Raw genomic sequence first — 230,686 nt, forward strand, 5'->3', positions numbered from 1 at the left:
CATCAAGCGAGTTTCAAAAGCATACTGGGGCAAGCTCCAAAACCGCAGCAAGAAAGCTAAAGCAGCTGGAAGAAGATGGGCTGATCGAAAGGAAGATTGTTCCCGGTGGCCAGTTGATAAAAATGACAGAAAAAGGAATTGAAGTTCTTAAAAACGAATACGTTGATTACAGCAGGATTTTTTCTCCAGAACTCGATGTTCTCGAACTTGAAGGAAACGTGCTCAAAGGCCTCGGTGAAGGTCAGTATTATGTAAATATACCCGGATACCGGAAGCAATTTGAAGAAAAGTTGCATTTTGTACCTTTTCCCGGGACTCTGAACGTGCAGCTTTCAGAAAGCAGTTCTCCTCTTCGAAACCTTTTACGTGAAACGCCGGCTATCCGGGTCGAAGGTTTCAATGACGGAGAACGTACATTCGGAGGCGGAAACTGCTATCCAGTTGTCATTGGCGGTATAGAAGCTGCTGTAGTCGTTCCTGAAAGAACACACTACCCCTCGAATTTGATTGAAATCATCGCGCCTGTAAAGTTAAGAGACGCCCTGGAATTGAACGATGGGGACAGAGTTGTGGTAAAGTTAAAAAAACAGGGTACGGAGAACCAGAAATGAACAGAAGTATGGTTTACGAATGTCTTACGTACAGAAATGAGAATATCAACCGGGCGCTGGAAGCCCTGAGAGCCGGAAAAATGATCCAGATTTACGATTCGGACTCAAGGGAAGGAGAAACTGATCTTGTAATTCCTGCAAAAGCGGTCACTTTCAAAGACGTAAAATGGATGCGAAAAGATGCAGGCGGCCTTATCTGTGTGGCTGTAGATCCTGTAGCATCAAAACAGCTCAGGTTGCCTTTTATGGCTGAACTCGTCAGGGAAGCCAGTAAAACCAGTGATGTGCTTGGGGAAGTTGTAGAGAAAGAAGGTGACCTTAAATACGATTCTCATTCTTCCTTTTCTCTCTGGGTCAATCACAGAGATACCAGAACCGGGATTCCTGATAATGAAAGAGCTCTTACTATCCGGAAAATCGGGGAGATTACGGAGAATAAGTTGTCCGGGGATGTAATTCATTTTGGAGAAGAATTTAGAACCCCTGGGCATGTTGCACTGCTGAGGGCTGCCGAAGGGCTTCTGGATGACCGCAAAGGCCAGACCGAACTTTCAGTTGCTCTTGCCCGTATGGCAGGCATTACTCCTGCAATGGTAGTCTGCGAGATGCTTGATGATAATAATGGTAAAGCTCTTTCCAAAGAAGACTCAAAAGAGTATGGTAAAGAACACGGATTGGTGTTTCTGGAAGGGCAGGAAATAGTCGAAGCCTATATGACATGGGCAGGCTCGGAATAAGAATTCTTGTATCCTTTTCAAATTAAATGGGTTTCCAACCTAACTTTTGCTTTTTTAGGTGCATATATGCTATTTCGTATATATGTAAGGTTAGATGATTGCGATTTACAAATTTCACCCTGAATCTGATTGCCTAAGCTTAAACTATGTATAGGTATCAAGCGACAGTTATATGCCTAAAAATGCGGAACTAAGGTTTAAATCACAGAAAAAATATAATATCATTTCCATCTTTTTCCTTGTCACCTCTTTGAGTAAAAATAGAACTCGAAGCTTTAAAACAATCGCAGTCTTCACTGTATATCAATCCTTATGAAATTAAAAATAAAAGATGTGCCAAAGCTTTTCGAATTTTGTATTCTATCATTGGCCACAATCTTTGTGATATACTCAGAGGTTGACGTCTTAAGATGTCGAATATTGATTTTAATGAATACCGGATTCTTCTTGTTAATTCAGATTTTCAATCAAGAAACGTAAAAATCACTGGATTTTGGAACAGAGTCGCCTGAATTTGGATTTATAGTATAAACTCGCATCACGCAACACATAAAAAAGAACTTGTAACTGAAAGCGAAGTTTTTGGACAAGAATTAGAAACGTTTTAATATAAAAAATCCAAATATAGAGCGAATCAATGATCATGGAATAAAAATAGCTGATTTCCCTCCTGAAGGATCTAACATATAATCGATACAACTGGTTCCTTTAATGGTTTTTATGAATAATGTGGAAATGATATAATTATCGACGGTGAACTAGGTCAAGATTAGATGGCGCTAATATTGAACGACATGGGTCAGGCATTTAATAAATTTTTATTATGCCTGCAGATTATTTATAATCTACATCCCGGTTTTCATGATTTTATAAACTCCGGTTCAATCTGTAATTAAAGAGCATGGTTATGTAGAAATCCTCTGAAATCAAGAATTTCTCATTGTTTAACCTGAATTACCTAATATACTTTTACATATTCATTTTCAGATCCAATGAAAGCTGATTTCGAGAGGTTGTCTACAAAGCCAAAAACGCAAAAACTACCTGGGTTTTGGAATTGAGTTTTAGAACAAGAAACCTGTATTCGGCAGATCAACATTAAATGTGGATATTTTTCAGGATAAGTATCTTCTTCAAACTGTATGGTAAAAGTAGGTCTCATATATGTACTGGAAGTTTAAAAATTTACTCAAGTTTAAAAATAAATTAAGACACTAATTCAACTTTCTAAACATGTAATAAAATTATTCTGGATTTTTTGGTTATACCATATTCCCTTAAAATGAAGAGGATGATCAGGATAGCGCTTTTCAAACGCCCTATTAATTTGCCCGGTATTTAACATGTGTTAACATATGGCCAGGCGTCATCATAAAAAACATCAGGCCATTTTTACAGCAATTTAGTATGGGATATAATGCAAGTCCCCACAAAAACGCCATAAGTGAAAATATTTGAAAAAACAATTTATCTGCCGAATGTAGGACGAAACATAAGGAGTAAGACAATGAAAATGAACAAAAAATTGTGTTCAGTAGCTTTAGCTTCAACGGCCATTGTTTTATTTTTAATTCTAATGTTATCTACTACATCGACCGCTACTGCACAAAATCCTTCAAGCACGGCTAAATACGCTTACATCACGAATAGCGGCAGCGCCACTGTCTCTGTAATTGACATCACAACAAACAAAGTTACATCCACAATAAATGTAGGACAATATCCCTACGGAGTTGCAGTTAACCCCGATGGAACAAAAGTGTATGTGTCGAAAGAAAAAAGTGGAACTATTTCCGTAATTGACACTGCAAAAAATAAGGTTACAGCCACAGTGAGGGTAGGAAAAAACCCCTGGGGAGTTGCAGTTAATCCGACGGGAACAAAGGTATATGTGGCAAACGAAGGTAGTAAGACAGTCTCTGTAATTGACACTGCGAGCAACAAGGTTACAGCTACAGTGTATGTAGGAAATTATCCTTGTGGAATTGCAGTTAACCCGGCAGGAACAAAGGTATATGTGGCGAATTCCCTTGATAACACTGTTTCTGTAATTGACACATCAACAAACAAGGCTATAGCCACAATAAAAGTAGGAAACCTCCCTACCGGAGTTGCAGTTAATCCGGCGGGAACAAGGGTATATGTGACGAATGAGTACGATGTTTCTGTAATTGACACATCAAAAAATAAGGTTGCAGCAAGAGTAAAAGTGGGAAAGTACCCATGGGGAGTTGCGGTAAACCCGGCTGGAACAAAGGTATATGTGACAAACTATGGAGATGGTACTTTTTCTGTGATTAATACGGCCACAAACAAGGTTACAGCCACAGTGACGGTGGGAAGTTATCCATTAGGGATTGCTTTCAGTCCGGACGGGACTAAGGCATATGTGGCAAAAGAAACAAGCGGAGCTGTCTCTGTAATTAACACAGCCACAAACAAGGTTACAGCTACAGTGAGGGTGGGAAAAGACCCTGCTGCATTCGGGCAGTTTATAGGTTCTGTTTCTGTGCAAAATCCAGTAGTTCCTGATGCAGATTTCATTGGTTCTCCAGTCTCAGGAAGTTCCCCATTAAACGTGCAGTTTACCGACAAGAGTACAGGTTCCCCGACTGATTGGAAATGGAACTTCGGAGATGGATCGGATCTGGTGACTGAATATAATCCAACACATACATACTCAAAACCCGGAACGTATACTGTGAAAGAGACCGTGAGTAATGCAGCAGGTAAGGATACGGAAATAAAAACGGATTATATAACCGTGACAGAAGCTTCACAAACTCCTGATGCAGATTTCATTGGCTCTCCAGTCTCAGGAAGTTCACCATTAAACGTGCAGTTTACTGACAAGAGTACAGGGTCACCGACTTATTGGAAATGGAACTTCGGAGATGGATCGGATCTGGTGACTGAATATAATCCAACACATACATACTCAAAACCCGGAACGTATACTGTGAAAGAGACCGTGAGTAATGCAGCAGGTAAGGATACGGAAATAAAAACAGATTATATAACCGTGACAGAAGCTTCACAAGCTCCTGTTGCAGATTTCTGGGGCTGGCCACTCTCAGGAAATGCTCCACTAAAGGTAACATTTACTGAGACCAGTACAGGCTCCCCAACCTCATGGAAATGGGATTTCGGAGATGGTAAATCTTCAACAGAAAAGAGTCCAACACATACATATTCATCTGCAGGAACTTACACGGTTAAACTCACAGCAACAAATGAAGCAGGAAGTAGTACAAAATCAAAATGGAAATATATAAAAGTGTCAGAGTGACTTCAACTTTGAAAACGGTTGTAAACCTTCTGGGATTCTTCAGTTTCAGGTAAAGATGCAAAAGGCAGTAATACAAAAGTTATTTGTGGATGTCATAGTACATAAAATATGAAATCGCAAAACCAGTTGCTGCATCTTCTGCATCTCCGACTTCAGGAAAAACTCCTGCAACTGTTGTATTTATCGATACGAGTTTGAAAACCCACACTAAATGAAAATGGAGTTTTGGAGACGAAATAATTTTGGGACAAAACAAATTCTGTCTCCTCTTATTCTGTTTTTAGAGTTAACATCAGTTACTCTGAGTTCCATGTACCTCGGTATATTTTTGAGTGATTAAACTTAACTTTCTGAATTAGGTTGAGATTAAAGGCTGACTAAGTCTAAATTTTTAGTTTGTTTTCTAAGTTTAAACTGGATTCTTTTGAACATTGTGGGATTCAAGTTAAAATCATTGATTTTGTTGAGCATGTGCCCACCTTTGATTCAATAAGTTTGTTCAGTTGTTACAAAAATCGCCTTATTTTTGAGAGGGGGGCGAAATGTAAAATAAAACAGAAATTGTAACCAAAAAGAAAGTTTATGGACAAGAATTAGAAACACTTTAATATAAAAAATCTAAATATAGAGCGAATCAGTAATCGTGGAAGAAAAATAGATAATCTACCGCCTGAAGTATCTAATATATAATCGATATAACAAGATCCCTATAATGGTTCGTATAGACAATGTGGAAACGATATAATTACCGACAGTGGATCAGTTCAAGATAAATGACGCTAAAATTGAACTACACGGATAAGGTGCTTAATAAATTTTGTTATTAAACCTGCAGATTATTTATAGCTACATCCCGATTTTCATGATTTTATAAACTCCGGTTCAATCTGTAATTAAAAAATCTGGTTATGTAGAAATCCTCATGGGCTTTTGGCAGATGCATAATTTATAAAAAATTTTATATCAACATTAAAGTTTTTCGTGAGAAATCATCGGAAAGAAAGAATTACCAATTGTTTAAACTGAACTACCTGATATACTTTTACACATTCATTTTCAGATCCAATTAAAGCTGATTTAGATAGGTTTTCTACAAATCCAAAAACGAAAAAAATACCTGGATTTTGGAACTGAGTTTTAGAAAAAAACCTGTATTCGGCAGATAGACATTAAAATTTGGATATTTTTCAGGATAAGTATCCTCTTCAAACTGTACGGGAAAAAGTAGGTTTCATATCTTTGTTGAGAGTTGAAAAGTTTTCTCATGTCTAAAAAAGTATTAAAAAATCAGTTTAACTTCCAAAATATGTGATAAAATTATTTTAAGTTTTTTCGTTAAAATATTTTCCCTTGAAATGAAGAGGATGCCAGGATAGCGCTGTTCAACACCTATTAATTTGCCCTCATTTAACACGTGTTAACATATGTCCAAGCATCATATAAACAGAAGCAGCAGACAGGTTACAAATAAGGAATATAGGACTCATCTAAGTTCCCACAAAAACGCTATCAGTAAAAATATTTGAAACAACAATTTACCTGCTGGATGTAGGACGAAATATAATGGAGTAAGACAATGAAAGTGAACAAAAAATTGTGTTCAGTAGCTTTAGTTTCAACAGCCATTGTTTTATTTTTAATTTTGATATTCTCTACTACATCGGCAGCTACTGCACAAAATACTTCAAGTACGGCTAAATACGCCTACATTACTAATAGCGGCAGCACCACTGTCTCTGTAATTGACATCACAACAAACAAAGTTACAGCCACAATAAATGTAGGAAAATCTCCCTACGGGGTTGCAGTCAACCCCGCTGGAACAAAAGTGTATGTGTCGAAAGAAAAAAGTGGAACTATTTCCGTAATTGACACTGCAAAAAATGAGGTTACAGCCACAGTGAAGGTAGGAAAAAACCCCTGGGGAGTTGCAGTTAATCCGACGGGAACAAAGGTATATGTGGCAAACGAAGGTAGTAAGACAGTCTCTGTAATTGACACATCAAAAAATAAGGTTACAGCTACAGTGTATGTAGGAAATTATCCTTGTGGAATTGCAGTTAACCCGGCAGGAACAAAGGTATATGTGGCGAATTCCCTTGATAACACTGTTTCTGTCATTGACACATCAACAAACAAGGCTATAGCCACAATAAAAGTAGGAAATCTCCCTACCGGAGTTGCAGTTAATCCGGCGGGAACAAGGGTATATGTGACGAATGAGTACGATGTTTCTGTAATTGACACATCAAAAAATAAGGTTACAGCAAGAGTAAAAGTAGGAAAGTACCCATGGGGAGTTGCGGTAAACCCGGCTGGAACAAAGGTATATGTGACAAACTATGGAGATGGTACTTTTTCTGTGATTAATACGGCCACAAACAAGGTTACAGCCACAGTGCATGTAGGAAGTTCCCCCTTAGGGATTGCTTTCAGTCCGGACGGGACTAAGGCATATGTGGCAAAAGAAACAAGTGGTGTCGTCTCCGTAATTAACACAGCCACAAACAGGGTTACAGCTACAGTGAGGGTCAAAAAAGATCCCGTTGCATTCGGGCAGTTTATAGGTTCTGTCGAAGCACAAAACCCAAAGACTCCAGTTGCTGTATTTTATGCATCTCCAAAATTAGGAAAAGCGCCTTTAAGCGTTAAATTTACTGACAAAAGTACCGGCTCCCCAACTAAATGGAAATGGAATTTTGGAGACGGAACGTCGTCAACAACCAGAAGTCCAACTCATGAGTATTCTAAAGCTGGAAAATATACTGTTAAACTTACAGTAACAAATGCTGCAGGCAGTAACACCGCAACAAAATCAAAATATATCATAGTGATAGTAAAACCGACTGCTGTATTTTATGCATCTCCAAAAGTAGGAAACGCACCTTTAAGCGTTAAATTTACTGACAAAAGTACCGGCTCCCCAACTAAATGGAAATGGGATTTTGGAGACGGAACGTCGTCAACAACCAGAAGTCCAACTCATGAGTATTCTAAAGCTGGAAAATATACTGTTAAACTTACAGTAACAAATATCGCAGGCAGTAACACCGCAACAAAATCAAAATATATCATAGTAAAAGCTACTTCGAAAGCTCCTGTTGCAGATTTCGTGGGGTTGCCACTCTCAGGAAAAGCTCCACTAAAGGTAACATTTACTGACAAAAGTACAGGTTCCCCAACTTCATGGAAATGGGATTTTGGAGATGGTAAATCTTCAACAGAAAAGAGTCCAACACACACATATTCATCTGCAGGAACTTATACTGTTAAACTTACAGCAACAAATGCAGCAGGAAGTAATACAAAAACAAAATCAAAATATATCACAGTAACAGCTACTTCACAGGCTCCTGTTGCAGATTTCTGGGGCTGGCCACTCTCAGGAAATGCTCCACTAAAGGTAACATTTACTGAGACCAGTACCGGCTCCCCAACTTCCTGGAAATGGGATTTTGGTGATGGTACATCTTCAACAGAACAGAGTCCAACACACACATATTCAGCCGCAGGAACTTATACTGTTAAACTTACAGCAACAAATGCAGCAGGAAGTAGTACAAAAACAAAATGGAATTATGTAAAAGTGTCTGGTGCTTCACAAGCTCCTGTTGCAGATTTCTGGGGCTGGCCACTCTCAGGAGAAGCTCCACTAAAGGTAACATTTACTGAGACCAGTGCGGGCTCCCCAACTTCCTGGAAATGGGATTTTGGTGATGGTACATCTTCAACAGAACAGAGTCCAACACACACATATTCAGCTGCAGGAACTTATACTGTTAAACTTACAGCAACAAATGCAGCAGGAAGTAGTACAAAATCAAAATGGAATTATGTAAAAGTGGCAAGGTGACAAAGGGCTAAACGTGCTATAAAACTCAATTTTACTGGTTTAATAGCAGGTTCATCCAGCTCTGAAAAGTTAGCCACTTAGAAAAACGAATGAAAAAGGAATATAGAGGACTTACGTAGTTGAACCAAAAATCAACAGCATCAGACCATTAACTGTATAAAACGTTACTTTAATCCACAGGCTTTGATGTAATTGATTTTGTTTCACAGGTGCGTAAGTCCTAAACTATTCAACCTGAATAAAACACATCAATAGCCATCTTTTATAGGATTACTAAAGATTTCGGCTCTTCATTATTTTGTGTGGCTACCCCATAATATCTTCATAAAAACCAATGCGGTCTTGATTGAAAACGCACATGATTAAAAACGCACATGATTGAAAATGCACATGATTGAAAACGCGCATGATATTCTTTGAATAACACGCGTAAACAATGAAAATGCTTGCAGATGGCAGTATTCTCATGCTAAATCATGATCCATAGGGGATGGCGAGCCCAAATCTCTCAGAATTAGCTTCCATTAGTCACTGGTTATTGATTGCTTTTTTATTTTTATTTTATCGGGTATTATACCGAAAACAGTTACTAAACATTTTATCTCTTTATATTTATTTTTATCTCCAGTTTCTTCTCTTTTATTTTTTCCTACTTCCAATTCCAGATGATACCTTGAAATTAATGCTTGTTTTTGAGATTAACTTACTATCCATCTTGTAAATTGATCTGCAATTTCCAGGAAAAAAGTGCATGAATTAAACTAAAATTGAATATTTAATTGTACTATACAGGCTGAAATAGTGTCTTAAATGTAAATTAAGGCTAATAAATTTTTTATCATAAGTAATTCATATAAAAAATAATATATAATGAGAATATTTATATTTATTTATATTCATTTTCTTCAAGCTAAGACTCTGGTCCAAAATCTAGTGATTTTTGTATTTTTCGATTGAAATCATGAACTTGCAGGAAGAATTCGTTCTTCAATCAAACTCAATATTTGATATCGAAAGACTTCCATCGAGAGGACGTATTTAATGGATTATAACCAATTATAAAATCTAGTGATTTTCAATTTCACGTTTATCACTGGATTTTGGTACTGAGTCTCAAGCTAAAGTGATTTTATCTAAAAAATTTTGCCCCCAGTAGATCAGTTCTTTGAATAAGAGTATACGCTACAATCATGTATTCAAATGAACACTTCTACTAAATATCTATAAAGTTATCCTAAAAATCTCGTTCAAAACTGTTTTAACGGACGGAGGAATTGGAATAAAAACATTAAACACTTTGTTAGTAACTTTTTTAATTTTATTATTTTTATCTGGTCTTGGAGCTGCGTCTGAGATTATAGTGCAGCCAGGAAGTTCTATTCAAAAAGCTGTGAATAATTCATCTTCGGGCGATATAATTACTGTAAAGCCCGGAACCTATATTGAAAATATCATAGTAACTAAAAACGATCTTACCATTCGGTCAGAATCAGGAAACCCTGATAACACAGTAATTAAAGCCAAAAGTTCAGGGGCTAATGTGTTTCTCCTGCAGGGAGACAACATAAAGATATCTGGACTTAAGGCTATAGGAGCAACTCGATCCGGCTATTCAGGAATCTGTCTTTCTTCGTGCAGTAACTGCGTAATCGAGAATAACAAACTTTTGAGCAATTGTTATGGAATCTATCTCCTGCGTTCCAAAGGGGACAAGCTGTCAAAGAACACGGCTACAAATAATCTGCAATATGGAATTGTACTTGGGACTGCTACAGACAATACCATTTCAGGAAATACGGCCCTTAATAATGGTCGCGGTATTCATATTGGCAACTCTGACGGCAACACCCTCTCAGGCAATACCATTCAAGACAATAGTGTTTATGGGCTTTATGTCTGTCCCAGAAGCGACACTAATCAGATTTACAACAATTACTTCAATAACACTAATATGACTATTAGAAATGGGATCGGAAATACCTATAATACCAAAAAAACCGCAGGCACTAATATTGTGGGTGGCCCTTACATAGGAGGCAACTTCTGGGGAAAACCTGATGGTACAGGATTTTCCAATACCGCAGTAGATAGCGATGGAGACGGAATTTCCGATTCTGCATATAAGAATATAACAGGCAGCATCTATTCTGACAACCTTCCTCTAGTAACTTCTAAATCCAATACGTTAAAGCCAATTGCTGCGTTTTCGGCATCCCCTACATCAGGAAACGCGCCTTTGAGTGTAATATTTACTGACAGCAGTACAGGTTCGCCCACTTCATGGAAGTGGAGTTTCGGGGACGGAGCCACTTCAACCGAACAGAACCCGGCACACACTTATTCTACTCAAGGGAACTATACGGTGGCACTTACAGTAAGCAACTCTGCAGGCAATAATACTGTAACAAAAACTGGGTATATAGCGGTAGGAACAACAGCGTCAAAGCCGGTTGTAAGTTTCTGGGGGTCTCCGAGAACAGGGAATGCGCCACTGAGCGTGACTTTTAAGGATAGTACTTCAGGCTCCCCTACTGCTTGGAACTGGAGTTTCGGAGATGGGACCTTTTCAACAGTACAGAACCCGAAGCATACGTATTCGATAGCAGGAAATTACATAGTAAAGCTGACAGCGACCAATACTGCAGGAAATTCCACATTATCAAAATGGAATTATATAATAGTAACAGGAACGTCTTCGCAGGCTCCAATTGCTGCGTTTTCGGCATCTCCAACTTCTGGAAGTACGCCCCTGAGTGTAACCTTTACTGACAGCAGTACAGGTTCGCCGACAGCATGGAACTGGAATTTTGGAGACGGAACCAGTTCAACAGTCCAGAACCCTGTACATACATATTCGACAGCAGGAAGTTACGGTGTAACGCTTACAGTAAGCAACTCTGCAGGCAGTAATACGACAACAAAATCCAGTTACATAAAAGTGACAGCAAACAGTACAACAAATGCAACAATACCTGTTGTAAGCTTCTGGGGATCACGAACTTCAGGAACAGCCCCTCTTACTGCCACATTTACCGACGCAAGTACAAACACCCCTACTGCCTGGAACTGGAATTTTGGAGATGGAAACTATTCAACATTACAAAAACCAAGGCACACTTATTCAAAAGCAGGAAACTATTCAGTAACACTTAAGGCAAGTAACGCAGCCGGTACTGGTACGAAGACCAGAGTCAATTATATAAAAGTAGCATAAGAAAAAGTAACATAAGAAAAAGTAACATAAGAAAAAATGTCGTAAGTAAAAGTAGCATAGATAAAAAGACCGTAAGTAAAAGTTTCATGAAAACAGGTTGCAAAAAACCTGTTAACTAAGTAATTTAGTGCCTGAAGTTTAAATATAAACTACAGGCAACTCTTTTTATTATATGGTATGGTTGGATTCCAAATAGGTTTGACATATTAAACAGTTCAAACAGTTATTTCAAACCGTTTAAATTTTATTAATTAACTCAAAGGATTTCAAAGCTTTTCAGCGAGGCTTCCAAAGCCCACACGATTTGAAGTCTGGGACTCCGACTCATTTTTTGTGAGATTATTTGGCGTGACGTGTGCAAAAAATTCTTCCACAATACTTCCCACATCCCTGGGCGCAATGTCGATAAACTCTCTTTTTTCTTCAGGTGGGAAATAATCAAAAACCGAAAATTTGCCGAGTTTACGTACCTGAGAGCCCTGGTAGCGGGAATCAAGGAGAATCCTTACTCCGTAGTCGTCTGGAGAACGTACCACTCTTCCCATTGCCTGTCTAACTTTCCTGATTGTAGGCACCTGGACTGCAAACTCCCAGCCTTCTCCACAGCCGAAAACCGCATCATAAGCAGACTCTACAGCCTTAATTCGGTCGTTTAGGGCCGGATATCCGATTCCCACTATAATCACGGTCCTGCCCCTGGAATCTCTGAAATCAACACCTTCACTCAATGTTCCCCATAGATAGGTTATAAGTAAGGCTTTTCCTCCCTGCTCTCCTATTTTGAAAAACTCCTTTCGGATTTCCTGGGCTGAAACCCCTGTTTCGTCAAGGAGAATAGGAATAGAAAGTTCAGGCTCAAGGAGTTTAGTATAGCGAAGTGCTTCAGCATAGCTCTGGAAGTAAATAATCACGTTCCCTGGCGATGCAACAGTAGCTGCAAGCAGGGCTTCTTTAATGTTTTCAAGCGTTTCCGGGCTGTCCCGATTCTTTGCAAAAAGCGGAGGGATGGAAACCGCAAGAGTAAGCCTCCTTTCTCTGGGAAATGTCGTGCCATAGGAAATTTCTTCCACTTCTCTTGAGATGCCAAGTGTGGATTTTATCATTTCGAAGGGCCGGAGTGTAGCCGACATGAGTACTGCCGCATAAATGGAATCAAACAGAGGCTGAGTCACATTTTTAGGGATGCATGTGAAAAGCTCAATCCTGCCGGCGATTCTATTGCTTTTGAAATCCCTGCGCACGTTCAGAATTGGATAATAGTTTTGCCTGTCAGAAAGCACGAGGTAAGAGGATAAAAAGTCTGCAACATACCTGATCTGGGAACGTTTTGGAACTGTAAGGAGCCCTTTTTTGTAATTTTCCGCATAGACCTCTTCCAGCCTTCCTCCAAACTCGCCAATCTCCCGCAGCCGGGTCAGGACTTTTTCTTCATCCGAAAAACCTTCCTTTATCGCTTCCCGTAAAAAGCGAGCTTTCAGGATGTCAAAGCGTTCATAAGGGTCGCTGATCTGAATGTCCTGCCAGTGTTTTCCAAGCCTGTTCCTTTCCCCAAACTTCAATTTCGCATCATATGTGTCCCTGAGAGCGGCAAGGAGGCAGGTAAACAGCTTTTTCGCATATAGTCGAGCTGCGTAGTCCTGGTCAAGGGGAATGCCGCCTCCCGAACCAGTTTCTTTACCTAACATAAAAGAATTATCAGATTCGGGAGTCTCGCCTACTTCCGAAAGGGCTTTTTCAATAGTCAATTCCGAGAGCATTGTTGAAGAATGGGAACGAGCAGATGCCTCAATATTATGCGCTTCATCAAAAATTAGGATGATATCTTCAGGGTCGCGTTCAAGCCATTTAAGCAGCATCATGAAAATCTCAGCACTGAGGACGTGATGAAAATTGCAGATTAGAAGTTCGGCTTTTTTGAGTTCTTTTTTCAGCAGTTCATACCCGCACATGTCCCGGTCTTCGGCATACTCCAGGATTTCTTCCGGGCTTCTTACATCGGAAAAAAGCCAGTTGGAAAATTCACTACCTTCAAATTTCAGTACTTCATAAAGTTCCGGGCAGGAATTGCTCCTTAAAGCCCGAGTTTTTTTCTTAGTTTCTTCAAGTTCTTTTTCAAGTTCAGTTCTCAGGGAATAAAGAGCAGGGTCTTTTGTCCTTTTGTATTTCTCATAGGCATCCTTTAGTTCTTTTTCTTTTGAAGAAACTTCTCTTTCAAGGTCAAGGAGGTCATAGGTATTTTCCCCTTTGAGCCTGCATTCTTCGTAATCGAGATTTTCAGGGCACATTGAAGTCTTGCCCTTGAAAACGATTGTTTTTATTTCGTTGCCCCGGGAAATCTCTCTTGCTTCATTTATAAATTGAACCATCTGCTGATGGACGTTGGTGACTATAATAACGACTTTATTGAGTTTTTTCCCCACACTCAATGCAGGGGCAAGTGCACTTAAAGTCTTGCCTGTCCCGCATGCCCCTTCAAAGAGTACGATTTTTTCGCTCAGGAGAGACGAGTGAATCTTTTCCATGGCTTCTGCCTGGTTAGGGTAGCAACTCTGTTTCGTAAAATACCGCATATATCCGTTCTTTTGCGTCATACGTTTAACCTGGGATCTCCCGATTTACAATGATTCAGTGACTTTCTGATCTGCCGATGATTAATAAATTAACTTTCATAAATTAACTTTCATAAATTAACTTTCATAAATTAACTTTCATAAATTAACTTTCATAAATTAACTTTCATAAATTAACTTTCATAAATTAACTTTCATAAATTAACTTTCAAAAGTTTCAATGTTTCTGAAAATATTGTTAAAGGAATATTATTTCCGATTTTAAATTAACTCAGTGCCAGCTATTCTAGTGCTTTAGGTCTTCCTAATGCTTTAGGTCTTCCCTAATGCTTTAGATTTCCCCTAATACTTTAAGGTCTTCCTGATGCTTTAGATTTTCCGGATAAAAGCAGAATTCAATACTAACATTTAAAATTCAATACTAACATTAAGATGCAGGAAGAGGATTTACTTTTATTTGTTGCGTGAGCGTTGTTTGTAGACCTTTATCTGAACTTATTCTCTATGTCACGATCTATCACTAAGCGATTGATCATCCAGTAAGCACTCTCTTCCAAGATACTCAATTCCCCATTTGCAGAGAGCGTCCAGGACCGGAAGCACAGTCTTTCCGAATTCGGTCAGTGAATACTCAACTCTAGGTGGGATTTCAGGATAAATTTCCCTGAGAATAAGCCCGTCTTCTTCGAGTTCCCTGAGCTGTTTCGTAAGCATCTTGGGTGAAATACCCTGCATACTTTGCTGGAGCCCTGAAAAACGCAGTTTTTCTGTCCTCAACTGCCAGAGGATAATAGGCTTCCATTTGCCTCCAATTACCTCCAGAGTTGCTTCCACAGGACACTGGCAATGTTTGTTATTCCGGATTTGACTTACCATATACTCACATAGTATACATTTTGTTAGTTAGTATCCGGATTGCATGTATAGTATATAAGTATAGTTATTGCAAATCAGATATCAATAAATACATTTTCTTAAAGAAAGAAAAATCTGGCATCAATTGAAAAATTAATCCAGTATAAATTCAAAGAAAATGAAACTCAGATTAGACCTAATTCGGGTTAGACCTCAATTCAGGTTAGACCTAATTTCAGGTCATATCTAAGTTAAGCTTAGTTTAAAAAACAAGAGGAGTGAATAGAATGAAAGTTATAGGTATTGTAGGAAGCCCCCGAAAGAACGGAAATACGAATATTCTTGTCCAGCAGGTCCTGGCAGGCGCAGCAGAAGCAGGTGCCGAGACCCGGACATTTATTCTCAACGAGATGAACTACAAAGGCTGCCAGGGCTGTGACTATTGTAAGGGCCATGACAAATGCAAACTTGAAGATGACCTTACGGAAGTATTCGAGGAGCTTGCATCAGCAGGTGGAGTCGTTTTTGGCTCTCCAATTTACTTTGGGCAGTTTACAGGCCAGATGAGGCTTTTCCTTGACCGCTGCTACTCCCTTATAAATGCAGACTTTTCTCCCCGTCTCCCTGCCGGGAAAAAAGCCGTGATTGTAGGAACTCAAGGTGCTCCTGACCCGGCAGCTTTTAAAGGCGTCTACGAGGAGTTCAAAGGACAAGTTTCTGGCTTCATGCAGGCAGAAGTAAAGGATGTCCTCGTAGGAGTTGGCTATCACGCTCCGGGAGAGGTTAAGGATAATATCGAGCTTATGGAAAAAGCGAAAAACGCAGGTCTTAACCTGTTCAAGTAAAAAGGTACAACGGAAAACAAAAACGAGAAATAAAGAAATAAGAAATAAAATTAAGCGGGAAGAAAAGTAAGATAAAGTGGGAAGAAAAATAAAATGGGGAGGGAGAACTCTGGAGTGAGATTTTCTCGCCCAGATCTTTCAGGAATGAATAGGAGGGGTCTCATATGGAAACTCTTGAAGCAATCCACACTCGTCAAAGCATTCGAAAATATACTGACAGGCCCGTTCCGAGGGAACTTGTTACCGAACTGCTAAGGGCCGCAATGAGTGCTCCATCTGCAGTCAATGCACAGCCCTGGATCTTTATTGTTATTGATGACCGGAAGCTCCTTGACGAAATTCCCACTTTCAGCCCCTTTGCAGGTATGTGCAGGGAAGCTCCTCTTGCAATTCTTGTCTGTGGGGATATAACGCTTGAAAAGGCTCCAGGATACTGGGTTCAGGACTGCTCGGCAGCTACCCAGAACCTCCTTCTTGCAGCTCACGACGCAGGGCTTGGAGCAGTCTGGACTGGAATCTATCCGATGAAGGATCGGATTGAAGGTTTCCGGAAAAATTTTGACCTGCCTGAAAATGTCATCCCTCTGGCTCTTGTGCCTGTAGGTTATCCTGACCAGAAACCAGGCTCTCAGGACAGGTTTGATAAAACAAAAATCTACCACAATAAGTACGGTCAGAGAAGAGAATGAAGCTGCGAGGAAAGCAGAATAAAATTAGACTTTATTAAAAGAATAATAGCAAGATAAAGCTATTCAAAGGTTTGAATCTTCGAAAAGACTTTTAAAGAAGCTAAATTTACCTGTTAATACCTTTTTGAGATATAAATTGCGTTTCAGGATCTATTGGGTGCGGAAAATATAAGATACTTTCCTAAACTAGGCCCCCAACAGAGAGATACTCAAGAAAGTACGAAATGTATGGGAAGTATGGGAAGTATGGGAAGTATGGGAAGTACGGAAAGTACGGAAAGTACGGAAAGTACGGAAAGTACGAAATGTATCGGAAGTATGGGAAGTATGGAAAGTACGAAATGTATGGGAAGTACGGAAAGTATGAGAAGTTGAAACTTCAGGAAAAATAATTTTTGCTAAGAAGCTGGTGATTTATTGACAATACGAGTGGTTGCAAAAAATTACGTCAAGCCTGAAAAGGTTCAGGAATTTCTGGGTTTGTGCAAAAGCCTTGTTGAAGCGTCATTAAAAGATGAGGCTGCATAGATTATGGCCTGTATCAGGAACTGGAGAGTTCAGGAGTCCTGACTTTCTTAGAGGAGTGGAAAGATGAAAAAAGCCTTGATCAACATTTAAATTCCAGTCATTTTAAAGAAATATTTCCACTGCTTTCAGAATACCTTGAAAAAGAAACTGAGGTTAATGTCTACAGAAAAACGTTGTAATATCCAGGTGTGTTTTTACCGATTTAATTCTTAAAACTCTGTTCCTGGACACGTTTTGGAAAATCAGTATTAAACCTGGTTCAATAGTGAATAAAATTGAAAGGGAGACATTTTTATGGCAGAGAAAACCAAGATCAATAATTTGGTCTTATATTCCATGCCAGTAACTCCTTTTTGAGCAAACCTTGGGAGATATATCTTGAAAGTGATTTTACCCCCAAAAAATAGCAGATTCATAATATAAATCAATAAAAGATACGTTTGCTACTTTAAAGCAGAGTTTTCACTTCTCCCCTTTTCATTTCACAGCTCTTCAATTACTATCTCTTCTTCAAGGCTTGCGTTCGTAAGCAAATCCTCAAGGTCTTTTATCTCAGAATCAAGCTTCTGGATTTCGGCCTGTGTAGGCCCCATCTCAAGATCTTCAGCTGGTTCGCCATTCTGCACCTCAGCAACTTCTGGATTTGCTTTTGATTCTTTTACTTCAGATGTACTGTCCCCGACACAACCGGATCCTGCAAGACAGGCAATTAAAGTTGACAGTACGAGCAGGTGAACAAATTTAACCATTTTCTGCCTCCCAAGTTCTATAATTTTTTAGTAAAGGTTCCAGCGCCATTCCCTGAGCTATGACTTTTTCCATTTCCATAGGAAACATTCTTTCCGCTTTCAGGGCTGTCGGTAATAATACTCGAATTATTTGTACCAGTTATATTTTCGGTATTATTAAGTGCAGTTTTCTGGTTGTCGTCGACTCCAGTTTCTTTACTATTTTCAGTCTCGTATTCTTTAAGCTCGTTGAGAATTTGTCTAATTATATTGTTTGCCGAATTGATATCACTGAGAGATTGACGAAGATAACCGTTTGCCTTTTCCATATCTTTCCTGGTGACATTCTCACCACTATAGATAGCATCTGCAGCTTCTTTATTCTCTTTCGCAGACTTTATATAGAAATTGTAACTGGCGAGTTTAGTATCAAGGTCGGTTGTGTTAACACCGGTTTCATTCAGGTCATCTACTTCTGTTCTAAGTTGTTTAGACAGATTTTCGGATTTTTCGATAAACTCTCCGATTCTCTCACTGACAGTCTGACCTGCACTCTCAATGCTGGTTTTCTCGGCATTATTCCATACTCCACTAACAGACCTGATCACAACCAGAAGCTCTTCCTGGCTTGATGCATTTGCAATTTTAGCCTTCTCAGCTTCGAGCAATTTTATCTTTTCAGCGACAGCGATAGCTTTTTCGTCGGTCCCATTTCCATTTGAGTAAGCCACATTGCTCTTTACGTTTGAAAGGTGAGCTATCATATAGTTAATACTGGAGTTAAGGTAGAGTTTTGTGGCATTCAGAGTCTCTTTGGAATTAGGGTCCAGTTTTCCTGCACGAACAAGATTCCTGATTTTGAGAAACTCTCCTTTTGCTTCTTTGTATTCTTGCTTATTAACCTGGAGCTCTTCTCTTAATTGATTTTTTTCTTGTTTTTGTTCTGAGGTCCTGTTCCTATCTTTTATACTGAAATTGTTCTGAAGCCTTTCTTTATCCGCCGTAAAATTACCAGTGCCGCCTGTGTCACCAGTTTCATTATTAGATGAATTGCGGAGATCTTCGCGCATGTATTTATCTTGATTATCTTTTCCGTGTTTAGAAGAATCTTTTGCAGCGAAAGAGACTTCCGGAATTATGCTAAGTAATATTAACATAATTGTAAGATAAGCCAGAAACTGAAAATTTTTTGATGTTTTCATCTAACCACCCCCATTAAAAATTTATTATACTGTTTATGGAATAAGGTAAATATAAACATTGTTTTCAAAGAGTTTATCGATCATGAATCTCTGACGATGAGACCGATGTTTCCTAAAAAAGGAGTCAATTCTAGCGGATATTTATTAAAATATTTTTTAGGTGAAATATTTATTGCTGCAAGGAAGATAGGGAAAAGCCCGAAAGGGAATCAATTAGAAGAAGAGAGTAGAGAATAGAAAGTAGAGATTAGAAAGTAGAGATTAGAAAGTAGAGAGTAAAAAGTAGAGAGTAGAGACAGTTTACTGGAGGAATTAAGAAATGAAAGTTGTCGCTTTTAACGGAAGCCCGAGAAAGGAAGGAAATACGTCTGCTCTTATAAAGCATGTCCTTGCAGAACTTGAAAACGAAGGAATAGAAACTGAAATTGTGCAGATCGGGGGAAAGAGTATCCACGGCTGCATAGCCTGCGGGAAATGCTACGAAAAAATGGATCAAAAATGCATAAATGACAAGGATCTTGTCAACGAATGCATTGAAAAGATGCTCGAAGCCGATGGAATAATTCTAGCTTCGCCTACTTATTTTGCAGACCTTACTCCCGAACTTAAAGCCCTGATTGATAGGGCAGGTTTTGTTGCTAAAGCCAACAACGAAATGTTCAGATATAAAGTAGGAGCAGCAGTTGTTGCAGTGAGAAGAGCAGGCTCAATTCACGTTTTTGACTCAATCAACCATTTCTTCACAATTTCCCAGATGATAATCCCGGGATCAAGTTACTGGAATATGGGAATGGGGCTTGCTGAAGGGGATGTTGAAAAAGATGAAGAAGGCATTCAAACCATGCAGACTTTGGGCCAGAACATGGCATGGCTTTTGAAGAAGCTAAATGTGTAAATTATAGCCAGTTATCCAGGTCCTACAAGTCTTTTTTTGAAAAGGCTTGCAAGCAGCAGTTTTTAGACAATGATTAGAGTTTTACCCGCCATTCGCCGGCAAACACGAGCATGGATTCTTTTCTGAGCTGGCCTATGAGGCATACATTTGCTTTTTTTGCAGCTTCTACTCCTGAGTCGAAGGGCATTGATTTGGTGGCGATAAGAGGGATTCCTGCCCGAGCTGCTTTTGTGACCATATAGGCGGGCTGTCGGCCTGTCGAGAGCATGTAATGTTGTGAGAGGTCAAGGCCTTTGAGAAAGGCAGCTCCTACGGCTTTATCTACAGCGTTATGCCGGCCGACGTCTACGATTTGTACAGCAAGCTTGCCTCTTCGGTCTATAAGGGCTGCCAGATGGGTTCCCCGGGTAAGCTTGTATGTATCGGATTCCAGGTATTCTGTGCCTGCAAAGATGGCTTGCGGCTCAAAAACTGAGTCCGAATCTACAAAGATTTCTGTGCTGGTCTCTTCTTCTTTTTCAGTTTTTTCGGCTTTTCCGATTTTTCTGGTGGCTTCGGTACTGATTTCCTGATTTTCCTTTCGGATAAGGATGTGGACAGCCCCACCGTCCACTTCTACGTTTTCAATTTCCCTGAAACTGATAACGCCTTCTGTGATCAGGTGGCCTACCGCAAGCTCTTTGAGTTCGAGCGGGGAGGCAAAAAGTGTTGTAAAGAGTTTTCCGTTGAGAAATAGTTTAACAGGGCATTCCTTTGCGAGCAGCACTTTAACATCTTCGGTTCTGCCGTCGGAATGAATTCTTTTCGCAGGATAAGAAGTGGTGTATTTTTCGGGCATATGGATCGAGTTTCTCGCTATTTCAGTGTATGGTGAAGATATGTACCCATATGCCTTTTTCTTTTCCGTTAGCTCAGGTAGACTGCGAGATAGTCTATATAGAAAGTACCTTGTTGATTATTTTTCGTAATAGCTTTCAAGTTAAATATAAGGTCTGAAGGCGACGTTGGTGATACTGTAAACGTTTTAGTATCATAGAGGACTCTCCAGACCATCGGAAAGTCGTTTACTGATTCAAAATTTACTCCTGCAAGTGACATTTCCATTGTTGGGTCACTATATTTAGTAGGGTCGTCGTTCTCATACTTATATATTATAAGAACTGTTGCCTTAGAAGGAGTAGACTCAAACTTCGTATAATCATTGAATCCTAATGTTAAGTCAATATTTTCTTTTTTTCCAAGGTACTGTGAGAACTCATTTTTAGAGTTATAGGGACTTAGTTCTGTATTCGTAAAGCTTTCTGGAGGCAACGATGGGGTCACATAGTTACTGTCCGTAAGGTTTGCAGGATCAGGAGATGGGGATAACGTTGTACCACTATATGTTCCAGTAAATGTGTCAAAACAATACCATTGGTTTAGCTTCATCACATTTCCAATACAACTATAATTATTTCCTTCTCCAAGTTCGGCACCAATTGTCGCTTTACTTACATAGAGCCTTTCAAGACTCTTAGTGCTATTGGGCAGGAAAGAGAAACGCACATGACCGGAATCCTTCAAGCACCGAACGATATAATCTTCTTCGGGTTTGAGTCCTTTCTCTTGTGCAATTTCATTGAAGTATCCAATCCAGGCATCTGGGTACCTTGTGGCAATTGTCAGGTTAAATGCATTGATAGGTGTGCTTGTATTTTTGTAGTCATTACTATCGAATACAGGTTCTGTTTTATATCCTGTTAGTTGAAGTGGAACAACAGTATTTGAGGATGTAGAATCGCGCTTGCCTGAAAGTTGGACTGTCTGAATTATGACTGTGTAGTTGTCTTCGTTAGTTTCGTTTTCGATAGTTATTGCAGGTGGTTGTCTCATTGTGGAACTTCTACCGTTTGCGAGAATCAAGGCTCCATTTTCATATCTGAAGATCTGGTTAGGATACTGCTTATTTTCAGAATAGCAAGTGATTCCTCCACACTCAACAGTAAAATTATCGGGTGTTATTTTTTGGGAAAGACTGCGCAGTACTACTGTCATTGCATATCTTTCAGTATTCACTTCGAATTTTCCATCCGATTTAATAGGTTCTAAAAAAGGGATTTCTCCCCCCCCAAGATCAACTGGCGCAGTTACCGAAATGTTATTACTCGAAGAATTATTTGATTCCATGAGTTTGGAGAGTATATCGATATTGGTTTTTACTACCCCCATATCGTCCAATGTATCATACATATAGTTCTGTTCAGCATCGTTTTTCCATTCGGGGACGTGTTCAAGCCTGACTACAGAAACTATTGTAAATATTAGTCCCAATAATAATATTGCTATAACAGCTGTTGCAGCAGCAGACTCCGACTTTGAAATACAGGAAAGGCGACCCTCTTTCCTGCTTTTTGTCTCTCTCCTTGTTATAGTGGTTTTCGGGAGCATTTTCCAGACCCTTGAGTGTGAGTTTTATTTTTCTTATGTTTTTGTCTGATTTCACTTTCAATTCAGTTTAAGCCGATTCCGGGCTCGGCCTTGACCACAGTTTCACTTAAATATATTCTGTTCAGTGTAGAATCCGAGATCGTTTTGTCTGTTCCCTTGCTCGTATCTGATTCTAGGGGGAAGGTTAAACCGATTTTATATTCAGTCGAACTACTAAGGTTTTGAACGTAATTCCCCGAGTCTGGATCTATTCCTGCGTCTTGAATTACTTTCCTAAGATATATTCTCCAGGCTTCTGGATGGTTTGTGGTAATTGTCAGATAAAACCTACTTACGCTTTTCGAGGTATCTTTTTCACTATCATAAAGAGGAATATAATCTATTCCTATAAGGCGAAGAGAACATTCGGTATCTGATGAAATAACTTCGGGAGGAACATAGAGTTTCTGAAAGATCCTTATTGCGTTTATAGAAACATTATATTCATTTTTTGACGCTTTGGAAAAACGAATTGAAGGATAGAGCATCATGGTTGACTGTTCATTCTGTTTAAGGATAAGAGCTCCATTTTCATAACTGAAGACCTGATCCATATAGTAATTATTGTGAGAATTATAGGTAATGGTGCCGCAATTGATAGATTTAACATAAGGATCATCTTTATCATAGTTCACTTTTAGTTCCATTTTACACTTATCCTTGTTTACGGCAAGGGTTCCACTGGATTTCATTGAACTCACAAGTGGAGTACCTCCACTTCCCATATGAAAAGGCACACTCATAATTATATGAGAAGTTGAAGAACTAGGGTTTGAAGAATTAATATTGGAGGAATTAGGAGTTGAAGCCAGAATAATTGACATTATATCTATTTTCGACTTAATTTCTGCCATATCCTTCCTTACATCATCCATATGAGAATATTCGTCATCATTTTTCCACTCTGGAACATAATATATCCGTATCATGGAGAGTACTAAAAATATGATCCCCAAAAGTAGTACTGCCCCAATTGCAGTTGCTGTTGCTGATTCTGTGTGCAAAAAAAGCTTTTTTTCTGATTGATGCCTATTTTCATTTTGTTTTTTCATTTACTTCAAACCCCCTGGCTTTAGTTCCTGATTTAAGTTAGTGTTACTTCACCTGGATTCCCACAAAGTCGACCCAGGAATACTTATTACTGGCTGCATTCCCAATAGCTGAAAATTTAACTGAGAGCTTTTCAAGCTTGTCGGCAGTTTTCACATAGTCAGTTATATCATATGTCACATTAGCAGCCAAGCATGCATCAATACTGTTATATTCTTCCACCTTTGGGGGTGGAGCTATCTGTGTCCAGGTAGAGTCATCAGTGGAGATACTAAGTGTTAGATTCTGCAAACTGTGGTCTTTCGATTGGTAGGTTACATTCAAGAGAACCATGCTTAATTTGTATGGAAATCCCATTTCATCTGCATCTATTCCAAAAGTATATTGTTGAAATATCCACTGGTCTTTTTGAATATTAGAGGTCGTAAACTCACCGTCAATCCCGTCTAGTAACTCGGTAGACAACCATTCATCTGTGGAGTTGTCGTATATACTTCCATAAGGGTGAGGAGTAATCCATTCAGGAGGTTTCCAATTGCCTGTAGAGAGTATTACTTTCTGGATTACCTGCTGGGAAGGCGTATCTACAAAGAACATCTCTATTTCTTTTTCGTTCATCAGGTCGTCTGAGATTTCAATTTCGATATAGTCCCCAAGAGTGAAGAGTTTGTCACTGGATTCTAGCGGAGTACCTTCTGGATTTTTAATTGTTAAACCTACCCCGCTATACTCGCTCCTCTTATTCCCAGCGGTGAGTATTATTTTGATTGCCGACCTGTCAATGGCTTCTCCCCCGTTATGTGTAATATATAATGTATTTGCATGAATCTTTTCACGCAGGTCAGTATTCGGAATATGTTCCGGTTTTACAGCCCCCCCCTCAGAAAACACGGTCACGGCTATTGTAGAAAAGGCTATAACGACTATGCTTATCATGAGCAGTTGCCCATATACTTCTGAAACACCCCGACAGTCCTGGCAAAGTACCCTGTACTTTTTCCCCTCCACGATAAAAATCACCTTCTAAAAATCTAATTATCAATTTTCTAAACTGTTTTTAATAGTTTATTAATTTGACTGTATAAGAAAATTTATTAAACTAGAACTGCTAATAGATATCTTGCTGAACTAATTGGGTGGGTGGATCCAAATAACTCTTTATTACACTCAGCAAAAGTTTAAATATTTATGAAAAGTAAAACCATAAACAGATAAAATAAATATGCATTGTTAACTCTATATTTCAGGTGTTAAAGGTATCTGACGGGCTTTCCTGTCTGAATACGTTTAACCAGGAGGGAGAACATATGGATTTCAAGAAATTGTTTAGAAAAGATGATAAAGCAGTTTCCCCGGTTATCGGTGTCATTTTGATGGTTGCAATAACCGTCATCCTCGCCGCCGCAATCGGATCTTCTGTATTCAGTCATGGAGCTGCTCAAGCTGCACCGCAGGCGAACCTTAATATTAAACCATACGGTACCTATTCTTCTAGTGGTACCGATGTAGCAGTTGTAAAATTAGAGCATCTTGGTGGAGATACGATTAATCTGGATGAAACATCGACAAAAATTCTCATATCCCTCAATGATGGTCAATCCGAACAGTATACAGCTTATAATCTTGATAGTAGTAGCACTGATACCCTTAATATTGGTGATATTAAGAAATTCTCATTTAAGGATATCCCTGATAGTGGTACTCCTGCAAATATTACCGTTAAAGCTGGTGAAATAGCCCATATTAAATTCATTGATATAAATTCCGGCCAGATCTATTTTGACAAAGATATAACTTTCTAAACACAAACTTAAGCACCTTAAACAGGTGCTTTTTTCTCTTTCTTTTACTCAATTTTTGTATTGAATTGGTTTTTCGATTTTCGTCATGTTTTTCCGTAAATACTACGTATTTTTGGGAAAAGAAATACAGCAGGCAATGTACTTATCAAACCGAAAACAAACGATTTCAAGGGTGTACATGCTGTGAATGAGGCAGAGTATTTTTTAACCACAAAATAAAAAAAGCCGCCGGGGGGACTTGAACCCTCGACCTGCTGATTACGAATCAGCCGCTATACCGCTAAGCCACGACGGCAACTGCATAGAAAGAATAAGCAGACCTAATATATAGATCAAGAATTTAATTATTTCGCTCGGGCGGAGCTATTTGCTTTTGCAATGCTTTGCAACATCTGAATAATCCTGCCTGATATTATTTAAATAACGCGGACACCTTTTTAAGGTTTTAGATTACTTTAATAATTCTGCCATCCCTTAAAATAATCCTATCATCCTTTAAACAATCATGGCTTCTATACAGATATTATACTGGTGAGGGGCATACGATCTGACTACTCTTTTTTCCAGGACCTCTATTTTCCTACCTGCTTTTTCCGCAGCTTCCCTTATGAGTTCTATAGAGCTTTCGAATAGTTCGTCCTCAGGAGTTATTCCATAATAATGGAGAATTCCGCCGGGCTTTGCCAGTAGAACTGCGGAGTCCAGGAACTCAAAAGCACTATGAGGCAAATTCATAATCACATGGTCGGCAGTGCCTGCAAACTTTTTTGCTTCTTTCCGGGCGTCGCCTTCTATTGCTTCGATGTTTTTCGCGGAGTTAAGAATAATATTTTCCCTGAGATAACGCACAGCGTCCGGATTTTTGTCGATTGCCAGGACTTTTGAAGGTTTTTTGCTCTTTGCGATCAGGATGCTGTAAGGGCCGACGCCTGCAAACATATCAACAATGGTGTCCCCTTCCTTAACCCGGGAAAGAATTCTTGAGCGCTCGGTTGAAAGGCGGGGAGTAAAATAAGCCCGTGAAAGGTCGACTTTGTAGCGGCAGCCGTATTCCCTGTGAATAGTTTCGGTCCTCGGCTCGCCTGCAACTACCTCAAATTCCCTTACCCGAAATTCCCCGATAACAGGCGTAAGAGGCTTGAGCACTGTTTTTATATTTGAATGGGTTAAAAGGAGGGCATCGGCAATTCTTGAGGCTTTCTCCTTGTCAAGCTCAGGATCTTCCAGCAGGGCGATGTCTCCTATAACTTCATAAGCAGGGCTGAAACCAAGCAGGTCTTCTGGAACAGGTTTCTTTTCCTGGGGCTTGAACTCGAACTCCATAAGCTCAATTTCTTCGGGAAAACTCTCTAGCTCTCCAGGGGCAGGCACTCTGGTCAGGGGAAGATAAAGAAATACCTCATCTGCGCTTATTTTTACGGAATTATCCAGAATTTCAAGCTCAAGGAGCCTTCTTCTTACAGGTTCTCCTTTCTTTTTAGGAACTTTTATGCACTGCCGTTTCATAGAAAATCGCCTTTTGGAAGCCTAAGGTTATCCTTTTGTTATTAAGCTATCCATAGCCCGTGCTCAGGATATATGAATCGGGTGATCGTAATTAAGCATAAAGTACAACCCAAAAACTACCAGGAATACCCCGCAGGTATAAAGAATATGTCTATGCATTTTTTGGGAGAAAAGAGTTTTACCACGTCCGAATGAGCCGGATATGGCAGTAAACCATCCCATGTCTGCAGCCCAGTGCCCGAACATATAAGCCATTGCAATTATAATTCCCAGTTCATATTCCTTAAGTACGAGGGCACCGCCAGCGGTCAGCCACCAGATCCAGAAGTACGGGTTCGAAACTGAAGTAACCAGGCCTATCAAGATAGGGTTGGAAACCAGCTTCAAGCCCGAGGAGTCCTGAGAAATCAGAGCCGAAGAATCCGTAGCTTGTGCTTCCTTTAAGGTAAGAAGTCCAAATACCAGAAGTGAAAGCCCTCCTATAAGAAAAATTATGGAAATCATACCACTGTCGACAAACGAAGCAGCCCCCAAGAGGATCAGCACATAGAGCACAGCCTCCACGAGCATATGCCCGAATACTACCTGTGGGCCTGCAAGCCAGCCTTTCTTCAGCGAAATCTCTATAGTTGCAAAAAGCATCGGGCCCGGAACGAGCGCGCCTGTAAGCCCTACAGAGAAACCTAGAAGAAGAGCTTCAAAAAGTTTAATTGTTAACATTATGGATCAAAAATTTTAACGTTTAATAAGATTTCGTTTTGAAAATAAAACCTTCGCAAGCGGAAAGATCCGGATAAATGACTTGAGTAAACAAAACCAGTAAAAAATAGGGCGTTTCTCTAAATAAAAGAGAAAAATTGCTGGCAAAAGAAAAATAAGGAAAATTTTAGAGAATAATCTCTATATCCAGTTCTTCTGCAAGCTCTTTGTATCTGTTTCGGATAGTAACTTCTGTAACCCCGGCTACATCCGCAACTTCCCGCTGAGTTCTCCGCTCACCACAGAGAATGGACGCAATATAAATTGCAGCGGCAGCAACTCCTGTGGGACCCCTCCCGCTTGTGAGTTCCTTTTCGGAAGCCTGCCTCAGGATCTCAACGCTCTTGGACTGGACTTCTCCTTTAAGGTTAAGACCTGAACAGAACCTTGGGACGTAGTCGATAGGAGATGTGGGCATGAGCTTCAGTGCGAGTTCTCTGGAAATAAAGCGGTAGGTTCTTCCGATTTCTTTCCGGCTGACCCTGGACACCTCTTCGATTTCATCAAGAGTCCTTGGGACACTGCACTGGCGGCAAGCAGCATAAAGAGCGGCTGCAGCAACACCTTCAATGCTCCTTCCACGGATAAGGTTCTTGTCCACAGCTTTTCTGTAGACGACAGCTGCGGTTTCCCGCACAGTTCTCGGAAGACCGAGAGCAGAAGCCATTCTGTCCAGTTCAGATAGTGCAAATGCAAGGTTTCTTTCAGTTGCGTTACTTACACGGATTCTACGCTGCCATTTTCTTAAACGATAGAGCTGAGCACGATTTTTGGAAGAGATTGACTTTCCATAGGAGTCGCGGTTCCTCCAGTCAATCATTGTGGAGAGCCCTTTGTCGTGGATTGTGTATGTCATGGGCGCACCCACACGGGAACGCTTCATACGTTGATCATGATCGAAAGCTCGCCATTCTGGGCCTTCATCCACAAAATCGGCATCAATGACAAGTCCGCAGTCCCCACACACGAGTTCGGCTCGCTCATAGTCGTGGACGAGGTTTCTGCTGCCGCATTCTGGACACACGGCCTTTTCTTTCTCAAAACTTTGCTCCTTTTGCTTCTCTTTGCGAGCTTTGATCATGGCACGTATTTTTTCTCTTTCAAGAGTGTCCGAATAGCGAACTCTTTCGACTTCTACCATATCATATCACCTTACAAACTAAAACAATCATATGTGTGTATTTCCGGTATTTTTGGCTGCACCACTGAAATTACAGTAGATATCTAAAAGGCAGGATAAGAAAAATCACGGCTGTAACTAGCAAAAAATATATAATCTAGTTAATGTTTAACCATAATATAGAATTCAAGTGCATATTCATGTCAGAGCTTTCACCGAATATAGACTCTTTCATTAATAAGAGCTCGAAATTCTGAATCCGGAGTTCGTTTAAAACCCTTCACTAAAAAATATGGATGACCTACAGGTCCGAAAACACTTACGATCGTACCAATCCGATTCAGGGCCTTATCTACAACGACCGAATTCAATTTAGGAAAACCATCTGAGACATTCTCGGGTTTTACCTCATCCCCTCTAATTATCAGGTTTTTAACACCTGTTCTGTGCAGCACTTTACCGAGTCGTTTCATATCAGCCACGAATAGTTAATAGCTATTTTCTCCAGCTCAGGGCAAAAATCTCCTGGCTTTGAGCATGTTTTTCTGTCAGCCATAAATACAGCTACATATTGTAAACTGAAAAGCATATGTAGTCTATGTTCATTATATATAAAGATATCGCAAGAACTATATTATATGTTGGTTTCAACTAATTTAATATAGTAGAATATAATAACTAGGAGAAGGAAACCACAACCTTATATATTAAATGGACATTGTTGGCAGCAATCAGACCATAATTATGGTCATTATAGTCAACTAACTCCGATTAATGATCTCATTCTAAGGAGGAGACTCATTGTCCAAGTTCGTATATTTTTTTGGAAAGGATGTAACTGATGGCAAAGCTAGCATGAGAGACTTACTTGGAGGTAAGGGCGCAGGCCTGGCCGAAATGGCAAACCTCGGAATTCCCGTACCACCAGGTTTTACGATAACAACCGAAGTTTGTGTACTTTATCTGAAAGGTAAAAAATATTCTGAAGAAGTACTCAAGCAGGTTGAAGAAGCGATCGATAAGCTCGAGACCTTAAACAACAAAAAGCTGGGGGACCCAGAAGATCCACTGCTTGTTTCTGTAAGGTCCGGTGCCAGGGTGTCCATGCCGGGGATGATGGATACCGTTCTTAATCTTGGGCTCACGGACAAATCTGTTTTTGGACTCGCAAATAAGGTCAATGACGAAAGGTTCGCTTACGACTGTTACCGCAGATTTATCTCCATGTTTGGAGATGTAGTTCTGGGAATTGACTTCGACAAGTTCGAGTCTCTTATTGAGGACAAGAAAAAAGAACTTAAAGTCGAATCTGACACCGATCTCGATGCAAAAGCACTGAAAGATTTGGCTGAAAGGTTCAAGGGAGTAATTAAACTCGAAAAAGGATTTGATTTCCCCCAGGATCCAAAAGTCCAGCTCCAGATGGCAATTGATGCTGTTTTTGATTCCTGGAACAATCCAAGGGCTATCACTTACAGAAAGCTTAACGAAATCGATGACAGCTGGGGCACAGCGGTCAATGTACAGACCATGGTTTACGGGAACAGAGGCAATACCTCAGGCACAGGAGTTGCTTTTACAAGAAACCCGTCTACAGGAGAAAAGAAGTTCTTCGGAGAGTATCTTATCAACGCACAGGGCGAAGATGTTGTTGCAGGCATCCGAACTCCAGACTTTATTGATACTCTTGGGAATAAGATCCCTGAAGCCTACAATCAGCTTGTTGATATCTGTGGGAAGCTCGAAGACCACTTCAAAGACATGCAGGATATAGAGTTTACTATCCAGGAAGGAAAACTCTACATGCTGCAGACCAGGACTGGGAAACGTACAGCTGCCTCCGCCGTAAAGTTAGCAACTGACATGGTAGCAGAAGGGCTGATTGATAAGGAAACCGCAGTCACAAGGGTTAAAGCCGAACACATCGACCTGCTCCTTCACCCCAGAATTGACCCCAATGCAAAACTGGAAGTAATCGCAAAGGGACTTCCTGCATCACCCGGAGCTGCTGTCGGGAAAGTTGTATTTACTGCCGAAGCAGCCGAGGAAATGGCTGAGAAAGGAGAAAAGACAATTCTCGTCCGGACCGAAACTTCCCCTGAAGATATCGGAGGAATGGCAGCTGCCCAGGGTGTCCTTACAGTGCGCGGTGGAATGACCTCTCATGCAGCAGTCGTTGGAAGAGGCATGGGTAAGCCCTGTGTTGTAGGTTGCGGAGATATCTCCATTGATATAAAGAGCGGCCTCTTCATGGTAAATGGTCACACTATCAAGGAACATGACTATGTTACCATTGATGGAAGTACAGGCAGTGTAATCATCGGGAAAGTCGAGCTGATCGATGCTGAAATTAGTGATGATCTGAAGAAGATTCTTCTCTGGGCTGACGATATCAGGACTCTCGGAGTGAGAACAAACGCAGACAATCCGGCAGATGCAGGCCTTGCCCGTGAACTTGGGGCTGAGGGAATAGGACTTTGCAGAACTGAACATATGTTCTTCGGGGAAGACAGGATTCCTGCAGTAAGGGAAATGATCATGGCCGAAGACGAAAAGTCCAGGAAGAAAGCCCTCAAAAAATTACTTCCTATGCAGAAGGAAGACTTCCTTGGAATCTTCCGCAGCATGGAAGGCCTGCCTGTTACTATCAGGCTGCTTGATCCACCTCTCCATGAGTTCCTTCCTGACAAGGAAGAGCTCGATGCAAAGCTCAGGGAGCTCGAAGTTTCAGGAGACTGCGGAAAGATCGATGAGGTAAAGAAGGTCATCAAGCGTGTTGTTTCCCTCAAAGAACTCAACCCTATGCTTGGCCACAGGGGATGCAGGCTCGGAATAACCTATCCGGAAATCTATGATATGCAGGTCCGTGCAATCATGGAAGCAGCCTGTGAACTTACAAACGAGGGTATGCAGATCGTTCCTGAAATCATGATTCCGCTCGTGGGTCTTGTAAAAGAGCTTTCCATTACCAGGGAAGAAGTCTGCAAGATGGCAGAGACAGTCATGGCTGAGAAAGGCGTAAAGATCGATTACAAAGTAGGAACAATGATCGAACTGCCCAGAGCCGCAATTGTCGCAGACCAGATTGCCCAGGAAGCCGATTTCTTCTCCTTCGGGACAAATGACCTGACTCAGACAACCTTCGGGTTCAGCCGTGATGATGTGTCCAAATTCGTGCCTATCTACCAGAAAGCAGGAATTCTTGAGCACGATCCGTTTGCAGTCCTGGACCAGGAAGGCGTTGGCGAGATCATGAAAATCGGTATATCAAAAGGCCGCTCAGTCAAACCCGATCTCAAAATGGGTATCTGCGGAGAACATGGCGGAGAGCCAAGATCTATTCACTTCGCCCATGAAATAGGCCTTAACTATGTAAGCTGCTCTCCTTACAGAGTTCCGATTGCAAGGCTCGTAGCTGCACAGAGCACAATTGAGTCAAGAAAGTAAAAGTTTACTTCAATGTTAATTTAAAAAGAGGCAGGATTCGTCCTGTCCATATTACTCTTTTTTGTAAATCCTTTCTTGGAAATTTTAACTGCGTTTTCTATAATTTCTGAAAAATTCTTTACTGGCAATCCTTATTCTTAGAAATATTCCCTTAAAAAATATTATGCTGTAACCCTTGTTGAGGGTTAATGCTGTCATTTTACGTCGAGCTTCATGTAAATTCCTCATCCAAAAATCATTATTGAATCGAGTCTTGCAGTACCTACTTTTGTCCAATACTTGCAAATACTACAGTACTGGATCTCGCCGTCTGAGCGCAGTTTCAGTTTAGCGTGGCATTTTGGGCATATTTTTAAATGTTTCATGAATAAAACTCCTTATATTTTTATTTTAGTTTTGAGTTCATCACAAAACTCAAAATTGTTTTTCTGAGCCTTGAATTTTGAACGATTGTCAAGTTTTGTGACGAACTCACGCAAGTCTTTAGATATTTTTGCAGATTATTTGTTTGGATTGTTTTTATGGAGGTTTTTTATGGAGGTTTTCTATGAAGATTGTTTTTTGGAGGTTGTCTGATATGTTGGTAGACTATTGAGAGGTAGTTTACTCTTTCGAGTTTATTCTTCTCCCATTTCTTTTCTAAACATGATGTAATCTCTTTCTACTTCTTCGAGTTCGTATTCCATTTTATACCCCATTTTGTGGTTTCGCTATTTTCAGGTTGGCTTTTATCTATACGTAGATGATTTTCTGAAGGCTGTCTAAAGGTTACTCATCCACTAATTTTTAACATGTACCTCTTTTCCAATTTGTTGTTAAGTTTTGATGAGTATTGTATGAATGGCCCCAACATCTATTGTATATTTCTTCAGAGGTTAAAAGCATCCCATTCCCAAACAAAGATCCTTGTGAAATTTGCTTTGAAAGCTTCTTCTCTGTCATTTTATTCATTAACTGATTCTCCTTTATTCTAAGTTTTATTCCTTTTTCTTTACAGGAACACGGATTCCTATTTCCTCTTCATCCTATAAATAACTTGCGTTTTGAGCAGATACAAATTGAATAAAAATTCCATATAGTATAAAGATTAGCTATCAAGATGCTATGAAGATTTTAAAAAAGACTATGTAATGGGTCCTGATCCACTAAGAGATAAATTTTTTGATAAACAAACTCTCCTTTACAACCTTTTTTTAAAGTGTCTTTTGAATATGTAATGCAAGAAGAAGCCCAGGGTGCTGTATCTACTGTATCCCCCAATACAGTCTCTCCGAATTTATGCTCCCCCAAGCACATTGATTCGAAGAAGAATCAACAACCCCCAGGAAATTCTTTTCTTTTCGATGATACCCCATCTCTATTCCCAAACTCCATCACATAGTAATAGCATAAATTATATTAAATAAATCATCTCAAAAATTGAATTCAACCGAAAAATTGTTTGACGTAAAAGATTTCAAGTCAATCATAGCTCTTTTCTAATCAGGAAATTTAATTTAAAGTTTCATGCCTATAATAAACTAAAACCGAAATTTAATACTGCTTTTCAAGATGCTGTATTTCGAATCACCAATCAAGTTTCAGATCACAGAAAATAATTCTGAAACTTTACGGGTTTTGAGAGTAAAATTGATTTCGGGATGAACTCGTCAATAAAAAAGTTATAAAAAATATAAGTTATTGCGGCCTCAATTAGCCGCAACCTTCTCTGAAGCCTTCTGCTGTTTGGGCGGCTTTCAGTAGTTCCTTGAGATCATATAATCAGCAATCTGAAGGAGAAGTTCCTTTTCCGGGCAGTCCCGCAGAGCGTCCAGTTTTGCTTTGCCTTCGTTGATATATGAAATTGCAAGGTCCTTTACATAATCAATTGATCCGCATTCGGTTAAAATCCGGACGGCTTCGTCAGTTTCTTCCTGAGTAGCTTCCCCTTTTCCGAAAATGTCCAGTTTCACACCTTTTTCGAAAGCGTCGATTACAATAAGGGTATGTTTCCCTTCCATAAGGTCGCTGCCTCTTACCTTACCGAGCACTTCTTCCGGGGTGACCATATCCAGAACATCGTCATACATCTGGAACCCGATCCCTATAAGGCGCCCATACTCGGATAAGGCTTCAGCAATCTCATCAGAAGCTCCTCCAAGAAGAGCCCCGATCTTGGCTGCAGCTGCATAAAGAACTGAGGTCTTTTTTTCCACCATCTCAATATATTCAGCTTTACTAACCTTTTCCCTCTCTTCGAAATCCATGTCAAGCCACTGGCCTTCACAGATTTCGGTACATGTTTTTGAAAGAACGTCCATACATATTAAAATTCTTGAAGGCTCATTTTGAACTTTTGACAGAATCGAAAAGGCTTTGGAATAAAGTGTATCACCTGCAAGAATTGCTCCAGCTTCACCCCATATCATATGGACTGCAGGTCTCCCTCTGCGAATATCATCCTTATCCATTATGTCATCATGGATCAGAGTGAAATTATGTACAAGTTCCACGGCCACCGCTGCAGGTAAGACAGACTTGAGGTCAGAGCCTGTAGCTTCAGCTGCCAGAATAAGAACTGCGGGGCGGAGGCGCTTTCCTCCTGAATCTACCAGGTAGCGGGAGGCTTTATATAGCTCCTCTGGATGGGCTACCGGAAGCAGTTCATCAATTGCGGCGTCAACATGGACACTTCTTTTTTTGATCTCATCAACTAACGTCATAAATATCACGAGGTACGGAATGATTTCCTATAGAGTTATTCTTCTATATATAACACTTCACCGTTTCTGAGAAGGTGTACTGTATCTCCAAGTACATACCCGGCATCTTCCGCCATCTCGATGTAGTGTCCGTGCATCTCCATATCCCCATGGGCAGGGATCACATGTTCAGGATTTACCATACGCAGGAGTTCCCAGTGGTCTTCCCGATATGCATGTCCTGACACATGCACGTTGTCATAAATCCTGGCGCCCCGCATCTTGAGCTTAGTCTCAAGGGCATAGCGGTTAGCCTGAGTCATTGGGCTCGGGATCACATTTGCAGAGAAAATAACCCTATCTCCTGGCTCAATTGTATACGGAGTTTCCCCATTTGCAATGCGCACAAGTATGGAACCTGGTTCACCCTGGTGCCCGGTGACGATTGGAAGGTACTTGTTCTTTCCGTCCTGGATAATGCGTTTAAGAGCTCTATCTACATCCTTTCTCTGGCCGTGCATCTCTACATTGGAAGGCAGTTCCAGATAGCCAAGGTCTCTAGCAGCTCCTACATAACGTTCCATTGAACGCCCCAGGAGGACAGGAATCCTGCCCATTTCCCCAGCAGCTTCAATAATTGCTTTTAGTCTGGGAATGTGGGAGGCAAAGGTGGTAATAACCATTCCTACTTCTGACTCTTCTGTTCCAAGCAGCACGTCCCTGACCATATCCTTTGCGATCTGTTCCGACGGAGTTTTCCCCGAACGTCCGGCATTCGTGCTCTCTACAATCATTGCAACAACTCCTTCCCTACCGAGGGTTTTAAGACGCTCAAAATCAGGAGCTTCACCCATTGTCGGAGTGCGGTCAAGCTTAAAGTCGCAGGCGTAAAGAACCGCTCCAATTGGGGTGTGAACTGCTGCAAGCACACAGTCAATTATACTATGCTGGACATTGATGAATTCGATGGAAATATCTTCGGTAACCTGGTAAGTTCCACCTGCATTCAACGGAATAACCCTGTTGCACACCTCAAACTTGCGTTCGGCCTCGATCTGCTGTTTGATAAGGGCCGTTGTATACGGTGTAGAAATGATTGGAGCATTATACCTGTGGGCAAGTTTCGGAATTGCACCTATATGGTCAAGGTGCCCGTGAGTACAGACAATTGCCCGGACAGTTCCATTGATTTCTTTCATAATAGTATCATCAGGAATTGCTCCCATCTCGATAAGTTCGAGAGAATGCATTTTATCAATTTCAACATCCTCATGGATCTGAACCCTATCGAGACGAAGCCCCATATCCAGAATGATGATATCTTCGCCTACAATAACTGCAGTCATGTTACGGCCCATCTCATTGTAACCGCCGACTGCAACAATTCCTATTTCAGTCATATTTTTACCTCTTATTTATTTTTTTATCCTTGTGAACCCCAATCCTCAGAAAATGGATCAGGTGATGACCTTAAAATGATAGCTGCGATGTGAATGGTACAGCATAGCATCGAATCTAACACAGAATTAGCCTTAGAGCAGCCATATCCAGCTCTGCTGCAGGAAGAACTCCACCCCCGATGAGACGAATCAGGCTACATCTCTTGCAGAAGAATTCTATTTTAATATATCTGGTTTATACCAGATACTCAAATGCCTGTTAAGCACGTTCCAGAATTGCCCCGGGAATGCCTTTTAAATTCCCTATTCTTTAGATACACATTTCTTTAAAGAATTCTACCCTTCCAGATCAAACAAAATCTGCTATTATTTCAATTAACAGGAGCCTTTACATGCTCTTCTCTTACTGATTAGTATTTCTTAAGAGCCTGATTTTCTCAATCCTGTAAAGTTAGATTTCCGCCTTTAAAGACTTTGAAAATATCCGCTTTTCTATTTTAGCAGATTCTTCTAGAGCTTATTCAGCAACCTGTTTTGTTATAACTGGGGCTTTTTTATTCCTGGTTTTATTATTGGGGCTTTTTATACCTGGTTTTTTGGTTTATTCATGGCTTTATTCTGGTTTATTCTAATTAATTCCTGGCTTGATTCAATCCACTCTAACCTATTCTGAGTTATTATAGCCTATTCTAATTAATTCCTGGCTTGATTCATCTGGCCTATTCTATGCTATTATGGCCTATTCTGAGTTATCATAACTTATTATGGTCTATTCTAAGTTATTAGAATCGATTTTGAGTTATTATGGTCGATTTTGAGTCATTACAACCTATTCTGAGTTATCATGACTTATTTTAACTTATTTTAATTTCTTCTAATTTATTCTGATATATTCTAATTTATTCTAATCTATTTTGATTCTATCCCATCTGCTTCTCAGCAATCCATTCTCATCTGGATAATTTCTATCATGATAATCTTATCAGGTGATTCTAACCTCATCAGAAAGTTCCTGATTCTACAATTATCATAATTTTTCTATTTTCTATAATGAAATCGCTTCATACTAAACAATTTCAGCCTGAATAACTGCGAAATAATTCCTTAATTTAATGAATTTTACAGTAATTCTATGAAACTAACTCCTGAATTTCATTGATTTTACAACAACTAATATATCTTGTAGTTTATGAACCTGAAGCAGATCCAGTGTAAAATTGCTCTAATTCCAGATCATTCAGGTGAATCCTATGTTTGTCCGTATGGTCCTGAGTCAGTTTTCCAGGATTCGGAATACGGACCACTTGTTTATATCAACACCGCTTGTTTATATCAACGATTTATTCCCGAACATTACCTTCATATTATGTATAAATATTGTTGTAGAACGACCCTTCTAATTAACATATCTGCTATTATATCTTACCGCTATTATCCGAATTTTAATAAAGATTAGAGCTTAATACAGATTACAGGTACAAGTAAACCGAATTCTGCGGCCGGATTCAGAACGAGTCTCCTGCTATGGCATAGTCTTTTACGTTAAAGCCACGTTGCCCTAAATACTCAATAGTCCAGCCAGTAACAACCACAGGTGCATTACGCAGGTCCTGTATGTTTGCACAGCCGCAGAGAAACATCGAAATCCTGAGTTCATCCAGCATGCGGGAAATAACTCTGACAACCGATTCTTTTCCTTCAAGGGCAGGGCCTACAAAAGGCAGGGCTGCACTTGCCGCACTGGCTCCGAGAGCAATGGATTTTGCGATCTCAACCCCTGTCCTGATCCCGCCGGTTGCGATAATTGGAAGGGAGACTCTGGACTCTATAATACTGGCAACAGTGGGAATTCCAAAGTCCCAGAAAAGTTCTCCAAGGTTTTCGGAGGCATAATCTCCACTTTTCCTGGCCCGGTAGACCTCGACGCCTGCCCAGCTTGTGCCTCCCGCGCCACCTACATCAATTGCAGACACGCCTGCTTTCTGGAGGAGAATGGCATCTTCCCTTGAGATCCCGGCTCCTGTTTCTTTAATGATTACTGGCTTGCCCAGTACGGAGCAGATTTCTTTTATCATCTCAAGACAGCCAGTTGCATCCCGATCTCCTTCTGGCTGGATGGCTTCCTGTAAGAAATTAAGGTGAATGGCAAGGGCGTCGGCATCGATCATTTCTATGAGTTTTTCAACTCCATCAATCCCATACTGGCGAATCTGAGCAGCGCCCACATTTCCGTATATAAAAGCAGTCGGAGCTTTTTCCCTGACAACCCTGAAAGACTCTTCCTGGGCAGGGTCATCAATTGCAGCTCTCTGGCTTCCAACGCCAATTCCTACCCCCAGCTCTTCAGCCGCAGCTGCAAGTGCAGCATTTACAGGAGTAGTGTCAGGGTGACCTCCAGTAATCGAAGCGATCAGAAAAGGAGCTTGCAGGCGTTTTCCAAGAAGGTCTATAGACAGGTTCAATTTATCCATATCGAGTTCCGGAAGCGCCCTGTGGATCAGGGTCACATCCTCAAAGCCCGCACTGACTTTTCGGGATTCAACCGGGCTTTCAGCACATAATTTCAGATGTTCGATCTTTCGCTTTGAGGTCGTGCTAATCATATTTCATACCCTTTTGTCCGGACTGATTGTGGTTCCCATAGATTCCCCATTTAAGAACCGATATATATTATCCTCTTTCTTGGCATTGAATATATATGATGTAATACAAGACGTTTTGCTAAGTTCCAGAAGTTCCTGCACCTTCCCTAGCATGCCGCCCGTAACATCGGTACTTCCCGACCCCTTTATGTAACGCTTGAAATTCTCAAAAGTTTTGGGGGTTATCTCAGGTACGGTTTTTCCTTCGTTGTCAAGTACTCCATCCTCTGCCGAGCCTAACCCAAGCCGGGTAATCTTGAGTTCTTTTGCAAGATAGGGGACTATCTGGTCTCCTGAGAGCACGCACGCTCTGAGTTCGAGATCCATAACAACATCTCCATGCAGCACCGGGACAAGCCCATTCTCAAGCATGAGCTTTATGTTGTCAAGGTACATACTCTCAATCCGCCCGTTTCTGCAAACCGTACAGCACATAGGATGTACAGCTATAGCCCTTACTCCGTACTCATTTAGAGCATCTACCACACTGGATGCAAGTTTCTTGACAGATTCATGTGTTACAATTGCTCCTTCAGGATCAAAAACCCTGCCAAGCTCATATTTTTTAGCGTAAGTGTGCCCAAAAGAACCTGCACCATGTACAATAATCATTTTTCCCCTGTATTCGGAAACTTCTTTTGCAATTCTCAGGAGGGCATCCTCTCTTACAACCCCTTGGTCTGCGGCTTTGTCAGTAATGACACTGCCTCCAAGTTTCAGGATAACAGGTTCGGTTGAGACATTCATGCAATATCACTTAATACCTTTTTAAAATTTCAAGCTTCCTTTATGAATAATGCGAAATTATGAAATAAAACTCCAAGAGCTCAAGGTTTGAGTTATTTATTCTAACCTTAAGCCCTGTTCCGTGGGTTTTGTTATGATTGCTTTGCCCCCTGCACCTGCAATGGCTTCAGCAACCTGTGTACATTTGTCAGGTGCTGTAAGGGCAACCATACATCCCCCACCTCCACCTCCTGTACTCTTTGCTCCGAAGGCTCCAGCTCCCCGAGAGGAGTATATTAATTTGGAAAGTTCATAAGTATTTACACCAAGTGCGTCCAGAAGGCCCTGGTTCACATTCATAAGTTTGCCAATTGAAGAGTAATCTCCTGTCTGGAAAAAGGGTTCTGCGGTTTTGGAAATTCTTCCAATGACAACCATTAGAGGCTCTATAAGATGTGGATAAGTTTCACGGAGTTTTCTCACATTTGTTACAAGCTCTTTTGTAGAAGCGAAAACTCCTGTATCCCCGATAACTATCCCGCAATCAGGCGTCTTCAGCTTTCTCCTATCTGGAATGGTCACAACCCCTCCGAATGTAGAAACATAAGTGTCAGTAGGACTTGCAGCTCCCTGCACCTGAACTTCGATTTCATGCCCCATTTTAGCGATTTCTTCGAGAGAGAGGCCACAGCCAAACAGTTTATTGAGTGCACCTATACTTGCAATCGTAACAGCGGCAGATGAACTGAGTCCCGAGCCCACCGGAATCTCAGAATCAACTTTCAGATAAACACCCTCGATTGGCACTATTTCTTTAATTTTCTCAATGGCTGCGGAGATATAAGGATGTTTTTCAAAATCAATCCCTGTTTGGCCAATTTCCGACTGAATTATTATAGAGTCACATAATTCCACCCGCACACGGGTCCTTAATTCAATTGCACATCCTATTGCGGTTTCTCCGTAGACAACCGCATGTTCTCCGAAAAGATAAATTTTCCCGGGGGCAGAACACGAAATCATATTACTCCTCTGAAATTCATAAATTCGATTTAAGATATAAAGTAATGAATTTACATTCGAAATGAAAGCATATTGTCTTCCAACTCAGTAATAAATTTATTTAATGTATTATTCAATTTATTTGTTATTGTTTTATTTTTTACAGACCTGGATCAGGTTAATAAAGTCTGAAATCCGTAAAAAATTTATTTGGAACAGGTAAGTGTTTCTGTATCTTGAATTAAAAACAGATGTACTCCGTTTTTCTGCGGAATTTCTTTTACTCCACAATAATTGCGGCATATCCTACAACTGCGTTCATATCTCCGGAAACCTCCCCACTGTTTGAATAGTTAAGCAGTTCGGCTCGGGTTGCACCAAGCTTCTTTGAGGCTGTTAGCATCGCAGAAATAGGGCCATATCCGCATACGGATGCATTTCTTCTATAAAGCCTTTCATAGATTCCTGGAACATCCAGATTAAGGATAGCTTCTATAATTTCGTTATCCGTTTCCCTTGCAAGGTTTGCAGGCTGATAATGAGTAAAATCGCTGGATGCGATGAAGGCCACTTTTTTCCCACTTTTTGAAACAAGGTTGGCAATAAGGGTTCCCACCTCAATTGCGGTCTCTTCATCCTGCATACCCAGGCAAATAGGAAGAATCCTGAAATCTTGATCAAAGCGGTATTGAAGGAAAGGAAGCTGAACTTCGATCGAATGCTCGTATCGGTGCCCAAGCTCATCTAAATCAATAATACTTCCTGATAGCCCTTCGGCAAGTTCCCGATCAACCTCGAGAGTTCCCAGAGGGGTTTTCCAGGTATCTGTGGATACTGATACCGGTGAACCATATCCCGTATGGTTGGGACCAAAAAGAACATATGTGTCGGCTTTGGGAAGAGCTGCATAAACGTGTGCAGCAACTTTCCCTGAATAGACATATCCTGCATGCGGGCAAACTGCTCCCAGGATATTTCTTTCCCGGATCTCCAGACCTTCAAAACATTGCTTAAGTTCTTTCTCCAGATTTTCAGGACGCAGGGGATAGAACTGCCCTGCAACTGCTGGCTGTCTCATTTATGATCACCCATATAAGATACGGGCTATTTTTTATATATCCTTGCAGTCTGCAGGGCTGCCTTTCGGAATCAGAGAGGTGTTTCGAAGTCAGTCAACTCGTAATTGAAAGGAGTACTGTTAAGCCGGGAAACTTCCCTTGCAAGCAGCCAGTAAACAAGGGAAAGAGCTTTTCTACCTTTGTTGTTTGTGGGAATTACAAGATCCACATTTGAAATCAGGTTATTAGTATCACAGAGTGCTACAACAGGCACCCCGATGCTTGAAGCTTCCTTTAGTACCTGGGCATCGCCTGCAGGGTCGGTTACTATCACAACATCAGGCTCAAAGAAACCATGGATCTGAGGGTTTGTAAGTAACCCTGGGATAAACCTTCCGAGCATTGCTCTTGTGCCTAATGATCTGGAAAACATCCTTGCAGGATGCTGCCCGTACTGCCTTGAAGAAACCACAAGGATCCTTGAAGGGTCATAGTGAGACAGCAATTTTGCTGCAACTCTTATTCTTTCATCTGTTGACTGGATGTCAAGCACATATAATCCATCAGTTCTGACCCTGTATACGAAACGCATCATGTCCTGGGTCTTTTGCTGGGTGCCTATGTGAACGCCTGCTGCCAGGTATTCGTCAATAGAAACAAGAGATGTAGAACCTTCTTTAGCAGAAGGCTCTTCTTCCTCTGCTTCTACAGGCACAGATCCGGTTTTTGCTGCGGCTTCCTTTTCAGGTGCAGGTTTTACTTCAGCCACGACATCTTCTTCAGGCAAAGGCTGTTCGTTATTTTCCTCCTGCCCTGTCTGCTCATTTTCCTCCATAAAGTCACCTCATAATATAGAATCAACAATAAAACACATTCAATTTCTGAAAATGTTATCCCACTGCGTTTTTAACTGGTTTTACGTTTGACCGTTATAGGAATAACTCCGGCCTTCAACTCTTCAATAGCAAGATTAAGAGGGTCCAGCCGCCCGTCATCTTCAACAAGGACAGGAGCTCCCATTGCAATTTGCAATGCTCTTGCACCTATGATCCGTGCACGCTCGAACCGGGTATACTTTTCCTTGACCAACTGATCACCCTGAAATTTAAAAACGCTCCGATGAATTCCGATAATTAATAATCATGATAAGTTTGATATTTTACAGTACATGCCTTAAAACCAGCACCCTGAAACTAGGGATATGGGACCGCTGAGATTCGAACTCAGGTTCCGGCGTCCCGAACGCCGAAGGATGGACCAAGCTACCCTACGGTCCCTTTACTGGTACGGCGAAAGCACATCAACGAGTTCAACATGGCTTAAAAACATTCTGCGGCAGCAGTAGCGGGTGATTCCAAGATCATCCAATACCACGGCAGCGTTTTCGCCATCATTGACACGTCTTTTGTACTCATCCCAATAGTTTGAGATTACTTTTCCACATGAGAAACATCGGACTGGGATCATAGTCTTACCTGTAAGATTTCTGGTATTTAGCCCTTGCTCCGGGTCCACCAAAGTTCTTTGATTCTTTCTGCCTGGAATCGCTTACAAGTAAATTGCGGTCATAGCTTGCGAAGTTATCTCTGATGATTGTGTCATTTGTCCATTCCACAATACCTCTGGCAACTGCGGTCCTTACCGCATTAGCCTGTCCGATAATTCCGCCGCCCCTGACATCTACATTAATGTCAAGTCCAGAGACCACTTCATCTCCTGCGATCAGCAGGGGTTCTGAGATCTTCATCATTACAAGCTCTGGAGTATATAGCTCGAGAGGAATTTTGTTGATCCTGACCTTTCCGGTTCCTTTTGTGACTGTTGCACGTGCAGTTGCAGTCTTGTGCTTTCCAGATGAATTAACTACTTTGACCATGAGGACTCACCCTTTAAAATTTTGAACCCATTTTCTGGCTCACTTCACCAAGTTCAATATATTTACTTGAACTTAGAAGCCTCATATCGGCATCTGCAATTGTGATTGCTTCAGTGTCCTTGAATTCAGAGGGAACACCTACATAGACCTTAAGCCTGGACATTGCGTCCCTGCCTCTTGCTCTCTTATGGGGCAGCATGCCACGGATAGTCCTCTTAAGGATGCGGTCCGGACGCTTCGGGAAGTAAGGTCCGAATTCCATACTACCTCTCTCCCGGGTTTGCCGGTATTCTTTGAGGGTGGTCGCCCTTGAGCCAGAAATTACAGCTTTTTCAGCGTTTACAATATATATCTCTTCGTCTCCTGAAAGCAACTGTTTTGCAACTGTACTTGCAAGACGTCCTAGAATAAGCCCATTTGCATCGATAACCGTCATCTTCGACACCTCAGCGGAAAATCCGGATACCGGACCCTTTTGGATTTTCATCCATTATCTCTTCGAGACTCAGGCACTTGCCACCGGCTTCAGTGATCTTTTCAACTGCGGAGCCACTGAAGGTTAAAGCCGCAACAGTTACAGGGTGGTCAAGGAGACCTGCGCCCAGCACTTTTCCCGGAATAAGCAGAACATCGTCCTCTGCCGTGTGTCTGTTTATCTTACTTATATTCACAGCCGCATAGTTTCTGGACGGCATCTCAAGACGTCCCGCGATATCCTTCCAGATGGGGGCGGTATTTGTATTTGCCCTCTCCTTCAGGGTAAGAATCAGGGAAACGATTCTTGGATTTGTTTTTCTTGTCAGTTTTACCAGTGATCTTTTACCCAATGTATGTTCCTCCGCAAGATTTGTATAAACCTCACTCACGCGGAAAAAAATTCCCTATCGCGTTCGAACATCGCTATAGCTGCCCCTTTGGAACTTGATCCAGAAGCAGCAAATTTAAAGAACAAGCGATTAGTCGGAATTGGTATGATGTGAATAACATTTCTAGTACATAAAGATTATGTGCATCATTAGTCCTATTTACAAGAATTCCAAATAATAATCTTCTTTTGTCTCTGATATTTTTTTGTTTCTGTTTGCTTATAGTCTCAATCTTCGATTTACTCATTAATTATAATACTTGCTTTTGGAACTAACCTGGAAACTAACATGTATAGATAGAATGTATTAGAAAGAAATTCTATTTTTATAATATTAAACAAATTATACTATCTAGGGAATAATCAGTGTTTAGGGAATCTAGGGAATATAGGGGATAATCAGTTTCAGGAAGGCGGGAAAATCTCGCATACAATTAGTATCCGATCTATAATCAGGCAATATCCGCTCTATAATCAGGCGGCAAATGAAGCTAGAATTCCTTATGAGTGTCACTAATATATTACTGCGCCTGGTACAAAATATGAAATAAGCGGGCAGAAAACCGCAGACAGGAATCCGCAGACAGAAATTCGCAGACAGAAATTCGCAGACAGAAATTCGCAGACAGGAAATGGGTGATATTAGCATGCTGACAGTTATTCAATACCTTCTGGATAGATTAAAGCAACTGGGGATAAGGGATATTTTCGGCGTACCAGGGGACTTTGCATTTCCGATCAACAACGCCATATGTGATGATAAAGAGCTTCGCTGGATAGGCTGCTGCAATGAACTGAACGCTGCTTATGCTGCTGACGGTTATGCTCGTATTAAAGGTATGTCAGCGCTATCTACTACTTTTGGTGTAGGTGAACTTTCCACACTATGCGGTATAGCAGGCTCTTATGCGGAGTACAATCTGGTATTCCATATTGTAGGAATGCCAAAAATGCAGGCACAGAAGAGACATGATATAGTGCATCACTCGCTGGGAGACGGAGAATCAAATATATTTATGGAGATGGCTACGCCAGTAGTATGTGCAAGTACAATGCTTACTCCGGAAAACTGCATTCAGGAAGTTGAGCGTGTGATCGAAACTGCCCTGGAGAACCACCGTCCCGTTTATATTGCAATACCTCACGACTATGTGAATGCAGATATTTCATCCTTTAATGCGCCTGCAAGAAAACCTGTAAAAAGCGACCCTGCAACTCTTGAAGAGGTGGTCTCGATTATTGCAGGTAAACTCTCGGATGCAAAGCAAGCCTGTATTATGCCGGGTTTTCTTGTTGACCGGTTTGGCCTCAAGGACTTATCTATGGCTGTAATTAATGCTTCGGGCTTGCCTTATGTTACTATGGCTCTGGATAAGTCAGTGCTTGACGAGACTAATCCCTCCTACCTGGGATTATATATGGGAAAACTTATCAATCCTGAAATCCGGGAATTTGTGGAATCCTGCGACTGTATCCTTACGATAGGCACTATCCTATCTGATGTTAACACAGGCAAGTTCACGGCTAAGCTGGATAAGTCCCGAATTATCAATATCATGCCTTCAAGTGTCCATATAGGGTATACTGATTATATCAATGTAAAAATGCTTGATGTACTGGAGGAACTCTCCAGAAGGCTTAACAAGCGTACCGATGTCAGTGGCCCTGTTGCCAGCCGTCCCGCCGTTCCCGAGGTAGATGCTGAAGATCCAATAACGGCTGACTATTTATACGCGAAGTATGCGGAGTTCGTTAAGCCTGATGACATAATCATAGCTGACTCAAGCTCATCCTTTTATGGGTTACTGCCCCTACTTTTGCCAGAAGGAACTAAGTTCGAGAACCAGATGCTCTGGGCAGCAATTGGCTGGGCTACTCCAGCTTCCTTTGGCACTGCACTGGCTGCACCTGACAGGCGAGTAATTCTTATTACTGGAGAAGGGTCACACCAGATGACTGCTCAGGAAATCAGCCAGTTTTATCGTCATGGTCTGAAGCCGATTATCTTCGTGCTGAATAATCACGGCTACCTGATAGAAAGAATGTTGTCTGAAAAATTAGATTACTGCTATAATGACCTTGCAGAATGGGAATATTATAAATTACCGGAGGTTCTCGGCTGCAATGATTGGATTACGAGAAAGGTTACTACCTGCGGGGACCTTGATAAGGTAATGAGAGAGCTGGATAATGCTAAAACAGGCGCATACATAGAAATAGTTACACCGATATTATCGGCTCCCTTGCTTATGGAAAAGATTCACAAAAACTTGTAAAAAGTATAATTTAAGTTTATTATAGAGTTAGGGGAAGTTGTTCCTTCAGACAACTTTTCTCCAATATGTTTGAATAAAATTTAACTGCCTGAGACAACTGCAACTTCTTTTCTTTTTAAGTCGTTTCAGATATCGGTTACCTTCTGTTGAGTAGTTTCAGATATCGGTTATCTTCTGTTGAGTAGCTTCAGATATTGGTTATCTTCTGTTGAGTGGTTTCAGATATCGGTTATCTTCTGTTGAGTGGTTTCAGATATCGGTTATCTTCTGTTGAGTGGTTTCAGAAATCTATTAATAAGATATGCCAAGTACCGACCTCGAAACCCTGTCATAAATTCCCGAAATGTCACATCCGACCTTTTTTGCTACAATAAGTGCCACGATCCGGATATCCACAAGATAGGAAAGCCGGTCCTGCATGAAATTAATCTCAGAAACCAATTTTTGCCGGCTTATCCCAATGTCTGCGGAGATAAATTCCAGAACTTGCTCAAAGGAAATTTCTTCTTTCATATGCGCTTTTTCTTCAGAACTGTCTGGATTTTCAAGAAAATTCTCCGACGGTTTGAAAGCATGTGGAACCCGGATACTTTCCACATCAAAACCGGGCACAAGAACCCCGGCTTTGAGTATGAGAACACCTGTTTCAAGGGCTTTTTCCTTTACTTTTGAGGCAGTTTTCGGGGAAAACCATTTCAGGTCAAAAGCCAGGGAATACTCAAAATCCTTTTCTGAAAGAGAAGTTGCAAGAGTTTTTTTAAAAGGAGCGGAGACTACGCGTTTAAGTTCTTCCATCAACTGCACCCATAAAAATTGATATGGCACGGAGAGTTTAATTTGATATTGAGAGTATAATATTTTAAGTGTATAATATTGTTGAGAGTCTAATATTGTTGAAAGCATAATATTTTAAGTGTGTAATATTGTTGAAAGCATAATATTGTTGAAAGCATAATATTTTAAGTGTATAATATTATTGGAAAAATGAATATTATTATGAATGTAATATAAACGTTTAAGATAAAGAAATCTAAAATCAAGAAATTTAATTAAAGACTCAAAAATTTAAAGTCTCCGGCTCAGGATTTTCTACCCTGAACTTCTGCCGGAGTAAAGTCTTCCTGAAAAGGAAAGTTTAGAGTGTCACAAGTTTGGCATCAAGGATTCCGTCTACTTTCCTGACTTCCTCAAGAATTGGGTCCGAAACTTCGGAGTCTACGTTAAGAACCATCATGGTCACGCCTCCAATTTCTGATCTGCCAACCTGCATGCCTGAAATATTGATATTGTTTTTACCGAGTACCATGCAGCACGGTCCGATAACGTTGGGCCTGTTGATGTGTTTGGCAAAAATCATATGGCCTGCAGGGAAGATATCTACTCTGTCATCATCGACTACGACGATCTTTGGATCGTCTCCGACAACAGTGCCTGCGACCAGCTTTGTCTTGCCGTTGCTGCTAAGTTTGATACTGATAGTTGAAGAGTATTCCTCAGAAGATTCTGATTTACTTTCCACGACTGCAATCATTCTGGACTTTGCAAGAGTGGGTGCATTGACATAGTTAACTCCGGAACCGAGAGCCATTTCAAGCAGCCCTTTGAGAGCCGAGACTGTAAGAGGTCTTGTATCTTTTCCGGAAATCTCTCCATTATATCCGATTTCGACTTTTTCGTAGTTTCCGTCTACGAGCTGCCCTGCAATCTTACCCATAATTTCCGAGAGCCTGATGTAAGGGGCAAGGACTGCCATAGCTTCCGGCTTTACTGAGGGGATATTGATTGCGTTCTTTGCAGATCCGCCTGTGAGGACAGACGCTACTTCCTTTGCAATATCTACTGCCACATTAACCTGAGCTTCCTGTGTAGAGGCACCAAGGTGAGGGGTTACTACAACGTTGTCAAAGTTAAGGAGAGGGCTGTCAAAAGGAGGCTCCTCAATGAAAACGTCTATTGCTGCACCGGCTATTTTTCCGCTTTCAAGAGCTTTTGCCAGAGCTTCTTCATTGATAATGCCGCCGCGGGCACAGTTGAGAACCCTGGTTGTAGGCTTCATAAGGGCAAACTGCTCTTCATCAAGAATGTTTCTGGTTTCTTTAATAAGAGGAGTGTGCACTGTAATGTAGTCGGCTTCTTTTGCGATTTCATTAACTGTAGCTAGTTTGACACCAAGCTCAATAGCCCTCTTTTCAGAAACAAAAGGATCATACCCCATCAGGTTCATCTCAAGCCCTGAAGCCCTTTTTGCGACTTCGGAACCGATTCTTCCGAGACCTATGACTCCCAGGGTCTTACCTTTGACCTCGACACCTGTGAATTTGCTACGTTTCCATTCTCTGGCTTTCAGGGAAGCATTTGCCTGGGGAATGTTCCTGGACATTGCCATCATCATAGCAATTGTGTGCTCTGCTGCCGAAATCATATTGCCTTCGGGAGAGTTAGCAACAATAATGCCTTTCTTTGTAGCTGCATCCACATCCACATTGTCAATTCCGACCCCGGCTCTCCCGATAATTTTCAGGTTGTCGGCAGCTTCGATTATCTTCTGAGTAACATGGGTACCACTGCGTATTACAAGAGCATCGTAATCCTTAATTTTTTTCACCAGCTCCTCTTCGGAAAGCCCGGTGGAAACATCAACCGTAAAGTGTTCTTTTAGAATCTCCAAACCTTCATTGGAGAGTGAGTCGCTGACCAATACTTTCATGTCAATTTCTCCAATTAATACAATAAATATGAGATATTAAATTTTAACAGAGAATACCAATTAACCTAATCACACTTAAGCATTATCACACATATATAAGACTAATCCCTTCTAATTTTATCTATAACGCAGGTTTTCTTTCCCTGCATGGATTCTCCCGCAGACCTTGTAAATCCTCTCTGGGTCCCCTACAGGCTTTGTCAATACCGGCTCTGGTTTACCCTACAAGCTTTATTATCCCAATCTTAGGTTCGTAACACTGCCCGCCTTCAAGCAGGAAACGGATAACCTCTTCTACAACCTGCTCAGAAATGCCCCGGGATGCTGCAGCATCTATAAAAGCTGCGTAATCAACTCCTTTGCTTCCATCCATTTCCTTAAGCAATTCAAGCACGAATTCCTTCTGGTCAGCTTTAGCATCTGTATTATTTTCAGAATCCAGATCCAGGGCTTTAAGGCCTTCCCTGATGGAAGCCCGAAGTAGTTTTACAAATTCAGCAGGAGAGCGCTCCCTTTCAAGCGCAATTACAATCCCTTCCGTATGCTCGGAAGAAATGCCTTTCTCCAGAAGGTATTCCCGAAGTTTTTCTCCACGATATCCGTTGGTCAGAACGTCCGAGAAGGCTTCAAGTCTCTCAACAGTCTGTTCTGCGGTATCCACGACCCATCTGTTGCGGATTTCTTCATCCACTACATTTACCTCTTCAGCCCGAATAGAAACAAAAACCGATCCGGGTTCGGGTTCATAGGTCCTGGCTTTTCCTGTAAGGGCAATAAAAGCAGGAACCTGTACTGTTGACAAAAAGATCGAAGCCTCAGGCTGGTATTGTCCTGCATATACCGTAAAAGCCCCTGTGGGGTCAACTATTCTCGCTTTCCACATCTCGCTCTGTGTTCCGATGTTGTCAAGTTCTGTGACCACTCCAACCACGAAAACACGATTGAGAATAAGCCCCAGAGGGCTAATAAGCAGGTTTGGAGTTTTTGAATCTGCAGCTTCCGAGTCAGTACGTTCGGATTTTTCAAGTTCTCTGCAGGCTTCGAATTCTCTTGCAAAAACTCTTTTTGCGACCTCTCGTTTAAGCAAGTTCGATTCCTCCCCTGGAAACCTGTGAATTTTTATCCTGTCCGTCCTCCTCATCCGGCCCGAGCCTGCGAAGGAGTTCAACTACTCTCACTGCAAGATCCTCTTCAGGTACCCAGGCATTTTCAGCTACGAAAGAAATCCCAAATTCATTTTTTGAAGAGTTTCCGCGTACTGCAAGATAGCGGCCCGTAAGAAAACGCCTTAAATCTTCATAGACTGCATCTTTTGAGACATCCGAGAACATTAGCTGTTCGGCTTCCTCAAGAGTTTTCCCATAGATGATTTCCGCAAGTTCCCTTGGAAACATAACTGACACGGAACCGGTTCCATCATCCATTATGGCTTTGATCCGCATGTCCCATACGCCTTCTACCTTCCCGTGCACTCTGCAATTTCCTTTCTGGATTACACGACTGCATTCAGGGCAGCGGGAGATAATGCCTGAACCGGGCCTGACTGAAACCAGATTGCCTGCTACGGACACGTCAAACATGCTGTCTCTTGAATTTATCTCCTGGATTTTGATAGGCGCAGGATCTTTTGATGCGGATTCGAATGTAAATGCAAGTTTTCCGATTTCGTCGGGACCAATAGAAGAAACTTTTGTGCTGTTCAGGATATTTACTGATGGCATTCCCCTGAACATCCGCACCTGAGCTCCTTCGATTCGGATAATACTCCCTATATCTATTCCAGGCAGTTCAATCCAGGCCGTAAAAGGCATCCTGCCTGTCTCGTCCGCAAGCACGCCCGAGACCACTCTGGCCTGGCGTCCCTTTACAAGGATTTCTCTGTATGAAAGCTGAAGCACGCAGGCTATTGTATCTACGGAAAAATCCACAGCTCCTATGTCAATTAACTTTTTTTTCTGGCTTGCTGAAAGTTCGGACAAAGGGGGGAGCAAGGAGTCCGAAATTTTCAACACAGGAGATTGTTCCCCTATAGAAAGCCTGATCCGGTTCTGCCAGATCCGGACATAGGCATTTTTGATGTTAATTACATCCCCAATTGAACCTGGCAGTTCCTTCCAGGAAGAAAACAGAACTGCCCCGGTTTCGTCCGCAAGAACTCCGGTATAAAGCCTCGAAGGTTTTTCCTGAGTTCCTTCCTGCGGGTGGATTGATTTTTCCCCGAGGTCCAGAATCCTGCCTGTAAGCTCAAAATTCTTAAGGTTGGCAGACAGATCTTTTACTTTCAAAACTTTCCTTTTTCCTCCGAACTTGCGGAGGATACTCTCTTTTGCGACATCAGGCGGGACACGAAAAGCAATGAGTTTCTCAAACTCTGCCCTGATGCCAGTCTTTTCAAGGTCTCCAAGCGCCCTGGTTAACTCTTGAAGGTGGGGCGCAATCTTCTCATCCATTTTTAGGCCTCCATTCGAGACAATAATAAAACAATAATTTCCGTGTAATATATAACAAATTTCCGTGTAATATATAACAATAATTTCAGTGTAATATATAACAATAATTTCCGTGTAATATCAGATTTTACAGTATTTAAGACTTTAATTGAAGATTAATTTCTTTTATCAGAGGATATTGAACTATTATTTAAGGATAGCTGTTTATATTTTTTTATTCCCAAAGGTATATTAATTCAGGGATAAAATTACTTCCTTGACAAAGTATTGAGAGAGCTTTTTCCTAAAAACAATAAAAAACCTGAAAAAGGCAGGCTTTCTTTTTTCTAAAGAGTTAAAGCCTGATTAAAGAAAACGGTAGCTTCAAAATGTAAAGGAAGGACTAGTATGAGAAGAATAAAAAGACAGAATTTCAGAGCTTTTAAGCTGACAGCACTTGCGATTACTCTGGCAGTTCTCTTCACTTGCTCTGCCTCCTCGGCCGCTAATTTAAGGGTAAGTTCGGCAACTGAAGGAGACTATATTTCCATACAAGCCGCAATCGATGAAGCAGAAACCGGAGACACGATTTTTGTAAGCCCTGGAACCTATGTTGAAAATCTCAAAATAAATAAGCAAGTCTATATCTGGTCGGAATCCAGAAAGCCAGAGGAAACTGTGATAAGGGCAGCCGATCCCACGAAAAGCGCTGTTGAAATCAGTGTGGATAGGGCATCTTTTAGCGGATTTGCCATTGAGGGTTCGGAAAAAGCAGGAATCTTGCTTACAGGAGTTAAAAGTTGTTACATTAACAACAATAGAGTTCAGGGAGCCGAATATGGCATTCTTCTCAAAGGTTCTGACAGCAATACCATAAGCAATAATCTCATTACCCTTGACGAAAAAGGAATAAGACTCGAAAGCTCAAACTCAAATGATATCATTGACAATACAATTGCCTATAATTACGGTCCTGGAATCTCACTTGAGGCAAGCAGCAAGAATTATATCTATAATAATTACTTCAAAAACGCCGAAAATGTGGAAGAAAAAGCTGCAAACGCAGAAAATCTCTGGCAAAGCCCACTCAAAGCAAAACTGAATATTGTCCGGGGCCCTTACATAGGAGGGAACTTCTGGGCTGACCTTGAAGGTAAAGGTTACAGCGAAACCGGTATGGACGAAAACAGCAATGGTATTTGCGATACCGCATATAACATCACAGGCGGAGGAACCGATAATTACCCGCTCTTCCCAAAAGTTCCAAATGCCGTTAAAGTCCTTGAAAGCAATCTGAATGCCAGTGCTCATGAGCAGGGCCTGGACGATATGGTAAAAGTAACCAGTTCCAAAACCACTGTAAACAAAACCGATGAAGCTGCAGAACCGGCAGCCAAAAACGCTACCAATGAAAACGCTACTGATGAAAATGCTACCAATGAAGAGAGTTCCGGAGAAAAAGAATCGCCTGGTCCTGGGCTTGGAATTTTGGGGCTGACCATGGGAGCGGCTTATTTCCTGAAGAGGAACCGGTGAAGAAAATAGAAAAACTAATCTAAATTGGAAAAGGCATAAACACACTAATGTAATATTCAAAGTTGGAACCAGGTTAAGAACAGGCAGAAGAATCCGAGAAAAAGTTGAGAGATAGTTAAGAAAAAGCTCAAGAAAAAGCCGAAAATAAATTAAGAAAACTTGAGAGAAAGTTGAGGGTATAATCGCGAAAAGGATAGCAGGTTTTATGGGGCAGCAACTATAAAATGTAAAAGAATAACCGTCCCAAATTCCTATGAATAAGGAACACAGGTTTATCTTTTCAAAATTTGATCCGTAAAGATTTGATCCGTAAAGATTTGATCCGTAAAGATTTGATCCGTAATCATATACCCTTTAGCTTTTCTCTTTTTCTCGCTCTCCCTTGTTCTTTATCTGGTGTTTTTGTCAGTAAACTGAACCTTCAGCAGTTTATGCGCTGGATTCTGTTTGTTAAGGAGGTTCAGTATCCAAAACTCCATTTCCATTTAGTCTTTTTTCCTGTGCTTTTGTCAGTAAAGACAACATTTAACGGGTTTTTTCCTGAGAGTAGCGAGCCTTTGAAGTTTGCAACAGAAATTAGATGTTAATTAGATGTTATGTTGTGGCAGAACTTATAAACTGCCCGAATGCAGCAGGTTCTTTTCCCACCCTCACTGTAGCTGTAACTTTGTTTGTGGCTGTATTAATTACAGAGACAGCTCCGCTTGTTTCTTTTGCCACATATGCCTTAGTCCCGTCCGGACTGAAAGCAATTCCTAATGGATAACTTCCTACTGTCGCTGTGGCTGTAACCTTGTTTGTAGCTGTGTTAATCACAGAAACAGTACCATCTCCATAGTTTGTCACATATACCTTTGTTCCGGCCGGGTTTACTGCAATTCCCCACGGATATTTTCCTACAGTCACCGTGGCAGTAACCTTATTTTTTGTTGTGTCAATTACAGAAACGTCGTACTCGTTCGTCACATATACCTTTGTTCCCGCCGGATTAACTGCAACTCCGGTAGGGAGATTTCCTACTTTTATTGTGGCTATAGCCTTGTTTGTTGATGTGTCAATTACAGAAACAGTGTTATCAAGGGAATTCGCCACATATACTTTTGTTCCTGCCGGGTTAACTGCAACTCCGCAAGGGTAATTTCCGACAGACACTGTAGCTGTAACTTTGTTGCTTGTAGTGTCAATTACAGAGACGGTCTTACTGCCTTCATTTGCTACATATACCTTTGTTCCCGCCGGGTTAATTGCAACTCCCCAGGGCTTTTTTCCTACACTCACTGTAGCTGCAACCTTGTTTGTTGCAGTGTTAATTACGGAGACAACACCACTTGCTTCTTTCGATACATATACCTTAGTTCCAGCGGGGTTTACTGCAACTCCATAAGGATATTTTCCTACGTTTATCGTGGCTGTAACTTTGTTTGTTGTGATGTCAATTACAGAGACAGTGGTGCTGCCGCTATTCGTAATGTAAGCATATTTAGCCGTGCTCGAAGTATTTTGTGCAGTAGCTATCGATATAGTAGATAATGTTAAAATTAAAAATAAAACAATGGTTGTTGAAGCTAAAGCTACTGAACAGAATTTTTTGTCCATTTTCATTGTCTTACTCCTTATGTTTCGTCCTGCATTCAGCAGGTAAATTCTTTTTCCAAACATTTTCATTGATAACGTTTTTTTGGGAACTTGCATTCTATCCCACACTATATTGCTGTAAAAATGACCTGATGTTTTTTTATGATGGCGCATGGGCCATATGTTAACACATGTTAAATACAGGGCAAATTAATAGGGTGTTTGAAAAGCGCTATTCTGATATCCTCTTCATTTCAAGGGAATATATTATAACCAAAAAACCCATAATAATTTTATTACATGTTTTGAAAGTTGAATTAGTGTCTTAATTTATTTTGTAAACTTGAGGGATTTTTTAAACTTCCAGTATCTATATGAAACCTATTTTTTCCCGTACAGTTTGAAGAGGATACCTATCCTAAAAAATATCCAAATTTAATGTCGATCTGCCGAATACAGGTTTTGTTGTTCTAAAACTCAGTTCCAAAATTTAGTCGTTTTTCTTTTTTGGTTTTGTAGAAAACATATCTAAATCAGTTTCAATAGGCTCTGAACTAAATATATAAAAGCGTATCAGGTAATTCAGTTTTAACAATTGAGAGTTCTTGACTTCAAAGGATTTCTACATAACCACGCTTTTTAATAAACAGATTGAACCGGAGTTTCTAAAATCATGAAAATCGGGATATAACTATAGATAATCTGCAGGCCTAATAAAAAATTTATTAAGTACCTGAACCATGTAGTTCAATTTTAGCATCATCCCATCTTGAAATGGTCCACAGTCTGTACTTATATCGTTTCCCCTTTTTCTTGAAGAATCATTATAGGGGTTCTCGTTATACCGATCATTATTAGATTCTTCATGGCGGTAGATTATCTTTTTTGTTCCACGATTACAGATTTATTCTATATTTAGATTTTTTATATTAAAAAGTTTCTAATTCTTGTCCAAAAACTTCGTTTCAAATTGCCATTTTTATTTAATGTGTTGTTTGATGCGGTTTTATGCTGAAAGTTGAAGTTTCATCACTCAGAGTTTTATCACTCAGAGTTTCATCACTCAGAGTTTCATCACTCAGAGTTTCATCACTCAGAGTTTCATCACTCAGAAAAAGATTAAGGTACAGGGAACAAAAAAACCTGGTATTAATTCTAAAACGGAATAAGAGAAAACAGAATTATGGTCTGTTTCGGTCACCCACTATGATTCTTCTGTTGTGACTGAAACAGACCTTTGTGTTCATTACGTTTAACCTTTACTTTCTTATTGTCTTTTAATTTAAGGTTTATTTACTTTCAGAGTATGTCCCAGGTCTGGTATTTGTTGTCACTGTTATGTAATTTGTCTTCGTTACAGTATTGCCGCCTGCCACATTGCTTACTGTAAGTGTAACCTTATATTTTCCTTCCTGTAGATACTGATGTTCTGGATTCTGTTCTCTTGAAGTTGTCCCGTCTCCAAAACTCCATTTCCATCTGGTCGGTATTCCTGTACTTTTGTCCGTAAATTCGACGGTTAATGGTGCTTTTCCTGAGGTCGGAGATGCAGAGAATGCAGCAACTGGTTTTGTTACCACTTTTACATAATCTGTTTTTGTTAACGTATTACTGCCTTTAGCATTTGTTGCTGTAAGTTTAACAGTATAACTCCCTACTTTGGAATATTTATGCGTTGGATTCTGTTTGGTTGAAGTTGTTCCATCTCCAAAATCCCATTTCCATTTCGTTGGTGTTCCGGTGCTTGTGTCAGTAAACTTAACGTTTAATGGTGCTTTTCCTTCAGTTGGTTTTGCAGAAAAATTTGCGAAAGGACCTGGTGAGAGAGTGGCTATAAACTGTCCGAAAGCAACCGGACTACTTCCTACATCTACCGTAGCTGTAACAGTATTTGTTGCTGTGTCAATTTCCGAGACAGTGTAGCTGCCAGAGTTCGCCACATATATCTTTGTTCCGTCTGGTATGAATGCAATTCCAATTGGAGAACTTCCTACAGGCACCGTGGCTGTAACAGTATTTGTAGCTGTGTCAATGACTGAGACAGTATCACTGCCAAAGTTCGTAACATATACCTTTGTTCCAGACGGGTTGACAGCAACTTCCCAGGGCAAGCTTTCTACAGTTACCGTATCTGTAACAGTATTTGTTGCTGTGTCAATTACAGAGACAGTGTCATAGTTCGTCACATATGCCTTTGTTCCATCCGGGGTTATTACAACCCCACTGGGGTCATCTCCTACAGACACAGTGGCTGTAACTGTATTTGTTGCAGTATCAATTACAGAAACAGTGCTGTCATATTCGTTTACCACATATGCTTTTGTTCCATCCGGGCTGACTGTAACTCCCAGGGGACCGGATCCTACAGACACTGTGGCTGTAATAGTATTTGTTGCTGCGTCAATTACGGAGACAGTGTTACTACCCAGGTTTGTCACATATACCTTTGTTCCTGCCGGATTGACTGCAACTCCTTCAGGGATGATTCCTACAGGCACTGTGGCTGTAACAGTATTTGTAGCTATGTCAATTACGGAGACAGTTCCTTCACCGGTAGCGATATGCTCTTCTGTTTTTGTACTTAATGTCGATTTTGTGGCAATTTGCTCTGAAATGGCACTATCATAATTCTCTTCATATAAGTTCGTCACATATGCTTTTGTTCTTGCCGAGTTGACTGCAACTCCAAATGGGTTGGACCCTACATCCACCGTTGCTTTTACAGTGTTTGTAGCTGTGTCAATTACAGAGACACTGTTGCTGTACCGGTTCGTAATATATGCACATGGAGCCGTTGTCGAAGCACTTTGCACAGTAGCTGCCGATACTGTAGAAGAAATGAGAATTAAAAATAAAATTAGAGCTGCTGATGCTAAAACTACTGAATGCAATTTTTTGTCAGTTTTCATTATTCTACTCCATCATCTCTCACTTATAGGACTTACGCACTTGAAGAACAAAATCAATTACATCAACGACTGTGGATTAAAATCACGTTTTAGACAGTTAGCCGCCTGACGCGCTTGATTTTTCAGTTCAACTGCGTAAGTCCAAACTTATTTTTCAATTATAAAATGTGAATTACTCCCATAGTCTACATTTTTAAACTTTTTCATTCGAATCTAAGCTTTATACAAATATTTGATTTTAGCTGATTTGTTTTTGGGAAGAAGTATAGGGTCTCAGTAAATTTGTGCAGAAATAGCCGAGGTTTTTCTGCATTAAATAGTAAAAGGAAAGCATTTAAGGAAAGCATTAAGCGTTTCAAATGAACTTGTAAAATTATATCGTAATATCCAGTTATTCTAATCACAACCAGGTGGGTGACTCTGAAATATGGTCAAATAAGGCTAAAGGGTTAATTTTGTCAGATTTGATTAATTATTCGCATTACCCCTTAGCCTTTACTTTTTGTTGTTTTTTAATTTAGGATTTATTCACTTTCAGAGTATATTCCCGGTCTTGTATTTGTTGTCACTGTTATGTAATTTGTTTTAGTTACAGTACTGCCGCCTGCTACATTGCTTACTGTAAGTGTAACCTTATATTTTCCTTCCTGTAAATACTCATGTTCTGGATTCTGTTCCCTTGAAATTGTCCCGTCTCCAAAACTCCATTTCCACTTGGTCGGTATTCCTGTACTTTTATCCGTAAAAGCGACAGTTACCGGAGCTTTTCCTGAGGTAGGTGTCGCAGAAAATGCAGCAACAGGTTTTGTTACCACATTTATATAGCCTGTTTTTGTTATTGTGTTACCGCCTTTAGCATTTGTTGCTGTAAGTTTAACAGTATAACTCCCTACTTTGGAATACTTATGCGTTGGATTCTGTTGGGTTGAAGTTGTTCCGTCTCCAAAGTCCCATTTCCATTTCGTTGGTGTTCCTGTGCTTGTGTCAGTAAACTTAACGTTTAGTGGTGCTTTTCCTTCGGTGGGTTTTGCAGAAAAATTTGCGAAAGGACCTGGTTTCTGCGGACATATAAACTGCCCGAAAGCAGCTGGAGCTTCTCCTACATCAACAGTAGCTATAATATTATTTGTTGCTGCGTCAATTACAGAGACAGTATTGCTTCCAGAGTTCGCCACATATACCTTTGTTCCATCCGGATTGGTTGCAACTCCGTAAGGGCCACTCCCTACAAACACGGTGGCTGTAACTATGTTTGTGGCAGTGTCAATTACAGAGAGAGTGCCGTCATTGTAGTTCGTCACATATGCTTTTGTTCCCGCCGGGTTGACCGCAACTCCCAAGGTCCAGCCTCCTACAGGCACAGTGGCTGTCACCGTGTTTGTTGCAGTATCAATTACAGAAACAGTGTTGCTGCCGGCGTTCGATACATATACCTTAGCTCCATCCGGTGTGATTGCAACTCCAAAAGGAGAGTCTCCTACAGGCACAGTGGCTGTAACAGTATTTGTGGCAGTGTCAATTATAGAGACGTCACTACCGTATAAATTTGTCACGTATGCCTTTTTTCCATCCGGTGTGACTACAACTCCTGTGGGCCCGCTTCCTACGTTCACCATGGCTGTAACAGTATTTGTGGCGGTGTCAATTACAGAGACAATATCACTGCCACGATTCGCTACATATGCCTTTTTTCCATCCGGGGTTATTGCAACTCCAACTGGAGAACTTTCAACAGGCACCGTGGCTATAAGAGTATTTGTAGCTGTGTCGATTACGGAGACAGTCCCTTCACCGGTCTTCACATGTTCGTCTGTTCCTTTTACTAATATTAATTTTGGATCAATTACGTTTGAGAGAGTATTTTCATAGTTATCCAGATAAAAGTTCGCCACATATACCCTTGTCCCCTCCGGGTTGACCGCAACTCCGGCAGGGTGGTTTCCTGCAGGTACGGTAGCTGTGACAGTGTTTGTGTCTGTGTCAATTATGGAAACACTACTACCTAATTCGTTTGTAATATACGCGTACGTCCCTGTAGACGAAGCACTTTGCTCACTATCGGCCGATGCTGCAGATGAAACGAGAACTAAAAACAAAATTAAAGCTAACGATATTAAGGTTATTGAATGTAATTTTTTGTTAGTTTTCATTTATCCTACTCCTTTATCTTTCGTCACCTTTACGTTTTTAATGTGCCGTTTGTCCTTACATGTATGGGGTCATTTTGCTAATGGCTGGTTGCAAAAATATGTTTGCTGAAAAGTAAAAAATTTGCCTAATTTACCCAAAATAGTAATATTTTGTCCTTATATAAAGCACTTTCCAAAATTATTATATTACTATTATTATTCATTATTTGATCTGTAAAAACTACTTCAATATCGATATTTCCTCAATGTTTCTCATTAAAACAGTTCATGTCTTAGTATTATTGGTTTTATTCCCACATCAGGAAGAGTTTCAAAATTATTTTTCAGGATCAAAAGTCCTATTGAGAATCCAGAATATGATATTCAGAGAATAAATATTGAGTTTTGGGATCAGCTCATTATGTAAGGAAGAGACTGGTTGAAGCCGATTAGCATAGAAATACCTGGTATTTCAGCACAAAAACGTGACACGAAAACATTGAGAATTTCAAATTAGCTAAAAAAGTTAAGAAATTATATCTTGGAACTCAGTTATTGAAAACTGCGAGTATGAGGATGGTTCTCAAATATTGTTAAACAAGGTCAAAGGGCGTGTTTATCATATATTATATGATCCCATCACTGCCCTTTCTCCTTGGTTTTTTTCTTTTTCCAATTCAGTTTTTATTTACTTTAAGAGTATAACTGGTTTCGTTACACTTTTATATAATTTTTATATAATTTTTATATATCTTGTTTTTGTTATCACGCTACGTCCTGCAGCATTCTTTACTGTTAAGCTAACAGTATAGACCCCTGCCTTCGAATACTTATGAACCGGATTCTGGAAGTATGACTTTGATCCATCTCCAAAGTCCCATATCCATCCAGCAGGTATTCCTGTGCTTGTGTCAGTAAATTTAACGTTTAATGGTGTTTTTCCTGAGGTGGGAGATCCAGAGAATGCAGCAATTGGTTTTGATATCACTTTTATATATCCTGTTTTTGTTACCGCGCCACGTCCTGCAGCATTCTTTACTATTAAGCTAACAGTATAAACTCCTGCCTTCGAATACTTATGAACCGGATTCTGAAGGTATGACTTTGATCCATCTCCAAAGTTCCAGTACCATGACGCAGGTATTCCTGTGCTTTTGTCAGTAAATTTAACGTTTAATGGTGTTTTTCCGGAAGTGGGAGATCCAGAGAATGCAGCAACTGGTTTTGTTACAACTTTTATATAATCTTTTTTTGTTACTGTGTTGCTGCCTGCAGCATTTGTTACTGTAAGTTTAACAGTATAAACTCCTACTTTTGAATACTTATGGATTGGATTCTGTTTGGTTGAAGTTGTTCCGTCTCCAAAATCCCATTTCCATTTCTTTGGTGTTCCTGTACTTTTGTCATTAAACTGCACTTTCATTGGTGCTTTTCCTGAGGTTGGAGATGCAGAGAAGGCAGCAGTTGGCAGGTTTGAACTGGTGAGAGTACCCATGTAGACATTGGTTTTCTCATTGTCCCAATCCGACCACACTATCTTATCACCATACAAATCAAATCCTCTAATTGACGTATTATTAGTGTGAGTTTCCTCTTGAGTTGAGAGATTATACATGTAAATATTATATTTATTATTGCCTCGGTCATCCAGCCAAACTATCCTGTCCTTGAAGATTTCAGGACTATAATATAATGTTGATCCGCTGTTGGTAATTTGAATTTCCTTCTTAGTGGAAAGATCATACATGTAGATCTCGGAGTAGTATTCTCCATTATCTCCCTGGCGCCAATCTGCCCACACTATAATGTTATTGTCGATATCAGGACTGAATGCTGAATGGCTGGTGGTAATCTGAGTTTTCTTGTTAGTGGAGAGATCGTACATTGTGAGATTACTCGGACGTGCATCAATATCAGATACCCCCACTATTATGTTACCAGAAAAAGCAGGATTGATTATTGGCACATGGTCGAGATGAGTTTCCTTCTTAGTGGAGATATCATATATGCAATAACGATATGCGCCACCCCACAGTATCCTGTTACCGGAGATAGCGATCCCGAGGTCATACCCGAATCCATCCTCAGGGATTGTGCTATTGGTTATCCGGGTCTCCTTGTGAGTGGAGAGATCGTACATGTATACATCATGTCCTCTCTCGGTATCATTCTGACTATTTCCATTGCGCCCATCCAGCCATATTATCCTATTACCATATATAGAAGGACCCCCTGCTGATCCACTGGTAGTTATTTGGGTTTCCTTGTGAGTGGAGATATTGTACATGTAAATATTGAAGGGCCCGTCATCCCGGTTTCCATTACGCCAGTCCAGCCATACTATCCTGTCACCATATATAGAAGGACCCCCTGCTGATCCACTGGTGGTTATCTGAGTTTTATTGATCGTGAGCGAAGCGGTTTGCTCAGTAGTTGCGGATGCAGTAGATGAAACGATAATCAAAAATAAAATCAGAACTGCTGATGCTAAGGCTACTGATTGCCATTTTTTGTTAGTTCCCATTTATCCTACTCCTTAATCTTTAATTTATTTTTCATATAAAAAATGTTAATAATCTAAAGATAAATAATTTAGATATATATACATTTTTAAACGTTGTCACTTATATAAAAAATTTAAAATGTGCGTAATTTTAGAAAATTTGTTTTGAGAAAAAGAATAAGTTTACAGTAAATCCATACATAAATAGCAAAATTTTTCGGTATAAAAAAGATAAAAGAAAAACTTTTGAGAATTTCAAATTAGCTAAAAAAAGTCAAGAAATTAGATAGGGAGCGCTACTGAAAATCACAAAATTAATATTTCTAAAAAATGACAAAAAGACGGGCAAACTCATTTTTAAATATCAAATCAACAACTTACAGACACCTTCAGATAAGAAATAAGGAACACAATGAATAAATGAATAAAAAAAGTGAGCAAAAGAAAAGAGAACAGTTTTCTGTTCATCTTCTTCTGGACATATAGAACAGTTTCCTGTCCACTTTCTTCCAGACAATTATTTGTGGGCAAAATAAGCCACAACTTCTTCTTCACTTACGGTATCTATCCTGCAGAAACCGAAGCGTTCGAACTGCACGATTTTGTCAAGTTCGGCTGCAATCCCCTGCTCGCCGATGCCGTTAAGATCACCTTCGGGGCCGCGTACTTTCACATTTATTCCGTCAAGTGGGACCCAGTGGATGATTTTTGCCTTTGCTTTTTTAAGGGCTTCAAGAGAAACATCAGAGAGCTTTGCCTGAAGTGGGGAAAGAGAAGTAATCTCTATATTGCAGAAATCTTTTAAGCGGATAATAGAACCCACTTCCAGCTTTTCGACATCCTCCGTGCAGACAAGTACTTTATTTCCTGCAGCAATTTCCCTGAATCCTCTTTTATGGTCAGTAGGGTGAAGAGGAAGTTTAGCAACTGTCGGTTCGGCATCTGTAATTTCCAGTTCTACAGGATTCCAGACAAAGAAATAACGGTTTGCAATAGGGTCCACGATTTTGCGGTTTTCGGCGTAGAGAGACTCCATGCTTATGCTTACGTCAGTCATTCCGACCCCCATCTCTATCATGAACTTCTTAAGAGCTTCAGCCTGGATTCCACGGCGCCTGATTGCCCTAATTGTTGGAAGCCTCGGGTCGTCCCAGCCGCTGTATTCTCCTGCTTCGATAGCTTTTCTCAGGGTGCTCGTACTGAACTTTCCAAATTCGTGGATCTTGACCCTGCCCCAGTTAGTTGTTCTCGGGTATTTCCAGCCGAAGTATTTGTAGATATATCCCTGCCGCTTTTCGCTGTCTATAAGGTCTTTGCCCCGGATGATATGGGTCATTCCCAGTTCGTGGTCTTCTATAGCCCCTGCAAAATCCAGAAGCGGCCAGACAATGTATTTGTTTCCGATCTCAGAGCGGGGATGAGACATCTTTCTTATCCTGAATGCTCCCCAGTCCCTTAGCGCAGGGTCTTTGTGCTTTATATCGGTCTTTATCCTCAGCACTGCCTGCTGGTCTTCGTATTCCCCGGCAAGCATCTTCTCCCAGTGCATAAGGTTTTCTTCGGGGCTGGTATCCCTGTGCGGGCAGGCTTGCTTTGCATCCTTAAACTGCTTGAAATCTCCTCCCTTACAGAAGCAGACATAAGCCTTACCCATCTCGATAAGTTTCCTTGCGTAATCGTAATACATAGGGAAATGGTCAGAAGCATAAACAACCTGGTCAGGCACAACTCCGAGCCATTTGAAGTCATCGAGATACCAGTCATAAGCCTCAAGCATAGGCCGCTTTATATCAGGATCGGTATCATCGAAACGCAGGACAAATTTTCCTCCGTACATTTTCACGTATTCGGAATTAACTACCATGCCTCTTGCACTGCCAAGTGTTGCTGGCCCGTTGGGATTCGGAGCAAAACGCATTACAACTTTGCCATTTTCTGCCCCCTCAAGAGGTTTTAAGCCCTTATCGGGTTCCTTTTTTACACTAAGGGCTTCGATAAGCTCAGGGGCAATTTCAGAAAGCTTTGCTTCCCAGGCTTCAGGATTTCCCTTTGCAATCTCGGGAATAATAACGTTAAGAGCCTCAGATACTGCATTTGGGTCGGACCTGAGTTGAGGGCACTCCCCCATTACTTTGCCCATTACAGCTTTAGGTTGGGGGGCTTTCCCGTATTTTACAGCGTTTTGATAGGCGTATTTTTCAATTGTCTTAAGGTCTTCAGGACTTAAGGTCATAGAATTTCTCCAAAAATAAACTGGATCCAATGATTTAGAGTGATTGTGATTGAGGAAAAAACATGTAAATAGGGTTATAAAAAGTCACCGAAGCGAAGGAATTCCTCACAAAAACTGAAAAAGACCTTTTAAAAAAGCTCCTTTTGCATGCAGGAGCCTTTACCTGGGAATTGAAGCTTCGATTTCCTGGATGCGGGATATTTTCTCGTTGATTTTCTTAAACTCGGACTCAAATTCCTCCAGGAATTTTGGAACCGCATCTCCAGGTACGGCACCCTGAGCCGAGGGCTTGATAAGGTTAGCCTGTTCAAGGACTCTGAGCGAATAGCGCACTTTATGGTTCTGCATTCCAGTGACTTCTGAAAGTTTCAGAATCCCAATAGGAGCTTCTTCAATCACTTTCTTAAGCACCAGAAGATGGCGCTCGGTAAGTTCAAGTTCATTTCCGATAGGCTCAAGCAGCATCAGACAACCTCGTTTCTAAGTGTTCCGATTCCCTGGATCTCAACTTCTACAATGTCTCCACGCTGAAGTTCTCCAACGCCAGGAGGAGTTCCTGTGGCAATGATATCTCCTACTTCCAGGGTCATGATCTCGGTGATAAATTCAATAAGATAAGGAATGTCAAAAAGAAAGTTTGAAGTGCTGGAAGCCTGCCTGGTTTTCCCATTTACCCTGCAGGCAATTTTCGTATCCATAATATCGAGTTCATCGGGAAGAGCAAGATAAGGCCCAAAAGCTGCAAAAGTATCAAAACTCTTTGCCCTTGTCCATTGCCCATCCTTTTGCTGGAGGTCCCGGGCGGTCACATCATTAAAGCAGGTATAACCTGCAATTACATCTATGGCCTTTGAGGCTGAGATGTTCTTACAGCGTTTGCCTATAACGATTGCGAGTTCTGCTTCATATTCTACTCTGGAGCTCGATGACGGATAAATTATCTTGTCCTCATGCCCTATAATGGCTGAAGGAGGCTTTAAAAAGAGTACAGGTTTTTCCGGGATTTTCATGTTCAGCTCTTCAGCATGATCCCGGTAGTTCAGGCCGACACATACAATTTTCGAGGGAGACGCAGGCGGAAGGACACGAAGTTCTGAAAGGTCAAAAATCCCGGGAGGAGTCCCTCCTTTTGGATACACGCGTCCATTTTCGATATCTCCGTAAAAAATTTCATCTCCTGATCTGAACCTTCCTATCATGTCTCGGTCTTCTCCTGCTTTTTGGGATGTTTTCGCCCGCTTTCCTTCATTTTTTTTAAAAGGATATATTCAAACTTAAATTTTAACTCTTCGCCCACTGGCATCCCGCGTATATTTTCCCAGTTCGGAATCCATGAGCTGCACACCTGAAAACACAGGCCCGTCCCTGCAAACCCTGAGTCCTGACTTGTCTATACAGCATGCCCCGCAGACTCCTATACCACATTTGAAATAGCGGTGAAGGCTGAATTCGGACTTATCAAGAACCTCTCTGTCCTCCAGGAGCCTGAAAACCGAAGCCATCATTATTTCCGGCCCGCAGACCGCAATTTTGTCATAAACCGAAAGGTTGAGGCTGTTGAGCACATCGGTCACAAAGCCCTTTGTCCCTTTTGAGCCGTCATCCGTAGAAATGTAGACTTCCCCTGCTTCTGCAAAGCGTTTCTCAAAAAGAAGGTCACCTGCACTCCGCGCTCCAAGCACTGTATGAACTTCCGAGCCTGCACTCCGCGCTGCTTCGGCATAAGGAACAAGGGGAGCAGCTCCAACCCCGCCTGCAATAACCAGAGTTTTTTCTCCCTCCGAAGGCAGGGAAAAGCCCTTTCCATAAGGACCTCTGAGCCCGAAAGAATCTCCTTCTTTCAGCTCAAAAAGCTTTGAAGTTGCCTCTCCCACTTTCTGGACAGTTATGGAATTCTTACTCGATAGGCCCATAGGAACCTCGTCCACGCCCCTGACCCAGACCATTACAAACTGGCCGGGATTCATGGTCTCAAACTGGAAATCAAAGAAGAAAGTCCTGATTGAAGGAGACTCTTCATCTATCTTTAATATTGTAGCATTAAGAGGAAGCATCAGACCATCTCATGAGCAAGCCCTATTAATTTTTTCACGTCCGAATAGCCTTTCCTTTGCAGGAAAGCTTCAATACCTGTACTGATTTCTGAGAAGATGTCAAGCCTGTCATATACAGCCGATCCTACCTGGACAGCCGCAGCCCCTGCCATCATCATTTCTACCGCATCCTGCCAGGAAGATACACCTCCTACCCCTATTACAGGGATCTCCAGGGCAGTATACAGGTCATAAACGCATTTGATAGCTACGGGTTTGACTGCTTTTCCTGAAAGCCCACCTGAACGGTTCCCCAGGACAGGATATCCGGACTCTATATCTATAGCCATCCCTTTTAAGGTATTAATTGCAACAACTGCATCTGCTCCCCCTGCTTCTGCTGCATTTCCTATGCACGTAATATCAGAAACATTAGGAGTAAGCTTAACCCACACAGGCACATTTACTATGTCTTTTACTGCGGCTGTAATTGCTTCCACAAGGCAGGGGTTAGAGCCAACTGCTGCTCCGTACCCTTCTGCATGGGGACAGCTCACATTTAGCTCGAAAGCATCGGGTTTCGCAGGGAGCAGGCCCTCGGCAACTTCCTTGAATTCGGCCGGGTTTCCGCCGAAGATGCTTGCGATTACTGGGACTCCTGCATCCTTTTTTGCAATTTCGAGTTCCTGGAAAAAGCTGGGATAGGAAGGATTCGGAAGTCCCATAGCATTCAAAAATCCGCAGTCAAGTTTGACCATGCTCGGGTTGGAATGCCCGGTTTTAGGCATAGGGCCTATGGATTTAGTCACAACGGCTCCAGCCCCTCCTTCATGTGCAACCCTGCACAGTGATGCTCCGGTTGTGCCAAGTATCCCGGCTGCAAGAATGGTTGGGTTCTTCAGTTTAAGTCCGGTAAGAGTATACATAGCTGTTTCCTTTCTGCCCTGTTAGAATATCATTTTCATTTGCATTTCATTTGCATTTCATTTGCATTTCATTTGCATTTCATTTGCATTTCATTTGCATTTCATTTGCATTTCATTTGCGTTATCAGTCGTGTTATCATTTAGTTATTATTCGTATAAATCATCCGAGTCGCACGAATCCCTCGAAAGCTGCAGGAGAGCCTCTTCAGCAAGTTTCTTTCCGCCCATATGTACAAGACTGCTTCCGAGTTCTCTGGCTTTTTCAATGCCTCCTGCCATAGGGATAAATTCATTTATACCGACAGTTTCCTCACCGCTAAGGGAAAGGACCTCAGCCCACACATGGATTTCTTTTCGGTCAGGCGTAATTTCTGCATAAGAACCTATAGGCGTGGTACAGCCTCCCCCAAGTTCGGAAATCAGGATGCGCTCAATTTCGGTGGCAATCCTGCTGTCAGTATGGTCGAGTCTGGAAACCGCAGCCTCCGCTTCAGTGTCTGCTCTTGTGACAACTGCAATCGTACCCTGATTGGGAGAGGGACAGAAGAAATCAGGAGAAAGAATTTCCCCTTCAAGCTCCCAGCCCATGCGTTCAAGCCCCGCTTTAGCGAGCAGGATCCCGTCATATTTTCCTTCTTTCAGCTTCCTCAGCCTTGTATCGATATTGCCCCTTAAATCCTGTGTAACAAGGTCAGGCCTATAGCGTTTGATCTGGGCGGCCCTCCTCAGGGAACTGGTACCTATAATAGACTGTTCGGGCAGCTCGTCCAGGGAGGTTCCGTCATAAGTCAGCAGGAGATCAAATGGGGTGTCCCGCTTCAGAACGGCTACTGTTGGAAGTGTTGATGGGCGAATCGTTGGCATATCCTTCATGGAATGGACAGCTATATCTATTTCTCCTTCAAGCATAACTTCGTCCAGTTCCCTTACAAAAGCTCCAACTCCGCTTGATACGGCGTGTAGAGGCCGGTCAGTAAACCGGTCTCCGCTGGTTTTTATAATTTTTAAGCTGGTTTCAACGCCCTGTGCTTTCAAAAGGCGTGCAACAGTCTCGGCCTGAGCAAGTGCAAGCTGGCTGCCCCGCGTACCTATAATCATATAGAATCCTCGTTTTCAAAGATGTAAATCCGTTCAAAATAAATCCGCTTAAAGATTTTCGGTGTATGCTTTAAGGGTTTTTTCGATGTCCTCTTCGCTATGGGCTGCGGAGACGAAGTTGGTTTCAAACTGCGAGGGAGGGAGGAAAATTCCGCTTGCAAGCATCCTGTGGAAGAAAGCAAGGTAACCCTCCTTATCGCACTTCAGAGCTTCCTGATAGTTGTGAGGTTCGGCTCCAAAGAAAATCTTGAACATTGAAGCAATTCCGCATACGCTGTAATCAAGCCCTTCGTCCTCAACAATTTCTGTAAGTACAGCCCGTATGTAATCGCCTTTCGAATTAACTTTTTCGTGGATCTTTTCCTGCTCCATATAGTCAAGCACTGCAATTCCCGCAGCCATGGAACACGGACTTCCGCTGAAAGTCCCTGCCTGGTATACCGGGCCGGATGGTGAGATCATTTCCATGATTTCACTCTTTCCTCCAAAAACACCTATAGGCAGCCCTCCACCCACGATCTTTCCAAGGGTGGTCATATCAGGCACGATCCCGAAGTATTCCTGTGCCCCTCCCATTGCGAGCCTGAATCCAGTGATAACCTCATCGAATATGAGAAGCACGTCGTTTTCCAGGGTAAGCTTCCTGAGTTCTTCCAGGTATCCGGGCAGGGGAGTTATCGGGCCTATGTTTCCGAGCACGGGCTCTATGATAACTGCGGCCAGCTCATCTCGGTTTTTCTCTACAAGCTCTGTCATTGCTTCTATATCATTATAGGGAGCTTGCAGGGTATATTTTGTGAAATCTGCAGGTATCCCCAGGGAATCGGGCTCTCCGAGAGTTGTCGCTCCTGAACCTGCTTTTACCAGCACCGCATCATGAGCCCCATGAAATCCGCCTTCAATTTTGATGAATTTGTTTCTGCCCGTAAAGCCGCGGGCGAGTCGAAGAGCACTCATTGTGGCTTCCGTGCCTGTGGATACGAAGCGGAGCATATCGATACTGGGATAATATCCTGCAACTTTCTCGGCAAGGTTTACTTCAAGCTCGGTAGGGGTCCCGTAGAGCCAACCTTTGTCGAGCTGGGCTTTAATAGCTTCTTTTATCACAGGGTGATTGTGCCCAAGGAGAGCAGGGCCGTAAGCCAGACAGTAATCAATGTATTCGTTCCCGTCAAGATCTCTTATCTTTGAGCCATTGGCTGACGCCGTATAGAATGGATATGGCTTTATTGCGCGTACAGGACTGCTTACTCCACCAGGAATAAGGGTCTTTGCTTTCTCATACATCTGCCTGGACTTCTCAAGTGTTACCTCAGATATCATGGAAATCTCACCGGATTGGACTGAAAATCTATAACAGTTATTCGTAAATTTAAGTTAAGTTCTGGATTTTAAGTTAAGTTCTGGATTTTAAGTTAAGTTCTGGATTTTAAGTTAAGTTCTGGATTTTAAGTTAAGTTCTGGATTTTAAGTTAAGTTCTGGATTTTAAGTTAAGTTCTGGATTTTAAGTTAAGTTCTGGATTTTAAGTTAAGTTCTGGATTTTAAGTTAAGTTCTGGATTTTAAGTTAAGTTCTGGATTTTAAGTTAAGCTCTGAATTGAACTTAACTTGCACATAGAATTGAATTTATACTGAACCGAATTATGTTTTACACTGAACCGAATCATGTTGAACTAAATTATGTTGAACTAAATTATGTTGAACTAAATTATGTTGAACTAAATTTATAAATATTATACTGATTTTATATATTAATCTGCACTTTAAAGTTAAGGCTTTTTACACCTTACTGTATTACTTTTCTATCTTATAACAGAGACTCTCTCTATTAAGCAGTTATTAATGAACTTGATGGGTGTGTAAACGGAATCAGCAATAGTTTTGAAGGCAGGAAAGGCGGGAAAGGGAGAAAAACGAAATAAATCTGAAAAGAAAAAGCACCTGAAAAAGAGGTGCTTACTTCAACATGCGGGCAGCATCTTTTGCAAAGTAGGTAATGATAATATCTGCTCCTGCCCTTTTGATGGAAATGAGGGATTCGTAAATTGCTTTCTTTTCGTCAAGCCAGCCATTAGCTGCGGCGGCTTTGATCATGGAATATTCTCCGCTTACGTTGTATGCAGCCGTTGGCATCCCATAGTCCGTCTTGACCCTGTAGACAATATCAAGGTAAGGAAGAGCTGGCTTTACAATTATTATATCTGCGCCTTCAGCTACATCAAGAGTTACTTCCCTGATAGCTTCATTGCCGTTTGCAGGGTCCATTTGATAGGTAGAACGGTCTCCGAAGGAATATCCTGACTCAGCGGCTTCTCTGAAAGGCCCATAGAAACACGAATGATATTTTGCGGCATAGGACATTATCGGAATATTCTCAAATCCGTTCATGTCAAGCGCGTGTCTGATAGCTTCTACCATCCCATCCATCATACACGACGGAGCCACCATATCAGCACCTGCCTTTGCATGGCTCACTGCAATCTTTCCGATGACCTCAAGGGTGGGATCATTCAGGATTTCTTTTGTTTCGAAATCAACGATTCCGCAGTGCCCATGGCTTGTGTATTCACACATACAGACGTCCGTGATCACAACAAGTTCGTCTCCAAGCTCGGCCTTAATTCTCCTGACAGCCTCCTGGACGACATCGATTTCCCCATATGCAGAACTGCCTTCCGCGTCTTTAAATGCAGGCACTCCAAAAATAATCACTGCCGGAATCCCGAGTTCTGCAATCTCTTTTGCCTCATTAACAACCTCAGAGAGAGGAATATTATATATTCCGGGCATGGATGGGATTTCAACAGCAGAATCAATAGTTTCATTCACAAAAATGGGCTGGACCAGGTCGTCTACGGATAAAGTAGTTTCACGCACAAGGTTCCTGATCTTTCCTCTTCTCAATCGTCTTAACCTGACATCTGGAAACATTTGATCACTTCTCTGCGAATTATCTATGAATTATCTATGAATTATCTATGAATTATCTGTGAATTATCTGCAAATTATCTGCAAATTATCTGTGAATTATCTGCAAATTATCTGCGAATTATCTTATCTACGAATTTTGTGTAGTTTCTGATTCTTTTTTATTAGTTACTTTTTTCAGAAACCCGATCTCTCGCACTCTCGCAATCGGGTTTCATATTTTCCACCTTTATCCCGCAATCTGGTTTCATTTTTTCCGCTTTTACCTTGACCTTGTCTTTTTCGAGGCAGAAGACCCTTGCAACTACGTCAAGGAACTCGTCGTTTCCGAGCTCTGCGGCCTGGCGGAGAACTTTGGTGGGCTCGGCAAGAATTTTGTTTGCGATGGAATGGGTAAGGTCATCAAGCACCTCGGTTTCGATTTTTCCTATAGTATGGTAAGCACAGAGCCTGTTAACTGCTTTTTCCCTTTCCCGCATTCTCACATCATACACTTGCTTATAAAGTTCAGATATAATCTTATCGGCTCTCTGGCGTTTATATTGGAGGTTTAAAAGCTTGATCTCTTCCTGAATTATATCTTCGGCTTTTTTAGCTTCCTCTTTCCTCATTTTAAGCGTTCTCTCACTGATCACCCTGAGATTGTCAATATTGCACAGTTCCACGTTATCGAGTTCAGCAGCCGATTCCTCGATATCCCTGGGATTTGCTATATCAATTAAGAGGAGTTTACGGTTTTTATCCCGGTCTTTTATGGCTTTTTCAACTATTTCACGGGTTAAAATGTAATGAGGAGCACCTGTACCACTAATTACAACATCAGCACTTTTAAGTTGAGACTGGACATCATTGAGCTTGACTGCGTATCCTCCCAGTTCATAGGCAAGTTCTTCAGCTTTCTTGAAGGTACGGTTAGCGATGTAGATTGCCTCGATATCCTTTTCAGCCAGGGCTTTTGCTACAAGAACTCCTATTTCCCCTGCCCCTATCACAAGCACGGATTTTCCTGTGAGCCCGTCCAGAATTTCCTCTGCAAGGTCCACAGCCGCAGAACCTATGGATACCGAACCTTTATTGATCCGGGTTTCGTTACGGATACGTTTTCCTACCTGAATAGCTTTATCAAAGGCAGTGTCAAGGATTTTTCCGGTAGTTCCCGCTTTTTTGGAATAAGCGTAGAGTTCCTTTATTTGCCCTAAAATCTGGTCTTCCCCAACAATCATAGATTCAAGCCCGCCGGCAAGCCTGAGCAGGTGTTCAAGAGATTCGTCATGCCCATAGAAATCAATAATATGGGTGGAAGCTCCCATTTCCTTTGCAAAAGAGAAAAGTATACTGCTGCTGGGGGAAACAACATAAATTTCAACACGGTTGCAGGTTTTCAGGACAACGCACTCATGAACATATTCATGATTATACAAATTATGGAGCAGACCGTCCAGATCTCCGTGCCAGGCGGACTCCATTTCCTCAATTTTTGCTTTCTTATGGGATATAACCATACTTGAGATTTCTGTCACAGAGAGCCTCCGGATAGAATGAATCAGGAATAGAGTAATAATATAAGGAGCTGTAAATTAAACTTTGTCATAACTCCTAAGCCTTTTTTCACAAACGAATTTTATTTACAGATTATTTTTATTTAAAGCTTCCATTTGCAGAATATTTTGATTCAGGTCGTCTTGAGATTCATGGAACATTAAAATTTTGAGATTACTGAGACTTTTAGATTACTGAGACTTTTAGATTACTGAGACTTTTAGATTACTGAGACTTTTAGATTACTGAGACTTTTAGATTACTGAGACTTTTAGATTACTGAGACTTTTAGATTACTGAGACTTTTAGATTACTGAGACTTTTAGATTACTGAGATTTTTAGATTACTGAGATTTTGAGAGTACTTAATTAAGGGTGTACTTTGAAGGTTCTTAACGTTTATAGTTTCCTTCCAGCATCTTCGATTTCTTTCAGGATTATCTGTCGGAATTTGCCAGGTAACTTGAAATTATCGCGTAAGCCCTTTCAGCTGCTTTTTCATAAGACTCGGAAAATCCATCCCAGACAGCCTCGCTTTCCAGGACTTTCCAGATAATTGCTTTTCTCTGCCTCTGTTCTGCCACATGCTTCTTGAGGTAACTCCTGAGCTCATCCTGAAGCCGGATCATATCGGAATATTCGGGAGTAACCAGGCCTTCGATCTGCCTGCGAGTATATTTTGAGACCGCAGGACTGTGCCCGAGAGTGGAAATCCCGATTACGAGGTCTCCTCTTTTAATCACTGACGGGATTACGACACTACCTAAAGTGTCTACCTGATTAATCAAAATATCGCTCTCCCGTGCGATAACAGTGATTTTCTGGTTAAGTTCAAAATTACTTGTTGCAGGGATGACAAGAAAAGCTCCTGAAATTAGTTCCCTGAGCTCAGAATCCGAAGCCTTAAGTAAGTCGAGCCGAACAAGCCTTACCTGGCCTGAAGCTCCGAGCTCCTGCAGGTCCTGGGAGAATTCAAGGCTGGCAACAAGTGTATCTGCACAGCCGGAAAAGAGTTTGGCTTTGCGTTCCCCAACCGAGCCTCCCCCAAAGATAACGATTTTCCTGCCAGACAGGTCAAGCATAAGCGGTAGAAAATTATTTGTTTCAGCCATAGCCAGGAACCTCGCAATAAAAATCTTAATATCGGGACTTATTAATATAGGAATTTTACAGTCTGACCCCGGTTTTTTTGAATTCTCTTTCACTGAAAAAGAGGGTATAATCATTAATTCCGGTAGCTTCCGATATCCTTACAGCTACTTTTTCACAGTCTTCTGGAGTGTAAGAGTGAACCATAGTAAACAGATTGTACGGCCAGTCAGGATAGCGGGGGCGTTCATAGCAGTGAGTCACTTCGGGAAATTCAGCCATGATATTCCCTACCGTTTCTATCTGCTCATCAGGAACATTCCAGACACACATTGCATTGGCTGTTATGCCTATGGCTCTGTGCCCTATTGAAGCCGCAAAGCGACGGATTTTCCCGGCTTTCTGGAGGTTTTTAAGCCTGTCAACAACTTCCTGTTCACTGATTCCAAGTTCAGAAGCAAATCCTTTGAAAGGAGAATGTGTGATTGGAATTCCGTCCTGCACAAGTTTTAGCAGTTTTACATCCGTTTTATCCATTTATTTCACCTGATATCAAATTTTACCTGAATCTTAAACAGGTGCTTTGTAGGAAGATCAAGAAGAGGACAGCCTGTATTCTCTCGGATTTCGCTGAGAATCCTCTCAAGCCTGTTTTTATTTGGAGCAGAAAGTGTAAACCAGAGATTATATTGTGAAGCACTTCTGAGATAATTATGGGAAACCTCGGAATACTCGTTAATAAAAATAGCAACTTCTTCTATGCGGGACTCAGGCACTTTCAGAGCTACAAGAGTACTTACGCCTCCCATATTTCTCATGCTAAGGACAGGACCTACCCTTCTTACCGCCCCTTTCTTGTTAAGTTCTCGCAGCCTTTCAATTACCTCGGTTTCGGAAAGCCCGAGAATCTCGCCTAACTTTGCAAAAGGTTCAACTTCGAGGGGGACTTCCTGCTGGATAAGGTTGAGGATTTTCTTGTCGGTCTCATCTAGTTCTATTACCGGAACTTCCCTGTCATTAGGGTCCATATCACAGGAAAAATCGGCAGCCTCTTTCTTGAGCTGATCTTTTAAATTATCAATGTCAATCATCCTGATCACTACTATTTTTTCGGGGTCTGTATATGCAGTAAGGCTCTTCTTCGAGATAGTCGCCTGTAGCAGCATAGGCTCTTGCCCTGCAGCCTGCACAGACTTTTTTGTATTCACATATCCCGCACTTTCCTTTAAGCTCTTCGGGGTCTCTCAGTTTCCTGAATACCTCAGAGTTCTCCCAGATATCCCTGAAAGGTTCTTCCCTTATGTTTCCGGCAAGAACTGGAAGGTAGCCGCAGGGATAGACCTGCCCGACACTTGATACAAAACAGAAGCCTGTACCTCCGAGGCAGCCCTTTGTCATTGCTTCATATCCGTGGGTTTTAACCGAAATTTCAATGCCTTCTTTTTTTGCCTGCTGGCGCATTATCCTGAAATAGTGGGGAGCGCAGGTTGCTTTCAACTGGATTTTCGATTCTTTTTGCATCTCATAAAACCAGTGTAGAATGCGCTCGTAATCTGCAGGGGATACCTCATCGGATTCTTCTCCCCTGCCTGTAGGTACAAGGAAAAAGACATGATATGCAACTGCACCAAGCTCTTTTGCAAGCTCAAAAGTCTTATGGATTTCTTCAAGGTTGCGTTTTGAAACCGTAGTATTGATCTGGAAAGGAAAATCGGCTTTCCTGAGAACTTCAATGCCTGCAAGCGTTCTTTCAAAAGCCCCGGGCATGCCCCTGAAATTGTCATGCATTTCTGCAGTTGCTCCGTCAATACTAATGCTGAGCCTCTGCACTCCGGCAGCTCTTAATTTCTCAACAATTTCAGGCGTAAGAAGAGTCCCGTTTGTTGCAAGTACGACTCGGAGCCCGGCATCAGTGCCGTAACGTGCAATTTCAAAAACGTCGGGCCTGGTCAGAGGCTCGCCTCCGCTCAGAATGAGAATGGGTTTTCCAAGCCCTACAACTTCATCTATGAAGTGTTTAGCCTCCTCAGTTGTAAGTTCACCCGTCGGAACCGAGGAAGTGGAAGATCCCCTGCAGTGTACGCAGTTCAGGTTGCACCCTGCAGTCAGTTCCCATGCGATAAGTCTTGGTGCATTTGTCATGGCGATCATAAATTAGCTGTTTTCATTAATAGCATTCAAAGTTTAATGAGATTTACAAATTAACGATAATTAGAAAGTTAAAATCCTGGTTTGAAGACCGAATAAAGTCCAGATTATTTTACCGGGAATTTCTCCGATTACCTGAATTTTCTCCGGTTAAGATTTGAAAGATCTGGATTTAAGATTTGAAAAGTCATATTAGTAAAGTAATATTAATATTCTGCCATCTCAAATAAAAAATTGCAAAAAGAAATTGATAAAATGTCAGGGATTTTTGTTATATCCAGGTTACTTGACAATTTATAATCAAATAAAATATTTAAAAATTAATATAATATAATTAATTAAGTAATAAATGAATGAATGACTGAATGAATGACTGAATGAATGACTGAATGAATGAAAATCCACATTATGGCGAGCTTATTGAAAAATAGGGAATTGTCCTCTTCAAAATTGTCCTCTTAAACCATAACTTCCCTTATCATTATCGGAGTCTCGTTATCCCAATAAATATCCATAGTAGCTGTACTCCAGCGGTTCAGATATATTGAAGTTTTTTCCTCTGCAATTCCGTTATCTAATATAATCTTAAAAATATATTCTTTCGATTCAAAAGAGTTTTTGAGATTAAACGGCTTTGTCATTGAGACTGATTCGTCCGGACGGAGCTTATATGATTCCTTAAATACGGATTCATTATGAGAATTGAGTATTTCAACCGATACTTCATGGGTCCCGACATCGTGGTTTTTTAACTCAAAAAAATTATCCACTGCCGGACCACCGAGAAGAAGTATTAGCAAATAATAACCCACTATTGCAGCTAAGGGTATGATTAATAGAAATAGAAGCAATTTTCTATAATTCCGCATTTACAATCTTCTCCTTGTGAAAGAATATGAAAAGATCTAAGCTCTTATTATTTGAATTATGGCTCTTCGCTGTTTTTTATGGGTTGAAAATAATTGTTTAGTTAGAAAGCATTAAGGTCAAATCTGAAAAAATCAAGCTTGAATGTTATTTTCAACAATAACTGTTTTCATATCTGATATATGCTACTTTAACATTTAGAAGCTAAATGAAAGTTATCCACTCGAAGTAGTGAAGAGCCGTTCATATATGACGAAGCGTAAAATCCCTTAGTCTTTAGCTCAGGGATATAAGCGTCAACTTACTAACGTTCTCCTGTGATTGATTCTGTAAACTTACTTGTATTATTAACATTAATATGTTATTAACTATTTTCTAAAATTTTTTGAAAAAAATACAAAAATATTTTATAATATAACCTGTATAAACCTAGATGTCAACTCAGCAATTAAAGGACAGAAAGGGAAAACCTTTCAGAAGAGTTGACCTGGCTAGACATATTAGTAAAACAGGAATTATTGACCAGAAAGAATAACATCCTGTGGTCAGCAACAGGTTTTGAGTGATAGAAGCAAAAACTTCTAACATTCGGCCCCACCTCCGATGACTGATCCCTATTATGTGATTGGAGAGTGAGACTCTGTGTGCAACGTGTCCGCCCCACATAAATCGCAGAGAACTGAATGGATAGATTCAAAAATATTACGCAGACGTAATTAGAATCTTTGAATTACCGTATAGACCCGGCATAATTAGATACTTGATATGGACTCGGTCTAATTAGATAGTTCGGAAAAACATTACGAGTACGTAATATGGAATTTTGAGAAATATCTGGGAAAGAGTATGCGATTATCCTGGATTTTTGAGTTTACTCAAATTTAAAGTCCGACCCAGGCGATACAATGCTAAAAAGACAGATAGGAAACGTATTCCTAGTAACATGCCTTATTTTAACAATCGTATCAACTGTTGGAGAAATATAACTATCTTATAGTTTTTTGAGTTTACGCAAATTCCAAATCCAACCCAAAGGTGATACGATGCTAAAAAAGAAGCAGGAAACCCTATTCCTGAAAGCATGTCTTAGTTTAACGGCCGTATGTGCTTTGGGGAAAAATAGACTCTAACCCTATGGAACTTTTTGATTCCATTTTAATTCTAAACCCAACCCAAAGGTGATACGATGCTAAAAAGACAGATAGGAAACATATTCCTAGCAGCATGCCTTATTTTAACAACCGTACCCGCTGTGTTAGGCGCACAGAATACTATAACTGTAAATCCAACGTCTGGATCAGATGCCCAGACTGCAATTAATACCGCAATAAACTCCGTAGCACCAGGAGCGACATCAAGTAACCCTGGATATGTTTACCTTGGTGCTGGCACTTATAAGATAAGTGCACCTATAATTTTGAAATCTAATGTGGTACTGAAAGGTGCAGGCGACGATACAATAATCTTTGCTACCGGTTCAGTTTGTAATTCCGATGGATCACCTGCATATGTTTTCGGGTCAGGTGTTTCTAATGTTGAAGTATGTGACCTTCAGTTCAAAAGTACAGCAACCGGACCTGGTGATGGAGGTCACGGAGACTATCGAAATTGCATAAAATTAATGTCTTCGAGTGATAGCAAAGTACATGATATTTTATTCACCCGCTATCTGTATGGCGATGGTGTCAGAATCAGTAAAAGTTCTGGAATAGAAGTATACAATTGCAGAATGCATTCCGTAGGACACGATGGTGTATCATTCCTCTCCGGAACTAAGAATTCCAGAATGTATAACTGTGATGTTGAGGTTCAAACCAATACAGGTGTCAGGATAGACAATTGCGCAAATATTGAAGTGGACCACAATACCTTTTCAGGTAGTGCCGGCTCTGGCTGGTGCTGCGTTGAGCTGGAAAATTCACTGACAAATGCGAATGTACATCATAATATCATGCATGACTTCAAAGGATCAAGCAGCAGTGCAGGTATTGGAAACATTCATGCAAGCGGGTCTATTAGCGTTCATGATAATGTTATGTGGAATGTGTCACCTTACGTTGCGGTCGGATCAGGCTCAAACACATTAGGACCATCAGATCACAGCGTTGAAAATTGGGTAGCAAAAGGATATGGATACGGCTCCCTTGACAACTGATTTAACAAACACGATGAGACATGTTTCAAATTAAGATCCCTGCATATACATAAAGCATTATTGTATAGTCCAAGCTCTCGTATAGCTCGAAAGCTTCGGTTTTTGCAGGAACGATGCCGTAAGTGAAGAAGAAGTCGTGGCGTACTTTGCTTACAAATGATTGTCGGAAAGAAGGTTAACAGGAAACTGTTCCCTCTTTCTTTTATTGATTTTTAATGTTTTATTGATTTTTTATGTTTTTCATTCCTTATTTTTTATTATGTTTTATTCTTTTCATTTTTTACAATGCCTGTCCAGTTATTTCTAAAAGCTCTAAGTATATAAACTAAAGATTTTTTATTTATAAACCACTAAAACTTATTTTTATATATTTTTAAGTAAAAATAATAAAATTTAACTATAGTTTTTAGAATTTAAGTAATTGAATTAAATTTTTATAACTGGATATTATAGGTGAGTTTGATGGAGAAAAGAAAGACTATCCATAAAAAAATATTATTTTCAATATCCTTAATTTTGCTTTTATTTTCTTCTGCAGCATCAGCATCTTCAGCGGAAAGCAGTTTGCCCACGATCAATGAAACTCAAATTACTACCAGTGGGACAGCATGCGAACCTGATATCGATGGTGATAGGATAGTGTGGCAGGATTGGCGCGATGAAAATTATAATATCTACATGTACGATCTCTCTACTGAAAAAGAAACTCAGATAACCACAAATAAATCATATAAATGGGACCCTTCAATTTATGGTGACAGGATCGTATGGACAGACAGCCGCAACGAAAAATGGGGTATCTACATGTACGATCTCTCGACTAAAAAAGAAACTCAAATCCCCACCAATAATGGAGCGGATTATGAATGGCCGAGTGACCCGACAATCTATGATGACAAGATTGTGTGGGAATATATGTTCGAGGAATATTCGCAGATTTATATGTACGATCTTTCCACTTCCGAAGAAACTCAAATTTCCACCGGCGGAAGAGCATACTATCCGGTTATCTACGATAACAGGATAGTATGGGAAGATGATCGAGATGGGAATTATAAATATGATATTTACATGTATGATATTTCCACTAAAAAGGAAACTCAGATAACCACCAGCGGATCGGCAAAAAATCCTGCCATTTACGGTAACAGGATAGTATACGCCGAAGATCGCAGTGGAAACGACGATATCTATATGTATGATCTTTCTACCGGGAAGGAAACTCAGATAACCAGCAGTCCAGATAACCAGAGGTCTCCCTATATTTATGGCAACAGGATATTGTGGAAGGATGAAGGTGGAGAGGATGATGGCTGGAAATATCATGGTATCTACATGTGCGATCTTTCCACTAATCAGAAATTTAAAATTACCAGCCGTGGAAGTGTATATGAGCCTGCTATCTATGATAATAAAGTGGTATATGGCGATGAGAGTAATGATAAATCTGATATTTACATGAGCACTATTTCAAGCGACGGACCAGGACCAATATCACCCGTTGCTTCATTCTCTGCATCTCCAACCTCAGGAAAAGCACCATTAACCGTCGAATTTACTGACAAAAGTACAGGAACGCCGACAAAATGGAAATGGACTTTTGGAGACGGAGCTACTTCAACCAAGCAGAATCCAATCCATAAATATTCCAAAGCAGGAAAATACACGGTAACACTTACAGCTACAAATGCTGCAGGCAGCAACACCGCAACAAAAACAGATTATATAAAGGTAATAGCAAAACCAGTTGCTGCATTTTCTGCGAAACCTACCTCAGGAAAAGCTCCATTAAACGTTAAATTTACTGACACAAGCACAGGAATACCAGATAAATGGAAATGGAGTTTTGGAGACGGGACAACTTCAACCAAGCAGAATCCAGAGCATCAGTACTCACAGGAAGGAAAATATAAGGTTACACTTACAGTAAGTAATGCTGCAGGCGGCAGTACTGTAACGAAGACAAATTACATAACAGTGACAACAAATACAAGACCTGGTATATACGCTGAAAATGAATAAACTCTGAATAAACTCTAAATTAACTAAATTGAAACGATAAAAAAATCAAGGCTAAAGGGTAGTGGGGGAATTATTTATCTGTTTTTCAAAATTATCTGTTCTTCAAAATTATCTGTTCTTCAAAATTATCTGTTCTTCAAAATTATCTGTTCTTCAAAATTATCTGTTCTTCAAAATTATCTGTTTTTCAAAATTATCTGTTCTTCAAAATTAGCTGGTCTTCAAAGCTCCTGAGCCTGAAATTGAGCAAAAAGACTGTGTAGATTACCAGACCTGCAATCAGAAAAGAGGCTCCGGCAAGTGTTTCATATAAAAGGCCGCCAAGGATAAGTCCGGTGATACTGGCAAGGCCTCCGAAACTGCTGGCAACTCCCTGTACCGTACCCTGGTACTTTTTTCCTGCAACCTTTGATAAGAGGGAGAGAAAGGAAGGCCACATAAGTCCGTCTCCAAGTGCAAAAAAACCTGCTGCAAGGTAGGTAAGGAAAATATTTCCAGGAATGAGGAGTAGAAAATTTGTACCGAGCATCAGGCTTCCGAAGATTATAAGGGCTGCATCCGAATATTTTCTTGAAACCCTGGGAAGTACAGTACTCTGTACGATTATCAAAAGCCCGCTCAATACTGTAAAGTAAATGCCCATTTTCGCAATACTCCAGTTGAGAGTTGAAATTGCGTGCAGGGGAAAAGCTGTGTAGAATACATTGTAACCGAGGTCGATTAGAAAGTACAGTCCCAGCATATAAGGGATATTTTGAAGTCTAAGAATCTCCATGAATTCAGGTTTTTTCGCCCCAAACGTGGTTTTGCATTCCCTTATCTCATAACCGAAGATTTTCCATACTTTCTCGGCTTTTTCAGGCTCCCCGAGAGCGCACTCTTTACTTTCGGGAAGATAAAATATAATCAGCAATGTCCCGATAAGTGAGATTACTATTGCTCCAAGCACAGGGGCTACATCCCCATACATTGTTAAGCTCAATATTCCGGCAAGAGCAGGACCAACTATAAATCCCAGGTTTTCGGAAATCGACATCTTCCCGAAATTTCGACTCCTATCTCTTTCAGCAGTAATATCAGCCAGATAGGCATTGGCTACCGATACATTTCCTCCGGTCAGTCCGTCAAGAGCTCTGGCGAAAAAAAGAACTGCAAGGGGCAGAGTAACGGTAAAAACTCCCAGAACTCTGGAATCGATTTTAAACAGGCTTATTACCGGAAGAAATAGAGCCACAAGGAAGATAATCCATGAGAGCAGAGTTCCTAGCTGGCTTATAAACAGTATCTTTTTACGGCCGTAAGTGTCAGACCACCTGCCAAGAATTGGGGCTCCTATTAGCTGAAAAGCCGGATACATCGAACTTATCAACCCATAAATGAAAGCATTTCCTCCCAGTCGGTTAACCAGAAACACCAGAAACGGGAGTACAATACTAAACCCGAGTGTGCCTATGAAGTTTACAGCAAGAATTGGAAGGAGGGAAACGTTTTCTCCTGTACGAGAGTCTGGATTGTTTTTCTTGCCTTTGTTTTCCTTTTCCATCTTTCCTCAGGGTTCGTTTTCGGAAACCTATTCCCAGGGTTTCAGGTTCCCTTTTCCTTTTCACATAACCGGTATATTCAGCTTTCAGATAACAGCTGCTTTCAGATAACAACTATTTCTTATGGACAGTTTTCTCTTTAATTCTCAGAATATCGGCCCATGCCCTTTTCCCACACCTGGGGCACCTGAGGTACTTTTTATTCACACCATTAGGGCTGATGAAATCTTCAAGCGTTGAAACCTCGAACACTTCTCCGCATCCGGGACAGAGATAGGCAAAGTTTTTTGTGTGCCATACTACAAGCAAGAAAAGAACCCCGGCTATTATCATGATCCAGAGATACCAGTAGCTCGCAAGCAGGAAAACTGATGATATCATGATTACTGCTATGAACGCAAAAAGCACTTGAACAGTTCCGTACCAATCGCTTCGCGTAATTTCCCAATATCTATTTTTGTCCATAGTTCACCCCACAATCCCACTTCTTATAATCCTTTATCGGATAATTTATACCGGAAAATAGGATTTGTAGTTATTTAATCCAACTCTCATATAAAAAGTTTAGACCGACAGTCTTTCCAAAAAACTGCTTATCCGTATGCCTTTTAAAAAGACTTGAGCGAAAACTAGAGCAACGACATAGTTGGAGTGATCAACCGGAAAAGTCATTAAAAAATTTGTTATAAAATGATGAAAATTAGAAAAGAAAGATTTCATTTGAGTTTATTTGGATTCGGTTAAGGAATCTGTTTTAACCTCAAAATGGCTACTGCAATCATTTACTCATCAAGATTTACATTTCTAGTATATCGATTCTCAAATATGTACATAATAAGAAAAATAAACACAGTTTATGACGCAAATATTATTTTAAAGTCACATGGAATTTTGTAACACGGAAAACGCAGCCTGTCGCAGAGTGATTTGATCTGGATATTACAACCACGGAAAACACGGAAAGCACGGAAGAAACACGCCTTTACTACTGATTTCCGTGTCTTCCGTGCTTTCAGTGGTTTTCAAAAAATTCATTTTGAACATACTTTGGAATCGATGCACCAGGTTTACAAAAATAGCAACAAAATAACATATTTTTGATGGATCATATATTAACATAACCCAAATTCATTTGAGTTATGTTGTCTTTACTACAAGTCCTTTGATTACATCTTCAGAGTACCAGACCAGGACCTCCAGGCGTTCCGAACATCTGCAAAAGGCATCCTGCACAGAAACCTGAGTGCTAGGATCGGGGTCGTCCAGATGCTTCCAGTCATCATTAACAAAGAGCCATAAACTTCTTTCACTGCCTGCAGGATAGGGCATCAGTTCAAGCCAGTACCGGGTTGCTATGCCGGTTTTCACAGCTACTCTACTCGGTTCGACTGCCTTCTGACCTTCCGGGGCACCTTGCATTTCTTTAGGGGCAGTCACAGATTCTGCTGGATTCTCTTTTTCTGCTGGATTCTCTTTTTCTGCTGGATTCTCTTTTTCTGCTGGATTCTCTTTTTCTACTGGATTCTCTTTTTCTGCTGGGATATCTGTCATTACTGACCCCTTTTGTTTAACTGCTAACGCAATATACTCATCCCTGATTTCACCAATTAATATATAATGTAATTTATATATTTATTAGAGAAAATCTGTTTAGAAACTAGCGTTCCGTAAGGTATATGCCCCTCCCCCCAATTCTCGTGGCCTTGAAGGCCGCAGATTTTTATCTAAAATTAAATATGAAAAGTTTTAACCTGAGAGTTTCAGGTTATGAACCCTTAATTCAGATCTCAGGTCCTGCAAACTTCACTCTTTCTGAGCCAGTCAATATCGGACTGGTACAGAAGCCTGAGGTCTTTAAGCCCGAGTTTCAGCATGGCAAGTCTACTGACTCCGAGCCCCCAGGCAAGGACAGGGTCTTTAATCCCTAAAGGTTCGCTAACTTCTCTTCTGAAAACGCCTGCACCTCCAAGTTCAACCCAGCCCAGGCCGTCAACATAGACTTCAGGTTCCACACTTGGTTCTGTGTATGGGAAGTATCCGGGACGGAAGCGTACTTCTTCGAATCCCATCCTGTGGTAGAATTCTGCCAGCAAGCCTAGCAGGTCTGCAAAAGACATGTCCTTGTCCATTACAACCCCTTCAAGCTGCTCGAATTCCGGGGTATGTGTAGGGTCAATGGTTTCCCTGCGGTAAGCCCTGTCAATGCAGAAAGCTTTTACAGGTGATATTGGGTGGTCAGCCAGATACTTGACAGTGACGGATGTTGTATGGGTTCTCAGCACGTTGCGTCTTGAAAGTTCCTTATCCCATATTCCTCCCCAGCCGCAGGAATCGATTTCTCCTCCGTGCTCATGCATTGCAGCAACATTTTCAAAGTACTCAGTGGGGAGCTCGCAGGTGCTGTCCAGGTGGAAAGTATCCTGCATATCCCTTGCAGGGTGGTCCTGGGGTTGGAAAAGGGCATCGAAATTCCAGAAAGAACTCTGGATGATCCCGCCTTTAATCTCAGCAAAACCCATTTCCAGGAAGATCTGGCGCATCTGTTCTATAAGGCGCCTGTAAGGATGGATTTTGGCTCCATAAAGGGGTTTGGGAGTAATATCAAGACGGTAAGGCCTGAACTTTTTCTCTTTCCAGGCCCCGCTCTTCAATAAATCAGGAGTGAGCTGGGCGATTTCTTCTTCAAGGACAAGCCCCTGGGCAGCAAGCGCATTTCCTGCATCAGTTATGGAAACAGTTCTGAATTTTTCTTCATGTTTTATGATAAGTTTACGCTTGAGCAGGTCCTTTATTGTTCCCTGGTCGGACCCAAGCTCTTCAAGGGTTTTTGCTTTGCCTGTGAAAGCCGCAAGGGTTTCTTCATCTTTTCCTGCATATACATTTCCCGACGGCACCATTACCCCGTTTTCAATTTTCGCCCATCCTTTTTTTACGAGCCAGCCGGTTGCAATCCCTACCATCTGCGGAGAAAAATGGCTCCTCAGCTCTTCAAGCGAGGTAGGCTTCTTAAGGAAGTCAATAATCTGGCGCTCCGGAAGTCCGTTTTTTGTATACTCTTCTCCTTCTTTTGTAAGGGAATAACGTTCAAGTACCTTTTCGGAAACCGAAACCAGTTCTTTTTCCTCAAGCATGAAGGCTGCCTGCATTGCCGCATCCACCTGCAACCCTGATTTTTCCTCCAGCTTCTCGGGGGCAGCAGATCCTATTTCCTCAAGGGCAAGCAAGACCTTTTTCTCGTTGATTGTGAGATTGTCCTGAATACTCATACATGATCACATCCTGAAATTCCTGAAAATATTAAGAGTTTGATAAATTTATAACTAATTATTTTTATAAAAATTATTTTGTAAGGTTATTTATGGACTTGAGTTTTGTAAATTACTTTCTGTAAATTACTTTTTGTAAATTATTTTGTACTCATCAAGTTGTTCCCTTGCAAGTTCCCGTTTCTCCTGATGGTCCTTGAGGAACTCGTACATCTTCTCTGCCGCAAGCTGCTTGCATGAGCCGCACATCCTGGTTCCTGAGACGCATTCCTGCCTGATTTCCAGTAATTCCTCATCGTCCCCAAGAAGGTGAAAGAGCATCAGTTCGAAGACTGAACATTCATCAGGTTTTCCGCCAAGTTTTTTCTGTTCTTCCAGGGTTACACAGCCGCCGGTCTTTGCCCTCTTTACCTTTTTTGCGCCTTCTTTCGGATCGTCAGTCAGAGCAATATAACTGTCAGGGACGCTGCTTGACATCTTTCCTCCCTGCAGCCCACTCATAAAGCGGTGATAGGTAGATGCGGGAGGAATGAAAGCATAGCCTTCGAATTCAGCGGATACTTCTGCCACGACTTCTTCCAGGATTTTCCTTATGATTTTCCAGACTCTTCTGAAAACGAAGTACTTTTCATAATCCAAAAATTCAGGTGGTTTAGCCTCATTCGCAAATTTAGCGATTTCCTGGATCTGGGTCATGAAGTACTCCCTTTTCTCAGGCTGGCTTATCTGTAAACTGAACCTTTCAAGGAATGCATAGTCAGGAATCTGAAGTACATCAATGTGTTCTTCATAGAGTTTCACTTTTCCTGGAATGCGTTTTTTAAGCTCATGTAAAGCTTGCTTCGGTGCTCCTTTGCCGCGCACGCTCAGGTATTTCTCGCCATTTGCGTTTTCTCTCTCCTCTACCCTGAACATACTCATCTTGCCTGCAAGCCCTCGCGTCAGCCGAAGGTGAGGGTCCTGGTCAGGTCCCACAGGCACCACAACTGGCTTTGGTCCCCCAAATTCTTCAAGCTGGGGCTGGAGAATATCGGCAGCCTGGGTTGCTACACTGATCATGTGAGATAGGTTTGTCTCTCCTGAAAAACCATAGATTGCACTCAGTTCCGAGAAATTGACCTTGACCCCTAGTTCAAATGCCAGGTCTTTGACACTATCACAGCCTGACTGGAAGTAAATAAGACCATCGGGCTTAAAACCGAGAGCTATAAGGCTTAATATGTATTCTTCTACCCCAATTTCCCTGCACTTCTGCCAGGAAAAACCGCGTACTGAGAAAGCCTCCCTGTCCGCAATCCCGACAAAAGATGAAGCTCCCATTTGCTGGTGCCAGATTATCTGGTCCATAACCATCTTGTGCCCGAGGTGAACCTTCCCTGAAGGCATAAAACCGTCCATAACCGAAAAAGGGGCACCTGTCCTCATGGCCTCTGCAATCTGTTCGTAATCACGGTGCCCGAAGATAACTCGTCTCCGCATATACATATGTGGGGAGGGGATTTCAGGAAGTACATTATCAAATGGAGAAATCCCGAATTCTTCGAATAACTTGGAATAGTCATTAATCTCGCTTGAACTCCATGGGTCAAGTTTCTCAGTCATAAATTCCCTCGTTGGCTGCCGATTTTCTGGGAAAAGCCTCAGGCAGGCAGCTTTCTCTTACTGAATAATTTAAGATATGAACGCAGTTCCAGCTAAACTGCTCTTTAAAAATACGTGCTAATATGTAAATGTTTATCTTCGGGCAGGCAGTTCCAGACTCATACTGGCTTTCCAGAGGTACGAGACTTTTAATTCTGGTCTGCATATCCCGACTAAAAACAGGTTAAAAAATATAAATGTATCAGAGATATTCTATAGAAAAATACTGTAAAGGGACATCCTGCAACTTATTCCTTTTTACTTTTCGCAAACCTTTTCAAAAGGATAAGGCAGCTTTGCTCCTTTAGGAATCCTGTCAACAAACTCCATAAACTCCGGGTCGTGCATCGGGGCCAGGTTTTTCTGCTTCTGGAAATAAGAGTAACTCCTGATTTTCTGCCAGGCCTCTTTTAAAGATTCCTCTTTTATGTTCCCAAAACTGAAAGGCGGATAAGGGCCGGCTTTTGTATCTCCGTCTACCGTTATATGCATCCAGCGCCTGCCTTCCATTGCACCCATCATCTGACCTTCAAAATAAGTATTTGCAAACATCCGCGGGCCGTTGGGACTGGAATTTATCCTGTGGTACATCTCAAGGATGCTTTTTCGATCTTCGTCAGTGATTACAGGTTCATCCCTGGTTTTGGGCATTGCTTCCCATACTGAAAATTCATGGACTCCGAGTTCTGATGCAAGGTTATAGAGCGCGGGCAGTTCCTGTATATTTGAGGGAGACGCATGTGTTGTCATTACAACCATGAGCCCGGCTTCAAGTGCCAGTTTTATGGCAGAAACCGCCCTTTCGTATGCTCCACTGGAATTTCGGGCAGCGTCGTGTTTTTCAGGATCAGGTGAGTAAATCCCTACCATAAGGGAATGGAGCCCGGCGTCTTTCAGGCGGGAAGCTGTTTCTGCTGAAAAGTCCGTACCCCAGGTGGAACAGTTTACTATAGCCCGCTTTTTGTCCACATACTTTATCAGCTCAAAGACTTCTTCCCTCAGGAGAGGATCATTTTCAGTAAATGTGATAATGAAACTGCCGGATTCAAGGGCTTCATCAATTATTCTTTTTAATGTGCCGGTATCCAGCTCATCTGCAATCGTTCCTGATGGATATCTCGAACTGTTCTGGAGGGTAAGTTCAATGGATACGGTTTCAGGGATGTATTTCCCGAGAGCTATCTGTATTTCCGCAAAAATAAGACGTTTAAAAGCCGGGCTTGGGATCGGAGGGAGCCAGGCTGAAGCAATAACCCTGCCCTCCTCTACAAGGGCTAGCTTTTCCTCTCTCAGGCGGGAATTCATCTTTTTCAGGATAGGGGTGAAAGCTACTTTCAGGGTCCCGTTTGCCGTAAGCTCCAGAACGTCCCCGGCATTCCTGAGGTTTACTGACAGCCCGGGCATTGAGAAAATTTCTATATTTTTTTCCTCTGCCTGAACTTTTCTCAATGAAACTTCCGGTGTATCCTTTTTTTCAGAAGTCATTCTTTCTTCACAGGTTCCTGATTTGCTTGCTGGATATTTAAAATCAACCCTTTTTAAAACAATCCTTTTTAAAACAATCCTTTTTAAAACAACCTTTTTTAAAACAATCCCTTTTTAAAACAACCCTTTTTAAAACAACCTTTTTTAAAATAACCCCTTTTTAAAACAACCATTTTGAAAAAAGGCTTGACCGAAAAACAAGTCGTCCATGGATTTTCTGGAGGCTTAACTCTGGAGTGCAAGCTTAAATCTAAAAGAAAAATTTAGGCTACCCAGGCACGAAAATATAAGTAATCGACCTGAGCTGCTTTTTAAGATATTTAAAAAAGCTTAAACCTCAGGCTGCTCTCTCTGAGAAAGCGAGGTTTCCGCTGATTTTCTTTATTTTTACTTTGACCACGTCGCCTTTTGAGGCTCCGGGCACGAAAACCGTATACTTATCTATCTTTGCAATTCCGTCGCCTTTGGACCCGACTGCATCGATCCGGAGTTCGTAAGTTCCTCCTTCTTCGATGGCATCCCTGACAACCACATTGCTTACCTTTCTCTTTTTGACGGGTCTGTGAGCTCCGCAAGCAGAACATCTCAGGATAAGTACTCTGTCCACCCTGACAAGCTGGGTGTCCGGGCGTCCGCATTCCGAACACATAACGTATTCGTCCACATAAGCCTGAATGTTATCAGAGATCTGGGCTCTCGTAAACCTTCCCTGGAAGACTGCGCGTGTGCCTTCTATTTTCCCTGCAGTCCCAAGTTCCCTTGTGAGATATTTCATCAAGTGGTCAGGGTCCCGGTTAAGGATATCTGCAATATTTCCGAAGTTCTCAAGAATTGTAGTCTTTCCTTCGGAAAAAATTCTGGGCTCAGGGATTACGAATCGAGCATCCGTAGTCTCGGTGTCAGGCATTTTTGCCATTGCACGGTTCAAAAGCTCTTCGTAATCGTACATAATATTACTCCTTTTGATGTTAACGGTTTAACTGGTTACTGTACCAGTTCTGCCCCTTCATCGATAACGACTCTACAGGGGGTTGGCAGCTTCTGTCCTGCGTGCCAGAGAGCTTTCTTTGCGGCCGCAAAGTTCTGCTTTTCAACAGCCACTGTGAAGATCTTCTGGAATGGGTTTACTCTTGCTGCAGTACCTACGTTCTTTCCAAAAGCCCTGCGCATTCCACTGGATACACGGTCAGCACCCGCGCCGGTTGCCTGCTTGTTTTCCCTGAGGACTTCGTGGGGATAGACACGGAGCTTCATGTAATAGCCCATCTTCCCTGTATCTTCAGTCAGGTGCCTGTTTGCTGTAATACGGGCTGCTTCAAGAGCAACGTGCCTTATCTGACATTTTTCTTCTACAAGCAGGGAGACTTTAATCGGGAAGGAGGTGTTTGCTTTGTCTCCCATATCATAGTGAATAATCTGGCTGCCTGGAACACCGCCCATGTATTTTCTTCTGGTAAATGAGCGCTGCCTCACGTTTCTGTACATACTTCCTGGCTTTCGTACCATAAGCTTGATTCTCCTGAAAGATAATGAGTTTAATTTAGCTTGATTTAACTTAGTTAACTTAATTTAGCTTAGTTCAGCTTGCTTAATTTAACTTGATTTAGCCTGATTAGTTTAATTTAATTTCGCTAAAGCTTGTTGTTACGGATTCCTTTTCGGTTCCTTTCCGCATATAAATGTTTGCAGTAAGTTCGTGAAAAACCATCTAGCAAACGATTCAGTATGAGATATGTGCATATAGAGATACCTGCCTGTATTTACATTTATCTGTAAACCTGCCCTGGTGGACTTCAGCAAGCAGCTACTGTATTTTCCTGGCTCCCTGATAGGGATTCGGAATTAAATTTTCATAACCCCTGAAAATTTGTATATCCTGGGCTTAAGCGACTTACTCCCTAACTACTTAGTGGTTTATAAGGTTTATTGATGGTTCAGGGTACTTCTCCAGAAATCCTGCAAGTAGCCCAAAACAGCCTGAAAGCATCATACTCCCGAAAGGTGCGGCAAAATGCAGTTTGTTTGATATCTCCTTCCTGATTTCGGATTCAGAAAGCTTTTCAAGAATTTCTCTTTTTGGACCCGTAACTAATATAGATCTAACCTGCTCAAACCCAATTTGTTCAAAGCCTGAAATTTCCTTTCTATATGCTCCATGCCCTCCGTCTTCGAAAACCTTGTCAAAACCAAGTTTTCCGTCGGCAAGCTTTATGATGTATTCCTGGAGTTTCTCAGGGTCCATGAGGAAAGTGTGATGCTCAAAAACGGCCATGATCCTGTTTTCATTCACAAGCGCCCCCAGAGTATGACCGTTTCCAATGTTAACCACAACAGACGGCTGTACAGCCGCAGGATCAGTTAGTGCTCCAAATATGGCTGCTGGTCCGGTATCCATGAAAACGACTTTGGTTTTCCGGTTCCCCGCAGCTTTGAGAAGAGAATCTGCCTGGGCTTTCATACGGGTAAAAGCCTCAGGAATTTCCTCGGGCCTGTAGACGAAGTTCTCAAGTTCTCCTCCCTTATCAATGAGTTCTCGAAGCAGTTCAAAACGGTAGATCCTGTTGCTCTTCTCAGGAGCATTCCCATGATCCTGTACTGCCACGGCAAAATTTGCAGGCATCTGAACCTCAAAGGCAGAAAGCGCAGTCGAAGTCGATACCGGATCGAAATCCTGCATAACAATTTCCTGTGTATTCTCTTCAGATGCAAGTTTTTTTGCTTCCGCTTCGGAAATGATTTGAATCCCGAAAGCCTTCACTTTTTCAATATTATCATTGATAGTCAGAGCAGCCTGTTCAGTAGCATACACCGGAAAACCTGCCTTTAGATGAGCCCTGATAGCAAACGTAGAAGGGCCTCCTCCCATTATGTTTCCGGTAAATACTATTGTCTTTCCTTTTTTGGTCGCTTTCCGTACCTTTTTCGCAATAATCTGAGTGGGAGCGGGCATGACCATAAGCAGGCTGTTTTCCACTTCTTTTTCTGAATTGAAGAGTAGAATATCCTGCGTACCTGTTCCTACATCCGCTGCAAGTATAAGCATACCTGTGCATTAGCTGATAAATTATTAAAATATAAGCAAACAGGTGGGAAATATAAGCAAATAAGTGGGAGTAAGCAGGTTACTGGAGAGCAGAACCCTATACGAAATTGGCCAGAATGCTGAGTTAATCAGGATACTGAGTTAGCTCAGATGCCTAGTGCATCGATTCTCAAATAAGTACATAATAAGGAAATAATTACGGCTTACGACTCAAATATTATTTTCAAGTCACATGGAATTCTGTAACACGGAAAACGCAGCCTGTCGCATAGTGATTCAATCTGGATATTACAACCACGGAAAACACGGAAAGCACGGAAGAAACACGTCTTTACTACTGATTTCCGTGTCTTCCGTGCTTTCAGTGGTTTTCAAAAAATTCATTTCGGACATACTTTGGAATCGATGCACTAGTTGGTCAGAAGTAAACAGTCAAGTGACGAACCAAAATCATAATTTCCTGAATTATATAATTAGGAGCGCTTTTATGCAAGTTTTCACTGTTTTTTGACTATCAAAAGTAAAGGCTACACACAACCCCGTTTTCAAGGTTTAATCCCAAGTACATCTTCTACATATGCCCTTAAAATTTCCGCGACGCTCCATGCCTGGGCGATACAACCTCCGGGGGAGTGAGGATAGTCACCGTCAAATACTTCAGAAATGGAACCGATGCCTGCTGTTTCAAGCTGAATATCAAAGCCCTTGAGAAGAGTCCGCATATTCTCCACGCTATCTTCCGAATAATTATTGACTTTCCTGTAGGCTTTCACATAAGCTCCAAGAAGCCAGGGCCAGGCGGTCCCATTGTGGTAGGCTGTATCTCTGGTTAAGGCATCTCCATGATATTGTCCTTTATATAAGGGGTGGTCTTTCGAGAGAGTCCTGAGGCCAAAGGGGGTCAAAAGGTCTTTTTCAACTCTGTCCACAACCGCTTTTTCTTTATCAGGGGGGAGCATGGTATAAGGTAGAGATACGGCAAAGATCTGATTAGGTCGGATAGCAGGGTCTTTAACCTCGTTTCCTGTTTCATCCTTATATACGAGGTCAAAGAGACAGTTGGTTTCAGGGTTCCAGAAAGTGTTCTCAAAACTCGAGACAACACCGTTTGCAAGAGTTTCGTATGGAGAGACCTCTTCACCGAGAAGCGTGCCAAGGTAAGAAGCGGTTTTCAGGGCGTTATACCAGAGAGCATTTATCTCACAGGCTTTACCTGCTCTTGGAGTCACTGCCCATTCTCCGATTTTTGCATCCATCCAGGTTAGCTGGGGTCCATGCTGGATGAGATAATCTGAATCCATGCCGATTCCAAAATCTGTGCCTGTAAAGTAATGATCTATAATGTTAACTACTGTGTCCCATATATCTGAGAGGAAAAGGAAATCGTTTGTATATGCAAAATAGCGGCTAAGGGAATGAATAAACCAGAGAGGAGCATCCACTGTATTGTAAATTGGTTCCCCTCCGAAAGCCGGGAAAGTGTTAGGGATTAAGCCTCTCCGACAGTACCTGGCAAAATAATTGAGAATGGTTCTTGCTTCCTCAAAACGATAAGGAACTAAAAGCAAGCCAGGCAGAGAAATCATGGTATCCCTTCCCCAGTCAGAATACCAGTGATACCCTGCAATTACCGTATCCTCATCTGAAATATGGCTTCTCACTACGAAAGTATCAGTCGCCCTGGTAAGTTTAAGAGCAAAAGGATCAATAAGTTTCGAATCAAGGACAAGAAGGTTCTGCCGATTTGCTTCCCTGGTACGGAGTTTATCAACTTGCTTAAGATTAAGAGAAGAAATATCTCTTGTTGAAGCAGCAACAAAAAAACGGAAATTTCCCAATCCGATCTCGCTTTCAAAATAACCAGGACTGAAGTTATCTTCCTCCGAATTAAGCCCCCTTTCTTTCTCGGCGTCATACTCTAAGTTATAGTACCATGTGGGATCAGGATGATACTGGAGATCAGACGAAAGCGAGAAAGTAAAACCATTAGAGCTTGCCAGTTCCACTCCAGCAGGAGTAGCTTCCTGGGTAAAGGAAAGGTATCCGGCGCGGGCAGTGATATTAAAGTCTCTTGAACTTACTAGAGGAATAATTCTTAGTAAAGCTTCCTCTCTTCTGGATTCTATATCATAGAGAACACAGGTTGTGTTACTGTTGCGCACCATGAAGACGGTTTTCTTTACGGTTAAATCGCCGGGATGGTAAACCCAGGTAGGAAATGGGTTTTGAAAGAATTCTGAAAGATAATTAAAACCCGTAGGAGAAATAATGCCTGGATATTTATGGGTTGCAAGTTTATAGGTTTCTTCGCTGGTAGAAATTTCCTCATCAAGGGACGAAAGTAGCAAATATCTACCTGGATAATTCTGTGGAGCTGCGACAAGCAGTCCGTGATAAGTCCTTGTTCTTGCGTTAATTACTGTAGAGGAAGCAAATCCTCCAAGACCATTTCCTATAATCCATTCTTTTTTTATTCCTTCGTCATATGTAGAAAGAAAATCTGCCCCAAGCCTGATCCCACTCATGTATACTTAATTTGAGTCGAGTCATTAAATATCTGTGTGTTTGAAAAAAAGCAATGCGTTGCTGTAAACAATTAATTCATTTTTATGTACCTGTGAATTCTATACTTTTCGCGCGGTCTGCTGTTGTATCGTGTATTGAACTTCCAAATGGTTTTGGATCTGCGAAATTATTCTGTGAAATTATTCTGTGAAATTATTCTGTGAAATTATTCTGCGAAATTATTCTGCGAAATTATTCTGCGAAATTATTTCAGGATACAACGACTTGAAATCTTTTTCTTATTAAGATATTCTTAATATTCTGATTCTGGCTACCGTATGACAAATTACCTTGACCTATAACCTTGACCCATAACCTTGACCTCAAGCTCCTTTATATTTTTATGGAAAATATTATAAATTTTGAACTATATTATTAACACACAACAGGCAATGGAAAGCCTGAACTCTTTGATACTTATTTCCTTAATTTTTCAAAAATGAGTAGTGGGTCTATGAAAATGATTAGAATAGGGATGTTTTCCTGGGAAAGTTTGTACTCAATACGTATAGGAGGAATTTCTCCCCATGTATCCGAACTCTCTGAGGCTCTTGCAGCAGAGGGACATGAGGTCCATCTTTTTACGCGAGGCCGTGGAGACGATAATGAAATAATCAACGGCGTCCATTATCACAGAGTTGCCTGTGACCAAAATGGGGGAATTGTTGAACAGATGGACCGGATGTGTGATGCTATGTACTACCGGTTCCTGGACGTAAGAGAAAAAGCAGGTGAGTTTGACATCCTTCACGGGCATGACTGGCATCCGGTAAATGTTCTCTGCAGGATAAAAGCTCAGTTTGGGCTGCCCTTTGTATTGACCTTTCACAGTACTGAATGGGGACGTAATGGAAATTGTTACGGAGACTGGTGGGAGACAAAGGAAATATCTCACAGAGAGTGGCTCGGAGGGTACGAATCCTCTGACGTGATTGTGACCTCGCCAATATTGAAGGAAGAAATTAAGCAAATTTACAAAATTCCCGATTATAAAATCTGGAAAATTCCTAACGGCATAAACGTGGGAAAAATAAAAAGAAATATTGACCCCGGAGACGTGAAAAAGCACTATGGCATTAACCCTTTCCTTCCGGTTGTGCTTTTCACGGGAAGGATGGCATATCAGAAAGGCCCTGACCTCCTAGTCGAAGCTGCGGCAAGAGTCCTGAAAAAAAGGGATGCCCGATTTGTACTTATCGGAGATGGGGGAATGCGCTCTCATTGCGAATACCAGGCTCAGAAACTTGGCATCGGGAACTCGTGCAATTTCCTCGGATATGCCCCGGATAACACCGTAATAGACTGGTTTAACGCCTGTGACCTTGTATGCGTACCCAGCCGGAACGAGCCCTTCGGAATCGTTGTTCTTGAAGCCTGGGATGCAAAAAAACCGGTAGTTGCAAGCGATGCAGTTGCCCTTGTGGAGAATTTCAAGACAGGTGTTGTTGCTTATAAAGAGCCCTCTTCTATTGCCTGGGGACTCAACTACGTCCTTGAAGGGCTTGGCCGTAACAGAATGGGAAAAAAAGGGCATGATGTTCTCAAAAAGAAATATAACTGGAAAAGAATAGCTGAAAAGACTCTTGAAGTATATGAAAAAGTAATTGAAAAAAGTCCTTATCATAAAAGTATGTGAGAAAAGCAAAAGAAACTCGACCGAATAAAATTTCACCTAAAAGAATAAGAATAAACAACTTGTAGCTACTGAATAAACAGCTCCATAGAAATGCTATTCTGGTTCTGTAAAATCTTCGGGAAATTATAATTTACTCCAGCCAAATTGAACCTGTATAGCTGTTCAGCCTCCGAAGATTTTACAAGTCCCTGTTATAGTCATGCCTTTAATTGCTGCAACAAAAAATACTTTATATCTCCTTGATTAGTTGCATTGTTTAGACTCATGGCTATAGGTGGTTTTCATGAAAGAATCTACACCGGAAATTCACAAAAAAGAAGCAAAAAAGTTCTTTTCTTTTGCCTTAATCACAATTTCGACCTCAAGATATGAAAAATACGGAAATCCCGCCTCACCTGAAGATGCCGATGACATTTCAGGCAAAAATATGAAAGATCTTCTCGAAGCGGCCGGCCATAATATTTCTTTCTACAGGCTGGTTTCCGACAAAAAAACCTCAATTACAGATGCAGTTCTTGCTGCTCTTGACAGCCCCGCAGATATTATAATTACAAGCGGAGGCACAGGGCTTGCACCAAAAGACATTACAATTGAGTCTGTTACCCCACTTTTTGAAAAGGAAATCTCAGGTTTCGGGGAACTTTTCAGGTATAAAAGCATTGAAGACATAGGAACGTCGGTAATCCTTACCAGAGCTGTAGCAGGCGTGATTAAAGGAAAAGCGGTATTTTGCCTTCCGGGGTCACCTAATGCTGTGAAACTGGCAATTTCTGAGATTATAATTCCTGAAGCTGGGCACATTGTCAGGCATGTAAAGGAATAAACCGGATAAATTGAAGTAGATGGGCTTCTTATAAGAAAAATCTCGTGAGGAAGTAATAATCTAAACTGTATATTGTACTTTCAAAAATCATTTTTCTTCATCTCCTTCACTCATTTCTGAAATAAGAAAATTATAATTGTTTTTTATTGTAACTGTATTGGGATGCTTCGGTCCCAACTTCTTTTCTACTATTTCAAGTGCCCTTTGATAAAGTGGGAGTGCTTTTTCGTATTCTCCCATACTTTCATAGAGTCCTGCGAGATTGTTTAGTGTTGTTGCAACATCTGGGTGTTGCGGCCCGAGCACCTTTTCACGAATGTCCAGTGCCCTTTGATAAAGTGGGAGTGCTTTTTCGTATTCTCCCATCTGACGATAGAGTCCTGCGAGATTGTTTAGTGTTGTTGCAACATCTGGGTGTTGCGGCCCGAGCACCTTTTCACGAATGTCCAGTGCCCTTTGATAAAGTGGGAGTGCTTTTTCGTATTCTCCCATACTTTCATAGAGTCCTGCGAGATTGTTTAGTGTTGTTGCAACATCTGGGTGTTGCGGCCCGAGCACCTTTTCACTGATCTCTAGATCCCTTTGATAAAGTGGGAGTGCTTTTTCGTATTCTCCCATCTGACGATAGAGTCCTGCGAGATTGTTTAGTGTTGTTGCAACATCTGGGTGTTGCGGCCCGAGCACCTTTTCACGAATGTCCAGTGCCCTTTGATAAAGTGGGAGTGCTTTTTCGTATTCTCCCATACTTTCATAGAGTCCTGCGAGATTGTTTAGTGTTGTTGCAACAGATGGGTGTTGCGGCCCGAGCACCTTTTCACGAATGTCCAGTGCCCTTTGATAAAGTGGGAGTGCTTTTTCGTATTCTCCCATACTTTCATAGAGTCCTGCGAGATTGTTTAGTGTTGTTGCAACAGATGGGTGTTGCGGCCCGAGCACCTTTTCAATTATTTCCAGTGCCCTTTGATAAAGTGGGAGTGCTTTTTCGTATTCTCCCATATTTGTATAAAGTATACCGAGATAATTCAAAGTAACTCCAACGAGCAAATGCTCAGGGCTGACATTTACTTCGAGTATCTGAAGAATTTCCTCATAAAAGGGAGAAATCAATTGCCAGAATGCTGCTCTATAAAACGGATTAGATACAGAAATAAACCATTCGCATAATTCTTCTGCTTCCAATGACTCTTTTGCATGGTAAAAAGCTTCGGTAAGGGTGTTTTCGTGTTCTGGGATTATTTCTTTGATATCTATATTTTCTAGCTTTTTGCTGTAAAAATCAAGTAGATACTTATGGATATTCTTTCGATCTGTGGGATCATGGAATTCCTTAAGGCTTTTTCTCATCAACTGGTGAACAGAGCATTTTCCATCGGTATCTTTTTTGATAAAAGAAAACTTAATCAGTTCTGAAAATGCGCCAGCAGGATATCCTGAATCAAACTCTTTCATCAATATTTCGAAAAGGGCTCTGTCCCAGGAATTGGGTACTGAAAGCACTTTGAGGGCTCGAATTTCATTATCATTCAGGTATTTCACGAATGTATTGAATATCTCTTTCTGCGTCTTTCCGAAGTCCTCAGAGACTGGCTGCCTGTTCTTTCTAATCTTTTCATAGGTATCAACAGACAGGTTAAGGTAGTATGGAACTCCTTCACTGGCTTTAATAATTATATTCCGAATGTCCTTATTTTCAACACCACAATCTTCTAAAAATTCTTGACAATATCTCTCTGGAAGTTCATCTACCGAATGTTGTTCCAGATACATTTTCCAGTCTTCATCACATTCGGGAACCCATAACAATTCATCCCTTCCACAGATTACCCATGAAACTCCTTTCATGTTTGGGATCAGGTTTTCCCTTATCCACTCATCTTTTTCATGAAAACCGCCTTTCTCCCTCAGACCATCCCAGAGAGCTTCGTAAGTGTCAATAAATATGTAAGCTTTTGAATTCGTACCTAAATAACTTGTAAAATCTGCAGCAAAAAAGCCAGGCAATAATTTTTCTATTTCAGGGGCTTCCATAGAAACAAGTTTATTGATGTCTATGGCTTGTTCTTTATAATATCTCTTTATGTTGTCTGGTGCATTATTTATAATATCCCAGATCAATCTTGTAGGCCCAAATTCATTAAGGACATCTATTATTTTACTGAAAAATTTTCCTTCTTTAATCACAGGATAGTTCTCTTCTAGCAGGGGAATTTCAGGGTGTAGTTTTTTCCAGTATATGGCATGAGCAATGTTGAAAAGGTAAAACTTAGCTTTGTATTTCTCCTGAATCTTGTTTCTCAGGGCGATTAAAAAAGTTCCGACTTCTCTATAAGTTTTTGTGTTCAGATCAATAGCTGCCCAGAATATTTCGGGATACTCTTCATCCAGTATCTTTTGCAATTCTTTCTGCAGCTTGCTTTTCCCGATTCCGGCAATCCCATGATAAAATAGTACGTTGTATTCTAGATTTCCCGAATTCTGGATATTTTCTCTGAAAGTCTGAATGCAGGCTTCCCTATCAACAAATACTCTCTCTTTCCCAAAGTACGTTGTAGGACCGATGGGCATGTATATCTCCACAGGCCAGTTTTCCAATTAACTAAGTTTCCGACCTGTTGAACTATTATTCAACTCGTCCTATATTACAGTACTGAAATCTTTCAATTAATTTCAAAAATCCAATAAATGAAGCCCGTCAACATTCAAAAAAAAGATAGCAGAAATAATTATGGGAATTGAAAGGACATCTGCGGAAATCCAGGTGAAAACTTGAATTTATTCTTTAATATCCCTGAACTCGTAAAAAAGAAGATTTAGTCTGTAATTTTTAATATTGGCTCTTCGCCATTCTTTATGGATAAAATGATTTTCAATTCAAGACCGCATTGGTTTTTATCAGGACATTATGAGGATATCCACAAAAAACAACGAAGAGCCTTAATATTTATCTAGAGACTTCGTGATGAGCAACCGCTTTTTTGTAAAGCTCAGATGGTAGACTCGAGGATCCATGAAGTTCAGGTGGTTTATAGTTCTTTGGGACAAGGAATGCAGCGACTTTTGTTGCGTATACATCTCGTCCGCCCGTATCTATATCGCACTTCCATTTACCATTGCAGTTAATTGTTGTTAATGGTTGAGCCCAGGTGGGTTTATTCCACCATCCTAAATTTGGAACGTATATAAAGACAGCAACCCTATAGGCTGAAGTACTTACACCTTTAACTGTACCTGAAGCGTATCCTGAGGTTCCATAACGTGACACGGAAGTAATTTTTATGTTTGGATTCTCAGCTAATACTGTTATTTTTACTTTCTCAGAGTCTTTTAGACCTTTGGCTTTCGCGCTGAATGTTACAATATAGTTTCCCTTCTGACCAATTGCAGGTGTCCAGGTAAACTTGCCAGTGCTCGCAACCAACCTGGCTCCACGTGGTAGACCTGTAGCAGAGTATGTTACTTTATCGCCATCAGGGTCTTTTGCTGTGAGAGTAAAGCTTAACGTTTTCCCTTCATAAACTGTTTTACTGCCTATAGGATTAAGTACTGGAGGATGGTCAACAGAAGCTGAGGTAATTCCTGTTGTCATCAACATGAAACACATTAGTATTGCAAAGAAAAACGGTCTGTTCAACTTAGTCTTCATTTAACCACTCCTATACATTACTTATAACACAAATTATAACACAAATTATAACACAAATTTTCGGTCTATGATGTCCGCGCTCATAATTGAGGTTTCTAGCATTGCGATATTTCCTCAACGCTCGAATCTAAATCTTCATTATGGGGTTTCGATTCCAAAATTAGTTCCTTATTCTGGAAAAATCATTGATCTTCGGATATATTAAAAAGTTAAGTTTTGTGAACACATATTTCAGAATCGCTTCCGAATGCAGTACTAGAAGAATTTTTAGAAAATTAAGATTCGTGTCTGAAAATATTGTGGCTCTTTTTATTCAGTTGATAATATATTATCCGCCTACTATTTTGTTGATCTTTTACCAATAATGCTCTTAATAAAAAACAAAACAACAGTAACAAATATCATCTATATCGCTCAAATACTTATATTTATTCATTATATACAACGAAAAATGACGAAATATTTCATAAAAAGTAGGCTTTCGGCAAATCAAGTACTTGAATTATATTATTGAACAGGATCACAGATCAGTAAAGCGGATAATTTATCTAATGTAAGGCTTTCAGTCTTTTTACATATCCATTGTTCCGGACCTCAATGAAACTGGAACTGATTTGTATTCCTTGCACAAAAACGCAATCATTTGTCATACTGAATTTTTAATCATGGCAATGTCAACTATGTAAAAATGGACAACCAAAAGCCCTTTTATGGAGAAAAACTAATTTTTTATGGGTTATGGAGACCCTGATACAAAAATAACATATTCCTGCAACTACACTCTTTTTTTGGGGAGAAAGTACACTTTCTGAGGGGTTAAATTGGTTAAAGGCCTGGTTTATCTTTACACGGGGGAAGGAGAAGGAAAGACCACAAACGCCTTTGGACTGGCTCTCAGGGCTGTAGGTCACGGGTACAGTGTAATAATAATCCAGTTCATGAAAGGCAGGAAGTACATAGGGGAGTACAAAATAAAGGACAGGCTAGCTCCGGAATACGAGATCCACCAGTTTGGAAGGGAAGATTTCATAGACTTCAAGAATCCCGTGCCTCTGGATTATGAACTGGCGGAAAAGGGCCTCGAATTTGCAAAAAAAGCCCTGAAAAGGAAGCCCAGGCTCCTGATACTGGACGAGATAAATCTTGCAGCCCACTTTGGTATTGTGAAAACCGAAGACATCCTCAAACTGCTGGATGATATACCGGAAGAAACCACAGTTGTCCTGACAGGGAGGAGGGCTCCTGGAAAACTGATAGAAAGGGCAGACCTGGTAACGGAGATGAGGCTTATAAAGCACCCCTTCGAAAAAAACGTCCCGGCAAGGGAAGGGCTTGAATATTAATCAAAAACATGTCCAGCTCACAAAATATACGCTTCCTGTATGTGTATATTCAAGGATGTTGTAGGAGAATCACACGTTGTTATCAAACTTGCGAGTTAGGCAGTTAAAGGTTTAATGTTATTGATTTTCAGTTCAAGCGTGTAAGTTCTGAAGCGAGTAAGTTCTGAAGCGTGTATGTTCTGAAGCGTATAAGTTCTGAAGCTTATAAGTTCTGAAGCTTATAAGTCCTGCAATCGTGGAAAATAATTATGGAAATATTAACTATGTAACAGTGGAAGACTTTTTTATAATATATGCCGAAGAACAAATGGAGTTTTCACGCAGCTCATTCCGATTCCTTTTTATATTTCTTTGCTAATATACAATATCCATGATAATTCTTCATGCAGGCAGAATTGGAAAACAGTTCTTCTTATGGGGTGAAAGCCCGGCTGAAAACGAAATTCAGGGTGCCCGGCGGGGGAGAAAACCTAAAAATCCGACGGCAAAGCCTTATCCTTATGATTCGAGTTTTGAAAACCTGTTTTCTGCTCTTGAGCTATTGCTGGGTAGTCCTGGCCGAAAAGAGGCCGAAAAAATTAACGTCTGGATGCCGACTATAGGCGGGAACCCGGTTCCTTCCAGCTCTCTGGTTGCTGAGATCCCTGATTCTAAAGCCGAACTTTCACTGGCTCCCTGGACGGTTAATGCATACTCTCTGGAAGCTGAAGAAACTCTTGTTCTTCTCTGCGCCTGCATGGGAAAACGAGTTTTAGCCCCTGGCATCATTTCAGGAAGTGACCTACTCTGGTGGGCAGACGCCCTTAAATTTGCAGGTTCGCTGGTCGCAGGACAGAAATACCTGCCTGGAGTCAGGGAAGAAGAAGGAGAGTACAGGGCTTTCTGGGAACCCGTATTTTCCGGAGAAAATGCAGAAGAGCTGGCAAAGCTGGCAAAGCAAATGCCTCCTGCTTCCAGGGCTCTTGCTCCTGAATCCTCTGCCGTGCCGCCTGAAATGCCTGCAACTTTAGTGGCAAGGCAGTTTATTGAAGCCTCTCTTGACTGGATAGTCCGATCCGAAATAGGAGAAGGGTTTGTAAAAGAGACGCGCAAAAGAAAGTCCTTTGATAGTATCCATGATGCCTGGGTTTCTGCCCTGAAAAGCCCGGACGGGCTGATCTCTGGAGATGATACCGAACTTATTCAGCTTGAGGCTCGGGCCCGTGAATGGCAGCGTCCCCTCACAATACTTACTACTTCACCTTTCAGGTTCTGTTTTCGGCTGGAAGAACCAGTTGAGGACGAAGAAATCGAAGAAACCACAGAACTCGAAAAAATCACAGAAAACAAAAGAAGCAGGGAAGAGATAGCTGATATCGAAATTCCCAAAGGGCTGTGGTACGTCCGCTACCTGCTTCAGTCTTACGAGGACCCAAGCCTTCTGATCCCTGTAAAAGAAGCCTGGAAGCCAAAAAAGGGCAGCCCGTTGAAAAAATATGATGTGAAAAACATTCGTCAATTTCTGTTATCTTCCCTCGGGCAGGCTGCCGGTATTAATGCAGGAATCGCTTCCAGCCTTGAGGCTCCCAACCCAGCCGGATATTCCCTTGATACGAAAGAGGCTTACCGTTTCCTGACTGAAAATGCAGTGAACTTAAGCCAGGCCGGGTTTGGAATACTTCTTCCTGGCTGGTGGACTCGCAAGGGTACAAAAACTCACTTAAAAGCCCAGGCAAAGGTTAAGGGCAAGAAGTTACAGGCCGGAAACGGGCTTACCCTCGACAAAATCGTCAGCTTTGACTGGGAAATCGCCCTTGGGGACAGGGTGTTAACAGCCAAAGAGTTGCAGGCTCTTGCAAAACTCAAAGCTCCACTTGTGAAGGTTCGCGGGCAGTGGGTTGAGGTAAACGATGCTGAAATCAAGGCTGCTCTTGAGTTCTGGAAGAAGAACCCCCATGGAGAAGCAAACCTGCGCGAGGTTCTAAAGCTTGCTGTGGGCGTATCCGAAAACGCCGAAGGTCTGGATTTTGAAGGGATCAATGCAGAAGGCTGGATTGGAGAATTAATCAGTCGCTTAAAGGACAAAACCGGATTTGAAGAACTTCCGGCTCCCAATGGTTTTTCAGGAACTCTTCGGCCTTATCAATTCCGAGGTTACTCATGGCTCTCTTTTTTGAGGCAATTAGGCATAGGAGCCTGCCTTGCAGACGACATGGGGCTTGGAAAAACCATCCAGACGCTTGCTCTTATCCAGTATGACCTGGAACAGGTTGAAGAAGGGGCAGCCGGACGTGAAGATTCAAAACTCATTAGCGTCCCTAACGTTTCTACTGCTCCTACTGCTCCTAACGTTTCTAACGCTTCTACTGCTTCTAATGTTTCTACTGCTCCTAACGCCGCAAAACCTGTAGCCACAAAACCGGTCCTTCTGGTCTGTCCGACTTCGGTTATCAATAACTGGAAAAAAGAGGCTGCTCGCTTTACACCTGAACTTTCGGTAATGGTACACCACGGCACCAGCCGGAAAAAAGAAGAGGAATTCAAAAAAGAAGCTATGAAACATAGTATTGTTATCTCAAGCTATGGGCTTTTGCAGAGGGATGTTACGTTCTTAAAAGGTGTTCCCTGGGCTGGAGTGGTACTTGACGAAGCCCAGAATATCAAAAACCCTGAAACTAAACAGGCAAAAGCTGCCAGGGCTCTGGAAGCCGATTACCGCATAGCTCTTACAGGGACTCCGGTTGAAAATAATGTAGGCGACCTCTGGTCCATCATGGAGTTTTTAAATCCCGGCTTCCTCGGCAGTCAGGCCGGCTTCAAGCGGAACTTCTTTATCCCCATTCAGGCCGAAAGAGACCCGGAAGCTGCAAGAAGGTTAAAAGAAATTACAAGTCCCTTCATCCTGCGTCGCCTGAAGACTGACAGTTCGATCATCTCTGACCTGCCGGAAAAAATGGAGATGAAGACCTATTGTACACTGACAAAAGAACAGGCCTCACTCTATGCGGCAGTCCTCGAAGATATCGAAGAGGCAATTGAAGAAGCTGATGAAGAGGGAATCCAGAGAAAAGGAATAATTCTATCTGCCCTTTCCAGGCTCAAGCAGGTCTGCAACCATCCAGCACAGTTTTTGAAGGACAACTCCGGAATTCCAGGACGGTCAGGAAAACTCGAAAGGCTTACCGAAATGCTGGATGTGGTTCTGGAAAACGGAGAAAAAGCCCTTGTTTTCACCCAGTTTGCGGAAATGGGAAAAATACTAAAAGAGCACCTGCAGGCGAGCTTCGGCTGTGAAGTCCTTTTCCTGCACGGCGGGGTTCCCAGAAAGCAGCGGGACCGGATGCTTGAGCGTTTCCAGGAGGGAAAAGAATATCTCCCGATTTTTGTCCTCTCTCTTAAAGCCGGAGGCACGGGGCTTAACCTTACTGGGGCCAATCATGTATTCCATTTCGACCGCTGGTGGAACCCAGCTGTTGAAAATCAGGCAACTGACAGGGCATTCCGTATAGGTCAGACAAAAAACGTCGAGGTTCACAAGTTCATCTGTGCAGGCACGCTTGAAGAAAAAATCGATGAGATTATTGAGCATAAAGTGCAGGTCGCAGAAAATGTCGTCGGGACAGGCGAATCCTGGCTGACAGAACTTTCCAATGAGGAATTAAAGGATATTTTCACTCTTAGAGAAGAAGCGGTAGGTGAATAATATGGCAGCTTACTGGGATGGCTATGGTTATTATGAACCCTCAAAGCCAATTGAGGTCAAAGGTGGAATCAAAGCAAAATCCAAACGTGGGAGCTTTGTCCAGAGCTGGTGGGCAAAACGCTGGATCAAAACCCTTGAAAGCTTTAACCTTGGGGCGAGGTTAACCCGCGGAAAAACTTATGCTCGTAAAGGTCAGGTAACTTCCATAAAAATAGAAACAGGTCTTGTAAGAGCCAAAGTCCAGGGTTCAAGCCCCAAACCCTACTCGGTAACAATCAAAGTCCGTACACTGAACGGTTCCGAATGGGAACGTCTTGCAGAAAGGCTTACCTTAAAGCCTATATTTGCAGCCAAGCTCCTCGCAGGAGAAATGCCGGAAGATATCGACTCTGCATTCCAGGAAATAGGTCTCTCCCTTTTCCCTGAAAAGCTCGAAGACCTTGAAACCGACTGTTCCTGTCCTGACTGGTCAAACCCCTGCAAGCATATTGCAGCCGTCTACTATCTGCTCGGGGAAGAATTTGATAGGGACCCTTTCCTTATCTTTAAGCTAAGGGGAGTAGATATGGATGATTTTATGTCCATTCTCGGAAAGGGTTCGGGCCCGGAAAACCAGAACCTTGTTGCAGAAGCCAGAAGATTCCTGGAAGAGCCGGATGTTGAGATCGGAACCGAAACCGGAGCCAAAAATAAAGAAGGAATATCTCCTTTTTTTCCGGAGCCTCTGCCACTTGATCCTGAAACTTTCTGGGGTAAGCTTCCTGAAAATCCAGAAGAAGGAAAAAGCCTATCCCTTGAGGTTCATATCCCTCCGGCTGCAGCAGTTCTTCCAAAAAGGCTTGGAAAATTCCCCTTCTGGCGAGGCGAAGAGGATTTGCTTGAAGTACTGGAGGGTATTTACAAAGAAGTTTCACCTTCAGGGATGATGATCTTCCTTGGAGAACGTAAATGAATGTTGGAGGTCATAAATGGGTGCTCTTATGAGGACCTCTCCCTCACTCTCTTATATTTTTGATTGTGCGTTCGGACGGGTATCTTTCCGAGGCCATTTCCTGTACCTCTTCATTGGAGGCAAATCAATAGCTAACGTAAATATTATTCGCAATTTCCTTATCAACAGCATACCTGGTCTGGTCAACCTCAAAAAGATACGAAGGTGACCTTCTGAGTAGGGTAATAGGCATACCAGGCAGGATACCCATAGCTATTAACTTCTGTAGAATTCCCGGGTTCTTCGTTTCAAGGTGGTCAATTTTTCCGGTTTTTCTGGGTTCCATTGCGCAGAGAGTTATAGTTTTCAGATTAAAATGTGAGTTTTTAGTTACCATTTGAAAAACTTCCTTATGGATTGAATAATCTTTGCTTCCTGTACAAGTTCATATCCGCAGTTCGGGCAGCACTGTTTGTTACAGCTATGAAGTTTCCCGCAGCCGGTGCATTTCGTTTCATCAGCTTTCTCAAATTCTTTTCCGCAGAGTGGGCATTTCACAGGTTAACCCCCAGCAGTTTTAGCAGGTTATTTACAATGAAGCCTGTAAGGAAGGCAAACGGGAAAATGAAACCCGAAATTGTAAGGGCTGTTTTTAAACCTCTTTCTTTTATCGTCATCATGAACTGAGCTATACATGGCATGAAAAGGGTAAGAGTAATGGCTGCAACTACGAGCTGCACACCTGTTAGTAATCCTGAGTCATGCATTCCATAAAGTCCAGCTGCCCCAAAATCTCTCCTGAAGAAACCGAAAAGGAAGACATCAGCTGCATCAGGAGGCAGGCCTATCCAGACTGTTGGGTATTCTATGATTTTCAGGGCAAGGGCAAAAAGGCCTGTTAGCCTGCCTATCCAGATCAGAACACTCGCCAGTACAAATAGGGGCAGAACTTCCAGAAAATACCAGTGCATTCTGGAGTAAGTTTTAACCATTATGTTCGAAAGCTTCGGTTTCCTGAGAGGGGGCATTTCAAGTATGAAGGTAGGGGCTTCTCCTGGCAGGACTCTGGAAGCCAGGAAACCTATCAGGATAAATTCCAGTATTATTACTACAGCCCAGATAAGCAGGCTTTCAGGGTTTCCCGAGAGGACTGAAATAATAATGCCTAGTTGTGCCGAGCAGGGAATTGCAAGAGCCAGCAGGATATTTGCAATGAGCCTTTCCCTTTTTGTTTCAAGGGTGCGGGTGACCATTGTAGCCATTGTAGAACAGCCAAACCCGAGCACCATTGGAATTACTGCCCTTCCGCTGAGCCCTATTTTCTTGAACATGCCATCCAGGAGCAGGCCCAGCCTTGGAAGATAACCCGTGTCTTCTATGATGGAAAACACAAGGAAAAAGGCTCCCACTATCGGAAGGATAAGGGCAATTGCATATGTTACGGCCTGGGTAAAAATTCCGTATTCTCCCACAAAAAGGTCCTGCAGAGCTGGATAGGGTACCAGCGACGTGAACTTTGCAGTTACAAGGGGGTTTATGTATCCTCCAAAGACCGTATTTTCCAGAAAATCAACAACTGTTCCTGCTGCAAATACGCCTACAAATAGATAGAGCCCGAAGTACAGGATTAAAAACAACACAGGTATCCCAAGTACAGGATGGATGAGAATACTGTCAATTTTCTCGGAAAAACCGAGATTTCGAGTCTGTGTTTTACTTTTATTTATTCCAGTATCTTCTTCTGCTCTTCTTTTTTTGGCTTTCCCATTACTTTTTCTCTCGATTTTCTCAGGCGTTTTCATTACCTGTTCTGTGATTTCGTTTACATGTTCCTGGCGCTTCAGGGTGAACAGGTAGGAAAGAGGGACTTCAGATATCTTTGATGCAGCTTCTGCAAGTTTCTGGATTTCTTCGGAGCGTTTTCCGCGACTTTTTCCCTCGCTATCTGGGGTTTTTTCAGCCCTTTGCAGGTATTCAAGGGCTGTCCGATCTTCCTGCAGCAGCAGGAGTGAGATCGCTCTTTTTGAGATTCCGGTTGAGATTTCGGTTGAGATTTCGGCTTTTTTTGCGGGGTCAAGCAAACCTTCAACTTTTTCGATATATGGCTCAATTTCTGTACCGTAGTCAAGTTTTTGCCTAAATTTTTGAATGTTGTTTCCAGGGGTAAACTCCAAAATTGTAGCTTTAAGTTCCTCTACCCCTTTTCCTTCACTTGAAACCGTTCCAACAACCGGGATTCTCAGGTAATGGCTGAGTTCAGAGATATCGATTTCAATCCCTCTTTCTTCAGCTTCGTCCATCATGTTCAGGACAAGAATAAGAGGAAGCTCGGCTTCAAGTAGCTGCAGGGTGAAAGAAAGCATCCGCCTGAGGTTTCGGGCATCTATTACATGGAGGTAAACTGAAGCCTCTTCCTCAAAAAGCAGAAGTTGAGAGACCCTTTCTTCCTCACTTACAGGGAGCAGGGAGTACATCCCTGGCGTGTCTATGATTTCATATTCCCTATCTCCGATCCTTGCTTTTCCGTGGGTGATTTCAACTGAGGTCCCCGGATAATTGGAGACCAGTGTATAACTTCCGGAGAGGGCATTGAAAAGGCTGCTTTTTCCCACGTTAGGGTTTCCTATAAGTATGATTTTCGGAAGCCCTTTTCCTGGTGTGCATCTCGTTTTTCCGCAACAGCATTCTCTTTCAGGGCAGATAACTGGTAGTTTCATATTTTTGCTCTTATATTTAGGCAGGCCTAATTTTTTAATTTGTCCATATTTAGGCAAACCTAATATTTAAGGCTAATGCACAAGGCAAAATTACCTCAAGTCTATTGTCTAAAAGCAGGGTTTCAAGGAGTTTTGAATCAAAAAAGCCTTTTACCTGAATCTTTAATTCAAGTTTCAATTTGCAAGCTTATCCCAAAACCAATTTTCAGTTTCGCTCAGTAAGATTTTCTGGAACATATTTCAGGATCAGAAACTCGATTTTTCTCGGTTATCTAAATATGCATGAGTCCACGTTCCAAACTTGGCAAACCAATGACAAAGTTGTCCTTTGAAGAAGAAATACTGAAAAATATAGACATTGCGAATATTTTTGGGAAAGTTATATGTAAAAAATCAATTTGTAGTCGTTATTTTTATTCATATAATATTTATATTTCTGCTAATATTATATTCATTGAATATAATTATTCTATTGCGTGTGTTTGAAATCGCCTTTGCTGGCAAGTTCCATGATATAAAATGAGGATAGAATTTACTACTGTTAGTATCCTCATCAAAATACATTGGACAATTTATTAATGATGAATATATCTGCCAGCATGGGTGAATTGAATATCTAAAATCTGCAAAATTGATTAAGTTAAAACAGGTTGGGGGAGTCAACAAATGAGTCTTAAAAAGACACTGGGCATTTTGCTGGCAGTTTGTTTTCTACTATCAATTACCGTAGCGGCAGTAAGCGCTAAAGAACTTCCCAGTATGGCTGGAAAGGAGACATGCAAGACAGTAGAAAAGGCAAAAAATCAAATGAAAGGGTTTTCTACCAATATCGAAAAAGCCACTTTGGAGAATAACAATTTCCGCAAGGTACTCTATACTGCAAAGCATAACCAACTAGTGCTTATGAGCCTCAAGCCCGGGGAAGATATCGGAATAGAAGTGCATGAGAAAACCGACCAGTTTCTCCGCTTTGAGGAAGGACAGGGAAAGTGCATAATTAATGGTAACGAATATGAAGTCGGTAGCGGATCTGCAGTGGTTGTGCCGGCAGGTGCCCAGCACAATGTCATCAACACTTTGAAAACAGGTTCTTTAAATTTCTATACGATCTATTCACCGCCTGTTCACAAGGATGGCATTGTACGCGCCACGAAGGCCGAAGCCGAAGCTAATCCAGAGGAATTTGATGGCGTGACTACGGAATGTAACTAAGGGATAAGGTCATTAAGAAGTAGGAATAAACGCTTTATATTCATAAAGCACTTTTCTTTTTTATATTTTTAAATAAATGCCTGAATCTCTTCGAAAACGTTTGTTAGCAGCAATGATGGCTGTGATTGGTTTTGTATTCCAAGTTTTTGATCTTTTTTTAGGGAGCTTGTACGAGAGATTCAAAAGTCAAATTTTGATTTTTGAGATAGGCTCAGTATTCTGTGTCTCAGTATTCTGTGTCTCAGTATTCTGTGTCTCAGTATTCTGTGTCTCAGTATTCTGTATCTCAGTATTCTGTGTTTTAATATTCTACGTTTCAGCCTGAGTCTGACAGTTATATAAAAATAAGTGCGCGTTGTGTTTATTCATTCGATCAAATGAATAAAAATACAAAACAAAGAGCTTTTCCTGCACATTCCGAATCCCTGTCAATTTGGGATAATAATCGCCTGTGTTTTTTGTAATCATCTATCCGAATTTTGATCTTTTCTTTTGGTTCTTCGTCATTCTCTATGTAATACTATTTCCAATTAAAGAACGCGCTGGATTTTATGAGAATATTATGAGAATATTATGAGAATATTATGAGGATATCCACACAAGACAACGAAGAGCCTTTCTTTTTCCAACCATACTCATTAAAAATAGTTCATAAGTATATTAATGTGTTAATATGTTTGTCGCCTAAAGTAGGTATTAAATAATACAACTTATCTATATATCTAATAATTAAAGAATGATTATTACTAGTTGCCAATATAAATATGAAAATTATTCATCTATCTATATATATTTTTTAATTTAAGTTAATATTTTTATTTTAATTCATTTTCTAATATGTAAAATCCGCTTCCTATTTTTATATCTGGTAACTATAATTAAAAATAAAGATCATCGGATAGCCTCAAAAACTAAATTTGATTGTACAAGTGGGATGCAAAATTCGACTTAAAGGTAAATATACGCCGGAGTTTCAGAAAAATTTCCGATTCTAATTTAAACTAAACAATATCCAGTTATCCATTGTATAAATGAATTGAGTTTTTAGATAGCCTGTAATACAAATTATATAGAAAACTCAAAATTTCGAGGATTAAACATATTATTTATGGAGAGTGGAAAGCATGAACTCTAGATATACTACAAGTCAAGAATCCACAATGTATCAGGCACTATTGGATGAGAATAAATTACTGGCAGATGAAAACAATGCATTAAAGGAAGAGGTACAGAGTCTAAGAGCATGTCTGGCACAGGCTGAAGGACTTGAACAGACTACAGGTAAAATTGATCTGGATTACAAACAGGTAGAGACAACCTATAGTGAGCGCGAAAAACAATTGATTTTTGACCTCGATGCAATGACTAGACTGTATAAAATCAGCATTTTATTCGTTCGCGAAGGCAGTCTTGAACCTGTTCTTGTCGAAATAGTCGATGCTGCAATTGCAATTTCTGGCGCTGACTTTGGCAATATCCAATTATTGGACCCTGAATCATCTGAACTTAAGATTGTAGCTTCTCGTGGATTTCCTAAATGGTGGCTGGACTTCTGGAATAGTGTATCTGTGGGAAAAGGAACTTGTGGTACGGCGCTTGGACGCAAAGAGAGGGTGATTGTCGAGGATGTTGAACAAAGCCCAATTTTTGTAGGTACTCCTGCTCTGGAAATCCAGCTTAAAGCTGGAATACGAGCGGTACAATCTACACCAATTGTGAGCCGGTCAGGAAAACCACTTGGCATGTTTTCAACACAATATAAAAAACCACATAAGCCAGACAAAGATACACTTCAAATGTTGGATCTTCTAGCTCTTAGTGCAGCCGATATCATCGAAAGAGCAAGTATCTAAAAAAAGCATCAAGTACTGACAGTGTGAATAAAACCTCTGAAGAAATACAATTTTTGTTCGATTATCTCTATTTTCAAACGTTATATTCTCTTGATGTGTCCCGATGCAAGAGTATATAACGTTTGAAAAAAAACTTTCCTTATAAATCTACACCGCTATAAGCGTCTCAAGCATGGGAGCAGGCTATCAAAATAACTAATATTAGGATTTACGCACTTGAGGAACAAAATCAATTACAACAAAGACTGTGGATTAAAGTAATGTTTTAGACAGTTTGCTGTCTAATGCTGCTGATTCTTCAGTTCAACTGCGTAAGTCCTATAATATAATATCTGTCAAACTAATATAATATCTGTCAAGCGAAATATCTCAAAAAGCAGTGTCAAAAAAGCAGAAACTATCATCCTATCTACAAAATATTGGGGATGTTAATCAAATATTAAAGTAAAAAATGATTTCAGAGAACCTAATCAGCAAGATCGAATTAATCTTAAAAGGTCAGTATAAAAATATGACTACCAAACATACTGATGGCTGGGAGCCTATAACATGTCAAGCATTATTAGATGAGAATAAGCTACTGGTGGATGAAAACCGTGCCTTAAAAGACGAAATACAGAGCCTAAAAGCATATTTGAAGCAGAATGAAGAACCTGAGCATGATATTGATAAACTGGATCTGGAGATAAGGCAAGCACATCTTCTGGTAAAAGCCGACCTGGAAGCACTGACTCAAATACATGAGCTGAGTACAAAACTTTTGGGAGCTGAAGGGATTCAACCATTATTAAAAGAAATAATGGACGCAGCAATCTCTATTGTGGAAGCAAAAATGGGTACCTTGCAACTCCTTGAGGATGATTCGTTACATATTGTTGCCCATTATGGTCACGAACAGCCTTTCCTGGACTATTTTGCATCTGCTGAGAACATGGCTTCAGTTTGTGGAAAGGTGATGCAACATGGAGAGCGTATTGTTATTGAGGATGTTGAAACAAGTTCTATATTTGCCGGGACACCTTCCCTGACTGTGATGCGTGAGGCCGGAGTACGAGCGATTCAGTCCACACCGATGTTAAGCCGGACGGGTAAGCTTCTTGGTATCCTTACGACTCAATGGGATTTTCCTTATTCTCCAAACGAGTATGATCTCTGGAGTCTTGACTTGCTAGCGCGGCAGGCAGCTGACCTGATAGAGCAGGCCAGGTCAGAGAAAGCATTGAATAATCACAAAAAATATCTACTGTCCGACCTTAATGCCATGACCAGGCTGCATAAGATCGGTACACTGTTTGTTCGAGAAGGTAATCTTGAACCTGTTCTTGTCGAAATAGTCGATGCTGCAATTGCAATTTCTGATGCTGACTTTGGCAATATCCAATTACTGGACCTTGAATCCTCTGAACTTAAGATTGTAGCCTCTCGTGGATTTCCTAAATGGTGGCTGGACTTCTGGAACAGTGTATCTGTGGGAAGTGGAACTTGTGGTACGGCGCTTGGATCTAAAGGGCGGGTAATTGTCGAGGATGTTGAACAAAGCCCAATTTTTGTAGGTACTCCTGCTCTGGAAATCCAGCTTAAAGCTGGAATACGAGCGGTACAATCTACACCAATTGTGAGTCGATCAGGAAGATTACTCGGCATGTTCTCAACGCATTATAAAAAACCACATAAACCACAGGACCATGACCTTCAGCTAATTGACCTGCTAGCTCAGCAGGCGGCAGAGATTATAGAGAGAGCACAAATAGAAGAAATGTTACGTAAGTCCGAAGAGTGTTTCCGTATTGCTTTGCAGGGATCTTCTGTTGTTATTTCCAGTCAAGACCGTGATCTGAGATATACTTGGGCTTATAATCCTTCGCCTGGTTTTAAACTCGAAGATCTTCTGGGTAAGAGCGATTATGATGTATATCAATTAGATGACGCCGAGATATTTGTCTCCATCAAAAAGCAGGTTTTGGCTAGTGGTGTTAGCAGATGTGATGAAGTGGTTATCCATAGGCCTGTTTCCGCTGGCGGAGATTTATTCCATGAGATGACAACTGAGTCATTGCGCGATGCTACAGGAACCATCGTTGGAGTCATCTGTATTGCAGTTGACATTACCGAGCGCAAAAGAGCTGAAGAAGCATTAAAAAAAGTAAATGATACTTTAGAAGAAAAAATAAAAGAGCGTACAGTTGAACTTGAAGAAGCTTATAACTCATTACTTGAAAATAAAATAAGATTAAGTGAAGCTCAAAAAATAGCCCATCTAGGAAATTGGGACTGGAATCTGGTGACTGATGAATTCTACTGGTCAGATGAAATATACAATATTTTCGGACTTGACTCTCTAAAATTCGATGAGACTGATGATTCATATGAGACTTATAATGCATTTTTTAATCTTGTTTTTCCAGAGGATAGAGAATCTGTGAATAATGCTTTTAAAGAAGCTTTTTACGGGAAATCTTTTGAAATTGATTTTAGAGTTATCTCAGCTAATGGAGAAGAACGCATACTCTATGCACAAGGACAAGTAATTTTCAATGAAAAAAACACTCCTATTAGAGTTAGAGGAATAGTTCAGGATATAACTGAACGTAAAAAAACAGAAGAAGCTCTGGTAAAACTCGAAAAAGTCCGCATAAAAGAGATTCACCACAGAATCAAAAATAACTTGCAGGTAATCTCTTCTCTTTTGGATCTCCAGGCCGAAAAGTTTGAGGATAAGAAAGTCAAGCAAGCTTTCAGTGAAAGTCAGAACCGGGTACTTTCAATGTCTCTAATTCACGAAGAACTCTACAAAGGAGGGCAGGCAGAAAAACTGAACTTTTCAGCATATCTTAAAAAGTTAGCTGATAACCTGTTGATGACTTATGGACTTAGCAGCATAAATATCCGCTTGAATATGGATCTGGAAGAGAATACATTTCTTGATATGGATACTGCTGTTCCTTTAGGCATTATTGTCAATGAACTTATTTCTAATTCTCTCAAACATGCATTTACTGGAAAGAAAGAAGGAGAAATTGGAATTCAACTTCGCAGGCATGGAGAGACAATTAATGGAATTAACAAGTCCGAGTTCTGTCTGGTAGTTTCAGATAATGGAAACGGAATTCCTGAAGGTCTGAAGTTAGAAAATATCGAGTCACTTGGCATGCAATTAATAAACATTTTAGTAAATCAGTTAGACGGAGAGCTTAAATTAAAAAGGAACAAAGGTACTGAGTTTACTGTAAAGTTCAAGGTATTAGAAAAAAACACTTAAGTAGCGACAAACAAGTTTGCTCTTCGCCATTCCCTGTGGATAACTATGGATAAGATGGTTTCCAATTCAAGACCGCATATCAATAATATCACCTATCACCTAATTTATTTGATCACCTAATTTATTTGGGCAGCGGAATTGCCTAAAAGGCCAATTTAGTGTCCGTGATCAAAGTCACACTTGAGACTTCGATGGCAATTCACTGATTAGTTTTCTGACGGTTTTGAAAAACCAAAATTAGGACAACCTTACTACCCAAGTTAAAGAATTAAAGTCAAAAAAAATAAAGTGAACAGTATTTTCATTTAGTTGTGCATGTCATTCAAAGAATAATATCATGTACGTTTTCTTAATTGTTTATTATCCGCTGTCTGTTTTTCGGTTTTGAACATTCGATGTAGGGGGGCCAGATCAACGTTACAGAGATTCAAAAAAGTACAGCAAGTCCTTATCTATGTACTATTTCTGAACTTTGGGGTTGCGTTTGCTAAAATCATTTACGGGAAATTGACCAGCACATTGAGTATGACTGCGGACGGCTATCACTCCATTTTTGATGGTCTATCCAATATTGTAGGACTGGCTGGAAGTTTTATTGGAGACCGCCCGCCTGATGTCGAGCATCCTTAAGGACATCGAAAGTATGAAACTGTAGCCTCTATTTTTATCGCTTTACTTTTGATCTTTGTAGGCGTTGAGATTTTACAAAGCGCTCTCAACCGTTTCCTTGCACCGAGCGTGCCAGAGGTCACAGCTATAAGTTTTCTCATAATTCTCGGGACGATGTGTATTAACTATCTGGTAACACGATACGAATATAACGAGGGCGAATCTCTCAGAAGCCAGGTACTTATAGCAGACTCTGTGCACACAAAAAGTGACATTTATGTCTCCCTCTCGGTTGTAGTAAGTCTTGCTGCCGTAGTGCTCGGTTTCCCTCTCATGGACCCTTTAATAGCCATAGTAATTGCTTTTATTATTTTCAGGGCCGGGTACAGGATTATTAAAGAAGGTTCAAGAGTCCTTCTGGATATGTCCAGAATTGAAGAGAAAGAAATTTGCAACCTGGTTATGACAGTTGAAGGCGTAAAGGGATGCCATAAAATCCGGACTCGCGGGAGCATGGGGGATATCAAGATTGATATGCACCTGCTTGTCCAATCGGATATGCCACTTGAGGAAGCACACCTTATCGCTCATAAAGTCAGCAAAAAGCTGAAGAGTGAATACAAAGATGTCTCTGATGTGGTTGTACATCTTGAACCCTCCTCCCAGCGACCCCAAGGATCAAATAGCAAAAAAACCAGTTAAGATGCATGGCTGGAAACGTTTTCGGGCAGATGTTTCGAATTACTACATGGGGCGAATCCCACGGCAGGGCTGTAGGTGTTGTGGTAGACGGACTGCCTGCAGGGCTTCCTTTCTCTGAGGCTGATATTCAGAAAGAACTGGACAGGAGACGTCCGGGACAGAGTGAGGTTTCAACTCCGAGGCACGAGGCTGACAGGGTTGAAATCCTTTCGGGAATTTTTGAAGGGATGAGTACAGGCACGCCTGTTTCTATGCTTGTCTGGAACTCAGATGCCAGGTCTTCGGCTTATGATGCCATTAAAGACACTCCCAGGCCCGGACATGCCGATTTTACCTATATGGCACGCTACGGAATGAGGGACCACCGTGGTGGAGGCAGGTCTTCAGCCCGGGAAACAATAGGCAGAGTCGCAGGTGGAGCCCTTGCAAAACTCCTGCTTTCCAGGTTCGGAATACAAATTGCTGGACATGTGCTTGAACTTGGAGCTATCCGCGCAAAGCCTCTGTCTTTTGAAGAAATTCTTGAAAACGTAGAAAAGACCCCTGTGCGCTGTGCCGATCTTGAAGCTGCCGGAAAAATGCTTGAGAAAGTTGCGGCTCTTCGCCAGGAAGGAGATAGTATCGGAGGCATTGTCGAGCTTATTATAAGAGGTGTGCCTGCCGGCCTTGGAGAGCCTGTCTTTGACAGACTGGATGCGGACCTTGCAAAAGCTCTAATGAGTATTCCTGCCGTCAAGGGCTTTGAAATCGGAGCCGGATTTGAAGCTGCCCGCCTGCGCGGAAGTGAAATGAATGATCCTTTCCGAATAGAGGATGGAAAAATAACCACTTTGAGCAATAACGCAGGCGGGATTCTAGGAGGAATTTCAACCGGACTGGACATTGTCTGCAGGGCAGCAGTAAAGCCAACTCCGTCCATAGGAAAAGTTCAGCAGACAGTTGACCTCAAAACCCTGGAAAATACTGAAATTGCAATAAAGGGCCGGCATGATCCCACAATTCCTCCGCGAATGGTTCCGGTTGCTGAAGCCATGATCGCTCTTGTGCTTGCAGACCATATGCTCAGGAGCGGCTTTATTAATCCGAGAACTCTGCTGGAATAAAGAGGATGCAATGGAACTGTATCCAGATCCACTAAAATGTCCATTTTAGCTGATGCCATCCAACTGATGCCAAATTGTCAGAGATTATCAGAATAGTTTCCAACATAATAAGGTATCTTTACATTTCCCCATGTTTTTTGTGACTCTTCACTTTAAAGTTCACTCTGACAATGAGCATTCTCCTTCGAAAATCTTCTTTCAACTTTTTCCATCGCAAGTTCTTTTCAACTTTTTCCATCTCTAATTCTTTTCAACTTTCTATACCTCAAATTCTTTTGTTGAATTTTCCTGTCTTTTCCAAACCTGAGTCCTAAAAATATCTGAACTAAATTCCAACTTTTTCATATTGGTAGAACTGCCGTGTAAAAGACCATAAAATTGTGAGGCTGTAATTTCTATCACATAAAATAGCTACGGTCTGTATCGTCATATAAGCATTCTGTGTAAAGTCTCTAGTAATCAAAGATCAAGGAATGGTTATAATTTGAAGACGGTATGAAATAAATAAGTTTGAAGATTTGGTTAGAAAAACTTATAAAGTACGCGCTTAACTTAAATTATAGAGTTCAATTTATTCATTTTAAATTGTTAGTTATTGAATTTTTGTTTATTTTTGCAGTTTCGAGGGGATCTTAGTTGAAGATGAGGACATTGATAATTATTTGCTTGCTTATAGTATCACTGATATCTGGATCAGGTTGCATTGGCAGCAGCAGTGAGCCAGTTAATGAAACAAGTTCAGTTAATGAAACAAGTCCAGTTAATGAAACAAACTTTGAGGACGAAACAGACAATCAGACTAGTTCATTTAATTCCACCGAAGAAGACGTTTCTATAGAGAACTCTTCTGAAAAGACCAGTAATACACTTAAACTTGAATGGCAAAGCTCCTTTTCCAAATATTACAATAAAGAAAATCTGCAGTTCGAGGCTACAGTTCCCACTTATCCTTCATTCGGCAGCAAGCACATCCTAACATCTGAATATACTTAATTGTTATTTTTTGTAGTTTCACTCAAAAATTAATATCATACGGACTACATACCTAATATGATTTTGTCATTTATCTCTTTAGTACCCACCGCGAAATAACTTAAGCCCATTTTTACACTATACTTTGCCATTTTCATAAGCAACCCCCTTGATTTTGCTCTAACATAATAATGTGTTACTTAAGTTATTTCGTTACGAGTCCTTATTATAAATATATAGTAATTATGTTATGGTTAATATTTAGGTATCCTCTTCAAATTCAATGGAGAATTTTCCAACTCGAAAACTGTGCAGCAATTTTATCATACATTTATAAAGTTTAATGCATTGCCTGAAGTTGTTTCGTAGACTTGGTTAAATTTTTAAATTTTCAGAAAATGCATAAAATTTACTTTTACCCATACAATTTGAAGAGGATACATATTTAGTAATTTTTGATTTAAATTGAATTTCAAAAGTTCTGAAAAAATGATGTCTGTAGACCTATTGAGTGGATTTTAATGTCGACCTGCCGAAAGCAGGATGTAGTATTTATGAGAATAGACCTATGATTTGTAAACCGTATCCACTTCTATTAGATCGTGTTTTTGATGAAAATCTAGTGCCTGTACTCATCATTGTCACCTAATTTTGTAAATAGTTGACCAGAGATGTTTTCTCCGATAGCAAAATTTTAAGTTAAATCACCGGTTTGCCAATAAGGTTTATACCCATAGTAAGTATATACTGAAGACAACTGACTATAGCTAAGTGGCAATTGACTCTTATCAAAGCCTTGTGCCTTGGTTAAGATTTCTTTATCGACATTAAGAACTATCCTCATATCGTTCTCGAAAAGTTGCACATTGAATGCAGACCATGGAATAGCAAATAATTTCTCACCCATGCCGAGGAAACCGCCAAAAGACAGAACTGCATATGCTATTCTTCCATTTTCCAGATCAAGCATATAATCCTCGATCTTGCCTAAGTCTTCTGCGTTCTTGTTGACTACTTTATGCCCTTTTACGTCACTTGCTAACATGAAATGTTCTCTAACTGCTTGCATTGTTGCTGACATATTAATTACCTCGTTTGATTATATTTCGATATTTTCTTTTCGTTTTTATGTTTGGGCAGAAGCTTCATGAATTCCGAGGCTTCCATAACAGGTACGCTGTCAATCATGCAGATATCTGACCACGGAAGGTTAAAAGCTCCATATGCTTCATTATTTTCGGCTTCGTAATGAATGTAGATACGGTTTCCCGAAAGGTCAACTCACTGATTAATAATGTTAATTCCTTCTGAGACATGTAGCTTCTTAAAGTGTTCAAAAATTTTTTTCTATTTTTTTCTTTGTCTGAGGATTCCCATGTACTAAGAGAGCGTCGCAAAAGTCAAAACAATTCTACAATTGGATAATAGAAACGTTGACTTTAAATATGGTTGTAAAATTTTGGATTATAAACAATCATCAGTTATTTTCCTTGTTTAATCATTTCCTGAACCTGTTTAATATCAGCTATAGCTTTTTTCTTTAGCTCGATCATTTTCCCCATATCACTTATTTTCATTTCCATCATTTGTATTTTAATATCCATCTTCATTACAGCAACTTTCTTTTTCTGTTCTTCAGTCAGAAATCCCCAAATTTCAGTCATCGGTTCAGAGGGCATTGAAGAGTGTTCTGTTAATTGTCTGTGTTCCATGTTTAACTATCCCCTTATTATCAATAAAAAAATGTGCTGTATTTAAACAGCTTTTGAAGAGTCTTTCTTAACGCTTGGTTCAGCTTTCTTTTCTGCGTTAATGTCATCTACTTTAGGTGTTACTTTATTATCAGACCCTGTCATAAATATATATCTCCTCATATTTCTTTATAGTTAATGCAAGCTTGTTATAAAAATTGCTTGTACAATATAGATATGTCGCAACCTATAAGTACTAACGTATTTTATAATTTCTTTATAAAGTTTAAATGCCATATTTAAGAGGAAGCAAAGCAGAATCTGAAAGATTATAACCTAAGTTCCGCATTTTTAGGCGCATAAACGTCTCATGATATCGGAGTATGAGCTTAAGCACATAATTTAGCACATAATTTATAAGTTCCAATTTCAAAACCATAATCTACTAACTTTGTATGTTTGTAGAATTAAGTGTATGCGCTTAAAATTTGGGAACTCAGGTTATAAATAAAACGATTCAAAACTTTAGTCCAGAGAATTCGTTTTTAAAAATATCATACATTTTACATTTCGACCCCCCGTAAAAATAAGACATAATTTATTTTTTTATAATATTGATTCGGCCTCAAATGAACTTTTTTTAAGTCTTTCTTAAAATACTATCTTTCAAATAATATCTTACATGAAAAAAATAGATAAAAATGTAAAAAACAAAAACCTTTCTCCTTCTGCAGAAGGTACTAAGAATTTTAAAAAAATATCCCAACTTTTGAATGCCAAAAACTTCTCCCAAAAAACAGAGACACCTTTTGTTTTAATCGTTTTTGTCCGTTTTTTGTGGGTAAAAGCCTTCATGTCACGAGCATTTCCAACTATGACATCTAAATGGTTTATGACATTTAAATGGTTTATAAGTGAATCATAAATCGGAACCCAAAAATCGCTTGTTGATTCACATGCAACAACATCACATTTCTCGGTAAGACCCCACTTTTTAAGGTCTAATATGCCTTTTTCATTCCTCTCAAAACGCAGTTGTTTTTTCTCACCAAATATGCTGAGAATTGTAGCAATTAAAAATTGTTTATGGATGTCTAAACCACAAGCTTTGTTTATTACCCTAATTTGACAGAAGTATACATTTTATAATGTACAAATGGGCTTCAAGCTTCTGTTTTCTTCATACAATTCAAATTTATCTTTTGTGTTTATTAAATTGTGACATTCTTTATTTTACCACGATGTAATGTGTCAATGCAATGTGTTTTTTGTAAGAAAATACTGTATTAATTAATAGCATCTGTCAAATTCGGGTTATTATTCCTGCCAATTTACATTACCCCATATTTTGTATGGGCAGTGTGATTGTCTCGAAGGCAATTTGGCATCCGTGATCAAGGTCACATTTGAGCCTTCGATGGCAATTCACTGGTTAGTTTTTTGATGGTTTTCAAGAACCGAAATAGGTACAACCTTCCTGCCCAAGATAATGATGGAGTTGAGAAGTAAAAAAGGTAGGGTAGAGAGTACTTTCATTTCTTTGTGCATGTTATTCGAAGAATTTCATGTGCGTTTTTTTCGTTTTTAGTTTCAGTATCTATGAACATACGTACTTTCTGTGCAAGTTATCAAACAATTTGTATCCTCTTCAAATTCAATGGAGAATTTTCCAACTCAAAAAATGTACAACTATTTTATCATACAGTTATAAAGTTGAACGCATCGCTTGAGTTTGTTTCTTAAACTTAATTAAATTTTTAAATTATCAGCAAATACATGAAATTTACTTTTACCATCCAATTTGAAGAGGATACAACAATTTGCATGTTAGGTATTACTATTGAAAAACGCAATAATAACTTAAGCACGGATTGTTTAATGATCTGGTTAAAAACTTTACACTTTATATAACATGCCTTTGAAGATACTTAATGGAGTTCAAACAAACCTTCCAGAGTAGATTTGAACCCCATTGTGCCTAGAGGCACGGTTATGTTAGCTTTGCAATTATTTAAGGTTTGCATGATCCTGCTCCTGGAAAATAAATAGGAGTTAAATTTGGCTCAGAAGTTTATTGGAGTTCCTGTAGTTTTTAAAGAATAGAGTAAACTACAGGTTTAATGATTATTTAAATCTTTTATTTTTTAAGCCTACTTCCTAAAACTAAAATCAAAATGTAGGGGATTTTGCTTGAAAATAAGGGTATTGATAGTTATTTTTTTGCTAGGGATGACATTTATATCTGGATCCGGCTGTATTGACAGCAGTCGAGAACCAGTAAAAGAATCAAAACTGGATGAAGTAACAGGCAACCAGAACAGTTCATACAATGTTACAGTAGAAACTGTTCATAGGGAAAACCTCTCAGAAAAGACCAAGAATACTCTTGAAAAGCAAAGCTCCTTTTCCAAATATTACAATAAAGAAAATCTGCAGTTCGAGGCTACAGTTCCCACTTATTCTTTACCTCTACAGGATTCTGAAATTGCAAATTACTATCAGTTTACCCAAAAGATTCCCCTGACGGACGAAGACAGGGATTTACTATGCAAAAACGGTTTTATTGTAATCGAAAATGGAACTTCTGAAAACCCACTTACAGTAGGGCAGACTCTGGTAAATGAAACATACAAAGATCTGAAAGTGGCCGATATTCCTATTTTCATTACATCCGATTCTCTTCTTCACCTTTACCACATCCAGTTTGATGAGACGCTAAAAAGGGTAGAAACTGAGGAATTTTACGACGACCTGTGGAAACTTGACAAAGCTCTCCTTAAAGAATCCATAGAAGATTATGACAGCGCGTCAGGAGCAGAAAAAGAAGCTGCAAGAAGAAATGTTGCATACTTTGCCGTTGCTTTAAGCCTTCTTGAACCAAAATCTGAACAGACAACTGAAAATGCAAACGTTGCAGTGGAAACTACGCCCTTCAATTCTAGGGACGTAAATGACTACAGTGTAGAAGTTCCTTCTTTTGTAAAAGATGACGTTGAAGCCGAACTGAACCTGATAGAAGCTCACGAAGGATTTGCGTCTTCTCCGATCTTCAAGTATAGTGAAGATTACTCCCAGTACATGCCACGGGGACACTACACAAACTCAGAGAAACTGAAGAACTACTTTAAAGCCATGATGTGGCACGGTAGAATAAGTATGTTCCTTCAGTCAGACGCGATTGCTGCAGAAAGTTCTGAAAATGACGCGAAAATTCAGACCATACAGGCTCTTTTAATTTCGGACCATTTTGGCAGGGACAAAGACCTCCAAGCTAGATGGAACAGAATCTACAGTGTGACGGCGTTCTATGCCGGTTTTTCCGACGACCTCGGTCCCTATGAGTATGCAAAAGTTCTGGATACTGTTTTTGGGAATGATAGAAAAGGAGTAAGTTTCGACAACGAAAGTCTTACAGCACTGAAAACTGAACTTGAAAAATATGAAAGCCCAAAAATCTACGGTGGAACAGGGGGAATAATTCAGACAGGCTCTGAAACTGAAAATGAAACTCTTGAGACTACAAAAGGATTCAGATTCATGGGCCAGCGCTACACTCCAGATTCCTATGTCCTCCAGAAGCTCCATCCTCCTGCCCTGAACATTATGGATCTCCTCGGTTCCGAAAGGGCCGGAGAACACTTGAAAAGCTTGAATATTTCCGAAAATGAAGGATACGAGAAAGCTCACACTTCTCTTGAAAATGAATTTGGAGCGTTTGATGAAGAGGACTGGAATAAAAATCTTTACTGGGCTCAACTGTACGCTTTAAAGCCTCTTCTTGTAAGCTATCCTGAGGGTTATCCCACCTTCATGCAGACTGAAGCCTGGGAAGATAAACAGCTTAACACGGCCCTTTCTTCCTGGACCGAGCTCAGGCACGATACTATCCTCTATGCAAAGCAGGAGTACTTTCTAGGTCCTCCCCAGGTGACACCAGAAGAAAAACCTGTTCAGGGCTATGTGGAGCCAGTTCCCGAATTTTATGCCAGAATGCTTGCCCTTACAAAAATGGCACATACCGGGCTGTCTGAAATGGAAGTTCTTGATGAGCAGTCGGATAAAGACTTTACAACTCTAGAAAACACCCTTGAAAAGTTGCTGGAAATCTCGATTAAAGAGCTCGAAAATAAAGAGCTGACAGAAGAAGAGTATGAGTTCATCAGGAATTTCGATCAAAGCATATCTCCAATGCTTGAGAATGTAGATATAAAGTCCCAGAACTCCATTCTGGTTGCAGATGTCTATACTTCTCCTGCTGGAGTTCTGGAAGAAGGAACCGGTAAACTGAATCTGATAGTAGTAGCCTATAAACAGCCCGATGGCAGGATTGTGCTGGGAGCAGGCCCTGTAATGAGCTATTATGAGTTCTGGCAGCCCGCAGGACAGAGGTTGACAGATGAAGAATGGAGAGATATGGTAGCACATAATCCTCCAGAAAGGCCAGAATGGGTTAAGTCTTTTAAGGTGTAAAAGATGATATTCTGGATAGCTGATCTTTTTCATCTATTTTTTCTTTTTAATATCTGCGTTAATAATACAACCAAAAAGAAGAAGCTTCCCTCAAAAAAACGTAATAATAGATTAAACACGAATTGTTTAATGATCTGGTTAAAAACTTTACAATTTATATAACATATCTTTGAAGATACTTACTGGAGTTCAAACAAACCTTCCAGAGTAGATTTGAATCTCATTGTGCCTAGAAGCGCGGTTATATTAGTGTCATGGCAACTTAGTTATGATACGTTAATACATAGACAAAATTTCATCCTTAGTCCCGTTATTAATTATAATGATCCATAACTAAATTGTTTAGACATTAGCTTTGCAATTATTTACGGCTTGCATGATCCTGTCTCTTGAGAAGTGAACAAGAGTAAAATTTGAGATCAGAAGTTTATTGGAGTTTCTGTAGTTTTTAAAGAATAGAGTAAACTACAGGTTTAATGGTTATTTAAATCTTTTATTTTTTAAGTCTACTTCTTAAAACTAAAATCAAAATGTAGGGGATTTTGCTTGAAAATAAGGGTATTGATAGTTATTTTTTTGCTGGGGACGATATTTATATCTGGATCCGGCTGTATTGACAGCAGTCGAGAATCAGTAAAAGAATCAAAACTGGATGAAGCAACAAACAATCAGGACAGTTCATCCAATGCTACAGCAGAAACTGTTCATAGGGAAAACTTCTCAGAAAAGACCAAGAATACTCTTGAAAAGCAAAGCTCCTTTTCCAAATATTACAGTAAAGAAAATCTGCAGTTCGAGGCTGTAGTTCCCACCTATTCTCTACCTCTGCAGGCTTCCGAAATTACGAATTATAATAGTTTCATCCAAAAGATTCCCCTGACAAATGAAGACAGGGATTTACTATACAAAAACGGTTTTGTTGTAATCGAAAATGGAACTGCTGAAAATCCGCTTACATTAGGGCAGACTTTGGTAAATGAAACTTACAAAGATCTGAAAGTGGCTGATATTCCGATTTTCATCACATCTGATTCTCTTCTTCATCTTTATCACATCCAGTTTGATGAGACACTAAAAAGGGTAGAAGAAGAGGAGTTTTACGACGACCTGTGGAAACTTGACAGAGCTTTCCTTGAAGCCTCTGTAGAGGATTATAACAGCGCTTCAGGGGTAGAAAAAGAAGCTGCAAGAAGAAATGTTGCATACTTTGCCGTTGCTTTGAGCCTTCTCGAACCGAAACCTGAGCAGATACAGAAAGAAGAAGAATATGCTTATGGCGATGTGGATATGTCCCTTCTTCCTGAAGATACAGCAAAGCAGTATCAGTTCGAGATTCCGGAGTTTGTAAACGATGATGTCGAATCTGAATTAACTCTTATCGAATCTCACGAAGGCTTTGCGGTTTCTCCGATTTTCAAATATCAGGAAGATTATTCTCAGTATGTGCCCAGAGGACATTACATTAACTCGGAGGTCTCTCAGTATGGGCCCAAAGGGCACTACACTAATTCAGAAATACTGAAGAACTACTTCAAAGCCATGATGTGGCACGGTAGAATAAGTATGCTCCTTCAGTCTGACGCAATTGCTGCAGAAAACTCGGAAAATGAAGCGAAAATTCAGACCATACAAGCTCTTTTAATTTCTGATCACTTTGACAAAGATAAAAACCTCCAGACTATATGGAATAGAATTTATAGTGTGACGGCTTTCTATGTTGGTTTTTCCGACGACCTTGGACCCTATGAATATGCAAAAGCTATAAACACTGTTTTTGGGAATGATAGAACAGGAGTAAGCTTCGACAATGAAAGTCTCACAGCACTGAAAACTGAACTTGAAAAATATGAAAGCCCAAAAATCTACAGTGGAACAGGAGAAATAATTCAGACAGGTTCTGAAACTGAAAACGAAACTCTTGAGGCTACAAAAGGATTCAGGTTCATGGGTCAGCGTTACACTCCAGATTCCTATATCCTCCGGAAACTACATCCTCCTGCCTTGAACATTATGGATCTCCTCGGTTCCAAAAGATCCAGAGAGCACCTGAAAAACCAGGGTATTTCCGAAAACGAAGAATACAAAAAAGCTCACGCATCTCTGGAAAATGAATTTGGAGCTTTTGATGAAGAGGACTGGAATAAAAATCTTTACTGGGCTCAATTATATGCTTTAAAGCCTCTTCTTGTAAGCTATCCCGAGGGCTACCCTACATTTATGCAGACTGAAGCCTGGGAAGATAAACAGCTTAACACAGCCCTTGCTTCCTGGACCGAACTCAGGCACGATACTATTCTCTATTCAAAGCAGATGTACTTTACAGGTGCACCCTATAACCCAGAAGAAAAACCTGTTCAGGGCTATGTGGAGCCAGTTCCCGAATTTTATGCCAGAATGCTTGCCCTTACAAAAATGGCACATAATGGGCTGGCTGAAATGGAAGTACTTGATGAAAAATCAGACAAAGACTTTACAACTCTAGAAAACACCCTTGAAAAGTTGCTGGAAATCTCGATTAAAGAGCTCGAAAATAAAGAGCTGACAGATAAAGAGTATAAGTTCATCAGAAATTTCGATCAAAACATATCTCCAATGCTTGAGAATGTGGATATAAAATCTCAGGGATCCATTCTGGTTGCAGATGTCTATACTTCTCCTGCTGGAGTTCTGGAAGAAGGAACCGGTAAACTGAATCTGATAGTAGTGGCCTATAAACAGCCCGATGGCAGGATTGTGCTTGGAGCAGGACCTGTAATGAGCTATTATGAGTTTTGGCAGCCCTCAGGACAGAGGTTGACAGATGAAGAATGGAGAGATATGCTAGAAAATAATCCTCCCGAAAGGCCGAAGTGGGCAAAGTCTTTTAAGATGTAAAATATGCTGCGTGTAAAAGATGTTACGTGTAAAAGATGCCATTCTGGATAGCTTATCTTTTCCGTTTTTTGTTTTAAGGGCGCACCTGCGTAGTTCAGAAAAAATCGGTAATGTGCCAGATTTCTAAAACTCGAAAAGTAAGGTACAGAATGTTAAAGGCAAATGTCAAAGAGGAATAATCTTGGATGGAAATAAATGGTTTTCGCTGATAATTATCGGTTTATTCTCGGCAATTTTTCTTTTATCCCTCTATGAATCCGGCGATTTGTCCCTGGGTATGAATGATACTGGCAACAGTGGAGAAATGGACAGATTAGACCCCGCAGTAACAATGCAGAGAATATATGAAAATGATAGCGATTTTCAAAACTTAACAAAAGGAAACTATTCAGGCACAGGTTCCATCTTCAATGAAACAGGGGAATCTGTAGCATATATCCAGATTAACGGCTGGTATATTCACGAAGTAACTGTTGAGCTGCAAAACGGTACATTAAAAAACCTTGGACCGGATGTTTCCGAGGAAAAGCTCTGTAAAGAAGCTGATTTCCTAAACGGGACCGTAATATCCACTTATTCACAAATGACCGGTGGAGAATTTTATATGATAACTATTGACACGCCAAATGAGACCGTGAAATCGATTGAAAAGGTGGATGAATTGCCTGAATGGACTACAGAAACTACAATTACAGAAGTTTCGGAAGATGAACCTTAAGGTGTATTCTGAATCGTGGTTTTCAGGAAAAAACATCTATAAAGTCTCAAGGTACTTTTTTCTCCTTGAAAATACTGACAGCAATTAAACATAAATTGTTGTATCCTCTTCAAATTGAGTGGAAATCTCTCACCTTCCACTCAACGAGCTTTTTTCTCTGATTAGTTGAGATAAAGATGGAATCTCGAATATGTTGTCGACTCTATCACATATGTACCGATATGCGTTTACACCCAGTTTCTTTGCTGTCTGAACAATCGTCATAAATGTGTCATTTGCTTTTGTTTCTTCCTCTGTTATGGTTTGAAGGCTCACATCCCATTTTCTTCTCTTTGATCTCTCGCCGCCAGTTTCCCTGAATTGTTATGCAGCGGAACTTCTATACTTTGATGATATGCTGCAATTGCACAGATTTCAGGAACCTTCTTCCTAGTAGTTTTATATCCACTAAGTGAGAAAACACAATCCAGTTTTCGACGCATTTCGTCGTCACTGAATATTTTGTTTTTAAACATACATGAAATTCTTCGAATTACAGGCACAAAGAAATGAAAGTGCTTTTCACCTCACCCTTTTTTGACTATCGATTTCGTCATTACCTTAGTAGTAAGGTTGTCCTAACTATGGTTTTTCAAACCATTGCTAAACTAATCAGTAAATTGACATAGAAGGCTTAAATTTGAATAAGGAACCGAAAATTAAAAAGAGCATCGGAATCCAGTTTTGTTCCGTACTTTCATGCTAATAAGTGTTTCTCAATGACTTTTCCAGTTTTGTTGGGTAGTATATAGAGAAAACTGTAATTTTGAGCAGGGAAAAAGTGAAAAATCACTAGATTATGGAACTGAGTCTACTCAGCTCAATAAAAATAAAGGTTTAAGGCTCAAGAATAAAGAAGTAGAGATTTTAAGTTCAATAAAATAAAAATAGAACCTTTAATTTCCTCAAAGATATAGAGCTCTTAAACTTAATTATAGTCATAAGGTTTTTTATGTGTTTTCCAGGGGAAATGATTCGGTTATGAATTCTTTAAATATTTTTTTAGATTTTTCAAATCCGGTATACACTCCATCCAGGCGCTGCTCCGAGATATTCGGCTTTTTTGACAGGGTGATGCCGTCTAAGAGCTGGTTAAAGTTATTCTCCAGGCCTCTTATCTTTTCAGCCGGATTGTCGTCCAGGTCAGAAAGAGAAAGTTTTTCCAGATTATCCTCGAAAGTGTATTTAGCTATATCCAGGCCTTTATTAACTCCTTCTTTAAAGTCTGAATAAGCCTGATAGTCTTTATTCCTTTCAATGCAGACATTAAATTTCCTGATGAGATCCTTCATTTTTTGAGTATCCAAAATCTTCGCTTCTTTTTTTTAAGTGACTTTGATTTGTGAAATCTTTTTTAGATTGGATATGTAAGAGTTTCAAATTTGTAGAAACGCTAAATTATGAATTTAAACTATGATTTATGAATTCTAATAATATTCATCATTTATAATATTAATTATTCCATAATAATTGCATAAAGCGCTTTCATGCTTTATATAATAAATATATACAGTGTTAATATAATATTTAAGATATAATATACAAAAATAGCATTTACAAGTATATTAATCTTTTGATATAATTTATCAGACGGTAAATTGTTAAATTGGGCTAAATAATGGAAATATTTCATTGAGTTTTTAGATATTCCTTTTATTGTTCACAGAATTTCAAGCATCAGAAACCAGCTTATGACAAACCTGACCAATCCGTAGATATAATTTTTAAAATTTTGCAAAGTTAATTATGAGACACGCAAAAGAAGACATTCCACATAGGAAAAACACTATTAATGCGGTTCTTGCCTGAGATTTAGTTTTAAATTTTAACTCGAAAGGCCCATCAATACTTATATCTTTTTTTAATATTATCGTTTGTTTTTTGATATTATCGTTTGTTTTCTTGGTACACCAGCAAAAGGAGATGTGCTTTTGTTAAACTCTGAACTCTATTACTTTTTTAATATCGATTTTAAGGAATTTTATTCAGGAACATAAATAAGAAATTTAGGTTAAAGTTATGCAAATGATATTTTTAATCTCTTACAAGGTATATATTTAGTAAACCTTGCTCTCAAATACTCTTATATACAAATAACTATAAATGAAAATATATGAAAGGATTTTCTATAAATATCGAAGAAGCCACTCTGGAAAACAGTAATTTCCGCAAGGTACTCTATACCTCAAAACACAGCCAGCTGGTACTTATGAGCCTCAAGCCCGGGGAAGAAATCGGGATGGAAGTGCATGAGGAAAACGACCAGTTTTTCCGTTTTGAGCAGGGGAAGGGGAAGTGCATAATTGACGGTAACGAATACGAACTAAGTGACGGCGTTGCAGTAGTTGTGCCGGCCGGTGCTCAGCACAATGTCATCAATACTTCGGAAACAGAGGAGCTGAAACTCTATACAATCTATTCACCGGCGCACCACAAGGACGGAATCGTGCGTGCGACAAAAGAAGAAGCCGAAGCCAATGAAGCGGAATTCGCTGGAGTAACTACGGAATAACAGTTTATTCTGCAGTGGCCATTGATAATCGAATCTAAAATACTTTGTTTTTTATAAAAATTGTATTTTTTTCTCTTTTTTGTTAATCTCTTTTTTGAACATTCACTTACTTTATGTGAGGTTTAATGCTGGTTAACGTGTGGCTCAACTCTAACGACACATCTTGAAAATGAAATGTCGATCTGCCGAAAGTCGGCTCGAACATTACCTATTAACCGGGCGATATTCAGATTATAACCTCGGACACAGGTCTTCTCAGAGATCTGGGAAGAGACTCTGCATATCCCAGGCGTAGTAAAAGCTGGGGGTGCATGTTGCCTGCGGACAATAGCTTTTGTAACGTCTTTTTGAGTTCCGGCACTTCACACGGCTGATTTATGTGGGCGTTTTTGATACCAAGAGCTGTGGCACATAATGCCAGCCTTTCAAAACTTCGCCCTGTATTGATCCAGGAGTTGATATCATCGTTTTCCGACAGTAAGACCATCAACACAGACGAGCTTCTGATGTGTTTTTCATCCTTTTTCGATTGGCCCTTAGCATTCAAAAAGAATTTCATGAATAGTTTCCCTATGAAGCGAGGCGATGACGGGTTTCCCATGGCCTTTGAGCTAAGACCATCACGATATCGGTTTGCTTCGGCCTCGTTGAATCTTATCCATGAAATCAGTTCCTGCATAAAATCCCGGTCATTCATCTGTATGCTGTTGCCTTCCTTAACAAGCTCTATTATCCCTTCTATTTTTTCCGGTTCAGTCACAAAAAGCACCGACACTCCCTGCTCTAATGGCAGTGATGCAAGCCTTTCCATATCAGCTCCAGGAATAGGTCTTCCATCATATTGTCTTCGAGTACTCTGCTTTATAGGGATAGCATTGAAAAGCCAGTCATTATTGGCTTTACCTTCTGCAAGCTCTAGATTTACAGAAATAGCCCCGTCCTCAAAAGAGTATCCCACCAGTGCTCTGTACCCTTCATGCTCGGCAGCTATTACCAGATTCTCCAGTGCACATCCGAGGCTTATATATAGCTCCCTTTCCAGGGGGTCAACAACCGGGAGTCTCCTTGAGATATCTGGATAAATAAAAATTGTATTCTCTTTTATCCTGAACTTCCAGGGCTGTGTATTGTGCCCCGAAGGAGCCATAACTGCATGATGTAGAAGTGCTGTCATATCTGGCATCGGTTCACCTGCAATGGTGTATAAGATATTTATAAAGAGGGGTTTAACTATTTTTATATTTCTTCCAGCAATGATGAAAAGGAAAGATAAACGGAAAAGAAAAATGGGAAAAACCACCAGATGCCTAATTTACGGCTGGGGCAAAATCCCCTATTTGTAGGCGAATTTTTGTAATTATCCGGTGAGTGCGGCGTTAAGAGGCTTGGAATCAAACTGCTGCAATACTTTCATCTGACCATTCGAATGATTATGAAAATTATGAATGCTACTAATCCAGTCAGGTATATCCAGCGAATGTAAATTCGCCGGTTTGCGGTTCTTGAGTCTAACAATTTACCTGTTGAGTACAGAATTACTATATCTATTAGTAAAATGGGAAACAGATAAATCCGCTCTAGCCAGCCCAGAAAAAACGGCAAACTGCTTGCAAAAACCACCAGTAAGAAAACCGCTCCGCTTATTTTCAATGCTTTTTCGCGGCCAAGTTCCAGGGCTAAGGAATGAGATCCTGCCTGACTATCGCCTTCAATATCCATAGCGTCTGCCGCGATCTCTTCTCCTAAATCTACAAGCATTACTATAACCGCAAAAAACCAGACTATTATTTCAAATGGTTTGTTTACTGCTATACCACCAAAAATAAAAGTCATGCCTACTGAAAAGCTGACCATCAGATTTCCAATAAGACCCGCTTTTTTGAACCGCCAGTTGTAAAGCAAACCAACTGCCCAGACCAGAATGGCTACTAATAAGGCCTCTAAGCTAATCAGGTAGCTTGTGATAAGTCCAAGTATTGCCACAACAATGGAGAGTAAAACGACTTCTTGCTCAGTAACAAGGCCTGCTGGAAGTGGTCTTTCTGGCGCATTTATTCTGTCAATTTCAAGATCAAAATAGTCATTAAGGATGAGAGCCGTAGCCGAAATGAAAAAAATGCTTAGAAACCCCAATACAATTTCAGTTGTGGTAGGAAGTGCACCTAATGCCAGTAACTCCCCCAGTATCACGCACACTCCAGCAGTAAATGGTAGTTCAAAACGGAATAAGCGGAATAGCCCCAGAATTTTTGGCCTAAGCATAAAGGTATTATAAGTAGTGTAATGTTTTAATTTTTTTGAGTGGATTTTTAATTTTTTTTGTTTACATGTACAAGATAATGTGAAGGCATTTGAAGAAAGGCTATTCACAAAAATCAAAAAATTTTTAATAATTAAGTGTTAAAGAATATGGGCCTTCTAATTATAGGCTCCTCTAATTATAGGCTCTATCCACCCGGTGCACTACAAGGCATTAGCTACTTTTTTCTCCTATACAGCACATCCAGTTTTTATTTTCTACCAGATGTATTTGTATATTTACGTATCCGGCCTTTTTTAATAACTCCTCCAGTTCTTGAGGTGTATGTAGTTTAAGATTGCCAGCCTTTACATACGGGTCATTTCTGTCCTTAAAGCTCTGGCTGGCATACATTTCGTTAATTATCATAATCCTGCCAGAAGGTTTTAAAACCCTTTTAATTTCAGATAAGTTTTGAAGAAGGTTCGGCCAGAAATAAACAGTTTCAACCGCCAGTGCCCAATCAAATTTGTTATCCTCAAAAGGAATTTTTTCTACACTTGCGTTATGTATCTCAACCTTACCGCTGTCTATTAATCCTTTGTTAAATTCGATAGACCAGTTTACACAGTCATTAGAATAATCAATTCCAAAAACTTTTCCTTCAGGTGCAAGTAAGGCCAACCTGTTTACTGTTCTACCCCCGCCGCACCCAATATCTAAAATTATACTATCCTGCTTAATATCTATTTTCCCCAAACCCCAGCTTGTCAGCTCATAATGGTTGATATTCATTTCATCCGCAACCAATTTACCTGCCTCTCCGGCAGGCTTTCTGCATTGATTCATCTTTCTAGAAAGTTCGCTCATAACTAACTCCTTATAAGTCCAAATAGATAAATTTTATACTAATCTCTATTAATTCAAAAAATCTGTGTATTGTTTCAATTTGATTTAGTGGATCTTGATTGCGAATTTTTGGCTGTTAAATGTAAACGGTCTTGATAGTCAATGGTTTTAATCCTTGTTTTAGTGTATCTTGCTTTCGAATGATTAAGTGCCGGCTGCTGGCAAAAAATCAACCAGCTTTCAATCCTTGTTTTAGTGTATCTTGCTTTCGAATAGCCCTTTCACTGCTTTTTTAAGCTCAGATCCAGCTTTTGATATAATATCTTTCAGGACTCAATTCTCCTTCCAATATAGAGCATGTGCTCACAACTGCCCCATGTCATCGGGTTTGTGGATAGTTTCATGGAAAGCTCGATAAATGCATTAAAGCAATCTTCCGGCAGGCTATTTATTGTTCTCTCGTTCGACGACAACATTCCTTCTATTGCAGTAATAACTAATTTCTCAAGTGGATACTTTTTCATAATATCTTCTATATTTGCTGGATTTTCAAACCACGCATCTGTGAATCCGGGATTTTCCTCAGAAACAATATTGGTCCCATCCTTCAGGTAATCTAATAATCTGTCTTTTGTATCCAGAATCATATGTGGGTTTCCTCTTATCATGTCAATTATAGGTGCAAATGCGGAAATGAATGATACAAAAAGGATACCTCCAGGTTTCAGAACATTTACGCACTTATCGATTACGATATGTCTTTGAACCTCATCAGTAAGGTGATAAAAAGGCCCCATACAAAGAACGGCATCAAACTGACCTTTTATGTGGTGATCAAGTTCAAGCGCATTACAGTGGATAAAACTCTCTAACTGTATGCCTTGCTCTTCAGCTTTTGTCTTTGCAAGTAAAATGTTCTTTGAAGAAAGGTCCAGAAGTGTAACATTATGCCCCTGTGAAGCCAGATATATAGAATATCTTCCGGGTCCTCCCCCTACATCGAGTATTCTTGATTCTTCGGGTATGTAAATATCCAGATATCTGCGTGTTATTTCATATTCGATCCGGTGTCTCTCTAGCCTCTGCCATTCATATTCCACATTATCATCATAAAATGCTTCCACTGTCCTGTATATCTCCATCCTTAAAACCTTCCTTTTAAATTTTAAAGAGACTAATCCCTCATCTCAGGCTGTGTCTCCTATCCTGAAACAAAAAACCCTGAGGAATCAGATATGTGACTCCACAAGGTAACATAACAGACCTCAGTTCTCCTTGTAGCAATTATCAATGTTGTTATCATATCCGGCCTTCACTCAATCATCTTCTATGCCGGCTTTCAACATCCCTTGATCACATACCCAACCTTTGTATACAAGTACTATGACCAATTTTTATATTGAATCAAATAAATGAGAAAAAACGTTTTACTTAGTCTTATTTCAGCTACAAAATGATAATCTTTTTTGTTAAAGATATGGCCTATTTTCAACAAGAAAACAAAATCTGTATAGCAGTTTCAATCCTTATTTTAGTGTATCTTGCTCTCGAATGGTTATTAGGAGGAAGAAATGAACAGATATTATCTTGATTTCAATTCTTATTTTAGTGGAAACTACCTATGGCTCAGGAAAAATTTCTTCGAAAAGGAGGAAATGCAAAGTTTCAATCCTTATTTTAGTGGAAGCTACCTCTTGACAGGTTCGTTTTTCCTTATTTTCAGCAAATTCTCAGTAACTTCAACTCTGAAAAACAGTATTATGCGGCTATATTAAGCGGATATTTTTTGCAAAGGAAACGTGTCAGGTGTCAAAATCAAGTCCTGTTATTTTAATGTTGGGAAGATATTGCTTTAACTTATGACAGAACACACCTCCGGCACATCCGACCTCAAGAATATTCTGGCCATCCTGTGCTCCGATTGCGTTCATTCAAAGATACTTATTTCTGTCAGTAAAACGCATTTCCCGGCTGCGATAAGGCTCCAGGGTTGTCTGCACACACCGCGACCATGTATTGTTCAAAACTGTTCACCCTGCATTTATTTTCTTCTCGTAACCAAAAAGATAAAACCCTGTATCGTCCAGTTTAGATTCCCCAATTTTTGTAAAGCTTAACTTCTCATAAAAATTATATTTCTATACTATCACAATTTTCAGGGCCATGTCCGTATAGCTTTATTTCATCCATCCATGCATCTGCTTTTGTTTCGTTGCTTCCGGGATAAGTCATTGTATTACGAATCATGTGAAAACAGCCGATGGTTTCATGTTTTGTTTCTAATTTCCGGCAGAGAGAAATTCATTTTTCAGCAGGCTATACACCTCAATATCGGTGAAGCGGTTCCCGGTTAGCAGTTCTCCGTCCCGTTCGATGCCTTCAAAACGGAATCCGAGGCGTTGAGGTACGCTTTTGCTGGGAAAGTTCCCCACCGCACATCTAATTTGAACCCGGTTGATGTTCATTTCTTCAAAGGCAAAACGCATCACGGCTGTAACCGAACTGGTGATGATACCTTTTTTTTGACACGGTTCCGAAAGCCAGTACCCGATTTCCGCTTTACGGTTCAGTTTATCGGTATTCTTGAAGCCGATCAACCCGGCAAAATCCCCCTTATACCGGATTACAAATACAAAATCCCCTTTTTCGGCAGGGACAGCAAGTACCGAACGGATATAATCCTCCGAATCCGATACATCTATGGTAAACGCAACAAACGGCAGCCATTTACCCAGGTAATCCCGCTGCCTGTCGATGGTAGTGAACATCTCGTTGGCATCCGAAAGTTCCAGTTGTTTAAGCCGTATATCTTCCGTTATGATGATGGTTTTTACAAGTTCTGTCATGATTCTTTTTTAGTATGTTGATCCGTAAGAAAAATGTTTTCCTGACAGGTTAATCGTTGTCTATGAAAAAGGCACTGGATACTGTGCTGTCTTCTCGCAGATGCTTGACAGCCCTGTATTCGGGAGAATTAAAACAATTTTCAGCCTGTGCAAGAGAGTCAAAGCCGATGACGATAGAACGTTCCGGCTTAATGGTGCCACAAAAAGCGGTGATTTTGTTACTGCGTGCTATATATTCGCCTCCGTGCTGCTCCACAATGTCCTTAACCGCTGCAATATATTCGGCATAGCGGACAGGGTCGTGCACAGATTCGATCAGAATAACCATTACTGTTTTTTTCATCGTCTCCTCCTTTTGTTAAAGCAGTAAAAGTTTCACTCCTTTTTTAGTGGATCTTACTCTCAAATCCACATGAGCTTCCTATATTCAAGATAGAAAGTATATAGTAATGGTGCTGCCGCAAACAAACCAAGTAATCTAATCAGGTCCCATGCAACCAAAATGTCCTCGATTTCCGGTACCAAATCCATTGCACCCATCAAAAGAAGTATGATTCCAGTCATCAACCAGAAGGTAGAGAGGATTCCGGCGTAGGCAATTCCAGGAACATAGTCACAATTTGAATTCAAGACTGACAGTGTCACAAACACCATCGCGATTGAAGCGAGTAACAGGATAGCTGGCAGCGCGTTTCCCAGAAAATGAAACGGAAGGATGACTGATAGTATTGCGCAGATGAGGTATTTTAGAGAGAAAGAGGTAGGTCTCAGCTTGTCCATTTCAGTCACTTGATTTAGTGGATTTTGTTTTCAAGTAAGAAAATTACACAGTACAGGATATATACTTTTCGAGTTTCAATCCTTTTTTTAGCGGATCTTGCTCGCGAATCACAGGCTTGAGTTCGACCACAATGTACCAAATCTCGGTTTCAATCCTTGTTTTCGTGGCTCTTGATCACGAATATTATTTTCATGCATGAAATGATACTGGTCAATTAAATAGATGATCTTTTGGATTATTTTTGATGGTATGATTAATAATCCATTCTTCAATTTCAGCTGGCTTCATCTCATTTTCAGCCGCTGCAATCTTGACTATAAATTCTATCGTTTCTTGTGGAGTAGATGTAAGTGTATACCCACTATTCTCAAGAACAAAATTCATTGCTTCGTATCCCGTTCTTTTATTTCCGTTAAAAAACGGATGTCTTGAGATAATGGCATAAACTACAATTGCAGCATTTTGAAAAACGGTATTAGATTCCTTTATCATATATTCAAACATTAACTCTAATGTAGCAAGAGATCTAATTGCAGGTGTATAATCGTCAGGATTCTCTTCTTTGTCATAGTCAATCACTCGTTGATGAATTTTTAAGACATCAATTAAGCTAATCAACATATCACTTTCTTCCGAGTGCGTCTAAGATCTCTTTGTCTTCTATGAGTTTCCTATCCAACCATGCATCGAAATCTTTGACATGTGATTCTCTTCGTTCAGTGTTCTCTTCTTTTGGGAACATTGGTTTATACTCTGCAGTTTCTTTAACTTTAACAATGAGCCGTTTGATAATGGAATTATAAGACTCGTTTTCTGTGATCTTAAATTCTTTAAGTGATTCCTTTACATCTGGGTCAATGGCTATGGTAGACATATATTATAATATGTTATAACAGCATATTAACATATCTAACTTAACATAGGATCGACTCTAATAGAATTTACTAAAAATAGTTTGCTAGTATTCTTTGTAAGTATGGTTCATTTGTTTCAATCCTTGTTTTAGTGGATCTTGCTCTCGAATTCTCATACCCTCTTGCAACAGCACAGGCTATCTTATCTTGTTTCAATCCTTGTTTTAGTGGATCTTGCTCTCGAATTTTTGTGCACAACCTCAAAAGACTCTGATAGGTCGTGGTTTCAATCCTTGTTTTAGTGGATCTTGCTCTCGAATTCTGGAATATGTTTTGATCAGTCTCAGTTCCAGAGTTTCAATCCTTGTTTTAGTGGATCTTGCTCACGAATAGAAACAGCAGGAGCACTAGGAATAATAACTATAAGTTTCAATCCTTGTTTTAGTGGATCTTGCTCACGAATTCATTACTGTGTTAATCCATGCAAATATATATATTAGTTTCAATCCTTGTTTTAGTGGATCTTGCTCACGAATAATATCGAAGTGCCTGCAGTCCCGCTTGATCTTGAAGTTTCAATCCTTGTTTTAGTGGATCTTGCTCTCGAATGGTTTGAAAGGTATGTTATCTTGTGTTCCAAATTTTTGAGTTTCAATCCTTGTTTTAGTGGATCTTGCTCTCGAATGATTATTATGAATAATAAAATGACAAATTATTTAAGTTTCAATCCTTGTTTTAGTGGATCTTGCTCTCGAATCCTATGGTTTGGCAAATGTTCCAAAATCAAATTGGGAGTTTCAATCCTTGTTTTAGTGGATCTTGCTCTCGAATACAATTGTCTACATCGGAGTTACAAGAAATAGCATAGTTTCAATCCTTGTTTTAGTGGATCTTGCTCTCGAATAAAAACGTTGGAGTATATTGAAAAACACTGGATGTTAGTTTCAATCCTTGTTTTAGTGGATCTTGCTCTCGAATCCCTCAAATGACATTGAGTTAGCGACTTCATCTTGTTTCAATCCTTGTTTTAGTGGATCTTGCTCTCGAATCAACCAGATTTTTTGATGTAATCAATCATACAAAAGTTTCAATCCTTGTTTTAGTGGATCTTGCTCTCGAATACATTTAGGAGGTGTTCAATCTAACACTGATATGAGTTTCAATCCTTGTTTTAGTGGATCTTGCTCTCGAATTTTTTGCTGAGGAGCATGAAAGAATTATGAGGGAGCTTAATTGTTTCAATCCTTGTTTTAGTGGATCTTGCTCTCGAATCGTTTTATAACGATAAATGGAAAGCCTGCGAAGGAAGGTTTCAATCCTTGTTTTAGTGGATCTTGCTCTCGAATAGTATTGTAGCAAGGAGGCAACTAGAATGATAAATGTGTTTCAATCCTTGTTTTAGTGGATCTTGCTCTCGAATATTATCAAGCTAAGTGTATCGATAAGTTACCATCGTTTCAATCCTTGTTTTAGTGGATCTTGCTCTCGAATGATAATTGTCAGTCTGAGGACCCCAGACAGCGAGAACGTTTCAATCCTTGTTTTAGTGGATCTTGCTCTCGAATCTCATACTACAATACTACTATACGCACTTATCATAGTTTCAATCCTTGTTTTAGTGGATCTTGCTCTCGAATTTGGTCAAATTGGTAATAATTGCAAGGAGGAAGTTTCAATCCTTGTTTTAGTGGATCTTGCTCTCGAATCTATCAGGAGATGTAGACATGAAAAAGAATCAATGTTTCAATCCTTGTTTTAGTGGATCTTGCTCTCGAATAAAAAAGAACAAATAGGGGTTTAAATCTCATATTATGTTTCAATCCTTGTTTTAGTGGATCTTGCTCTCGAATTTACCCCCGGTCAAAAGGTCTCACAGAGCACTAGGCTGTTTCAATCCTTGTTTTAGTGGATCTTGCTCTCGAATTAGGTATCATTATTCATCGGCGTTTTATAATTTAATTGAGTTTCAATCCTTGTTTTAGTGGATCTTGCTCTCGAATCGTAGATAATTGCACTGAGTGACCATCGATCAACAAGTTTCAATCCTTGTTTTAGTGGATCTTGCTCTCGAATAAATATATATGGGAGTCCAGATTCATCAGGTGATTTGTTTCAATCCTTGTTTTAGTGGATCTTGCTCTCGAATCCTCGGGGGAATCTTCTATAATTTCCCAATCCTCAGTGTTTCAATCCTTGTTTTAGTGGATCTTGCTCTCGAATCATCATACGATCCGTCTGGATCGTGGGACTATACTGGATACACATTTTGTTTCAATCCTTGTTTTAGTGGATCTTGCTCTCGAATGGACTTAGTAGAAGTTGAATTCCTGACTCTTGACTGTTTCAATCCTTGTTTTAGTGGATCTTGCTCTCGAATATCAAAGATTGGAGCCTCCGGAGCAATAGAACATAGTTTCAATCCTTGTTTTAGTGGATCTTGCTCTCGAATACGATGAGGTAATCTATGATACCACAGAACCACATCGTTTCAATCCTTGTTTTAGTGGATCTTGCTCTCGAATTGACTTTTAGTATCATACACTCTCCCTATTTAATCTAGTTTCAATCCTTGTTTTAGTGGATCTTGCTCTCGAATGTGAAGGACTAATTTTTTTAGTTTGAACGTTATCAGTGTTTCAATCCTTGTTTTAGTGGATCTTGCTCTCGAATAGTTTTGATGTTGGCTAACCCCGTTCTGGGAGCTGGTTTCAATCCTTGTTTTAGTGGATCTTGCTCTCGAATAAATTGAGTTTATAGTTGATCATATAGGATCGATTGAGTTTCAATCCTTGTTTTAGTGGATCTTGCTCTCGAATATCAGTAGGTGCAACATATGAGAAAGAGATAGAGAGTTTCAATCCTTGTTTTAGTGGATCTTGCTCTCGAATTTAGTTTTTCCGAGTGGGATAAGCACGAAAAAACTGTGTTTCAATCCTTGTTTTAGTGGATCTTGCTCTCGAATTCCCTCTCGAAACCGATTCCAGCCTCAATTCAGCCGGGGTTTCAATCCTTGTTTTAGTGGATCTTGCTCTCGAATAAGAGGAAGAGATGGGGGAGATCACACGGTATATTGTTTCAATCCTTGTTTTAGTGGATCTTGCTCTCGAATTCATATTCATCAGGGTTAGCAGCACAAGAAAATCGTTTCAATCCTTGTTTTAGTGGATCTTGCTCTCGAATTTCCTACACCTATGACAGTTGTAGGGGGTAAAGCATGTTTCAATCCTTGTTTTAGTGGATCTTGCTCTCGAATTTCGCGTGTGTTGCTCCGATTGTGTATTAAACCCATTGTTTCAATCCTTGTTTTAGTGGATCTTGCTCTCGAATAGGTTGAAACTGGATATCAAGCTCAGGGCATTGAAAGTTTCAATCCTTGTTTTAGTGGATCTTGCTCTCGAATGAATAACCGCATTTCGAAATGAGTCTTATATTATTGTGTTTCAATCCTTGTTTTAGTGGATCTTGCTCTCGAATATGTAAAGTTCCCCTGCGTCATACATACTGTCAAAGGGGTTTCAATCCTTGTTTTAGTGGATCTTGCTCTCGAATAACTTCATAAGAATATAAGAGAGGATGCGATGAAAGTAGTTTCAATCCTTGTTTTAGTGGATCTTGCTCTCGAATAATGTTTCTGAACAGCAGAATACCCTCACAATTGATTGTTTCAATCCTTGTTTTAGTGGATCTTGCTCTCGAATTATGAAAAGATTGTAGCACCTGCAAACTATAAGAGGCCGTTTCAATCCTTGTTTTAGTGGATCTTGCTCTCGAATAGCAACAACCAACCCATACAAGATCCATAAATCAGGTTTCAATCCTTGTTTTAGTGGATCTTGCTCTCGAATCCAACATAATAGTATATCGCATAATTCAACGTGATAGTTTCAATCCTTGTTTTAGTGGATCTTGCTCTCGAATTTACCCGCGTTTGTATTACGTGCCTTTCCATTAAGGTTTCAATCCTTGTTTTAGTGGATCTTGCTCTCGAATTTCCATGTTTCAACGGTAGGCAGCGACTTGAATGTGTTTCAATCCTTGTTTTAGTGGATCTTGCTCTCGAATTTTGGGGTTTTACTTCCGGAGACCGTCGATGGCTCAGTTTCAATCCTTGTTTTAGTGGATCTTGCTCTCGAATGTTTCTCCAAAGAAAATTTCTTTCATTTTCTTGGTGTTTCAATCCTTGTTTTAGTGGATCTTGCTCTCGAATACAATTATTTTAAGTCCTATCAATTCATTGCCGGAGTTTCAATCCTTGTTTTAGTGGATCTTGCTCTCGAATCTTTTTGTCTCATTTTTTTAGTATTTGCTCAAATTTAGTTTCAATCCTTGTTTTAGTGGATCTTGCTCTCGAATAATAAGAAAAATTTTAATCCCTGTTATATAATTCATGTTTCAATCCTTGTTTTAGTGGATCTTGCTCTCGAATAGATGGAGAGGTTCGTACATTATTTGGTCCAGGCTAGTTTCAATCCTTGTTTTAGTGGATCTTGCTCTCGAATTGAACGGGGAGAACGTTTTGAATGCTCATGACCTGTTTCAATCCTTGTTTTAGTGGATCTTGCTCTCGAATAAAAGGAGTCTTTCGGAAATGATTATTCGTATGAATGTTTCAATCCTTGTTTTAGTGGATCTTGCTCTCGAATCATTACCCGAAAACTGCCAGTCTGCCCTACTGCAAGTTTCAATCCTTGTTTTAGTGGATCTTGCTCTCGAATTTCCCCCCCCGCTTGTATTGGCTGTGAGTGTGATTTTAGTTTCAATCCTTGTTTTAGTGGATCTTGCTCTCGAATGACCGAACAAAAAAAGATATAGAGGGAAGTAAACAGAGTTTCAATCCTTGTTTTAGTGGATCTTGCTCTCGAATGGGGACAAGTTCTAGACCAAACTCCCCCAAAATATAGTTTCAATCCTTGTTTTAGTGGATCTTGCTCTCGAATCAAGTGCCTTTTCTTAGAAGCGGTTAGAGCCTTTATGTTTCAATCCTTGTTTTAGTGGATCTTGCTCTCGAATTCTTGGAAAGATTGTTTTTTTGGAGGTAATGAGCTGGTTTCAATCCTTGTTTTAGTGGATCTTGCTCTCGAATATGCAGACATTAAAGGAGTCCCGCGGCTCAACGGAGTGTTTCAATCCTTGTTTTAGTGGATCTTGCTCTCGAATATAAAAGTATATTGCGGCCAATGTTAAACCTGCTAGTTTCAATCCTTGTTTTAGTGGATCTTGCTCTCGAATTATCTGGAAAACTTTCTCCGAATCTAATTCTTTGGTAGTTTCAATCCTTGTTTTAGTGGATCTTGCTCTCGAATCCGCAAGATTTAACCCGGTTGGAAGCGGTCGTAAGCAGTTTCAATCCTTGTTTTAGTGGATCTTGCTCTCGAATAATAAAAAAGTAATACTAAAAACAACGGTTAATGTTTCAATCCTTGTTTTAGTGGATCTTGCTCTCGAATCCGTAATAGAGGAAGCTATTCAGGAATTAGAGTCTTGTTTCAATCCTTGTTTTAGTGGATCTTGCTCTCGAATAGATCTTTACTATTTTGTTGCTTTCAGGATCTCTAAAGTTTCAATCCTTGTTTTAGTGGATCTTGCTCTCGAATTTGAGATTTAATGCTGTGGAGTTAGGAAATGGAAAAGTTTCAATCCTTGTTTTAGTGGATCTTGCTCTCGAATTTTTCAGTAACCAACGCCGAAACATATGCTAATAAGTTTCAATCCTTGTTTTAGTGGATCTTGCTCTCGAATGCTATACATGCAAGTTATACAAATAAACCAACATGTTTCAATCCTTGTTTTAGTGGATCTTGCTCTCGAATAAAATCAACTATTTTTTTAGAAATCCTTAAACATAGTTTCAATCCTTGTTTTAGTGGATCTTGCTCTCGAATATATTTGCTAACCACCCACCGGATTTCGTCAACAAAGTTTCAATCCTTGTTTTAGTGGATCTTGCTCTCGAATAGTGTCTATTTTCTCGATTGAATTTGCTTCTAAGGTTTCAATCCTTGTTTTAGTGGATCTTGCTCTCGAATTCGGTAGCTTTTCGTATCATCCCATCTATCGAAAGTTTCAATCCTTGTTTTAGTGGATCTTGCTCTCGAATAATTTTTAGAAGAAAGGAGATTCAAAAAACACTCAAGTTTCAATCCTTGTTTTAGTGGATCTTGCTCTCGAATAGATATCACCGGAAGCCGCAGCATTAGTATAATCGGTTTCAATCCTTGTTTTAGTGGATCTTGCTCTCGAATTTCGAAGGCGTGTAATTGTAATCCTGGATTTGAATGGTTTCAATCCTTGTTTTAGTGGATCTTGCTCTCGAATAGAATGTGGGATGGCAATCCAGAAGGAATTTGTAAGTTTCAATCCTTGTTTTAGTGGATCTTGCTCTCGAATATAGCTCCTTTTTTATTTTCAGAGTTATATTATAATGTTTCAATCCTTGTTTTAGTGGATCTTGCTCTCGAATGATTGCCAAATGGGGTATGTAGAACATTCATTCGACGTTTCAATCCTTGTTTTAGTGGATCTTGCTCTCGAATTATAAGGTAATGTCTGTGAATGAGCTTGAAAAGGCGTTTCAATCCTTGTTTTAGTGGATCTTGCTCTCGAATATGAAAAACAAGTTCTATCCTTATTGTTTCTCGGAAGTTTCAATCCTTGTTTTAGTGGATCTTGCTCTCGAATATGTTATTGGAAACGCAACCCTAAAAAGCGGAGTTAGTTTCAATCCTTGTTTTAGTGGATCTTGCTCTCGAATTATCCCATGGAACTTACACCTTGAGTTCGTGGCATGACGTTTCAATCCTTGTTTTAGTGGATCTTGCTCTCGAATTCATTTTTCCTTTTTTATTGAGTTGTCCATATCTTGTTTCAATCCTTGTTTTAGTGGATCTTGCTCTCGAATCAACTCCTTCATATTGTGGATTATTTAACAAGGATAAGTTTCAATCCTTGTTTTAGTGGATCTTGCTCTCGAATTCAGTCAGTCCTGGGAAGTAGTAGAGAGCAAAGAGGTTGTTTCAATCCTTGTTTTAGTGGATCTTGCTCTCGAATTTTACAATATTTCTTTGAAGTACTTAAAAGCTTTGGGAGTTTCAATCCTTGTTTTAGTGGATCTTGCTCTCGAATGTATTACATGGGATAGTGTTGGAGGAAACTGGTATGAGTTTCAATCCTTGTTTTAGTGGATCTTGCTCTCGAATACTAACTTCGACAATTGACGAAAAGGAGATGAAACTATGTTTCAATCCTTGTTTTAGTGGATCTTGCTCTCGAATTTTCTATTATCTTTATTCTCATACAGTTAACCAAGTTTCAATCCTTGTTTTAGTGGATCTTGCTCTCGAATTAACATTTACACTTTTTAGATCATTTAAGTCAAAAGTTTCAATCCTTGTTTTAGTGGATCTTGCTCTCGAATAATAATAGTCAAAGTAAGATCTATGAATCATACTAAGTTTCAATCCTTGTTTTAGTGGATCTTGCTCTCGAATTGTCCACAAAACTCTAGAAAACTAACCCAAGTGTGAGTTTCAATCCTTGTTTTAGTGGATCTTGCTCTCGAATAATCCAATTATTATAATTTTTTTAGCATTTGATAATGAATGTTTCAATCCTTGTTTTAGTGGATCTTGCTCTCGAATAAAATTCAGAGGTAATGGTTGTGTTGATAAATGATAGTTTCAATCCTTGTTTTAGTGGATCTTGCTCTCGAATAAAAAAATAAACTGAGGTAATATTATGGTTGAAAAGAGTTTCAATCCTTGTTTTAGTGGATCTTGCTCTCGAATACCTCTAAAGTTTCTTCAGTTTCAAAAGTAACTGAGTTTCAATCCTTGTTTTAGTGGATCTTGCTCTCGAATGTTGGGGGAACGGATTACACTATTCTTGATTGTTTGTTTCAATCCTTGTTTTAGTGGATCTTGCTCTCGAATAATCTCCAATCCCCACTTTAGAAGGGATATCAAGTTTCAATCCTTGTTTTAGTGGATCTTGCTCTCGAATCCATTTCTTACATCTCCTTTATTTTTTCCTTGTTTAGGTTTCAATCCTTGTTTTAGTGGATCTTGCTCTCGAATGATATTGTTTACACACGAAGGATCAATCTGAATGTTTCAATCCTTGTTTTAGTGGATCTTGCTCTCGAATTATTGGACGGATTGTACTCGATGGAGGCACACCAGTTTCAATCCTTGTTTTAGTGGATCTTGCTCTCGAATTCGAAGTCATGGAATATTAACTGCGCCACGACTGACACGTTTCAATCCTTGTTTTAGTGGATCTTGCTCTCGAATTATCTTCCAACATTTTCATTCCTCTTTTATTTCGGGGTTTCAATCCTTGTTTTAGTGGATCTTGCTCTCGAATTTGGTTCTTATACCATTCCTGCCCAGGAAGAAAGTTTCAATCCTTGTTTTAGTGGATCTTGCTCTCGAATATAGGTATTGAAAGCGGGTTTGGTGGTGATCTGATGTGTTTCAATCCTTGTTTTAGTGGATCTTGCTCTCGAATTCAAATTTACGACTATTTGAAATTCCAATTATCCTTAGTTTCAATCCTTGTTTTAGTGGATCTTGCTCTCGAATATACTACCAACTGAAACAGAGCTTCCGTGGAAATCGTGTTTCAATCCTTGTTTTAGTGGATCTTGCTCTCGAATAAGAAAATGGAGAATTGTAAGATAAAGGGGGGATAAAGTTTCAATCCTTGTTTTAGTGGATCTTGCTCTCGAATTGTGAGGTGCTCCGCTGGGTCCGTTGACGCATTGGGTTTCAATCCTTGTTTTAGTGGATCTTGCTCTCGAATTTTTGTCGATGCCGGATTAAATGACAGAGATAGAGGTTTCAATCCTTGTTTTAGTGGATCTTGCTCTCGAATGTTTACCCTCAATTTCCCTTGAAGTTTAGTCCTTAGTTTCAATCCTTGTTTTAGTGGATCTTGCTCTCGAATCGCGGTGGATTCATCCAGTAATGTGTTTGTAACAAAGTTTCAATCCTTGTTTTAGTGGATCTTGCTCTCGAATATATCGGGATAACTTGGGGAAAAGGTAATACTCTTTTCGTTTCAATCCTTGTTTTAGTGGATCTTGCTCTCGAATAATAAGATCGAGATGGATAGGTTTATAGAAGTGATGTTTCAATCCTTGTTTTAGTGGATCTTGCTCTCGAATGATTTAGTGCAAGATCCTCACAAAGTAAGAGAAGAAGTTTCAATCCTTGTTTTAGTGGATCTTGCTCTCGAATATCATTACGGCATTGGGAACAATAGCCAGGCGTACTATGTTTCAATCCTTGTTTTAGTGGATCTTGCTCTCGAATAATTTCAGAGCAACCAAAGTGGGTTTTTACATTGGTGTTTCAATCCTTGTTTTAGTGGATCTTGCTCTCGAATGATTATGAAAACTGGATTAGATCACTACACCATGCATCGTTTCAATCCTTGTTTTAGTGGATCTTGCTCTCGAATGAGGTATTCCTGAGCATACGATGCAGTTGACCTAGTTTCAATCCTTGTTTTAGTGGATCTTGCTCTCGAATCGACATAACAGAAAGCGGAGACATCACTTGTCAAGGTTTCAATCCTTGTTTTAGTGGATCTTGCTCTCGAATAATCTAATTTAATTTCTCTTTTTGAACGCACATTGTTTCAATCCTTGTTTTAGTGGATCTTGCTCTCGAATAATTATTAACACTTTATACATGCTTTTACCTCAGGTTTCAATCCTTGTTTTAGTGGATCTTGCTCTCGAATTATTAGCGCTTTTTCTTTCTTCTTTAGCCTTATGTCGTTTCAATCCTTGTTTTAGTGGATCTTGCTCTCGAATCTGTTTTTTCTTTAATTTCAGGAACTTCTTTGCCTTGATGTTTCAATCCTTGTTTTAGTGGATCTTGCTCTCGAATAGACACCTGTATAATTCTTTTATATACATCATTTAGTTTCAATCCTTGTTTTAGTGGATCTTGCTCTCGAATAAGGATGACATTATTCATCCCCCTTCATCAAAATAGTTTCAATCCTTGTTTTAGTGGATCTTGCTCTCGAATCTGTTTCAAAATCTAATATTCGAAATTTATAATTTAGTTTCAATCCTTGTTTTAGTGGATCTTGCTCTCGAATGCATAGGGGCTATCTATTTGTATATTATAAGCTGGAGTTTCAATCCTTGTTTTAGTGGATCTTGCTCTCGAATAATCCAGTACCCATTTCCTGACGTAACGTGTGAAGTTTCAATCCTTGTTTTAGTGGATCTTGCTCTCGAATTTACAAATTTAGTGTTCATGGGTGCAAATAACCCGAGTTTCAATCCTTGTTTTAGTGGATCTTGCTCTCGAATAACCTTGCGCAGTTTTCAGAATTCATGAGGGTACTAGTTTCAATCCTTGTTTTAGTGGATCTTGCTCTCGAATCCGAACACACAAGCTGAACAGGTATTAGCAGCTTGTTTCAATCCTTGTTTTAGTGGATCTTGCTCTCGAATTTCATAATAAGAGCATCTACCGAAGCATCATGATAGGTTTCAATCCTTGTTTTAGTGGATCTTGCTCTCGAATTATGTCTCGTTTTTCTGGTTCAGTTCTGTCCGGATTGTTTCAATCCTTGTTTTAGTGGATCTTGCTCTCGAATTAATAGATCGTGTGCAAGAGTCACGAACAAATTACAGTTTCAATCCTTGTTTTAGTGGATCTTGCTCTCGAATTCTGTCCGGATGATGTGAGAGTAATTGAGGAGAAAGTTTCAATCCTTGTTTTAGTGGATCTTGCTCTCGAATCAACAAACGGACTAAACAAAAACGAAATTAAAGAAATGTTTCAATCCTTGTTTTAGTGGATCTTGCTCTCGAATACAGGTACGGGATGCTGTGCATTTGTTCATGCTTGGTTTCAATCCTTGTTTTAGTGGATCTTGCTCTCGAATGGTGCGAATGTGCCCCGTGATCCGGGTACTATTATTCTGTTTCAATCCTTGTTTTAGTGGATCTTGCTCTCGAATAGGGCAAAAATTTCCGTTATTTGGCTAGAAAAGCCCTGAAATGAGCCCTTTTTTGGGGCTAAAATTCTTGCTGGAAAATTATCAAACCCTTTATAAATACAAGAAAAATCTCTTCATACGCAGATATTCCTGTAACAGCAATCTACGCATTTTCTAGAAGAGATAGTGGTTTTGGGATATAAGCCTTTTTGAACGATATCGAGTATTTCCTCAATAATTTTCTCAGCTTTTTTGAAATCAGAAGTAGTAATTTCCATTTCTTTAACCAGGCTATTGCTTCGAGTAAAACAGATATAAGCACGGTTTACTTCAATACTGTAATTTTCTCGGATCAAAAGAGCCTGTAAAACCAATTGAAACTTATAGGTTTTAAAAATCTTGTCTTTATACTCGGCAAATTTGTACTCAAGAGGAGCAGCAGTCCCGTCTTCAAGAAAAAGCACCTCATCAACTATTCCCTTTATATGGTGCTGTTTTGAAGCAATGAATACGTCGCTATCTTTCCTCATGCAGTTAAGTTTCTTTCTCACGTAATCCCTGTTGGTTAGTTTCCTTGTTTCATGGACCTCGCGTCCTTTAATAACCTTGAACCTTTTCTCTTCATGCTGGGGAATGTCGAGACAGTACATATAGTAGATAAAACGGGAGCAAAAAAGGTATTCAAGAACGTCTGAAATTCGGATTATTGATCCTGAATCGTTTTCAGAATTAGGCTCAATGTATGTTCCTTCTTCATTATCAGGATCATTTTCAGGATCATTTTCAGGATCATTTTTAGGAGTTATATCTTTTTCACAACCGGTTTCAGCCCGCTGCTCAATTACCGCACACTCAGAAGAGCTACCTTCTTTGAGAGCAAAATTCGTCATACTTACCTCAAAACTCAGAAGAATTTGGTAATCACTTCATCACTGACAAGCTCCTTATCAAAAGCCTGGCCGAGAAGCTGGACTTTCTTGAATGACTGTTCATCCATCGGAAAAATATACACAGAATCACGTTCGGTGTCAATCAGTTCTTCGCATTCAAGTCCCAGAGAGTCTCTGTCATTCGTATTTAAGTCTCCCAGAAAAACACTTTTCTGAACCCTATAAAGCCCATAGCTCTTACAGCGGTCACTTACTTTCTGGCGAGTCCTGTTATCCGTAATGTCATATATTACCCAGACAAGCAAACCCAGTCCTCCATTCTTATTTTTATAAAATCTTTATTTTTCAAATCATTCTTTTATCGAATCGTTGCGTTACTGTTTCACAAACTTATCGTGTTAAAAGCTTTATTTCCCGATCAAGCTGTTTGCAATCCTGTGACAGTCAAACTGGATTGTATTTCCAATTTTTATGTTCCTTCCCTTGTAGCTTATTTCTTTATCAAAAGTTTCATTGACAGCCTGGATGAGTACAGCTTTACCCTCTTTGTTGAGAGTCATTCCATTAGGGATTTCATCAAAAAAGCTGTCTGAAACCTGCTTTTTCGAAAAAAGATTGAAAACTGTCCTGTCAATGTGGATGCGGTACATTTCTATCAGATCAAACACAAACGACTTTTTGTTATAATCATCTGTGTGGTTAAAACCAACATAAGGGTCAAGCCCTGCTATAATACACGCTTTTTCCACCCTTGAATATAAAACTCCATATCCATAATTCAAAAGGCAGTTGAACTCGTCCTTTGCAGGGTTCCGGCTCCTGCCATTGAATTTCCACCTGTCAGGCAAAAGAAAACTCAGAGCTTGAAAATAGTACCTGGAAGCCATCCCCTCAAGGCCCATTATTTTTCCCCGCATCTCGTCAAGTTTCCCCTCAAGGGCTTCAAGCTGAGCTTTCATGTCTTCCATTCCGGAAATATAATCGTCAAGTTCGTCCTTCTGGTCAGGTCTGTTCTTTTTGAGGTCTTTCAAAAAAAGGATCTGGCTGTCAATTTTCTGCTCAATCCAGCCCTTTGCAAGCCTGAACCCTTCCGACTCGTCCGAAATTTCAAGCTGCCTTCTTCTTATGTAAGTTGTGCTTCCAAGTTTTGAGTGCCACACCCGCCCGTAAGGGTCTCCAAAATTATCCAGAAAAACGATATCGATATTGTTTTCTACTGCAAATTTGATGGCATCGGTTGTTATGGTTGCAGAAGTTGTAATCAAAATGCTGTCAACTTTCTTTTCAGAGACCTCGAAGGTTTTGTCGTCAACTTTTACAAAAAAGCAGTTGTTTTGCTTTTTCAGGAATGAACCGCGGGTGTTGATTACAAGCTGCATCTTTTCACCGTTCCAAAACCGCGAGATACGGATTTTCCAATACCGAAATAGTCGGGGATAAGGAAATTTGTGATAAAAGACCCTTTGAACGTAGCAATTTCCACTCCTTTCATTTTACTGCTACCGGGATGCAAATTTATCTCACATTTTATTTGCTCTGGAACAGTATACCCAAGGGACTTGGACATTGAAAGTATATTTCCGACTAGGGTCTTTTGAAGGAGTTCTTTTTGTTCGGCGGTTCCTATTTTCTTGTATCGATCTGTAAAATTTTCCTGATTGAGGGCAAACCAGGGAGTCTCAAATCTATAGGTGTGAAATTTGTCTGAAATGCCGAAATCCTGTTCTTTAAGAGATATCTTCTTTTCCAGGATTTCATATGTTGATTCGCCTAGCTCTATTTTTTCATATTTATTGAAAATTTCCTGAAGGACTTCTAAACCCTCGTTTATCCCGAAAACTAGAGGAATTCCTTTCAAAATTTTATATTGAACCAGGGGATACATATAGATAACTTTATCACAGTTATGTTGATGCAAAAGTGTATACTCATTAAACCGGGTAGCGAAAAAACCTCGAAGTTTTGAGGCGTTTGTTCCTACTTTTCGGTCAGGAACAAGGGTTAGAGTCAGCGTTTTGACTTTCATATCAATCACACATCATGGTGGACTTTAATTCAAAAACAAAACCGGTTTCAGGATCATAATAATGTTTTATTTGTTCAAAAGGAATATATCCTATATTGAGATCCTCTAGTTCTTCACAGGAAAAGTCTTTTTTAGGCACCGAAATGATGTATTCATTGAATTGTTTCCTGATGGACAGGAATTTCTCTTTTCTATCCAGTGGATTTTTAAGAGATTTCATTACAAGGTATTCTTTCCATATTTCAGTAGCGTCTTTATCATTTTCTACAAACACATCTATTTTTTCGTATCCTGTTTTGTCATCTATTAACCTGAAATCGGATGTAAGCGTTTTGAATTTAAGCTCATTTATGTATGAGAGTAGCTCTTTGGACTCATCTTCACTTGAAGTATCTTTAACTTTCCTGAAATAGTTGTTATTTAAAAAGAGCAGGTCTTTTTCATAAATTTCTGAGGGAAACTCTTTCAACACTTCTTTTGTTTTGTCAATGAGAAAACTCGAATATATATATCGATGAAACTCTTTCCTTTCATCTTTCAGAACCACAATATTTACTTGTCCTCGAGAACTCTTTGAAGAATTCCTGTTACATCTCCCTGAAACCTGATTTATTGAGTCAATTGTGGCAAAATCTCTGTAAACAATATCCACGTCTATATCTACTCCGGCTTCTATAAGCTGTGTGCTAACAATAATTTTTCTTTTTTCCGATTTTTCTTTTATCTCCTTTATTTTCTTAAGCCTCTCTTTTGGGATAATGTTAGTAGAAAGATAATAATAATCACTATATTCAAGTTCTAAATTATTTAAATGGTTAAATACCTCAAGCGAAGATTTAACAGTGTTTAATACAAACAAAAAGTCCTTCTCGGGATTATTTTTGACTTCTGACTCAATTATTTTCTTGAAATGATCCATATCCATTGGATTAAGATTTATATTTAACTTAACTCGATCAAATTCCCTGAAATACATATCTTTATTTTTTACCAGCTCAACAATTTCCCCTTTATCAGGATCAAAAATGAGAGGTTGAGTTGCTGTTACAAAAATAAAGTACGTATTAAAATATTCTGCAAAACCCGAAATGATCTGTTTTAACAGTAGCCAGTACTTATGAGGAATTGACTGGATTTCATCAAGTATTACAATCGAATTTGCAATTGTATGAAATTTCCTGAGGGAGCGATTTTTATTAGATACAATTGTGTGGAAAAACTGGACAAATGTGGTTACGATTATCTCAGCGTTCCACCCCTCGATTAAAAATAAACCTTTAAGCCCTTCAAATTCTTCATCGTCTTGCGTTCTATAAAAAATATCTGCAAGGTGATGATGTTTAAGTAGCACCTCCTCAGAAGGATTTGCGGTCTCAACTGTCTTAAAAACATCTTCAAAAACATCGTAATTCTGGTCTATGATACTCAAGAAAGGTAGAGAATAAATTATTTTTGCCTTGATTCTCTTTTCCTCTATTAATCTTGCTTTCAATTTTAATGCAAAAGAAAGTGATGTGAGAGTTTTTCCCGAACCTGTAGGGACACTTATTGAATATATTTTTTTATTGAGATCAAGTTTCTCAATACTTTCTGTAACTTCCTCATAAATCTCGTTACGCACTTTATTCATTATACCTTCATTATTTTGGAAACCCTTTTCTACCTTGTACTTATCTACAAGTTCAGGTGAAATTTCGATATCACTGGAAACATCGATAGAAGACGCATCTATCTTATCAGAGTTTATAAGAATTGAGTAAAGAGTTAATGTAATCAAATAATAACCTGTAAATTGCTCCTTCTTGAGCAATTTTATGAATTTCCTTCTATTTTTTAAAATTTCTTCAGTGATGGGACGGTGCTCATTGCAGAAAGTATCCATATCAAAAGAAATATTATACCCATCAAATAACGTTTCATATATTGTTTTCAATTCACCTGTATCTAATGACCTTATTTGAAGATCAATAATTTCAAGAGTATCTTCATCTAGTTCTAGTATTTCATCCTCAGCGTCTTTCAGGTTTCCATGATGCCTTTTTACAATAAGATATCCTATGATAGGAATATATTCCAGAATATTTTTATCATTAAGTGAATCTACATACTTTTTTAATATGTAATAGGTAAAAATAGCTGAGATCAAGCCATGATGATATTCTTTTTTATTTTTTAAGCTCCTCTGGATGGAAGGATTAGTCTCCAAAAGATACCTTTGAAAATACCCTGTGCCTTTCCCAAAATCGTGACAAACTCCTATAAGATATGTCATTTTTGAAAAAGTATTTTCATCAATTCCAAACTTTTCCAGTGATAAACTTTTCTCCTTACTGGTTGAGATTGATTTGTTTCCTACGTTGGATAAGTGTCTAAATAATAGTTTATCGGGATGGGAACGAAGATGGAAATCACATGAAGACAATTCCTTCTCCATTCTCAAGCCTCCAGAGATTACTTACATTAGCAAGAATGCATTTTGCATTTTTTTCAAACAAAATTTTGCCATATTCTGTAACTTCCCTATTTGGAAGCATTTCTATTGGAATAGTTTCTGAAAAATACTCTTTTCCTTCTTCAAAACTGATTTTTATTAGCTCTTTTTCAGGAATTACAGAATGGATTTCCCTTTCGGAATCTGAAAGTTCACTGACAGCTTCCATTTCTCCTATGAATTCATAATTAGCAATGTGTTCACTCAGACCGAGACACAGAGTATACTCCGATTTGTGTTCTTTCAACATAGAATAAAGTTTGTTATATACTTCCTCAGAAGAATGAGAAAAATAGATCCTGTATTTTACATCTTTCAATACTTCGAATCTGATCTGGGTTCTGGTCTTTATTCTGCTCATCATAGGAGCAATTTTAGTGTCGATTAAATTTTCTGAAATTCTGGTCTTTTTGATAGGATGACTTATTTTTACCGCAATATTTGCCTTTTCTTTAGAGAAATACTGCAGATACTCGTCTTTTCCAAACCCTTCTATAGCACCAATCATTCCTGCAATAGCCGTTCTAGGAGGAATAGAATATGTAAGGGGAGAAGTTGTAGTATAGTGTTTTCGGAAATGACCGAATTCTCCCCATACATCGAACACTAATACTTTCATGTTCTTAGCTCACATTGTTAGTATTTTAGTATTAATCCCGGCTTCCACAAGGCTTTTTTCAAAGTCAATCTCTTCTTCGTCATATGTAAACGTAATCGACTCATCCGAGCAAATCTGGGCATTTTCAATTTTATCTTTGTTTTTACCCAATACATCAATCAGCCTCTGGACCTCAATCTTTACCTGTGAAATATCCCGAATCTCTTCATCTATCAAATCAGACTTAAGACTGAAAAGGTTATTCAGATCTCCAATGTGATAATTTCCTTCTTTGTAATTTACTTTGAACAGGAGGCGGGGAACCTGGCCGACTTTTGACCTGGAAATAAGGTTCTTAGTTCCATTCCACATTCCATCAAGAAGCAGGTCTATATCTTCCTCTGAAAGTTTCGTATCCTTAGCCGCGTTTTCATTAATAATTCCGTAAAAACTTATCAAAGAATAAGGTAAGAAATCCTCTTCACGGAACGTTTTTTGACTGGCTCCTTCCTTCGAAGCAAAAGCTCCCGTTCCACGGAAATGTTTCATGAAGACCTTATGCATTGATCTGCCCATCTTAAACTGTACAGGACCAGTATGAGTTATTGAACCGGTTTCATTTTTATTTCCCTTTTTGACTTTAAGTTCAAGTGGGACAGTTCCTCCAAATAAACGAACGTCAATACAATCAGCCAGAAGTTTCTCATTAATGGCGTTTTTACCAGTTTCGAATGAATCAAGAGGCTCGTCAATTGCCAAAAAATCTTTTGCCCTCATTTTTGCATCCTGAATAGAACCGTTTTCAGCTGAGATTTCCCTAACAAAAATTTCCTTACCTCTAAACTTGTAGAGATGATCACGTATTGTTCTCTTAAGCCTGACATCTGTTACAAGGTTTATTCCTGTTTCTTCATCAATACGTGGTTTATTTTCATCAAGTGGATCTCCGTTTGGATTTCCATCTTTTATATCATACAAAAATACAATTTCAGATCTTCTGTTTACTTCAGTCATTTTTAATCTCCTTTTCAGGTTTAGGTGACTTTAAAAGGTTTGATAGATTCATACCAAGAACAAAATAAAAACTGATTTCATCGTTTGACATTTTCCAATTATTGCCAGACTGAATCATATATTTTGAGATCAGAGATTCAAGTTCTTTATAATAATTAGCATCATACTCTTCTAGTTTATTTATGATTTCAGGGAAGAGCCTTTTTATATAACGCTCATCAAGATTCAGGCCTCGAAGTTTAGTTCTGAAAGGAGCGCTTCCACGCTGAAATTTTTGAATATTTAGTAAATACTGAACAAGTGTGCCTTCTAAAAAAATAGCCTTCTTTGCATCGGTATTGAAAAAATGTTCAAATTCCGAAAAGACAACATTTGCTCGCTCCTCATAACCATTGTTTTCCTTTGGTGTCATGTCCCCTAATAAAGTAGATAAATTCGTAGAATTCACACAATTACCTCCTGTATAATTTCCAAGCAAACATAAATTACTTAAAAAGTCTAACATTTGGAATCCTAAAAATAGAGAATACCTTATTGGATTTTCATTTCTGAAATCTTTTCGAATACGCCGCATAATATACTTTAACAGAAAATCATAATCAATTGATGTTCCTGTAAATATCCCGTTTGTGATTTCTAAAAAGTATTTGTTTAAATCAGGGTCATCTAGAGTATTAGGGAAGAACCATCTTACATTACCTAATGTAAATTGGATGGATTTTACTTCGGTATCATTAGAATAATAATTACTGAATATTTTTCTTTTGTCAACGATTTCTTTGGATTTGAAAAGATCTCTTAACCTTGAAGGAAGAATGTCCTCTATATACAAAAGAATTCGATATGCAGAATTGGACTTTTCATAAAATTGGAAATTAAAATTAAGATAATCATCCTCTTCACTTAGAATTTCAAGGATATCGTTTTCATTAGCTGTCAAAAATCTTTTATACTCTTTATTAAATGTAAATTTTTTCTCATTGAATTTCTCAAAAGTATCGAAAAGGTCCTCGTTAGTGCTATTATTAAGTAGCTTGGGGATAATGAGGAAATTAAACCCATAAAAACCAAAAGACATGTATTTTTCGATATATTCTCTTCCCGCTGTAATTTTCAAGGCACATTCGAGGCAAACGGGGTTATTTCTCCATGCCTTACTTTGGTCAAATCCTCCACTAACAAATCCCCGCTTATCTACGGTATAGAATTCATAAGGTGTAACAAAACCATAAACTTCTCTATGTGTTTTGCAAATAGAACATATTTTATTATCGGCTTTGGAGATAATACCATATTTACTGTAAAACTTGGAAGCCCCATTGTTCTTAAGGATCTTACGAAATACTTCAAAATCTCCGACATATCTGATGAAGTCATTTTCTTCAATAATTAAGGTTAATATCGAGTTCTCCTTTGCATCGATAGAATTAAGTTTAGGTTCAAGATCTAAAAGTATTTTATCTTCATTCTCTTTTATACACTTTCCAAGAAGCTCCAAAAATTGGACTTCTTCATTGTCTAATATAGGCTTTGCTTCTTTCAAGGGCTTTGAAAACCAGCCTATAATCTTATTAGAAAACGTTTTTTTGAGTTCTGTGACTCGTGCAGTAGGAGTAATGTCTGGACCATTAGACGATCCTCTCTTATAGAGATATTTTACAATTTTTTCTTTTGAGTACTCTTGATGCTCGATTTCTTTAAACTCAAAAATGTTTTGGCAAGAGACCAACTTAATGCAAAATACATGTTTATAAGTTTCATTGCTTGCAGGATTTTCAACTAGAATTGACACAAAATCATTTAAATCCTTATTTTCTTTTTCGAGCGCATACTCACCAATTTCTTTCATCGCTTCGATCACAGAAATTACACCCTCTTAATATAGTATAATAGACCCAATGTTTAATTTATCACAATTATGCATCTTTGAAGTTTTCTCCATGATTTGTGAACCATTAGGGTTCATAGTTAACATATTATATATACATTTCTAAAAATTAATTATAAAAATATGTATATACTGTTAAATATCAACCGAAGCCTATATCGGAAAACATTTAACCAAACCCCACAATACTAAGCACTTAATGTCAAAGCTTACACTTATCTCCACAATCTATTCCCTTGAGCCTGTTATCATCTGCGTGACCAGGCTTTCCCCTTCAAAAATTATACTGCTGTCAGAGGAAGGGGCGCCCGATAAAAAGGTGCAGTCTGAAGAAATGATCGAAAAAACGTTTAAAAACGCGCTTGAGATTGAGAAAAAGTACACGTCTGTTTATGACACCGTGCGAGTAGCAAAAGACGTTGCTGAACTGATTGAACAGGAACATGACAGGGGTAACCAGGTAATTGTAAATGTGTCTGGTGGGCGGAAACCACAGGCTTTTGGAGCGCTTTTCGGGGCTTATGCAAGAAATGATATGGTGCAGAGAGTTGTATATGTGACCGAAGAAGACAGTTTCATGATTGATTTTCCGGTTTTGAGTTTTAACCTTTCGGAAACAAAGAAACTGATACTTGAAGAGATCCAGAAAGGAGTTTCTTCGGTTACCCAGATTGCGGTGACTGCCGGAATTTCTAAAGGAATGACTTACAACCATCTTCGAGAACTAAAAGCAATGGGATATATAACCGATGGGGAAAATGGATACATTATAACGGACGCGGGAAGAATCGCATCGATTTGATTTTAAGAACCAATTGTAAAAATCATTTCGATTAGACCAGTCAGAGAATACCTTTTTTGATCAGATAAAACTTTCAACAGCCTGTTTTCTTACTATTCTCCCTGATCGTTCACATTTTTTCTCAAAAAATGAAACTCAAGCCTCTTAAAAACCCCAAACAGTAAAAGGAATTTTTAAAAGAAATCGATTTGGGGAGACCTTTATTATTAAAACGGTTAAAAGTGTTAAATTCGTATCATGTCTGGGTAAATAGAACAAAATACTTGTGAAGAGATCCTTTTAACTGTAACGTAGACCAAAATTGTGTGAATGAGCTCCTGCAGAATTGAGTTGCAGGCAAAGATACAGGAATATAGGGGAACACCCGGGGAGTAAGGGGCAAGATGCAGTATGGGGGTATTGTATCGGGAAAGCTCTTTACTCCCTTCCACCTCTAACTTTTCTTCTATACACTTTTTATCCAATTTCTAATATTTTCTCATTTTTCTGGTTTCTATAAAATTTCTCGGACTTTTCCCTGCTTTTTTCCGGAATTAGCTCTATTTTTTCCAGTTTTTTTCCATAGCTCTGGCTCTCAAATCTGGTGGCATTTTCTCGATTGCATATCTGAGGGCGGTTCTGGGCATCTCTTTTTTGTTATTCATCACGTATTCAAATACTTCCTGCCTGTGGGGTTTGCTGGCTTCTTTTAGCATCCAGCCGTAGCCTTTCTGGACCAGATCGTCTCTGTCTTTGAGCAGCAGGTCGGATATTTCAAAAACGTCGTCAAGGAAATTGCCCTTTCGGGCAGGCAGGATCAGGGTTACTGCAGCCGCTCGCCTTACCCACCTGTTGTCCGACAGGGCCCAGGTCTTGAGTTTTTCCACATACGCTGGAAATTTTTCTATAAAAGAGCCCACTGCATGGTTGCATAGGGTATCACACTTTGCCCAGTTGTTAACGTAGTTTTCAACCCAACGCTCAAAGGTCAGGAAATCGTCCTCAGAGTAATTATTTCTTACCAGGTAGGCCCACTCGGCTGCAATAAAGGCTTCCTCGCAGTAATCGGATCTAAAGAGTTCCTCGCACAGGTTAAAGATCTCTGTTTTGTCTTTGGACTTTATTTCGTTAAAGTAATTTTTCGCAATTCTTCCCACAAGCGCAGACTTTACTCCGTAGCAGTGGACTTCTTCTTTGAAAAAGCGAGATGAGCTGGCTTTTGTTTTCTCATCCACATTAAGGGCTAGTTCCTCTCTTATCCTGGATATAATATTGTGTTCCACAGTTCTCTATTTAATAAGAGGTGTACTTATATTTTGTTTATATATACTTACATTTTATTTATCTTAATTTACATTCCACTTCCATATCACTTTTAAAAATTTTCAGAATAATTGCAAAGTATATATAAAAACAGAGTCTGAAAACATTTTTCATAAAGAAATTCAATTTCTATTTATGCCCAAAGTAAAAATTCGCCCTCAAGAACTCTTTGATGCCAAATGTTTCTTTGATATAATTACACATACAAATCTTGAGTTCATTGAGTTTCCTATAAAAACACTTGATGAAGAAAGGTATTTTCTGGGGCTAAATGAAACTAAAAGAAAGGCTAATTTTGAATACAACTTTTCCATTCTCTACTACGGAAGACTTGTGGGAGCATGCGGGATAAAGATCGACCAGCATAGGCCCTGGATAGGAGAAATCGGATACTTCATTGACAGGGACTATCAGGGAATGGGAATTGCAACCGAAGCTGTAAGACAGCTTGAAAAGGTCGGGTTTGAACAACTGGATTTACAGAGAATTGTCATCCTTATGGACACCCGGAACCTTGCAAGCGAACGCGTGGCCCAGAAATGCGGGTACAAAAAAGAAGGCACAATGAAAAAAGTTCATCGCATAGGTGAAGATTATTACGATTGTTTCCTTTATGCGAAAATCAGGTAATGAAAAAATTATGCAGAGCTAAAGAAATTATGATATGTCCGGATGGGTGTTCGAAAGGTAAAATCAAACAGTCTGGAATCGTCTGAAATCGTTTGGAATTGATTGGAATCAATGGAATCGTTTGGAATAAATGGAATTACTTGGAGTTATTTGGAATAAATTGGAATTATTTGTAATTAATTGAAATAAATTGGAATTGTTTTGAATTTATTAACTCAATTGAATTACTTGAAATAATAATTCAGTTCAACCTGTAAACCTGTAATAAGGGACGGAAAAAACAGGCCGTGAACTAAGAAAAACAAGCAGGTTGCACATGTTTGACTTAGTCAGACAAGCCCGATAGCCTGTATAAGGCTGTTTCCATACCAGACAACCATCAGATTATTTGCGGTTACAAAGACCCCAACGGATTCTATAATATGTTTTGTGAGATTCCATTTTTTCCCCGACGATTTTATCATAGGGGCTGTATAAAAAAGCAGGAAAATAAAACCTACTTTTACAAGCAAAAGGTGGTATATCCCGTAGTTTTCCAGAATCATTGCAGGAACCGGATTATATTCTGTACCTTGAGATAACGCACAAACAGTGGAGACCCAATCTCCAATTACATAGAAAAGAATAATGAAACGTATCTCGTAGAGGTAAGAACTGAACGAACCCCGAACGTTGTAGACTTCCAACAAAGAACCTCCCAGAAATCCCCATTTTCCGGTAAAGGCAAAACTATATTATAAGATTATATATACGTAAGAAACAAAAACAAGAAACTAAAATAGAGCCTAATAATTTTTAGAAACGTCATAATAAAAATTTTTAGACAACTTGGGGCAAGAAAACGCATTAAATGAATGAATATATTAGCGAGCTTGTTACATTTATTAGATGTTTGCACTTTGATATTTGCACTCAGATGGTTGTACTTAGATGTTTGCACTTAGATGGTTGTACTCATAGATTTATTCCGTTTTATTATTTCGGTTGCCATATTTTAAAAAAGCTAACTGTAAACTTTAAACAATTATATCTAAAAGTATATGTTAGTATATTCATAGAAAACAAACATTATATTCTTTGAATAACATTCACAATCAATGAAATTGCTTGCAGATGGCAGCATTTTCATGCTAATTGAATAAAATCTTAAACTTTTGGCATTCCCATTCATAGTGTTCATGAATCTTTTATCCACATTTTCAGATAGATGGTAAAAATGACTCAAAATATGGAATTTCCAGGGAAGACTAATTCTCCTTCTTTGCTTGAACTGAAAAATGTAACCGTTGTCAGGGGTGGTAGAAAAATCCTTGATTCGGTGTCCCTGTCAATTGGGCAGGGAGAACATGTTGCGATTATCGGGCCTAACGGTTCTGGGAAATCTTCTCTAATCAAGACATTTACAAAGGAATATCACCCTCTTGCAGCAGCCGATGGGCTTGTTCTCAATATTATGGGCAAAGGAACCTGGAACGTCTTTGAGCTAAGAAAACTGCTCGGGATAGTTTCAGGGGACCTTCAGCAGACATACTTCCGTCAGGTTAGTGTGCTGGATGTCGTACTCTCAGGGTTTTTCAGCAGCATAGGAATTTACTATAACCATAAAGTTACCCCTGAAATGGAAACTAGGGCAAGGGAAGTGCTTGAGTTTCTTGAGATTTCCCACCTTGAAGACAGGCTGATGTCCGAACTTTCCTCAGGAGAAGCCAGGAGGGTACTTATAGGGAGAGCCCTTGTGCATGACCCCGAGGCTCTGATTTTAGATGAGCCTGCAAACAGCCTTGACCTCAAAGCTCTTCACAGCTTCCGCGAAATTATTCGGAAAATTGCCGGCTCGGGAAAGAGTATCATTCTCGTTACTCACACCCTTGAAGATATTATTCCTGAAATTAACCGTGTGATCCTCATAAAAAACGGAAAAATCTTCAGGGACGGGAAAAAGCAGGAAATCCTGACCGACGCCAACCTATCTGAACTGTTTTCCATGCCGATTGAAGTCGTGAAGAAGAATGGTTACTACCAGGCCCTTATCTGAAGACCATGCATGGATTAGGCGACAAACTTGACAATATAAGAAAGTATTAACGTAGGCATCTCAAGAACCCAGGCATATCAACAATGCAAGAATATCTGTTGTATCCTGAAATGATTTCGCAGACTCCAAACTATTTGGAAGTCCAATACATAATACAATAACAGGCGATGCAAAAGTTAAACACTGAGTAAGTTCCAATTCCATTTTGGTATTTTGGAATGATTATGTAAAATGAAACAAATTCGAAGTTGGAGTGTTGTATCCTGAAATGATTTCGCAGACTCCAAACTATTTGGAAGTCCAATACATAATACAACCTGCTTTCGGCAGGTCGACATAAAAATCCATTCAATTTTTCTATTGATATCGTTTTTTTCAGAACTTTTGAATTTCCATTTAAATCAAAAATTACTAAATGTTAACCATGATATAATTAATATATATTTATAGTAATTGAGATAAAAGACAAACCCTGCTATATACATAGTCCGTATGATACTGGTTATTAACTGAACCTACAAAAAATAACAATTAAAGATATTTCAATGTTGGGATGTGCTTGCTGCCGAATGTAGGATACAATAACAGGCGATGCAAAAGTTAAACACTGAGTAAGTTCCAATTCCATTTTGGTATTTTGGAATGATTATGTAAAATGAAACAAATTCGAAGTTGGAGTGTTGTATCCTGAAATGATTTTGCAGATTCAAAACCAATTGAAAGTTTAATACACGATGCAACAGCAAGTGCTACAAATAGTTAAACACCGAGCAAATTCCAATTTTATATTGATACTTTGGAATGATCGTGTAAAAGAAACAAATTCGAAGTTGAGGTAGAACAGTGGGTCACATGTATACGATATATAACGCAATAAAATAAATTAAAAAAGCGAAATAATTTTGGGATAAAACAAAGTATTTTCTTGCAGAAAATGCATTCTATCGGCACAGAATCTTCCGGAAAAATGAAAAATGTCAAAAACCCAAAAAACACAAGACAGAACTTTGAATTGTATGAAGAAAACAGAAGCTTGAAGCTCATATATACATTATAATATGTGTGCTTCTGTCATCTAAGGGATAAAATCTAAAAAGAAATTACTCATCATTCGCTGCTGCTCTGTGAGAAATTTAGAATGTCAGGTAATCCCAGATTAAATCTATATTTCTCAAATCTTGAGGTTTCAATAATCTGCTGCTTTATGTAATATAACGCGCTCAGCAGGCTATCACTATTTTCAGATTCTATCTCTCCCGCATATGGGTGAATATTTTCTGCAAGGACATCCAGAAGTTTTGGATCAAGGTCATTTATAAAGTAAGTATTCAGAATCAGCAGGCTTGAGATCTGCTCATAGAAACTTACAAGCTCCTGAAGCCACTCCGGAACTCCGTAGTCTGTTGCGTATTTCTGCCTGTTGAGGAACATAAGGTAACTGAAAATAGTATTTATGAGATCCTCGGTTAGCTTGTCATCCGGAAATACAATTGGAAAACGGCTCAGGACTGTAGGATTTGTGTAACTCGAGAAGATCATTTCAGACTTACACACTGCGGGAAAGAGTCTGGCAATAGGACTGTTAAGAACGGCAGTAACATAAGGATATCTATCCGAGTCTTTGAGAACAATCCCACACCCTTTTCTAAACACATGATTTCCAGTTGCATCGTATGCAGCCTGTAAATGATAGCCTTCAGTTGCAATGATTTTAGGAGTGTTAAGATACTCCAGAAGTTTACTTCCATTTATACTATAATCTGCTACTTTAAGAGAGGAGGTATCGTGACGAAACTCATTTTTGAATTCCATAATTCTCTCGTAAGCCTGAGGGAATCTTGTCTTTATGTCTTCAGGAGGAATAGCTCTGTATTCTTTCTTTTTACTCCCATAGGACAGCTCATAAGGCAGCATAAAATGGTAAGGTGAAGGGCGAAACGCAAATTGATTGGAAAATGCTCCTGATACATATGGATAGACAATTTCAGGTTCTGAAAATACAGGTTTACACAGGCCTTCGCAAAGATAATATGAGTCCAAACCGCCTTCCTCAGGAGAGAGAAGCCTATGCATCATAATGTTTTCTGTACTTACACCTGAAAAGATGCTTTCGGAGACATCTTCAAGTGTAACCGGGATTTCACAAATTTTTTCTACGATTTTGTTTTCTTTGAGTAACATCTAGCTTCCACTTCTATAGAAGTACATCGAGGATGTATCTTCTTTTGTATTTTAGGACTTACGTAGTTGAACTGAGGAATCAATAACATCGAACTTTCAATTGTTTAAATGACGGCTTTAACCACAAAGTCTATTGTATTTGATTTTATGCATCGATTGCATAAGTTCTATTTTTATTTTCAGGACTTGATTCTCAGGATGGCACATATCAATCGATGGCCATTTAAGGATTGCGGACTTTTAGACCCCTAGTAAAAAACTATAAAGCCCTAGTTTAAAATATATAGAATTATATTGGTTACTATATGGAGTAATAAAACAATATAGTATATAAACCTATTCTCAGTGAAAAATATACTATAATTATACTTATAATTATAATTATAATTATTTTTATGATGAATAAGCATTTTCGAGCATGAAAAGTATTTTCGACATCTCAATCATCCCCTAGTGTCGAGTCAACTACAAAATGTCGTATAAAACTGAGTGCAATTATTCGGGATCATCGAATTCTTGATGATTGACTCGACACTAGTGTCATGGCAACTTAATTATTGAGCATAATTTTTAGTAGTTTCTTGTCAGTGCACAATGATTCTGAGTTTTAAATGACCAATAACTAAATTTTCTTGACACTAGCCTAAGAGCCTGTCTTAAAATTAAATTTGATCTAGAGCTCATCCCAAAACCAGTTCCTTCTTAAATCAATAAAAGTTTCAGAACCGTATTTCATAAAGAGAAACTCGATCTATCGTTCAAAATTCGCGACTCAGGAAACCAATTTTGAGTTTTGGGATGAGCTCCTACAATTGGGATATGACTTATGCATTTGAACTGAAAAACGGTAGGATTAAACAGTTAAATATTTAAAATGTAAGTTTAAATCATAATATACAATGTAATTGATTTTAGACCTCGTGTGCATAAGTTCTATGAAATAAAGTACTCTCTTTAAGGTCAATGTGTACCTGAATTTTGGAAAATTCACGATATGAATTTAAAGTTACGTTGACCATTATCCAATTGTAGAAATGGTTTGAATTTTAAGACAGCCTCTAAGTGAGGAATCATGAGAAATTACACTGATTTTCATAATAATTTAGAACCATTTATTTTAATTATGTTAGATATCCAGCTAAAAAACTAGTGTTGAGTCAATCATCAAGGATTCAATGATTTCGAATAATTGCACTCAGTTTTATACGACATTTTGTGTTTGACCTGACACTAGTGTCACGTCAATTCTCAAAGATAAAATAATTCTGAATCATTTTAACCAATTATATACGACATTTTAATGCTGCCGCAACACTAGTGTTATGGCAATTTAATTATTGAGCATAATATATAATAGCTTCTCATCAATATATAGCGATTTAGAGTTAACATGTGACCAATAACTAAATTTTCAAGACACTAGGAAACCAGCTAATTTCAATATTGACTTTCTTCGAGTTTATTTCCCTGTTTTGATCATTTCTTGAACCATTCGGATGTTAGCTATACCCTTTTTCTTAAACTCGATCATCTTTTCCATATCATTTATTTTTGTTTCCATCCATTGTATTTTCATATCAATCTTCATTACTGCAACTTTCTTTTTCTGTTCTTCAGTCAAAAATCCCCAAATATCAGACATCGGCTCATCATGCATCATTGGATGTGTTCCTGTTGAATGCTCTTTAAACATGTTTAATACCCCTTAATTTATATTAACAAATCGAATGTTATAGATCTTTTTAATTTTTAATCTCTTATGAAATAAAAACGTTCTCGTTTCTGTAAACCTATAAATGTAAATCGAGATGAATAGTTGATTGCAGTAGTCATTTTAACGTTAACAGATTTCTTAACCGAATGCAAATGAAAGGATACTATTAATTTTACTATTAATTTTACTAGCAATTGACTGCCAGTAAAACAGTAAATATTTTTTTATTTGTTTAATCATTTTATTCACCCATTTTCTTGCTCGTGAATTATTGTTATGTGAATTACTGATTTTAGATAATATGTATGAGATAGGCTTCTTGCGAAACTTATCCAAATAAACCGCTTACTTTATTTTTTTACGCTTCCTTCTGCGGCTTTTGTTGGCTCTACTTTTTCTTTTGCATCTTCCTTTGTAGGCTCTACTTTCTTATTGTCTATCATATATTACACTCCTTTGTTTGTTTACTTGAATTGTTTTTAAAATGTTGGCCAATTTCACTTTCAATCATATTACTATTCCATTAAACGGTAAGTCGAGTTATGATCGATCACCGAAATACTCGACTCGACAATCTATATTGTATTTCAGCAATCTATTCTATATACATTTAGGTCTATATATGTATATGTATTCACTAAATATCTTACTATTTGAATATATAGTATTGATATGTACTATAAACATTTGAACACGTATGTTGATTTTACATTTTGACCCCCTCCCTAAAAAGCTACTTGTTTTTTTTATATATACAGTTCAGTACTTATTTTGCCCTATTCTGAATTAATTATTCAACCCTCAATGAAATCTCACTGGAAAATATGTTAAACTTTACAATATTTTTTATTAGTTAGGTCCCGAATTTTTAAATAATTGTGGGATTCAGCCAAAATCATTGATTTTGTTGAGCTTGTACCCCCTACAAATTTAATAAATATGTAAAGTTGTTGCAAAAATCACCTTATTTTTGAAAGAGGGGTCGAAATGTAAATTGATGTATTTGTTCAAGGAAAATAAATTTGTGTCTAATGTTGACGTTATCAACATGGACATAGGAAAGAGAACATATAAGAAAATAGCAGAACGTTTTGGAGTATCAAAAAGATACATGTTGGCTCTTCGCTGTATAATATGGGTAAGTTATTATATTAGTAATATAATATAAATAAGTATTATATTATTTAGTACAAATAACTGCAGGAGTTTGATATCCCATTTGCGAAAATACATTTGAAATACCTTTGAATGTCAAAGAACCTTGGCAAATAACCAATATTAAATTTGATTCAATATCTGAAAAACTTAATATTTGGCTTGATTTTAAACGTGGTTCCAAATTTCCCTGTCCTAAGTGTGGCAAACTAAACTGCTCAGTTTATGATACTAAGGAAAAAGTGTTACGGCACATTAACTACTTTCAATATTCTACATATTTACACTGTAGAATTCCAAGAATAGAATGTGAAAAATGTGGAGTTCTCCAAATAAAAGTTCCATGGGCTCGCGAAAAAAGCAGTTTTACTCTTCGAATGGAAGCTCTTATCCTGGAACTATCAAAAAGAATGCCAGTGTTACAAATTGGGAAGTTGCTTGGAGAAAATGACACGAAACTTTGGAGAGTCATAAACTATTATACTGACAATGCAAGGTCTAAAGAGGATTTATCGGATGTATGTGTTGTTGGTATAGATGAAACTTCATGCAAGAAAGGACATGAATACATAACTCTTGTTGTTGATATAAAAGATTCAAAAGTAATATTTGCTTGTGAAGGAAAAGACTCTTCGACTATTACCAGTTTTAACAAAGATCTGCAAGATCATAATGGAAACAAAAGCAACATTAAATCGGTATGTTGCGACATGTCTCCTTCATATATCAGTGGAATTTCTAAAGAATTTCCAGATGCAAAAATTACATTCGATAGATTTCATGTTATGAAGGCAATGAATGAAGGATTAAATGAAGTAAGGATACAAGAACAAAAAAAACCAAGGAACTCAAAAATACCAAATTCATATGGACTACTAACAAGGAAAATCTAACTGATAAACAGAAAAAAAAGCTTTTAAACCTCCAAAATAAAAAACTGAATACATTCAGAGCATATAATATAAAAGAAAGTCTTAGAAAGTTCTGGGAATGCAAAAGCCGAGAGGAAGCTGAACAATATCTAAAAAAGTGGTATTTTTGGGCAACTCATAGCAGATTAGAGGCAATAATTGAGGTTGCTAAAACCATTAAAAGTCATTGGGATGGAATTCTAAACTACTTTGACTCCAGGATTACTAACGGAGTTGTGGAAGGTATTAACAGTATTGTACAGTTAATAAAAAGAAATGCGAGAGGGTATCGAAACACTAAGTATTTTATTACTATGATCTATCTAAAATTAGGAAAGTTAGATTTCAAACTACCCATATGAAATGACGAAGAGCCTAATTTATATAATCATCAACGATTACCGGGGAAGTTTCCATCCCCGCAGCAAGCTAGCGGGGTATTCGACTGAAATAAAAATTTAATAAGAATACCCCCGATAATACAGAGGGAAATGCAGGTATAAAACAGTCTTTAAATCCGTTTCCTGAGAGCCAGGACCTGAAATCCTGAACCTTCAAAAAATCAATCTTCCACTTCAAGAGACTGAATTATATCATGGACTGTAAGTTCTCCTTTATTCACACGCTGGACAAGCGGATAAATAAACGAACAATCATCGATTGCCGCCCAGCGTTTTTCTCCGACCTCTCTGATAACTTTATTCATAATGGCGCCACATGTTTTACAATATCTGCCTTCACATTCTGCTTCACAAGATTCGCATTTCATTGAAAATACCTCATAACTTAACAGCACTTGTCAGTTTTGTAGGATTACTACTCGGACTTTTATTAATGGCAATTATCAAAATTGAGTCGTTGGGGTGAGGTATTGAAAAACGTAAGCATCAGAACATCTAGAACATCTTATTGTATTTTTCCCCAATAAGGAAATGTGCTCGCTTTTCATATTTGATCAAAGACCCACCCTTACTATCAAATAGAAGCCTACTTGCTTCTTACTTACAGGTATCCAGAAGACCTTTCTTTTTACCTCCCCTCATTTCAGAGGGATGTATTTGCTCAACTTTAGCATCTTCTTTCTTTGGTTCTGCCTTCTTTTCTTCTGACATAGATTAACTCCTTAATCAGCTTATACCTTTGAAAAACAATATTTTTATCTTAGTTTTCAATTTCATGTTCAAGGACCTAGTGTTCAAGGATCCAGTTAACCTTTAGAGGATTTTCAGTTTTCTTTAGTTAATCCCCGGCGCCAAAAGCGGCTTTAAGTTTGAGTTCCTCTTCTTTGGAAAGGGATGTTCTGACGATTGTTGCATTGAATTTATTTAGTTTTTCAAGAGACTTGTCTTCAGTCCATTTTGAGATCAATAGGAAGAGAGCGGATCCACCTGGCTGAATGGTTTCGCCCACTTCTTTGATGAAGTCATCGTTGATTCCATAGTCGGACAGTTTACCAGTTATTGCACCAGTAACAGCACCGATGGCTAGTCCTAGCCAAGGCACCCAGAAAAGAAATCCTATCAGCATACCCCAAAATGCTCCACCCACTGCGCCTGCACCAACGAGGTTTGTTGCTTGTTTCACCTTTATTTTACCATCAGGTTTACGAACAACAGTGGCAGCATCAGCAAGAACCATCAGTTCTTCCTTTTTAAGCTGATGGATAGTTTCATCCATCTCAGATGCACCGGTCTCACTAGGAAATGCAAAAACAATTAAATCACTCATGTTCTAAATCTCCTTTTATTCTTGATTTATACAAAAGTATGATGTTGAATTTCAAAAAACACTACTTTTACACGCTGTGCTGTGCAGTTCCTTGCACTATAACCTCAAGTAACCCCTTATGCTCCGCCAGCACGACGTTTATGCCAGGAGGTTATAAATTTAAAGTTATTTCGTACCACACATGATATAACAGTACTTGAACATATAAATAGCCACGGATATTTTAAATTTATTTTAAATGAGAAAACAATCAAAATTTAGTGTCTAAGTTGTAATGCAAAATATGAAAGATGTAGCGAAAAATGTAGCTTCTAATCCGAATCTTTGGGAATCGCTACCGAGTCAATACAAAATAAACTATAAACCGTTATGATAGCAACATTTTAGGGTAAATGTCGCTACCCACAAAAATCAAATTGCGGGCGGCCACCTCACCCTAAACAGGCTGTCCGATAATTATTGATAGTAATAAAAAAGTGCTAAAAAGAAAGCAAATAAGACCTTTAAATCAAAAAAAAGAAGGAATTCTTTTATTACCGAAGGTAATTGTCGGACAGCCTGTAAAGAATGGGGTATTCGTGACCCTCTGCACTCCCGATGTAATAAATTTAGTTTTATTGAACAAATACATCAACATACATGTTCAAATGTTTATAGTATCCATCAATACTATATATTCAGATGGAAAGATATTTAGTGAATACATATGCATATATAGACCTAAAGATATATAGAATAGATTGCTGAGATACAATATAAATTGTCGAGTCATAGTACTTCGGTGACCGATCATAACTTGCTTACCGTTTAATGGAATAGTAATATGATCGGAAGTGAAATTGGCCAGCATTTTAAAAATAATGCAGGTAAACAAACAAAGGGGTGTAATATATGATAGACAATAATATGGTAAGTAGAGAGAATTCACACTTTTTGTCAGCAAGTACACTAAATTGTCAGCAAGTACACTAAAAGGAGATAAGGTTGTCAATAGAGCTGGAGAGGATTTAGGACAGATTGAAGACTTTATGATTGATTTGGAAAATGGAAGGATAGCATATGCAGTGCTTTCTTTTGGCGGATTCCTGGGTATGGGCGATAAACGGTTTGCTATCCCTTGGCAGGCTCTTAAACTGAGGCTGTATGAGCATGCTTTCATCCTTGATGTTAATAAAGAAGTACTGGAAAAGGCAGAAGGCTTTGATAAGGACAAATGGCCTTTAACTTGTGAAGAGCTATCCAGAGTGTATACTTACTACGGATATCAACCTTATTGGCAGAAAGGAGTGTTTGAGCAACCGATAATTCCAGGAGAGACATCAGCAGAGAGACTGGGGTCGGTTCAGTGAATTATTGAAAATCATAAACATGAGATTTTCTCTACATTTTCTCAAAAATGGGAGATATACTCGTTTCTGATAGGACCTACGTTGAGGTCCAAAATAAAGCACGAGGATATCTGTCATAAATATTATAATTTAGACCATTTGGAGCGTCATGCTACTTGTTTTCCAGTTCAACTGCATAAGTCTATATCTGCAATTTAATAGTTAACTTATCGATTAAAATAACCAGTGGGGGAGTGAAATATACCAGGGTTGGTAGGACTTGCAATATTCTTTCTGATATTAGCAATGATTGCATATATATTGGGCGCAAGAGGAATTGCCGGGTTCTCTATGGAGATTGCAAAATGGCTCATCATAATCTTTGTCATACTTGCGATTATCTCAATTTTTTATGGGCGCATGTGACATTATATCGGTGAATACACGATGAAATAACCCAATTTATACAAATCTAGACTTTCAATTCATTATAAAGAAGTTAAGGATAGAAAAGTAAAGGGAAGATTTCTGTACTTTTCTCAAACCGCTTTATTAAATAAATTGTGCTCTTCGTTGTTTTGTGTGGCTATCCTCATAATATTCTCATAAAATCCAGCGCGGTCTTGAATTGAAAATAGTATTATCCATAAAGAATGGCGAAGAGCCAAAATTGTATATTCAGCCGGGGAAAAACAACCTCAATAGCCATATTTCATAAAATTCAATGGACAAATTTTTCTGATCCGTTTCCGTTAATAAATCAATATCATTCAACTTATTTTGGGTAGGCTGAATAATTACAAATTTTATTTAATAGAATTTATGCAATAGATCCGAATTGTCTAATTCACATATGGAGGGTAAAGAATGAAAACTAGGTTAATAGTTTCTCTGATAGTGCTATGCTTAATTTTTTCTCTTGGCGCGGCGCAAGCATCAGAGCCTGCAGGAAACATGACTGGGAATATGAGCAACGTGACCGAAAATATTACTGGAACCATGATTTGTAACATGACTGGAAATATGACCCTGACCGGAATCATGACTGGGGCCATGGCTGGTATGGGTAATATGACCGGGAACATGATTGGAGTCATGACATGTAATATGACTGGAAACATGACCGGGAACATGGATAACATGACTGAAAACATGACTGGAAACATGGTCGATATGGGTAACATGACTGGGAATCTAACATGTAATATGACTGGAAACATGATCGGAAACATGAGTAACATGACAGGAAAAATGGGTAACATGACCGAGATGGGTAACATAACTGGAAATATGACATGTAATATGACTGGAACCATGATCGGAAACATGAGTAACATGACAGGAAAAATGGGTAACATGACCGAGATGGGTAACATGACATGTAATATGACTGGAACCATGATCGGAAACATGAGTAACATGACAGGAAAAATGGATAACATGACCGAGATGGGTAACATGACATGTAATACGACTGGAACCATGATCGGAAACATGAGTAATATGACAGGAAAAATGGGTAACATGACTGGGAATATGACATGTAACATGACTGGAGTTATGATCGGAAACATGACCGGAAACATGACCTGTATGGGTAATATGACCGGTAATATGACCGGAGTCATGATATGCCATATGACTGAAAACATGACCAAGATGGGTAACATGACTGGAAACATGACTGGAAACATGACTGGAAACATGAATGACATGATCAGAAACATGAATGACATGATCAGAAACATGAGTAACATGATCAAAAGATAATAACTATCGATGACAGTAAAGACGATACCGATGACTATGACAGCAGACAATAACGAAGTTACAGAAAGACAACAACAAGGATAAGATCTCTTAAGTTTCTTATTCTTATGCCACATTGAGTTATAGGATATTCGATGGAGACAAAATTGACTGGTAGCAAAAGCAAGATTTGTCCTCCGCAGGGCGATGAGCATAAAATCGCTCTTCCCGAGTTTCTTCAAAGATTAGGAGTTGACGAAAGCGGACTTCGCGAGCAGGAAGCTGCAAGGAGACTTCAGGAATGCGGACCTAACGTTCTCGAAGAAACAGGAAAGGAAAGCATATTAAGTAAGTATATGAGGCAATTTCGGAATTTTTTTTCAATTTTGCTGATTATAGGAGCTATTCTGTCTTTCCTTGGAGAATACCTTGATCCTGGAAAAGGGAATCTGTATATTGGAATTGCTCTTGGTGTGGTCGTAATCCTTAATGGAACCTTCACATTTGTCCAGGAATACCAGGCTGCAAAAACGATGGAAAGTTTTCGGCAGCTCCTTCCTCCCCGTGCAAAGGTTTTAAGGGAAGGTAAAGTCAGAGATGTTCTGGCTTCGGAACTTGTTGTAGGAGATATCATCCTTCTTGAGGAAGGAGATAAGGTCCCGGCTGACGGGCGCTTAATTGAGACAAACTCTCTGAAAGTTGATCATTCGACCATAACAGGAGAAGCAGAGCCTCAACTACGCTCTCTTGAATGCACTAACTCGAATATACTTGAGTGCAGAAATATGGTTTTTTCCGGGACGCTAGTACAAAGCGGGAATGGAAAGGCTGTCGTCTTCGGAACAGGACAGAACACCCAGATTGGAAAACTTGCAATACTCACAGAACAGATTTTGAGGGTAGACACTCCCATCCGGAGAGAGCTCAATCGCTTCATAAAAATCATCTCTACAATTGCGATTTTAATGGGAGTAACCTTCTTCATTCTTGCGTTTCTTATTCAGGATACCTTTCTTGCAAGCCTCATCTTTGCGATCGGAATCATAGTTGCAAATGTGCCTGAAGGGCTTTTGCCCACGGTAACTCTTGCTCTTAGCCTGGCTTCCAGGCGAATGGCTTCGAGGAATGCCCTTATAAAGAACCTCGAATCCGTAGAAACTCTGGGCTCGACTACTGTCATCTGCACTGACAAAACCGGAACTCTTACCCAGAACAGGATGGCAGTAAATTCTCTCATCGTCGGTTTTGAAAATTTAGTACCTAAAATAACTTCAGGTCTCGAAAAAAGGGTTGTAGAGCAGGAGACAGAAGAAAGTACAAAACAAGGCATTGCAGGAAAAGTTACGGGTTCAGGAGCAAAAAGGGTTTATGTTGTAGAAAGTCCCATATGGGATCCTAAAAAGGTACCTCCTACTTTAATAAGGGTTGCAGGGCTCTGCAATAACGCAAAACTTCGCGAATTACCAACTGGATACACTGGCGATCCTACCGAAGGAGCACTTCTTGTTTTTGCAAACAGTTTCCAGGACATAAAAACGCTTCAAAGTGATTATCAAAGGCTGAAAGAGTTTCCTTTTGATTCACTTACCAAAAGAATGGAAGTTATCTGCCGCACTCCTGAAGGTAACCTTGAAATCTATCTTAAGGGAGCCCCTGAGGTGGTTGTGAAGATGTGCGGTTCAGTTAGAGATTCAGGTGAGGTTAGAACACTTATCGAAAATGATAAAAAAGAACTTCTGGACAGGCACCTGGAACTGGCAAGAAAGGGAGAACGGATAATTGCCCTTGCGTACAGGCAAGCAGAAGAGCAGAAAGAGTATACTGAGGATTTTATTTTCCTGGGATTTATCGGGATTGTAGACCCTCCGCGGCCTGAAGTCAGAGAAGCTATTGCAAAGTGCCATGCAGCCGGGATCAAGGTTGTTATGATCACCGGTGATCACCCAGTCACTGCAGAAGCAATCGCGAAAAACGTGGGACTTGTGGATTTTGGAAACCTTGAAATTATTACTGGAGACGAGCTGGAGTCACTCTCACGTACAGATCTTTCTTCAAGATTGAAAAATCCGAGCATTGTATTTGCCCGTACTTCTCCTATTCAAAAACTGAAAATCGTACAGCTTTTCCAGGCTGAAGGGGAAATCGTGACCATGACAGGAGATGGGGTCAATGATGCTCCTGCAATTAAGAACGCAGATATGGGGGTTGCAATGGGCAGCGGCACGGACGTAGCTCGTGAAGCTGCGGATATGGTGCTTCTGGACGACAATTTCGCCACTATCGTGAATGCTGTAGAGGAAGGTAGAACTGTTTTTGATAATATAAAAAAGTTCATTGTATACATCCTTGCCAGTAATATCCCTGAGGTTCTGCCTTTCATAGCCTTCGTTCTCTTTGCTCTTCCCCTTCCTATGCAAGTACAGCTTATTCTGGCAATTGATCTGGGTACGGATATGTTACCTGCCATTGCTCTGGGAATGGAAAAAGCAGAAGGAGATATTATGAAAAGGCCTCCAAGGGCTAGGGACGAAAAGCTGCTAACGCCTCAAGTGCTTTTAACAGCTTATGGAATAAAGGGACCTATAGAAGCTGCAGCAGGCTTTTTCTGTTATTTTGCCGTACTTTTTGAAGGGGGCTGGAAATTCGGCGAGCAACTTGCAAACAGCAATCCCCTTTATATGCAGGCGATTACTGCTTTCTTTTCAGCGGTGATTATCTGCCAGATAGCTAATGTTTTTGCTTCCAGAACCCGGTTTCAGTCAGTGTTCACAATGGGCTTGTTCAGCAACCATACGATTCTGTTAGGGATTGCAAGTGAATTACTGATTCTAGTTTTTATTATCTGGAATCCATTTGCCAATCTTATTTTTAACACTTCGCCCCTTGACCTCAGATATTTATTATTTGCTGTTCCTTTTGCAATCTTCCTGCTTGGAATCGATGAGTTAAGGAAATATTTGCTTAGAAAAAACGTGAGCTGGGCGGCTAGATTCTTAAAGTGGTAACTTAAGCGATGACTAAGGATGAACTACAAGGCTTATAATGTGATATAGTTGTGGCTTTGTAGAAAACCTATCTTAATCAGCTGCAAGAAGCTGAAAATAAGTGAGTAAAAACACATCGGGCAATTCAATTCAAATTAATGGAGATTGGTTCTTTTAGAGGATTTCTACATACCCATTTTTTAAAAACTAAATCTTGAAGAGCAGAAGATATTTTCATGGCATAGTAATGCTTATTTTAGTTCAAGGCCGATAATTGTATATGGATATTCCAGAGAGAAAAGACCTTCTAGGAGCTAACCTTCAAGGAGCTGACCTTATAGAGGCTAATCTTGAAGGAGCTAATCTTGAAGGGGCTAATCTTGAAGGGGCTAACCTTGAAGGAGCTCAACATTTATCACTTGACCCGCTTTCTACAGTGAAAACACTTCATAATGCAAAATTAGACAACGAGCTCCTCATAACCCTAAAAAAGAAGTGCCCTGCCCTTTTTAAAGTATCTGATTGAGCTCCATCCCCAAACCAATTTTTTATCGCCTTTTGATTAATCAAGCTCTGGACCTACTGCTCTCAGCTGGGTCATTAGCATAAGTCCTAGTTTATTCCCTCAATACTTGTCCTAAACTCAAAAACCTAAAAGCTCACATTTCTTTGAGTCTCTTAATTCTTTCATCAATGGGCGGATGTGTTGCAAATAGAGAATTTGCATTCTTTGAAAGGAATGGGTTGGTAAAATAAAGATGTGAAACAGCCCCATTTACCTTCGTATTAACATTATTGGCCTTAATCTTCTCAAGTGCAGAAGCAAGCCCCATCGGATTGCGCGTAAGGTACGCCCCGCTTGAATCAGCAAGATACTCCCTCTGTCGTGAAACTGCAAGCTGAATCAACTGCGTGAAAATCGGTGCAAGTATAGCAAGTACAACGCCAATCACTATAAATATAACATTTCCATCTCTTCGGTCTCTGTTTCCACCTGAGAACCACAAGCTTCTAAGGAAAATCTGTGAAGCAATCACAATAATACCGACAAGCACAGCAATCATAGACGCGAGCCTGATATCATAATTATTGATATGCGACATCTCATGTGCGATCACGCCCTCAAGCTCCTCTCTGTTCATGGTCTTAAGAAGCGCAGAGGTCACAGCAAGAACAGCATGCTCAGGGTCTCTTCCCGTCGCAAAAGCATTCAGGTTAACCTCATCAGCAATAATCACAAAACGTGGGGCAGGAATTCCTGCTGCAATCGCAAGCCCTTCAACCACATTCGAAAGGTGTGCATTTTCAAGTGGTGTCGGCTCACGTGTCTTCGTCACAGCAAGCACAATCTTATCTGAATACCAGTAAGAAGCAATTGTGCCAAGAGTAGAAAGAATCACAGCGATAATCAGAAAGACAAAAACAAGCGAAGGGTCATAAATCTGCGCGAATACATAGCCCAAAGTTACAAGGACAATGCTTACAATTCCAATAAGGATAAACGAATCTCTCTTATTCGCAGCTATTTGCTCTTCCATAGTTCGCAAAGATATCACACCCACAAAATAAAGAAAATGGAAAACCTTAATATTAGAACTGAACCTTGACAGGCTCTCTTTCCTTAGACTCAATCTCAAGATAAGTCCTTGTCTTCTTACTAAGGATTCCAGCAAAAATCGAGCCCGGTAGAGTAGTCACAAGGTTGTTAAAAATAAGCACACTGTCATTATAGTGTTGCCTTGCATAAGCAACCTTGTTCTCAATTCCAGAAAGTTCTTCCTGAAGCATAAGGAAATTCTGGTTTGCCTTAAGTTCTGGATAATTCTCGGCTATTGCAAAAAGCGACTTAAGAGTCCCGGCAAGCACATTTCCAGCTTGATCCTTTTCTTCAATTGTCTTTGCGCCCATCATCCTTGCTCTTGCATCAGACACGGCCTCAAAAATTGATTTTTCATGCGCTGCATAACCCTTCACAGTTTCAACAAGGTTTGGCACAAGGTCAGCTCTCTTCTTCAGCTGAACATCAATCTGAGCCCATGAATTATCTATTATGTTGGAAAGCACATTAAGTCTGTTGAAATAATACACAAAGACTAGCACAAATACAAGCAAAATGCCTAAAATAATATACCCACTCATATAATTACCTCCCAATATAAATACAACCTACTATCTGCTACATCCCACTTTCGACAGGCAACTTGTTTTTTCATAACATTTTTAATGATAGTGTTTTTGCTGGAAAGCACATATCCCTGATACTAAACATTATTGCAAAAATGCTTCATTGCTTATATATGTCGTAAGATTCGGGTTATATATTTACCAGCTTCAAAACCAATACATATTTATATACTGTTTGAAAAGCGCAATCAGTAAAATATCTCAAAATCTAATGTCGACCTGCCAAATGTAGATAGAAAGTAAAGATAAGACGAAATAATAAATATTATGACGAAATAAATAATATTATGACGAAATAAAAAATATTATCAACGGGCATACGAAAAATTCGCCGACTTACCATTCAGGTAACGATTCAGCCTGGAAAAAACAATATCAATAGCTGTCTTTAGTAATCTTTAATGGGTAAATTTCACTTGGTTTATTTTTCTCTAATTGCTGGCTATTGATCATGTTTTTGCATTTCCCATAAGTTCCATCAGTTATCAGTTAGTACTCAAAAGTATCTATTAAGTGCCCGCAACGAAATAAACTATGCAACTTATAATTTATTGTAACTTTTACTGGCGACCTATATAGTGAAAATCAAAATGTCCAATCGGAAATCTGCAGAGGTTATTCTGTGACGGGGCCTAAGTCAAAATCGAGATCAACAATGATTTTTGGTAGGCTGAATAGTTACCATTTTAGAAAGCTGGTCAAATGTCAAATAATGAGCTTCTCTAAGGTTAACTCCATTAAGGTTAGCTCCGTCAAACTTAGCTCCTTTAATATTCGCCCATCTAAAGTTAGCTCCATCGAGGCTAGCCTTTATAAGATCAGCTCCTTCCAGATTAGCCCCTGTAAAGTTAGTCCCTTCAAGGTCAGCTTCTTCCAGGTTAGCTCCTCTAAGCATAGCCCAATTAAGATCAGCTCCTTCAAGGTTAACTTCTCTAAGGTTAGCCCTATGAAGATTAGCTCCTCTAAGATTGGCTCCTTCAAGATTAGCTCCTTCAAGGTTAGACCATTCAAGGTCAGTTCCTTCAAGGTCAGCTCCTTCAAGGTTAACTTCTCTAAGGTCAGCTCCTTTCAGGTTAACTTCTTTAAGGTTAGACCATTTAAGGTTAGCTTCGCTAAAGTTAGCTCCTTCAAGATTAGCTCCTTCAAGGTTAGCTTCTCTGAGGTTAGCTCCCTCAAAATGGGATTCTTTCAGATCAGCTACTCTAAGGTCAGCCCCTATAAAGTTAGCTCTTTTAAGGTTAGTCTCTATAAGGTTACCCTCATTAAAATTAACTTTTTTAATTTCATGCATATAATAACCACTCCCCTTTATCACAAAAATTTTGTTGTCTTGTATCAAGTTTGAATGTATATTTCGAACCCCTGCCATTATAGGCAAATAATGCCTGATTTCAGGTTATTTTGTAGACTTTATGTCAGCGAAATAATCCTTTTGTGCAGGATCTTAACACAAGAGTGCCAGGGTTCGAAATGTGCATTTGAATAGAAATAAACATAATTATTGGGGTTCTACATAAACACAAGACGCTTATATAGTTTTTGTATGTGTTCTATATTTTTTAAATGAATGATAAATAGAACAGACATATACTCTCTCCAATATGTTTGAGTTTTTCTTCTTTTGTCTAATTGATAATCTGTTAAATAATCGTAACTATTCAACCTATATAAAACAGAATCAATAGTCATCTTTGTTAAAACTCAATAGACAAATTTCTGCAAATTGATTTTATGGAACTGTTGGCGATTGACTGCATTTTGTCCTCTTATATAGGTTATTTCTTTGATTTCTTGCTTTCACTATAATCAATATCAATAGACATGTTTTGATATGCTGAATAGTTACAAATAATCAATCATTTGTATTCGGTCAAGATATGATTATAAGAAATGTGTTATTTTCGTCGTCATTTCTGTAAACTTATGTTATAAATCGAGATGAATAAATGATTGCAGTAGTCATTTTAACGTTAATAGATTTCTTAACCGAATGCAAATGAAAGGATACTATTAATTTTACTATTAATTTTACTAGCAATTGACTGCCAGTAAAACAGTAAATATTTTTTTATTTGTTTAATCATTTTATTCACCCATTTTCTTGCTCGTGAATTATTGTTATGTGAATTACTGATTTTAGATAATATGTATGAGATAGGCTTCTTGCGAAACTTCTCCAAATAAACCGCTTACTTTATTTTTTTACGCTTCCTTCTGCGGTTTTTGTTGGCTCGACTTTTTCTTTTGCATCTTCCTTTGTAGGCTCTACTTTCTTATTGTCTATCATATATTACACTCATTTGTTTGTTTACTTGAATCGTTTTTAAAATGCTGGTCAATTTCACTTTCAATCATATTACTATTCCATTAAACGGTAAGTCGAGTTATGATCGATCACCGAAATACTCGACTCGACAATCTATATTGTATTTCAGCAATCTATTCTATATACATTTAGGTCTATATATGTATATGTATTCACTAAATATCTTACTATTTGAATATATAGTATTGATATGTACTATAAACATTTGAACACGTATGTTGATTTTACATTTTGACCCCCTCCCTAAAAAGCTACTTGTTTTTTTTATATATACAGTTCAGTACTTATTTTGCCCTATTCTGAATTAATTATTCAACCCTCAATGAAATCTCACTGGGAAATATGTTAAACTTTACAATATTTTTTATTAGTTAGGTCCAGAATTTTTAAATAATTGTGGGATTCAGCCAAAATCATTGATTTTGTTGAGCTTGTGCCCCCTACAAATTTAATAAATATGTAAAGTTGTTGCAAAAATCACCTTATTTTTGAAAGATGGGTCGAAATGTAAATTGATGTATTTGTTCAAGGAAAATAAATTTGTGTCTAATGTTGACGTTATCAACATGGACATAGGAAAGAGAACATATAAGAAAATGGCAGAACGTTTTGGAGTATCAAAAAGATACATGTTTTTTATTTTTGTGGATAGCGATATTTGCCCGAAAATGTTGCTATCATAAAGGTTTATAGTTTATTTTGTATTGACCCCGTGATGGTTCCCAAAGATTCGAACCAGGAACTACATTTTTCGCTATATCTTTCAGATCTTGCATTATAAATTTCATATTTTTCGCTACATCTTTTATATTTTGCATTCAAAATTTCATATTTTTCGCTACATCTTTTATATTTTACATTCCAAATTTCATATTTTGCATTCCAAATTTCATATTTTTCGCTACATCTTTTATATTTTACATTCCAAATTTCATATTTTGCATTTCAAATTTCATATTTTGCATTCCAAATTTCACATTTTGCATTCCAAATTTCATATTTTACATTATAACTTCAGCACTAAATTTTGATCACGTGCTTCAGTTAAAATAAATTTAAAATATACATGGATATTTATAGGTTTAAATACTGTAATATCATGCAGGATATCCAGTGAATTAAAATTTATTACTTTCCTGCATAAAAGGCTCATATGGAATATTTGAGAAAGCTAAAATTGGATATTTTGGTAGCCAAATTCATAAATCACTTACATAAAAAATATGTAAAGGTAAAAACCATGAGTGAAACAGACAAAAATATTGCGCCGGAAGTTGTAGGCAAAACTGATGCAGCAATAAAAGACGAAAAAGTATCAAATCCAGATGTCAAAGTAGAGACATCTAAATGAAAGGTTCATATGGGATATTTGAGGAAGCTATGTTGGAATATTTGGGGAGCTAAATTCACAAATTACTTGAATAAAAAATGTGCAAATATGAAAACCATGAGTGAAACAGACAAAAATATTACGCTGGAAGCTTTAGGCAAAACTGATGCAGCAATAAAAGACGAGAAAGTATCAAATACAGATGTCAAAGTAGAGACATATAGATAATAGATCTTGTCCGTGAGTTATTGATTAAGACTTACGCAGTTAAGAAACCATAAACTTGAGGCCCTGGGTTGTTAAAGTACAATGCTTTTTCAAAAACTCAGGTGTATCCGTTTCTTTAAGTTGCATTGATTAAATCTGAAAAACCAAGCACAATTTTCATCACATAAACAAGCTCACATTTGGAAAAATGTAGAGATAGTATTGTGTTTTTGTTTTTCAATAACTCACCTAAGGGCTCGTAACGAAATAACCTAAGTAACACATTATTATTTTGGAGCAAAATAGATGGGACTGCTTATGAAAATGGCAAAGTACAGTGTAAAAATGGGCTTAGGTTATTTCGCGGTGGGTACTAATGATCTTAAATAATAAATGATGGGAAGGAAAATGGTTGATAGAATCAAAAAGATGTTGAGTGTTAAAAAGATACTGAGTGTTTTCGTGGTACCCTTTTTCGTAGTGTTAGTAACAGTTGTGGTAGTACTCTTATTGGCATATAACGGGGGGCTAAAATTTGCCAAGAATGTATTATTTCATAAAATGAATATGGCTGATTAATTGGTAAAATAATTCCTACATTTAAGTTTTTTATATACCATATGTTTAACTATTTAAGGACACAACGTTTATACCTAAAATGTTGCTATCATAACAGTTTATAGTCTCTTTTGTATTGACCCTGTAGCGATTCCCAAAGATTCGGACTAGAAGCTACATTTTTCGCTACATCTTTCCTATTTTGCATTAGAACTTAAGCACTAAATTGCGATTGTTTACCTCAGTTAAAATAAATTAAAAAATCAATGGTTATTTATATATTAAACTACTATTATATCTTAATAGTTATTTGGGAACTCTAGATTTATAACTTTTTTGCATACCAGGCTCATGTGGAATATTTGAGAAAGCTTAACTGGGATATTTGGAGCTCTAAATTCAAAGGGGTTATGTATAAAAAATATATTAAGGTGATGATTATGAGTGAAACAGACAAAATTATTGCGCTATAATCTGCAGGCAAAATTAATGCATCACTAAAAGACGAGAAAATATCAAATCAAGACGTCAAAAAAGAAACACCTAAATAATAGGTTTTGGCCGTGAGTATTGATTAAATCTGAAAAATCGGGCACAATTTACATGTTGGGGAAAAATGTAAAGGGGTTTGGGGTTTTTGTGTTTAAGTTTTTCAATAAATCCTCCACTAAAAGTTTGCACTAAAAGTTTGAGTAGTAATCCTATAAAATTGACAAGTGCCGTTATTTTAGTTTGGAGCTTATCCCAAAACTTGATTAATCGTTTAAAATTCAAGATTCAGGGAATCATTTAAAATTCAAGATTCAGGGAATCGTTTAAAATTCAAGATTCAGGGAATCGTTTAAAATTCAAGATTCAGGGAACCAATTTTGAGTTCTGGAATGAGCTCAAAATTAAAATAAAAATTCAAGGAGTTTTATTCATGAGAAATCTAAAAATGTGTCCAAAATGCCACGCTAACCTGAAATTGTGCTCAGATGGCGAGACTCAGTATTGTAGTATTTGCAAGTACTGGACAAAAGTAGGTACTGCAAGACTCGATTCGATAATGATTTACGGATGAGGAGTCTGCATGAAGAATACTGAGATTTTTAATATCTGGAACTATAAAATTTTATATTTTTTAAAAATCCATTGACTGAAATTTCTTATGTATGAGCTCATCCCAAAACCAATTTTCTTAAATCAATAAAAGTTTTAAAACTATATCCCATGACAAGAAACTCTATCGATCATTCAAAATTCGAGGTCCAGGGAATATATTTTGAGTTTTGGGATGAGCTCTTGATCTGGAATTTTATCTTAATCTAGATTTTGGTAGTATCCGTGAGTTATTGATCTATTTTGAAAACATAGTACTTCCCCTGCATTTGAGGAAAATGAAGAGAGATTATTATGCTCACTATTTGTAACTACTCATCCTGCAAGAATAAGTTAATTGATATCGATTTTAATGAAATTGATATGTTTGATTTTAGCCAAGGAGAATTGAAAAGACGCAATCAATAGCTAACAATCAAATATAATCAATTTCCCAAAATTTGCCTATTGAACCATAATAACGATGGCTATTGATGTTGTTTCACTCGAGATGAATAGTTTCCACTATTTTAAGTAACTCGTGGGCACGACCAGATATCAAAACGTCTATAAATGATGTAAGTTTGGAGGGATTATTTGAATAAACAATTGAAAGTATTATTTATAGGAACTTATGTTCCAAAAGAATGTGGGATTGCTACATTCACTTCTGATCTTTTAAATTCAGTTTTGGGAGAAAACAACGACGTTCATTGTGAAGTTATTGTTTTGAGTGATCCTTCTGAAACTTATAATTATCCAGAAGAAGTCGTTTTTCAAATTCAGAAGGACAGGATCGAGGATTATTACCTGGCTGCGGATTATATAAATCAATCTGGTGCTGATATCGTATGTCTTCAGCACGAATTCGGGCTTTTTGGTGGGGATGCAGGAGATTACATTTTTGCTCTTCTATCTGGAATAAATAAGCCTGTAATAACCACAATGCATACTGTAATCCGGGAACCTGACCCTGAGTACCGGGCGTCCACAGAAAAACTCATCAGGTATTCCGAAAAGCTGGTTGTAATGAGCCAGTCTGCAGTCAATATGTTAAAAGAAGTTTATAAAGCTCCTGAAGACAAGATAGAATTAATATTTCATGGAGTACCTGACTACCCATTTAACAGCTGCAGTAAGTACAAAAAGATGCTGAATCTGAAAGGGGCTCCTCTTATCCTTACTTTCGGCCTGCTGAGCCAGAATAAAGGTATTGAAAGTGTGTTCGAGGCTCTTCCTGGAGTTGTAAGCCAGTATCCTGACCTTATTTACCTTGTACTGGGTGCCACACACCCGATGGTCAAAAAGATTCAGGGAGAATCATACAGGCATTATCTTGAGAACAAGGTTTCCGAACTCGGGCTTGAAAACAATGTAGTATTCCACGACAAATTTGTCGAAAAAGAAGAACTCTGCAATTATATCCTTGCCAGTGATATTTACGCATCTCCTTACCTTTCCAGAGAACAGATAGTAAGTGGCGCTCTGACCTATGCAATGGGTATGGGAAAAGCAATAGTATCCACCCCTTACTGGTACGCCCAGGAAATGCTTTCCGAAAATCGTGGGTTGCTTGTAGATTTTGGAGACACTGATGGCTTTAAAAAATCCCTGCTATACTTAATTGAAAATCCAGACGAGTGTAATGATATGCGCAAAAAGGCATACGATTTTGGCAGAAAAATGACATGGAAAAATGTAGGTAAAGAATATAATACTGTTTTTGATAAGGCTTTAAAGAATTACAATACCCATCCTGGAATACAAAACAGATTTAATTTCCTTCCGATTCAGCTTCCTGAAATTAAACTTGATCATCTTAAGTTGTTGACCGATGATGTGGGCATTATCCAGCATACCAATTTTGGTATACCGGCTCGCCGTTATGGATACAGTACTGATGACGTAGGCCGAGCTCTTGTTGCACTGACACAGCTGATAGACAGCCAGAAAAAAACCGAAGAGTTTAGGGGGTTAATTACCACATACATGAGCTTTCTTGAACATGCCCAGACCGACACGGGTCACTTTCATAACTTCATGAGTTATAAAAGGGAATTTTTGGATGAAAAGGGCAGTGAAGACACTTTAGGGCGTGCAATTTACGGACTCGGACATGTGGTGAGCTGCCCTTACCTGTCAAAAAATATACGTACCCTTGCAAATACCCTGATCAGTAAATCCAGGCAGGAAATCAAAAATTTGGGTTCTCCGAGAGCAAAAGCCTATACGATGTGCGGTTTGTATGAGATGCTCAGGGCAGGCGTGGATGCAGATGAATTTGAATCTGTATTCAACTCACGCAGGGATACAGTCAAATCCATAGATTCTCTTGTAGACAAGGATAACTTTGAATCCATATTTATCACCCATGCGGATTCCCTGGTTGATTTATATGAGGCTAACCATAAAGAAGACTGGAACTGGTTTGAGCCCACAGTTACCTACAGTAATGCAAAACTAAGTGAATCCCTTTTACTGGCGTATAATTACACTAAAGACAGAACTTACAGAAAAATTGGCCTTGCTACCCTGGATTTTCTTACTGAGATTCAATGGAGAGGCGACTTTTTTGATCTAGTTGGAAATCACGGTTGGTATTCCTATAATGGAAAAATACCGCTTTTTGACCAGCAGCCTATAGAGGCAGGTTACCTGACTCAGGCTTATATTTCAGCCTATGAGATTGCGCATGAAAGGAAATATCTGGAACTCGCAAAATATTCTTTTGAATATTTTCTAGGCAGAAACCGCTTGCGAACTGTTATGTACGATTACTCAACAGGTGGGGTCTTTGACGGACTTGGCAGCGATGGCAGGAACTGTAACCAGGGGGCAGAATCCGTAATTTGCTTCCTTATGGCTTTGAGCTCTTTAAATAAACACACAAATGAACCCATCATTGTGGCGTTCCAGCCCAAAGTAAGTGATGGGGTTCTACAAAAGAAAAAGAGCCTGCTATCAATAAATCAGGAAGAATGAGGGAGATTATTATGTGGAAAGACCAAGGAGAACTATTCCAAAGGTATAAGAAAAATCCTATACTTAATGTTGAAGATTGGCCATATCAGGCCCATTCAGTGTTTAACCCTGCAGCGGCTATAGTTAATGGTATAACTCTATTAATGGTGCGTGTCGAAGACCATCGAGGCTTTTCTCACCTTACAGTAGCAAGGAGTAAGAATGGAATTGATGGCTGGGAAATTGACCGCGAACCAACTTTGTCTCCGGATCCTGTAAACTATCCTGAAGAAATATACGGCATTGAAGACCCGCGCATAACTTACATAGATGAGATAGGAAAATGGGCTGTAGCATATACTGCTTATTCAGATTCAGGCCCCTTACCATCTCTTGCCCTTACAGAAGATTTCCGAAATTTTGAACGAATGGGAGCTATCCTGCCGCCTGAAAATAAAGATGCTGCTATTTTTCCTGTAAGGTTTAAAGACAGATGGGCAATGCTACACAGACCAGTATCTGGTATGGCGGGTGCGAAGGCAAATATATGGATATCTTTTTCCCCGGATATGAAATACTGGGGAGAACACGAGGTTCTTCTGTATGCTCGGGAAGGTGGATGGTGGGATGCCAACAAGATAGGTCTATCCCCGCAGCCACTCCTCACATCTGATGGATGGTTAATAATGTACCATGGGGTACGCCAGACAACATCTAAAGCAAGTTATCGGCTTGGACTGGCTCTTCTTGATCTCGAAGACCCCAGAAAAGTGCTCCACAGGTCCGAAGGATGGGTTTTCGGACCTCGTGAAATGTATGAACGCAGTGGAGACGTTAATGATGTTGTTTTCCCTTGCGGATGGGTCTTAGTGAATGATGAAATCCGTATTTATTATGGAAGTGCGGATGTATCAGTATCAATGGCCAGTGCAAAATTATGTGATATACTGGAGTATATACATGGGTGCCCTGAGACACAATGCCCTGACGAATACTGCAGATGGTTTGAAGAAAACAGGGGAATTTCAAATGATCCAAAAAAAGGTGATTGTAAATTAAAAATAAATTTGGGGATCTGAGTATTTTGGGGGTATTATTATAAGAATTTCAATGTTATCTCCTCCCTTTTTATCCCGCCTGCACAAAGGCAAAGGTGCGAAAGAAGCAATAGAAGTTGCAAAAAGACAGGAATAAAACTTAGAATGGCCGGTTATATTGCGGATCAGGCCTGTTATGATGGAGCCTTCGGGCTTGATGTGGTTGAAGCCATGGAAAGCGGTACTCAGGTAATTGCAATGAATAGGGCTCAATGCCTGAGCTGATCTTGGATGGAGAAACTAAATTCTTGTCAACAGTGTTGATGAACTTCAGAGGCTGTGCAGAGGGTTGTTTTCATATTCCGCAAAAAATGTAGGTAATGTGTAGAAAAACGTTCCTCTGTTGACAGGATAATAGATGATTACATCAATGTGTACGAAACAATTCTGGAGAAATGCAAACGTGAGTCCAAAATGCAAAAATGAGTCAGAAAGGCCCTGGGGGCACTATGAGGTGCTTATGCAGAGGCCAGGATATAAAGTCAAAATCCTTACTGTTTTACCTCATAGTGAAATATCACTTCAACGTCATTCCCACAGAAGCGAGCACTGGCACATAGTCAGTGGAAAGGGGATTGTAACCAAAAATGAAAGTGAAATCAAGGTTCTTGCAGGAGATTCTGTTGATTTTCCGGTAAATGAGGTGCATCGTGTAAAAAATATAGACAATGAAAATCTCGTTTTAGTTGAGATCGCGCAGGGAAATTACCTTGGAGAGGATGACATCGTAAGACTTGAGGATAAATATGGGAGGATCTGAAAAAATTTGTATTTATGGGTTTGTATTTTGGAAAACCTATATCACAAACTCCATATACATTTCTCTAATTCTATGTTACATTTTCGTAACTGACTCTGGTCCAATATCTAATGATTTTTAGACTGAAACACTGAATTTGTAGGAGAAAAATGTTCTTCAATCAAATATATTATTCGTTATCTAAAGACTTCAATCAGGGAGATATGTTCAAAGGATTGTAACCAATTTTAAAAATCTAGTGATTTTAATTTTACGTTCATCACTAGATTTTGGAACTGAGTCAGGATTGTGGAAAGCTGCTATGCGAAAACAAAAACGGCTGTACTTGATTTCGGTATCTGAAAAATCTCCTTGAATAATTCTTTTTCCTGTGTATATCAAGCCGCTTTTATTCATTTTATCAATATCTTCAATAGGTCCAGCGGCTTCTATGTTTATTCCTTTTTTTCTTTAACCTCTACTATCTTAAGTTATTCTAACAGGCCACAGTTAACTTCAATCTTCTTGTCACGCGTCCTGCATCCCTTACAATTTTATCTTCCGATTGACTTTAATACTCATACGTGAATTTAAACATAAACTACAACTGAATGGCAAAAGGCCCTGGGGGATTAAAATTTGGGAAAACATTTTGTCATAATTGCCGGAGAAGAAGCAGGCCCTAAATCAAATAAAATGGGCGGGATCTGGAATGTTATTCATGAAGAAGCACAAACCCTTGCTTCTCTTTTCGATTCAGGACAATTGGATACAAAAGAAGATAAAGAGATACTCGTTGTGGGCCCTTATTATGCACACAGAGGCGCGGACTGGAATCGGGGACTAAACCGGATTACGGAGATGGAGGAATTTGACTCCCTCAACCCTGGCGAAGAACTCCGGAAAAGTCTTGAATCCCTTGAAAAATCAGGTATCAAGGTGTTTACAGGAAGTAAGTTCGTGGGGAGAACAAAGATAGGCTATTTGCAGTTTCAAACCTCGGATTTTGGGAAAATACGCTCAATGTATCTGGGAAAAGAGATGAACCTTGAAAGCAGGATCAAAGCTGAAGCCTACGAGCATCTTGGGCTTGATTCCCTTAGATATGAAAACATGCCAAACGGGCCTGAATATACCCATTACCTCTGCCTGTCCTATGCGGTTTCCGAGCTTGTCCGGCTCCTTATAAGCACGGCTCCGGAAAATTCCGAAACTCCTGGTGCAGCTTCAACTCATAGTTCTATTCCCTGTCCAGGCGTCTCTCTACACTGTCACGAATTTGGGGTATTTTATGCGCCAGCCAGGCTTAAGAAGCTCGGAATTCCAGTAAATACTGTTGCAACTCTGCACGCAACTCTTCCTGGAAGGACTGCAGGATACAACTCTATTCAGAAAAGAAGGAACAATGACAGCACATGGCCTTCAGGCGTGCCTGAAAACCTGGCTGCCCTTGAAGCGCTGGCTGCATATGCCGATACGGTTACTGCAGTAGGAGAATCGACCCGACAGGAAGCCAGGCTCTTTTACGGGATTAATGGAATTGTGATCCGAAACGGAATAACCATAGAATCCGACAAGATAAACTGGGACCTGAAAGAAAGCTCCCTTGAGCGGATCCGAAAATTCCTTTCCGAAAATCTGTATAAGTACCACGGAGGGGAAAGGATAGAACCCGAAAAGATAATTCCGATTTTCACAATATCTCGCTTGGAAGTGGAAAATAAAGGATATCCAGACCTTCTCGATTCCCTTGTTGCACTTGAGCACATAATAAAAAACAGCATTCTCGAAGGACATATGCAGGAGGAAATCAGGGTAATCTGTTTCCTTGTTACGGCTGAAGGGTCCAAAACAAACCTTCCGTCAGGATTTCCTGTGAACCTGCCAAAAGAAGTGCTTGTAGGAAACGAACTGAGAATCCAGCAGATGATTGAGAAAAGGGGGCTGGATTTTTCAAAAATGGTGCGGGGGAAACGCTCGGTTGCAGCACTTTTATATCCCCAGATTCTTTCAAGCTCGGATGGGGGGCTGGGTATGGAAGTTGGGGAATTTATGGCAGGCTGCTGTGCAGGTATCTTTCCCTCGCGTTATGATCCTTTCCTGCTCACGGGGCTTGAAGCCGGAAAAGAAGGAACTCCAAGTGTGGTCAGCCGGGTATGCGGCTTCAGTGACGCAATAAAGACAATTGAGTCCCTTAAAGAAGCACTTGGAGGAGTGATAGTAGTAGACAATATCGATCTTTCCTATTACGAAACAGTCCTTGACTACGCCCTGGCAGTCAGTTATTTTACACGGAATTTCCTAGAAGATAGGGTAAAGTATAAACTCCTCTGCAGGGAAGCCTTCCTCCTTGCAAAAGATATGGACTGGAAAGCTCCTACTGAACAGTACTATGAACTGATAAGCGGGGCTCGGTTCTGCAAACAGGAAAATGCTGCTGGCAGGAGATAAAAAGAAGTTAAAATATCAGGAAAAACGAATATCAGGAAAAACGAAAAGAAATATGGTGAGGTTTTCCTGAAATGTCAGAAATCAGAAAGCATTACTTTCTTTCAGAGTACTGTATAATTGCCGAAGAAAGAGCTAAAAGGCCTTCGGACTTTGCAGTTGCGGACAAAGACCGCGGGAAAAATGGATCTGAAAACTGCCTTTTTTGCGGAGGAGCCGAGGAAAATACTCCTCTTGCCACTGCTGTCTATAAAAATGGGAAAATCTATTCAGATACCCCTGAAAAAAGGGTACGCAACTGGGATTTCCGCTGCTTTCCGAACCTTTATCCTGCCCTTTCACCTGTGTCTGGGTCCCCAGAGCCGGAGAAAAGTGGGCTGCAGGCTGAACCTGGATATGGGTTTCATGAAATTATCGTAGAGTCACCTTTGCATGGGAGAAGGCTTGAGGACTTTTCTAAATCTGAAATTTCAGAACTCATGCAGGTCTATAGAGACCGTACATGCAATTATGCAACCCGTGAAAATATCCGCTACGTTTCCCTATTTAAAAATTCAGGGGAGAAAGCAGGGGCTTCGATTAACCATCTTCACAGCCAGCTTCTTGCCCTGCCGTTTTGTCCTTCTCCTCTGGCAAGGGAATTGAAGGTTATCAGGAAAATAAAGAAATGCCCTTACTGTGAAATCTTTGACCTGGAAAAAGCGTCTCCCCGTTTAATATCTGAAAATAGTGAATGGATAGCCTTTACTCCTTATTCCTCAATGGGACCATTTGAAGTGTGGTTCCTTCCCAGAAAGCATGTCAGTTCTCTTGGCGGTTGCAGTGACCAACTTCTTTTTGCTCTGGGAGATATTCTGAAAGCCATTCTCAAAAGTTATGGACGAATTCTTGGAAAACCGCCCTTTAATTACATGTTTTACCAGCTTTCCGAATCTCCTGAATATCACCTGAACATCCGTTTGCTCCCCAGGATTTCTATTCATGCGGGTTTTGAGCTCAATACAGGAACTTATATTAATACGGTTTCTCCGGAAAGGGCAGCTTCTTATTTGCGGGAAGACCTTATGCATGGAGAATGAGGCTTGTAAAACAAACTGATTAAGAGGATTCAAAAGAGTTATTTTTATTTATAGCTTAAATCATAACAAAAATTTACAGATATATTTATCTACCATTAAAAAGGAGTAAAGTTAGTAAAATATAAAAAATCCGATTCTTTATACAAAAATTATCTTCATGTCACGTAAATCAAAGTCATACTCCTTTTGATTTATACGACTCGTTGAAGGCTTAAGGGGTATAGAATTATAGACAGATTCTAGTAAGCTGGATTCAGTAAACTTAAGATAAGTATAACTGAACTAACTAATATACTTTTAATAAAGGATTAATCCAACTAATTAATATATACTTTTAATAAAGGATTAATCCAACTAATTAATATATACTGTTACCCTAAATTCTTAATGTAACTTATTGATAAATTAGTATAAACTATTACTATAAATTACTAATATCATAAATCAGTAATATGACCGAATTCAGCAAACTAAAGAATGTAATTATTAAAAAGGCAAGGGGGAGCCTGCATTCTTCGTTACTCCTTAACTCCCATTTTGATAAAAAGGGATAAGTGAGCTTATGAAAAAGATTCGAATAGGAATATTTACCTGGGAAAGTTTGTACTCGATACGTGTAGGGGGGATCTCACCCCATGTGTCCGAGCTCTCTGATGCTCTTGCGGCAGAGGGGCATGAGGTCCACCTGTTTACACGAGGCCATGAAAACAAAGATGAGGTGATAAATGGGGTTTATTATCACAAAATTGCCTGTGATCAAAATGGAGGAATCGTTGAGCAGATGAACCATATGTGTGATGGTATGTACTGCCGGTTCCTCGAAGTGAGAGAAAGTGCAGGGGAATTTGATGTTCTCCACGGTCACGACTGGCACCCTGTAAATGTGCTTTGCAGGATAAAAACCCAGTTCGGACTGCCCTTTGTGATGACATTCCACAGTACTGAATGGGGGCGTAATGGAAATCGCCATGGAGACTGGTGGGAGGCAAAGGAAATCTCACACAGAGAATGGCTTGGAGGCTATGAATCTTCGGAGATTATCATAACCTCGACCATATTGAGAGAAGAAATCAAGCATATCTACAAAATTCCCGATTACAAGCTCTGGGAAGTTCCCAATGGCATAAACGTGGGAAAAATAAAAAGACAAATCGACCCCGGAGATGTGAAAAGGCACTATGGTATCCATCCATGTCTTCCAGTGGTGCTTTTCACGGGAAGGATGTCCTATCAGAAAGGGCCTGACCTTCTGGTGGAAGCTGCTGCTAAAGTACTGAAGAAAAGGAATGCCCAATTTGTGCTTATCGGTGAAGGAGAAATGCGCTCTCAGTGTGAAAATCAGGCTAATAGGCTTGGCATTGGAAATTCATGCAATTTCCTTGGGTATGCTCCGGATAATACTGTAATAGACTGGTTCAATGCCTGCGACCTTGTGTGCGTGCCCAGCCGAAATGAGCCCTTCGGAATTGTGGTGCTTGAAGCCTGGGACGCAATGAAACCGGTAGTTGCAAGCGATGCAGTTGCCCTCGTAGAAAATTTCAGGACAGGCGTTATCGCACATAAAGAGCCCTCTTCTATTGCCTGGGGACTTAATTATGTACTTGAAGGGCTTGGCCACAATAGAATGGGAGAAAAAGGTTATGATCTTCTTAAAAAGCGGTATAACTGGAAAACCATAGCTGAAAAAACTCTCGAAGTATACAAAAAAGTAATCGAAAAACATGAGACTGAGGCCGAAAAAGTCATTTGAAGCTCAGGAATTCGAGATAGAAGTACCTTTAAATATTTAATTTTTTAACACATTTTTCAATAATATTTAATTTTTTAACCACTTTTTTCAATAATATTTAATTTTTTTAATTGATTTTTGAGCTAATATTTGGTTTTCGACAAAGTATTGAGTGCTTTAAGTCTATTTATCTCAAAATTTACTCATTTTACTTCAAGATTTGCTTCTCATAAATTTTCAAAGGACTTCCGTATTCCTAAAAACTGGAAACGGAATCCTTTGTTTGTAGGAGAGTTTAGGCTATATCCTCTTCATCCTCTTCATCAAATTCCTTGTAGCTATCGCTTCCTACCATTGCAGCCGAGATGGAGTCAATTCCATCAAGCCATTCTGCGACAATGCCGTAGGGAAGATCGGCCATAACCTCTTCAGGCAGGCTTTTTCCTTTCAGTACGAGTGCACCGCATTGTGCAGTATAGTCAAGAGCAATCTCAAGATTGTCAGAGGATTCTGCCTCAATGGCTGATTTTACAAGCTCTGCAATATTGGCTCCCTCATCATAGTCGCCCATAACGTAGCATTCGAAGGCGATAAGAGCCCCCATCAGAGAGGTCTGGACAGAGTCGATCATAAGGTTGATATCTTCTGAAATTGGCTCGACATCGGAAAGTACAATGTCCCGGATCTCAGCCAGGATTTCCAGAGCTGTTTCTCTGGAGAGCATACCCTTATCAAAGCGTGCAACTACTTTCAGGCAGGCCAGAATCACATCATCAACCATATTTACGAATATTGCACTTTCTTTTCCAGATTCATCTTCAGACTCTTTAATCTGGAAACCGCTCTCTCTTGCCCGTCCGAGCCAGTTTTCCCAGCGCTTTTGGGTATAAAATTCATAGGGGGGGACCTGGTTCATTCCTTGTTCAGGCACTTATAACACCGCTTCTTACCTTTTTTATTTATTGATAATCAATCTTACTATTACTAAAATGTGTTTGTTTACATTCACCAGGATAATTTCACTTTTTTCAGGGAATAGTTGGCTTCACACTTGGAATCAAGGTTTTCGAGGACCTCTACAATTTTGCATTTATCGCCTTTTACGAGTCCCTCGGGGTGGCAGGTCTCATAAATCTCGCATTCTCTCTTGCCACATTTTGGAGGCTCATACATGATTCTTGCCCCGTCTACTGCTTTTCTTGATTCCAACATAGTCAGGATAGGTGCCTTGCTCACATCGACGGCAAGCACGCCGCTATCATGCAGGAAACATTCATGGATATCTTTGTTCCTGATTCTTTCGACTCTGTACCTGCGCCCGGGTTCGAGGTTAAGACAGGTATTTTTCAGCCGGCATTTCTTACATTCAGGCATCTCACCTTTAAATATGAATTCCAGCCCTTCCCTTGCAAGCCGTGATCCGATAAGTGTTATTTTGGTATCGCTTTCTGTCATAATAACTCTTCCTTTTAATTGTTTTTGGGCCTGTGCCCCATTTATCGGGGTCACCTGGAGCTTATTCCAAGATAATTTGAAGTTCAATATCTGGTTTGATTTGAGATATTTCTTTAATTGGAAAGTTAAGTGATTACTTGATTGGAAAGTTAAGTGACTATTTGATTGGAAAGTTAAGTGATTACTTGATTAGAAGTTAAGTGATTACTTGATTAGAAGTTAAGTGATTACTTGATTGGAAAGTTAAGTGATTATTTGATTGGAAAGTTAAGTGATTGCCTGATTGGAAAGTTAAGTGATTATTTGATTGGAAAGTTAAGTGATTGCCTGATTGGAAAGTTAAGTTATTACTTGATTGGAAAGTTAAGTTATTACTTGATTGGAAAGTTAAGTTATTACTTGATTGGAAAGTTAAGTGATTAATTGATTAGAAGTTAAATGATTCCCTTATTGAAATTTAATGGACTCCAGATTAACCGAATTTTTTAACCGGTACAGGTTGTTGGATTTCTGAACTGAAACCCACCTTAAACTCTGGTATCTTGAGCAGGCATTCATTATTGGCTTTAGACTGAATAAGAATAACTTTTCAATTTATGACCTTTGTGATTCTTGCAACTTTCTCAGCCGCGGAGGGATTAAGGCCACTACCGAGAATTGTATAACGCTCAGGGCGAATGCTGTGTGCATGTAACAGGGCTTCAATTATATACTTATCTTCTATACCCAGTTCTTCGGCAGTTACAGGAGCACCTATCTTTTTTAAGGCTTCCCTTATTTCCTGCCAGTTTCCTCCGTGGAGGTACATCATCATAATCGTCCCTACTCCACATTGTTCTCCGTGGAGCGCGGGTTTTGGAGCTATCTTGTCAAGTGCATGGCTGAACATATGTTCCGAGCCCGAAGCAGGTCTTGAAGAGCCTGCGATACTCATCGCAACCCCGTTCGATACAAGAGCTTTTACCACAAGCCTTGCCGAGGTCTCGTGCTCAGGCTTAATCGAATCCGCACAATCAATAATAACTCGGGCAGCCATACGGGAAAGTGCTGCAGCATATGCCCCAAAATATTCATTCCTGAGTCTGCTTGCAAATTCCCAGTCCAGCACTGCTGTATAATTGGAAATTATGTCTCCACAGCCAGCCGCAAGAAAGCGAAAAGGGGCTGCTGAAATAATCTCAGTATCTGCAATAACGGCAATAGGAGCCTGGGCCTGTGCAGACGTACTTATCCCATTATCCACAATTGAGGCACGGGAAGATGCGATGCCATCGTGGGAAGCTGCCGTCGGCACGCTAATAAAAGGAAGTTCAAGTCGGGTCGAAGCAAGTTTTGCAAGGTCGATAGACCTGCCGCTCCCAACCCCAAGGAGAAAAGTAGCCTCTACTTCAAGGGCCTTTTCCATAACTTTTTCGACCTCTTCCTTAGTAGCTTTGCACGTCAGAACCGTTTCCGCACTACAACAACCCGCACTCTCAAGGAGGTTACCGACTCTCTTGCCTGCAATATTCTTTGTAGTACTTCCGGTTACGATCAGCGCATTTCCTTTCAGTTTCAGGTCCCTGCAGACATCTCCAATTTCCTCAAGCACGCCATGCCCGACAAGCACATCTCTTGGAAGCTGCATCCATTTTGCGCTGTTTTTGTTAATGGTCAATTTCATACCTGCATCAGTATTCAATTACGATAGATTGTAAATTGGCTCTTATAAACCCGAATATACGTACGAAGTCATAAGTTTAGAGTATCAATAAGTTTAGATTATCATAAGTTTAGATTATCATAAGTTTAGATTATCATAAGTTTAGATTATCATAAGTTTAGATTATCATAAGTTTAGATTATCATAAGTTTAGAGTATCAGCAGACTGCGGCATATCAGGTACATTCAATTTCGTTGACTCATTAACTTGATTCTTTATAATCCCAGTCTGGAATACGTCTCAAGTCAGAGATTTTATTAATATTTAAAAATGTTTTCAGGTCTGATATGTTGTTTAACATGTTTTTTGGGTCTGAAATCTTATTTAAAGTATTATTTGGGTCTGAGATCTTATTTAAAGTGTTTTTTGGGTCTGAGGTCTTATTTTAAGTGCATTTGAAGCATGAGATATCAAAACTCATAATTTATAATTCTTTACTCATAACTTATTTAAGACTATTTCCAGGTTTATATTAGAATAATCTTTATGTTTACATCATTATAAATTCTCTATTCTTATCATTTTGTTATGTTGACAATTTTACTACTAACATATCATCAATAATTATAAAAATACAGTAATACATCAAAGCTTATATAATATTGCTAACGCTTATTGGGTAGAACCCTTCGGAAAGAAATATCTTATATTAGAACGAAGATCGAGCACCGGAGAAGAACACTATCCTCTTGATTAAGGAAGTAAGTTCAGCATATACATTGTAAGTATTGATTGTATTAGGATATTGCCATTTTGAATGAGTGATAAGATGAGTTTTTCAATAGATAATATCTCACAGTTTATTAATACCTATTATCTTGACCCCATAAGAGGTGATGAAGGGTATAATACTGTAAATACCATTACCTGGGCAATAATATTGGGTATTTGTATATTTGGGGTTTTCAGGCTGCTCGAAAAGCTTGAGGTAAAAATAACCCCTCGCTTTATTGCATCTGTCCTGCCTTTCGTACTTGCAGGTTCTTCCTTGCGTGTAATTGAAGATTCTCCTGCAGGTATCTTCCACCCGCCATTTAGCTATCTTCTCATAACTCCCAATATTTATTTCCTGGTTTTTGCGATAACCATAAGCTGCCTCTGGATTTCAATCCGCATGCAGAAAGCAGGGCTTGTAAAAGATTTTCATCTCACTTTTGCAGGCTTCGGACTCGCATGGTTTTTCATAAATCTCGCTGTCCTCCTCCATTTCGATAATATAGTATACCCTTACGTTCCCGTATTCGTAATCGTGGCAGGAATAGGTCTAACCTTTATCTTTTATCTCATTGCCCATCATTTCAAGTCCTCAATATTCACCAATCCCCTGAACCTTTCTATCCTGATGGCTCACTTGATGGATGCTTCTTCGACATACATAGGAGTAGATCATCTTGGATACTTTGAAAAACATGTAGTGCCCACCTATCTTATTAACTTGACTGGCACCGCATTGGTTATGTATCCATTAAAGCTTATTATCTTTGTAGGGGTCCTTTATGTGCTTGACACTCAGTTTGAGGATGACGAGCGTTCCTTGAACTTGAAAATGCTGATAAAAATGGTCATTTTGATCCTTGGTCTCTCTCCTGCAACTCGGAACACTATCCGGATGATGATGGGAATTTGAGATAAAAAGATATTTAGCAGGCATCATATGTATTTGGAACAGAATTAAATGAGCTGAAAATTACTGGTGGGGATAGGTATGGAAAGAGAGGACGATTATAATTCAGATGAGAGAAAAACAGGAGTCCAGACTGCAGGAACTCCTGAAGGGGAGATGGAAAATCGGGGATATGCTGCAGAAGAGAAAGGTTTCTTTCCCGGAAGCAGCGCGGTAGAAGCCTGGCACGATAGCAGAAAAGACCCAAAAAAAGGGTTTAAAGGATATCTGCGATTTATCTGGCCTTATGCACTTCTTATGGCCTTTATATTTTTTGTATTTTTAGTTGTAGGCTATTATTCAGCTGCAAGTTTCCCTTCTATGGCTGAGACTCTCAGAGAAAGTTTTAGCTCTCGCTTTGCGTCAATCATGACACTGAACCCTCTTTTCATAATGTTTACAATTTTTCTTAATAATGCATTTTTAAGCCTGCTTTTTCTGGTGCTCGGGCTGGCTCTGGGAATTCTTCCGGTAATTTTTATAGCCTTTAATGGATATGTTGTGGGGGTTATCGTTTATCTTATAGCTCAGGAAAGAGGAATGTTCTTTATTTTGCTTGGTCTTCTTCCCCATGGGATACTGGAACTGCCTATGGTTTTCCTTTCTGCAGGAATAGGACTTCGGCTCGGATACCAGGTATTTTCTGCCCTTATAGGTAGACCTACCCAGATAAAAAGTGAATTTAAAGAGGGGCTTACGTTTTATTTCCACTGGATCTTGCCTCTTCTTCTGGTTGCAGCCATAATTGAGACTTTTATTACACCTGTTATCCTCAGGTCGATTTAAGAAAGTGTCAAAAACTGAAGGAAACTCCGAATCCAGAAACCAACTGAAAAGTGTCAAAAACTATGGAAACTCTGAATTCGGAAATCAACTGAAAAGTGTCAAAAACTGAAGGAAACTCTGAATTCGGAAACCAATGGGAAAGGTTCAGATATCTGTTCTGGTCTAACTTTTTCTGGCTTTAGAGCTTTCTTGCTTTCTTTCATTATATAAATGATTACTTATATTAGAAAGGGATTTTATAGGTAAAAGCCGTTAATGGGGAAAACCTCTCAGGATTTTTACTTCATAATCTCTGGTGAATAGTCGTGAGACCTGCATTTCGAGGAATCTCTATCGAGTGGCAGGTTTCAAAATCATATCTTAAAGTCATACCTATTACCATTTCATTGAAAGGATTTATTTCCAAAGCCAAGGAACATTAAATATGATTGACAGGAACGAAATTAAGGAAATCGTTGAAGGCTACTATACCCACGCTGATAAGATAAAAGTCGGAACTATAGGCTCTCACTCAGGACTCGACATCTGTGATGGGGCAGTTGAAGAGGAGTTCAGGACTCTTGCTGTATGTCAGGCTGGCAGGGAGAAAACATACAGTGAATACTTCAGGGCTCAGAGAGACCTTTCTGGAAAAGTAATGAGGGGGATTGTTGACGAGGCCGTTGTTTTCAAAAAATACAACGAAATTCTCCTGCCTGAAAACCAGCAGAAACTGGTTGACGAAAATGTGCTTTTTGTCCCGAACAGATCCTTTACTTCATACTGCAGTATAGATGAGATCGAAGAGAACTTCAGAGTGCCTCTTGTGGGAAGCAGAAACCTTCTCCGAAGCGAGGAACGCAGTGAGCAGCAGAGCTATTACTGGATTCTGGAAAAAGCAGGGCTTCCTTTTCCGGAAAAAATCGAGTCTCCAAAGGATATTAATGAGCTTGTAATGGTCAAGCTCCCGCATGCAGTAAAAAAACTCGAACGGGGATTCTTCACCGCTTCAAGTTACAGAGAATATACGGAGAAATCCGAGGCTCTAATTAAGCAGGGAGTTATCACACGTGAGGCCCTTGAGAATGCAAGGATAGAGCGTTATATCATAGGTCCTGTGTTCAACCTTGATATGTTTTATTCCCCAATCGAGCCGAAAATGAGCAAGCTGGAGCTCCTTGGGATTGACTGGCGCTTTGAGACCAGCCTTGACGGGCATGTAAGGCTTCCTGCCCCGCAGCAAATGTCCCTGGCAGAAAGCCAGTTAACTCCTGAATACACGGTGTGCGGGCATAACTCTGCAACTCTGCGCGAGTCTCTCCTTGAGAAAGTCTTTCAAATGGGAGAAAAATATGTAAAAGCTACACAGGAACATTATTCTCCTGGAATTATAGGGCCTTTCTGCCTGCAGACCTGCGTTGATAAGGATCTTAACTTCTATATTTATGATGTGGCCCCAAGAGTAGGCGGCGGGACCAACGTTCATATGTCATTAGGTCATTCTTACGGCAACTCGCTCTGGAGAAGACCAATGAGTACAGGAAGAAGACTGGCCTTTGAGATCAGGCGTGCCCTCGAACTGGAGAAGCTTGACGCTATCGTCACATAAATTTATTAAGGCTTTCCGGCATTAGTAGATATTAACTATGAAGGTACCGTAAACTTTAAAAGTATCACCTGAATCTGCAAGCTTTAAACCGTGATACGAAAACATAATTATAAAATTTACCCGAACTTACAATTCAGGAAATCCAGACTATGGGCCGGGGAATATTTCCGTTCCCCCAAACCCGCTTTAATTCAAAATTGCATTTTAAATTACAGACCAGATGAGTTAAGGGTTGGAATCTGCGGACCTACTGGAAAAATAATTCAAAATTTTATGGTTCAGGTTTAGAATGATAGACCTGCTTTATATCGGATCACTTCACTTTACTGGAGGAAATTACAACTTGAGTCAGCCTTGTGTTAATATCGGCATGGTAGGACATGTCGACCATGGAAAAACCACACTTGTTAAAGCCTTATCAGGCGTTTGGACAGATACACATAGTGAGGAAGTAAAAAGAGGGATTTCTATCAGACTGGGGTATGCAGACTCCCTGTTCATGAAATGTCCCAAATGCCCTTCTCCTCAATGTTATACTGTAGAAAAGACCTGCCCTAACTGTGGAGAAAAGACGGAAGAACACAGGACAGTGTCTTTTGTAGACGCTCCTGGACACGAAACCCTGATGGCTACCATGCTATCAGGTGCTGCTATTATGGATGGGGCAGTACTGGTAATTGCAGCAAACGAAGACTGCCCGCAGCCCCAGACAAAAGAACACCTTATGGCCCTGGATATTATAGGGATTAAGAATATTGTTATAGTGCAAAATAAGATTGACCTTGTATCCAGAGAACGCCTTCTTGAGAACTATCGTCAGATAAAGGAATTTGTTAAAGGCACGGTTGCAGAGAATGCACCTGTAATCCCGATCTCGGCTCAACAGAATATCAACATCGATATCCTTATTGATGCTCTGGAAACCGTGATCCCGACTCCTGTCCACAAAGTAGACAAGCCTGCCAGCATGTTGATTGCCCGTTCTTTTGATATTAACAAGCCAGGAGCTTCAATTGAAGAAATGCGTGGGGGAGTTATCGGAGGAACTCTGACTGAAGGAGTCCTTCACCCCGGAGACGAGCTGGAAATAAGGCCAGGAATCAAGGTTACAACCGAAGGCGCTACAAGATGGATTCCGATTTTGACAACGATTTCGTCTATCTTTGCAGGCGCAACAAAGGTAGAAGAAGCAACTCCCGGAGGCCTTCTGGCTGTCGGAACTTATCTTGACCCTACACTGACAAAAGGCGACTCTTTAACAGGACAGATTGCAGGCGCACCTGGTACTCTTCCTGAGACCAGACATCAGTTCGTCATGGAATTACACCTGCTAGAGAGAGTAGTGGGAGTTACAAGAGAAGAAAAAATCAATGAAATCAAAACCAGCGAACCCCTTATGCTCAATATAGGAACAGCAACCACAGTTGGTGTGGTTACAAGTGCCAGGAAAAATGAAGCGCAGGTGGCCCTTAAACGTCCGATTAGCGCAGCCATCGGGTCAAGGGTTGCTATCAGCAGGAGAATCGACTCTCGCTGGCGGCTTATTGGAGTAGGGGTAATTAAGAGTTGAAAGTTATAATTGATACTAATGGGTTCATGATCCCGGTCCAGTTCGGAGTGGATATTTTCGAAGAACTGAAAAGGCTGGGATTTGACGAATTTTTTGTTCCTGAGGCTGTAGTATTCGAGATAGAAAAACTCATAAAGCGGGAAAGAGGTTCGGACAGAACAGCTGCAAAGGTTGCCAGGTCCATGATGGACAGGTGCGAGCGTATAACTCCTGCTGTAGGTCCTGCAGATGATGTAATTCTAAGGCTGGCAAAGGAAATGGAGGCAGCGGTTCTGACAAATGATATCGGGTTAAAGCGCAGGCTTGCCGAAAAAGGAATCCAGACCATATCCCTTAGACAGAAAAATAAACTGGACTTTGTCTGAACTATGGTGTTTTACCGGGCAGCATTAAATTGATTGTTTTTACGGGTGATTAGCAGATGTATAAAATGATGAAGCTCGTTGATACGGTCCGTATCCCTCCGACCCTTTTAGGGGAAGAGGTGACGCAAACTGTTAAAAACGCGTTAAGAGAAAAACTCGAGGGGCAGGTTGACAAAAAACTTGGTTCTCTCGTTGCTATTTGCAAGATAGTCGAGATAGGGGAAGGGCATATCCTCGTAGGAGATGGGGCAGTATATTACGATGTTACATTCGAGGCAATAATGTTCGTGCCTGAGCTCCAGGAGATTATTGAGGGCGAAGTTGTTGAAGCCGTTGGTTTTGGAGTTTTCGTAGGGATGGGACCAATGGACGGCTTACTTCACGTCAGCCAGATTACGGACGATTTTATTTCATACGACGCCAAAAATGCAAGGCTTGTGACAAAGAACGGAGGCAAATCCATTGCTGAAGGTGACCATGTAAGGGCCAGGGTTGTCGCTGTAAGCATCAACGAGAGAGAGCCTAAAGAGAGTAAAATAGGCCTTACTATGCGTCAGACTGCTCTTGGAAAGTTGCAGTGGCTTGAGGAAGCCCGTATAAAGAAACAGTCCAATGAAGCTGTTCCTGAAGGAACTGTCTGAAAAGGAAAAGGATTTGTATGGCAGAAAAAGTGTGTCGACACTGCATGAGAGTTCTGGAAGGACAAAACTGCCCTATATGTGGGACTTCGGACCTTGCAGAGGAATGGAGTGGGCTTGTAATTATTCTGGACCCTGAACGCTCAGAAATAGCAAAAAAGCTTGGGGTTGACATTCCTGATAAATTTGCTTTGAAGGTGCGCTGATTTGAGTGTTCACATTGAGCTTCCAAGAGAGCTTCGTCCACTGATGAAGAAGCCCCTGGGTATACTTTACAGGGGCAAGGGCAGGGATACCATAGAGAAATTTGAAGGAGAGCTTGGAAGCCCCACAAAACTTATATCCGTAGGGGATGTTACTACCTTCCACCTGCTTGAGGTCGGGATTATTCCGGATATCTGTATTGTGGACAACCGTACCAAAAGAAAGCCGGTTTCCAGTGATGTCTCAGCCCGGAATATGGACAAGGTATATAGTGAAGTATCTGTGGACAACCCTGCAGGAATTATTACTGATGAGTTAATTAAAACTCTTTGTGAGGCGTTTGCTTTCGAAAAGCCTCTCAGGATCTTTGTAAGGGGAGAAGAGGATCTGGCAACTCTTCCTGTAATCCTTCTGGCTCCTCTGGACTCTGTAGTCCTGTACGGACAGCCCGATGAAGGCGTGGTCTTTGTAAAGGTCACTGAGGAGAAAAAAGGGGAGATAAGAACTCTCTTTGAGAAACTCATCAGCAAAAATCAGAATTATGAATTGGATAAGCTACGGAGAATTTTAGATGGACATAAGAATTCTTAAAGACAAGAATAATGCACTTTTAAACCGAAGGGAACTGGATTTCATTGTGAAATATGAAGGTTCGACTCCTTCCAGAAATGACGTCAGGAATAAACTCGCTGCAATGCTGAACGCCCCTCTTGAACTGTTGGTAGTCCAGAGAATCAAAACCGAGTACGGAATGCAGGAAGGCAAAGGATATGCCAAACTCTACGAAAATGCTGACCGCATGAAGGAAGTAGAACTGGAATACGTCCTGAAGAGAAACACTGCCCCAGGAACGGAAACTGAGGGAGAAGAGGCTTAAGCGAGGTGCATATACATGGCAGTAAAAGATTACTATAAAGTCCAGGGCGACTCCGTAACCAGAATCAAACAGTTCTGTCCCAGATGCGGACCGGGTACATTCCTTGCCGATCACAAGAACCGCCTCGCCTGCGGAAAGTGCGGCTATACCGAATTCAAGAAGTAATCTACTTCAATAATTGATCTTACTTTTTTTCAACCTGAACTGCAGGAATTTCCTGCGGTTCTTTTAATTTCCTAGTTCTTTCACCCGAGTCCCGTCTCGGGAGGACGGGACCGTTTCGCTCACTTCGTTCGCTCAAGCGGGGTAATTTATGAATACAAAAGTTTTGCTTCACGAGTCCCGCCTCGGGAGGACTGTGTCCTTTTCGCTCACTTCGTTCGTTCAAGAGGGCTGAATCATAATGAAGATGTTTAGCTGAGCCCAGAGATGAATGATTTTTTTATTGAATCTATTTTCATTATAATGTCCAGGCTTAAGTTTTAAGGAAATAGTGAGTTATTGAGTATCAAATCAGTAACTATCTTCTGCGCCCGTATTTATAATAGGTATCGTATATAATTTAATGAATTTTAAATTAGCTAAATTTTACTAAAAGATTCCGAGGGCTTATGAATTCTCTTTATGCCAGAGCCTGGTATAGTAAAGCTCTTGCTTTTTTGAACTTGAAAAATCAGATCGGCGCAGAGAAAAATTTTGAGAAGGCGCTTGAGGCTTTTGATGCCGTACTTGAGGTTAATCCTGAGGATAGCATTGCCTGGCAGTACAGGGGAAATATACTTCGCTATCTGGAACGTCCGGAAGAAGCATTGAAGGCTTTTGAAGTGGCGCTTGATTTTGATCCTGACAATATCCCTGCCCGATACCTCAAAGGGCTGACCTTCGGATACCTGAACCTGCCAGAACAGGCGCTTGAGGCTTTTAACGGTGTACTTGGGAGAGATGAAACGCACATCGGTGCCCTGTACTACAGCGGGCTTGCTTTAAAACAGCTCTCACGAGATGAAGAAGCACTTGAGGCTTTTACCAGAGCTGCCGAGTTAAATCCTGAAAACCTGAAAGCCTGGTACTATAGAGGGATAACCCTGTCCGTGCTTGGGAAAAATGAAGAAGCACTTGAGGCTTATGGAAAAACTCTGAAAATGGAACCTTCGCATTCGGGAGCATTGGAAGGTGAGGCAAAAGCATACCTTGCCCTGGGCAGAAGGAGAGAAGCTTTGAGAACCTGTGAAAAGGCTCTGGAACTCGAACCCGCGTCTGCCGTGGCCTGGGAAACCCAGGGAAGAATTCTCGAAGGCATGGGGAGAAAAGAGGAAGCCCTTTCAGCTTTCGAAAAAAGCCTTATCCTTGAGCCAGGAAACGCAAAAAACAGGCTAGAAAAGGGCAGGCTTCTCGGACAGCTTGGCAAGCCCCAGAAAGCTCTTGACGTGTTTGAAGGTGTGCTTGAACTGGACAACTCTAGCATAGAGGCAAAAGCCGGTAAAGGAAAAGCCCTGCTGGCACTTGGAAGATACCAGGAATCTCTTGATGCTTTCAGTAACGTTCTTGAGACCGAGCCTTTAAGTCCGGAAGGATGGAAAGGAACAGGCAACTGCTTTCTAGCAATGCGGATGCCTTATGAAGCTTTGCAGGCTTATGAAAAAGCCCTCTCTTCCGGAACTGAAAATTGTGGCATTTTGAGCGGTCTTGGAGAGGCATATTATACGCTTGGGGATTATTCAAGAGCTCTTGAAAGCTTTGAAGAGGCTCTCATACTTGATTCCGAAAACCTTTTTTCCTGGGACGGAAGGGGAAATGCACTCTATAAGCTTGGAAGATACGGTGAAGCTCTTGAAGCCTATGAAGCTCTTCTCGAACTTGACTATGAAAGTCTACCTGCACGATATAACCGGGGTGTCACTCTCTCCCGACTCAAACATTATAATTCTAATTTTGATTCTGTTCTCGTAAGTCAGCACCAGACAGCTTTTAAAAAATATCTGGAATTGTCTGGTGAGCTTTCTGAAGGAGAAATTGGAGATGAGAGCTGGAAGTACAGGGGTTTTGCTTTTGCCGAGTTGGGAGAGTATAGTGAAGCTCTTAAAGCCTTTGATAATGCTGCAAAAAAGGAATCTGAAAATTCTTTTTCCCTGATTTGTAAAGGAATTACTCTTTTCTGCCTAAAAAATTATGACGAAGCTCTGAAAACGTTTGAGGGTGCCGAAAAGGATCTTTACGCAGCTGTAGATACAAAGAAATCCATAAAAAGTGAGGAGCGCAAAGAATCTGGAATTTTGAGCTCTAATGAACTAAATTTCAGGCTGGAAATTCTCTTGAATGCTAAAGGGCTTGCTCTGGACGCCCTTGGTGGGTATCAGGATGCTTTAAAAGCTTTTGAAAGCGCCAGGAAACTTTCTGAAGCTGAAAATATTGCATGTTCCGGAAAAGGCCTGGTTTTTGCGCATTGTGGAGAGTGGGAAAAAGCCCTGAAAGTGTTTGATAGAATTCTTACCCTCGACCCTCAAAACACCCAGGCTTCAGTCATGAAAGCTTTTACCCTCATAAAGCTGCAGGAGTTTGAGAAAGCCATTTCAGTACTTGAGGAACTGACAACTAACGAGATTAACTCGGACTTGCCTTTCTGCCTTCTGGGCTTTGCCTGTTTCAAGTTGGAAGATTTCGAAGGTGCACTCAAGGCGTACAGGAAGGCAATCGATATAAATCCAAAAAATTTCCACGCAAGAAACGGACTTGCAGAGCTTTACTTCAGGCTTGGAAACAGCAGGGGCGCATTTAAAGAGCTTGAAGATTCAATTGCAGAAGCCCCTGAAAATGCATTCTCAAGAAACCTGAAAGGCCGGGTAGAACTTGAAGAGCAGGCCTGTGAGGAGGCACTTGAGTCTTTCAGGCGAGCTCTTGCCCTGGATACGGAAGACCTGAAACTGCTGCTCTGGGACGTGTATGCGAGGTATATGTATGCAGAAGCGTCTTTTGAGGAGAATAGTGCACGTTTCAGGTCTATGCTCCTTGCAGCTGCAGGAAAACTTGAAAAAGCAGCTATCCGGCAAAGGTCCGAAGATAATGAACTGAATGCTTATTCCCTTTATTTTCTGGGGCTTTTTTACTGCCGAGCACGTTACTTCCGAAAAGCTGCCTATCGGCTTGATGAATGCCTGAGATTGGATCCCCCAGACGAAGTAAAAAAGCCTGCAGACTTGCTCCTGAAAAATCTTCATACAGGCCCTCTAAAACCTGCCTGGTGGAAGTGGTGGCTTGATGCAAAGACAAACCGCCTGCTTAAAAAGCTTAGTTTCGGGTTAATTTTCCTCTTTATATTCGGTCTTCTGCTGTCCCATCCGGCAGCGCTATCCCTTCCAATTATCTCCTGGCCCGCGGCTTATATAAATCACCTTTTTTCTCTCACAGGGAATATTTCATGGCCGGTTTACGGCAGAGAATACATGGTCTTTATCCTGTTTTTAGTTCTCATCCTGCTCCTCCCCGGTTTCAGGCAAGTCAGGCCGAGTGAAGACGAACTTGAGCCTCTTACGCCTCCATACCCTGATCTCGATATTCCTGAATCCATACTTGAGGAGTTTGGTGAAAAGCTTGAGAGAAGCCTTTTCTTTCCCGAACCTATGGAAGAAAGCGTGAGAAAACTCGGAGATTTTTAAAGCTCTGGAAAAAATAAAAGTACTCTTGAGCGAGCGAAATGAAATCCTGTAAGTATTATGAATTATCCCTCTTGAGCCCAGCAAAAAGGGCTTCACCCTCCCGAGGTGGAACTCGTGAAGCGAAACTTTTGTGTTCATAAATTATCCCGCTTGAGCGAACGAAGTGAGCGAAACGGCCCCGTCCTCCCGAGACGGGACTCGGGTGACTGGACTCGGGAGATGCAAACGTATATAAGTTCTCTCCTGTATTATCGAAGGCAGTGACAGCAAAAAGGACTGGAAGGAGACCGTAAGCCTTGAAAAACACGTTCATCCTTGGAATCGAGGGCACTGCCTGGAACCTGAGTGCCGCAATCGTTACCGAAACCGAGATTATTGCCGAGGTCACAGAGACCTATAAACCCACAGCCGGAGGGATTCACCCCAGGGAAGCAGCCCAGCATCATGCAAAGTATGCAGCCAGCGTTATAAAGAGGCTTCTTGCAGAAGCAAAAGAAAAGGGAGTCAAGCCTTCAGAGATTGACGGAATAGCTTTCTCCCAGGGGCCTGGGCTTGGACCGTGCCTGAGAACGGTTGCAACGGCAGCCAGAATGCTTTCCATATCTCTTGGCGTTCCATTGATAGGGGTCAACCACTGTATCGCCCATATCGAAATTGGGATCTGGAGAACTCCTGCAACGGACCCTGTAGTGGTTTATGTAAGCGGTGCCAATTCTCAGGTTATTTCCTATATGGGAGGGCGGTATAGAGTCTTTGGGGAAACACTGGATATAGGGCTTGGAAATGCCCTTGATAAGTTTGCGCGAGGGGCTAACCTGCCGCATCCTGGAGGACCAAAGATCGAGGCATACGCAAAAGACGCAAAGAAATTTATCCATCTTCCCTATGTGGTAAAAGGCATGGACCTTTCCTTTTCCGGGCTTTCTACAGCAGCCAGCGAAGCCCTGAAAAAAGCGCCTATTGAGGATGTTTGTTATTCTTACCAGGAAACGGCTTTTGCAATGGTTGTTGAGGTTGCAGAGCGAGCCCTTGCTCACACCGGAAAAAAAGAAGTCTTGCTGGCAGGAGGAGTAGGGGCAAACACAAGGCTTCGGGAAATGTTAAACGATATGTGCGAAGCCAGAGGCGCGAAGTTCTATGTGCCCGAAAAACGCTTCATGGGAGATAACGGGACAATGATCGCATATACGGGGCTTCTAATGTATAAGTCCGGAAACATTCTTTCCCTTGAAGATTCTCGCGTAAACCCCAGTTACCGGACTGATGACGTGAAAGTGACCTGGATACAGGAAGAAAAGATGAAAAGGGTTCCTGAAATTTCCCCCGAAACTTCTCTCAAACATGGGGAAATGCTGGATAATGGGGCCGAAGCTATTGTTTACCTGGAAGAAGGGCCTGAAGGGAAGAAGGTACTTGTTAAGGAAAGAGTCCCGAAGGTTTACAGGCATAAAGAGATTGATGAAAGGATCAGGACTGAAAGAAACCGGACAGAAGCCCGCCTGATGTCTGAAGCCCGGCGACATGGGGTTTCTACGCCGATTATCTATGATGTGGAAGATTTCAAACTCAAGATGCAGTATATTGATGGTGTTCCCATAAAATACCTGGTTACCCCTGACCTTTCTGAAAAAGTAGGAGAACTTGTAGGAAAACTCCACAGTGGGGGTATAGTACACGGGGACCTTACGACCTCAAATCTCCTGCTTGCAGGCGAGAGGCTTTATCTCCTTGACTTCGGGCTTGCGTATTACGATAAAGGACTTGAAGCCAGAGGGGTAGATGTCCATGTACTTTTCCAGACTTTTGAGAGTACACACCGTAACCACGAGGCACTTATCGAGGCTTTCAAAAAAGGGTACCAGAGAACTTTTATAGATTCAGAGGATGTACTCAAGCGTGTTGATGAGATAAAAAAGAGGGCTCGTTATGCATAAAATCGTATTTGTTACGGGAAATAAAGGTAAATTTGCCGAGGTAAGGGATATCCTCAAGGCTTTCGAAATTGAGGTAATTCAGGACAAAAACGGCTACCCTGAACTTCAGGAGGACGACCTTGAGCCCATTGCATCTTATGGGGCGCAGTATGTTGCAAACAAACTGAACATGCCTGTAATGGTAGACGATTCCGGAATTTTCATAAAAGCCTTAAACGGCTTTCCAGGCCCTTATTCTCGTTTTGTTGAGGATAGACTCGGAAACCCTAAAGTGCTTAAGCTCATGGAAGGGGAAACCGACAGGACAGCGTATTTTAAGACCGTTATCGGATACTGTGAGCCCGGAAAAGAACCTCTGGTTTTCCCGGGGATAGTTGAAGGGAAAATCGCGTATGAAGAGAGAGGTACGGGCGGTTTTGGGTACGACCCTATTTTCGAGTACCAGGGCATAACCTTCGGGGAACTCGGAGATGCCGAGAAAAATAAAGTTTCCCATCGTCGCAGGGCTATCGACAGTTTTCTGGAATGGTATAAGGGTAGACTTGAAAAAACCTGACAGTAAGGCATTAAGATTTGACAAAACTTAACCTCAAGAATTAGTAAACTGCAACCACAGAAAAGCTTACTGGAAAGACCTGAAGGTAAGGTTTGACAGCAAGTTTAAAAGTAAGATTTGACAGCAAGTCTAAATGTAAGATTTGACAGCAAGTCTAAATGTAAGATTTGACCATAATTCTGACAGTATGAATAATTAATCTGCAACTGCAGAAAAACTGACTGGAAAGGATTGTTTGTATTAATCCTTCCCTTTTTCCCACGCTTACTCATTCTTTCAGTTTATCTTTAAGCAGGCTAAGGGCTACACTGAGCTGGTTTAGGCCCAGTTTCAGAGCAATAGTGATAATCCTGTTATTTGAAACATTGCCGAACTCTCGTTTGATTGTAAATAAATCCATAATACACTGCTGATCCAGAACGAGTGGTCCATTGAGCAGATCTTTTGAGGTTGGGCCCGTCTTTTGGCCTTTAAACTCAACTTTTCTTGGTTCGATTTTTAGTCCGATGTCCGGTTTTGCAGCGCCTTCTATGGCTTCAGGGGCTTCTGTTTTTTCCCCATAAAGACATTCCATTTGCTGGATACAGTGAGCCAGGCAAACACTTTTTATAAATTCTTCAACTTCCATGCCACTAATGCCTGCATATTTCTTTATCTCGGCAAGCTGTTCTTCTGAAAAACATATACAGAGCAAGTTTTCGTTAGACTCTTCTTCTATCCCAAACCCTCCATGTATTTTTCATTATCTCTTGATTTTCTTTATTTTTATCCTTTGATGATTTATTCTTTTCTTCTTTATTGTTTATGTTTTAATCTATTCTTTATCCTTCAAGTTTTCTCTTTATTTTTATTGTTCTCAAAGTTGTCTGTTACTCAAAGACGATGTATTAATCAAAGTTGTTTGTTAATCAAAGTTGTTTGTTAATCAAAGTTGTTTGTTAATCAAAGTTGTCTGTTACTCAAAGACGATGTATTAACCAAAGTTGTCTGTTAATCAAAGTTGTCTGTTACTCAAAGACAATGTATTAATCAAATTTTGTCCATTAGTCAAAAGTGATTTATTAACCAGGGATTATCTGTTTAAAACTCTACGTAAAATTTTTTATTGTGTACCGCATGTTAATTCTTATATGAAAAATCTTGCTTCAGACACTACGGCTGCAGATACTATCCCACTAAAACTTATTGTATATATTGGGCTGCTTGCAGTAGTGATGATTCTTGCCATTCAGGCCTGGCATACCGCGAGTCCTGTTCTGGAAGAGGCGCAAACTAAATCCCAGGTTGAGGCCGCTTCTCTGTCTATCCGTTCAATTCAGGAAGGATATGCTCGAGATTCTGTTGAGAGTCATAGTCCTGAAGGGACGATGTGTACCCTCAAATTTTCCTTTCCTGCTGCAGTCAGGTATATTAGCTTCGGAGTGGACCCTGATCCCGAATGCAATGGGCAACTGAACGATTCGGAATGGGTTACTGAAAACAACATCATTATCTACCAGTATAAAAACGGAGTTAAAAAGAGATTATTTCTTGAAGGAAAGCCGGTACACTTTATAAAAGGCGAGCAGGATTCAGAAGGAATATGGATGCCTTCAGGGAGCCAGGAAAATTCTCTGACGCCGTTATCTCTTGAAAAAACGGGAGTTGTAATCGAGTATCCTGTTTCAGGAGAATTTGTGTTTGAGCTGGTCATGCAGAACGGGACACGGTATACCATGTCTCATTTTTGAAGGATGCTATGTAGTTCAGAAATAAAAGATCAAAAGTGAAACCTCAAAAGTGAAACCTCAAAAGTGAAAATCAAAAATGAAAACTTAAAAGTGAAGAATCAAAGGCGGGGAATCAAAAGTCAGATCTCAAAAGTCAGATCTCAAAAGTCAGATCTCAAAAGTCAGATCTCAAAAGTGAAGAATCAAAGGTGAAAAATCAAAAGTAAGATCTCAAAAGTGAAAAATCAAGAGTAAGTAACCAACAAAGCTCTTGCCGGTGCGCCGTCACACCCTTCAATTTTAAGGGGTAGGCAGATGAAAAAATAGGTTCCGGCTTTTATGGAGCTGAGTTCAAGACATTCTACTATGTTCACATCACCTGAAAGAAGGATATGATGCGCAGGTAGAGTTTCGGAATAAAAATTATCCACAGAAAAACTATCAATTCCAACCGTCTTGAAGCCTTTTTCGACGATCCAGGCTGCTCCGCCTTCATCGAGATACGCAGAACCAGATTCTTCCTTCCCGAATTCCATGTTTTGAGAGTCTGACTCTTTACCAGGGGGACTAATCTTACCTGCACTGTTCGGTTTTCGGGAAAAAGCTTCTGTTTTCAGAAGTAGGATAGGGATATTTTCAGGAGCTCCCATGTTCCGGAAGGCCTTTTCAAGAATGTCAGCAGTCAGTTCGCCTGATTGTGATGAAAAATCGAGAATCAGGGCTGTGCCCATTAGGTGTTTGAGTTCCAGTTTGTCAATAGTCGGGCCATTTTTCAGGATATGAGAAGGAGCATCAACATGGGTGCCGGTATGACTTCCAAAACTTAACTTTGAGACAGCACAGCCTTCTTCTTCAAGAGTGCAGACCTTCTCAATTACAGGTATTGGGTCTCCCGGAAAAACCTGTGTAAAAGGAGAAATCGGGGTTGTAATATCTATAATTTTTCCGTTAATTGAAATCCTATTCACCTCAATTGGAATCTCTTCCACACTAACAGAAATTTCTCTATATCAATAGTAATCTTTTCTATGTTAACGCCTTATTCCATATAGATGATGGCTTTGTTCGTACATACGTCTATGCATTTCATACAACGTGTGCACTTATCTTGATCGATCTTTGAAATCTCGTTTTCCTCATAAATTGCGTCCACAGGGCAGACATCTTTGCATTTTCCACATCTTTTACAGCCAAAAACCACAACATATCCATTTTGTTCTGACATCAGTGTACCTTTAGAACCTTATGATTATATCAGTTTCTGAGAAAAGCTCCTTCTTTATAAAGGTGTCTCCATACTTTCAATCTGAAACCAAAAACAAGCCTTATATATAAAAAAAGAATATGCAAGTTCAGGTATGGAACAGTTCACTGAAGATGAAACCGGCTCTTTTTACAGTTATCTCTCTGAAGGGTGCAGACTCTGCCAGGAAGGTGCCAAAATGGTCCTTTTCGTAACAGGTCTTTGCCCCAGAAGCTGTTTTTACTGTCCGCTTTCCGATGAAAGGCAAGGAAAAGACCTTGTTTTTGCGAATGAAAGGCCAATAAATAGCGATGAAGATTTACTGAGAGAAGCTGAGCTTATGAATGCTCTTGGGACAGGAATTACAGGTGGAGAGCCCTTGCTGAAGCTCGAAAGAGTCCTGCATTACGTCCGAATGCTCAAAGCTTCTTTCGGAATAGAACACCACATCCATCTCTATACATCCCTGGCTCCTGGCAGGCAGATCCTTGAAAAGCTTGCAGATGCAGGACTTGATGAAATCCGTTTCCATCCACCGCAGGAATGTTGGGAAAATCTTAAAAACAGTCAATATGTAGGTGTTCTGCAAAACGCAAAGGAGCTCGGAATCAAAGCCGGAATAGAAATTCCTTCTCTAGAAGGAGCAGAAAAAGTTGCAGCTTTTGCCAAAGAAATGGGAGTTTTCCTTAACCTGAATGAACTCGAATTTTCGGATAATAACTCTGAAGCCCTCCTGAAAAATGGCTTTTGCCTTGAATCCGACACGTCCAGTGCGGCTGCCGGTTCCTGTAAATTTGCCAAAATTGCCTTTGCGAAATGTAAAAAGACCCATTTTTGTTCCTCAATTTATAAGGATGCAGTCCAGCTCCGCAAAAGATTTCAACGGATCGCAAAGAACACTGCAAGGGAGTTTGACGAAATCACCGACGATGGTACTCTTGTATACGGTGTAATTGAAGGGGGAGACCAGGAACTTGCAGAAAAAACTCTGCAGAACATGGAAATTCCATCCGAATTGTATGAAATAAAAGATGGAAAAATCGAGATCGCATGGTGGGTACTTGAAGAGTTAAAAGAAGACATTAAAGAAGAACTGGAACCTTCCGGGTCAAGGCTTATTATTATTGAAAGATACCCATTCGACGACGGAATGCTTGTTGAGCTGATTCCTCTTTAAGATTAGTCTCCGGGTAAATAAGTGGACAAGGAAAAATTCTTTCCTGAATTAATGAGGTGTCTTTAAAGTTAATTAGCTCCTGTAAAAATCTGTTTTAAGGAAAAATATCACCGGCGCACCAATTTTAAAAAATTTTAAATAGTCGGGGGCCAACTCTATGTAAATTTAAAAATCATTACTTTAAAAAAATCCTAAGTGTTTTCTTATGCCTTATCCGGTTGTACATGTACTATTCTTCGTATTCTGTATAAGTGCAATAGCAGTCTTTGCTGCTGGCAGATCGTTTTTTCGAGGGGAACTCTCTCTTAAGAGTGCAACGAATTTAATATTTCTGCTGTCCGTAGGCAGTATCTGTTCCTTATTCCCGGATATCGTGGTTATTCACAGCTTGCTTGTAAACGGTAATATGGAGCATTGCTGGGCTGGCCCGATTCCAACACATTCACTTTTATTCAGTCTTCTCGCAGTCCTGTTCGGGATCGTTTCAGGATACGCTAAATACAGGGAGACTGGCAGGGCGATGTATCTGGGACTTCTTGCAGAGGCTGCATTTGTTTCTCACCTGTTGCTCGATGACATCAGCGAAGGCGGCTGTGAGTACCTTTATCCATTATACGAGAAAAAGATCAGTGTATTTTCAATGATGGACATAGGTTTTCGGGGGGCCGGAATTTTTGATTACCTTATGGCATCCTTTGTATCGGTCTTTTTTGTTTGTTCTATAATAATGATGGCACTCTTTGCCCTGAGTAAGTACGGTTTTGAGCTAAACTACAAAGACGAAAAATAAAACAGTGAATGTATTAAAATCAGGTTTTAAGTTCACCTACGCCTTCAAGTTTTTTAACAACTCTTGCAGGATAGCCCAGGGCAAGACTATTTGGAGATATATCGCGGCTAACTACAGATCCGATACCTATTATTGAGTTATCCCCTATTTCAACACCCTGCGTGATTATACATCCTGGATTCACAGAGACTCCACTTCCGATTTTTATGGGAGCCATAGTTCTCGGGTATGCCTGTCTTGTAGTCAAACTTCCTCTAGTATGTGCAGATAATATGCACCTATCGCCGATTTCAGAGTAATCTCCTACCGTGATTAATTCAGGGTGTATCCTATCAAAAATCACGTCATAGCCGACATATACATTCTCCCCGAGATTTACACCCCGCATCCTGTGTAATTTAGCTCTCCATGAAGGAATGGGAGCGCTTGAAGCAAGCCGTTCCAGAATCCAGTTTTTAAAATATTTAATGCCAAAAAGAAGTTTATTACTGTGATAATGGTCCGCGATTTCGCAAAAGGTTACTTGATCTCGATTAGACACTAAAGTAGTCGTGCGAATACCCCCATTTCCCTCTAAAATTATTTTATGCTATTTTCCGATCTATATTATTTCTTTATCAAATTGTTTTATACCGTTTATTTCTCAAATTATTTATAATGTTTTTATCAGATTTTTTATGCGATTTTTTTCATTGGTGTTTTAGAGTCTATCTGAAAAGTGATTATCTGCTGTAACTTTAACAATAGGAAATTATGTAAAACCGGAACTGATACTTTGATATTATAGATCTATCATGATTTTTCAACATGCATTACTGACTTTTCGGATAGACTCTTAATAATATTAATAAATAAATCGATAAATAAATAAATAAATAAATAAATAAATAAATAAATAAATAAATAAATAAATAAATAAATAAATAAATAAATCGAGAAATAACAAATAAATATATAAATAAATCGATAAATAAATCTATAAATAAATTCATATAGTCAATAATTAATTTTGACGTTGGCAATCTGTTAAATACACTAATTTCCAGCCTGCTTAATTAACAGACTCCCAGACGACTCTTCTATTTACTGGAAATTTTTCATTAACTTTTGCTTCTGCTCACAAGCTTCATAAGCAGTGATTTTTTTAATTCTACCGCATCGTTAGGGCAAAGTTCGCGGCAGCAATAACAGTGAATGCATTTTTCCTCGTTAATTTTGAGTGTCCTGTTTATTTCCTCAATTGCATGCACTGAACAGTTTGAAACGCAGGCTTTGCAAAGTGCACAGTTTGAAGTGTTAATAATTGGCCTTACAGCTAACTGCTTTCGAAGGATTTTCTTAAGGAAAGCTGGTATATAAGCCGTAATTCCACCTTCAGGGCTTTTGAACCTGACCTTTACTTTTTCCAGAGGCGTCCCTACAATTTCAGGATGCTCGGTCCCGAATCCTCTTTCTAATGCAGCTTTATTTGTAGGGACTTTCAAGGGATCGATTCCTATAAGTTCGGAGGCTACAATATCCAGGGCTACGCAGTCATAACTTGCCATAATCACGCCTGAAAAGACAGGTGTACCATTGGAGGGACCATTTCCTTCCATTCCGACCACCCCGTCCATAACTGCAAGCTGGGGCTTGACAACAGAATATATATCAACAACTGCTTCCCCAAAACGGTGGCGGTCTTCCAGGAAATGAGCCTGTTTTCTGGTTTTTTGAGGTACGGCACCGAAGAAATTTTTGACTGCTCCTGTATACAATGTGAGTTCATGGGTCTTGAGCTTTGGAAGCGAGATTACTACATCTGCTTCGAGTACAGCTTTTGAGATGTACAGATGAGAAAACTGCCTTGCACCTGGAACATCAACCTCAACAAAACCTGAGGTCTCAAAATTGATAAGCTCAACTCCATGGTCGGAAGCAACACCCTCAATGCCGGACGCTTTAAGAGCCTGCGAAGTCGTAGTAAATCCGGGTTTTACAATGCCGGATCCATCTCCTATAACTGGAATGCCTCCGGCTTCTGAGACAAGTTCGCACATAGCGGACACTATCGCTGGATGGGTGGTAACGGCATCCTCCGGCGGCCGGATAGAAAGCACATTGGGTTTGAGGAGGACGCGGCTTCCAGGAGCTATAACTTTCTCAAGCCCACCTATCAGGTTTAATGCTTCCTTTACCGCTTCTTTCGCATTCGAGTATTCCTGGCATTCAACAATTGAGACCCTTGTATTCATATTCACACTTTTAAATTAGTGATAAAGTATAATTTCTCACGAAAGTCGAAGCAGGAAGTCCACTGCTTTAGCTGTTGGTAGTTGACAATGTTATGTGAAAGCAACCTGCCAGAAAGGTTTCCAGTAGTTTACAGGCAGATACTTGCTGCATACAAAGCCCTGTCTCGAATTTAGGCAAATCCCTGAAGTCCTGATTTTAGCCATATTTTAGCCGGTATAACTTTTTCTACAGGCTTTTTTTGCAATTTACCTGTTAATGTAGCAAACAGGCGGCGCGGCTCGTATATATTCTGTGTTATCTTTTATTCTACTGATATGCCTCTGGGCTTTTTCTATTGTCTCTCTGGACAACCCGGTGCTCTTTTCAATTGCCTGCAGAGGTAAATGGTGCTCCTGGGCATACAGTAGTTGATCCATGATCTGAATCGGCATGCGCCAGTAGAATTCCTCGTCAGTTGTGTAATGGCTCCAGGTATCAGCACTTGGAGGACGCTTTATGATCTCTTCATTAACATTGAGCAACTTCCCAAGAGCATAAACCTGGACTTTATAGCAGTCCGCCAGAGGCTCAAGATCTACGCCTCCATCCCCATATTTCACAAACTGGCCAAGGACCATTTCGGTCTTGTTGGTCGTACCGCAAACTGCGTAATTCATCGTTTCGGCATACATATATTGAACGAGCATTCTGGATCTCTGTTTAACACCCTGCAATCCTATTAATTCAAGATAATCAGTCGCTTTTAGCCGGTACTTCCCAACAGTTTCACCATTTTTCACAAGGCGGATATAAGGAACATTTAGCAGTCCAGTGTTGAGAAAATCAGGCAGCATCAACGACGTTTTATGTATTCTGGCATCATACTCCGGGCAGGCTTTCTTTATAATCTGTTCTTTCTTATCATAGATATTAAGCGATCTTAGAATAGGAGAGATCGGCACTTCTTCATACGACACACCCAGGCTTTCACAGATCTCTGCTCCCAGAGTCTTGCTGGAAGGGGCAGATTCTTCTTCAGGAAGGAGAAGTCCATACACGTTTTCTTTTCCGAGTTCCTGTACACATAGGGTAAGTATCACTGCGGAGTCAATACCTCCCGAAACCCCTATAACGACTCCTTTTTTCTTAAAACCCGTTACCTGATCTCTAATAAAACCTCTGAGCTTTAAAGCTATATTTTCAATATTCCCATTGAGTTCTTCCATTATATTCATGCTCATTTCTTCTGTAATCTGCATAACATTACCCCCTCAAATAATCAGATTTTTAAAATTAGACTGTTCAAGTTCGACTGTTTAGGTTAGACTGTTCAAGTTCGACTGTTTAGGTTAGACTGTTCAAGTTAGACTGTTCAAGTTAGACTGTTCAAATTAACTGGTATGGTTTAATCTTTATCTTATAATCAGATTTTAACAAGTATTTTTTGTGATTTTTTTACTTTCAGTTCAAGCTTTCTTGCAGCCTCTTCTATCAATGGCTGTGACAGTTCCTGGTTAATTTTTTCAAGCCCTTCTTCCCTTGACATTTCCCCGCTTCGAACAAGCCCTGCTACGTCAAAGGCATATGGATGAAACCCATACTTCTCCATGTGATTGTAGCAGGCAAAGGAGTTCAACGTACAGTTAGTTGAATTGCTGTCACTGATTCCCGGAAGTTCCCACCCGACTTCCAGAAGGGTTTCAAGCACTTTGTCTTCACTGTAATCCCACAGGCACAGAGGATGCAGAATACTCGGAACGTTTTCACCTGTGTTCTCAAGAACTTCTTTTTTCAGGAGGAATATTTCATCCTTATCATCAATACCTATTTTCTGAAGCTGTTTTTCAAATAAGCTTCTAGACCACTGGATAAAATTGACTGATAGGTTGATTATGGGATTAGGAGACTGTCCAGCTGTAAAGGCAAATACAACGAAGGGTGCTTTTTGAATAATAGCCTGCTCTATCAATTTCTGTTTAATAATAGTGATGCAAACGTTGCATATATCACTGGCTCGATATTTGGCAAACTTTGGAAATGCATCGTATGACTCTGCAGCTTTTCGGAATGTATCATAAAGAATTTCCTTTTCCATTGTCAACTGGAAATAATCGCATCCTGTGATCTTGCACATTTTTTTTGCATTTATTATTGCGTTTTCCGAAGTGAACCCGTTATCGAACTGCACAGCCAGTACCTTAAGGAAAGGATAGTCTTTTTTGAGCTTGTAGAGTGTGTAAGACGAATCTTTCCCACCTGAAAGTGCATAAATTATATCGTAGTTCCCCTTTCCCCCGTACTGCTCAAAAAGTTCTTCTATTCTGGCCAGGTATTCTTTTTTTTCCTGTGAACTAAGAGGAGTATATGTCTCACAGAAGTGGCAGAGGCCTGTTTCCTCATTAATTTGTATACCTGGAATCTCGGAATCCAGAACACACTTTTTACATACTAGCTTTGACATGTTTGTATTCCTCTATAATGGATCGATTGGATATCTTCCCATTCTCGCTCAAGGGAAGGTGATCAATGAATAGTATTTCTCTTGGGCACAGGTAGCCTGGCAGGCTATTTCGGCAGAACGCAAACAGCTTTTCAATTTCTGTCCCTGCTCCGGGTATGACCATGAGGCTAATTGCGGTCCCCATAAGCTCATGGTGCACAGGCACGACAAAAACTCTGGATCCTTCGTTATTTTCCTCTATATTTCTCTCAATTTCTCTTGGGTTAATGCGATGATCACCGATTTTTATAAGATCATCCTTGCGTCCCAGTAGTTTGATATATCCGTTGGGTAATTTCTGTGCGAGGTCGCCGGTATGCAGCCACCCGTTTATAATTCTCATTTCAGTGGCGATTTCATCATCCAGATAACCCAGCATAATGTTGTCTCCTGTAGCAACCAGTTCACCCGTAATATTAGGTTTTGCTGGTCTGTACTCGGAATCAAAGACATCCAGTGTAACCCCTGGAATTGCTTTTCCTATAGTGCCAACGAACTCATCTACATCTTCTGCTGGCAGGTAAGCAAGCCTTGCCGTAGCTTCAGTTTGCCCATACATAGGCAGAATCTCCAGATCTGGAGTTAATCCCCTTATATCTTTTACAATATCCTTATCCATCCCTCCACCTGCCGATGCAGCGGTTCTAACGCCTGCAAAGACCCTTTTGAATCTATCCGGATATCGAAGGAGTATACGGTAGGTACTGGGTACCCCATAGAATATTGATACACCTGACCCTATAAGGTTGAAAACAGAGTCTATAAAATTCATATTTCCAATCCTGATTGAACTGCCAGATACCAGATGGGAGTTAATTATGGAATTCCCAAAAGCGTGATGTGGGGATATCACCAGTGCTCCTTTCTCTCTGGAAGTTATCCTGAGTACCTTTATTATTGATTCTGCATTTGATGCCAGATTTCGGTCGCTTAACATTACCCCTTTTGGGGTGCCTGTCGTGCCTGAAGTGTAAAGAACCAGTTGTAGTTCCGGATTATTTTTTTCGACTTCAATCTTCTTGCGCAAAATCTCTCCAGAAGTATTGCCGGAAATAACTATTACAGTTCCAAAACGCTCAAAAAAATCCTCTCCAAATCTTGAATACTGTGTATCGGTTGCGATGATATTGTTGACATGGGCAGCATCAAGGATTTTCTCAAGACTGAATTTGGGAAATTCTGTTGGTAGAGGAATTGCGATATTAACAGATCGATATACTGCCATGAGTATTTTCACATATAGTATGCCTGATTCGGCCAGTATTGCAAATCGGCAGTGGTTAAAATCCATTAAAGGCGAAGCAATAGAGTTTATATCATTGTCAAGGCAGTCATAGGAAATTGAACTTTTTCCCTCTTCCAGGGCAATGCTTTGAGGAGTTTTTCTAGCGTACTCAGTGATATACGCATCAATTCGCATGACTTTTCACTTCGCCAGTTTAGTTATCATATTAGTGATTCCCTGCAGTGAATCAAAGTTTTCCGGTGTCAGCATATCTTCAGGAATCTCTATAGAATATTTTTCACAGATATAGTCCATAAGCTCAAGCAAGCCAATGGAATCTATAATACCGGTTTGAGTGAGAGAATCATTATCTTTCAAACTGCTGTTACTGTCCATAAAAGAATTAGCCTTTAAGTAACCGACTATATCATTCTTTATTTGTTCCATTTATTAATACCCCCAGCGTTTTGTTTAGCGGACCAGTGATCATAAATAACGCATTTCTGCCCATAATGACGTGAGTCCCAAGAGATAATTACGTAATACAACTATATAAATAATTTGAGTCACTTCATGGCTGATAAAAACGCTGGTGGAGACAAAATTCAAGTAAAGTCAATTGCTTGCATTCGGATTCATTGGATGATATCCTTTATTCACACAATAAAAATATATATTTAGTATATTCTCCATACAATCGGCTATTCATATGCGCACAGATAAACCCGAAAAACATAGAAAAATGTGCAGAATTTTAAACTACTTTTTTAAACTTTAAATTTCATAGAAAATCTTCAGTCCCAGTTACATTCGATTTTTTGAAGACGATTTATATCGATGATGTGCGATTCCGAACAGGTTACAATAGAGAATAAATATTTGTTGTCTATAATCCAAGTTAAATAATTAACACTGTTGAGGTCCAGTTCTCTATTAAAAATGAGATGCATCTTTTTGTTTGAAAACTTGGAATATGCTTCTTTTAAAGTCCATATTTTTAAAAAATCGGTTTCATCTACAGTTTCGTCCATGAGTGAAGTTTTCTTATACAGGTTTTTAATAATACTTTTAAGAGACAGCTTTCTCACAAGTTCAATATCAATACCAACATCAACCTTTGAGATTGCAAGGGCTGCAAGGCTCTCGGTATAAGATATACAAATGCATAGTTCATTGTGGTTAAGGACACAGACCTTCCCATTTTCGTTTTTGTATGTGGATATTTCGGAGGCGGATCGCTCATTAGCAACCTTGCATATGATATGTTTTAAAACCGTTCTGGAGACAATATATCTTTTCTTAAAGTGGTTTGTCTTCAACCTCTCGAGATATTCCAGTTCTATCTTGCTGAGGTAACTTGTATTGAATGTATCATAATTATCCAGGTCAACAAGAAAAACAAGAACATCACTTTGTTGCCACAGGTAAGGGATATGTTCAAGAGAAACAGGGAAAGGCAACTTTAAATAATCGTTGTACATGTAGTCCACTTACATATGCTAGGTTTAGTATATAGTTTCCACGCTCTTCATGTATTGATATTTACTGAAGAAGGATTCAAAGGCCGGATCGAGAAAAACTCCTGCCCTACCTCAATCTTATCCGGAAAGTGCTTCTAGAGTTGCAGGTGCCGGGCCCAGCTTTGTAATTTCCACTTCTATGTGATGTATCTTTGTCGTTTATGCTTAGATTTATAGCTAAGTTTCGTATAAATTATTCCTAATTCTTTAACATACTTTACAGTTCTCAAACTTCCTTAAGCATCGAGATCGGAGAATTTTAATCTGAAAAAAACGTGGATTATTTACTGCCGCTGACAGTGTGCTAAAACTTATGTGTTAATATTAAATTTGTACTTTATATAAATAATTCAAAAAAGCAATCCTAAAATATATAAACGATAAGGATATAGGGTATTCGTTTCTTAGCGCCTCTACTCAGAGGTCGTATACTTTTTATAACTAAAAGAATAGTGAACAATATAATGCTAAATCAATATAATTCAATCATTAACTGAGGTGTCCGAAACTGCAAACTGCGGAAGAAAGGGTAAGAGCGAGATTGATCAAGTATCTCGGCAGGGATGAAAACGGGATACGCAAGGTTGTGCTCAATCTCTTCCTGACCGGAGACAAGTTCACCACCGGTGAAGTTTACGATTACCTGGATAAAGGAAATTTTGAGGTAAGCTACCGTGGAGTCTCGGCTATGGTCGGGCTTATGAATACAAGGCTCGGGATCTTGAGCATAAATGTCACCGGAGATCACAACGTCTATTCCCTGAAAGAAAGTTATAAAAACATTGTTGGCTCTGTGCTTGAAAACTACTGAGCCACTCTTCTCGCTATCTGTTTTTAGGTAACAATTTTGAAACTGCTTACTGATTCTGCTAAAGTAGCGAAAATAATGGAGTGACTGCAGGTTTTGAATCTTGCTTCGAGATACTATGATTTACTTCACGCAAAAACTGGGAAGATGGGAGAGCTGGAGGCTTCTAAAATTTAATTCAACAAAACGAGCTGTAGTGCATTCAATTTTTACGTCTGACATAGATTCTCAGTGTAAACAGCCGATTCCAACACTCAAAATCACTTTTCTGAATGCCATGTTCCGAGTAATCAATCGATTTTCTAATCACAAAAATAGTTTTTAAGTTTTACTAATTTGAGGACAAAATTGGTTTGGGGATGGACTCAACAAATAGAATTATTAAGCAAAAGAGATATTAATATCTTGGACAAGAGAATGCGTTAAGCTTTATTAAGCGAGAAATCTACGCGGATAGTCTTCAAATCTGGATATTTTCAGGAGGAAAACGCATAAAAAAATTAAATGTTATACCTGAGAGAAGGGGAATCTTTCGTGCAGGGCTCCGTCTTTTGAAAAACCGCATCTTCAGTGTATTTTATAATGAGTATGAGCGAAGGCTCCAGAGAAAGGTTCTGAATTCAGAAATCCCGCAACATATAGCTGTTATATGTGATGGAAACCGTAGGTATGCAGGGCAAATGGGAAAGGATTCAAATTTCGGACATGTAATGGGGGGAGAAGCTACAGAAAGAGTAATTGAGTGGTGTTATGAGATCGGGGTAAAGCAGCTTACTCTCTACGCTTTTTCTACAGAAAATTTTAAGCGCTCCGAAGAAGAAGTCGACAAGATCTTCAATGTTATTAACGAAAATTTACTGAAACTTTACTCTGACCCAAGGACACACGAAAAAGAGACACAGGTTCGCGTCATAGGAGACAGGTCAAAATTACCTGCTTTTCTGAATGAATCAATTGAAAATATAGAAGAAGCCACCAAAAACTACGGAAAGTTTTACCTGAACGTTGCCATTGCCTATGGAGGCAGGCAGGATATCATTCAGGCAGTCCGCGATATTGCAGTCTGTATTTCCAATGGGAAACTCTCTCTTGAGGAAGTGAATGAAAGCCTAATTTCAAAACATCTGTATCCGGCCCCAGGGGTCTCGGTTCCTAATGTGGATCTTGTCATCCGCACCGGAGGCGATGAAAGGGTTTCAAATTTCCTTCCATGGCAGGCTAACGGAAGTGAATGTGCAGCTTACTTCTGTGCTCCTTTCTGGCCAGAATTCAGAAAAATCGATCTTCTTCGCTCGGTTAGGGTATATCAAGCTAGAGAAGCCGAAAAAAAGCAGGAGCAATCATATAGAGTCTCAAAGGTTGTAAATTTCCTGAAAATGGGAACTCGTGAGGAAAAAAGCGAAGAGTTTGGGCAACCTCAGTCCATTTAAAAGCAAGCAATCTCATGAAATGTTCCGTAGTTGCAGCTATCTAAAAAAATAGCATAAAATAGTGCCATGTCAGTTAATTAACTTTTTTTCTAAACTATAAAGTGCAGGAACTTTAATATGAAACGAATCTCCATGTTTCGGAAGTTTCCTGCCTATATTGCTTCTAAAATAGCTGGTCTGACTTATTAATTTACTAGTAAATAACTTCTCTTCGAATACCGATATATTGATATTCAGGAGACGAGTATTTAAAGTGGGGAAATTTGGCTGTACCTAATTTTTCAGTTTAAAGACTTACAAGAAACTTGAATAAAATTATCATTGTATTAGGGACAGATTAATCCACTCCAGAGTTTGCCATTCATTAGCATGAAAATGCTGCCATCTGCAAGCATTTTCATTGGTTGTGCATGTTATTCAAAGAATATCATGTTCGTTCAGCATGAAATTTATGGAGATAGGTTTAGACCAGGGGAGTTAGAATGGATATTATTAACGAGTTTAATCTGCGTTCCGGCAGGACTTATTTTGAAAAAGCAGGGAAATCGAAACATGCCATATCTGTAAATTCGGGGCAAGTTCATCGTCAGTATCGTTTAAAACTATTGGAAACTGAGAAAATAACTGATAAAGAAACTGCTAAGGCATCTCTTTCAGGTTTGCAGGCAATAATGGCTCTCAGAATCTTTTTCAGGGAAAACGTAGGGATATCCAAAGTCCTTAAAGAAAGAATGCTTGTCTGGCAAGAAATAAAAGCCTGAAGAAAAGTTGGAGGGATTTTACTGGGAAAAGAAAACAAAAAACCTAACCGTCTGATAAATGAAAAGAGCCCATATCTCCTCCAGCATGCATATAATCCTGTGGACTGGTATCCCTGGGGAGAAGAAGCTTTTGAGAAAGCCAGAAAAGAAAATAAACCTATTTTTCTATCAATTGGATATTCCACCTGCCACTGGTGTCACGTAATGGCACATGAGTCATTTGAGGATGAAGAGGTAGCAAGACTCATGAACAGGGCTTTTGTTTGCATAAAAGTAGACCGCGAAGAACGGCCGGACATTGACAATGTTTATATGACAGTCTGCCAGATTATTCTTGGAAGAGGTGGCTGGCCTCTTAATATCATCATGACCCCAAACATGAAGCCTTTTTTTGCAGGAACCTATATCCCTAAAAATTCTCGTTTTAGCCAGACAGGAATGCTCGAGCTTGTGCCTCGAATAGAGGAAATCTGGGACAGGCAGCACGAAGAGGTCCTTGAGTCGGCTGATAAAATCACGTTTACGATCCAGAATATGATCTCAGAGTCAGCAGGAGAGGGCATAGGGGAGTCAATAATGGAGGAAGCTTATGAAGAGCTACTGACGTCCTTTGATAACGAATATGGTGGTTTCGAAAGAGCTCCCAAATTTCCTACTCCACACAAAATATTCTTTTTGCTCCGATACTGGAGACGTAGCGGGAACCCTGAAGCTCTTCATATGGTTGAATATACCCTGGAAAATATGTACAGGGGAGGAATCCATGACCACCTGGGTTCGGGTTTTCACCGTTACTCTACAGATAATACATGGATTGTCCCTCACTTTGAAAAGATGCTATACGACCAGGCTCTTATTGCAACTGCATACACAGAAATTTATCAGGTTACCGGAAAGAGACTGTATAAGGAAGCAGCAGAAGGGATTCTTGACTATGTGTTAAGAGATCTGATATCTCAGGAAGGCGGATTTTATTGTGGGGAAGATGCTGATGTAGAAGGGGAAGAAGGAAAGTACTATCTCTGGACTTTAGAAGAAGTCCGAAAGGTTCTCAGTCCCGAGGAGTCAGAACTGATTACAAAGGTGTTTAATCTCAGTGAAAGAGGTAACTTTGAAGAAGAAATAAGAGGTAAGAAAACCGGGACTAATATTTTTTATATGTCTCGTTCTCTCGAATCGCTTGCTGTCGAACTGAATATTCCTGCTGACGACGTTGAGAGCCGGGTAAAAATGGCTAAAGAAAAACTCCTGTTATCCCGAAATAAACGTAAAAGACCTGCAAAAGATGACAAGATTCTAACTGATTGGAATGGACTTATGATTGCAGCTCTTGCAAAAGGTTTCCAGGCCTTTGGCGAGGAGAGATACCTGAAAGCTGCCGAAAAAGCTGCGGATTTCATTCTCATGAAACTTTACAGTCCCGATGGGCGATTGCTTCATCGATATCGAGACGGAAAATCCGGTATTTCCGGAACGGCCGATGACTATGCATTTCTGGTCCATGGACTCCTGGAACTTTACGAGGCAGGATTTAAACTGGATTATCTTAAAGCAGCCCTTTGCCTTAACAGAGAATTTCTCAATCACTTCTGGGATCCCGTTCAGGGGGGATTTTTCTTTACTGCTGACGACAGCGAGTCACTTATTTTCAGGAAAAAAGAGTTTGCGGATGCAGCCATACCTTCAGGAAATTCTATTGAGATGCTGAATCTTCTGAGGCTTTCCAGAATAACTGCAGATTCCGAGCTGGAAGATAGAGCTCAAGGGCTTGAACGCGCTTTTTCAAAACTCATCAAAAAAATCCCCTCCGGGTATACGCAGTTCTTATCAGCTCTTGATTTTGGTCTGGGCCCAGCTTATCAAGTTGTAATTGCCGGAAAGCATGAATCCACGGACGCTGGACAGATGCTCGAAGAACTCTGGACGTACTTTATTCCTAATAAAGTGCTGATATTCAGACCTGAAGGAAAGGATCCCGAAATTACAAAGCTGGCAAAATATACGGAAGAACAGGTTCCTATAGATGGAAAAGCTACTGCGTATGTCTGCCAGAACTTTCAATGTCAACTTCCTACTACTGAGGTCAATGAGATGTTAAGAATGTTAAATGTGTGACTGCAATTGAAACTGAAAGCTTTAGTCAAATGAGTTATTAAAATTAAAATTAAAATTAAAATTAAAATTAAAATTAAAATTAAAATTAAAATTAAAATTAAAATTAAAATTAAAATGGAGAGATGGAAATTGAAAGAATACACACTTGAAGAACTTGCAGAGTATAATGGTAAAAATGGAAAGATTTATGTTGCCTATCAGGGCCAGGTCTATGATGTCTCAGACAGCTATTTATGGGAGGATGGTATACACCAGGGACTTCACGATGCCGGAAAAGACCTTACTGAAGAAATAGACGAGGCACCTCATGGGCCTGAAATGTTTAAGGACTTTCCTGTTATCGGGACTTTGAAAGAATAAAGTGGTTTGAACTACACATCTCTTGGTTAGAAATATGTTGTTGAGTGTTTGCTCGAAAGGTATAAAACTGGCATATCAGAAAAATATAAAACTGGCATATCAGAAAAATATAAAACTGGCATATCAGAAAAGTATAAAACTGGTGTATCATGAAGATTTAGACTGGTGTGTTATGTAAAAAATATTTTTCGAATAATTTTTAAGGGCTGCATTAAGTATAATTGATATAAATCCATTCTTTTTTCCATGTTAATAGGACTCACCGGTACGCCAGGGACTGGAAAAACTTCTGTAAGTA

At 39.7% G+C, this 230,686-nt stretch carries 182 protein-coding genes, 2 tRNA genes, 4 pseudogenes and 1 CRISPR repeat array (2 of these 189 only partly in view); of the genes and pseudogenes, 71 read left to right on the plus strand and 117 right to left on the minus strand.

What is annotated here, in order from left to right; all coding sequences use genetic code 11:
* The 3 genes from MSKOL_RS02570 to MSKOL_RS18595 all read left to right on the plus strand — a co-directional run.
* Positions 1-611 carry the 3' portion of a winged helix-turn-helix domain-containing protein/riboflavin kinase gene (locus MSKOL_RS02570; protein WP_048117711.1) on the plus strand. The gene continues 67 nt to the left of window position 1, outside the view, so the window shows 611 of its 678 coding nt (coding positions 68-678); the start codon falls outside the window, past its left edge; it ends in the stop codon at positions 609-611.
* Positions 608-1,348, plus strand: coding sequence for a 3,4-dihydroxy-2-butanone-4-phosphate synthase (ribB, locus tag MSKOL_RS02575; RefSeq protein ID WP_048153499.1), 741 nt, complete (start codon positions 608-610; stop codon positions 1,346-1,348). Before MSKOL_RS02570 ends, ribB begins: the two co-directional genes overlap by 4 nt.
* Before the next feature lie 1,507 nt (positions 1,349-2,855).
* Positions 2,856-4,637, plus strand: a complete 1,782-nt coding sequence (locus MSKOL_RS18595) for a PKD domain-containing protein (RefSeq protein WP_052725311.1) — start codon at positions 2,856-2,858, stop codon at positions 4,635-4,637.
* A gap of 79 nt (positions 4,638-4,716) precedes the next feature.
* Here MSKOL_RS18595 and MSKOL_RS21270 read toward each other — a convergent pair whose 3' ends face one another.
* A complete protein-coding gene (locus tag MSKOL_RS21270; RefSeq protein ID WP_255351961.1) occupies positions 4,717-4,845 on the minus strand; it encodes a hypothetical protein in 129 nt (42 codons plus the stop codon).
* A 1,368-nt stretch (positions 4,846-6,213) separates the two neighbouring features.
* On the opposite strand from MSKOL_RS21270, the gene MSKOL_RS18600 reads away from it, so the two are divergent.
* Positions 6,214-8,490 carry a PKD domain-containing protein gene (locus tag MSKOL_RS18600; RefSeq protein ID WP_052725312.1) on the plus strand — a complete coding sequence of 759 codons (2,277 nt, stop codon included), beginning with the start codon at positions 6,214-6,216 and terminating at the stop codon, positions 8,488-8,490.
* Between the two features lie 524 nt (positions 8,491-9,014).
* Here the strand turns inward: MSKOL_RS18600 and MSKOL_RS21275 are convergent.
* Positions 9,015-9,149, minus strand: a complete 135-nt coding sequence (locus tag MSKOL_RS21275; protein ID WP_255351962.1) for a hypothetical protein — start codon at positions 9,147-9,149, stop codon at positions 9,015-9,017.
* A gap of 701 nt (positions 9,150-9,850) precedes the next feature.
* Here MSKOL_RS21275 and MSKOL_RS21465 point away from each other — a divergent pair.
* Positions 9,851-11,704 (plus strand): PKD domain-containing protein, encoded by a 1,854-nt coding sequence (locus MSKOL_RS21465; RefSeq protein ID WP_304413718.1) that lies wholly within the window; start codon positions 9,851-9,853, stop codon positions 11,702-11,704.
* Between the two features lie 266 nt (positions 11,705-11,970).
* Here the strand turns inward: MSKOL_RS21465 and MSKOL_RS02600 are convergent, their stop codons facing one another.
* Together MSKOL_RS02600 and MSKOL_RS02605 are read right to left on the minus strand one after the other, a co-directional pair.
* On the minus strand, positions 11,971-14,295 hold the full coding sequence (locus MSKOL_RS02600; RefSeq protein ID WP_048153504.1) for an ATP-dependent DNA helicase: 2,325 nt from the start codon (positions 14,293-14,295) through the stop codon (positions 11,971-11,973).
* Between the two features lie 486 nt (positions 14,296-14,781).
* Positions 14,782-15,150 carry a helix-turn-helix domain-containing protein gene (locus MSKOL_RS02605; protein ID WP_048120043.1) on the minus strand — a complete coding sequence of 123 codons (369 nt, stop codon included), beginning with the start codon at positions 15,148-15,150 and terminating at the stop codon, positions 14,782-14,784.
* 266 nt (positions 15,151-15,416) lie between these two features.
* On the opposite strand from MSKOL_RS02605, the gene MSKOL_RS02610 reads away from it, so the two are divergent.
* The 4 genes from MSKOL_RS02610 to MSKOL_RS20875 all read left to right on the plus strand — a co-directional run bounded on the left by MSKOL_RS02610 (position 15,417) and on the right by MSKOL_RS20875 (position 17,370).
* Entirely contained in the window at positions 15,417-15,974 is a 558-nt protein-coding gene (locus MSKOL_RS02610) for a flavodoxin family protein (RefSeq protein ID WP_048153506.1), read from the plus strand.
* 164 nt (positions 15,975-16,138) lie between these two features.
* Positions 16,139-16,663, plus strand: coding sequence for a nitroreductase family protein (locus MSKOL_RS02615; protein WP_048153508.1), 525 nt, complete (start codon positions 16,139-16,141; stop codon positions 16,661-16,663).
* Positions 16,664-16,887: 224 nt separating this feature from the next.
* On the plus strand, positions 16,888-17,055 hold the full coding sequence (locus MSKOL_RS19730; RefSeq protein WP_156150940.1) for a hypothetical protein: 168 nt from the start codon (positions 16,888-16,890) through the stop codon (positions 17,053-17,055).
* Between the two features lie 174 nt (positions 17,056-17,229).
* A complete protein-coding gene (locus MSKOL_RS20875) occupies positions 17,230-17,370 on the plus strand; it encodes a putative quinol monooxygenase (RefSeq protein ID WP_231592605.1) in 141 nt (46 codons plus the stop codon).
* Between the two features lie 303 nt (positions 17,371-17,673).
* Here the strand turns inward: MSKOL_RS20875 and MSKOL_RS02625 are convergent, their stop codons facing one another.
* Both MSKOL_RS02625 and MSKOL_RS02630 read right to left on the minus strand, forming a co-directional pair.
* Positions 17,674-17,940: a hypothetical protein gene (locus MSKOL_RS02625; RefSeq protein ID WP_048153510.1), complete on the minus strand. Its 267-nt coding sequence runs from the start codon at positions 17,938-17,940 to the stop codon at positions 17,674-17,676.
* A gap of 17 nt (positions 17,941-17,957) precedes the next feature.
* Positions 17,958-19,121, minus strand: a complete 1,164-nt coding sequence (locus tag MSKOL_RS02630) for a chromosome segregation ATPase (protein ID WP_197078812.1) — start codon at positions 19,119-19,121, stop codon at positions 17,958-17,960.
* 319 nt (positions 19,122-19,440) lie between these two features.
* On the opposite strand from MSKOL_RS02630, the gene MSKOL_RS02635 reads away from it, so the two are divergent.
* Positions 19,441-20,016, plus strand: coding sequence for a flavodoxin family protein (locus MSKOL_RS02635; protein ID WP_048153514.1), 576 nt, complete (start codon positions 19,441-19,443; stop codon positions 20,014-20,016).
* 73 nt (positions 20,017-20,089) lie between these two features.
* Here the strand turns inward: MSKOL_RS02635 and fdhD are convergent, their stop codons facing one another.
* From fdhD to MSKOL_RS02655, 4 genes are all read right to left on the minus strand, one after another.
* Positions 20,090-20,854, minus strand: a complete 765-nt coding sequence (gene fdhD / locus MSKOL_RS02640) for a formate dehydrogenase accessory sulfurtransferase FdhD (protein WP_048153516.1) — start codon at positions 20,852-20,854, stop codon at positions 20,090-20,092.
* A gap of 68 nt (positions 20,855-20,922) precedes the next feature.
* On the minus strand, positions 20,923-22,443 hold the full coding sequence (locus MSKOL_RS02645; protein WP_052725314.1) for a hypothetical protein: 1,521 nt from the start codon (positions 22,441-22,443) through the stop codon (positions 20,923-20,925).
* A gap of 62 nt (positions 22,444-22,505) precedes the next feature.
* Positions 22,506-23,534, minus strand: a complete 1,029-nt coding sequence (locus tag MSKOL_RS02650; protein WP_048153518.1) for a hypothetical protein — start codon at positions 23,532-23,534, stop codon at positions 22,506-22,508.
* Between the two features lie 43 nt (positions 23,535-23,577).
* Positions 23,578-24,540: a type IV pilin N-terminal domain-containing protein gene (locus MSKOL_RS02655; RefSeq protein WP_048153520.1), complete on the minus strand. Its 963-nt coding sequence runs from the start codon at positions 24,538-24,540 to the stop codon at positions 23,578-23,580.
* 299 nt (positions 24,541-24,839) lie between these two features.
* Here MSKOL_RS02655 and MSKOL_RS02660 point away from each other — a divergent pair, with 299 nt between their 5' ends.
* Positions 24,840-25,334, plus strand: a complete 495-nt coding sequence (locus tag MSKOL_RS02660) for a type IV pilin (protein ID WP_048153522.1) — start codon at positions 24,840-24,842, stop codon at positions 25,332-25,334.
* A 223-nt stretch (positions 25,335-25,557) separates the two neighbouring features.
* Here the strand turns inward: MSKOL_RS02660 and MSKOL_RS02665 are convergent.
* The 5 genes from MSKOL_RS02665 to MSKOL_RS02685 all read right to left on the minus strand — a co-directional run bounded on the left by MSKOL_RS02665 (position 25,558) and on the right by MSKOL_RS02685 (position 29,192).
* A tRNA-Thr gene (locus tag MSKOL_RS02665) sits at positions 25,558-25,629 on the minus strand.
* Positions 25,630-25,829: 200 nt separating this feature from the next.
* On the minus strand, positions 25,830-26,840 hold the full coding sequence (locus tag MSKOL_RS02670) for a class I SAM-dependent methyltransferase family protein (RefSeq protein ID WP_048153524.1): 1,011 nt from the start codon (positions 26,838-26,840) through the stop codon (positions 25,830-25,832).
* Between the two features lie 63 nt (positions 26,841-26,903).
* On the minus strand, positions 26,904-27,560 hold the full coding sequence (locus MSKOL_RS02675; RefSeq protein ID WP_048153525.1) for a LysE family transporter: 657 nt from the start codon (positions 27,558-27,560) through the stop codon (positions 26,904-26,906).
* A gap of 166 nt (positions 27,561-27,726) precedes the next feature.
* Positions 27,727-28,740 (minus strand): transcription initiation factor IIB, encoded by a 1,014-nt coding sequence (locus MSKOL_RS02680; RefSeq protein ID WP_011306400.1) that lies wholly within the window; start codon positions 28,738-28,740, stop codon positions 27,727-27,729.
* 191 nt (positions 28,741-28,931) lie between these two features.
* Positions 28,932-29,192 (minus strand): Gar1/Naf1 family protein, encoded by a 261-nt coding sequence (locus tag MSKOL_RS02685; protein WP_048153528.1) that lies wholly within the window; start codon positions 29,190-29,192, stop codon positions 28,932-28,934.
* 328 nt (positions 29,193-29,520) lie between these two features.
* Here MSKOL_RS02685 and ppdK point away from each other — a divergent pair, with 328 nt between their 5' ends.
* Entirely contained in the window at positions 29,521-32,166 is a 2,646-nt protein-coding gene (ppdK, locus tag MSKOL_RS02690) for a pyruvate, phosphate dikinase (RefSeq protein ID WP_048153530.1), read from the plus strand.
* Positions 32,167-32,952: 786 nt separating this feature from the next.
* On the opposite strand, the gene MSKOL_RS19735 is transcribed toward ppdK, so the two are convergent.
* The 14 genes from MSKOL_RS19735 to MSKOL_RS02760 form a co-directional block, all read right to left on the minus strand.
* Positions 32,953-33,117 carry a hypothetical protein gene (locus MSKOL_RS19735; RefSeq protein WP_156150941.1) on the minus strand — a complete coding sequence of 55 codons (165 nt, stop codon included), beginning with the start codon at positions 33,115-33,117 and terminating at the stop codon, positions 32,953-32,955.
* A 785-nt stretch (positions 33,118-33,902) separates the two neighbouring features.
* On the minus strand, positions 33,903-34,868 hold the full coding sequence (locus MSKOL_RS02700) for a polyprenyl synthetase family protein (protein ID WP_048153534.1): 966 nt from the start codon (positions 34,866-34,868) through the stop codon (positions 33,903-33,905).
* 35 nt (positions 34,869-34,903) lie between these two features.
* Entirely contained in the window at positions 34,904-36,247 is a 1,344-nt protein-coding gene (locus MSKOL_RS02705; protein WP_048117794.1) for an RNase J family beta-CASP ribonuclease, read from the minus strand.
* 1,505 nt (positions 36,248-37,752) lie between these two features.
* A complete protein-coding gene (fni, locus tag MSKOL_RS02710; protein ID WP_048153539.1) occupies positions 37,753-38,850 on the minus strand; it encodes a type 2 isopentenyl-diphosphate Delta-isomerase in 1,098 nt (365 codons plus the stop codon).
* Between the two features lie 3 nt (positions 38,851-38,853).
* A complete protein-coding gene (locus tag MSKOL_RS02715) occupies positions 38,854-39,636 on the minus strand; it encodes an isopentenyl phosphate kinase (protein WP_048117798.1) in 783 nt (260 codons plus the stop codon).
* A gap of 96 nt (positions 39,637-39,732) precedes the next feature.
* Positions 39,733-40,638, minus strand: a complete 906-nt coding sequence (locus MSKOL_RS02720) for a mevalonate kinase (protein WP_048153542.1) — start codon at positions 40,636-40,638, stop codon at positions 39,733-39,735.
* 259 nt (positions 40,639-40,897) lie between these two features.
* Positions 40,898-41,695: an MEMO1 family protein gene (locus tag MSKOL_RS02725; RefSeq protein ID WP_048153545.1), complete on the minus strand. Its 798-nt coding sequence runs from the start codon at positions 41,693-41,695 to the stop codon at positions 40,898-40,900.
* A 71-nt stretch (positions 41,696-41,766) separates the two neighbouring features.
* Entirely contained in the window at positions 41,767-42,510 is a 744-nt protein-coding gene (gene rpsB / locus MSKOL_RS02730) for a 30S ribosomal protein S2 (RefSeq protein ID WP_052725315.1), read from the minus strand.
* Between the two features lie 71 nt (positions 42,511-42,581).
* Positions 42,582-42,764 (minus strand): DNA-directed RNA polymerase subunit K, encoded by a 183-nt coding sequence (locus tag MSKOL_RS02735; protein WP_048108139.1) that lies wholly within the window; start codon positions 42,762-42,764, stop codon positions 42,582-42,584.
* Between the two features lie 113 nt (positions 42,765-42,877).
* Positions 42,878-42,952: transfer RNA gene (locus tag MSKOL_RS02740), tRNA-Pro, on the minus strand.
* A 1-nt stretch (position 42,953) separates the two neighbouring features.
* A complete protein-coding gene (locus tag MSKOL_RS02745) occupies positions 42,954-43,142 on the minus strand; it encodes a DNA-directed RNA polymerase subunit N (protein ID WP_048117805.1) in 189 nt (62 codons plus the stop codon).
* 4 nt (positions 43,143-43,146) lie between these two features.
* Positions 43,147-43,551, minus strand: a complete 405-nt coding sequence (locus tag MSKOL_RS02750) for a 30S ribosomal protein S9 (protein WP_048117809.1) — start codon at positions 43,549-43,551, stop codon at positions 43,147-43,149.
* Between the two features lie 13 nt (positions 43,552-43,564).
* Positions 43,565-43,987, minus strand: a complete 423-nt coding sequence (locus MSKOL_RS02755; RefSeq protein ID WP_048117815.1) for a 50S ribosomal protein L13 — start codon at positions 43,985-43,987, stop codon at positions 43,565-43,567.
* A 10-nt stretch (positions 43,988-43,997) separates the two neighbouring features.
* Complete coding sequence (locus MSKOL_RS02760; RefSeq protein WP_048123592.1) at positions 43,998-44,378, minus strand: 50S ribosomal protein L18e; 381 nt, start codon at positions 44,376-44,378, stop codon at positions 43,998-44,000.
* Between the two features lie 685 nt (positions 44,379-45,063).
* Here MSKOL_RS02760 and MSKOL_RS02770 point away from each other — a divergent pair.
* The gene (locus MSKOL_RS02770; protein ID WP_048153546.1) at positions 45,064-46,692 is read left to right on the plus strand and encodes an alpha-keto acid decarboxylase family protein; all 1,629 of its coding nucleotides are present in this window, start codon (positions 45,064-45,066) and stop codon (positions 46,690-46,692) included.
* A 291-nt stretch (positions 46,693-46,983) separates the two neighbouring features.
* On the opposite strand, the gene MSKOL_RS02775 is transcribed toward MSKOL_RS02770, so the two are convergent.
* The 4 genes from MSKOL_RS02775 to MSKOL_RS02790 form a co-directional block, all read right to left on the minus strand.
* Positions 46,984-47,487: a DUF2240 family protein gene (locus MSKOL_RS02775; RefSeq protein WP_048117823.1), complete on the minus strand. Its 504-nt coding sequence runs from the start codon at positions 47,485-47,487 to the stop codon at positions 46,984-46,986.
* Positions 47,488-47,827: 340 nt separating this feature from the next.
* Complete coding sequence (gene serA, locus MSKOL_RS02780; RefSeq protein ID WP_048117825.1) at positions 47,828-49,399, minus strand: phosphoglycerate dehydrogenase; 1,572 nt, start codon at positions 49,397-49,399, stop codon at positions 47,828-47,830.
* Positions 49,400-49,616: 217 nt separating this feature from the next.
* Positions 49,617-50,486 (minus strand): RPA family protein, encoded by an 870-nt coding sequence (locus tag MSKOL_RS02785; protein ID WP_048153547.1) that lies wholly within the window; start codon positions 50,484-50,486, stop codon positions 49,617-49,619.
* On the minus strand, positions 50,479-51,849 hold the full coding sequence (locus tag MSKOL_RS02790; RefSeq protein ID WP_048153548.1) for a Single-stranded DNA binding protein: 1,371 nt from the start codon (positions 51,847-51,849) through the stop codon (positions 50,479-50,481). Before MSKOL_RS02790 ends, MSKOL_RS02785 begins: the two co-directional genes overlap by 8 nt.
* Before the next feature lie 387 nt (positions 51,850-52,236).
* On the opposite strand from MSKOL_RS02790, the gene MSKOL_RS02795 reads away from it, so the two are divergent.
* Positions 52,237-53,364 carry a nitrous oxide reductase family maturation protein NosD gene (locus tag MSKOL_RS02795; RefSeq protein WP_048153550.1) on the plus strand — a complete coding sequence of 376 codons (1,128 nt, stop codon included), beginning with the start codon at positions 52,237-52,239 and terminating at the stop codon, positions 53,362-53,364.
* A gap of 273 nt (positions 53,365-53,637) precedes the next feature.
* On the opposite strand, the pseudogene MSKOL_RS21520 reads toward MSKOL_RS02795, so the two are convergent.
* The 19 genes and pseudogenes from MSKOL_RS21520 to MSKOL_RS02885 all read right to left on the minus strand — a co-directional run.
* Positions 53,638-53,694 (minus strand): annotated as a pseudogene (locus MSKOL_RS21520) (hypothetical protein); the annotation flags it as partial.
* Positions 53,695-53,958: 264 nt separating this feature from the next.
* Positions 53,959-54,966 carry a YncE family protein gene (locus tag MSKOL_RS02800; protein WP_231592387.1) on the minus strand — a complete coding sequence of 336 codons (1,008 nt, stop codon included), beginning with the start codon at positions 54,964-54,966 and terminating at the stop codon, positions 53,959-53,961.
* 1,262 nt (positions 54,967-56,228) lie between these two features.
* Entirely contained in the window at positions 56,229-57,848 is a 1,620-nt protein-coding gene (locus MSKOL_RS02805) for a PKD domain-containing protein (RefSeq protein ID WP_052725317.1), read from the minus strand.
* Between the two features lie 524 nt (positions 57,849-58,372).
* Positions 58,373-59,998: a PKD domain-containing protein gene (locus MSKOL_RS18605; protein ID WP_052725318.1), complete on the minus strand. Its 1,626-nt coding sequence runs from the start codon at positions 59,996-59,998 to the stop codon at positions 58,373-58,375.
* Between the two features lie 712 nt (positions 59,999-60,710).
* On the minus strand, positions 60,711-62,501 hold the full coding sequence (locus MSKOL_RS21470; RefSeq protein ID WP_048153552.1) for a PKD domain-containing protein: 1,791 nt from the start codon (positions 62,499-62,501) through the stop codon (positions 60,711-60,713).
* A 496-nt stretch (positions 62,502-62,997) separates the two neighbouring features.
* Positions 62,998-64,713 carry a glutamate--tRNA ligase gene (locus tag MSKOL_RS02820; RefSeq protein ID WP_048153554.1) on the minus strand — a complete coding sequence of 572 codons (1,716 nt, stop codon included), beginning with the start codon at positions 64,711-64,713 and terminating at the stop codon, positions 62,998-63,000.
* A gap of 159 nt (positions 64,714-64,872) precedes the next feature.
* Positions 64,873-65,178 (minus strand): hypothetical protein, encoded by a 306-nt coding sequence (locus tag MSKOL_RS02825; RefSeq protein WP_048117847.1) that lies wholly within the window; start codon positions 65,176-65,178, stop codon positions 64,873-64,875.
* The gene (locus MSKOL_RS02830) at positions 65,178-65,912 is read right to left on the minus strand and encodes a fumarylacetoacetate hydrolase family protein (protein WP_048153556.1); all 735 of its coding nucleotides are present in this window, start codon (positions 65,910-65,912) and stop codon (positions 65,178-65,180) included. Before MSKOL_RS02830 ends, MSKOL_RS02825 begins: the two co-directional genes overlap by 1 nt.
* A gap of 75 nt (positions 65,913-65,987) precedes the next feature.
* On the minus strand, positions 65,988-66,767 hold the full coding sequence (locus MSKOL_RS02835; RefSeq protein WP_048153558.1) for a dihydroorotate dehydrogenase electron transfer subunit: 780 nt from the start codon (positions 66,765-66,767) through the stop codon (positions 65,988-65,990).
* Positions 66,767-67,672 carry a dihydroorotate dehydrogenase gene (locus MSKOL_RS02840; RefSeq protein ID WP_048153560.1) on the minus strand — a complete coding sequence of 302 codons (906 nt, stop codon included), beginning with the start codon at positions 67,670-67,672 and terminating at the stop codon, positions 66,767-66,769. The genes MSKOL_RS02835 and MSKOL_RS02840 overlap by 1 nt, the downstream gene beginning before the upstream one ends.
* A gap of 147 nt (positions 67,673-67,819) precedes the next feature.
* Complete coding sequence (gene hemC, locus MSKOL_RS02845) at positions 67,820-68,770, minus strand: hydroxymethylbilane synthase (RefSeq protein ID WP_048153562.1); 951 nt, start codon at positions 68,768-68,770, stop codon at positions 67,820-67,822.
* A gap of 48 nt (positions 68,771-68,818) precedes the next feature.
* Complete coding sequence (gene hemL / locus MSKOL_RS02850) at positions 68,819-70,093, minus strand: glutamate-1-semialdehyde 2,1-aminomutase (protein ID WP_048153564.1); 1,275 nt, start codon at positions 70,091-70,093, stop codon at positions 68,819-68,821.
* A gap of 634 nt (positions 70,094-70,727) precedes the next feature.
* Positions 70,728-71,702, minus strand: coding sequence for a porphobilinogen synthase (gene hemB, locus MSKOL_RS02855; RefSeq protein ID WP_048153566.1), 975 nt, complete (start codon positions 71,700-71,702; stop codon positions 70,728-70,730).
* Positions 71,703-71,863: 161 nt separating this feature from the next.
* Positions 71,864-73,219 carry a glutamyl-tRNA reductase gene (hemA, locus tag MSKOL_RS02860; RefSeq protein WP_048153568.1) on the minus strand — a complete coding sequence of 452 codons (1,356 nt, stop codon included), beginning with the start codon at positions 73,217-73,219 and terminating at the stop codon, positions 71,864-71,866.
* Between the two features lie 456 nt (positions 73,220-73,675).
* Entirely contained in the window at positions 73,676-74,350 is a 675-nt protein-coding gene (locus MSKOL_RS02865; RefSeq protein ID WP_048158110.1) for a bifunctional precorrin-2 dehydrogenase/sirohydrochlorin ferrochelatase, read from the minus strand.
* A 55-nt stretch (positions 74,351-74,405) separates the two neighbouring features.
* Entirely contained in the window at positions 74,406-74,864 is a 459-nt protein-coding gene (ahbB, locus tag MSKOL_RS02870; RefSeq protein ID WP_048117874.1) for a siroheme decarboxylase subunit beta, read from the minus strand.
* Positions 74,865-74,869: 5 nt separating this feature from the next.
* Positions 74,870-75,418, minus strand: coding sequence for a siroheme decarboxylase subunit alpha (gene ahbA / locus MSKOL_RS02875; RefSeq protein WP_048158111.1), 549 nt, complete (start codon positions 75,416-75,418; stop codon positions 74,870-74,872).
* The gene (gene ahbD, locus MSKOL_RS02880; RefSeq protein ID WP_048153570.1) at positions 75,411-76,478 is read right to left on the minus strand and encodes a heme b synthase; all 1,068 of its coding nucleotides are present in this window, start codon (positions 76,476-76,478) and stop codon (positions 75,411-75,413) included. Before ahbD ends, ahbA begins: the two co-directional genes overlap by 8 nt.
* A 455-nt stretch (positions 76,479-76,933) precedes the next feature.
* Complete coding sequence (locus MSKOL_RS02885; protein ID WP_231592389.1) at positions 76,934-77,245, minus strand: hypothetical protein; 312 nt, start codon at positions 77,243-77,245, stop codon at positions 76,934-76,936.
* Positions 77,246-78,528: 1,283 nt separating this feature from the next.
* Here MSKOL_RS02885 and MSKOL_RS02890 point away from each other — a divergent pair.
* Both MSKOL_RS02890 and MSKOL_RS02895 read left to right on the plus strand, forming a co-directional pair.
* The gene (locus MSKOL_RS02890; protein ID WP_048123604.1) at positions 78,529-79,497 is read left to right on the plus strand and encodes a right-handed parallel beta-helix repeat-containing protein; all 969 of its coding nucleotides are present in this window, start codon (positions 78,529-78,531) and stop codon (positions 79,495-79,497) included.
* Positions 79,498-80,061: 564 nt separating this feature from the next.
* A complete protein-coding gene (locus MSKOL_RS02895; protein WP_231592391.1) occupies positions 80,062-81,519 on the plus strand; it encodes a PKD domain-containing protein in 1,458 nt (485 codons plus the stop codon).
* Positions 81,520-81,712: 193 nt separating this feature from the next.
* Here MSKOL_RS02895 and MSKOL_RS02900 read toward each other — a convergent pair whose 3' ends face one another.
* The 11 genes from MSKOL_RS02900 to MSKOL_RS02950 all read right to left on the minus strand — a co-directional run bounded on the left by MSKOL_RS02900 (position 81,713) and on the right by MSKOL_RS02950 (position 95,020).
* Complete coding sequence (locus MSKOL_RS02900; RefSeq protein ID WP_048153575.1) at positions 81,713-83,062, minus strand: MFS transporter; 1,350 nt, start codon at positions 83,060-83,062, stop codon at positions 81,713-81,715.
* Positions 83,063-83,174: 112 nt separating this feature from the next.
* Complete coding sequence (locus MSKOL_RS02905) at positions 83,175-83,525, minus strand: hypothetical protein (protein WP_048117888.1); 351 nt, start codon at positions 83,523-83,525, stop codon at positions 83,175-83,177.
* A gap of 672 nt (positions 83,526-84,197) precedes the next feature.
* Entirely contained in the window at positions 84,198-84,611 is a 414-nt protein-coding gene (locus tag MSKOL_RS02910) for a hypothetical protein (protein ID WP_048153577.1), read from the minus strand.
* Between the two features lie 236 nt (positions 84,612-84,847).
* Positions 84,848-86,326, minus strand: a complete 1,479-nt coding sequence (locus MSKOL_RS02915; RefSeq protein WP_048153579.1) for a phenylalanine--tRNA ligase subunit alpha — start codon at positions 86,324-86,326, stop codon at positions 84,848-84,850.
* 126 nt (positions 86,327-86,452) lie between these two features.
* Positions 86,453-87,928 (minus strand): tryptophan--tRNA ligase, encoded by a 1,476-nt coding sequence (locus MSKOL_RS02920; protein WP_048153581.1) that lies wholly within the window; start codon positions 87,926-87,928, stop codon positions 86,453-86,455.
* Entirely contained in the window at positions 87,921-88,133 is a 213-nt protein-coding gene (locus MSKOL_RS02925; RefSeq protein ID WP_048153583.1) for a hypothetical protein, read from the minus strand. Before MSKOL_RS02925 ends, MSKOL_RS02920 begins: the two co-directional genes overlap by 8 nt.
* Positions 88,134-88,225: 92 nt before the next feature.
* On the minus strand, positions 88,226-89,452 hold the full coding sequence (locus MSKOL_RS02930; protein ID WP_048153584.1) for a radical SAM protein: 1,227 nt from the start codon (positions 89,450-89,452) through the stop codon (positions 88,226-88,228).
* 337 nt (positions 89,453-89,789) lie between these two features.
* A complete protein-coding gene (locus MSKOL_RS02935) occupies positions 89,790-90,401 on the minus strand; it encodes a translation initiation factor IF-2 subunit beta (protein ID WP_048117905.1) in 612 nt (203 codons plus the stop codon).
* A gap of 35 nt (positions 90,402-90,436) precedes the next feature.
* Positions 90,437-90,958: a 50S ribosomal protein L16 gene (locus tag MSKOL_RS02940; RefSeq protein ID WP_048117907.1), complete on the minus strand. Its 522-nt coding sequence runs from the start codon at positions 90,956-90,958 to the stop codon at positions 90,437-90,439.
* A gap of 400 nt (positions 90,959-91,358) precedes the next feature.
* Entirely contained in the window at positions 91,359-92,495 is a 1,137-nt protein-coding gene (locus MSKOL_RS02945; protein ID WP_048153586.1) for a DUF1786 domain-containing protein, read from the minus strand.
* A 545-nt stretch (positions 92,496-93,040) separates the two neighbouring features.
* Entirely contained in the window at positions 93,041-95,020 is a 1,980-nt protein-coding gene (locus tag MSKOL_RS02950; protein ID WP_048153587.1) for an amylo-alpha-1,6-glucosidase, read from the minus strand.
* Positions 95,021-95,514: 494 nt separating this feature from the next.
* On the opposite strand from MSKOL_RS02950, the gene MSKOL_RS02955 reads away from it, so the two are divergent.
* Together MSKOL_RS02955 and MSKOL_RS02960 are read left to right on the plus strand one after the other, a co-directional pair.
* A complete protein-coding gene (locus MSKOL_RS02955; protein ID WP_048153589.1) occupies positions 95,515-96,696 on the plus strand; it encodes a glycosyltransferase family 4 protein in 1,182 nt (393 codons plus the stop codon).
* A 283-nt stretch (positions 96,697-96,979) separates the two neighbouring features.
* Positions 96,980-97,519 (plus strand): molybdenum cofactor biosynthesis protein B, encoded by a 540-nt coding sequence (locus MSKOL_RS02960; RefSeq protein ID WP_048153592.1) that lies wholly within the window; start codon positions 96,980-96,982, stop codon positions 97,517-97,519.
* 87 nt (positions 97,520-97,606) lie between these two features.
* Here the strand turns inward: MSKOL_RS02960 and MSKOL_RS18610 are convergent, their stop codons facing one another.
* Both MSKOL_RS18610 and MSKOL_RS02970 read right to left on the minus strand, forming a co-directional pair.
* Positions 97,607-100,084: a tetratricopeptide repeat protein gene (locus MSKOL_RS18610; RefSeq protein ID WP_052725320.1), complete on the minus strand. Its 2,478-nt coding sequence runs from the start codon at positions 100,082-100,084 to the stop codon at positions 97,607-97,609.
* 376 nt (positions 100,085-100,460) lie between these two features.
* Positions 100,461-101,162, minus strand: coding sequence for a putative Ig domain-containing protein (locus MSKOL_RS02970; protein WP_048153594.1), 702 nt, complete (start codon positions 101,160-101,162; stop codon positions 100,461-100,463).
* 821 nt (positions 101,163-101,983) lie between these two features.
* On the opposite strand from MSKOL_RS02970, the gene MSKOL_RS02975 reads away from it, so the two are divergent.
* From MSKOL_RS02975 to MSKOL_RS02985, 3 genes are all read left to right on the plus strand, one after another.
* Entirely contained in the window at positions 101,984-102,505 is a 522-nt protein-coding gene (locus MSKOL_RS02975; protein WP_048153597.1) for a cob(I)yrinic acid a,c-diamide adenosyltransferase, read from the plus strand.
* 370 nt (positions 102,506-102,875) lie between these two features.
* Positions 102,876-106,187, plus strand: coding sequence for a DEAD/DEAH box helicase (locus MSKOL_RS02980; RefSeq protein WP_048153599.1), 3,312 nt, complete (start codon positions 102,876-102,878; stop codon positions 106,185-106,187).
* A gap of 1 nt (position 106,188) precedes the next feature.
* Complete coding sequence (locus tag MSKOL_RS02985) at positions 106,189-107,139, plus strand: SWIM zinc finger family protein (protein ID WP_048153600.1); 951 nt, start codon at positions 106,189-106,191, stop codon at positions 107,137-107,139.
* A 124-nt stretch (positions 107,140-107,263) separates the two neighbouring features.
* On the opposite strand, the gene MSKOL_RS02990 is transcribed toward MSKOL_RS02985, so the two are convergent.
* From MSKOL_RS02990 to MSKOL_RS21285, 4 genes are read right to left on the minus strand one after another with little or no spacing between them, the layout of a single operon-like run.
* Positions 107,264-107,515, minus strand: a complete 252-nt coding sequence (locus MSKOL_RS02990) for a FeoA family protein (RefSeq protein ID WP_048117933.1) — start codon at positions 107,513-107,515, stop codon at positions 107,264-107,266.
* On the minus strand, positions 107,509-107,676 hold the full coding sequence (locus MSKOL_RS20610) for a hypothetical protein (RefSeq protein ID WP_197078813.1): 168 nt from the start codon (positions 107,674-107,676) through the stop codon (positions 107,509-107,511). Before MSKOL_RS20610 ends, MSKOL_RS02990 begins: the two co-directional genes overlap by 7 nt.
* Complete coding sequence (gene feoB / locus MSKOL_RS02995) at positions 107,673-109,835, minus strand: ferrous iron transport protein B (protein WP_048158114.1); 2,163 nt, start codon at positions 109,833-109,835, stop codon at positions 107,673-107,675. Before feoB ends, MSKOL_RS20610 begins: the two co-directional genes overlap by 4 nt.
* A gap of 49 nt (positions 109,836-109,884) precedes the next feature.
* Positions 109,885-110,013 carry a hypothetical protein gene (locus tag MSKOL_RS21285; RefSeq protein ID WP_255351963.1) on the minus strand — a complete coding sequence of 43 codons (129 nt, stop codon included), beginning with the start codon at positions 110,011-110,013 and terminating at the stop codon, positions 109,885-109,887.
* A gap of 488 nt (positions 110,014-110,501) precedes the next feature.
* On the opposite strand from MSKOL_RS21285, the gene MSKOL_RS03000 reads away from it, so the two are divergent.
* The 6 genes and pseudogenes from MSKOL_RS03000 (at position 110,502) to MSKOL_RS03025 (ending at position 119,566) form a co-directional block, all read left to right on the plus strand.
* Positions 110,502-111,047 (plus strand): cupin domain-containing protein, encoded by a 546-nt coding sequence (locus tag MSKOL_RS03000; RefSeq protein ID WP_231592393.1) that lies wholly within the window; start codon positions 110,502-110,504, stop codon positions 111,045-111,047.
* 1,124 nt (positions 111,048-112,171) lie between these two features.
* On the plus strand, positions 112,172-112,900 hold the full coding sequence (locus tag MSKOL_RS03005; RefSeq protein WP_048153603.1) for a GAF domain-containing protein: 729 nt from the start codon (positions 112,172-112,174) through the stop codon (positions 112,898-112,900).
* A gap of 451 nt (positions 112,901-113,351) precedes the next feature.
* Positions 113,352-116,159, plus strand: a complete 2,808-nt coding sequence (locus MSKOL_RS18615; RefSeq protein WP_052725321.1) for a histidine kinase dimerization/phosphoacceptor domain -containing protein — start codon at positions 113,352-113,354, stop codon at positions 116,157-116,159.
* A gap of 384 nt (positions 116,160-116,543) precedes the next feature.
* Positions 116,544-117,470, plus strand: a pseudogene (locus tag MSKOL_RS03015) (cation diffusion facilitator family transporter).
* A gap of 5 nt (positions 117,471-117,475) precedes the next feature.
* Positions 117,476-118,573, plus strand: a complete 1,098-nt coding sequence (gene aroC, locus MSKOL_RS03020) for a chorismate synthase (RefSeq protein ID WP_048153605.1) — start codon at positions 117,476-117,478, stop codon at positions 118,571-118,573.
* Positions 118,574-119,209: 636 nt separating this feature from the next.
* Complete coding sequence (locus tag MSKOL_RS03025) at positions 119,210-119,566, plus strand: hypothetical protein (protein ID WP_048153607.1); 357 nt, start codon at positions 119,210-119,212, stop codon at positions 119,564-119,566.
* Between the two features lie 673 nt (positions 119,567-120,239).
* Here MSKOL_RS03025 and MSKOL_RS03030 read toward each other — a convergent pair.
* From MSKOL_RS03030 to MSKOL_RS03035, 4 genes are all read right to left on the minus strand, one after another.
* Positions 120,240-120,626, minus strand: coding sequence for a PRC-barrel domain-containing protein (locus MSKOL_RS03030; protein ID WP_048153608.1), 387 nt, complete (start codon positions 120,624-120,626; stop codon positions 120,240-120,242).
* 5 nt (positions 120,627-120,631) lie between these two features.
* Positions 120,632-120,805 (minus strand): DUF3303 domain-containing protein, encoded by a 174-nt coding sequence (locus tag MSKOL_RS21525; RefSeq protein ID WP_369799538.1) that lies wholly within the window; start codon positions 120,803-120,805, stop codon positions 120,632-120,634.
* A complete protein-coding gene (locus MSKOL_RS19025; RefSeq protein WP_156150942.1) occupies positions 120,730-120,942 on the minus strand; it encodes a putative phage abortive infection protein in 213 nt (70 codons plus the stop codon). The genes MSKOL_RS21525 and MSKOL_RS19025 overlap by 76 nt, the downstream gene beginning before the upstream one ends.
* A gap of 84 nt (positions 120,943-121,026) precedes the next feature.
* Positions 121,027-121,257, minus strand: a complete 231-nt coding sequence (locus MSKOL_RS03035) for a hypothetical protein (protein WP_231592394.1) — start codon at positions 121,255-121,257, stop codon at positions 121,027-121,029.
* 661 nt (positions 121,258-121,918) lie between these two features.
* On the opposite strand from MSKOL_RS03035, the gene MSKOL_RS21530 reads away from it, so the two are divergent.
* A complete protein-coding gene (locus MSKOL_RS21530) occupies positions 121,919-122,161 on the plus strand; it encodes a hypothetical protein (protein ID WP_369799531.1) in 243 nt (80 codons plus the stop codon).
* Here the strand turns inward: MSKOL_RS21530 and MSKOL_RS19745 are convergent.
* A pseudogene (locus MSKOL_RS19745) lies at positions 122,059-122,361 on the minus strand (IS110 family transposase); the annotation flags it as partial. The gene MSKOL_RS21530 and the pseudogene MSKOL_RS19745 overlap by 103 nt on opposite strands.
* 1,104 nt (positions 122,362-123,465) lie before the next feature.
* Between MSKOL_RS19745 and MSKOL_RS03040 the strand changes: the two are divergent.
* The 3 genes from MSKOL_RS03040 (at position 123,466) to MSKOL_RS03050 (ending at position 129,298) form a co-directional block, all read left to right on the plus strand.
* Positions 123,466-125,706, plus strand: a complete 2,241-nt coding sequence (locus tag MSKOL_RS03040; protein ID WP_048158118.1) for a DUF3160 domain-containing protein — start codon at positions 123,466-123,468, stop codon at positions 125,704-125,706.
* A gap of 546 nt (positions 125,707-126,252) precedes the next feature.
* Positions 126,253-128,580: a DUF3160 domain-containing protein gene (locus MSKOL_RS03045; protein ID WP_048153611.1), complete on the plus strand. Its 2,328-nt coding sequence runs from the start codon at positions 126,253-126,255 to the stop codon at positions 128,578-128,580.
* Between the two features lie 181 nt (positions 128,581-128,761).
* Positions 128,762-129,298, plus strand: a complete 537-nt coding sequence (locus MSKOL_RS03050) for a hypothetical protein (RefSeq protein WP_197078815.1) — start codon at positions 128,762-128,764, stop codon at positions 129,296-129,298.
* A 129-nt stretch (positions 129,299-129,427) separates the two neighbouring features.
* Here the strand turns inward: MSKOL_RS03050 and MSKOL_RS03055 are convergent, their stop codons facing one another.
* The 3 genes from MSKOL_RS03055 to MSKOL_RS03065 all read right to left on the minus strand — a co-directional run bounded on the left by MSKOL_RS03055 (position 129,428) and on the right by MSKOL_RS03065 (position 130,629).
* Complete coding sequence (locus MSKOL_RS03055; protein ID WP_048153613.1) at positions 129,428-129,613, minus strand: hypothetical protein; 186 nt, start codon at positions 129,611-129,613, stop codon at positions 129,428-129,430.
* Positions 129,610-129,813 (minus strand): hypothetical protein, encoded by a 204-nt coding sequence (locus MSKOL_RS03060; RefSeq protein ID WP_048117950.1) that lies wholly within the window; start codon positions 129,811-129,813, stop codon positions 129,610-129,612. The genes MSKOL_RS03055 and MSKOL_RS03060 overlap by 4 nt, the downstream gene beginning before the upstream one ends.
* Before the next feature lie 474 nt (positions 129,814-130,287).
* The gene (locus MSKOL_RS03065) at positions 130,288-130,629 is read right to left on the minus strand and encodes a hypothetical protein (protein ID WP_048123619.1); all 342 of its coding nucleotides are present in this window, start codon (positions 130,627-130,629) and stop codon (positions 130,288-130,290) included.
* An 821-nt stretch (positions 130,630-131,450) separates the two neighbouring features.
* Between MSKOL_RS03065 and MSKOL_RS03070 the strand changes: the two genes are divergently transcribed.
* Positions 131,451-131,849: a cupin domain-containing protein gene (locus tag MSKOL_RS03070; RefSeq protein ID WP_048153615.1), complete on the plus strand. Its 399-nt coding sequence runs from the start codon at positions 131,451-131,453 to the stop codon at positions 131,847-131,849.
* A 226-nt stretch (positions 131,850-132,075) separates the two neighbouring features.
* Here the strand turns inward: MSKOL_RS03070 and MSKOL_RS03075 are convergent, their stop codons facing one another.
* The 18 genes from MSKOL_RS03075 to MSKOL_RS03160 all read right to left on the minus strand — a co-directional run bounded on the left by MSKOL_RS03075 (position 132,076) and on the right by MSKOL_RS03160 (position 159,260).
* Positions 132,076-133,032, minus strand: a complete 957-nt coding sequence (locus tag MSKOL_RS03075) for an Acg family FMN-binding oxidoreductase (protein ID WP_048158119.1) — start codon at positions 133,030-133,032, stop codon at positions 132,076-132,078.
* A gap of 227 nt (positions 133,033-133,259) precedes the next feature.
* Entirely contained in the window at positions 133,260-134,111 is an 852-nt protein-coding gene (locus MSKOL_RS03080) for a UbiA family prenyltransferase (protein ID WP_048153617.1), read from the minus strand.
* A gap of 211 nt (positions 134,112-134,322) precedes the next feature.
* Positions 134,323-134,958, minus strand: coding sequence for a class I SAM-dependent methyltransferase (locus MSKOL_RS03085; RefSeq protein ID WP_048153619.1), 636 nt, complete (start codon positions 134,956-134,958; stop codon positions 134,323-134,325).
* A 305-nt stretch (positions 134,959-135,263) separates the two neighbouring features.
* Positions 135,264-136,079, minus strand: a complete 816-nt coding sequence (locus tag MSKOL_RS03090; protein ID WP_048153622.1) for a bifunctional 2-polyprenyl-6-hydroxyphenol methylase/3-demethylubiquinol 3-O-methyltransferase UbiG — start codon at positions 136,077-136,079, stop codon at positions 135,264-135,266.
* 660 nt (positions 136,080-136,739) lie between these two features.
* Positions 136,740-136,868: a class I SAM-dependent methyltransferase gene (locus tag MSKOL_RS20895; protein ID WP_231592396.1), complete on the minus strand. Its 129-nt coding sequence runs from the start codon at positions 136,866-136,868 to the stop codon at positions 136,740-136,742.
* A gap of 348 nt (positions 136,869-137,216) precedes the next feature.
* Positions 137,217-137,783: a GNAT family N-acetyltransferase gene (locus MSKOL_RS03100; protein ID WP_048153624.1), complete on the minus strand. Its 567-nt coding sequence runs from the start codon at positions 137,781-137,783 to the stop codon at positions 137,217-137,219.
* A gap of 49 nt (positions 137,784-137,832) precedes the next feature.
* On the minus strand, positions 137,833-138,126 hold the full coding sequence (locus tag MSKOL_RS03105) for a DUF1330 domain-containing protein (RefSeq protein WP_048117969.1): 294 nt from the start codon (positions 138,124-138,126) through the stop codon (positions 137,833-137,835).
* A 59-nt stretch (positions 138,127-138,185) separates the two neighbouring features.
* A complete protein-coding gene (locus MSKOL_RS03110; RefSeq protein WP_231592398.1) occupies positions 138,186-138,572 on the minus strand; it encodes a hypothetical protein in 387 nt (128 codons plus the stop codon).
* A 202-nt stretch (positions 138,573-138,774) separates the two neighbouring features.
* A complete protein-coding gene (locus tag MSKOL_RS03115; RefSeq protein ID WP_048153628.1) occupies positions 138,775-139,185 on the minus strand; it encodes a type II toxin-antitoxin system death-on-curing family toxin in 411 nt (136 codons plus the stop codon).
* 1 nt (position 139,186) lies between these two features.
* Positions 139,187-139,438, minus strand: coding sequence for a hypothetical protein (locus tag MSKOL_RS03120; protein ID WP_048109045.1), 252 nt, complete (start codon positions 139,436-139,438; stop codon positions 139,187-139,189).
* A 113-nt stretch (positions 139,439-139,551) separates the two neighbouring features.
* A CRISPR array of direct repeats spans positions 139,552-150,401; the repeat unit is 37 nt; unit sequence GTTTCAATCCTTGTTTTAGTGGATCTTGCTCTCGAAT.
* Positions 150,402-150,514: 113 nt separating this feature from the next.
* Entirely contained in the window at positions 150,515-151,270 is a 756-nt protein-coding gene (gene cas4 / locus MSKOL_RS03125) for a CRISPR-associated protein Cas4 (RefSeq protein ID WP_231592401.1), read from the minus strand.
* A gap of 14 nt (positions 151,271-151,284) precedes the next feature.
* The gene (gene cas2, locus MSKOL_RS03130) at positions 151,285-151,575 is read right to left on the minus strand and encodes a CRISPR-associated endonuclease Cas2 (RefSeq protein ID WP_048109044.1); all 291 of its coding nucleotides are present in this window, start codon (positions 151,573-151,575) and stop codon (positions 151,285-151,287) included.
* Between the two features lie 102 nt (positions 151,576-151,677).
* On the minus strand, positions 151,678-152,649 hold the full coding sequence (cas1, locus tag MSKOL_RS03135; protein ID WP_048153631.1) for a CRISPR-associated endonuclease Cas1: 972 nt from the start codon (positions 152,647-152,649) through the stop codon (positions 151,678-151,680).
* On the minus strand, positions 152,637-153,296 hold the full coding sequence (locus MSKOL_RS03140; RefSeq protein WP_048117981.1) for a CRISPR-associated endonuclease Cas6: 660 nt from the start codon (positions 153,294-153,296) through the stop codon (positions 152,637-152,639). Before MSKOL_RS03140 ends, cas1 begins: the two co-directional genes overlap by 13 nt.
* A 1-nt stretch (position 153,297) precedes the next feature.
* Positions 153,298-155,730: a CRISPR-associated helicase/endonuclease Cas3 gene (locus MSKOL_RS03145; protein WP_048153633.1), complete on the minus strand. Its 2,433-nt coding sequence runs from the start codon at positions 155,728-155,730 to the stop codon at positions 153,298-153,300.
* The gene (gene cas5b, locus MSKOL_RS03150) at positions 155,705-156,406 is read right to left on the minus strand and encodes a type I-B CRISPR-associated protein Cas5b (protein WP_048153635.1); all 702 of its coding nucleotides are present in this window, start codon (positions 156,404-156,406) and stop codon (positions 155,705-155,707) included. The genes MSKOL_RS03145 and cas5b overlap by 26 nt, the downstream gene beginning before the upstream one ends.
* A gap of 9 nt (positions 156,407-156,415) precedes the next feature.
* Complete coding sequence (gene cas7b, locus MSKOL_RS03155) at positions 156,416-157,399, minus strand: type I-B CRISPR-associated protein Cas7/Csh2 (protein ID WP_048153638.1); 984 nt, start codon at positions 157,397-157,399, stop codon at positions 156,416-156,418.
* Positions 157,392-159,260: a TIGR02556 family CRISPR-associated protein gene (locus MSKOL_RS03160; protein ID WP_048153640.1), complete on the minus strand. Its 1,869-nt coding sequence runs from the start codon at positions 159,258-159,260 to the stop codon at positions 157,392-157,394. Before MSKOL_RS03160 ends, cas7b begins: the two co-directional genes overlap by 8 nt.
* A 226-nt stretch (positions 159,261-159,486) precedes the next feature.
* Between MSKOL_RS03160 and csa3 the strand changes: the two genes are divergently transcribed.
* Positions 159,487-160,089: a CRISPR-associated CARF protein Csa3 gene (csa3, locus tag MSKOL_RS03165; RefSeq protein ID WP_048153642.1), complete on the plus strand. Its 603-nt coding sequence runs from the start codon at positions 159,487-159,489 to the stop codon at positions 160,087-160,089.
* Between the two features lie 539 nt (positions 160,090-160,628).
* Here csa3 and MSKOL_RS03170 read toward each other — a convergent pair.
* Positions 160,629-161,351, minus strand: a complete 723-nt coding sequence (locus MSKOL_RS03170) for a DNA alkylation repair protein (RefSeq protein ID WP_048153644.1) — start codon at positions 161,349-161,351, stop codon at positions 160,629-160,631.
* A gap of 175 nt (positions 161,352-161,526) precedes the next feature.
* Here MSKOL_RS03170 and MSKOL_RS03175 point away from each other — a divergent pair, with 175 nt between their 5' ends.
* Complete coding sequence (locus MSKOL_RS03175; RefSeq protein WP_048153646.1) at positions 161,527-162,021, plus strand: GNAT family N-acetyltransferase; 495 nt, start codon at positions 161,527-161,529, stop codon at positions 162,019-162,021.
* A gap of 329 nt (positions 162,022-162,350) precedes the next feature.
* On the opposite strand, the gene MSKOL_RS03180 is transcribed toward MSKOL_RS03175, so the two are convergent.
* Positions 162,351-162,707 (minus strand): hypothetical protein, encoded by a 357-nt coding sequence (locus tag MSKOL_RS03180; RefSeq protein ID WP_048153649.1) that lies wholly within the window; start codon positions 162,705-162,707, stop codon positions 162,351-162,353.
* 521 nt (positions 162,708-163,228) lie between these two features.
* On the opposite strand from MSKOL_RS03180, the gene MSKOL_RS03185 reads away from it, so the two are divergent.
* Entirely contained in the window at positions 163,229-164,056 is an 828-nt protein-coding gene (locus tag MSKOL_RS03185; RefSeq protein ID WP_369799532.1) for an ABC transporter ATP-binding protein, read from the plus strand.
* A gap of 1,107 nt (positions 164,057-165,163) precedes the next feature.
* On the opposite strand, the gene MSKOL_RS03190 is transcribed toward MSKOL_RS03185, so the two are convergent.
* Entirely contained in the window at positions 165,164-166,237 is a 1,074-nt protein-coding gene (locus tag MSKOL_RS03190) for a hypothetical protein (protein ID WP_048118017.1), read from the minus strand.
* Positions 166,238-167,696: 1,459 nt separating this feature from the next.
* On the minus strand, positions 167,697-167,930 hold the full coding sequence (locus tag MSKOL_RS03195; RefSeq protein ID WP_231592404.1) for a hypothetical protein: 234 nt from the start codon (positions 167,928-167,930) through the stop codon (positions 167,697-167,699).
* A gap of 1,331 nt (positions 167,931-169,261) precedes the next feature.
* Here MSKOL_RS03195 and MSKOL_RS03200 point away from each other — a divergent pair.
* Positions 169,262-170,379 (plus strand): annotated as a pseudogene (locus MSKOL_RS03200) (ISL3 family transposase).
* Positions 170,380-170,579: 200 nt separating this feature from the next.
* Here MSKOL_RS03200 and MSKOL_RS03205 read toward each other — a convergent pair.
* Both MSKOL_RS03205 and MSKOL_RS03210 read right to left on the minus strand, forming a co-directional pair.
* Complete coding sequence (locus tag MSKOL_RS03205) at positions 170,580-170,786, minus strand: hypothetical protein (protein WP_048118020.1); 207 nt, start codon at positions 170,784-170,786, stop codon at positions 170,580-170,582.
* Between the two features lie 470 nt (positions 170,787-171,256).
* Positions 171,257-171,745 carry a DUF1269 domain-containing protein gene (locus tag MSKOL_RS03210; RefSeq protein ID WP_048118022.1) on the minus strand — a complete coding sequence of 163 codons (489 nt, stop codon included), beginning with the start codon at positions 171,743-171,745 and terminating at the stop codon, positions 171,257-171,259.
* A gap of 953 nt (positions 171,746-172,698) precedes the next feature.
* On the opposite strand from MSKOL_RS03210, the gene MSKOL_RS03215 reads away from it, so the two are divergent.
* The 5 genes from MSKOL_RS03215 to MSKOL_RS18620 all read left to right on the plus strand — a co-directional run bounded on the left by MSKOL_RS03215 (position 172,699) and on the right by MSKOL_RS18620 (position 178,332).
* Positions 172,699-173,094 carry a PRC-barrel domain-containing protein gene (locus MSKOL_RS03215; RefSeq protein WP_048153653.1) on the plus strand — a complete coding sequence of 132 codons (396 nt, stop codon included), beginning with the start codon at positions 172,699-172,701 and terminating at the stop codon, positions 173,092-173,094.
* Between the two features lie 285 nt (positions 173,095-173,379).
* Positions 173,380-173,499, plus strand: a complete 120-nt coding sequence (locus MSKOL_RS19035; protein WP_231592405.1) for a DUF1328 family protein — start codon at positions 173,380-173,382, stop codon at positions 173,497-173,499.
* Between the two features lie 528 nt (positions 173,500-174,027).
* Positions 174,028-174,843, plus strand: coding sequence for a hypothetical protein (locus tag MSKOL_RS03225; RefSeq protein WP_156150943.1), 816 nt, complete (start codon positions 174,028-174,030; stop codon positions 174,841-174,843).
* Between the two features lie 134 nt (positions 174,844-174,977).
* On the plus strand, positions 174,978-177,827 hold the full coding sequence (locus MSKOL_RS03230; RefSeq protein WP_048118029.1) for a cation-transporting P-type ATPase: 2,850 nt from the start codon (positions 174,978-174,980) through the stop codon (positions 177,825-177,827).
* A 259-nt stretch (positions 177,828-178,086) separates the two neighbouring features.
* Complete coding sequence (locus MSKOL_RS18620; protein ID WP_052725322.1) at positions 178,087-178,332, plus strand: pentapeptide repeat-containing protein; 246 nt, start codon at positions 178,087-178,089, stop codon at positions 178,330-178,332.
* 133 nt (positions 178,333-178,465) lie between these two features.
* Here MSKOL_RS18620 and MSKOL_RS03240 read toward each other — a convergent pair whose 3' ends face one another.
* From MSKOL_RS03240 to MSKOL_RS03250, 3 genes are all read right to left on the minus strand, one after another.
* Positions 178,466-179,344 (minus strand): M48 family metallopeptidase, encoded by an 879-nt coding sequence (locus tag MSKOL_RS03240; protein WP_048118036.1) that lies wholly within the window; start codon positions 179,342-179,344, stop codon positions 178,466-178,468.
* A 52-nt stretch (positions 179,345-179,396) separates the two neighbouring features.
* Positions 179,397-179,945, minus strand: coding sequence for a LemA family protein (locus MSKOL_RS03245; RefSeq protein ID WP_048118044.1), 549 nt, complete (start codon positions 179,943-179,945; stop codon positions 179,397-179,399).
* Positions 179,946-180,639: 694 nt separating this feature from the next.
* Positions 180,640-181,281 carry a pentapeptide repeat-containing protein gene (locus tag MSKOL_RS03250; protein WP_048153658.1) on the minus strand — a complete coding sequence of 214 codons (642 nt, stop codon included), beginning with the start codon at positions 181,279-181,281 and terminating at the stop codon, positions 180,640-180,642.
* A gap of 2,188 nt (positions 181,282-183,469) precedes the next feature.
* On the opposite strand from MSKOL_RS03250, the gene MSKOL_RS19750 reads away from it, so the two are divergent.
* The 8 genes from MSKOL_RS19750 (at position 183,470) to MSKOL_RS03285 (ending at position 195,565) form a co-directional block, all read left to right on the plus strand.
* Positions 183,470-183,667: a hypothetical protein gene (locus tag MSKOL_RS19750; protein WP_156150945.1), complete on the plus strand. Its 198-nt coding sequence runs from the start codon at positions 183,470-183,472 to the stop codon at positions 183,665-183,667.
* A 1,666-nt stretch (positions 183,668-185,333) separates the two neighbouring features.
* Positions 185,334-185,474 (plus strand): hypothetical protein, encoded by a 141-nt coding sequence (locus tag MSKOL_RS20615; RefSeq protein ID WP_197078817.1) that lies wholly within the window; start codon positions 185,334-185,336, stop codon positions 185,472-185,474.
* Positions 185,475-186,088: 614 nt separating this feature from the next.
* Positions 186,089-188,473: a glycosyltransferase family 4 protein gene (locus tag MSKOL_RS03260; protein ID WP_048153663.1), complete on the plus strand. Its 2,385-nt coding sequence runs from the start codon at positions 186,089-186,091 to the stop codon at positions 188,471-188,473.
* 8 nt (positions 188,474-188,481) lie between these two features.
* On the plus strand, positions 188,482-189,531 hold the full coding sequence (locus MSKOL_RS03265) for a glycosidase (RefSeq protein WP_197078874.1): 1,050 nt from the start codon (positions 188,482-188,484) through the stop codon (positions 189,529-189,531).
* A 421-nt stretch (positions 189,532-189,952) separates the two neighbouring features.
* Positions 189,953-190,309 (plus strand): phosphomannose isomerase type II C-terminal cupin domain, encoded by a 357-nt coding sequence (locus MSKOL_RS20900; protein ID WP_048118060.1) that lies wholly within the window; start codon positions 189,953-189,955, stop codon positions 190,307-190,309.
* Positions 190,310-190,927: 618 nt separating this feature from the next.
* A complete protein-coding gene (locus MSKOL_RS03275) occupies positions 190,928-192,739 on the plus strand; it encodes a glycosyltransferase (protein ID WP_048153668.1) in 1,812 nt (603 codons plus the stop codon).
* Positions 192,740-192,810: 71 nt separating this feature from the next.
* Positions 192,811-193,815, plus strand: a complete 1,005-nt coding sequence (locus MSKOL_RS03280) for a DUF4921 family protein (RefSeq protein WP_048153670.1) — start codon at positions 192,811-192,813, stop codon at positions 193,813-193,815.
* A 562-nt stretch (positions 193,816-194,377) separates the two neighbouring features.
* A complete protein-coding gene (locus MSKOL_RS03285) occupies positions 194,378-195,565 on the plus strand; it encodes a glycosyltransferase family 4 protein (RefSeq protein ID WP_048118071.1) in 1,188 nt (395 codons plus the stop codon).
* A gap of 274 nt (positions 195,566-195,839) precedes the next feature.
* Here MSKOL_RS03285 and MSKOL_RS03290 read toward each other — a convergent pair whose 3' ends face one another.
* The 3 genes from MSKOL_RS03290 to MSKOL_RS03300 form a co-directional block, all read right to left on the minus strand.
* Positions 195,840-196,475 carry a DUF2150 family protein gene (locus tag MSKOL_RS03290; protein WP_048118073.1) on the minus strand — a complete coding sequence of 212 codons (636 nt, stop codon included), beginning with the start codon at positions 196,473-196,475 and terminating at the stop codon, positions 195,840-195,842.
* 74 nt (positions 196,476-196,549) lie between these two features.
* Complete coding sequence (locus MSKOL_RS03295; RefSeq protein ID WP_048153672.1) at positions 196,550-196,999, minus strand: UPF0179 family protein; 450 nt, start codon at positions 196,997-196,999, stop codon at positions 196,550-196,552.
* A gap of 589 nt (positions 197,000-197,588) precedes the next feature.
* Entirely contained in the window at positions 197,589-198,662 is a 1,074-nt protein-coding gene (locus MSKOL_RS03300; RefSeq protein WP_048118079.1) for an NAD(P)-dependent glycerol-1-phosphate dehydrogenase, read from the minus strand.
* Positions 198,663-199,471: 809 nt separating this feature from the next.
* On the opposite strand from MSKOL_RS03300, the gene MSKOL_RS03305 reads away from it, so the two are divergent.
* The 13 genes from MSKOL_RS03305 to MSKOL_RS03370 all read left to right on the plus strand — a co-directional run bounded on the left by MSKOL_RS03305 (position 199,472) and on the right by MSKOL_RS03370 (position 212,536).
* The gene (locus MSKOL_RS03305) at positions 199,472-200,329 is read left to right on the plus strand and encodes a DUF63 family protein (RefSeq protein WP_048158120.1); all 858 of its coding nucleotides are present in this window, start codon (positions 199,472-199,474) and stop codon (positions 200,327-200,329) included.
* Between the two features lie 78 nt (positions 200,330-200,407).
* Positions 200,408-201,151 carry a stage II sporulation protein M gene (locus MSKOL_RS03310; protein ID WP_048153675.1) on the plus strand — a complete coding sequence of 248 codons (744 nt, stop codon included), beginning with the start codon at positions 200,408-200,410 and terminating at the stop codon, positions 201,149-201,151.
* A 424-nt stretch (positions 201,152-201,575) separates the two neighbouring features.
* Positions 201,576-202,739: a formate--phosphoribosylaminoimidazolecarboxamide ligase family protein gene (locus MSKOL_RS03315; RefSeq protein ID WP_048118088.1), complete on the plus strand. Its 1,164-nt coding sequence runs from the start codon at positions 201,576-201,578 to the stop codon at positions 202,737-202,739.
* 343 nt (positions 202,740-203,082) lie between these two features.
* Entirely contained in the window at positions 203,083-204,309 is a 1,227-nt protein-coding gene (locus MSKOL_RS03320; protein WP_231592407.1) for a translation initiation factor IF-2 subunit gamma, read from the plus strand.
* A complete protein-coding gene (locus MSKOL_RS03325; RefSeq protein WP_048118095.1) occupies positions 204,306-204,674 on the plus strand; it encodes a DNA-binding protein in 369 nt (122 codons plus the stop codon). The genes MSKOL_RS03320 and MSKOL_RS03325 overlap by 4 nt, the downstream gene beginning before the upstream one ends.
* 56 nt (positions 204,675-204,730) lie before the next feature.
* Positions 204,731-205,315: a DNA-directed RNA polymerase gene (locus MSKOL_RS03330; RefSeq protein WP_048118097.1), complete on the plus strand. Its 585-nt coding sequence runs from the start codon at positions 204,731-204,733 to the stop codon at positions 205,313-205,315.
* A gap of 17 nt (positions 205,316-205,332) precedes the next feature.
* Positions 205,333-205,518, plus strand: a complete 186-nt coding sequence (spt4, locus tag MSKOL_RS03335) for a transcription elongation factor subunit Spt4 (protein ID WP_011305323.1) — start codon at positions 205,333-205,335, stop codon at positions 205,516-205,518.
* A 1-nt stretch (position 205,519) separates the two neighbouring features.
* Positions 205,520-206,107, plus strand: coding sequence for a GTP-dependent dephospho-CoA kinase family protein (locus MSKOL_RS03340; protein WP_048118100.1), 588 nt, complete (start codon positions 205,520-205,522; stop codon positions 206,105-206,107).
* Positions 206,088-206,393: a 30S ribosomal protein S24e gene (locus MSKOL_RS03345; protein ID WP_048118103.1), complete on the plus strand. Its 306-nt coding sequence runs from the start codon at positions 206,088-206,090 to the stop codon at positions 206,391-206,393. Before MSKOL_RS03340 ends, MSKOL_RS03345 begins: the two co-directional genes overlap by 20 nt.
* A gap of 15 nt (positions 206,394-206,408) precedes the next feature.
* Positions 206,409-206,558 (plus strand): 30S ribosomal protein S27ae, encoded by a 150-nt coding sequence (locus MSKOL_RS03350; protein WP_048109017.1) that lies wholly within the window; start codon positions 206,409-206,411, stop codon positions 206,556-206,558.
* A gap of 446 nt (positions 206,559-207,004) precedes the next feature.
* Positions 207,005-210,046, plus strand: coding sequence for a tetratricopeptide repeat protein (locus MSKOL_RS03355; RefSeq protein ID WP_048153678.1), 3,042 nt, complete (start codon positions 207,005-207,007; stop codon positions 210,044-210,046).
* Between the two features lie 296 nt (positions 210,047-210,342).
* On the plus strand, positions 210,343-211,980 hold the full coding sequence (locus tag MSKOL_RS03365; protein WP_048153680.1) for a bifunctional N(6)-L-threonylcarbamoyladenine synthase/serine/threonine protein kinase: 1,638 nt from the start codon (positions 210,343-210,345) through the stop codon (positions 211,978-211,980).
* Positions 211,973-212,536 carry an XTP/dITP diphosphatase gene (locus MSKOL_RS03370; RefSeq protein ID WP_048118117.1) on the plus strand — a complete coding sequence of 188 codons (564 nt, stop codon included), beginning with the start codon at positions 211,973-211,975 and terminating at the stop codon, positions 212,534-212,536. Before MSKOL_RS03365 ends, MSKOL_RS03370 begins: the two co-directional genes overlap by 8 nt.
* Positions 212,537-212,804: 268 nt before the next feature.
* Here the strand turns inward: MSKOL_RS03370 and MSKOL_RS03375 are convergent, their stop codons facing one another.
* Positions 212,805-213,230 (minus strand): hypothetical protein, encoded by a 426-nt coding sequence (locus MSKOL_RS03375; RefSeq protein WP_231592410.1) that lies wholly within the window; start codon positions 213,228-213,230, stop codon positions 212,805-212,807.
* Between the two features lie 436 nt (positions 213,231-213,666).
* On the opposite strand from MSKOL_RS03375, the gene MSKOL_RS03380 reads away from it, so the two are divergent.
* Positions 213,667-214,266 carry a hypothetical protein gene (locus MSKOL_RS03380; protein ID WP_048153684.1) on the plus strand — a complete coding sequence of 200 codons (600 nt, stop codon included), beginning with the start codon at positions 213,667-213,669 and terminating at the stop codon, positions 214,264-214,266.
* 224 nt (positions 214,267-214,490) lie between these two features.
* Here the strand turns inward: MSKOL_RS03380 and MSKOL_RS03385 are convergent, their stop codons facing one another.
* Positions 214,491-215,234 carry a cyclase family protein gene (locus tag MSKOL_RS03385; RefSeq protein WP_231592411.1) on the minus strand — a complete coding sequence of 248 codons (744 nt, stop codon included), beginning with the start codon at positions 215,232-215,234 and terminating at the stop codon, positions 214,491-214,493.
* A gap of 50 nt (positions 215,235-215,284) precedes the next feature.
* Complete coding sequence (locus MSKOL_RS19055; RefSeq protein WP_082091017.1) at positions 215,285-215,470, minus strand: DUF362 domain-containing protein; 186 nt, start codon at positions 215,468-215,470, stop codon at positions 215,285-215,287.
* A gap of 133 nt (positions 215,471-215,603) precedes the next feature.
* On the opposite strand from MSKOL_RS19055, the gene MSKOL_RS03390 reads away from it, so the two are divergent.
* Entirely contained in the window at positions 215,604-216,665 is a 1,062-nt protein-coding gene (locus tag MSKOL_RS03390) for a radical SAM protein (protein ID WP_048153686.1), read from the plus strand.
* A gap of 205 nt (positions 216,666-216,870) precedes the next feature.
* On the plus strand, positions 216,871-217,455 hold the full coding sequence (locus tag MSKOL_RS03395; protein WP_048153688.1) for a metal-dependent hydrolase: 585 nt from the start codon (positions 216,871-216,873) through the stop codon (positions 217,453-217,455).
* A gap of 19 nt (positions 217,456-217,474) precedes the next feature.
* On the opposite strand, the gene MSKOL_RS03400 is transcribed toward MSKOL_RS03395, so the two are convergent.
* From MSKOL_RS03400 to MSKOL_RS03430, 7 genes are all read right to left on the minus strand, one after another.
* Complete coding sequence (locus MSKOL_RS03400; RefSeq protein WP_229395459.1) at positions 217,475-217,996, minus strand: acyltransferase; 522 nt, start codon at positions 217,994-217,996, stop codon at positions 217,475-217,477.
* 559 nt (positions 217,997-218,555) lie between these two features.
* Positions 218,556-219,689, minus strand: coding sequence for a DUF362 domain-containing protein (locus MSKOL_RS03405; RefSeq protein WP_048153692.1), 1,134 nt, complete (start codon positions 219,687-219,689; stop codon positions 218,556-218,558).
* Positions 219,690-219,935: 246 nt separating this feature from the next.
* A complete protein-coding gene (nadE, locus tag MSKOL_RS03410) occupies positions 219,936-220,928 on the minus strand; it encodes an NAD(+) synthase (RefSeq protein WP_048153694.1) in 993 nt (330 codons plus the stop codon).
* Positions 220,929-221,092: 164 nt separating this feature from the next.
* A complete protein-coding gene (locus MSKOL_RS03415; protein ID WP_048153696.1) occupies positions 221,093-222,130 on the minus strand; it encodes a hypothetical protein in 1,038 nt (345 codons plus the stop codon).
* Positions 222,111-223,589, minus strand: coding sequence for a class I adenylate-forming enzyme family protein (locus MSKOL_RS03420; protein WP_048153698.1), 1,479 nt, complete (start codon positions 223,587-223,589; stop codon positions 222,111-222,113). Before MSKOL_RS03420 ends, MSKOL_RS03415 begins: the two co-directional genes overlap by 20 nt.
* A gap of 6 nt (positions 223,590-223,595) precedes the next feature.
* On the minus strand, positions 223,596-223,841 hold the full coding sequence (locus tag MSKOL_RS03425; protein ID WP_048118143.1) for an acyl carrier protein: 246 nt from the start codon (positions 223,839-223,841) through the stop codon (positions 223,596-223,598).
* Between the two features lie 347 nt (positions 223,842-224,188).
* Positions 224,189-224,875: a 4'-phosphopantetheinyl transferase superfamily protein gene (locus MSKOL_RS03430; RefSeq protein ID WP_048153700.1), complete on the minus strand. Its 687-nt coding sequence runs from the start codon at positions 224,873-224,875 to the stop codon at positions 224,189-224,191.
* A 580-nt stretch (positions 224,876-225,455) separates the two neighbouring features.
* Between MSKOL_RS03430 and MSKOL_RS03435 the strand changes: the two genes are divergently transcribed.
* From MSKOL_RS03435 to MSKOL_RS03460, 6 genes are all read left to right on the plus strand, one after another.
* Positions 225,456-225,725 (plus strand): DUF2551 domain-containing protein, encoded by a 270-nt coding sequence (locus tag MSKOL_RS03435; protein ID WP_048109002.1) that lies wholly within the window; start codon positions 225,456-225,458, stop codon positions 225,723-225,725.
* A gap of 548 nt (positions 225,726-226,273) precedes the next feature.
* On the plus strand, positions 226,274-227,152 hold the full coding sequence (gene uppS / locus MSKOL_RS03440; RefSeq protein ID WP_197078818.1) for a polyprenyl diphosphate synthase: 879 nt from the start codon (positions 226,274-226,276) through the stop codon (positions 227,150-227,152).
* A 482-nt stretch (positions 227,153-227,634) separates the two neighbouring features.
* On the plus strand, positions 227,635-227,913 hold the full coding sequence (locus tag MSKOL_RS03445; protein ID WP_048153704.1) for a hypothetical protein: 279 nt from the start codon (positions 227,635-227,637) through the stop codon (positions 227,911-227,913).
* Positions 227,914-228,012: 99 nt separating this feature from the next.
* A complete protein-coding gene (locus tag MSKOL_RS03450) occupies positions 228,013-230,028 on the plus strand; it encodes a thioredoxin domain-containing protein (RefSeq protein ID WP_369799533.1) in 2,016 nt (671 codons plus the stop codon).
* 129 nt (positions 230,029-230,157) lie between these two features.
* Complete coding sequence (locus tag MSKOL_RS03455) at positions 230,158-230,388, plus strand: cytochrome b5 domain-containing protein (protein WP_048118158.1); 231 nt, start codon at positions 230,158-230,160, stop codon at positions 230,386-230,388.
* A gap of 246 nt (positions 230,389-230,634) precedes the next feature.
* On the plus strand, positions 230,635-230,686 hold the 5' portion of the coding sequence (locus tag MSKOL_RS03460) for an adenylate kinase family protein (RefSeq protein ID WP_048118162.1). Its footprint extends 497 nt past the window's final position; 52 of the gene's 549 nt are visible here — the first part of the coding sequence; its start codon is at positions 230,635-230,637; the stop codon falls past the right edge of the window.

The sequence above is a fragment of the Methanosarcina sp. Kolksee genome (assembly GCF_000969945.1).
GTDB lineage: Archaea > Halobacteriota > Methanosarcinia > Methanosarcinales > Methanosarcinaceae > Methanosarcina > Methanosarcina vacuolata.

What these genes read in the sequence shown, in the direction of transcription:
- MSKOL_RS02775 (WP_048117823.1), bottom strand. Translation starts at nt 47,487, where the DNA reads ATGGAAGAACTTAAACGCGTAGTCTCCGCTCCTTTTAAAAAAACTCTT.
- MSKOL_RS03075 (WP_048158119.1), bottom strand. Translation starts at nt 133,032, where the DNA reads ATGCCAGATATGACAGCACTTCTACATCATGCAGTTATGGCTCCTTCG.
- MSKOL_RS02715 (WP_048117798.1), bottom strand. Translation starts at nt 39,636, where the DNA reads ATGAATGTCTCAACCGAACCTGTTATCCTGAAACTTGGAGGCAGTGTC.
- MSKOL_RS03030 (WP_048153608.1), bottom strand. Translation starts at nt 120,626, where the DNA reads ATGTCAGCAACAATGCAAGCAGTTAGAGAACATTTCATGTTAGCAAGT.
- ahbA (WP_048158111.1), bottom strand. Translation starts at nt 75,418, where the DNA reads ATGATTGACATTGATAATTTAAAAGATCAGCTCAAGAAAGAGGCTGCC.
- MSKOL_RS18595 (WP_052725311.1), top strand. Translation starts at nt 2,856, where the DNA reads ATGAAAATGAACAAAAAATTGTGTTCAGTAGCTTTAGCTTCAACGGCC.
- MSKOL_RS02645 (WP_052725314.1), bottom strand. Translation starts at nt 22,443, where the DNA reads ATGCTCCCGAAAACCACTATAACAAGGAGAGAGACAAAAAGCAGGAAA.
- MSKOL_RS02790 (WP_048153548.1), bottom strand. Translation starts at nt 51,849, where the DNA reads ATGGATGAGAAGATTGCGCCCCACCTTCAAGAGTTAACCAGGGCGCTT.
- MSKOL_RS02865 (WP_048158110.1), bottom strand. Translation starts at nt 74,350, where the DNA reads ATGGCTGAAACAAATAATTTTCTACCGCTTATGCTTGACCTGTCTGGC.
- MSKOL_RS02825 (WP_048117847.1), bottom strand. Translation starts at nt 65,178, where the DNA reads ATGCTGCTTGAGCCTATCGGAAATGAACTTGAACTTACCGAGCGCCAT.
- MSKOL_RS02980 (WP_048153599.1), top strand. Translation starts at nt 102,876, where the DNA reads ATGATAATTCTTCATGCAGGCAGAATTGGAAAACAGTTCTTCTTATGG.
- MSKOL_RS03415 (WP_048153696.1), bottom strand. Translation starts at nt 222,130, where the DNA reads ATGTCAAAGCTAGTATGTAAAAAGTGTGTTCTGGATTCCGAGATTCCA.
- MSKOL_RS21530 (WP_369799531.1), top strand. Translation starts at nt 121,919, where the DNA reads ATGAAAAAAATAGATAAAAATGTAAAAAACAAAAACCTTTCTCCTTCT.
- MSKOL_RS03080 (WP_048153617.1), bottom strand. Translation starts at nt 134,111, where the DNA reads ATGCTTAGGCCAAAAATTCTGGGGCTATTCCGCTTATTCCGTTTTGAA.
- MSKOL_RS03310 (WP_048153675.1), top strand. Translation starts at nt 200,408, where the DNA reads ATGGAAAGAGAGGACGATTATAATTCAGATGAGAGAAAAACAGGAGTC.
- serA (WP_048117825.1), bottom strand. Translation starts at nt 49,399, where the DNA reads ATGAAAGTATTGGTCAGCGACTCACTCTCCAATGAAGGTTTGGAGATT.
- MSKOL_RS03315 (WP_048118088.1), top strand. Translation starts at nt 201,576, where the DNA reads ATGATTGACAGGAACGAAATTAAGGAAATCGTTGAAGGCTACTATACC.
- fdhD (WP_048153516.1), bottom strand. Translation starts at nt 20,854, where the DNA reads ATGCCCGAAAAATACACCACTTCTTATCCTGCGAAAAGAATTCATTCC.
- MSKOL_RS03005 (WP_048153603.1), top strand. Translation starts at nt 112,172, where the DNA reads ATGAACTCTAGATATACTACAAGTCAAGAATCCACAATGTATCAGGCA.
- ahbD (WP_048153570.1), bottom strand. Translation starts at nt 76,478, where the DNA reads ATGATCGCCATGACAAATGCACCAAGACTTATCGCATGGGAACTGACT.
- MSKOL_RS02960 (WP_048153592.1), top strand. Translation starts at nt 96,980, where the DNA reads ATGAAAGAATCTACACCGGAAATTCACAAAAAAGAAGCAAAAAAGTTC.
- MSKOL_RS02745 (WP_048117805.1), bottom strand. Translation starts at nt 43,142, where the DNA reads ATGATCCCAGTCCGATGTTTCTCATGTGGAAAAGTAATCTCAAACTAT.
- MSKOL_RS03185 (WP_369799532.1), top strand. Translation starts at nt 163,229, where the DNA reads ATGGTAAAAATGACTCAAAATATGGAATTTCCAGGGAAGACTAATTCT.
- MSKOL_RS02795 (WP_048153550.1), top strand. Translation starts at nt 52,237, where the DNA reads ATGAGAAGAATAAAAAGACAGAATTTCAGAGCTTTTAAGCTGACAGCA.
- MSKOL_RS02835 (WP_048153558.1), bottom strand. Translation starts at nt 66,767, where the DNA reads ATGCTTCCTCTTAATGCTACAATATTAAAGATAGATGAAGAGTCTCCT.
- MSKOL_RS03250 (WP_048153658.1), bottom strand. Translation starts at nt 181,281, where the DNA reads ATGCATGAAATTAAAAAAGTTAATTTTAATGAGGGTAACCTTATAGAG.
- hemL (WP_048153564.1), bottom strand. Translation starts at nt 70,093, where the DNA reads ATGATATCTGAGGTAACACTTGAGAAGTCCAGGCAGATGTATGAGAAA.
- MSKOL_RS02755 (WP_048117815.1), bottom strand. Translation starts at nt 43,987, where the DNA reads ATGACGGTTATCGATGCAAATGGGCTTATTCTAGGACGTCTTGCAAGT.
- MSKOL_RS02660 (WP_048153522.1), top strand. Translation starts at nt 24,840, where the DNA reads ATGGATTTCAAGAAATTGTTTAGAAAAGATGATAAAGCAGTTTCCCCG.
- MSKOL_RS02820 (WP_048153554.1), bottom strand. Translation starts at nt 64,713, where the DNA reads ATGACCTTAAGTCCTGAAGACCTTAAGACAATTGAAAAATACGCCTAT.
- MSKOL_RS02700 (WP_048153534.1), bottom strand. Translation starts at nt 34,868, where the DNA reads ATGACGTTAGTTGATGAGATCAAAAAAAGAAGTGTCCATGTTGACGCC.
- MSKOL_RS03230 (WP_048118029.1), top strand. Translation starts at nt 174,978, where the DNA reads ATGGAGACAAAATTGACTGGTAGCAAAAGCAAGATTTGTCCTCCGCAG.
- MSKOL_RS02720 (WP_048153542.1), bottom strand. Translation starts at nt 40,638, where the DNA reads ATGATTTCGTGTTCTGCCCCCGGGAAAATTTATCTTTTCGGAGAACAT.
- MSKOL_RS03300 (WP_048118079.1), bottom strand. Translation starts at nt 198,662, where the DNA reads ATGAAATTGACCATTAACAAAAACAGCGCAAAATGGATGCAGCTTCCA.
- fni (WP_048153539.1), bottom strand. Translation starts at nt 38,850, where the DNA reads ATGATTAGCACGACCTCAAAGCGAAAGATCGAACATCTGAAATTATGT.
- MSKOL_RS02805 (WP_052725317.1), bottom strand. Translation starts at nt 57,848, where the DNA reads ATGAAAACTGACAAAAAATTGCATTCAGTAGTTTTAGCATCAGCAGCT.
- MSKOL_RS03445 (WP_048153704.1), top strand. Translation starts at nt 227,635, where the DNA reads ATGGATATTATTAACGAGTTTAATCTGCGTTCCGGCAGGACTTATTTT.
- MSKOL_RS18615 (WP_052725321.1), top strand. Translation starts at nt 113,352, where the DNA reads ATGATTTCAGAGAACCTAATCAGCAAGATCGAATTAATCTTAAAAGGT.
- MSKOL_RS03140 (WP_048117981.1), bottom strand. Translation starts at nt 153,296, where the DNA reads ATGAAAGTCAAAACGCTGACTCTAACCCTTGTTCCTGACCGAAAAGTA.
- MSKOL_RS03175 (WP_048153646.1), top strand. Translation starts at nt 161,527, where the DNA reads ATGCCCAAAGTAAAAATTCGCCCTCAAGAACTCTTTGATGCCAAATGT.
- MSKOL_RS02955 (WP_048153589.1), top strand. Translation starts at nt 95,515, where the DNA reads ATGAAAATGATTAGAATAGGGATGTTTTCCTGGGAAAGTTTGTACTCA.
- MSKOL_RS18605 (WP_052725318.1), bottom strand. Translation starts at nt 59,998, where the DNA reads ATGAAAACTAACAAAAAATTACATTCAATAACCTTAATATCGTTAGCT.
- MSKOL_RS02705 (WP_048117794.1), bottom strand. Translation starts at nt 36,247, where the DNA reads ATGACTGAAATAGGAATTGTTGCAGTCGGCGGTTACAATGAGATGGGC.
- MSKOL_RS03330 (WP_048118097.1), top strand. Translation starts at nt 204,731, where the DNA reads ATGTATAAAATGATGAAGCTCGTTGATACGGTCCGTATCCCTCCGACC.
- cas1 (WP_048153631.1), bottom strand. Translation starts at nt 152,649, where the DNA reads ATGCAGCTTGTAATCAACACCCGCGGTTCATTCCTGAAAAAGCAAAAC.
- cas7b (WP_048153638.1), bottom strand. Translation starts at nt 157,399, where the DNA reads ATGACTGAAGTAAACAGAAGATCTGAAATTGTATTTTTGTATGATATA.
- MSKOL_RS02685 (WP_048153528.1), bottom strand. Translation starts at nt 29,192, where the DNA reads ATGAAACGACTCGGTAAAGTGCTGCACAGAACAGGTGTTAAAAACCTG.
- MSKOL_RS03305 (WP_048158120.1), top strand. Translation starts at nt 199,472, where the DNA reads ATGAGTTTTTCAATAGATAATATCTCACAGTTTATTAATACCTATTAT.
- MSKOL_RS19730 (WP_156150940.1), top strand. Translation starts at nt 16,888, where the DNA reads ATGTATGGGAAGTATGGGAAGTATGGGAAGTATGGGAAGTACGGAAAG.
- MSKOL_RS03430 (WP_048153700.1), bottom strand. Translation starts at nt 224,875, where the DNA reads ATGTACAACGATTATTTAAAGTTGCCTTTCCCTGTTTCTCTTGAACAT.
- MSKOL_RS03390 (WP_048153686.1), top strand. Translation starts at nt 215,604, where the DNA reads ATGGAACAGTTCACTGAAGATGAAACCGGCTCTTTTTACAGTTATCTC.
- MSKOL_RS02615 (WP_048153508.1), top strand. Translation starts at nt 16,139, where the DNA reads ATGGAAACTCTTGAAGCAATCCACACTCGTCAAAGCATTCGAAAATAT.
- MSKOL_RS02985 (WP_048153600.1), top strand. Translation starts at nt 106,189, where the DNA reads ATGGCAGCTTACTGGGATGGCTATGGTTATTATGAACCCTCAAAGCCA.
- MSKOL_RS03205 (WP_048118020.1), bottom strand. Translation starts at nt 170,786, where the DNA reads ATGAAATGCGAATCTTGTGAAGCAGAATGTGAAGGCAGATATTGTAAA.
- MSKOL_RS18600 (WP_052725312.1), top strand. Translation starts at nt 6,214, where the DNA reads ATGAAAGTGAACAAAAAATTGTGTTCAGTAGCTTTAGTTTCAACAGCC.
- MSKOL_RS21470 (WP_048153552.1), bottom strand. Translation starts at nt 62,501, where the DNA reads ATGGGAACTAACAAAAAATGGCAATCAGTAGCCTTAGCATCAGCAGTT.
- MSKOL_RS03195 (WP_231592404.1), bottom strand. Translation starts at nt 167,930, where the DNA reads ATGTTTAAAGAGCATTCAACAGGAACACATCCAATGATGCATGATGAG.
- MSKOL_RS02945 (WP_048153586.1), bottom strand. Translation starts at nt 92,495, where the DNA reads ATGCTTATACTTGCAGCGGATGTAGGAACAGGTACGCAGGATATTCTA.
- MSKOL_RS02950 (WP_048153587.1), bottom strand. Translation starts at nt 95,020, where the DNA reads ATGAGTGGGATCAGGCTTGGGGCAGATTTTCTTTCTACATATGACGAA.
- MSKOL_RS03280 (WP_048153670.1), top strand. Translation starts at nt 192,811, where the DNA reads ATGTCAGAAATCAGAAAGCATTACTTTCTTTCAGAGTACTGTATAATT.
- MSKOL_RS02905 (WP_048117888.1), bottom strand. Translation starts at nt 83,525, where the DNA reads ATGGACAAAAATAGATATTGGGAAATTACGCGAAGCGATTGGTACGGA.
- MSKOL_RS03105 (WP_048117969.1), bottom strand. Translation starts at nt 138,126, where the DNA reads ATGAAAAAAACAGTAATGGTTATTCTGATCGAATCTGTGCACGACCCT.
- MSKOL_RS03065 (WP_048123619.1), bottom strand. Translation starts at nt 130,629, where the DNA reads ATGAAGGATCTCATCAGGAAATTTAATGTCTGCATTGAAAGGAATAAA.
- MSKOL_RS03210 (WP_048118022.1), bottom strand. Translation starts at nt 171,745, where the DNA reads ATGAGTGATTTAATTGTTTTTGCATTTCCTAGTGAGACCGGTGCATCT.
- MSKOL_RS03405 (WP_048153692.1), bottom strand. Translation starts at nt 219,689, where the DNA reads ATGAATACAAGGGTCTCAATTGTTGAATGCCAGGAATACTCGAATGCG.
- MSKOL_RS02670 (WP_048153524.1), bottom strand. Translation starts at nt 26,840, where the DNA reads ATGAAACGGCAGTGCATAAAAGTTCCTAAAAAGAAAGGAGAACCTGTA.
- MSKOL_RS03345 (WP_048118103.1), top strand. Translation starts at nt 206,088, where the DNA reads ATGGACATAAGAATTCTTAAAGACAAGAATAATGCACTTTTAAACCGA.
- MSKOL_RS02900 (WP_048153575.1), bottom strand. Translation starts at nt 83,062, where the DNA reads ATGGAAAAGGAAAACAAAGGCAAGAAAAACAATCCAGACTCTCGTACA.
- MSKOL_RS03100 (WP_048153624.1), bottom strand. Translation starts at nt 137,783, where the DNA reads ATGACAGAACTTGTAAAAACCATCATCATAACGGAAGATATACGGCTT.
- cas4 (WP_231592401.1), bottom strand. Translation starts at nt 151,270, where the DNA reads ATGACGAATTTTGCTCTCAAAGAAGGTAGCTCTTCTGAGTGTGCGGTA.
- ahbB (WP_048117874.1), bottom strand. Translation starts at nt 74,864, where the DNA reads ATGGATAAAACGGATGTAAAACTGCTAAAACTTGTGCAGGACGGAATT.
- MSKOL_RS03040 (WP_048158118.1), top strand. Translation starts at nt 123,466, where the DNA reads ATGACATTTATATCTGGATCCGGCTGTATTGACAGCAGTCGAGAACCA.
- MSKOL_RS02675 (WP_048153525.1), bottom strand. Translation starts at nt 27,560, where the DNA reads ATGTTAACAATTAAACTTTTTGAAGCTCTTCTTCTAGGTTTCTCTGTA.
- cas5b (WP_048153635.1), bottom strand. Translation starts at nt 156,406, where the DNA reads ATGAAAGTATTAGTGTTCGATGTATGGGGAGAATTCGGTCATTTCCGA.
- spt4 (WP_011305323.1), top strand. Translation starts at nt 205,333, where the DNA reads ATGGCAGAAAAAGTGTGTCGACACTGCATGAGAGTTCTGGAAGGACAA.
- MSKOL_RS02920 (WP_048153581.1), bottom strand. Translation starts at nt 87,928, where the DNA reads ATGACTGAGAAACTTGACCCATGGAGTTCAAGCGAGATTAATGACTAT.
- MSKOL_RS02840 (WP_048153560.1), bottom strand. Translation starts at nt 67,672, where the DNA reads ATGTATACTCTTACCGGACTTAAACTGAAGAACCCAACCATTCTTGCA.
- MSKOL_RS03425 (WP_048118143.1), bottom strand. Translation starts at nt 223,841, where the DNA reads ATGGAACAAATAAAGAATGATATAGTCGGTTACTTAAAGGCTAATTCT.
- MSKOL_RS03120 (WP_048109045.1), bottom strand. Translation starts at nt 139,438, where the DNA reads ATGTCTACCATAGCCATTGACCCAGATGTAAAGGAATCACTTAAAGAA.
- nadE (WP_048153694.1), bottom strand. Translation starts at nt 220,928, where the DNA reads ATGCAGATTACAGAAGAAATGAGCATGAATATAATGGAAGAACTCAAT.
- aroC (WP_048153605.1), top strand. Translation starts at nt 117,476, where the DNA reads ATGGCTGGAAACGTTTTCGGGCAGATGTTTCGAATTACTACATGGGGC.
- MSKOL_RS03090 (WP_048153622.1), bottom strand. Translation starts at nt 136,079, where the DNA reads ATGGAGATATACAGGACAGTGGAAGCATTTTATGATGATAATGTGGAA.
- MSKOL_RS02935 (WP_048117905.1), bottom strand. Translation starts at nt 90,401, where the DNA reads ATGTACGATTACGAAGAGCTTTTGAACCGTGCAATGGCAAAAATGCCT.
- MSKOL_RS02910 (WP_048153577.1), bottom strand. Translation starts at nt 84,611, where the DNA reads ATGACAGATATCCCAGCAGAAAAAGAGAATCCAGTAGAAAAAGAGAAT.
- MSKOL_RS20615 (WP_197078817.1), top strand. Translation starts at nt 185,334, where the DNA reads ATGAGAAATCTAAAAATGTGTCCAAAATGCCACGCTAACCTGAAATTG.
- MSKOL_RS02610 (WP_048153506.1), top strand. Translation starts at nt 15,417, where the DNA reads ATGAAAGTTATAGGTATTGTAGGAAGCCCCCGAAAGAACGGAAATACG.
- MSKOL_RS03060 (WP_048117950.1), bottom strand. Translation starts at nt 129,813, where the DNA reads ATGTTTAAAAACAAAATATTCAGTGACGACGAAATGCGTCGAAAACTG.
- MSKOL_RS03355 (WP_048153678.1), top strand. Translation starts at nt 207,005, where the DNA reads ATGAATTCTCTTTATGCCAGAGCCTGGTATAGTAAAGCTCTTGCTTTT.
- csa3 (WP_048153642.1), top strand. Translation starts at nt 159,487, where the DNA reads ATGTCAAAGCTTACACTTATCTCCACAATCTATTCCCTTGAGCCTGTT.
- MSKOL_RS03370 (WP_048118117.1), top strand. Translation starts at nt 211,973, where the DNA reads ATGCATAAAATCGTATTTGTTACGGGAAATAAAGGTAAATTTGCCGAG.
- MSKOL_RS03115 (WP_048153628.1), bottom strand. Translation starts at nt 139,185, where the DNA reads ATGTTGATTAGCTTAATTGATGTCTTAAAAATTCATCAACGAGTGATT.
- MSKOL_RS03070 (WP_048153615.1), top strand. Translation starts at nt 131,451, where the DNA reads ATGAAAGGATTTTCTATAAATATCGAAGAAGCCACTCTGGAAAACAGT.
- MSKOL_RS02600 (WP_048153504.1), bottom strand. Translation starts at nt 14,295, where the DNA reads ATGACGCAAAAGAACGGATATATGCGGTATTTTACGAAACAGAGTTGC.
- MSKOL_RS02625 (WP_048153510.1), bottom strand. Translation starts at nt 17,940, where the DNA reads ATGGTTAAATTTGTTCACCTGCTCGTACTGTCAACTTTAATTGCCTGT.
- MSKOL_RS19750 (WP_156150945.1), top strand. Translation starts at nt 183,470, where the DNA reads ATGGAATATTTGAGAAAGCTAAAATTGGATATTTTGGTAGCCAAATTC.
- MSKOL_RS03420 (WP_048153698.1), bottom strand. Translation starts at nt 223,589, where the DNA reads ATGCGAATTGATGCGTATATCACTGAGTACGCTAGAAAAACTCCTCAA.
- hemB (WP_048153566.1), bottom strand. Translation starts at nt 71,702, where the DNA reads ATGTTTCCAGATGTCAGGTTAAGACGATTGAGAAGAGGAAAGATCAGG.
- MSKOL_RS03145 (WP_048153633.1), bottom strand. Translation starts at nt 155,730, where the DNA reads ATGGAGAAGGAATTGTCTTCATGTGATTTCCATCTTCGTTCCCATCCC.
- MSKOL_RS03395 (WP_048153688.1), top strand. Translation starts at nt 216,871, where the DNA reads ATGCCTTATCCGGTTGTACATGTACTATTCTTCGTATTCTGTATAAGT.
- MSKOL_RS03000 (WP_231592393.1), top strand. Translation starts at nt 110,502, where the DNA reads ATGAGTCTTAAAAAGACACTGGGCATTTTGCTGGCAGTTTGTTTTCTA.
- MSKOL_RS02680 (WP_011306400.1), bottom strand. Translation starts at nt 28,740, where the DNA reads ATGGTAGAAGTCGAAAGAGTTCGCTATTCGGACACTCTTGAAAGAGAA.
- MSKOL_RS02800 (WP_231592387.1), bottom strand. Translation starts at nt 54,966, where the DNA reads ATGAAAATGGACAAAAAATTCTGTTCAGTAGCTTTAGCTTCAACAACC.
- MSKOL_RS03380 (WP_048153684.1), top strand. Translation starts at nt 213,667, where the DNA reads ATGAAAAATCTTGCTTCAGACACTACGGCTGCAGATACTATCCCACTA.
- MSKOL_RS19735 (WP_156150941.1), bottom strand. Translation starts at nt 33,117, where the DNA reads ATGAATAAAATGACAGAGAAGAAGCTTTCAAAGCAAATTTCACAAGGA.
- MSKOL_RS02725 (WP_048153545.1), bottom strand. Translation starts at nt 41,695, where the DNA reads ATGAGACAGCCAGCAGTTGCAGGGCAGTTCTATCCCCTGCGTCCTGAA.
- MSKOL_RS02650 (WP_048153518.1), bottom strand. Translation starts at nt 23,534, where the DNA reads ATGAAAAAACAAAATGAAAATAGGCATCAATCAGAAAAAAAGCTTTTT.
- MSKOL_RS03240 (WP_048118036.1), bottom strand. Translation starts at nt 179,344, where the DNA reads ATGGAAGAGCAAATAGCTGCGAATAAGAGAGATTCGTTTATCCTTATT.
- MSKOL_RS03295 (WP_048153672.1), bottom strand. Translation starts at nt 196,999, where the DNA reads ATGACAGAAAGCGATACCAAAATAACACTTATCGGATCACGGCTTGCA.
- hemC (WP_048153562.1), bottom strand. Translation starts at nt 68,770, where the DNA reads ATGATTATAGGTACGCGGGGCAGCCAGCTTGCACTTGCTCAGGCCGAG.
- MSKOL_RS02930 (WP_048153584.1), bottom strand. Translation starts at nt 89,452, where the DNA reads ATGACTTCTGAAAAAAAGGATACACCGGAAGTTTCATTGAGAAAAGTT.
- MSKOL_RS02630 (WP_197078812.1), bottom strand. Translation starts at nt 19,121, where the DNA reads ATGAAAACATCAAAAAATTTTCAGTTTCTGGCTTATCTTACAATTATG.
- MSKOL_RS02925 (WP_048153583.1), bottom strand. Translation starts at nt 88,133, where the DNA reads ATGCAGACCAGAATTAAAAGTCTCGTACCTCTGGAAAGCCAGTATGAG.
- MSKOL_RS18610 (WP_052725320.1), bottom strand. Translation starts at nt 100,084, where the DNA reads ATGCCCATCGGTCCTACAACGTACTTTGGGAAAGAGAGAGTATTTGTT.
- MSKOL_RS03085 (WP_048153619.1), bottom strand. Translation starts at nt 134,958, where the DNA reads ATGAGCGAACTTTCTAGAAAGATGAATCAATGCAGAAAGCCTGCCGGA.
- MSKOL_RS20895 (WP_231592396.1), bottom strand. Translation starts at nt 136,868, where the DNA reads ATGAACGCAATCGGAGCACAGGATGGCCAGAATATTCTTGAGGTCGGA.
- MSKOL_RS19035 (WP_231592405.1), top strand. Translation starts at nt 173,380, where the DNA reads ATGATTGCATATATATTGGGCGCAAGAGGAATTGCCGGGTTCTCTATG.
- MSKOL_RS02635 (WP_048153514.1), top strand. Translation starts at nt 19,441, where the DNA reads ATGAAAGTTGTCGCTTTTAACGGAAGCCCGAGAAAGGAAGGAAATACG.
- MSKOL_RS03245 (WP_048118044.1), bottom strand. Translation starts at nt 179,945, where the DNA reads ATGAGTGGGTATATTATTTTAGGCATTTTGCTTGTATTTGTGCTAGTC.
- MSKOL_RS03035 (WP_231592394.1), bottom strand. Translation starts at nt 121,257, where the DNA reads ATGGAACACAGACAATTAACAGAACACTCTTCAATGCCCTCTGAACCG.
- MSKOL_RS03350 (WP_048109017.1), top strand. Translation starts at nt 206,409, where the DNA reads ATGGCAGTAAAAGATTACTATAAAGTCCAGGGCGACTCCGTAACCAGA.
- rpsB (WP_052725315.1), bottom strand. Translation starts at nt 42,510, where the DNA reads ATGGAGGAAAATGAGCAGACAGGGCAGGAGGAAAATAACGAACAGCCT.
- MSKOL_RS02915 (WP_048153579.1), bottom strand. Translation starts at nt 86,326, where the DNA reads ATGAGTATTCAGGACAATCTCACAATCAACGAGAAAAAGGTCTTGCTT.
- MSKOL_RS02605 (WP_048120043.1), bottom strand. Translation starts at nt 15,150, where the DNA reads ATGGTAAGTCAAATCCGGAATAACAAACATTGCCAGTGTCCTGTGGAA.
- MSKOL_RS03190 (WP_048118017.1), bottom strand. Translation starts at nt 166,237, where the DNA reads ATGTTACTCAAAGAAAACAAAATCGTAGAAAAAATTTGTGAAATCCCG.
- feoB (WP_048158114.1), bottom strand. Translation starts at nt 109,835, where the DNA reads ATGAAACTACCAGTTATCTGCCCTGAAAGAGAATGCTGTTGCGGAAAA.
- MSKOL_RS02990 (WP_048117933.1), bottom strand. Translation starts at nt 107,515, where the DNA reads ATGGTAACTAAAAACTCACATTTTAATCTGAAAACTATAACTCTCTGC.
- MSKOL_RS02970 (WP_048153594.1), bottom strand. Translation starts at nt 101,162, where the DNA reads ATGAAGACTAAGTTGAACAGACCGTTTTTCTTTGCAATACTAATGTGT.
- MSKOL_RS02940 (WP_048117907.1), bottom strand. Translation starts at nt 90,958, where the DNA reads ATGGTACGAAAGCCAGGAAGTATGTACAGAAACGTGAGGCAGCGCTCA.
- MSKOL_RS02750 (WP_048117809.1), bottom strand. Translation starts at nt 43,551, where the DNA reads ATGGTCAAAGTAGTTAATTCATCTGGAAAGCACAAGACTGCAACTGCA.
- MSKOL_RS03225 (WP_156150943.1), top strand. Translation starts at nt 174,028, where the DNA reads ATGACTGGGAATATGAGCAACGTGACCGAAAATATTACTGGAACCATG.
- MSKOL_RS18620 (WP_052725322.1), top strand. Translation starts at nt 178,087, where the DNA reads ATGGATATTCCAGAGAGAAAAGACCTTCTAGGAGCTAACCTTCAAGGA.
- MSKOL_RS02890 (WP_048123604.1), top strand. Translation starts at nt 78,529, where the DNA reads ATGCTAAAAAGACAGATAGGAAACATATTCCTAGCAGCATGCCTTATT.
- MSKOL_RS19055 (WP_082091017.1), bottom strand. Translation starts at nt 215,470, where the DNA reads ATGTCAGAACAAAATGGATATGTTGTGGTTTTTGGCTGTAAAAGATGT.
- MSKOL_RS02830 (WP_048153556.1), bottom strand. Translation starts at nt 65,912, where the DNA reads ATGATAGGAAGGTTCAGATCAGGAGATGAAATTTTTTACGGAGATATC.
- MSKOL_RS03285 (WP_048118071.1), top strand. Translation starts at nt 194,378, where the DNA reads ATGAAAAAGATTCGAATAGGAATATTTACCTGGGAAAGTTTGTACTCG.
- ribB (WP_048153499.1), top strand. Translation starts at nt 608, where the DNA reads ATGAACAGAAGTATGGTTTACGAATGTCTTACGTACAGAAATGAGAAT.
- MSKOL_RS02770 (WP_048153546.1), top strand. Translation starts at nt 45,064, where the DNA reads ATGCTGACAGTTATTCAATACCTTCTGGATAGATTAAAGCAACTGGGG.